Source organism: Pontibacillus yanchengensis (genome assembly GCF_009856295.1).
GTDB classification, from domain to species: Bacteria; Bacillota; Bacilli; order Bacillales; family BH030062; genus Pontibacillus; species Pontibacillus yanchengensis_A.
In genome coordinates this window covers 346,028-576,713 of sequence record NZ_WMEU01000001.1, presented here as the reverse complement: position 1 = coordinate 576,713, position 230,686 = coordinate 346,028, and the positions used below count along the sequence as shown (strand labels likewise).

Sequence of the window (230,686 nt, the reverse complement as noted above, 5' to 3'; positions counted from 1 at the left end):
AAGTAGCCAAAAGAGCTGGTGCAGATTATATATATTCTCACACAACGAACAAGGGGCTAGGTGCCTCTGTTCGAGAGGGCCTTAATCAGTCTTATAAACTTGGAGCTGACATCGCTGTGATGATAGATGCAGATAATGAGTATCCAGCATGGGAGATACCGGAGTTAATTCAGCCCATACTAGAAGGCTCATTTGATTATGTAATGGGCTCAAGATTCTTAGGAACTATTGATGGGATGCGAATTCATCGTCGTCTAGGTAATTATTGCTTCACATTTCTTCAATCCATTCTTCTAAGAAAATGGATTTTTGATGGACAGTCTGGTATGAGAGCATTCTCTAGCCAAGCAATAGAACATGCTGAAATAATCCATGATTATAATTACGCCCAAGTATTAACGTTAAACTTGGTTCGGAAAGGTTTCAGAGTTAAGGAAATTCCAATTACCTATCAAGTACGCTCTAAAGGTCAATCGTTTATAAAGTTTCGCGCTTACTTGACCTCTGTTTTACCAGCTATTGTAAAGGAAGTGTCACGCCGACACAAAAAAGTCGAAATTAATCTCAAACCCATGAAGGATAGGAGTACTGCTGGTAAAAAAGCTAATTGAGCCCTTTTTTATATTGACTTTGATATTGAGAATCTTTATCATTTAATTGACGGGAGTTGCTATACATGAGAAAACTAAATGGTTTACTTGTAATAATCTTATTTCTAACAATATCTATGCCATCAAATGTATCTGCGTACTCTTATGGTGATCCCAGTAAAGAGAAGATTGCAGAAGTACATGAAAATATGATGACAAAGTTAAATCAATCTCCTCCAAACTTTAATGAAGCTGAGGCCCTTTTTAATACTATAAAGGAAGAAGTTAGCATGCACATGGGGGAAGATGTATCCCAAGTTATTCTTAATTCGCTTGAAGAAGAGGATAAAGAGGCTACGATTAAAAACATGCAGAAACTTCTAGCATTAAATATTTCTAGACGTTTAGAAGCAGTTGAAAAGAATTTCGATGAGTACGACACAAGTAAGAAGCTCTTAGCAAAAGGGTTTGATACATATGAGGCTCTTTCTCCAGTAATTGCTGCCAAAAATGCAGAACTGGACACGAATCTAAAAGCTGAGTTCGACAAAGCACTAGAAGCACTCGGAAATCCTGGGCTATTTGGTGTAGGAGAAAAAGAATCTGATAAAGAACAATTTATAGAAAGCAAATCCTTTATATTAGACAAATTAAAAGAACCTCTAAATATTGAAGAATATAGTGCTGGGCATTTCACAGAGAGTGCAACAGCAGGAGAAAGTGAAAATCAATCTGATAAAGATCAATACACTGATTTTTCAGAGTTGAAAAATTGGTTACCTATAGTGATATTAGCTGTCATTATTATCGCAGTGTTCCTATATGTTCGAAAAAGAAGAACATAATTTTACGTGTAGAAGAGGTGTGTAGGTATGGAAGTTCAAGCACTCTTAATAACCTTTCGTGAAGTATTAGAAGCTCTCTTAATTATTGGTATTATCACCACATATTTAAAAAGAACAGAGAACCCTCAATATACTAAATATATTTGGTTAGGTGCCGGTCTAGCTGTAGTTGCCAGTATCGGTGTCGCCATGTTATTTCAGGTCGTCTTTACAAGTTTTGCTGCGATGGGAAGCGAAATGTACTTAAAGATTGGTATTATGCTCGTTTCGTCCTTCTTATTAACGCAAATGGTATTTTGGATGGCAAAACACAGTAAAAACTTAAAAGGGCAAATGGAAGGTAAGATGGGCCAATTAGTTACGGCAGGAAACGTAGTAGGAATGGTCATACACTCCTTTTTAGTTGTCTTACGTGAAGGAGTAGAAACAGTTTTCTTCTTTGCAGCCATCACAGGTGGAGATATAGAGCAAGGCCTTCAAGGCTGGGGAGCTATTACCGGGGTTGTCATTGCTGCAACGGTAAGTTATTTCTTCTTTAAAGGTACGATGCGTGTTCCACTTAAGAGTTTCTTTAAAGTATCAGGAGCATTCATCGTAATGATAGCTGCTGGTTTGCTTGTTCAAGGCATATCCATGATGCAAGACTTGGAAATCATCGGAAGCGTTATGCCTCATGTTTATGACTTAACATGGCTTCTACCAGAACATCCAATTGATTACGCACACTTCTTACGTGATACAGGTCAAGCACCAATCTTGTCGGGGGATATTGGAATCTTCTTCAAAGCATTATTTGGATACTCTTCTATGCCATCCATTGAAGAAGTTATAGCCTATATTGGTTACTTTGTTGCAATCTACCTTCTTGTTCAGGCAAAGAACGATGAACCTGAGAATCAAAAGGTAACAAAAGTACAAACTGCACAAACAAGCACTACTTATAACAACCAAACAGCAGGAGAAAATGTTAAATAATGACTATATGACAAGGCGTAATACTAATTACGCCTTTATTTTTGTCTAGGAAATTATAAAAATGTTGGCTTGTGCATAACTAAGTAAGTTTTAGAGGCCACGTCCAGCACCAGCGCCCAGCGACTAGCAAACTTCCTGCTTCTCCTTGCGATAAGTCAACATCGAACGCTTGCTCTTTTGTTCTTGTTTGCAGTTTTTAGAAGAGTTATTTCTTTTTTAGAAAAAGTATCACAAGTGACATTGCCTTTGCTAAAGCCTTGGGCATCGACATGTAATATCTAGCTCTAAAGTATACCTTTCATAATTTAAAGGAAATTCTCTCTTGGGGAAAATTAGATAAGAGCACGCTTCCTTAAGCCTTTGGGGTTAGGTGATAAGAGGGACGACCTTTTGAACTTTTCTTACGATAAAAAAGGGGTATTCATAATGCAATTAGTCCGAAATAAGAACAAACAACGCCACATGCTGTTTGCTTGGGGGTTTTTTTTAGCAATCATTAGTTATACATATCTTTTTCGCATATTCTATATTAGCCCTTACGCTAGATCTTGGGATCAGGTGGATTTTGCATTAGGAGTCACGGCTTTTGATTTGTACTCCATGCAACCCCATTTTCCTGGATATCCATATTTTATTTTAGGTGGTATGCTTACTCACAATGTTGTAGAAAACCCAGTTTATGCCCTTTCTATATTTAATATAGTTTTAACGTATACGTCTATAATTCCAATGTACTTTTTATTTAAACGCAAGCATTCTACTGTAATGACACTTTTATTTGTGGCATTGGTTCATTCCATGAGCTATATGTGGGTTATGAGCACTGAACCAATGAGTGAAGCTGCAGCTGTAGCGATTCTATGGTGGTATGTATGGAGTTTATATAAAGCTAGTGAAAATCCGAAGTCTAATTGGATCATACTACCGTTAATTTTGTTCAGTCTACTCATGGGGGTACGGTTATCTTATTTACCATTTGGTATTGGCATAGTGCTTCTCTGGGGAGGTCAGAGGAAGCATTTTCAAACAAAAACAACCTATTTGATGTTTATTTGCAGCCAAGGTTTATTTGCTATAGCATTTCAACTTATCTGGATTATTGGTCTAATCCTTTCGACAGGCAGTATAAGCACTTTTGTAGAGCTTGCTTTTGGATTTGTTGCAGGTCATTTTACAGAATGGGGAGGGGCAGTAACCGCAGATACGATGCCTCTTTGGGTAAGGATGTATAATCTTCTTTTCCATAACTTATTATGGTCAGCATTATTTACTAAATCCTGGATAATTGCCATGTTATATGTTGTGTTATTTTTTAACCTAATCTTATATCATATAAGAAATTATAAGAAAATAGACAAACAAAATAGCTGGGTTTTTCTTTTAAGTGTTATGTATTTTATTTGGGTCCTTTTTGCGCAAAATATTGATAAACCAAGACATGTCCTACCATTGTTAAGTTTGGGAGTTTATCTTTCAACAGGATATATGAAAGGAAAGGGTACGTTCATTACAGTCATCATCTCCATTTTCCTCATTTTTTCTCAAACATGGAGAGGTCATATATTAGTTACCGAAAAAACAGAGAATCCTCCAGCTGTATATCAACTCACTAGTTATTTATCTCAGGTAGACAAACCGTTCACTGTTTATACATGGGAAGAGTCAAGAGTGATGGAATATCTAGATGTAGATTATTCACATAAAAAAATATTCACTTATGAATACTTTCAAACGGACTTATCTTATAAAGAGAATAAGCGGATTCTTTTAACTGACCAAGTTGTAGATGGATTTGAAATGCAAGGATATGAAATACAAGACAATATAAAAAAAGTAGCCGAATTCCACTCAAATGAACTATTTGATCCAGTTTATGGTGACATTTATCTTTATGAGTGGAATAGCAACTGAGAAGTGTTTACTAAATTCACAGATATCCATAGTAGAACAAGTCATAATGGGTATGATACGAAGTACATACTAATGAAGTTAAAGGTGGATTAGCGAGTGAATGTCAGAATTGAATTAACTTACAAAACTCCAAAAGGGACAGAAGCCACTTTTCGTTCAGATGAGATGTATGTTGGAGAAGCCATTCTAATAGCAGAAGATTTAGAAAAAACTGGACGCAAAAAGGACATATCTTTCATAGATAATTATGATGCATCGTTAACATTAAAAGAAATGAAACAATTCATGAAGGGAATTCAAACAGAGCCTCATAAGATCACTGTCTATTTTGATGGTGGATTTAATGTAGAAACCTATCAGTCAGGCTTAGGATGTGCTATTTATTATCATCAAAATAGAAAGTCTTACCGGTTACGAAAAAATGCCTTAATTGATGAATTGGACTCAAATAACGAAGCAGAATATGCTGCTTTGCATTTAGCAATACAGGAACTAGGGTTGTTGAATGTAGCAAATATACCAATCACATTTGTTGGCGATTCTCAAGTGGTCCTCAATCAGTTAAATGGAGAATGGCCTTGTATGGAGGAAGAATTAACAAAATGGGCTGATCGTGTAGAACATGATCTTGAAAATTTAGGTATAACCCCTAGCTATAAACTGGTTTCTCGAAAAGGGAACAAGGAAGCAGATCAATTGGCTTCACAAGCGTTAAAGGGAATTGAAATTAGCAGTACAAAGGAGACTTAATTCATATTGTTACTAATGAACTGTTTTGTACAGTTCATTTTTTATGCTGGAAAAGAAAGGATTACAGATGAAGTTTGTAATTTATTCAACTAACAAGGCATAATCTTGAAGACGAAGTCGAGATAATTTGGGGGGAGAGGGATGTTTCCGTTGTGTTAAGTGGGAGAAAAGATGGGCCGTGAAATAGTTCGCTTTCTTGTGGCCCTTCGTCTCCCTGGGCAAAAACCGGGCTGCCCGGCTGGGTCTCGACACATCCGTTTGCATCCATAATGCAGCACAGGGGCTTGTCATGTGGCCGCGATGAAAACATCGACTCTGGACCGACTTTCCCTGCTTTCGGAGCGAGAATCGTAAACAGGAGCTACTTTTGAAATATAGGAGCGACCGCCCAAATTTCCTAGATCAGCGGCAGGACGAGAGTTGTTCCCAGACCACCTTTATTCCATATTAAGTTATCGGACACATCCCGCTTAATAAAGGTATTTATCTCGAATTCAAGTTTTCAAGATAAGACCAGCTATTATGGAATAAACACTAAAAAAATCATACAATGTTAATTCCCTTTGACAGAATTAAGTCGGATACTTTACACTAAATATGAATACATGCACATATATTGCAAATGTTGAATAAATACATTTAAGGGAAACGTAATACACACATAGACATTGGAGGACGTTACTCTATGAGCCACCACCATGATCATACAACTGGAAATATTAAAACGGCATTCTTTTTGAATTTAATCTTTACATTAATCGAAATTGTCGGAGGTATTTTAACGAATAGTATGGCGATTATCTCTGATGCACTTCATGACTTGGGAGACTCATTATCCTTGGGCTTATCTTGGTTTCTTCAAAAATACTCAAAGAAGGGACATAATAATGCCTTCACGTTTGGTTATAAACGCTTTTCATTACTAGCCGCTCTTATCAACAGTGTCGTCTTAATCGTAGGCTCCATATTTATCTTTACTGAGGCTATCCCACGATTATTTAATCCAGTAAGTCCTAATGCTGGTGGTATGATTATGCTAGCTATTTTAGGAGTTCTTGTAAATGGAGCCGCTGTTTTCAAACTTCGTGGTGGGGAATCGATGAACGCTAAGGTAATGACATGGCACTTACTTGAGGATGTATTAGGTTGGGTTGCTGTTCTAATTGTGAGTATTATCTTGTTATTTAAAGAAATTCCTATTTTAGATCCTCTTTTATCCATTGGTATTACCTTGTATATTCTATATAATGTGGTTATTAATTTTAAGAAAACGATGTCCTTATTTTTAGAGGCAGTACCTGAAGGCATTGATTTTGCATCATTAAAGAAAAAAATTGAACAGATTCAGTTAGTACACTCCATTCACCATACACACCTTTGGTCACTAGACGGGGAACACCACGCCTTTTCAACCCATGTTGTGGTGCCAAAGAATACTACTAGAGATGAAGTGTGTACAATTAAAGAACAGATAAAAGGAATCCTCGGTGACATTCACCTTGACCATGTCACGATAGAAGTTGAATATGAAGATGAGGAATGTTCTGTTTTAGAATTAACACATCATTAAAAGGAGGGATGAGATGTTAGGTCCATTATTTTATTCCATGGTGGCTATGGCAATTCTTATCTTTGCTTTATTTGTAGCGTTCATGTACTTTGCTATTAAAAAAGGAAAGAAAAATCAAGAGCATGAGGACAAATAAAAGAAAGGTGGATAGTGAATGGACGAATTACCCAAATTGGAAGAATTAGATGAAGAGACGCTGTTTATCATTTCTCAAACGTTTAAAGCTCTCTCCGATCCCACGAGAATAAGAATTTTACATTTGCTATTTCAAGAAGAGCTATCTGTAAATAATATATCTGAGGCTTTACATCTGCGTCAGTCAACAGTATCTCACCAGTTGAGGTTTTTAAAAAATTTACGCTTGGTCAAATATCGTAGAGAAGGAACATCTATCTACTATTCCATTGATGATGAACACGTGATGGACGTCCTAAAACAGACTATTGATCATGCCCAGCATCACTGAATACTACTACTATTCTATTTTCCATGTTACAGTGAAGTTATAGTGTTAAGAGATATTTAACCAGTAGAGAGGGAAGTACATGTCAAAAGAGATAGTGAATGTAATGGAAGAATTAGCTTCTAGTATTGTCACCGTTATGCTTATGAGCCCAGATTATCAAACATTTTGTAAATGTGAAAAATGTAGAAGGGATATTCTTGCCCTGAGCTTAAACACATTACCTACTCACTATGTCACTACTGAAGGTGGTCGACAGCAGGCATACGAACAACTGAATACAAATGACAATCGGAAGTGGATTAATAAACGAATTATTAGTGCCATCCATGTGGTTGGTCGCTATCCGAAACACAATGAATAAAACTCAAGCTAATGCTTGAGTTTTATTTCCCATAAAAGGATTTATAGAAGTCCTGAGTGATGGAGATTCAATTAAAACTGCTGCATTACTCAGCTCATCGAACTGACCTACATCCTGTAGGCCCGCGTCACGAAGCAACATTGAATAACCAACGACCTGTGGGCAACAATTGGCATTAAGGCTTTTTTTATATATGAGATGGTGCTTCTATAGTTTGGGATGGTTTATTATGGTGTTCCATTGACTCATCATACTGCTTGCTAAGCTTTGGTAGGATAAGCATGTAACCTATTCCTACAAGCGCTAATATTTCCCCGCAAACATAGAACAAACTAGTGATAGAGAAGAAAGTAGGAAATCCTACCGAAATAACTCCTAACGTAGCGGTGTGTGAAATCATCATAACAGGTGTAATCCAACTTTCTACTCGCCCCATCATCTTCTTGTCTACGATAGCAGGTAACCAACCACCAATTGCGATATTAGCTAAAGGAATGGTTAATGCTACAACTGCTGTTATTATAAGAAAAATGGTAGGGGTAGGGGCAATGCCACTCACTAATAAAAAGAATCCAGAAACCATAAGACCAACAGATAAACATGTATATAATTTTAGTTTTTTCGCTATCATGGCTGACAAAATACTGCCTGTAATCATAAAGACTCCAAATAAATGCCTACAATAACTGACCAAGTTTCATACGTTTCAGGAGCTAATTTATACTTTAATATATAAATTGGCATAACGGAAAAACTTAGTCCATCTTTAAAGTCAGCAAATATAAATGTATAATTCAAATCTTTAAACGTGTGAGGCCCATTTGGCAAACGTGCATCTTCTTCAATCACACATGTGCGTATTAACCAAGCGGATACAAAAAAAGTAATTGCATCTCCTACAATTGCTCCTTGTACACCGAATAACCAATATGCCCCCAATCCAAGTCCTGTAGCAAACAAATTAAAAAAACCTGCTACCATTTGGTTAAGCCCTGCTGCAGTGGAATAATCTTCTTCCGTTAAAATACCTTGAATCAAACTTATCTCAGCTGGAGCGAAAAATTTTGCAACAGCACTTCTTAAGAAGAGTGCTAAGAAAACAAGTGGTATCCAATCAAACAATATGGCCGCAATGAGACCAAACGATAGAATTCCGCAAATAAAATCACTGTAGTAAGCTACTTTCTGCCGATCCATCCTATCAACAACTACACCAGTCAAAAAGAAAACAAGCAACGTTGGTGCAGAGTACATCATTTCTGTTACGGTCGCATATACTGGCTGACTAGAAAAGCGGTCCAAGTCTTGACGTGATGGCAGCTAAAAAAACCTTTGTAAACGTACGATTATTAAAAACACCAAATGTTTGGCTCATAGTATCCAATCCTCTCTTTTGGCTATCTTATTGTAAGTGTACATAAATTTCCATTCGGTACAAACCAGCCTTAGGTGGAAGCTGTCTCCGTCTTGAGACTTATTAAAAAAGAGGATTACCATGTATTAAGTTTTACACAAGCCAACATTTTTATAGTTCGCTTGACAACAAAAAAACAGCTAGGAAATCTAGCTGTTTTATTCCTTTTCAGGATCATGGGTTTCTTCTTTTTGTGCATCTTTACGTTGGGCTTCATATGGAAATAGCTCTTCCGAGGATTCTACTCGGAGCTTTTTGGGTACTAGTAATTGTCTACGCCTTTCATATACCTTTGGTCCTAATTCTAGTACTCGGTCTTCCATGTATATGTGAAAAAATGTTTCGAAAGCTACAATAAAACTTGATGCTGCAATTGCAGGGAGCACCGTTTGTGTTGGAATGCCATTTATCATTTGTCCGAACAAATATAAAATACCAAAGGGGATTACAAAATCGACAATGGATGTAACAATAAGACCGTATCGGCGCAAAATAAATAAATCACCAACGACATACGTAATTCCAAGTAGTACAATACTAATTAAAAAGATATTTCCAAGTGATGCGTTTGTGATGGCCCCATATATCGGATAAAGAGCAGTAATGAGAATCACCCATTTTAATCCTAACGCCTTTAAATGTTTCAGCTTCAACACCTCCAATATTATTTTCTGCATGGTTAGATCTTTTATGCACAAAAGTAAAGAGAGTGAAGCAATACAATTTCACTAAATATACAAGGAGGATGAGTATGCAATCTTACTTAAATGAACAAGTTACAATTTTTCAATCATCCCTTTATCAAACCACATCGACTGTTATTGAAACTCAAACGGCAGTGTTTGTGATAGACCCAAATTGGTTGCCAATTGAAGTAGAGAAGATACAAACTTTTGTAGAAAACTGTAGACAAGGAAAAAAGCTATTTCTCATTTTTACTCATTCTGATTTTGATCACATTCTTGGCGCTAATGCATTTGAAGGAGCTATCGTTATTTCAACTCAAGAACTAAAAGACCATCCAAAAAAACAAAATATTCTACAAGAAATTAAAGATTTTGATAGTAGTTACTACTTAGAACGACCTTACTCTGTTTCTTTTCCTGAGGTGGATATTGTAGTCCAAGAAGATGGAGAGACATTGGAAGAAGATGAGGTTACCTTGAGTTTCTTCAAAGCACCAGGCCATACACATGATGGACTTATTACGGTTATAGAACCTCTTGGGGTATTGGTTGCTGGGGACTATTTGTCAGATGTAGAATTTCCGTTCATTTTTGACAGTGTATCTTCATACATAAAAACACTTCATACATTCGAATACATAATAAATCAGTATGAAATAAAGGTGTTAGTACCTGGTCATGGAAACCCAACTAATGATTTGGATTCTATTCAGTATCGTATAGATACGTCAAAGAAATATGTACAAGGTCTGCTCAATAATGAACCTCTAGTTGAATGGTTGAAACAAGAATACCCATTCTATGAAGGTATGAAAGAGGAACATGAACAAAATATCAAAAAAGTTAAAGAAGAGAACTACTGCTAGTGTTTAGGAACAATCCTAAACATATTGAATACTAACCCATCAAGACGCTTGGACTTTAAATCCAAACGTCTTTTCTTTTATATAATCGGACGAAAGCTATCTTTAGCTTTAAGCTCTTTATTATCATTTAAATATTGTAAGCGCTCCTCCAAATATTAAAGGAATAAAACTAATGCTGGAATTGAGAATGTAAATTTCTTCAATGACACTTATGAATGATAGGTAATCCAAACATAATAGTAATTGATGCAAATTTAGTATAACGAATCGCTTGAGTAGAAATTTTAGGACCTCCTCCATACATCCATTCACTTCCAAATGATATAATTTCTTCAGGATAGTAATATGTCCAAATTAATAAACCATATAGCGGAATCATAAAAACAATTGATATAAATCATTCAGTCATAAAGCCTCCCAAAAAATTCAGAAAATTTAGTGAGAAGTAAGTATTTTATTGTATAACGCTTCAGATCTCTAGATTAATTTAAATCTTCATTATTTGTGATAATGAAATCCAAGCCTCTCATATAAATACTTAGCTGGGTTGTTATGATAAACGTTCAAACGTACTTCATGAGCCTTCTGTTGTTTGAAGGATAAAATCGCGGATTTCATCAAATTAATACCGAGGCCTCGCCTTTGGTATGATGGAAGCACTAACAAATCATAGATAAAGCCATGTTCATGTTCCTCAAATGAATCATAGTTCATTCCTATAAAAACATAACCAAAAATTTTTTCTTTTTTTTCGTCACAAAGTAAAAGTCACTTAAGGATAGTATGTCATCATTGATAAGTTTAATTGATTCCAACGTGTTCACGTTCGCATTTTGTGGAAGAGATAAATGTAAATTGTTTCTTATAAATGATTGATCTTCTGAGGTTACTTTCTTTATAATAAAATCCATTTTTATCAACTCCTATTCCATTAATAGTTTATTTGATGTAAAATTATTAGAAGATTCAATCGATTTTATGGAAGGTTTTCCTGTGAAAATAGTGACATAAAAAGAGGGAGGTGAATATTATGGCGATAAAACAATTAGAAACAATTCGTATCCCTGCAAAAAATCTGGAAGAGACGAAGGCTTGGTACGAGGCGAACTTTCAATTTGAAGCAATTTCTGAGGCTGTAAATGAAGTAGTGTTCACATTTACAGAAGGTGCTAATTTAATTTTCTACAAAAGTGAAACGAATTATGTGTATCCATTTAGTCCGTTAAATATCAATGTATTTGACCCCCAAACCTTACATAGAGACTTATTCTTAAAAGGATGTAAGTTAACAGATATAGAGGATTTTTATGATATGGTCTCCTATGAGGTAACAGACCCTAATGAGCTACAGATTGGAATTGTAGGATGGGGGGGTCACTCTAATGATCAAATGACGTTTCACATTGGTGGTTATTTTCTTCCGGTTGAACAACTAGAACGCTCCTCAAAATGGTATTCACAAAATCTTGGAGTACAAGAATTATATCAATTTTCGTTTCACACCCCGATGTATGGTGAATTACGAGCAGTTACGTTAGAACATATTGGTATTACATTAGTTGAAGTTCCAAAGGATTTATTTATCAGATTAGATCATCCGTTTACACTTGGGTCTAATGATATTAAAGCAGATTATGACACATTACATTCAAGAGGCTTACCCGTAACAGTTTATAAAAATAGGGAAGCTTTCTCATTCCAGGATGGGGAAGGGCATACGATACATGTAACGCAACTAAAATAAGTGTATACTCCTTATTGTGTAGAGCATAATGAATTAGGGTAAAACTGAAAAGAAACCTGACAATTAGGAGGAACTTATGAGCATAAAAGCGTTTGTGTTTGATGCATACGGTACATTATTTGATGTACATTCTGTGCAAGAACGATTAGAAAAGATTTTTCCGAATAAAAGTGAGTCGATTAGTCAGGAATGGAGGAGTCGACAGGTTCATTACTTTTTCATTCGTCAGTTAATTGATGGCTATAAACCATTTGATCAAATTACAGAGTGGGCTTTGAAAGATGCACTTTCAGTAAACCAGGTGGAGTATTGCGAAGAGGATATACAAGAGATGGTTGAAGTATATAAGCAGCTTAAACCTTTCCCTGAAGTGAAACGGGTATTAGAAAAATTGAAAGATAGGCAGTTGGTTATTTTTTCAAATGGAACAATGGAAATGTTAGAGCCACTACTGATCCATAATGAGTTAGATCAATTATTAGGTCTGTTAAGTGCTGATCAGATCCATATTTATAAACCAAGTCCACATGCATATCAATTTGCACTAGACCAGCTAGGATTACAAAAGGATGAAGTATTATTTATGTCTAGTAACCCATGGGACATAACAGGTGCAAGTAGTTTCGGTCTTCATACAGCTTGGATACGTAGAGGTCAAGCTAAGTGGCCAACCATAGATGAAGAACCTGACCAAATTTATAGTGACCTGGAAGGTATTTTAGACTGGAAGTAAATCATAGCTCCTTCAATAAGCCTGATGTTTTTTGAATATCAAGCTTATTGTAAGGGGTGTTTTTGATTGACTGGGCATTGAAACCACTAATGACACTCTTTCGTAATATAGAGTCATAAGGAGGAGTAATTGTGTTTGATTTCTGGCCTGCTATTATTGTAATTGGAGCATGGGCATATATTTTTATAATGAAATATCTCCATAAGAAAAAAATTAAGAATCGAATAGAATATCGAAAAAAACATGAAATGTCTCCAGAAGAAATTCAAAAAGGTGGTCTTAGACACCCAGGTGGTGGTGGAGGTTAAAGTATACGTAATTTAGGTGAAAGAGTATATTTTAAAATGCATCCCCCTTTTTGGAAACTTGAAAATTAGATAACCTACTATCTGACTACAAGAGGTGGGTTCCACTGGGAAGGGGAAAGCTCACCAACCATGAACTCAAGAGAAGAGATTACTGGATTAATGTTCGAGTTCTGTAATAACGAAAAAAAACTCTTTTTAGCTACCTATTCTTGATGTAATATTAAATGACTATCCTACAAATCTCTGACCTTTTTCGTGTTTACGAGGAATTGGATGCGGTAGTATTTTTACATAACACTATGTGAGGTGCTATGATAAGATGAGGAAAAGGCAGGTGAGGGATATGATTTGGATTCGCAATGGGGAACGAAAAGATTTGCCTGCCATTCATCTTATAGAAAATGAAGCAATTATGAATGGTAATGCGACCTTTGATTTACTTGAAAAATCGATGGATGAGAAACAAGAATGGTTTACGAAGTTTGAGGGAATGTACCCTATTCTGGTGGCTGAATGGGAAGGAGAAGTGGCAGGTTATGCTTACTTAAGTCCCTTTGAGGAAAAGTTAGCTTATCAATCTACAGTTGAACTTTCCGTCTATGTTTATCCACAGTTTCACGGATTAGGTATCGGCCATGCTCTTATGACAGCTATCTTAGATAAAGGGAAAGAGTGCGGTTTTCACACCGTTATTTCAAAAATCACAGATGGAAATGAACGTAGTGTCCAGTTACATAATCGATACGGTTTTACGTATGTCGGTACTTTAAAAGAAGTAGGATATAAATTCGATCGATGGCATGATGTTTTATTATATCAATGGTTTCCACAAGAACATTGAATCGTTAGCGAGGGTTCTTATGATTCGAACGATGGCTATGACAAAAGAACAAACTTTACACATAGATCTACCTATCGAGAAGTTGCATAATGACAAAATTGAATGGTATTGGGTGGATTTTTTTGAGCCAACACCATCTGAGACACAGAAGCTCGAGTCTGAATTCAATTTTCATCCATTAGCAATAGAGGATTGTATCCATACCTTGCAACGTCCTAAACTAGATTATTTTGACGATCATACTTTTTATGTCATTCATGCTCTAAATGCTAAGTCACTTGATAAAGAGGAAATTGATATCTTCCATGGTTATGGTTATATAGTAACGTATCATAAGGCTACCTCTCCTGAGTTAGAACAAGTGTGGAATCGAATTCAACGCGATAAATCTCCACATAATTGGGAAGAAGACCATGTGCTACACCAATTATTGGACAAAGTTGTAGATAATTATTTTCCAATAGTGTATGCGATTGAAGACCATATTAACGATATCGAGGATAATACGAAGCAACTTTCCATGGAACGCTTGCTAGAACAATTATTTGATACAAGAGCAGATCTATTGACGTTACGACAAACGGTTCATCCTATGCGTGATTTACTCTATAGAATGCTTAGCTCTCAGCATTTAGATAGTATTAAGGAACGTAAAGAATACTTCTCCGATATCCATGATCATTTATTAAAAGTATCTGAACTTATTGAATCAAACCGAGAAATGACTACGGATATCAGGGATAGTTACATGTCGCTTAATTCTCATGAAACAAATCGGACGATGCAAATCCTAACAGTTATTTCAACGATATTTATGCCACTTACATTTATTGTTGGTGTATATGGTATGAATTTTACGTATATGCCAGAGTTAGACGAAAGGTATGCTTATTTTGTGGTCCTAGCCATAATGGGTATTATTGCGGTCCTCATGTTTCTATGGTTCAAAGGAAAAGGTTGGTTTGATTAAGAAGTTGCTGAGGAATCAGCAGCTTCTTTTTTACGAAAAAAATACTTTTTTCTATTCGGGTAGTGCTTTCCAATAATATATTTTTGGTAGACGCAAATAGAGCCAATGTTCATTTACTAACGTAACGAATGTGAAGCTTATTACTCCTAAATTGATGTTTTCTAATTCCATTGCTCCTATCACCTCCTGCTTGTGTATAATATCATATGAGAAGAGGTGATTGTCTTATGTGATTCTCTTTTTTATTCTTATTATTAAGGTGTATGAAAAAAAGTAGATATGGTAATGTCACCTTTCCATAAATTACAAATATTGATATAGTAATAGCTAATCAACATGGTGGGGGTGGGAGATTTGTGAGAAAAGCTTCAGTGGGGATGAAGAAGCTTTTTTATTGGAATGTACTAACCATATTATTTATTTTATTTTGGATGCCTGCTTCTAATGTAGCTGCAGCAACCGAGCCTTCAGAAGTTGAGAGAATAAAAGAAGAAGCAACGTTACATGTGATAGGGAGGGTCACAACTCATCAACTTGTAGAGGATAGGAGTGAAAAGGGTGAACCTAAACAAAAAAGAAGGTTTACATTGTCGATTACTCAAATGATAAAAAGCCCTTCTGATTTAAAAGATTCGGACAGTATAGAAGTATTTTATACCTATATTCCAAATTGGTCCACTAATCAATACAATGGTTCGGATTTTTTAGACATTGAAACAGGGGACGTTATTGAGATTTGGTTAAATAAGACATCAGAAGGGTGGGAGTCTGCACTAGGGGCGGCTACGTATGAACATAAAACCTATGTAAATAACCGGACTGAGCTTATTCCTGAACCTTTTGCTAATCGGTTCAACCGCATTATTGAAGAAAGAATAATAGATGGGCCATTTCTTCCCATTATTGTTTTAATGCTTTTAGTAGCCAGCTTGTTCATTATCGGATTATTGTCCATTAAACAGAAAAAGACGCCTTACTAACAAAGGAGGAGGTTTCCTAATTCCTTTGTTAGATAGACGATGTTAGGATGTATGTTCTTTAGTAGATGTCTGTCTGTCCGAATATGCAGGGGGGCACGACTTTGTTTGTTTTTTCTTTCTAAAAAAATTGAAGGAAATATACGCAATCAATAAGACACCTAAACCTATATAAATGTATTGTTGTGTACTTGAGAGGAGACTTTTCATTGATTCAAGGTTACCTATATTTCCTAACATTAGCATGAGGTATATCCACGGAAAAATTCCAATGAATGTAATTACCGCAAAGCGATAAGGGCGTACTTTACTAAGTCCAGAAAAATAAGAAATGTAGTTTCCTAGTCCTAATGGTCTCGATAAGGCAATAGTCCATTCCCCACATCGAGTAAACCAACGTTCCACTTTTTCAATTTTATTTTCATTAAACCATTGCTTTACTTTGTGATCTATTTTGTACCCAATGTAATAAGGTATAAAGCTAAATGCTGTATAAACAGCCCCAGCTAACAAAGCTATCCCAAAGCTTGCGAGAGCCGACGACTTTAATATATATCCGTAGGTCAACACGACAACCGCTCCTGGAAATGGCAATGAAGAAGCTTCTATGGCGAGACTGAGAAGTAAACCAAATATACCTATATCTTTAATGAAAGAAATAATAAAATCAAGCATAGGGGCTCCTTTCCATTACTATTAATCATCTAACTACCCTATACCCTTCATTGATGATGAATAAAAGACAATTTTAATGGGAATTTGTACCTTATTTAAGGGATATTGAATACAATTTAAAACCCCCAACACCTTTAACAGGTAAATGGGGGCATAAGATGAATTTGATTATTAACTTATCATTCTAATTAAAACGTTTGATTTATCCTTGTAGCATAGGGAAAACGTATTGTATTAAGAACCAGAGAATTCCAAAGAAGATAATCAAATATGTTACATATTTGATTGCTGCTACGCCTACTTTACTAGAGTCTTGTTTTTTCTCTTTATGTTCTATTTCGACATCTCGATCTTCATAAGCCATTTGTCATTCTCCTTTCAAATGATAATGTTAGACTTGAATTGCTACATGTGCAGGAGCTTCGTGATTAGAACGAAGCTCACATCTTTCTAATGGTTTCTCACATACTTTCATTATCTTCTCATATGCGTATTCCACATTTTCTCCATCAATAATCATTAATATTGGTGATTTTTTTTGATAGTAAAGAAAGAAACTTAATAATTTTGGTAAATTGCTAACATCAGCTATTAGATCTTCTTGATATAAATACACATCATATGTTCCGTTAGAGACAAAACGGTATATGTTCATAACTTCTTCCATAGAAATACGTTGATTAAAATACACTTGATACGAGGATATTTGATCCAAGGTAGTCACCTCTTATTTTACTTTAATAGAAACTTTAATAAGCATGAAATGTTATACGTTTTTATGTTAATTATAATCATGTTTGTTAGTTATCTCGTACCCTTTTATTTTATTTTAAAAACAAAGTTATCGAAATAAATCTACATTCCACTGTGAAAGGTTTTTTCTTAACATAAATATACAAGTAGTATATGAATTAATGCTCATACATCATTTTTTTTGTCATGCCACCGTCAACGACAATATTCTCTCCGGTCACGAATGCATTCTCCTTATCACTAAGATAAAAACAAGCTCTAGCCACATCTAATGGATGTCCTACCCTTTTTGAAGGATGTTGGGTATGATCAATATCTCTTAAGTATTCATAATGCTCAGTTTGAATCCAACCAGGACTTACGGAGTTGACTCTAATTTGGTATTCACTTAAGGAGATAGCCATCGAATGAGTGAGTGCTATCATTCCACCCTTCGATGCTGCGTATGACTCAGAATCCTGCTCAGACATAAATGCTCTAGTAGATGCCATGTTAATAATTCGTCCGTGTATCCCATTATTCCGCCATCTTTTTGCTAATTCTTGTGAACATAGAAAAGCACTTCTAAGATTTGACTGTATCACGTTATCCCAGTCTTCTACAGTTAATTCAAAAAAGTCTTTAAAATAACTAATTCCAGCATTATTAATAAGTATAGTTGGTTCAAGATTTGCTTGATCGATTAATAAAAATGTATGGTGGATCGATTCTGGTTTGCGAAGATCACAATAGAAAAACGCTCCACGTTCTTCATATTCATTTAAATCTTGAATAATCTTTTCTCCATTCCCTTGATCATTATCAATAATAATCACATATGCTCCCTTATTTGCATACTCTTGTACAAGAGTTTTTCCGATTCCATTACTTCCACCTGTTATAACAACTATATCTTTAGTGAAGTTCATTCTATTCACTCCTAAATCTTACTTAACGATAATCCTTTATAGTCATACCTTTTTCAATGAATAAATAAACAAGAAATTAGTTAGATTGATAATGATGGCAGTAGGGAAACAAGAAAAAAAGCATATTGTATGCGGTAAGTCCTTATGATATATTATTTTGAAAAACAACGGAGGGATTATAGATGAGAGACGTTACACTAGTTGATATATTTAAGCACCATATTACAAGGAAATACCTTCGTCGTTCAGGAGTACATCATGCGGTAACTGCTGCTTTCTATGCCTTTGAGTTAGCTGTTGAACGAGGCGTTCAAGTGGATTATGCAGCTAAGGCTGCCCTATTACATGATATAGGTCACTATGAATGGTATAACAATGAAGGAGAATGGGACTACGACGATTATAGACAAAATGATATTCATGCAATTAAAGGTGCAGAACGAGCGCACAAACTTCTGATAAGGCTTGGAGAAAATCGAGTTGCGGCAAAGCAAATTTCGGTTTCCATTCTGTTGCATACAGATTCTTATTTACCTTTCTCATTAGAGGGAAAGCAAACAGCTTTACAGGAGGTCGTTACGTTGGCAGACAATAAAGATGAACAACCAAAAGGGCTCCATCATTATAAACAAATGGAAATTAGTGAAGCAATTCGTCAACTTCATCAATTAGATCAAAAAATAGATGCGTATTTATTCGATCATAATACGGAGGGTGAATTGTCTAGCTAAAAAATATTAAGGAATTTAAGAAATGTGTTTACATTTTCCAATTCGCTGCATATAATTTCCATGTACCAAAAATGAGAGAGTGAGGTCAATTCCATGATGTATATTAAAACTAATTCAACCTATCAACTGAATATTAAATCCTATTTGACCTTACGTGGATTTCGTTAATTACGATTATAATCCTTCCAAGTGACATCGAACTGTCAGGTCAAATGGTCTGCGGTGCCAATGTCTATATATTTGCTTTCTAGTTAACCGCGTGTTAAGCCTGCGGTTTTATTTGTTAGAGATAACATCAGAGTGGAGTATAATGCTCTGAGGTAAAACAACTTCTAACTTTAAGCTAGGAAGAGTAAAGAGCCGTAGATAAATCTATGGCTTTTTTTTATGGTAAATAACGGAAGGTTAAGGAGGTAGTAGCATGACCATTCAATTTTTTGTGTTTAGTGTTTCAATTAAGAAAACACCACGACAAAAGCAAGGGATATTAACACAATCATCTTTTCATGAACCAACAGTACAAGAAAAAGTAACAGACCGAAAAGCAGTGTACGGATCACAACTATAAAAAGAAAAGGAGCGATAACAATGTGCAGACACACAATTTTTATGGAATGGTTAAATGAGGAGAAAGATAGCGCGTAGCCTCTCAAAATAGTAGATAAGGAGGAATATAGAATGCAAGATCAACTATTTATCTTTTCGATTGTTATTAAACGAAGGTCTCACAAAGAGCGTATGCAATCCATAATACGTACAGAATGTATTACAAAACAAATACAATCCCAACGAGATCGAAACTTATTCATTAAGTAAGAAAAGGAATTGTAAAGGGGGCTTGAATTGGCCCCTTTTCTAATCTTATATGTAGAGATAAGCCTTTTTCTTTGGTAGTGTAAACTTAATAGAATTTATTTTAGAAAGGAGAAGTAATAGCATGATTGAGAAACGAACACCTATTAAGGTAACAGAAGCGGTGAATCGGGTGATGGCTTATGCAAGAGAACATACATATGAAATCGTCTCTATTGAAGAAAGTGATGGTCGTGTTCTAGCCGAAGATATATTTGCAAATCAACCAATCCCTCCTTTTGATAAATCTCCCTATGATGGATTTGCCTTTAAAGCTGCTGATACCAATCAGGCAAGTCAGGATTATGCAGTTTCCTTTGAAGTAGTAGAACATATTCCAGCAGGTACAATGAGTAGTAGGACTTTGCAACATGGAGAGGCTGCCCGGATTATGACAGGAGCTCCTTTGCCAAGAGGAGCTGATTGTGTAGCTATGTTTGAAGTTTGCCAATCCTACGAAGATAATGAGAAAGAGTTGATGAGTATAAAACGGACGATTCAAGCTGGGGATAATGTGAACCATAAGGGATCTGAAACCCTTGAAGGTACTCATTTAATAGAAAAAGGAACCTATATTCATCCAGGGGTCAAAGCTGTTTTAGCCACATTTGGGTATGCGACTGTTCATGTATCAAAGAAGCCTGTGATCGGTTTATTTACAACTGGTACAGAACTGTTGGATGTTAAAGATGATCTAGTTCCAGGCAAGATTCGCAACTCAAACGGTCATATGATTGCATCTCAAATTAAACGAGCTGGTGGAGAAGTTAAGATGCTAGGGACCTTGGCGGATGATTTTGAGACGAGTTATAACGCCATACAAGAAACCCTTCATGAAGTAGATATGGTTATTACAACAGGAGGCGTTTCTGTAGGTGATTATGATTTAATGCCAGATATCTATGATAAGTTAGAGGCAGAACAATTGTTTAACAAAGTAGCAATGAGACCAGGTAGTGTTACTACAGTTGCCGTTAAGGGTGATCAATTATTATTTGGTTTATCAGGAAATCCATCAGCCTGTTATGTAGGGTTTGAGTTGTTTGTGCGACCTGTTATCCAGAAGGCAATGTTCTCCAAACAACCATACCCACCTAAAAGTAAAGCTTACCTCACAACAGATTTTCCAAAGCCCAATCCATTCACACGTTTCGTAAGAAGTAGGGTGTTCTTTAAGGATGGACAACTATGGATTGAACCTGCTGGACCGGATAAATCTGCTGTAGTCACATCACTTATAGAAACAAACGCATTCATGATGCTACCTGGAGGTACGAGAGGCTTTAAAAAAGGTGATAGGGTAGAGGTGATTTTCCTAGAGACAGTTTATGGCCAGAAAGAGCCGTGGACAACTTAGAATGGGCCTTGTACAATAGAAAAAATATACATTTTAACAGGACTAGGGGAGGGATATCGTGACAGAACAGTCACAAGCCATAAAAGATCAATTCGGAAGACCTCTGAAAGATCTTCGAATCTCCGTCATTGATCAGTGTAATTTTCGTTGTACGTATTGTATGCCAGCTGAGGTTTTTGGGGCAGATTACCCCTTTTTGGATAAAGAAGAGATGTTAACATTTGATGAAATAATCCGTACAGCTGAAATATTTGCTTCATTAGGAGTAGAGAAAATCAGACTAACAGGCGGTGAACCTCTATTACGAAAAAACTTGCATCTACTAATTGAGAGACTCTACTCAATCAAAGGAATTGAAGATATCGCTTTAACATCGAATGGTGTATTCCTGCCTAAATATGCCAAGCTTTTAAAAGAAGCAGGTCTTAACAGAGTTAATTTAAGTTTGGATGCCATAGACGATGATGTGTTTCAATCAATAAATAGTCGAGGTGTTAAAACCTCTCCTGTAATTAAGGGGATTGAAGCGGCAACTAATGTAGGCTTGCAAATTAAGGTCAATATGGTGGTGAAGAGAGGTATGAACGAATCGCAAATTTTACCAATGGCCCGGTTTTTTAAAGGAAAAGGACATATACTACGTTTCATCGAATTTATGGATGTAGGCAATGTAAATGGATGGCATAATAGTGAAGTTGTTTCGAAGCAAGAAATTATTAATACGATTACAGAGGAACTTCCGCTTGAACAAGCTTCTCCTAATTATTATGGGGAAGTAGCATCACGATATAGGTATAAAGATGGCAATGGTGAAATAGGGGTTATCTCTTCTGTTACAGATCATTTTTGTGACACATGTACGCGAGCAAGATTATCAGCAGATGGAACGTTATACCATTGTTTGTTCGCTTCTCAAGGATACGATATCCGGAAACTCCTAAGAAAAGGAATTACTGATAATATGTTGAAACTAGAAATAATGAAGCGTTGGAGTATTAGAGGGGACCGGTATTCAGCAAATCGCGCAGAGGGAAAGTTCCCATCAAAGGAAAAGATTGAAATGTCTTATATAGGTGGTTAATGATAGTAATCATGAAAGAGAGTTAACCATAAGCAGATAATTTGGAAAGGGAGAATGTAGACCGTGAAAACATTTAAATTGATTAAATTAAATGTATTAGAAGGAGAAAATAAAGATATCCAAAAAACGACAATCCCACTTATCGATGGATTAATTATTAACAGGGAGGATGAAGCTAATACATGGCTCATCGAAGCTTATATAGAAGAACAATATAAAGAGTACTTCGAAACCATTATGGACAAAGAAGAGGAAATTGTCCTTCAAGCAAAAATAACCAAATCAACAAACCAACCAGCTATGTTTTTAGTTAAAGTTATAGATAGTAATGACATTGGTGATAATAGTAATATATTATTCTTAGGTAAAATTCTTGATCATAAAAAAGATCAAGTGGAAAATACTCTAAAAGAACTGATTGAAAAAGGTTATCATGGAGAAGAGCTACTCCAAGCTTTCAAAAATCAAGTAGAAGAGGCTGAATCTACCACTTAAGGAACTCATCCGCATAGTAGGAATAGTTAAATCAGACATTAGTATAAAAAACTTAAGTATATAGCAATAAAATCAGACAATAACTGCCGAAGTCCAATCAAGACAGGGTCCTTAGTGAAAGAACGGTTTTAATTTAATAGAAACTCCTCTAAGTCACCACTGTTAGACAGTTTGTACGTTACTAAACGGGCGTTTGCAGTTTTCTTGTATGTACGAAACTTCAGAGATGTTCTAGAAATATATCTATTTAACATAAAGCCTCACTTATTGACTTGTTCTTAGTTCAAAAGTGAGGATTTTATATGAGAATTTCGGTGTGAAAAGATTTTATAATTAATACTTATAAAACTTGATTTACAGAAAGGAACGCCCTCCTTTATAATACTTCAGGTATAGAAATGAACAATAATGTAGATAAACACTTTTGAAAGTATAGAGATTGGTGCATATTCTCTAATAATTCTTTAAAGAAAACTTGCGATTGACAAGCCCCTTGACGCAACAGAGTCCTGGTTGTGATTATTCTTTCATCCTAATAAAGATTTAAACTTTCTGTAAGTGCAAAAAAACTCTTCATAATTCTCCATTTTTTCCGATAATAAGAAATAAAACTCCTTATTTCGATGCTATACTATTGGAAGGTGCTACTATGAAGAAAGAAATATAGCAGAAGAAGGAGAAGAAATATGTGGATCAGACACCGAAGTTTCAGATGGCTCAATGACTTATCCCCAGTTCAAATAATAGTTATGTTCTACGCCTCTGCTGTATTACTAGCATGTATTTTATTAGGGCTACCTGTATCCCACCAAGATGGAGTGGAAGTTTCCCTAGTTGATTTAATTTTTACATCTGTTAGTGCTGTCAGTGTAACAGGATTAACCGTTCTTCCTACAAGTGAAACTTTTAGCGTGACAGGTGTGTTTTTGCTTGCTTTGGTTTTACAATTTGGCGGTATAGGAATTATGGCTATTGGAACATTTATTTGGATTATTCTTGGTAAAAAAATTGGCTTACGTGAACGACGTTTAATTATGACCGATCAAAATCAAACAACCTTCCAAGGAATGGTTCGTTTAATGAAGCAAATTCTATTTATGATTTTTTCAATAGAATTAATTGGCTTTCTGATATTAGGTACTTATTTTATGCAATTTTTTGATACATGGCAAGAAGCATATTACCAAGGTTTTTTTGCTTCAATAAGTGCCACCACAAATGCTGGCTTTGATATTACCGGACAATCATTAATCCCGTTTCGACACGATTATTTTGTCCAATTCATTCATATGGTTTTGATTATATTAGGAGCAATTGGATTTCCAGTCCTAATTGAAGTGCGTGAATATCTATTTTCAACCAGTGAACAGAGGAAATTCATGCGTTTTTCTATGTTTACTAAATTAACAACAAGCACATATTTAATATTACTGATTATTGGGTCCGTTTTTATTGCACTCTTAGAGTTCAATCATTTCTTTGAAGATAAATCATGGCATGAAATCTTGTTTTATTCATTATTTCAGTCTGTAACTACAAGAAGTGCAGGCTTATCAACGATGGACGTGAGTCAATTTACGGAACAAACCCAGTTACTTATGTCGGCACTAATGTTTATTGGAGCCTCTCCGAGTAGTGTTGGAGGAGGAATACGGACAACTTCTTTTGCGTTGGTCGTAATCTTCTTATTGACATATGCACGTGGTCAGCAACGTATTCGCATCTTTAGAAGAGAAGTACATGAAGGTGATTTAATTAAAGCTGTAGTGGTATCCATTATGGCCGTTATTACTTTCTTTACAGCAGTCGTTATACTGTCGATTACTGAGCCATTTGGTTTGAATGAAATAATATTTGAAGTGGCTTCAGCCTTCGGTACAACTGGTCTATCTCTAGGTATAACACCAGAGTTATCATTAATAGGTAAATTCCTTTTAATGGCACTTATGTTTATCGGTAGAATTGGGATTCTTTCATTCTTATTTACATTTAAAAAAGATAAGAAAAGTGGAAATTATCATTATCCAACAGAGCGTATCATTATTGGATAAGTTGAAAGCAGGAATTGCTTTAGGGGGAATACACAATGCTCAACCCATCAGGTTATCTATCTCCTTCGTTGCAGAAGTGGGTGCTCGAACACATACAAGAAGCGATTCTATTTGTGAACGAAGAGGGAGAGATTATCGAGCAAAATACTTCAGCATGTAAATTGTTAGAGGTAGCAGAGCACGAACTTACTTCTATTGACCAATTATTTGATTTTGATACCTTGCGAAACAATCTTGAAAAACAATTATTGTTAGAGGTTAAAGATGGTTCTAAACGGTATTTTCAGGTTAAATGTTTGAAGTTTAAAGAACCAGGATTTGAAGTGTATTGCCTTATTTTTTATCGAATATCGCTTCATGAAAAGGTGAAGGAAACGAAAAGGCGCTTGTATGAATCGATTCAAGCTGGTCAAGAAGGAATGGTTTTACACGATCAAGGTATAATTATTGATTGTGATGAGAGCTTTGCAAATATGTTTGGATATACATATAAAGAGATGCTGCAAAAGTCTGTTTACGAGCTTGTAACAAAAGATGATCAATATACATTACGACAGCGTTTTGTGGATTATCCTGAAATTCCATATGAGATGCAAGGTATTCGTAAAGATGGATCATCTATTTATGTAGAGATAATGGCACACCCTCACACTTACGATAACAAAACGGTACGTGGAGCTATGATCCGTGATATTACCGTACGAATGGAACAAAGGCAACAAATTGAATTTATGGCTTACTATGATGACTTAACAGACTTGCCAAATCGCTTTTATTTTTTAAAAACAATTAATGAAGCCATTTATTCAGCTCACAAAAATGGAGGGAAATTTGCCGTTCATTTTATGGATATTGATTACTTTAAACAAATTAATGACACTATGGGGTACGTTTTTGGGGATCAATTATTATCCATTTGTGCTGAACGTTTGAAAAAACTTCTAGATGAAAATGTGTTTATTGCCCGTATGGGCGGAGACGAATTTTTAATCCTACAACGTGGTGTCCAAACTAATGTAGATGCAGAAACGTTTGCTACTAAAATTATCAATATCTTTGAGGAGCCAATCATTATTGATGATTTTGAATTGTACACATCCGTAAGTATTGGAATTAGTCATTATCCTGAAGATGGCATAGATGAAAATGAACTAATTAAACATGCGGATGCAGCAATGAATGTTATTAAACAGAATAACCGCAATAATTATAAGGTGTTCGAATCATCTATCTCCAAAGATTTTAAGAGCATGTTAAGGATGGAGACAGAGTTAAGGAAGGCAATGAAAGAACAACAATTTGAGCTACATTATCAACCCCAAAAGGATATTGGAAGTGAAAGAGTTGTCGGTTTAGAGGCATTATTACGATGGAATCACCCTGAGAAGGGATATATTTCTCCAGCAACGTTTATACCTATTGCAGAAAAAACGAGCCTCATATTGCAAATTGGAAATTGGGTTTTACATGAAGCATGCAAACAAAATAAACTCTGGCAAGATCAAGGGTATAGCCCGGTAGTTGTAGGGGTGAATCTATCTGCAAAGCAATTCCACCAAGCAGACCTAGTTGAACAAGTTTCGTCAGTTTTACAACAGACTGGCTTACATGCTTGTTACTTAGAACTTGAGATCACTGAGAGTATGGCTATGTCTAATGAGGAAGATATTATACATACACTAAAGGGGTTGCGAGAATTAGGTGTTCATGTTTCAATTGATGATTTTGGAACTGGTTATTCCTCTTTAAAATATTTAAGCAGATTCCCTGTGAATAAACTTAAAATTGATAAAGCCTTTATTCATGAAAATAGAAGACAGAATAAAGCAATTATTAAATCGATTATTCACATGTCTCATTCTTTAAACATGAAGGTAATTGCTGAGGGGGTAGAAACAGAGGAACAACTACACTTCTTGCAAGAAGAGGAATGTGATGAAATGCAAGGTTTTTATTATAGTAAACCTCTACCACCAACTCATGTTACACCAATCTTTCAATTTGTTAAGTGTTAGTTAAAGAACAAAGGTGAAAGCGCCCGTTTAGCGACGTACAAACTGCTGCTCACAGGAAGTGGGTTGGTTCGATGTTGCTACACGATGCAGCGGTCTTAATCGAACCTCCATCATCCCAGAACTTCTTTCCATATGATATAAAGGAAACACGGAGAGCGGTAGCGATTCGATGTTGACTTATTGTAAGGGAAGAGCAGGAAGTTTGTTAGTCGCTGGTCGAGGCCTATAACTTATTAAGTTATATATAAGCTAACACTTTTTATGATTTCCTTGTACACAATGAAAAAGCCCTCTTTGTAAACCAAAGAGGGCTTTTTAGTGCTTGCCTTTTTCTTTCATTTTTGATTAGCAATAAAAAGCTGCACCTACTATGATAAGCAGAATGAATAGTACAACGATTAAAGCAAATCCACCACCATAGCCAGCGCCACCATAGCTGCCACCATAGCAACAACCATAGCCACCGCCATAGCCACCAAATCCATAGCCCATTCATATCACCTCCTGATGACTTTACACTTATACTATATGGTGAAAAGACCATGTTTGTATGGACTATAGCCTACCTAGAGTAAATTCCTAATTAGCTGTGTAGGTATAGAGCTGTTATTAAAACAAATTTAGTTTAGAACAATGAAAGATAGTAAGGAAGGATAAATACATATACTTCCTACAAAACGAGCCACTTAAGGAAGCATTCCTTCTAGTCGAGTTTTGAATCAAAAACCCCCTAACACCATCCATTTTATTAAAGAAGGTTGATGATGGGGGTGTGTAATGGTTATGAGGAGATTGGATAGTTACCTTTCTTAAACTCTACTTCTCGGCCTTCTGGTGAATAAATGGCAATTAGAAGTGATGGTATTTCTTGTATTGATCCGTTTTGTAAGTATTGATCCATGTCAAAGGATATTAGGTCAATCATGGTGTGTTTGTGTAAATCCTTTTTTGTGTATCCTTGTTCGGAAAAATTGTAATGTTTCCATACGTATTCGTAAATTTTTTGTTTCTCTTGATGTTCTATGCCTCTTGGTTTCCAACTCTTTCTCGGCTTTTGGCGGAAGTTCATATAATAGTCCATATTCATTAACCCTTCGACTATATCAACTTGACTAGGAGCATGTACTTGAATGAATTCGTGCAACCTGTTAAACAAATCAGTCAGTTGATGACCAATTTTATTCCATTTTTGATGGTGCCAATACTCACCAAATAGTTGAAAGAAATCAAAAGGAGTTTCAAAAATATGCTCTACGATATAGTTTACAGTGTTATCCATGAAGTGTTTATTCCAAAATTTCTCTAAGATATCTTCGACTCTTTTTATTTTAATAACTTTTGAAAAAGAAAGTGCATGATTGGAAAGCATTTCATAAGGGGCATGCTCCATATATCGATAACCCCATTGATGAGCATTTTCACGAAGTCCAGTGCCTCTGAGCATTTTCAGAAAACCTAGTTGTAATTCCTCAGGTCTCATAGCAAAAACATCATTGAAGGTTTGGCGAAATGATTGATAGTCTTCTTCTGGTAAACCTGCGATAAGATCTAGGTGTTGAACAACCTTCCCGCCATTTTTAACCATCGTAATGGTACGAGTTAGTTTGTTAAAGTTTTGTTTTCTCTTAATAAGCTCGTTGGTATGATCATTTGTGGATTGTACACCAATCTCGAAGCGAAACAATCCTTCAGGTGCGTTTTCGTTTATAAAATCTAACACTTCTGGTCGCATGATGTCCGCGGTAATTTCAAATTGAAATACCACACCCGCACGGTGGTGTTTAATGAGAAAGTCAAACATTTCAAATGCATATTTCCGGTTGATATTAAAGGTACGGTCGAGAAATTTAATCGTCTTAGCCCCATGGTCCATTAAGTAGGAGAGCTCGTCCTTCATTCGGTCAATGTCAAAGTAGCGTACTCCGAATTCAATTGAACTTAAGCAAAACTGGCAAGTGAAAGGGCATCCCCGACTTGTTTCTACATATGTAACGCGTTTAGATAACTCAGGTACGTCTTCCTTGAATCGGAAAGGGGAAGGAATCTCGTTCAGTGGAAATTTAGGTGCGTTAGGGTTCGATTGTATAACACCTTGTTTATCTCTATATGTAATTCCATTTAACGAAGCCAGAGATTGCTTATTTTGTATAGCACTTAAGAGCTTATTAAACGTTTGTTCTCCTTCACCCCTGACGATGATATCCACTTCAGGAATTCGGTCTAACCAATATTCACTATCATAGGTTACTTCTGGTCCTCCTAGGATTATCCTTACTTCTGGGTGGATCTTTTTTAAAATCGAAATAACAGGAATGGTTTCTTCAATGTTCCAAATATAACAACTAAACCCAATAACATCTGGATGTAGATCGTATAGAGTGCCAGCTATTTCTAAGGAAGGATCATTTATAGTGAACTCTTGTATATTTACTTCAAAATCGGAAGAAGCAGCCTTTAGATACCGTAAAGCCAGTGAGGTATGAATGTACTTTGCATTTAACGTAGATACTACCGTTCTCATGTTGACACTCCAATACTTATCGTAAGTTTATTTAACATTTTACCATAATGAAGAAAGGAAATCCTGTTTTTCAACAGATTAAAGATAATAAATTGGGGGTTTTTACCAATTAAGACTATATTCCTTCACTATCCATAGTTATGCCATTTCATGTTCCTATGTACAAGATGTATAACCATTTAATCAAATTAAGATCACCTTTCTTATAGGTTAGTAGAATGAAAAAAATGTTTTCGTTGCAGTTCAATATCATTCTGTGTATAATGAATGTACAACAAATGTACAATTAGGTGGTGAGGGATATTAGAAAAATAATTATCATTGGTGCTGGACCAGGCGGGCTTGCAACAGCCATGTTACTTTCTGCAAAAGGGTTTGATGTTCATGTATATGAAAAGCAACCCCAGGTAGGCGGTCGCAATGCAGCATTAACAATAGGAGAGTACAGGTTTGATGTCGGTCCAACATTCTTTAGTATGCCTCACATTCTGGAAGAACTGTTTCAAGCAGCCGATCGAAAGCTCGATGACTACATGGATTTGCAAGAATTAGACCCTATGTATGATTTATTTTTTTCAGATAAACAGCTAACGATGTATCGAAATCCAGAGAAAATGATCCAACAAATTTATAATCATTTCCCCGGTGACGAGCATGGGTACACAAGATTTATGAATGATACTCGCAAACGCATGAATGCGTTAATGCCAGTGCTACAAAATCGTCATCATCGTCTTATTGATTATATACACCCTAGAACGCTAAAAGCTTTACCATATCTAGCATTAGGGAAGTCATTATATGGCGTTTTATCAGACTATTTTACATCTGAACAGTTAAAACTCGCATTCACGTTTCAAGCTAAGTATTTAGGTATGTCTCCTTGGGAATGTCCTGGAGCTTTTTCCATCCTTTCATTTATGGAACATGAGTATGGTGTCTTTCATCCAATAGGTGGAGTGAATCAGATTTCTGAAACGATGGCAAAGGTAGTAAAAGAACATGGAGGGCGTATCCATTTGGAAAGTGGAGTCAAAAAACTTTTACTATCTGGAAAAGAGGTTAAAGGTATTCAACTTGAGGATGGTTCCTCTATTAAAGCTGATGAGGTAGTAATTAATGCAGACTTTGCTCATGCGATGGAACATTTAGTTGAAGAACCTGTACTAAAAAAATATTCATCTGAAAACTTAGGAAAAAAGAAGTATTCTTGCTCAACATTCATGATGTATTTGGGAGTTAATGAAAAAGTGAACCTTCCACATCATTCGATTATTTTTTCAGAGGACTATAAAGAAAATGTTGAGGAAATCACACAATCTATGAAACTTTCTGCAGATCCTTCTATTTATGTACACAACGCATCTGTTACAGACCCATGTTTGGCTCCTGAAGGAAAATCAGCATTGTATGTGTTAGCACCTGTCCCAAATAATTTCTCAGAAATAGAGTGGGAAACAATGAAATATCAATTTAGAAGTTTAATTTTACAACAAATTCACAAGAAAACAGGCATCAATCTTACAGAGGATATAATTGAAGAAGAAAAGATTCTAACACCAAGGGGATGGGAAGAAGAGTACTCGGTCTATAAAGGTGCAACCTTTAATCTAGGACACCAGTTATCACAAATGATGTATTTCCGTCCTCATAATCGATTTAATGAATTAAAAAATTGCTGGATTGTTGGTGGCGGTACACACCCTGGAAGCGGTTTGCCAACCATATTAGAATCTGCACGAATCACAGCAAATTGGCTAGCTGAAGGGGAAGAGGTGAAAAACGCATGACGAGAGACATATCTATCGTAGGTGGTGGCATAGGTGGTTTAGTTACTGCACTATTGCTATCACAAAACTCAGAAAACCGTATTACCATATATGATAAACAACAAAAAATGGGAGGGCGTCTTAGTTTTATTTATGAAGGTGAAGATCGAATTGATCAAGGCCCTACTATAATCCTTCTTCCTGACATGCTTTTATCTATTCTAGAAGAAGGTGGAATATCTAGAGAAAGGCTACCTATCGTACCGTGTGATCCTTTATATTCAATAGAGCATGAGAATGGTAAGAGAATGTTTAAATATCGAGATATACAAAAACAAAGAGAAGAAATTGAACGATTGTTTCCAGGTGAAGGAGAAGGTTTTGATCGATTTATTAGGGATATGAAATGGCGCTATGCATTAGGGGAAAAACAGTTTTTAAAACAGCAATTTATTAATAAAAAAGACTTTTTCTCCCGAAAAAACCTACAGTCCCTAGTGAAAATGAAAGCTTATATTCATGTGAAGCGTCTTTTGAAACAATATTTTAAGAGTGAAGAGTTACAGAATATCTATGCTTTGCAGACCCTATATATTGGAGGAAACCCTGGAGAATCACCAGCCCTTTATTCGCTTGTATCCTATAGTGAACATGAACATGGGATTTGGTATTTAAAAGGTGGATACGCTAGTTTGGTAGATATTATCGTGAAGCAATTAGAGAAAAGAGGAGTGAAATTAGTAACTGGTGCTGAAGTTGAGGAGATTGTGGTTCAACAAAAGCATTGTAAGGGATTACAAGTAAATGATGATTTTGTTGCTTACGATGATATCATAATGAATGGCGATTTCCCTATTATGGATCACTTAATGCCTGTTGAAAATAAACTGAATCGAAGTTATACCCCATCTTCTGGATGTTTTCTATTGTACATGGGATTAGACAAAAATTATGATCAACCATCTATTCATAGATTTTTCATGGGAGAAGACTTTGAATCTCATATGAGGGATGTATTTCAACATAAACGCTTGCCAGAAGACCCTTCTATTTATACTTTTCATCCTTCACTAATCGATAATTCCTTGGCAAAGGATAGTGAAGGCATTTTATACACATTGGTTCCTGTACCATCTGGGGACCAAATAGACTGGTCCCGGAAAGAGGAATATGCTAATTATATTATGGAATTACTGGAAGAAAGAGGGTATCCAGATTTAAGAAGACATCTTAATTGGTTGAAAATTAAAACCCCTCATGAAGCAATGCAAGAAGGACTATATTCTGGTGGAAGTTTTGGAATAGCCCCGACTTTATTTCAATCTGGAGCATTTCGACCTCAGTTAAAACCATATGATGTGAACAATATTTATGCCGTAGGTGCCTCTATTCATCCAGGAGGTGGCGTGCCTATTGTGATGCAAGGTGCTAAGTTGCTTGCAGATTATCTTATGGAGAAAAATTCTTCTATACTACAACATAAGTGAGGTGCATTGTTTTGAATACAACCCAGTCTGCTTATGAATATTGCAAGGCTATTATTGACAAACATTCTAAAACATTTTCTAAAGCATTTGCTCTACTGCCAAAAAAACAAAAACAAGCAGTCTGGGCGATTTATGCTTTTTGTCGCCAGGTAGATGATATAGTCGATGAAGGTGAAAATCCTTCAAAGGACTTAGAAGAATTTGAACGAGATTTTCATTATTTTTTGGCCGGTCATTTACCTAGCAATGAGCCAATGTGGGTTGCATTACAAGATGTTTTCCAAAGATTCAATATGGATACGGTCCCATTCCAAGAAATGATTGATGGTCAACGGTTAGATATTGATTCACATATTGTTCAGACAAAAGATGAATTAATGAGTTATTGCTATCTTGTAGCAAGTACGGTTGGCTTAATGCTTTTACCTGTTATTGCACCTGGGAAGGAAGAAAAACTTCGTGAAGGTGCTATTCATTTAGGAAAAGGGATGCAGTTGACTAATATTTTGAGAGATATTGGTGAGGATATGGAACGGAAACGGGTTTATATACCAGAGGAACTAATGTCAACGTATAACTATAGCTATGAAGATTTATACAATCAAACAATTAATTCATCTTTTATTCAATTATGGGAAGACTTAGCCCATAAAGCGGAAGAACATTATGAACGTGCTCTAGAGACGATAGATGAATACCCATTATATTCCCGAACTCCGGTGAAAGGGGCCTCCTATCTTTATAGAGCTATTTTACCTGCTATCCGAGAAAATCATTATCAAGTATTTAATGAACGCAACTATGTAAGCGATCAGCAAAAGAAAGTTATATTAGCGAATATGAATATGATAAAAGCGTAAATCTCCTTGGAGGTTTACGCTTTTTTTGAAGGACTATGTTCAGGATAAGAGACATATTCTGGAAGACTTGAAGTTGAGATGAATTTGGTGATCGCACAGAAAGAGCGATGTTTCCGTAGATTTAGTTAGAATAAAGGTGGTCGTGGAACAACTCGCGTCCTGCCAGCGAGCTGGCGAGCTACCTTCGGGGAAAACACCCTCAGGGGGATCTTGCCTTCCTCTTTCTCCGACGGGAGTCTCCTTGTTCCACGGCCACCTTTGCTAGTATTGGGAGCAACGGAAACATTGCGAAGTTAGAGAGGTTGAGGTATTTGAATATCATCTGACGGTCTACACCCTAGTAAGTTCCACAATTGGTTCAAAACAAAAAATTCTGTGGCAAGAAAAATAATGAACATTTAGTTCGCTGTTTGTAAAAAATAAAGTTTTATTTGTCCGTAAGATCTAACCAAAGAGGGTTTTCACTAAAAATAAGGGCTTATATGTCCTTTCGGGAGACATACAACATTTGGCCGCGTGTACGATAACCATTACCCGGCTGAGGGTGAAGGGGAACTACGAGACTCCCGCGGGAGAAAGAGGTTGGTGAGACGCCGGAGGGAGCAAAGCGACTGAGAAGGCTCACCAGCTCGCCCGCAGGAAAGCGAGTTGGTGAGCCGTAACCCCCTTCCACGTTTCAAGTATCGGACCCATCACCTTTTGAATATATCTCGAATCCAAGTCTTCAAGATAATGGGGCTAAAATGGAATATCAACCTCAGCATATAACAAATAGCTAAGTACCTACTAACTCAAGATCTTTCTGTACAGAAAAGAAATAAATTATCTTCAAAAGCTTTTCATTTTATGTCGTTTCTCTATCCTTTTTTACCAAAGACCTTGCGACATTTTTACCACTTAAAACAACCATTGGCGACCCTCCACCAGGATGAGTGCTGCCACCAGCAAAGTATAGGTTCGAGATATCTTGTGATTTGTTATATGGTCTTCTGAATGCATCTATTTTCCTGTTAGAAGCTGGCCCATAAATGGATCCACGAAAGGTTCCAAACTGCTTTCGTATATCTTTAGGGGTCCATACTTGTTCTTCTTTTACGTAAGGTTGAATGTCATACCCAAATGCTTTTAACCGATCATAAATTTTCTGTTTGTATTCTTCTATATCAATACCCATATCACCATCTTTTGGAATAGCTGGAGCATTCACTAGAATAAAGCAATTATCTCCCTCAGGTGAAACAGTAGGATCTGATTTAGATGAAGTGCTGATGTAAATCGTTGGAGATTCGGGATAAACTCCTTCTTGAAGCTGTATGAATTCTTTTTGATAGTTTTTCGTAAAGAAAAGGTGATGATGGTGAAGGTTTTCCATGCGCTTATTTAGCCCTGCAAGTATAACAAACGCCGAAATAGATGGTTCAAAATCTCGCACTTTTTGATTGGAAAAATGGGGGCGATGTTCTTCGTTTACTAACTCTGGATAGGCTTTTAATACATCACCATTCATAATGACTTCATCTGTTTTAAAAGATTGACCATCTGACAATATTACATCTGAGACAGATGAGTCTTGTATATTCAACTGACTCACGTGATGATTTGCGTATAGTTCAACACCTAACTCTCTCGCTGCTCTTTCAAATCCCTCTGCAATTTTCGTGTTACCTCCTTCTACATAATAAACACCATCAATCAATTCCAAATATGCGATCATGGAGAAGGTTGCTGGGGCTATGTATGGATTGGATCCAATATAGGTAGCATAACGGTCAAGTGATTGTATGATTTTTGGATTATCAAAATAAAGGCTCATAAACTCATGCATACTCTGGTTAGGTTTAACGTTCAACATGGCTTTTAAGAGGGAAGGGGATAGGTAATCGCGCCATGTTTCAAATGTACGATGAAGAAAGTGTTTTTCAGAAAGGGAGTATAGCTTAGTAATTTGATTCAAGAAGGCTTGGTATTTGGAACCACCTTTAGGATCAAGCTTCTTTAATTGATCGAGCATATACGTTTTAGAAGAGGATAGGTCAAATGTGAATCCATCTCCAAAACTATTGCGCGTATGTGTTTCAATTTGCTTAAATGTGAAGTAGTCTTCTGGATTTAATCCAGCATCACTCAATATATTCTTAAATACATGAGGCATAGTTATGGTGTTTGGACCAAAATCAAAATGATAGCTACCCAGGTTCACTGCCATCATTTTACCTCCAAAGTGCTCATTCTTTTCAAATACCTTAACATGATATCCTTCTGAGGCTAAGTATATTGCCGATGATAGACCAGCTAAACCGCCTCCGATAATTGATATTTGCTTCATTGATAGGATCTTCCTTTCCAAACGTAAGCTTTGCCAGTTATGGCTTTGTACATTGACGTCCATAGCACTCCAATTAACATAGCTGCAGATAAGGGCATGCCTAAAGAGTAAAATGGACTTGTTCTAGTTCTTATATCCACGATTCCTTTTTGTAAAACAGTCAGTACTAGAGGAAGAAGGAACATCCATTGTAGGTTGAAGACTGCATATACAGCTAATAACAATGGTGAAATGTAGAAGAGAGCATAGAAGATAGATAATCCTATCGCACCGATTTTTGATCGACCGATGCCAATGAAAATATTTTTTGTGAATCCTTCCCATGCTTCTTGAATGGTACCGTACATAAAACAGCTAACAAGCTTTGTTATATTCGCTAGTATCACTCTGTCTCCGTGTTTTTTCACTAATCTACCTAACTCTACATCCTCCACTAAAGAGTTGTAAATTGCTTCGTGACCACCAATTTTATTATATGTAGTTCGATTGATTGCAATAAATTGGCCACAAGCAGCGGTTGTGGCTTGGCGTTTTGTATAATTTGCAAAAAATAAAGGAAGGTGAAGATGGATGACAAAGTGCTGCATGGTTACAAGGAACTGCACAAGTTTATTATCCAGATACGTAGGAAAGCCACTAACCATACTTGCATATTGGTTTTCCATAAGCGCTAAAGTATGGTGAATCGTATTTGGTTCGATACGAACATCTGCATCTATAAAAAACATCACTTCATTATTTGAGTATTTGCTTAAATGATGACATGCATGTACTTTTCCATTCCATCCTTCAGGAAGGTGTTTCCCTTCTATGATTGTAAAGCGTGAATCCCTACATGTATGTTCCATCAATAATGATTTTGTATCATCTGAAGATTGATCATCAAGAAGTATAAACTCAAGTTCATCATACTTGACGTTCCTTAAGGTAGCTATAAGTCCTGGAACATTTTTAGATTCATTGCGAAGTGGGACTAGTACAGAAACGGTTTTCTTTTTATATGAGCGGTTTGTATAACGGTGAAGAGATGGTAACCATAATGGGTTAATGGCAACCCACAAGAAGAGAAACGCTTCTATACTGCTGAGTACAATGAATAAAATAACCATGTTACACAACTCCTTAGTAAAATCGGCGAAAAGAATCCGTTTTATTGAGAATAATGCGTTGCTTTAGTTGATCGAGTAGTGTAGTACAGTGCTCCTCAAAAAATTGAGTTCTAGCCTCTTTCTTTAAATGATTATAGTGGCTTGGAAAGATGCTTTCGCCAATGGATATATATACATACGCTTTGCGAGTTGATTGAAATGTATAATATATAGCAATGGGAATAACTTGCACCTCTTTGGTTTTTTCAGTTATATAAGCTGCTCCATTGCTAAATTCAAGTGGACGTTTCTCGAGATGTTGCTCATCTCCTTGTGGAAAGATCCAAACATTATGGCCATGGTTCAATTGTTCACTTGCATATTTCAATGAGTTTAATATGTCTTTTGGGTTATTTCGATTAATGGAGAAAGCTCCTAGACGTCTGAAAATGGGTACCTTTTTAATACCCTCTTCATGCATCATCGCATATGATTCACCATGGAATATATGTTGATTTAATAAGAAAATAATGATGGGGTCCCACCAAGCGCTATGATTGACTAGGAATAATGTTCTTTTGGATGACGAAGGGGGAGCCCCGTTGATATATACATTCTGAAAATGAAATCTGGCTAAGCGTTTGACAAAGAAATCAAATCCTTTTTCCCAGAACCTACTTTTATTAGCGGGTATCATGAATCATGCCTCATTTTTATATAAACTAGTCCCCATAGTAGCATTAAACTTGTTACGAGGAGAGCGGCACCATATAAGCCTCCTAAAAAAGCAAGCCAAATAAATAGTATCTGGGTGCTACTATATACGACAATAACTCTTGTTCGCCATATCATGTCTTTAGGGGGATCCTTGTAGAACCAAATATGCGCCAATAGTTGGAAAAAAGCAGCTAATATAAACCAGCCACTAAAGTTAGTAAAAGGAATATCGTAATAAAAACTTCCTTTTGTCCATACCCAATAATTCTTAACATGAAATGCGACAGGATCTAAAATCAAATCAATACTTACAGCCAATAGACCACCAACAATAATAAATAGTAATAGATATACTAGATTGGAAAGCCGGTGAAGTAGCGTCCTAGATATCTCATGAGCACCTGCCATGACCATTAGCCAGGCAAAACCAATTGCAAAAGGGACCCCTCCAATCATTGGACCGAAATCTTGTGTGTAATGATAGTGGCCAAACCACCATTGATATTGGACGCCTATATGTTCGATAGAAATCGACATAATAATAACAAATAAACTATAGGTAATGCCTTTTTTTGGACCATACTGCTTTAAGAAATATATACCACCAAGTAAACCTGCAAGTGTTAAAAATACTGCATTTGCCCATTGTAGTGCAGGTGGGAGAATATCAAAACTTAATAATACAAATCCGCACCCAAACCAAATAAGATAAAATCGGAATAGCCAAACGGACACATAATCACCCTCTACTTGTAGATATATGAATATTGTAATATAAAAAATAACACTTCTTATAATAGTAATGTGTTATGAAAAAATAGGGTAGAAAATAGAAAGGAATGACAATGTGAAATCTACCAAACTTCTAGACGAAATTCATGTTAAAGATCAGGATAGAATGATTGTAGTAAACTTATGTAGTTACCATTCTATTCATGTTAATGAAAATCTTCTTTCATATTGTGCATGGAAAGAAATAATAGAAGAGGAATGCACATTTATGATTAATGGTAATCCATCATATGTAAAGTACAGAAGAAATCAACTAATGATCATTTATCCAGAAAGGAATGATGTTCGGTTTGCTTTTATGCCTATCCCTGAACGACCTCCTGAAAATGAGGCTCTGTTTCAAATAGCCCATTACCATCATTCTTGGTCGCCTGTTAGTGTGAAGCCCAGATATGGTGATCCATTAACTGGTTTTTTACCATACCAATCCACCATCCCACCTTTATTGGTATTTGCTCCAATGGATATCCCGATAGACATCGAAAAATTAAATAATACTCATACAATAAGTCTAGAAGAATATTGTACAAAAGAAAATACATGGACTTTGTTATGCCTTATTGATGGGAAAACAACCCCTCTACACTTGGTGGAATATGTATTTAAGTAAACCAGAGACGGACACTCATGAATAGAACAGCAACAACCATAACAATGCGTACAAATCCTTCTCCTTTCTTAACTGCAGATTTACTTCCAATTATTGCACCTATGCTATTTCCAAGTGCAAGTACTAAGCCGTATCCCCAGTGAATCTGATCGTTAATAAGGAATACAATAATAGAAGAAAAGGTATAAATAGCAACAATAAAAACCTTTAAACTATTAATATGTACTAAATTCATTCCAGTTGTTAACGTAAGCATCATCACGATGACAAGTCCAACGCCTGCTTGGATAAATCCACCGTAAAATCCTACGAGTAGAAATACAATAAAAAGTAATACTCTTTTTTTTGTTGTCATGTTTGAGGTAACTTGTGTAAACCAACGTTGTGGTTGAACTATAATAGTAATTAAGACAAAAACCATAACAATGGATAAGATTCGATTGAATAAATCATCTGATAGTTCAATCGCCATCTTAGAACCGGCAATGGACCCTAGAACAGCAGGGAATGAAAGGAACACTGCAAGTTTCCAATGAAAAATACCGCTATTACGGAAGGATGCAATAGCTGTGATATTTTGTGCTAAAATGGCAATTCGGTTTGTACCATTTGCCATAGCAGAAGGTAAGTTTAAAAAGATCAGCATTGGTAGTGTGAGGAGGGAGCCTCCACCTGCAAGAACATTAATAAAACCTGCACAAATACCAACTAGTAATACAATAAACATCATCGTTAACGTCATATTCTTCAATCCCTTTTAAATAGGTGTATGTATCATTCTACTATATCAAAAGAGAGGTGAGAGAGGGAAATGAAGAATCTTTTAATCTTTTCATATCTTGAGAAAATTGGATAGTAAAGACAATTTTATGTAGCATACAACATTGATTACGAGTGAAAGCCCGCACCTAGAAATTCCCAGGTACGGGCTGAAGATGAAGTTATTTACTTATATTCTAATTCAAGTTTTTTGTTATCTATTTCCTTTTTATGATTCATTTGTTTTCTGATGAATGGGATAACCCAACGATCTAAGCCATATTTACCAGCATTGAAACCAGCTACTAGTATGAAAATTGCGATTAATACCATCTGCGGATTGGTGCTGGTTGTTCCACTGAATAAGAAAGCAAAATTCATTGTAATACCCATTAGAGTTGCAATAGTTGTGAATAGACCAAGAATAAGTGCAATACCTACTAAAAGTTCCCCCCATGCAACTAGGAAGCTAAACAATTCACCATTTGGTACGGCAACATTTTTTAAAAAGCTCGCCCACCAACCTTGAACGGCTGGATGATCACCAGTTGCTTTTCCAATAGCACCTTGCATAAATCCAGTTGCATCAAATCCACCTGTAACTTTACCCCAACCTGCTGTAATCCATTGATAACCTAAGTACACTCTTAAGAAGGTTAATACAGCTGCAGCCAACTTGTTTTCTCTCAACATTTTAGTAAACATAACTCACCACTCCTTATAAATGGTTTAAATTTGATAATGCTTGGTAATCACTAAAGCCAGCTTTTAAAGTGAATCTTTTCTTTACATCTATAGTGTAGCATGGCTAATGGAAAAAAAAATAAATTTGTGAATAATTTCACAATTTCTTCAATAAGAGATGTCGATATTGTGACCAAACTATAAAATTGGTTCCAATATCGAGGTAGAGTTGAATGTAGTTGGGTGTAATAATAATAAATAATTGATAAAAACCCTAATTCATTTGAAAGAACTAGGGTTTTCACTTTAATTAAGGTTGTTTTGGTTTAATGAAAGGGAAGGCAGTGATGAAACTTTCTAAGATTCATTTTGACTATCCTCTAAATGGGTTGTGGTGGACACTAATTCTCGTTTACTATTTAATAACTTTAATTGATCATTTTCATAACCTATTGTATAGGTTGAATTATATCGTTCTGTTACTTTCTGTTGGTCTTCTTTACGAATAACATGGTCGCTAGTTAATGTTAGTTTGACCTGATTATGTTCATTGATGTTTACTTGGACGTTTGAAATTGTAATATCTGTTGTATGTACATACATGTCTCGAAATTGTGTATAGGATTGTTTTGCTTGCCATTCACTTCCCAACATACCATATGCAGATATATAATCTCTCATCAATAAACTTTCATTGAAATAACTGTATAAGTAACGAGCGTCTTCTTTCAGTTTCTTAGTATCAATTGTTGTAGAGCTAAGACTACCTTTATACACTAAATCTTTTGAATCCGCTTGTTCTGACCAACTTGTAACTTGATCCATCACATCTGAAAGAGGAATACTAAATCCAATTCCTCCTTGATTGGTGCCTGCTGAGTTAATTGCTATAATCTTTCCAGTTTGGCGGTGAATTAAAGGACCTCCACTATTTCCGTGTGTAATGGGAGCGGAAATTTGAAAAGCATTCACATATTTAAATTCATCAATCTCGAAATCGCGGCCCTTCCCGGAAACTATGCCCGTGGTAACAGTGTTTTGTAACCCTAAAGGACTTCCGACTGCAATAATCTCATCGCCAATCTCTACATCTGTATTTGTTCCAATAGTCATAGGGGTGCGATTCGCTAAAGAGGGGACTCTGATTACAGCAATATCTGTTTCTTTTCCTATACCAACAACAGCAGCAATAAACGTCTGAGCATTTGCAGTTGTAACTTGTACCGTTTCTGCATCTTTTACAACATGGGCATTGGTGATAATATCTCCTTTATCATTAAAGAGAAACCCAGATCCTATATTTTCTCCCCATTCAGCTTTTGCTTCAATTTGTACGACGTTTTTTTCAGCTTCATGAATAATCGTCTTCATATCTATACTTGTGGATGTGTTTTCCTTATTCACTTCTTGAGCGAGGGTACTTGTTGCTGTAATGGATTGTTTATAAACTGTATTATTTAGCCAATACACACCAAATGCAGTAAAAACCACAACAAGTATAGTAAGCAGGATAGGGAAGGTCAGGTGTTTATTGTTCATAAACTCACTCCGAACGTTGCTATTCTAAAAACCATTTTACTTTATCTACTTTTACATTGAAGGAATTCTGTACATCGTAATGGGTGAATTCTACATTGCCAGTTTCGCCTGGATAAAGTGTGTCTGGATAAGAGTACACTTCATTGGAGAGTACTTTCTCACCGGAACCATTCACTAGAATATAAGATAAAGATACAGAGTTAATTGGTACCGTAGCCACACTTTTAATTTTTCCTTTGATAACGAGATCTCCAAATTCATTTATTGTAGCTTCAAGAGATGTAACTTTTACAGCGTCCGTTTGATTCTTTTCACGCTCTTTTTCTGCAGCATTGATTGCTTGTTCAATGCGATTTTGTTGGGCTGTTTCGAATGCTGTTTTTCCTTTTTCTATCGTTGTTTTTAAACTTTGAAGCTTATTACTATTAGGTGCATATCTTAATCCTTCTTCAACAAAGCTTCTTGCTTTTGAAAATTGCTTTTGTTTTAATCTCTCATTCGCATTTGAAAAAGAATGAGCGACAATCTGCTCGCGAATTTGTTTCGTTATTTTTTTAGCAGCATCTGTCGGGATCGAGTCTGCTTGCCATAGTAAACTTTTTAATTCCTCAATAGAAGGCTTATCTTCCATGGTTTGTTGAAGCTGATCTACTTTGGTATTGTTTCGTAACAACACAATATCTTCTATTAAATTTCGAACCACTTCACCATTGTAATTGGTAAGAAGCTCCTCAGCTGCTGTTAACGTTTCAAGAGAGGATTGATATTGATGGTTGTAGGTTTGATTTCTGGCTTCATCTATATAGGATTGTACTTGCAAAGCGATTTTCATAAATTGTTTATTTTGTGATGCTGCTGGGAATTGATGGGTAAGCATCTCAGCTGCTTTGAAATAATCTTTTGCTTTGCTGTAGTTTCCTTCCAAAGCAATTTGTTCTCCTGTGTGAAATTTTGCTTGAGCTGTTACTGTCTTTTGCTCCATAATAAAATATGTAGATCCTAATGAAATGATAGATAATAAAAGAACAACCATTGGCAATAACCACCAGCGATTAAAGCCATTAAAATAGTCAGGGTGTACTCTTTCACTTAGGTCAGCAGGTAATTTTTCTCCACAATAAACGCAGTATGATTCATTATCATAAATAGGAGTCCCGCAATACGGACAATGTGCCATGTTTTCACCTACTTTCAGTGAACAATTGATGCTATTAGTTTATCACATGAGACCTTTGTCTGTACCCATTAATTGCTAATAAATACTTGATTTATGTGCTAAAATAAGAGAGGAGATGAGATCTATATTTTATCTGTTTTTTTGATAAAATACATATGATAAGACTAATTAGGAGGTGGCCCCAAAATGTATGAAGCGGTATTTGGAACAGTTTCATTAATTATACTTATTGTTAATATTGGATATTGCATGTTTGACCATAGTTAATATCGAATGTAGATGAATCGTTAATCGATTCATCTTTTTTTATTGTCTAGGATACTATAAAATTGTTGGCTTGTGTATAACTTAATATGTATTGGGGCCACGTCCAGCCCCAGCGCATATGTTACTCCCATTGAACCACAAGATTCTTTATTATCGAAGTAGACACCTTCATTCAAAAGGCAGACGATTATTACTATGAAGGGAGGTTTTGTGGGGGGAATAAACAATCGTTTCTTCTCACCTCCAACTAGTGTTTAGAGGGGGGATTAGTGTGGATGAAAATTAAATATTAACCGCTACAACAAATAATCTTATGTAGTTGCCTCTGGTTAGCAAAAAGTTAAAAACATACATTAAAATGAATTAAGTAAAAATTTTTGACTATACAACCTTCTTTCAAAGAAAAAAACGAATTGTGTGGAAGATATGGAATAAGTAGAGAAATTCATATAGTTCCAAAAGGAGCATTCTTTTAAGGAAGAAATAGAAAAGGAGGTATTAGTATGGATCAATGGATGACCTGGATCCCCGAAATTGGTTTTCCTGTAGTGCTTTCCTTTTACTTGTTGCATCGCATGGAAGGAAAACTGGATATGCTTATTTCAAGCATCCATTCCTTAGCTGGAAATATTAAAGGGTAATTTTTTAAAAAAGGGATAAAGAGTAAGTTTCTTTATCCTTTTTTAAAAGGAAAGAAAGGAATATCGATAAGATAGACATTTTTAAAAAATCGTGATACATTCATTGTTGCATATTTAGGAAAATTAGCATAGCTCTAACCTCATAAACTCGGTGGAGGATGTGTCCATTGAAAGCAGTGAAGTGGAAAGTGATACATACAATTTAGGATACTTCTAGTTTTTTGAACTATCGTTTCTAAAAAACCCCTGCACTTTAGTAGTACAGGGGTCTTTTACAGTTATCTGGTCATATCCAATTCATCAAATGGATATATTACTAGCTCCGAGCGACCAATGACTTCATCACGTTTAATAAAGCCTAATCCATTTCGGCTATCTTTAGAAATATCACGATTATCTCCCATAACGAAGTAGTGGTCTTTTGGTACAGAACGTGGACCAAAATCACCTGTTTGTCGAATAGCTTGTTCATTGAGGTACTCTTGTTCAGATTTTTTTCCATTCACGTATAATTCATGGCCTTTCACCTGTATTTCATCCCCAGGTAACCCAATGACACGTTTTACATAATTTTTTGTAGGACGTTGAATGATAACAATGTCTCCACGCTCAGGATTATCCATTATGTACACTATTTTATTGTACATGACACGTTCGCCATCTTTAAGAGTAGGGTCCATACTGGTTCCTTCCACAATAGATGTAGCAAAGATATAGTTCCGAATTACAAAAGCTAGAACAAAAGCAATTATAATAGCCTTCGTCCAGTCCCATATCTCTTTTTTAACAGTTTGGCTCATGGAGAATCTTCCTTTCACATTAGCTATATCACCTTATCATCTTTCACTCACTATTATCGTACCATACTTGAAAAGGGGATAAGGTACTTAATTGTAAGCAAAAAAATGTACATCATCTCCATAATGATAAAGCTATTAGAACAAGCTAAAGATTGTCTTTAGCTAATTGTTTGAGATTGTTTATTAATGATTTTCTCCATTCTTCACTTGTTTCCAAATCAAGGCCGTAAAGGTGTGTAGAACCTAATTGTTTGTGCCATTTCACGATTCCGTTAGCAACAAATTCTTCTTCTAATATAGAAAATCGAATGAGAATTGGTGTACCGTTATCCCACTTTTCATCTTGTGCGACTTCAATTTTAGCTCCATGCTGACTTAGGTCAAGAATCTTTGCCTCATATGTTTGGGTTTCTTCTTCCAGTTCAGCTTTTTGAATCGTACCTACTGTAGGTGTACCAAATGTGTACCGAAAAGGTTCATTTCGTTTATAATACATACTGCTTTCCTCCATGTGGTTATGATTAAGAAAGAAACGAAGAGAACAACTGATCACTTTATGGGGAAGACTTTATTAAAAATTTTTAGAGTGAATTTATTGTACCTATACTGAATATTCGCATTTCAAGATTAGATTGTAAATACTTCAGTATATTTAATAGGTGAGTTGATGTGCGATATTGGTTTGAATTTAAACTTTTCAAGGATAAAGTTAGTTCTCTAACCCTTATTTAATAGTTAGATTTATACAAATAACCAGGAAGTTTTTTGTCGAATAAAAGATATAAAAGCAACCGCTTGCACATGCATTCTTGCTATTATTGTAACGTTTTGTCTTATTTTGCGATTTCCTTTACATGGTAGATTTGGTTTGACATAATGAATAGCGATTCACTGCAGATATTACTTATGGAAAGGGATTGTTTCATCATGATAGGGTTCTCATATTCATGCGATATAAATGATGAGTTACAAGTCCAAATACAAGAAAAAAGACAAAAAATGATACATTCAGCAAAAGAACATGGACTACAAAGTGACCAAACTATTAATATAAGTCAGGAATTAGATATATTAATTAACAAATTTCTACATCTTCGATCCGTTAGAGATACGGAAGGCATTCCAATGGTAGAAGGAACGTTAAAGTAACAAGAAACTACGTATCTGTTCTTCCTATTGGTAAGAGATCATTCAAGAAAGTAACTACAAATTCATAATGGTCTATGATAGAATGTTACATATATATCCAACAAGTGCTGAGAGGAGGCCCTGCTGTGGCAAAATGCATAACAACAACTCAGCAACTAACTGAGCGTATTGAATTATTGCGTAATCGTATGATAAAAGTCGCTACAGTTAAAGGGTTTACCAGTGACGAATCATTAGCAATAAGTCAGGAATTAGATTATTTACTAAATATGTATGAATTAAAGAAGCAAGATCGCTCTAAAAGTACAACAATATAATGAGTTAAAAATGGGGTGAAAAAAGTAAGCAGGTAAACTGCTTACTTTTTTTAGGCTTAATAATGGTATCCGGACGTTAAACACGAGCAATTATTACACTGGAAATCATGCTTTTGGTTTATCAATAGGTTTATTTTCATTCTCATATTCGTTGGTTAACTCTTCTAAGCTTTTAACTTTACCATGAGGGCTTTGTTTTTCTTTTCTCTGTCTTAAGGAACGTTCTTTCCTGCTTTTTTGTACACTCATGAAAATCACCTCATGTGTAGTATGTGAAAAGTCGATTTAAAATATGAACATTTTCTATAGATATACCTTTTTATACAAGTTTATTTTCCTTCAAATAATTCTCTAGTCGATCCATTCCTAACTTGAGTGTATTTATATCATATGCATATGATATGCGCATATATCCTTGTCCATATTCAGAAAATGCGTCCCCAGGAACAATGGCAAGCCCAGCTTTTTCAACTAGATTAATTCCTATTTCAAATGAACTCATACCTCCAGTCGGAAACTTAGGGAACAAGTAGAATGCACCACCTGGCTTGTTCATTTCTATACCCATTTTCTTAAGTCGATCATACACATAGTCTAGGCGTTTTTTATATTCTTTTCTCATAAGCTCTGTATCACTTTTACCGTTGGTCAATGCTTCCAGTGCTGCATGCTGACTTATAGATGAAGGGCAAGACACATTATACTGATGTACTTTTAACATGTGCTTCGAGAGCCACTCTGGTGCTAAGGCATATCCAATTCTCCATCCAGTCATAGAATGAGATTTTGAAACACCATTTATTACAATTGTTTGATTCCGTACTTCGTCAAATGATGCAATAGATGTGTGTGTTTCTTCATACGTAAGTTGACTATATATTTCATCAGACAATAAGAAAATATCATAGTCCTTTAGAAATTTTGACAACTCTCTAACTTCAGAACTAGACATTGTAGCACCAGTAGGGTTAGATGGATAAGGTAATACAATGCATTTTGTATTTTCTGTTATATGTTCTTGTAACAGTTCCACATTCCATTTGAAATTGGAGGCTGTTGTATCAACGTGGACTGGAGTAGCTCCAGCAAGTTTTATTAATGGTTCATAACCAGGGTAAACAGGAGCAGGTAATAAGACTTCATCTCCTGGTGTTAGTATGGTTCTAAAGGTGATATCAATAGCCTGTGAAGCACCAACAGAAACAATTATTTCCGAATTTGGATCATAGTCCAAATTATATTCGTCCTTAACAAATGATGAAATAGCATTTCGAAGTGGCAGCATACCTGCATTGTGTGTATACGTTGTATGGTTGTGATCAATAGCATACTTGCCTGCTTCTTTTATGTGTGTAGGTGTAGGAAAATCAGGTTGTCCAATTGTTAAAGAAACAATATCTTTTTTTTCAGACACCATATTAAAAAACTTTCGAATACCCGATATTTCAATCCCTTGTAATCGGGGGTTAAGTAAATGTTCCATAAAAACCTCCAAATTTAACAAAATGTTTAAAAAATTTTCACATTCCCTTTGCAAACGATTTGCTATAATGAAATCGGAATTCCGAAGAAGGGAGAATCCATTATATGAGACCTAAAGTTCGTTCATTTGAAGAGTTAGTAAACGCAAATAAACAAGCAATACAAAATGACAAACAGGCAATGACAAATGTTGAGAAGAAAGTCGATCAACGACATGTAAGTTCGTATGAAAATCATAAGTCCCAATACGTAAATTGATGATATCATAATAGGGAAGTACAGCGATAGAAAGCTGTACTTCTTTTTAATGTTTTGAGAAATTTTCTAATCAGGAGATCCTATCCCTTGAATTAGTCTATACGTTAACTGCATTTTCTAAAAGGGCGAGATCACAAAATCAAATTCATATAGCTATCCCTTAGGGTTCAATGATAATTATTGTTATACTAAAGAATACAGAACAATACAGAGGAGGGATCATATGGATAAAACAGGGTTGATTCTAGAAGGTGGCGGTATGAGAGGTGCATATACAGCTGGTGTTTTAGATTACTTAATGGATGCTGATCTCCACTTTCCATACGTAGTAGGAGCATCTGCAGGTGCATGTAATGGAAGCTCTTATGTAGCGAAACAAAAAGGAAGGAACTATAAAGTAATTGTTGGATATGGCAATCATCCAGAATACATATCGTATCGAAATATTTTTCGTAAAAAAGGTTTATTTGGAATGGATTTTATATTTGATACGCTGCCTAATCAGCTTGTTCCTTTCGATTATGATCGTTTCTTTTCAAGTGTAAACGCTGGTCAAACATTTGTTATTGGTACAACAGATATTCAAACAGGAGAACCTGTGTACTTTGATTCATTCAATGATGGTGCCAGCTTACTAAAGTTAATTCGTGCCTCAAGTTCTCTCCCATTAATTGCGCCGATGATTGAGTATAATAATCGTCAACTTATGGACGGAGGCATTGCGGACCCGGTTCCGATTCAACCTTCTATTGATGCAGGGAATAAAAAACATGTCATTATCCTAACAAGAAACGAAGGTTATAAGAAGCAAAAAATGAAATTCTCTTGGTTATTTAATAAAAAATATAAAGACTATCCTATGTTAACAAAAGCCCTTTTAGAAAGACATGAAAAATACAATCGAAGCACAGAAGCAATTGAACAAATGGAGCGAGAAGGGAAAGCATACATAATAAGACCAAAACACCAACTTGAAGTAAGTCGAATTGAGCGAAATCAAAATAAACTCCATTCATTGTATGAACAAGGTTATAACGAAGCACATGAGCATATTGATGACTTAAAGGCATTTCTACACGGAACAGCTCAATTGGCCTAAATATGTAATGCAAACCACTATAGAGAGGACGAATGCCATATGGTATTCGTTTTTTATGGTATAAAGTGAACAGAAATTAATCGATCGTTATCTCACGCACTTTACCCCGAAAAAAGTCTTAAGCGAAAACCCTCTCTTTGGTAAAAGGATATAATCACATAAGTGAAGTATCATGGTCGCAATTCAAAAGGATGTTGGAATACAAAGCGAATTGGTATGGAAAACAAGTCGTGACCGTAGCGAGGAATTTTCCTTCAAGTCAGCTTTGTTCAACTTGTGGTCATAAACACAAAGACGTTAAAAATCTTGCTTTGCGCGAGTGGGGGTGTTCAAATCACAACAAAACCTTGCAAATTTTAAGCAACGGGAAGGTTTAAAGTGGATAAACAATCAACAAAAAACAATACAATTCTTTTTCAACTTAAACTTTCTGAATAATCTTTTCGTCCTCCGTCCACAATGGAAGTAAAAAGGATTGAGAAGGAGAGATGAAGGTGCGGAATAGTTTAGAGTTTCTCTTATCTGATGGACATGATTGGGTGGTAAACAAGTCACACTTAACTGCGCTTGGTATTACAGACACTCATCTTCATTTTGTTTTTGCATTTATGATTGTTCTATTACTGTATGTCTTAATAAAACCCATAATTTATTGGGTAATCCTGTTGAGATGGGATCGATTTGCAAGTTACCTTGTTTCAGGTATTATGACATTGTGCATCGTACAGTGGCTTGAATTATACCAAGGGATAAGAAAAATAGGAGAAATGGAATTTAAAGATATTGCCTCAAGTGCATTAGCTTTAATCCTATTTGGTAGTGGATTAGCTCTCACACATATTGGTGAACGTTTACTGAAAACATGGAGGCAATCAAAAAGTCAAAAACCTAAAAGCGTTTAGATAGATTGTATAATCTGACTGGAATAATAAGCTACTCTTATAATATAATTTTGAGGGTAGCTTATTTGTTTGATTAAAAGGAGAAAAGAATTTGTGTTTAAATGATATTGATGTAAGGTAAAGGAATAGGTGAAACCTTTATATATGTAATTACGTATATAGAGGGAAAGGAGGTTTTAGAGTGTTACATGCTGCATCTTTTTTCGGATTTGCTAGTGCTGTAGTTGGAATTATAATCTTTTTTAGTGTTTTAATTTTCTTACTAAACATTATCACAAGCATTTGGGCGTACCGTGATTCTCAGCGTAAAGGAAAGAGTAAAGAATACGCTTTAGTGGTTCTTATTGGAACCTTATTTTTCCCAATTATAGGCTTAATTATCTATTTTATTATACGTAATGATTAAAAATCGATAGGCGAGCCTATCGATTTTCTTTAAGCTTAAACAGAAACCAGACGTAAATTATAAGTCAAAACCATATTGTCCAACAAAATTTAGTTTAAAATTCCTATACAAATATCTATAATAGAGATAGATATTGATTAGTTATGGGGAAGGTTGGGTTATTTATGAAAGAGAAGGATAATGGTATTTTGCTAGAAAGTGGTACAAATGAACTAGAGGTAGTGGAGTTTGGAATCGGTCAAAACAAATTTGGTATCAATGTAATTAAGGTTAAAGAAATATTAAATCCGGTTCCTGTTACACAAATACCACATTCTCATCGATCTGTTCAAGGTATTATTGAGATTAGAGGAGAGGTTGTTCCTGTTATTGATGTAGGTCACGCACTAGGGTTTCCTCCATCAGAGCATCCAGAACAAGATAAATTTATTTTATCTGAGTTTAATCAAACCAAGATTGTTTTTCATGTACATACAGTAACACAGATTCATCGTATATCCTGGGGGAATATTGAAAAGCCTGATCAAATGTATCAAGGGTTAGAGACTCAAATTACAGGTGTAGTAAAAATGGCTCAAGATATGCTTCTACTATTAGATTTTGAAAAAATAGTAGCAGATATTAGCCCTGATTCTAGTATTAATAAAAGTCAAATAAAGACGCTTGGAGAGCGTCAACGTTCAGAAAAGCGGATTTTAATTGCAGAAGATTCAGCACTACTGAGAAGTATGCTTGAAGAAACGTTACATGAAGCGGGTTATAACAACCTTTTTCTTTATGAAGATGGAAAAGGAGCAATGGACTATTTAGATTCACTTATTGAAGAAGAATCTAATATTGAAGATCATCTTCAACTGGTGCTAACAGATATAGAAATGCCACAGATGGATGGTCATCATTTAACAAAGCGCATAAAAGATGACCCTCGACTAACGAAATTACCAGTTATTATTTTCTCTTCCCTAATTACCGATGATTTGCGACACAAGGGAGAAATGGTTGGGGCAGATTCACAAGTTTCAAAACCAGAGATTGTCGAGTTAGTCCAAACAATTGACAGGCTCGTATTGTAACTAAAGTAGTAGGTTATAAAGTATAAATACTAAAAAAATATTCAAGAAGAACATTAAATCTCAGGGAGATTTAATGTTCTTCTTTATTGCTGATAAATAATAAAACTAATCAATAAAATACAAATATCTTACCAAGAAAGGACATAAATTATTCCAGAAAAGCCCCATTATCTTGAAGACTTGGATTCGAGATATATTCAAAAGGTGATGGGTCCGATACTTGAAACGTGGAAGGGGTTACGGCTCACCAACTCGCTTTCCTGCAGGCAAGCTGGTGAGCCTTCTCAGTCGCTTTGCTCCCTCCGGCGTCTCACCAACCTCTTTCTCCCGCGGGAGTCTCGTAGTTCCCCTTCACCCTCAGCCGGGTAATGGTTATCGTACACGCGGCCAAATGTTGTATGTCTCCCGAAAGGACATATAAGCCCTTATTTTTAGTGAAAACCCTCTTTGGTTAGATCTTACGGACAAATAAAACTTTATTTTTTACAAACAGCGAACTAAATGTTCATTATTTTTCTTGCCACAGAATTTTTTGTTTTGAACCAATTGTGGAACTTACTAGGGTGTAGACCGTCAGATGATATTCAAATACCTCAACTTCTCTAACTTCGCAATGTTTCCGTTGCTCCCAATACTAGCAAAGGTGGCCGTGGAACAAGGAGACTCCCGTCGGAGAAAGAGGAAGGCAAGATCCCCCTGAGGGTGTTTTCCCCGAAGGTAGCTCGCCAGCTCGCTGGCAGGACGCGAGTTGTTCCACGACCACCTTTATTCTAACTAAATCTACGGAAACATCGCTCTTTCTGTGCGATCACCAAATTTATCTCAACTTCAAGTCTTCAAAGTATGCCTCGTTTGTGGAACAACTAAAGATTTTAAATTATAAACTTAACTGCTTTTTTTGTGAAAAACATAAAAAGTAGTCCAATCTAGGAGTACAATTGATTTTGAGTACTCAAAAACTGAACTACTTATCGGTTGTTCTAGTAAGTAACTTTTTTATGAAGTTCTTCATACCATTTGGTGATTTCTGTATTTAATGTTTCTGGGTTTTCCGAAAAGGGGGCGAATTCATTTACTATCTCTTTTTCTTTGTCAGAAAGCCGTGAATACTTATCTTTCATTTCCTCAGACCACTTCATAAATTGGAATAACTCGTACATAAAATCTTTCATTACTAATCCCTCCTTATGGCTTACATTACCATCCCATAAGAAAAGAAAAACATCTGGATGGGCTAAGTGTTGTTTCGTCTTCTGGATTTAGAATTACTTTTATTCCATGAAGTGAATTGACCCCAAGGTGAAAATGGTGAAGTTTGGTGGTAAGCTTTTGGGCCATATTTTGCAGTCTTGACCGTATCTCTTCTTGCTGGTTCTTCCCAATCTAAAAAAGTGTATAGAATTCGTTTAGCTTTTGATAATGATAGAGAAGGACGTGGATTACGATAAGATTGATCTACATTACCTAAATGCTTCACTGTTTGAAAGTCTTCTTTTTTGGGAGGGATGTGAAAATAATAATCGGCTATTTGCACAAGTAGTGTTGAATGTTGATGGCTGTATTTCGGGTGGTCAGAGAAGTGGAGGCCTACTTTTTTAGCTAATTTTTGATCCAAAAGTTGTTGAATCGCCTTTTTTTTAAGTGTATATAGCTGCCTTGGCTCTGGTGCTGTTTTAGCGTGTCGATTTACCACAAAAATAGCCTGAGCTATTGTTTCAATCGAAGCATGTGATTCACTTTTTCTCAAATCTTTTCCTCCTAACACACACATTTATAACTATCGTACAAAAACTATCCTAAAAAATCAAATTGAGAGCGTCTTCGTTAGCACGAAGAAAACTCTCAAGTTCGTAAGTGATTGCTGTTGATGTATGAGTTACTTTATATAATTTTTAAGTTCCTTAACTAACTTATCGACATTTTCGAACTGCGTACCGTCAATTTTTTTAATTGCATTGCCGTTTGGTGACACTATGTAAAAACTAGAAGAATGTAAGAAGTTGTAGTCAACTTCCCCTTCAGCTGGGTCTTTACGAGGAATTTTGTCAACTAGTGCTTTGAAAGAGTTAATAGAAAACTCCTTGATTCGATCAGGTGAATATCCTGTAAGAGCATCCCAGTTATTCAGTTCACCACCATGAGATTGAATATATTCTGAGAGAACATCAGGTGTATCGTGATTTGGGTCAATTGTAAAAGAAACAAACCGAACTTTATCTTGTAAACCAGCTTTTTTTATCTCTTCTTGTACACGTGCTAAATTTGCTGTCATGGGTGGACATGCCGACGTACAATTCGTGAAAATAAAATCAGCTACCCAAAATGTACCTTCAAGATCTTCTTTAGATACAGATTCTCCGTCCTGGTTCTTAAACTCAAAATCCTTTACCTCATATGAGAAATCACCTTGATAGCTTTTTGAGCAAGCGCTTAATACCAAAAATGTAAGTAACAATCCAATCATTATAGGTTTATTTCTATTCATATATACTCCTCCATCATCCGCTTTCCAAACATGACCGTATTGTATCATGGAATATTCATAAAAAGCTATGAACAAAAAGTGAAAACAATAGCGCTACGTTTTATTTGAAAAGGGATCATGGAGGTCATACATATCTTTCCTTAGGGAAACTGGCTAATTAGAAATGCCTATTGTTACTCTCCATCAAATTCCTGGCCGTATTCTGATGTATAGGTATTAAAGTTAGGTGAATCTAATCGGTAAGGAACTCCGTATGGCCCTGGACCGTATGGACCATATCCACCTCCATAAGGCGGGTAGCAAGGATAGCCATAACAAGGATACGGATAGGGGCGGAATCCACCAAAGAAAAATGGACTTACAGCTAAACCAGCTAGACCTCCTGCTACAAATGGTAGGAAGAAGGGGCCGATAAAACGTTCATCATTTCTGTAATTTTCATCCATATATGGCTGAATTTGATTAATATCAGTTCTGGGATAATAAACCACTGGGTAATGTGTGTACATAACCATCTCTCCTTTTCATTGGGCTTTCATAACATCTTATGAAGGATTAAGGGAGATGAGTATGTCCACTAAAAAACAGATTGATAGATGCATCAATTATTGGTCGTACTTTGTAAAGTGTGTATTGTATATTCTGGTTTACACATGAATCGGTAAGGCAGCCTTGTCGTTCCTATGCCACGACTAACGTATAGCCGAATGGGGTGAGTCCCAATACTGTACCACCCTTCTACATATTGTTTAGCTAGTGGAGGTGTGACTAGGTACCCAAAGAATGGTATCTGAACTTGACCACCATGACTATGTCCGGAAAGTTGTATATCGACTGGTGCATTATTTACTTGATGTATATAGTCTGGTTCGTGACACATTAGAAGAGTGAATAAATCTGGATTTGCACCTTGTAATGCTTTGTTGACATTTGGTTTACCGAGCATGGCGTCATCTAAACCTGCTAACGTTATGGTGGACTGCTCCTTCTTCAATGTCACGTGTTCATTTTTCAATAATTGAAATCCGCCTTTTTGCATATAAGTAGCAATAATTTCTGTTCCGTAACCTCCATGATCATGATTTCCATAAATCCAATACTTACCAAGTGGTGCATCTAGTCTGGATAAAACTGCGGCAGCTTGCTCAAGTATTTCGAATGGAACTTGATTTGGTGCATCAAATAAATCTCCTGTAAATAAAATTAGGTCAGGTTGCTTGGAGTTCAATTCATTTATTAATGCATCGAATTGAGGAATATCATAATGAAAACCAATGTGCGTATCACTAAACTGTAGAATTTTCACTTGATCAAATGCATCTGGGATATTACTTAATTCAATGGTCTCTTCTTTCATTGTTAATAGGGAGGGTTCTATATGTTTAGCGTAATAATACGTACCCCCACTTAACCCAATTAAGCCTAACACACTTCCGAATAAGCGTTTAATAAATGTACGGCGGGTCATTTTTTTAGACATAAACGTCACGCCTTTTGTTGGTATTTACTCGTTCTGTAAAAGAGTTCGAGATTCATAGATGAATTATAGCATGAATTCGCTTTTTTTCTGTTCGGTATTTCAATGAAAATCTGAATAAATTTTTTATGTTGAAAGGTATTTCGTGTTTATTAAAAGAAATGATTATATAGTAAAGGAGTGAGGATTCATGCAAAATGAGGTTGCCATCATAACAGGTGGCTCAAATGGAATGGGAAAATTTATGGCCAAGAAGTTTGTAGAAGAAGGTGCAAAAGTTGTTATAACTGGGCGAAATGAAGAACGATTGGAAGCTGCAAAAAATGAGATTGCAGGTGGAAGTGTAGACCGAGTTTATACTATTGTAATGGATGTACGGGAGCCTGAGGATGTTGCTCGAATGGTCGAAGAGACCATCAATCACTTTGGGTCTATCCACCATTTAGTAAATAATGCAGCAGGGAATTTTGTTAGCCCTGCAGAAAAACTATCAGTAAATGGCTGGGATTCAGTTATTGATATTGTATTAAATGGTACATTCTATTGCAGTCGAGAAGTGGGACAGTATTGGATTGAAAACAAGATTCAAGGTAATATTCTTAATATTGTTGCTACTTATGCTTGGAACGCAGGTGCTGGAGTGATTCACTCTGCAAGTGCTAAATCCGGTGTTTTAACCATGACTCGCACATTGGCAGTAGAATGGGGGCATAAGTACAAAATTAGGACAAATGCGATTGCTCCTGGCCCAATCGAACGAACTGGAGGAGCTGAAAAATTGTTTGAATCAGAACAAGCTGCAAAACGAACATTAGATTCAGTTCCACTTGGAAGGTTAGGAAAACCAGAAGAGATAGCAGATTTGGCGCACTTTATTTTATCTGAAAAAGCCTCTTATATGAATGGTGAGGTTGTTACCTTAGATGGTGGACAATGGTTAAATTCATTTCCTTTTTAAAAAAAGATGAAGAACTCAAAATGAATGAATAGTCATTCAAGATGAGCGAATAAAAGAACTCCTAACATAGTGATTTCGTTAGGAGTTCTCTTATTAAACAATAAGTTGTGGATTGTGAATGTTTAATTTCAGTATATACCCTATGCCTGATAAAGGCATCTTTATCATTTCTTTTAAAGATGTTGCTTTATGGGATTAATCAAAGAAGCCTCTCTGCTCATGTTATTAATGTCCATCTTATTTCAAAAGGAAGCATTACAGTATATAGAAGAAAATCGCAAAAAAGTGTACGATGGTTCCTGCCATAACAAAGATATGCCATACTGCATGGTGAAATGTAAAACTTCGCCATACATAAAAGATGGTTCCTAGAGAATACAGAATGCCTCCAATTATGAGGAGTACTAGACCGCCAAAAGCGAACTTAGCAACTAGTGGGTTCCAAGCAAAAACAATGATCCATCCCATTAATAAGTAAAAGACAGTTGATAATACGACGAAACGTTTTACAAAGAACATTTTGAAGAATACACCACCGATTGCAATTCCCCATACTACACCAAATAGCGTCCACCCTAGATTGCCACCTAACAAGAGTAACAATATTGGAGTGTAAGTTCCTGCAATAAATAAATAGATGGCAGCATGATCAAAAACTTCGAAGCGGTCCTTCCATTTTCCAGGTGGCATTGCGTGAACAAGTGTTGAGGATAAATACAAGAAAATCATTGAAGCTCCGTAAATGGACACAGATATGATATCCCATGGTCCACCATTCATACTAGCATTCACAACAAGTATAACTAAGGCGGCAATACTTAATAATACGCCAATCCCATGTGTTATGGCATTAGCGACTTCTTCTTTTTTAGTGAATGTATGTGTTTCCACTAGACAAAACCTCTTCTCATTAAACTTCTGTTTCTATTATATCTTTTTTGGTCACTTTACCCAAATCATATTATTGTGTCTTAACAAAATCTATAGATTTTTTTGAGATATTGTAGATAAATACTGGTTAAGCTATAGAATGACTCAACAAGAAAGGAGGTATACATCATGAAGCTTAAGCTATGGGTTGGAACATTAATAGCTATGTTTGCTTTGAATCTGATTAATGTAAATGCTTTCGCAGAAGAAGACTATAGCCCAGTCAATAACAATGGGGAGTGCGAACATCATAGAGGTCATCACAAATGGATGTTGAATGATTTGTCTAAGATTATCAACACATCAAAAGATGATTTGCGTTCTTATCAAGAAAAAGGGTTAACATTACGCCAAGTAATCGAAAAAGCAGGACAAAGACCAGAAGAAGTGAAAAAGCAACTTTTGAAGGAAGCAAAAGTGAAATTAGATCAAAATGTTGAAGAGGGCTGGATGACAGAAAAGAAACGTGATTGGATTCTAGAGAAAATGAGTGAAGAATTTGAGAATCAACTAGATCAACCGATTGAGAAAAATGATCAACATAAGCAAAAAGATCAGTAAACATTCCATATACACTAGCCCAAGTTTCTTGCTTGGGCTTTTCGATTTTAGATTTTCCATACTACCGAACTTTAAGGTAATGTTTTAAAATATATATAACATAAAAAAGGGGGCTACCTTTGTTACTAAAAATTATTTTCGTAGATGATAATCAAGATATACGAGAATGTGTGGCCAATTATCAATTATCTATCTAATGAATAATTTGACTTGTTAGAAGCAGCAGATGGAGATGAAGCATTGGTACTCCTGAAAGTTGGCAAGATTGAATTTGTGCTTTTGGATATGATGATGCCTTGAATGGATCGACTTACCTGTTTACGAGAAATTCGTTCGCTATTACCTTCGCTTCCAGACATCATTTAACTACAAGAACAGATGAATTGATACTATATATAGCGTTGGAAATGGGCGCGGATGATTAAATGAAAACTTAAATGTTATGATTCCTAGAAGATAAACAACTGTATATTCACAAAAACTTAGGTGAAGAGGATCAGGTTACTTTTGTAGACAAGGTTCGAATTCGCCAGATTGTTGTGAATGTTATGGGAAATACAATACACCAAAGACTCGATGGAATTAGTATAACCGTTCAATTAGACTCGAGGGACGAAGTTATTATGTTATTCATGATGAGGGAGAAGGGATTGCCCCAGAAAAGAACTACCTTATGTATTTGATTGATTTTATAGAAAAGATAAACCTAGAATCAGAACAGGAGCGGGTAGTGGAGGACTTAGCCATTTTTGCAAAGGGTTTTACTGAGGATACTCACGGTAGTTTAACTATTACATCAGAATTGGGGGGAAGGGAGTTGCTTGACTCTTCCAAACATGAGAAAAACAGAGTATGTGTAGTACAGGAGGGAATTACATATGGATCCATTAGACATAATCGCCCAGATTGAGAAGACAAAACCAGCCTATCAACCTATTTTTTCAGCAATTAAGCACGACATAATAGGTTATGAAGTACTTGGAAGAATTAAGGTAGGTGAAGAGTGGGAGAGCTTAGGAACTTTTTTTCAAGATCCTCAAGTACCCGATGATTTCAAACTAGAACTGGACGAGCATTTATTGAAATTAGCTTTACAAGAGGTTGTAGATAACGAGGACAAGACTAGCTGTTTGTTCATTAATCGGAATGCAAGACAATTAATGTTGAATGGTGAAAAATTAATTGAAACACTTACATCTTTCGTAGAACAAGGTTTTTCCTATAATCGAATTGTACTGGAAATAACAGAACATGATTTCGAAGAGGATTTTGAAAGTTTAAGCCATCTATTGTTGTATTACAAAACCTATGGTATTCAAATTGCGATTGATCAAGTCGGAGCTAAAAGTTCAAATCTGGATTACATTAGACAACTAGAACCGCATATCCTAAAAATTGATTCAAAGATTTTAAGAGATATGAATTCTAGTGGTTTCCAGGACATCTTATATTCATTATCTATGTTAGCACGCAGGATTGGTGCCGCTATGCTATTTGAAAATGTGGAAGACTCTTTCCAACTATATTACGCATGGAAGCATGGTGGTAGATTTTATCAGGGCTATTATTTAGAACATCCTTCATTTTCGTTTTTAAATCCTTTTGCAAAAGAGGGGTTATTAAAAGATCAGGTCAATGCTTTTATTCGAAGAGAGAAAGGATTAATTGAAGACCGATTAGCATTTGTCTTGAAATGGGACCAACGAACAAGAGGTTTATTGGATCATTGGGATGGGCCAAAGAAGGTAGATAGTTTTATTGAAAAAGTCTGTCGTTATTTTGATGAAGAGAGCTTCCGAATTTATGTATGTGATAGTAATGGTCAACAAATCTCATCAAACTATCGCAAGTATCATGAAGATTGGATAAAGGAGTCGGAGATTTTAGGTACAAACTGGGCGTTCCGTCCTTATTTTCTTGAGAACATGGTACAAATGAGAATGTGGAATAAAGGACGGTTGTCAGATCTTTATTCTGATATTGATACAAGAGAAATGGTTCGAACCTTTAGTTTTCCATTATCTGCCCATCACTATATCTTTATTGACATTCAGTATTCTTACATTTATGAACATGAATGCTTGCTTATTTAACCAGCAGATTCCTATATGGATTTGCTGGTTTTTTTTGTCGAAGAATCAATCCTTAAATGCGAAAAGCGATTATATTCGTCAATACCTCCTACATCTATGTTGATTTCATCGAAGCTTCTCTCGATACTTGTCTAGTCATGCAGGGAATTTGCGAACGAATAGTTCTCCACTGCATATCATATATTGCTAGAATAAGTATCAACAACCAGAAAGAGGGATGTATGATGCAATACCGATGTACACGATGTTGTGTCTTATTTTCAAAAAAACAACTTGCCTGTTCCCTTTGCGGACACAAAGAATTAATACCTATTAAAATCGAAGTTCAGCACAATCAAAAAGAATCATAACGCACAAATGGGGTTGATCTACCTATGCGAGCGATCATCCCCCCTACATTTTAACGAAAGGAATGTTTTATGAAGCGGATACCAATCGTACTTGTAATAGGGTTATTATGCTTGTTTAGTACGAATGTACAAGCAAATATAGAAGATGATATTGAGGATTTAACTGAGGGGGGATGGGAGGAAATTCTTTTGAAAGCACATGATATACAATCGCTTCATGCTGAAAAGTCATCCCAGTATCACTATATTAGAGAAGACTTTTTGAGTGTTTTTACAAAAGACTTAATGATGGAGATGTTTAAGGAACACTTATTTATCTCTGGAGAAGGATATCAATTCGCTTCAACAGATTTTTCTCCCTATATGATACATAGCTTGCAATCCAAGCGGTTTGATGTGAAATCAGTATCGAATGATGAGTTACTAATTGAAGAATCTAGACAAGATTCTTCGGAATTAATGGGAACTCAAATTCCTCAACAACGTATAACCATAGTGAATAAGGAAAATGGATTGAAAATCTCTAGTTTAAAGTGGGTTTATCCAAATCAATAAGTTCGGTAAATGGATATCGTATTCTCTAACCATTTATGGTATAATGTTTTTTGGGATACAAAGGAATTGAGAATTTCATGATTGCTTGGCTCCTCCATGTGCTGAACTAGAAGGAGTGTAACAATTGATTAGTGTACAAAGAAAAGAATTGGAAACGTACTCAGTTGGAGACTTGATGATTCCATCAGAAAAAGTTGCCCACGTACAAGGTGGTAATCCGATGGAACACGCTTTACTAGTACTAGTGAAATCTGGTTATTCAGCAGTGCCAGTCTTGGATCCTCAATATAAACTAAAAGGGATCATAAGCAAAACTAATATAATAAACAACATGCTAGGAAAAGAACAGTTTGAATTAGATCGACTTTCCACGATAACAGTTGAAGAAGTTATGAATAAGAACGTCCCTTATATAAGCCCTGACGATAACTTCTCAAAAGGACTGCAATCCGTTATTGATCATCCATTCGTTTGTGTAGTAGATGTCGATGGATTCTTCGACGGAATCTTAACCAGACGCGCTATATTAAAACTCCTACACCAAAATATTAATGAATAGTAAATCGACATTGTTGACTCATTTTATGGGTCAACAATTTTTCTTTTTGTTGGTATTCAGGAGGAGTATGGTTCCAAGGAGAGTAAATGTGTATGTCTTACTCATAAGGTGTTTTTTCCATTAGAGATCAACTTATGTTTAATACTAGCAGGGAAACTAATTTTCTTGTCACTACACAATGTGTTTGATAAAGTAAAACAATAAAGGAACATACATAATATGAAGGAGGAACTACACATGGAACAAATGGATGCAAATGAGATTATTTCTTTTATATCAAACAGCAAAAAATCAACTCCTGTGAAAGTATATATTAAAGGGGAGAACCTAAAGACACTTGATTTCGGTGAGAATGTAAAGACATTCGTTGATAACGAAACAGGTGTCCTATTCGGTGAATGGAAAGAGGTTGAGCCTCTTTTGAAAGAACATGAGGATGCAATTGCTGACTACGTAGTTGAAAATGATCGTCGTAACTCAGCAATTCCAACGCTAGATTTGAAAAAAGTTAATGCTCGTATTGAGCCGGGTGCTATTATCCGTGATCAGGTAGAAATTGGTGATGGTGCCGTTATTATGCTAGGTGCTGCCATTAACATTGGCTCTGTAGTGGGTGAAGGCACGATGATTGATATGAACGTTGTGCTTGGTGGACGTGCTACAGTAGGAAAGAATTGCCACATTGGTGCTGGTGCTGTTTTAGCAGGTGTTATTGAGCCTCCTTCCGCAAAACCAGTTGTAGTAGAAGATGAAGTTGTTGTAGGGGCGAATGCAGTTATTCTTGAAGGAGTTACAGTAGGAAAAGGATCTGTTGTAGCAGCAGGCTCCATCGTAACCCAAGACGTTCCTCCAAATTCAGTTGTAGCTGGTACACCAGCCAAGGTCATTAAAGAAATTGATGATCAAACTAAAGGAAAAACAGAAATTAAACAAGAACTTCGTAAACTAGACGATTAATAATCATGAAGCAGGAGAATTCCTCCTGCTTCTTTTCTATATGATGTGATATTAAATAAATGAGGTGATTGAATGAAGGCAGAAGAGTTAATAGGAATTAGAAGAGAATTGCATAAAATTCCTGAACTTGGATTTAAGGAAACCAAGACTCAGCAATATATATTAGACTATATTCAGCAGTTACCACAAGATCATTTACAAATCAAAACATGGGAAACGGGTGTTCTTATAAAAGTGCTTGGCACTGATGCAACGAAGACAATTGCATATCGTGCCGATATTGATGGCCTACCCATCCAAGAGGACACAGGTTATGCGTTTCAATCAACACATGAAGGGAATATGCATGCGTGTGGGCATGACATGCATATGACGATTGCATTAGGAGCATTAACGCGTTTGGCAAGAGAACCAGCAGAACAAAATGCCCTGTTTTTATTCCAACCTGCTGAGGAATGGCCAGGAGGCGCTTTGCCTATGATAGAAAGTGAACAACTCAAGGAATGGTGGCCGGATACGGTTTTTGCATTACATATAGCACCAGAGCTCCCAGTTGGGACTATTTCTTCTCGTAAAGGGCTATTATTTGCTAACACAAGTGAATTATTTATTGATTTTAAGGGTAAAGGTGGACATGCTGCATACCCTCATTTTACAAGAGATATGGTGTTAGCTGCTAGTCAATTTACAGTGCAAGCGCAACAAATCGTAGCTAGAAATGTTGATCCACTCGATTCTGCGGTTGTAACAATCGGTAAAATCGAGGGAGGATTCGTGCAAAATGTAATTGCAGAAAACGCTCGCTTAGAGGGAACGATGAGATCATTTCATGCTGAAACAATGGACTTATTAAAAGAAAAAATCGAGGCGTTAGCAAAAGGAACTGAAATTAGCCAAGAGTGTTCTATTAAAATCGACTATGGTTCAAATTATTATCAGGTACGTAATTCTGAAAAGTTTATAGAGCCTTTTCAAAAAATAGTTGAAGATAATGGGTATCATTATCGAGATTCCAAACCAGCTATGACGGGTGAAGACTTTGGTTATATGCTCCGTGATATCTCTGGATTTATGTTTTGGCTTGGTGTCGATTCTCCTTATGGCTTACACCATAGCAAACTTCAACCGAATGAAGAAGCTCTTGAGGTAGGCGTGAATGTAGTAGAGGCTTCGTTGCGGCGATTATAGAGCTATTTGTGCATACCTTCTTTTGTTCAGGATAAACTACAAGCTGAACGATCTCGTTCTATATTCAAAGGAGGGATGTACAATGTCTAAAGTTGGAGTGGAAGGAACTCTTTCAGACGTTCGTGAAGCATTACAAGCCAAAGGGCATGAAATTGTTGACCTGCGAAGTGAAGATGATGCAAATGGCTGTGATTGCTGTGTAATTTCTGGTCAAGATAAAAATGTTATGGGAATGGCAACAGCTTCAACCCAAGGGTCTGTTATTAATGCTGATGGCTTAACAGCTGATGAAGTATGTCAGGCAGTAGATTCTAAAGGTATAAAAGCATAAACAACAGGGCTGGCTAAAATACAAAAATGTCAGCCCTTTAAAGAATTATTTTGGATTGGAAGTCTGTGGAATAAATAGCATTCCAAACCATTTTTAGTGAATAGGGAGAGGTCTTAATGATTGCTTTAAAACTTTCGATTGTAGCATTATTAATTATATTAACTGCTTTTTTTGTAGCAAGTGAATTTGCTATCGTAAAGATTAGAAAATCTCGTTTAGAATCAATGGCTCAAAACGGCAATAAAAAAGCAGAATTAGGTCTAAAGCTCGTAAAAAATTTAGATGACTATTTGTCTGCTTGTCAGTTAGGAATCACCATTACTTCTTTAGGATTAGGTTGGCTAGGAGAACCAACTATGGAGCAGTTGCTTCATCCTTTATTTGAGGCTTTAGCAATGCCGGAACCATTAACCCATACCATCTCTTTTGCATTTGGATTCTTTATTATTACATTCTTACACGTGGTATTAGGGGAATTAGCACCAAAGACCTTTGCTATACAAAAAGCAGAAACTATTGCTTTACTTGTTGCGCGTCCTTTAATTTGGTTTCATATTATTATGTATCCATTAATTTGGCTATTAAATGGATCGGCCAATGTACTTGTGCGTATGTTTGGGTTGCAGACTGCAAAAGAACAAGAAGAAGTGCATTCAGAGGAAGAATTACGACATATACTAACCCAAAGTTATCATCAAGGGGAAATAACTCAAGCGGAGTATAAATATGTTGATCGTATATTTGAATTTGACAATCGCTCAGCAAAAGAAATTATGATTCCAAGAACAGAAATGGTTGTCATTGATTTAAATGATTCCATCATGGATATTATTGAGATGATGAAGCAAGAAAGATACACACGCTATCCAGTAATTAACGAGGATAAGGATGATATTGTAGGTATTATTCATATGAAAGAACTATTTTATGATGAGTGCGATGAAACAAGTCAAGTTCGGGATTATATAAGACCTGTAAGAAAGATATTCGAAAATGCTCCTCTACGTGATTTATTAGTAACAATGCAAAAAGAGCACACTCATATGACTGTCTTGGTAGATGAATATGGTGGCACATCTGGTATTGTCACTGTAGAAGATATACTTGAAGAAATTGTCGGAGAAATAAGAGATGAATTTGATCATCAGGAAGAACTACCTTTGGAGTCATTAGATAACGGTCATAAACTGCTTGATGGAAAAATGTCTATTCAAGATGTAAATGATTATTTCGATTTAGAGCTAGACCACGATGAAGTCGATACTATTTCCGGTTGGATTATGATGCAAAATATGGAAGCTGATATTGGCACGGAGATTGATGTAGGAGATTATCGCTTCAAAGTGAAAGATTTAGAGGATTCGCATATTAAAAAAGTGGAAGTATGGAAGAGAGAAGAAGAACAAGCCTAAACAATGAGTTTAGGCCTGTTTTCATGAGATCCATTTTCTTTTAATGGCATAAAAAATCTCGCCATGGTAAATACAAAGTCGGTGGCGGAGATCGCATATTCAATATACCTCGTCAAATTGGCTAATCTTCAATACATGAAGTACGCATCCCACCGAGCAAACCTAGCCATGTTTCCGTTCATCTCAACAAAAGTAAAGGTGTGCCAGGGAACGAGGTGACTCCCACCGGAGAAAGAGGTAGGCAAGCCCGCTTTTGGGCTCGAGGAGGCTTGCCAGCTCCCCATCAGGACGCGAGTTGTTCCCAGGCCACCTTTATTCCATATTAAGGTATTGGAAACATCCCGCTAAATAAGTGTTTATCTCAAACTCAGCTTTAATGGAATAATCTTCTATTAAAAAGAGCTTGGAAATAATCCAAGCTCTTTTTGGTGATGTATTGTGTTTTAATGATAAATACTTAGAAAGTGTACTATGATTGTTCTTCTTGTTTTGTAATATAAACTTGGTGTGGGAATGGAATTTCAATTCCTTCTGCATCAAGTGCTTCTTTCATCCGTTTGCGTAAATCACGTTCTACAGCCCATTGTTGCATGTTATCTGTGTGACCAAGTATTCTCAAGACAACATCAGAGGAACCTAAACCTTGTACACCTAGTACATTTGGTCCGTCTTTAATGCGTTCATCATTTTCAGCGAAATCATCGCAAACTTTTTGGAGAACTTTTACAGCGTCATCGATATTCTCCCCATAAGCAATTCCGATATCTACTAATGCACGCATATTTCCACGAGAATGATTGCTAATTGTGCTGATATGACGATTGGGAATGAAGTTTAATGTCCCATCAAAGCTACGAACTTTTGTAGTGCGTAGGCCAACTTCTTCCACAACACCATTCATCCCACCAGCTGTTACATATTCATCTACCTCAACTTGTTTTTCAAGCAGGATGAAGAAACCAGTAACTACATCGCTAACAAGGCCTTGTGCGCCAAAACCAATGGCTAGTCCAATAATACCTGCTCCGGCAATTAGAGGTGCAAGATCAATACCAAATAACCCAAACAATGTAGCAATTAAGATAAAGCCTAATGCATAGGAATAAACATTTAAAATAAGCTTTTCTAGTGTCTTGGAGCGACCTTCAGATAATTTTTGTTTCTTTCCAGCCCCATTAATTAAACTTGAAATAATTCGCTTCCCAATTGGGGAAACTATTAGAAATACGATAATGACTAATCCCACTTTTAATCCTGCTGATAGAACAGGATCTAAAAAGGCTGTCCAACTAAATTCTCCACCTTTAAAGAAATTCATATAATCCCCTTTCCAACATTAAGTATGAAGTCAAATATGTAAGCATTATGTAATTTACTATACATTACATAAAAGAACCATTTCAAATGGTAATGCTCGACACATATCAAACTTTGACATACTTTGTCATTTCACTGAAGAATGTACCATAAAACATCCAATAAAGCATATTACTTCTCATTCATCCGTTTTTATTGTTTAATGAGAAATGTAATAGGGAACAATGATAAAGGTTTGATGGAATTCAAGGAGATAGCACATCACAGATTAAATTAATTATTATTTAACATTGACTAAAAATTGAGGCTTCGTTATAATATGATACGTGGTTGAAAGATAAACCTGAATAACCATCAATGATTGTAGAAACTGATGTAAATACTTACTAATTAATGGAGGGATTATCATGGCAGAACGCATGGTAGCAAAACAAGCTCCACGCTTTGAAATGGAAGCTGTTATGCCTAACAAAGAATTTCAAAAAGTAAGCCTTGAAGAAAATATGAAAAACGACAAGTGGACGGTTCTTTTCTTCTATCCAATGGACTTCACTTTCGTTTGCCCTACAGAAATCACAGCAATTTCTGATCGTTACGACGAATTCGAAGATCTTGATGCAGTAGTTGTTGGTGCATCTACAGATACAGTACACACTCACCTTGCATGGATTAATACAAGTCGTGATGATAATGGTCTTGGCGATGTTTCCTATCCATTAGCAGCAGATACAAACCATCAAGTATCAAAAGACTATGGTGTTCTAATTGAAGAAGAAGGTATTGCTCTTCGTGGGCTTTTCATTATCAGTCCTGAAGGTGAACTTAAACACGCTACAGTTAACCCTGATGAAGTAGGACGTGACGTAGATGAAACACTACGTGTACTTCAAGCACTTCAAACTGGTGGACTTTGCCCAGCAAACTGGAAGCCAGGTCAGGATACTCTATAATAGTAGAGGGTACACTAAGGTCTAACTGTTTTAGTTAGACCTTTTTCCTATCCTAAATTTGATTGTTAATTAAAAGGAGGACTACCTATGAAACTTAGAGCTCCAATGCCAGAACTTAAAGGCGCTACAGAATGGATTAATGGTGAGGTTACGAAAGATGAACTTCTAGGAGACAAGCCAACACTTATTCATTTCTGGTCTGTAAGTTGTGGCCTTTGCAAAGAAGCAATGCCAAACGTTAATGAATTTCGTGATCGTTTTCAAGATGATCTTAACGTTGTAGCTGTTCATATGCCTCGTTCTGAAAAAGATTTGGATTTAGACCAAATTAAGCAAGTAGCTGAAGAACATGGTATTACGCAGCCAATTTTTGTTGATAATAAACATGAACTAACAGATGCTTTCGAAAATCAGTATGTTCCAGCATATTACGTATTTGATGAAGAAGGTAATCTTCGTCACTTCCAAGCCGGTGGTGGCGGAATGAAAATGCTAGAAAAGCGTGTGAATCGTGTTCTAGGAAATAACGAGAAGTAATAGTATATTATTAACCCGGTTCTTTTTTGAACCGGGTTATTTTTTTCTAAATGGATTTCCGAAACAAATAAAGCTGCCCTCAGTCAAAAGTTGTAGTAAAATCCAAAACTATGGAAGGAATCTTTTAAAATTTTTAAAAAATTAAGGCAAATGGGTGGAAATTTATTTCGATACTCGATATATTTATAATTACGTTAGAAACTTGGAGCAGAAAAAGGAGGGGCACTTTTGGAGACATTAGAAAAGTTAAAAGAATATTATATGCCATTTAAGAAGTACTTTTTTATATCTTTATTATTCTTGATTTTAGTTACTGGTATAACGGTTGTGTACCCAATTGTTTTGCAAAAGACAATTGATGATGTTGTAGGACCTGAAAGATATGAACTGATTCCATATATAGCAGCAGTATTCATTGGCTTAATGATTATCAAAGGAATAGCAACATATTTACAGCAGTACTTAGGCGATTTATTTGGTATTAAATCGGTTTATACACTAAGAGATGGATTATATAAAAAGCTTCAACGCTTACCATTTCGCTATTATGATAATGCGAGAACTGGAGATTTGATGTCTCGTTTGACAGCAGATGTGGAAGCGTTTCGCTTCTTCCTCTCATTTGGTTTTGCAGAATTGATACGTATTACTTTATTGATTGTGATTAGTTTAGGCGTCATGTTTTATTATTCTGGGCAGCTAGCACTTGTCACAATGGCTGCAATGCCGTTTCTCGGTGTAGTAGTATATAAGTTTGACAAACGTGTGCATCCTGCATTTAGAGGGATTCGTAAAGCGTTTGGAAGAATGAATACTAGAGTGCAGGAGAACATAAGCGGCATGAATACAGTAAAGTCCTTATCAAGGGAGGACTTTGAAATTGGTCGATTTGTTGATCGAAATGATGATTATCGATCAAATTACTTAGAAACTTCTAACATTTGGGCGAAGTATTTTCCGCTTATGGAGTTTATTGGAAATATATGTGTTGTTGCATTGTTAGCTTTCGGTGCTTATCTGGTTATCAATGGACCATTGCAGATAGGGGAATTAACTGCATTCTTTAGTTTAGTATGGTATATTTTGGGACCATTAATGAATCTCGGATTTGTGATTAACCTCTTCTCACAATCAAAAGCTTCAGGTGAACGGTTACTGGAAATTTTAGAGGCAGATGAGGATATTCAAGAAATGGATGCTCCTATTCGAAAAGCGAGATTAGATGGCCATGTCACGTTTAATAATGTCACCCTTTCCTATGAGGAAGATGATGATTCTGCCCTTAAAGACATTAGCTTTGACGCACCAACTGGAAAAACGATTGGATTAATTGGTGCCACAGGATCTGGTAAAACAAGTATTACTCAATTAATTACTCGTTTTTATGAACCAGAACAAGGTGAAGTGCTAATAGATGGAAAGCCAGTACATGAATATGGTTTAAAAGAGTTACGAAGCAATATAGGTTTTGTGTTACAAGAATCATTTTTATTCTCCACTACTATAAAAGAAAACATTGCTTATGGTAATCCTCAGGCCAGCATCGATGATATTGTTGATGCAGCTAAGCGAGCACAAGCTCATGACTTTATTATGGAAATGCCTAATGGATATGACACGTTACTTGGAGAAAGAGGTATGGGACTATCGGGTGGACAGAAGCAAAGGGTAGCTATTGCAAGAGCAATTCTCATAGATCCTAGTGTGTTAGTGCTTGATGATGCAACCTCTGCTGTGGATATGGAAACAGAGCTACAGATACAAAGAGCGTTAAAAGAAGTAATGAAAGGAAGAACTACATTCATAATAGCTCATCGTATATCTTCATTAAAACATGCAGATGAAATCATTGTTCTTGAAGATGGAAAAGTAGTAGAACGAGGTATTCACGATGATCTTCTTAGTAACGGAGGTCCTTATCAACGCATTTACGATATTCAGTATCAAGATAAAGAAGCCATCATGGAAGCAACCAAAAGTTCATAAGGAGGTGGAAAAGTATGGCAAGAAAGAAAAAAGACCAAAAACCAGTTAGTCCACATTTAAAGCGATTCAAGTACACCCAAGATCAAGCTATTGATAAACCATTTAACTGGCAACAAATGAGAAGACTATTGCAATATGTAAAGCCGTATTCTAGGACTTTGCTTCCATTAGCTATCATTGCCATGCTCGTTTCAACAATTGTTCGATTAGTCGTTCCAATTCTTATTGGTAAAGTGGTAATCGATATCGTGATTGAAGATAAAGATATGAATCTGCTTATCCAACTTGTAGTTGGAATTGCTATTCTCTATTTACTGAGCTATGTAGGAAATGCCTTACGAATAAGGTGGGTAAATATTCTAGGTCAGAATGTTATATATGACTTACGTAAACATCTATTTTCACACGTTCAACGTTTGTCGCATCGTTTCTTTGATTCAAAGTCAGCTGGATCCATTCTTGTGCGAATAATGAACGATATCAATTCATTGCAAGAGCTATTTACCAATGGAATCATTAATTTACTAATGGATATTGTAACGCTAGTTGGGATTGTCTGTATCTTACTATTCTTAAGCCCTAAACTAGCGCTTGCAATCATGGTAATACTACCAATCATGTTCTTTATTTCTACGAAACTTCGAAAACGCATTCGACGTTCATGGCAGCAGGTTCGTATTCAACAATCTCGCTTGAATTCTCACTTAAACGAGAGCATTCAAGGAATTCGGATTACCCAATCATTTTCTCAAGAAAGAGAAAATACCGAGTACTTCGATGGCGTTAACACAGATAATTTTGAGAGTTGGCGCAATGCTACGAAAAAAAGTGCCATGTTTAGACCCTTTGTTGAGATGAGTAATGCAATCGGGACGGTTATCTTAATTTCATACGGGGCATATTTAATTATTCAAACACCCGCAAATGGGGGGATCGAAGTAGGTACATTTGTAACATTTGCATTTTTCCTTGGAATGTTCTGGGAACCTATCTCACGTCTTGGTCAGATGTATAATCAGCTTTTAATGGCAATGGCAGCTTCTGAGAGAATCTTTGAATTTCTAGATGAACAACCTAATGTTGAAGAGAAAAGTGATGCAGTTGTCTTAGAGGACATTAAAGGTCACATTGAATTTGATCATGTTCAATTTGCTTATGATGAAGATCGCATTGCTCTGCATGATATTAATCTAGAGATGAAACAGGGGCAGACGGTTGCATTAGTCGGTCATACTGGCAGTGGTAAGTCGACTATAGCTAACTTGATTAGTCGTTTTTATGACCCGACAAAAGGTGCTGTTAAAATTGATGGGCATAACCTTCAAGATGTAACGTTAAATAGTGTCCGTCAGCAAATCAGTGTGGTACTGCAAGATACCTTCATCTTCTCAGGTACCATTATTGAGAATATACGTTTCGGTCGTCCAGATGCTACTGATGAAGAAGTAATGGAGGCGGCCAAAGTAGTTGGTGCCGATGACTTTATTCAGCGACTTGCAAACGGATATGAAACGGAAGTAGAAGAACGAGGTAATATTCTTTCCGCGGGTGAGCGTCAATTGTTATCCTTTGCAAGAGCACTTCTTGCGGACCCTAAGATTATTATCTTAGATGAGGCAACATCTAGTATTGATACAGAAACAGAAATGAAAATTCAAGAAGCGTTACGTAAACTACTTAATGGTCGCACAGCAATCATTATTGCTCATAGACTTTCCACAATACGTGAGGCAGACAATATTTTTGTTCTTGAACATGGTAAGATATTAGAACAAGGCAATCACGAAGAATTAATGCAATTACGTGGTGAGTATTTTGATTTAGTAAAGACACAATTTCAAATGTTAGATGCAATGTAAGTGTAAAAAACGTACGAATCAACGGGAAACCCATATTTTTATAGTTTACTATATTGTAAAGCCCTTCTCTAATTTTGGAGAAGGGCTTTTTTTCATATCTATTAAGGATCAAATCAGAGAATTGGTTTTCTTTTCTAATTTGGTGACGATTATATGACACATTTACTTGAAATCGGTTTCTGAGTAAAACATTTTGTTAACATATCAAATGCGCTCTTTATTACATGCTAACTGCTTTGTGATTGAGTGAACAATATAATTAGTGATTCATACTTAAAAATTATACAAGGTAGGTGACCTCATATATGAAAAGAGTAAAGCATCTATTTTTATTTAGTTCTTTACTTATCTTCTTAAGTGGTTGTAGTGCACTTCCAGTCTTAGACCCTAAAGGGCCTGTAGCAGAGGCACAGAAAGATCTTATTGTATGGTCTATATCTTTAATGTTAATTGTTGTGGCCGTGGTTTTTGGTCTATTTGCATTTATTATCACTAGATATAGAGAACGTCCTGGCCATGATTCTCATGAACCAGATGAGATGGAAGGGAATAAGTGGCTAGAGATTATCTGGACGGTAATTCCAATAATAATTGTTATTCTGTTAGCCGTACCTACAGTAAAGACTATATACGAATTGGAAGAGGCACCCAAGAGCTCAAAAGACAAAGAACCACTCGTTATACATGCTACCTCAGCAAATTGGAAATGGTTCTTTAGTTATCCTGAACAAGAAATTGAAACGGTTAACTATCTTCATATCCCTGAAGACCGGCCAATATTATTCAAGTTGTCATCTGCAGATTCCATGGCAGCACTTTGGATTCCACGATTAGGCGGTCAAGAATATAATATGGCAGGCATGCTTACTGAAATTTACCTTCAAGCTGATGAACCAGGCGTTTATCAAGGTCGAAATGCAAACTTCACTGGTAAAGGTTTCACAAAACAACAATTTAAAGTGTATGCGGAAACGCCAGAGAAGTTTCAAAATTGGGTGAACAAAACACAAGATGAGGCACCAGCATTAACACAGGTCAAGTACGATGAGCTTCTTCTACCTGGTCATGTTCCTCGTCAAACATATTCTTCAACTCATTTACAATGGGTAAATCATGCAAAGAACGCAGAATACGCGATTAAAGCAAGGGAGAGACAAGGATACGATTCGGAAGAGGCTGAATCTCACTAGGTTAGGAGGCGACTGAAATGCAGTTAGATGAATTTTTCGTCACTGGTGACCCTTTGATTTATGGAGCTGATGTTTCCATTATCCTTAGTATGATTGGGATTATCTTTGTGTTAACAAAGTATAAAAAATGGAAATGGCTTTGGAATGAATGGCTCACGACTGTTGATCATAAAAAATTAGGTGTCATGTACATTATTTCCGCAGTGTTAATGCTATTCCGTGGTGGAGTAGATGCACTGCTTATGCGAGCTCAACTCACGATACCGAACAATAGTTTTCTAGACTCATCACACTATAATGAAATATTTACCACACATGGGACAATCATGATTATCTTTATGGCAATGCCATTTTTGATTGGACTGATGAACGTAGTCGTTCCATTACAAATAGGTGCAAGAGATGTTGCATATCCATTTTTAAATGCCGTTAGTTTTTGGACATTCTTTATGGGTGCCATGCTGTTCAATATATCTTTTATTATTGGAGGTTCTCCTTCTGCTGGGTGGACATCTTACGTTCCTATGGCAGGAAACGAGTTGAGTCCTGGCCCAGGTCAGAATTATTATTTACTTGGATTGCAGGTAGCGGGTATAGGTACACTGCTTACAGGTATTAACTTTTTAGTTACAATTCTTAAAATGCGTGCGCCTGGCATGACGTTAATGCGTATGCCAATGTTTACATGGTCTAGCGCTATTACATGTATTCTGATTATCTTCGCATTTCCAGTATTAACAGTAGCTCTAGCATTAATGACGCTAGATCGTATTTTTGGAGCACACTTTTTCACATTGATGGATGGTGGCATGCCAATGCTTTGGGCAAACCTATTCTGGATTTGGGGACACCCTGAAGTTTATATTGTAATACTACCTGCTTTTGGCATATTCTCTGAAGTAATAAGTACATTCTCACGAAAGAATTTATTTGGTTACAAAGCGATGGTTTATTCTATGGTAGTAATTGCCTTACTAAGCTTTATAGTTTGGGTACACCACTTCTTTACAATGGGAGCAGATGCATCTGTAAACTCTTTCTTCTCTCTAACAACAATGGCCATTGCAATTCCAACTGGTGTGAAAATCTTTAACTGGTTACTCACGCTTTATAAAGGTCGAATAAAAATCAATACAGCGATGTTATGGTCACTCGCCTTTATTCCGAACTTTGTCATCGGCGGGGTAACGGGAGTTATGCTTGCGATGGCGGCGGCAGACTATCAATATCACAATACGTACTTCTTGGTTGCCCACTTCCACTATGTATTAATATCGGGTACAGTATATGCTTGTTTCGCAGGATTATATTATTGGTATCCAAAGGTATTTGGTCATAAATTAAACGAAACATTAGGAAAGATTAGTTTTTGGATATTCGTAGTTGGCTTTAATGTGTGCTTTTTCCCAATGTACTTCTTAGGATTCGCTGGTATGCCTAGACGTGTTCATACCTATGCAGAAGAAACTGGTTGGTTTGAATTAAATGCTGTTGCATCAGTTGGTGGTGTTTTAATGGCAATTGGGTTCGTCATTATTGTCTATAACATCTATTATAGCATCCGCTATGCAGAACGTGTAAAAACAGGAGACCCTTGGGATGGCCGTACTCTAGAATGGTCTACACCAGCTCCAGTTCCTTATTATAACTTTGCAAAGATTCCTGATGTACATGGATTAGATCCGTACTGGGAAATGAAAAAAGAAGGAAAGCATGAGTTAGATATTGACGAAGAAGACCTAGAACCAATTCACATGCCTGATAATTCTGGAGTTCCAGTTATAATGTCAGTACTTTTATTTATTGCTGGATTCGGTCTTGTTTTTGAATGGATGTGGATGGGCATCATTGCAACCATTGGTGTAATAATCACAATGATTGTACGTTCTTTTGATCCAGATGAAGGGCATCATGTAGAGGTAGAGGAAATTAAAGAAATTGAACGAAATGTACGTAGGAAGGAGGAGTAACCAAATGAGTCACAATGAAGTGGTAGATTCGACTCAACCATTGGAATTTCAAACTGAAAAAAGTCGATTAAATATTCTTGGCTTTTGGATTTTCTTAGGTGCTGAGATAGCCCTATTTGGAACATTGTTTGCTACGTATTTTGTGCTTACAGGTCGACTTGCAGATGGACCTGGACCTGCTGAATTATTTGAACTTAAGGGAGTACTCATTGAAACGTTCCTCCTTCTTACGAGCAGCTTTACTTGTGGAATTGCCATTCACGAAATGCGAAGGGGAAGCCGAAAAGGGTTAATGACTTGGTTTATCCTAACCATGTTATTAGGGTTAGGCTTTCTATACTTTGAAGTGGAAGAGTTTATCCATTATGTGCATGAAGGAGCCTCCCTACAAACAAGCGCATTCTGGTCAGGGTTCTTCACTTTACTTGGTACACACGGTGCCCACGTAAGTTTAGGTATTGGCTGGATGAGTATGATATTAATACAACTTGCTCGTCATGGATTAAATTCAACAACAGCTAGAAAAGCCTTTATTATCTCGTTATATTGGCACTTTTTAGACGTTGTTTGGATATTTATCTTTACAGGTGTTTATCTATTAGGGATGGTGATGTAATATGTCAAATAATTCTCATAGCCATTTCCCATGGAATCATGTAATTGGCTTTGCATTATCTGTAGCATTAACGTTACTTGCGGTGTGGGTAGCCCTATACACAAGTCTATCCATTACTGCTATTGTATGGATTATTGTTTTTTTGGCCGTTCTCCAAGCAGGCATACAATTGTTCATGTTTATGCATATTAGAGAGGGAGAAGGTGGTACCCAAGTGTTCACGATGGTTTACAGTGCCATTATTGGTGTGATTATTGTCGGTGGAACTATTTGGGTAATCAACGCAATGATGCATAGTATGAGTATGTAAAAATAACGGCATGCGCTCAGGTATTCACCTGTAGAACGCATGCCTTTTTATATTGGTTAATATTAAATGTTTAGATTACATCTTTTCTTCTAGCTATATGAGGGAACTTCTCAAATATATGCTCTCTTGTATTTTTATGTTCAAAAAATACAAGATAAAAAGCGAAATGAGCAAAGATTAAATTAAGTATGAATACGGCTAGAAGGGTGCTATACATCATAGTATTAATTTGTAAGGAAGCGAATTCAATGAAAAAGAATCCCCACATACCTAAGATAAAAGGAAGTTGCACCATTGCAGTTATACGGTATTCTATCCATAAAAATAAAGGTGTAATACTTGCAAATAAGGCATAAACCATTAATACATCCATGTCATTCACTCCTGTCAAGCTAATTTCGTTCATAATTACGTTTTATATGTGTCAAATTTGTGAACATTTCTTAATTAAACTATAGCAACTTTCTGACTATTTGAAAACCCTTACATTGTATTTTAGACACAAAATTTTCACATTTATACAAACTCGAAATGCTTGTATCCTGTACATTTATTTTATATACTTGCAATACATTAAGATTGTGAAATGTGTCACAAAATGTTCATTTCCCATAACACACTTACGGGTTTCTATGTTGTATACTGAAGGTATTATTGTTTTTAGGACATTCAATCTAGTATTCTTGCAAATATCGGAGTAATGTTCTTAATTTATGTAAAGGGGGCAGCGTAAAATGATGGAGTTTGATAGTGTTACTATGAGTCGTATGTTAACGTCCTTGACGTTGGCCTTTCATATTATATTTGCAACAATTGGTGTTGGAGTACCATTAATGATATCTATTGCTGAATTTATTGGTATTAAGAAGAAAGATGCCAACTATACCCTTCTCGCTAGACGATGGACAAGAGGTTTTGTTATTACAGTTGCAGTAGGGGTAGTAACTGGTACTGCTATTGGTCTACAGTTATCCTTGTTATGGCCAAGCTTTATGCAAGTAGCAGGAAATGTTATTAGTCTTCCATTGTTTCTTGAAACATTTGCATTCTTTTTCGAGGCTATATTCTTAGGGGCTTATCTGTACACATGGGATCGATTTAATAACCCAATCTATCACTGGTTATTTTCTATTCCGGTTGTGATTGGTGCAGGTATGTCAGCATTCTTTATTACGACTGTGAATTCGTTTATGAATACACCACAAGGTTTCGAATTAGAAGGGAGAACGATTACAGATATTGATCCTTTAGAAGCAATGTTTAATCCGGCAACACCTACAAAAGTATTCCATGTGTTGTCATCCAGTTATTTAACGTCTGCTGCTATTTTAGCGGCTATCACAGCGTTTATTATTCTAAAGAAAAAATCAACAGATTATCATAAGAAAGCTTTAAAGCTAACGATGATAGCTACTTTCTTTTTCGCGATTTTAACAGCAATTGCTGGAGACCTATCAGCTAAATTTCTGGCTGATGAACAACCAGAGAAACTAGCAGCAGGTGAATGGCACTTTGAAACAGAAGAAGGTGCTGACCTTATTTTATTTGGTACATTGAATGAGGATAATGAAGTGGAAAATGCACTTCGATTGCCAAATGCTTTAAGTTTCTTATCACATGGTGATTTTAATAGTGAAGTGGTTGGCTTGGATCAATTTCCAGAAGAGGAAACTCCACCTCTTTGGATTCATTATATGTTTGACTTAATGGTTATGCTTGGTATGTACGCACTAGGGGTATCTTTCCTATATATCGTTCTATCCAAACTAAAACGTTGGAATGAGCACAATAAATGGCTACTGTGGCTCATTGTATTGAATGGACCATTTGCTATGCTAGCTATTGAGTTTGGATGGATCTTTGCAGAAGTAGGACGTCAACCTTGGATATTAAGAGGGTACATGAAAGTGTCAGAAGGCGCAACGACCTCACCACACGTTGAGTGGATGTTGCTACTGTTCCTTGGTCTATATATTCTTCTTGGGGTAATCTCAGTAAGAGTATTACGTAAATTGTTCTCCGATAACCCAGCCGAGGTTGAGCTTGAGCATAGATATCCAGAAGTCGATCAAAGAGGTGTTGATGTATGAGTTACGAATTAGTAGGTATTACTGTATTATGGATCTTTTTATACGGCTATTTGATCGTAGCTTCTATTGATTTTGGGGCAGGTTTCTTTGCTTACTATGCGAAACAAACTAAGCAAGATCATATTATTAATAAAATTATTTCTAGATATCTATCTCCTGTATGGGAAGTAACCAATGTATTTTTTGTTTTCTTTTTCGTGGGATTAATAGGGTTCTTTCCAGATACTGCGTATTATTTTGGACAGACTCTACTTATACCTGGAAGTATCGCAATTGTCCTCCTCGCAATACGAGGGTCATTCTATGCGTTTGAGAACTATGGATCAAAACAAAGCTCTGTCTATATGTTTCTATATGGTGCGACGGGATTATTCATTCCAGCTGCGCTAGCTACAGCTCTTACGATTTCTGAGGGAGGATTCATAGAGGAAACATCTAATGGGGTTCGTCTACTGACCGGTGAACTTCTAACAAGTCCATACTCTTGGAGTGTAGTTTTCTTAGCTATTGTTTCGGTGTTGTTTATTAGCTCTGCATTTTTAACATTTTATGCCAATCGTGCTAATGACAAGCCAGCGATGGAGCTAGTTCGAAAATATATGATCTTTTGGAGTTCACCGACCATTATAGCAAGTCTCACCACCTTTATCGCCATGAGTCAGCATAACCATCGTCACTTTGAGAAAATGTTGGATCTCTGGTGGATGTTTGGGTTATCTGTTGCTTTCTTCTTAGGGGCTGTCTTCTTGGTATATCAGAAAAAACGTTTTGGACTTGCATTTATTTTCGTTATGTTCCAATTCTTCTTCGCATTCTTTGGATATGGTGCAGGTCATTTACCGTACCTATTAGAACCATATATTACGCTACAAAGTAGTGTAACCAATGATGCAATGGGCTTGGCGTTAGTTATTGCCTTTATTGCAGGGCTTTGCTTGTTAATACCTTCGTTGATTCTGTTAATGCGTATGTTTTTATTTGATGCAGATTATGTTAAAGGTAATAAATAAGAATTTACTGTCCTTTCTTAGTAAAAAGAAAGGACAGTTTTTTTATAGTCTAGTCTAAAATGTTTGATGTGTATAACTTAATAGTCATAGAGGCCGCGTCCAGCTCCAGCAACTAGTTTAATCTACTCGTTCTGTATGATAAGTCAACATCGGATCGATTGTGTTTTCATGTTTCATTTATCTTCTAAAGGAGGTTCGATTAAGAACTCTGCGTCACGCAGCAATATCGAGCCACCCTACCTTGCGTAGCCGCTAGTATATAAGTTGCTACCAGGCCGCTTGCGCTTTTGGTGTCTAGCTTTTATGCTTAATACACTATGTCTGGAAAGAATCTTTCCTTGTTTATTTCTTTTGTGGTAGACTGGTATCGTTAGAACATATTATGTGTAAAATTGCTATTGAAAGTGTTTGCTAACCTAAATTGTTAGTACATAGATGGGGGCAAGAGCTATGAAGAAAGAATATGCTGTAATCGGATTAGGTCGTTTCGGAGGAAGTATATGTAAGGAATTAAGCCGTGAAGGTATGGAAGTTTTAGCAATTGACGTTGATGAAGATAAAGTGAATGAATATAAGGATATTGCATCACATGCGGTTATTGCAGATTCAACGGATGAAAATGTATTAAAAGAGTTAGGCATTCGAAATATTGACCATGTAATCGTTGCGATTGGTGATAATATTCAGGCCAGTATCTTAAGTACATTAATGTTAAAAGAGTTAGGTATTAAGAAAATAACAGTGAAAGCCCAAAATGACTATCATGAGAAAGTGCTAAATAAAATCGGCGCCGATCAAGTTGTCCATCCTGAGCGTGACATGGGCAAACGAATTGCTCACAATATCATTTCTAATAATGTGCTGGACTATCTAGAACTATCAGATGATCACTCTGTGGTAGAGGTTAAAGCAGGAGAAAAAATGATTGGCAAAACATTAGTGGATTTGGATATACGTGCACGTTACGGCTGTAACGTAGTGGGTATTAAGCGAGATCGTGAAATTAACGTATCTCCAATGGCTACAGAAACAATTCTTGAAAATGATGTACTAATCATCATTGGTGAGGATAAAGATATATCAAGGTTTGAAAAGAATCTTGTTGTTGAAGACGATGACTAATGTGTGAGTAAAAGTCTCTTCTTTAAAAGCAGACTCTAATTAACAAGCTAAAGCGCCTGAGAATTCATAATTGATTCTCAGGCGCTTTTTTTATAAACTACGTTCATTGAGTTGTTCACAGGCCACGAAAGTAACGGAAACTTTTCTCTTACCAATATTATCTCGAACTCAAGTCTTCAAGATAATGGGGGCAATAATGGTATAAGCATAAAATTTAAACTTGATTTTATCTAGATGAGAAGACCAAATGGGATATTGGTAGTTAAAGAGCAAATACAGAAGAGATGAACAAAAGCTCCTTCTGTAACCCAAAAATAATGGGTGAATTAAAAAGCTTAAGGAGAAGGGTGTCATTGTATCCTGTGATCTTACGTAGATTGTTTCATTCATTATACTCAAAAATACCCCCAATCCAGTTATGCAGGATTGGGGGTAAAAACGTTTTTAAAGGGGTCTATGATTTATCTTAAGAGGTTAATCAGCATTACTTTTCTGGAATTAAACCTCCATTATGATCGGTAAAATCATTGGTTTACGCTTCGTTTTGTCATAAAGGAACGGTGCAATTGTATCTGTGATCTCATTTTTAATCTCAGACCACTGGGTTGTACGGCGTTCCATGACTTTGTCTAGATGTTTTGCAACGATTTTTTGCGCTTCATTAATGAGGTCCTCTGATTCACGCATGTAAACGAAACCACGGGAAATGATATCTGGTCCTGAAGAAATTTTAAATTCTTTCATGTTGATGCTAACAACTACGATAACAAGTCCTTCCTCTGAAAGGATCCGACGATCTCGAAGTACAATGTTTCCGATGTCTCCGATACCGTTTCCGTCTACATAAATAGAACCAGATGGGATTTTTCCAGCTATCATCGCATTTTCCTTACCAAGGGCAAGCACATCACCATTTTCCATAATAAAGCAATTGCTAGGATCCATTTCGATGTCCTGTGCTAATTTCGTATGCATTTTTAACATACGGTATTCACCGTGAATAGGCATGAAGAATTTCGGCTGCATTAAACGTAACATCAGCTTCTGTTCTTGCTGTCCCCCATGCCCTGACGTATGAATATCATTTAGAGAACCGTGAATAACTTCAGCTCCGGCACGATATAGCATATTAATGACACGACTGACACTTACCGTATTCCCTGGGATAGGAGATGAAGAAAATACAACAGTATCTCCAGGGATTATTTGGATTTGTCTGTGAGTACCATTTGCAATTCGAGAAAGAGCTGCCATTGGTTCACCCTGAGAGCCCGTACATAAAATGGTTACTTCATGACTTGGCAATCGATTGATCTGTGCATGATCAATAAACGTGTCTTTTGGTGCTCTGATATACCCTAATTCAATTCCAATATTAATGGAAGCTTCCATACTTCTACCAAATACAGCTATTTTACGGTTGTGTTGAACAGATGCTTCGACCACTTGTTGCAGTCTGTGTATATTCGAAGCAAAGGTTGCAAATATTAATCGTCCTTTTATTTTACTAAAGATATTGTCAATACTTTCGCCTACAACTCTTTCAGACATAGTGAAATCTGGAATTTCACTATTCGTACTGTCAGAAAGAAGGCAAAGAACACCTTCTTTACCAATCTCAGCCATTTTTTGTAGGTTAGCTGGTTCGCCAACTGGTGTGAAGTCGAACTTAAAGTCTCCAGTGTGTACTACATTTCCTGGAGGGGTTTTTACTACGATACCAAAGGAGTCAGGAATACTGTGTGTTGTACGGAAGAAAGTCACTGATGTCTTACGGAATTTAACAACTTCATCTTCTTGAATGGTATGAAGCTTAGTATTCCGTAAAAGTCCGTGTTCTTCTAATTTGTTTTTAATAAGTCCGATCGCCAATTTACCACCATAAACAGGGACATTTAACTCTCTTAACAAGTATGGGATCCCGCCGATATGATCCTCATGTCCGTGTGTGATAAATAAACCTTTTATTTTGTCTTGGTTTTGTACCAAATAAGTGTAATCTGGAATTACGTAGTCAATACCAAGAAGTTCGTCCTCGGGGAATTTGATCCCTGCATCAATTAGAATGATTTCATCCTGGAATTGAACTCCATACGTATTTTTTCCGATTTCTCCGAGACCACCAAGGGCAAAAACCGCAGTTTGGTCATTTTTTACAAATTTCATTGATTATATATTCTCCACTTTGAAATCTTCAGATTTTTTCTCATATTCAAGGTGGTCCTCGTTTAAGGCTTGAACATATTCAATGTTTAGGTTGCGATCGGCTAATTTGGTTCGAACTTGTCTTTCTGTTTCGGCTTCTACATAAGTGCTTGTCGTACGTTCACGAACAGGTACTTCCTTTGACTCCTCCTGATAGAGTACTTTAAATATCATAATTCAATCTCTCCTAACATCCTGGTTATTTCCGTATTCTTGTCCTATGTCCAATAATAGCATGTTTTGGTTTTGTATGGTAATGATACAATGCTCTTTTCAAGAGAAGGGTATATAAAGCGAGTTATTCATCAATCAAAATGTTAAGCTAGCGATTTTTTACTCATTATATCTTTCAAACGCTTCTTAAGCTTTTCCTTCAAACGTTTTAACATTATATCATACAACCCCTTTCTTTATACGAAGAAAAGCTGTATAAAAAAACGTTCTGCCGATCAAATTCCCTCTTACCTCTAGTATAGTATCTTTTTAGGAAGAATTGAATAGTTAGCAAGAAGAGAATTTGAAAATCTTTCTCATTTCGTTTTTAAAAGCTAATCTATACTAAAAAAAGAGAAGAGTATTGTCCGGAGCTAATATCTTATTAAGTAGTATGTACACATACTATGAAATCTTTACATAGTTCTCTTAAATTAAGTAGATTAGATGTTGGGACATTTCCTTGTGACAAGCTGGTATTTAACTGGAACCATGATACAATAGGTTGGGATACGGCATTAGAGCTAGAATTGATCAATACATAACGAAAGTAGGGAGTTTTATTATGACAAAACCAATTGTATTTTTAGATATAGATGGCACAATACTAGATTACGACAAAAATATTCCAAATACATCGAAGAAATCCATCCAGCAATTAAAGGACAAGGGCATTCATGTAGCTATTGCTACTGGTAGAGCACCATTTATGTTTGAGCATATACGGAAAGAATTAGATATACATTCCTTTGTTAGTTTTAATGGACAATATGTAGTATTCGAAGATGAGGTAGTGTATCAAAATCCTCTCCCTAAAGCTAAAATTGAGCAATTGTACACTCAAGCTCTTCAATCTGGTCATCCAATGGTTTTTCTTAATGACATGGGCATGAGAGCCAGTGAAGCGAACCATTCACATATTAGTGAGAGCCTAGGAAGCTTAAAGTTTGAGTACCCTGAAATCGATCCCGAATTTTATAAGAACCAAAACATCCACCAAGCCTTATTATTTTGTACCACCCACGAAGAGCCCCAATATTTAGGTGGGCATGATCAACTTGATTTTATTAGATGGCATCAATATTCAATGGATGTCTTACCTCTTGGCGGATCAAAAGCGATTGGAATAGAGAAATTCATTGAGCGTACAGGACTGAAAAAAGAAGACACATACGCTTTTGGCGATGGGCTTAATGATAAAGAAATGATTCAATTTGCAAATACAGGTGTTGCAATGGGGAATGCGCAACCGGAAGTAAAGGAATTGGCTGATGTAGTTACTAAGAATGTAGAAGAAGATGGATTAACTCACGGTTTTAGAATGGTGGGTTTATTAGAATAATCCTTCTCTAATTAAAAAATCCTAACGCGGAAGATTCCGTGCTAGGATTTTTTTGGTTTGAAGTCTTGGGATATAGGGTTTTAACTAAAAAATTTTTATTCATCTGCAGGAGTTGCGTTTTCAGGTTCCTTAAATGGGTTATCTTTATTAATGTGGTCGTAAAACATTATCCCATTTAAATGATCGATTTCATGCTGAAAAACAATAGCTGCAAAACCACGTAGACGTAATTTAACTTCATTACCGTCTAAATCAGTCCCTTTTACAGTGATACGAGCGTAACGTGGCACATATCCAGGTACATCTCGATCAACAGATAAGCATCCTTCTCCAGATGTTAAATATGTTTTTTCTACAGAATGGCTGACTATTTTAGGGTTGATTAGTCCATAACTATATTGCTTATCTTCAAAATCAACAAAATGAACGGCCAACATACGTTTTGAAACATTTATTTGTGGAGCTGCTAAACCGACACCTGGACGTAGGTTGTATTCTTCTGCAATTTGTTCATCTTGACTATTTTTAATAAATTGTAGCATGTTTTCAAGTGTTGCAAGATCTTTTTCAGAAGGTGGCAAAGGTACTTCATTTGCTACCTCACGTAAAACGGGGTGTCCTTCTCGAACGATAGCATCCATTGTAAGCATAAGGTTACACATCCTTTTCTAGCAAAGTTCATAATCTTTAGTTTACCACAAATAGTATGAGCAAGGGAATCTTTCATAAGCGGAACAAATAAACCTGAGCTATAAATCTAAAAAAATGATTAAGCAGTTATTATATAGATGGTATAATGTACTTTATAATATAAATTTTTACAATATTAAAAGTGAATAACAAGCAAGCTTTTAACGTGCATTGTGGTATGTGGCTTGCTATTTTGCAAGTTTTCTTTACAATATATGATATTATGGACAAGTTTTGATCATTTTTTCATATACTAATGCAAAACAATACTTTTTATTTTGTGAAGAAATTGGCGTAAGGAGGAGACGAATTTGCGTTTAGGGAAAATAATGCTAGTGCTTATCTCAGTGGTTTTTATATTATCAGCTTGTAATAATGGACCTTCTACTGCTGAGAAAATTTATAATCATTTAGAAGAAGCGGTTACATTAGAAGATGCATTCAAGGAGCAACAAGATCCATTGGTGAAATTAGAGCAAAAGGAGAAAAAACTTTACGATCAAATTATTGATTTAGGCATGAAAGACTTTGACAAAATCAAGAATTTATCAAACGAAGCTTTAGATTTAATAGAACAACGTAAGAATAAGTTAAGCGTTGAAAAAGAGAGCATTGAAGCGGCAAAGAAAGAGTTTGAAAAAGTTAAGCCTTTGATTGAGGAATTAGAGAATGAAAGCGCAAAAGAAAAAGCCAATGAAATGGTCGTTGTGTTTAATAAACGCTATGATGCCTATCAACAATTGTATAAATCTTATGAAGAAGCGATTAAATTAGATGAGGAATTATATAAGATGCTCCAAGATGAGGAATTGAAAAAGGAAAAATTAGATTCTCAAATTGAAAAAATAAATAAGAAGTACGAGGATGTAATGAAAGCAAATTCTACATTCAATAAATACACAAAAAAGTATAATGAACTAAAAAAAGAATTTTATGAAGCTGCTGAGTTAGAAGTTCAATATGAAAAAGAAAGTAATTCTGAAAATGAAAAAGGCTCCTCAGAAAAAGACTCTTCTGACAAACAGGAAGACACTAATGAGGAACAAACAAATAATGAAGAATAAACTGTCCTATAGGGCAGTTTATTTTTCATTGTCAAGAACGAGGGTTTTTGTATAACTTAGATTAAATCAGCTCCAACTTATCCGCGCTTTAGGTCTACGAATTCACCAGAAACAATAAACCACCCACATGCATGTAGGTTCTTTACTCCAAAATCAATTGTTATTTTCTTTATTAGTTGGATAACAGTGAGGTGAAAACAATCAAAACATTTGCAGTTTAAACAAATATATGGTGTTATTGTTACAGGTTCAAAAAAACACTAATACAGTTTTGTGACACGCTAAAGTCCCAAAACGTTGCTCATTTGTCTTTGTGAACTTTGATAAGTGAACACAAAGTGTTTGACGAGTCACAGAGGAATAAGCTAAACTACTAATTGGTTAAAAGTTGTACCATTTTATTTTGCCAGTTTTATGAAACAGATACTTAACAAATGGGTAATGTAGTGATTATCATTCCTTTTATAAGGGTAAACACAATATGAGCAAATTCGGTACACATTTTTTTAGCTTTTTGGAAATGCTAATAAAAGTTAGTTTAAAAATTTAGGATGGTAGAAAGGAAGAGGTGAAGAACTTGAAACGCACTATTGAACAAGTTGAAAATCAGTTTGAAACGTTTCAAATCTTAAACGAAGACGGCGAAATCGTTAATGAAGATGCTATGCCTGATCTTTCTGATGAAGATTTACAAGAATTAATGCGCCGCATGGTTTATACTCGTATCCTTGATCAGCGTTCTATTGCGCTGAATCGTCAAGGACGTTTAGGCTTCTACGCTCCAACTGCAGGGCAAGAAGCATCTCAATTAGGAAGCCATTTTGCTATGGAGAAGGAAGATTTCTTACTTCCGGCATATCGTGATGTTCCACAGCTTATTTTTCACGGACTTCCATTATATCAAGCATTCTTATTCTCCCGTGGTCACTTCCATGGTAACCAAATGCCTGAAGTGAATGCTGTAAGTCCACAAATTATTATTGGTGCGCAATACACCCAAGCTGCTGGTGTAGCACTTGGTATGAAAAAGCGCGGTAAGAAAAACGTAGCCGTAACATACACAGGTGAAGGTGGTGCATCTCAAGGTGATTTCTACGAAGGAATCAACTTTGCTGGTGCATATCAAGCTCCAGCTATTTTCTTTGTACAGAACAACCGTTATGCAATCTCTGTTCCAGCAGAAAAGCAAACAGCTGCACAAACAAACGCTCAAAAAGCAGTAGCTGCTGGTATTGAAGGTGTACAAGTAGACGGAATGGATGTACTAGCTGTTTATAAAGCGACACTAGATGCTCGTGAGCGCGCTGTGAATGGGGAAGGTCCTTCACTAATAGAAACACTTACGTACCGTTATGGTCCACATACAATGGCTGGTGACGATCCAACTCGTTATCGTAATGAAGAAGAAGAAAACGAATGGGAAAAGAAAGACCCCCTAACTCGTTTTCGTAAGTATCTTGAAAGCAAAGACTTATGGTCTGAAGAAAAAGAAAATGAAATTATTGAAAATGCAAAAGAGGAAATCAAAGCTGCAATTAAGAAAGCAGACGAACAGCCAAAACAAAAGGTTACTGACCTTATTTCCATTATGCATGAGGAACTTCCTGCTAACTTGAAAGAACAAAAGGAAGAATACGAAGAAAAGGAGTCGAAGTAGATCATGGCACAAATGACAATGATTCAAGCCATTACTAATGCGATGCATACCGAACTTAAAAACGATGAAAATGTTTTAATTTTCGGTGAAGACGTAGGGCAAAATGGTGGCGTATTCCGTGCTACAGAAGGCCTGCAAGCTGAATATGGTGAAGATCGTGTATTCGATACTCCACTAGCTGAGTCCGGTATCATCGGGATGTCTGTAGGTCTAGCCCTACAGGATTTCCGCCCAGTACCTGAAATTCAATTCATTGGTTTCATCTATGAAGCAATGGATGCGATTAACGGTCAAATGGCGCGTTATCGTTATCGTTCTGGCGACACATATAACATGCCAGTTACAATCCGTGCTCCATTTGGTGGTGGTGTTCATACTCCTGAACTTCATGCTGACTCTTTAGAAGGTTTATTAACTCAACAGCCAGGAATCAGAGTAGTAGTCCCTTCAACTCCATATGATGCAAAAGGTCTGCTTCTTTCTTCAATTCGTAATAATGATCCTGTATTCTTCTTAGAGCATATGAAGCTTTACCGTTCTTTCCGTGGTGAAGTACCAGAAGAAGATTATACAGTTGAATTAGATAAAGCAGATGTTAAACGTGAAGGTAAAGATGTAACACTAATCGGATATGGTGCAATGGTTCATCAGGCACTTAAAGCTGCTGACCAACTAGCTGAAGATGGAATTGAAGCCGAAGTAATTGACCTACGTACAATTAGCCCGATTGATTATGATACAATCATTGAATCTGTTAAAAAGACAAATCGTGTTGTTATGATTCAAGAAGCTCAAAAACAAGGTGGCGTTGCCGCTGCAGTGACATCTGAAATTCAAGAACGTGCTATTTTACATCTTGAAGCTCCTATTCTGCGTGTTACTGCACCTGACACTGTTTATCCATTCTCTCAAGCTGAAGAAGTTTGGTTGCCAAATCATAACAGTATCATTGAAAAAGTTAATAAAGTAATGAACTTTTAATCCAACCAACGATAGGAGGTAATCAAAGTGGCTTATGAATTCAAGCTACCGGATATCGGTGAAGGTATCCATGAAGGTGAGATTGCTAAATGGTTCGTCAAGGATGGCGACGAAGTTAAAGAAGATGACGTCCTTTGTGAAGTTCAGAACGATAAAGCAGTAGTTGAAATTCCTTCCCCAGTTGAAGGAACTGTTAAACAGGTTCATGTAGGTGAAGGTGAAGTTACCACTGTAGGTACTGTCATCATTACCTTTGATGCACCTGGTTATGAAGATAATACTAGCGAAAGTTCTGATGATTCTTCCAAGGAAGAAGAGAAGGAAGAGAAGAAAGAGAAGGATGAAAAACAAGAGCAAGCTAAAACTGAAAGTTCAGACCAATCTGCTTCTGAAGAAGAGGAAGACGAATCTGGCGAGCGTGTAATTGCAATGCCTTCAGTTCGTAAGTTTGCACGTGAAAAAGACGTAAACATTAATAAAGTATCCGGCTCTGGTAAGAATGGACGCGTTCTTAAAGAAGACGTAGAAGCTTACATCAACGGTGATCAGAAGTCTGAAACTACTCAAACAGAGGCAGAAGAGACTACTGATCAAGGTACAACACAAGAAGCACAGCAGCAAGAAGCACCACAAGGTCAATATCCTGAAACTCGTGAGAAAATGAACGGTATGCGTAAGGCGATTGCTAAAGCAATGTCCAACTCTAAACAAACAGCTCCACACGTAACATTAATGGATGAAGTTGACGTTACTGAGCTTGTTGCTCATCGTAAGAAATTCAAGCAGGTAGCTGCTGATCAAGATATTAAATTAACGTATCTTCCATATGTAGTTCGTGCACTTGTATCTACATTGAAGAAGTACCCAACATTAAACGCGTCTCTTGATGATGAAGCTCAAGAAATCGTTTATAAGCATTATTACAATATTGGTATTGCTGCGGATACAGACAAAGGTCTTGTAGTACCGGTAGTTAAAGATGCGGATCGTAAATCCATTTTCGGCATTTCCTCAGAAATCAATGAATTGGCAGGAAAAGCTCGTGATGGTAAACTAACATCTGAGGAGATGAAAGGCGCTTCTTGTACTATCACAAACATCGGTTCAGCTGGTGGACAATGGTTCACTCCTGTAATCAACCATCCTGAAGTAGCTATACTAGGAATTGGTCGTATTGCGGAAAAACCTGTTGTTAAAGATGGAGAAGTAGTCGTAGCTCCGGTTCTTGCTTTATCACTAAGCTTTGACCATCGTCTAATTGACGGTGCTACAGCACAGAATGCAATGAACCAAATCAAACGTTTACTGAACGATCCACAATTAATTATGATGGAGGCGTAATCGTATGGTAGTAGGAGATTTTCCAATTGAATTAGACACTCTTGTAGTTGGTGCGGGACCTGGCGGCTATGTAGCTGCTATCCGTGCTGCCCAAGAAGGTCAAAAAGTAGCAATTGCAGACAAAGGTAGTCTTGGTGGTGTATGCTTAAACGTTGGGTGTATCCCTTCAAAAGCATTAATCCAAGCTGGTCACCGCTATGAGCATGCTCATGGTGCAGATGAAATGGGAATTAAATCTGAGAATGTTACAGTTGATTTCTCTAAGGTGCAAGAATGGAAAGGCAAAGTTGTTGACAAGCTTACAGGTGGTGTAGAAGGTCTACTTAAAGGTAATAAAGTAGATATTGTCAAGGGTGAAGTGTACTTCGTTGACAAAAACACCGTACGTATTATGGATGAGAAGAACTCTCAAACTTACACGTTTAATAACTGTATTATCGCAACAGGTTCTCGTCCAATTGAGCTACCTAACTTCAAGTATTCCGATCGTGTAATCAGTTCTACTGGAGCATTGGCATTAGATGAAATTCCTGAGAAAATGGTAGTAATTGGTGGAGGCTACATTGGTACTGAGCTAGGTACTGCCTATGCGAACTTTGGTACAGAAGTTACAATTCTAGAAGGCCAAGAAGATATTCTACTTGGTTTCGAAAAACAAATGCGTCAGCTTGTTAAGAAGAAACTTAAGAAGAAGAATGTTAATGTTGTGACAAATGCAATGGCTCAAGGTGTAGAAGAAGGTGAAAATGGGGCTACTGTAACGTATGAAGCAAAAGGTGAAACACACACTGTTGATGCAGATTACGTACTTGTAACAGTAGGACGTAAACCTAACACTGACGAACTTGGTCTAGAACAGGTAGGCATTGATTTAGACGATAAAGGTCTAATTAAGATTGACAAACAGTGCCGCTCAAACATTGACAATATCTATGCTATTGGAGATATTGTAACTGGACCACCACTTGCTCATAAAGCTTCTTATGAAGGTAAGATAGCTGCGGAAGCAATTAGTGGACATGCTTCTGAAATTGATTATCATGGTATTCCTGCTGTAGTATTCTCTGAGCCTGAATTAGCAAGTGTAGGCTATACAGAAGCTGAAGCGAAAGAAGCTGGTTATGATGTTAATGCAGCTAAATTTCCATTTGCAGCAAACGGTCGTGCGCTTTCACTTAATGAAAACGATGGCTTCTTGAAGCTTGTTACTCGCAAAGAGGACGGTCTAATTATTGGTGGTCAAATTGCCGGTGCAAATGCTAGTGATATGATCGCCGAAGTTGGCTTGGCTATTGAATCAGGTATGACTGCAGAGGACTTAGCTCTTACAATCCATGCTCACCCATCATTAGGTGAGATTACGATGGAAGCAGCTGAAGTTGCATTAGGTAAACCAATACACTCTATGTAAAGAATAAAAATCCCTCCCATCCTATAGGATGGGAGGGATTTTTTTAGGGGTAAATGAACATCTATTTGAGCTTTTCATTGCTCCTTCTTCATTAAGTAAAAGTTACTCATAAGTTATGGTATCCTGTAACAGAGTGAATATGTCATTTTTCCTTTTTTGTCCAGACATAGTAGCCAATGTTTGTCCATTTTTTTCGATTACCAAAGCAGGATAATGTTTTATGGAAGGGTGGTTTGTTTCGGTACTGAAAATTGAACTCTTACTTAAGGAAAGATTTCCAAGTTTCTCAGGGTTGGATAATCTCAATTTTAATAGTGCATCTATATAATTTTCTTCTAATTCAAGCTTCGATTGTTCTGAATAAAAGAAAACTTTATAATCATCTGGAGTCATTTGATAAACATTTAAAGTAGAAGCTTCTTTGGGTGAACAGGATCCAGTAATTAGTACAAATATAAATACTACTGGAAGCCATCCTTTTAGCATGTGTGCTTCACCTACCTACTTATTGTTGTTTGTCTCATTGTATCAAACATAAACGGAAAAATTAGGCTTGTTATACAAATGTTATAAAATTGAAAAATACTTGTTGTCTTATCATCATATACTGAATTAGAGCATGTCCTTACAATGAAGGTAGGGGAGAGGCGTATGAAGTATGTGTTGTTATATAATATACTCATTATAAGTTGGAGTCTTTATTTACTTGTTATTCACATTTCAAATAAAGATCATTGGTCTTTTCAAGGAATTTTAGTTATCTTATGGATTGTATTAATGATTCCATATCTAAAGCGTCTTAGTTTTAGTAAACGATCGATTTTTTTGCATAGTGTTATTTGTTTTGGTGTAGTTTCAGGAGGGCATGTTCTTTTTTCATGGATTATTAGTTAGGTAAATAAAGTACAAAAAAGCTCATACCCTGATAAAAGGAATGAGCTTTTTTGGTGCTTTTATAAAATGCGTTAGTCTATTCTGCTTCTTTTTTTGGTTTGCGCTTTTGTCTTGTTAATGGATAGCGTCTGGCTTCCTCTTGAAAGGCTTTAAGAAGGGAGAACACCATCATAATCATAATAATCGTAAATGGAAATGCTGCAATAATTGCGGCTGTCTGCAATGCTTGTAAACCACCTTGCCATAAAAGTATGGCAGCAGCTGAAGACTGAACCAATCCCCAGATGAATTTCACTTGATTTGAAGGGTTTAAGTCTCCATTCGTTGTTTGCATTCCAAGGACAAAGGTTGCTGAGTCAGCAGATGTAATAAAGAAAGTAGTGATTAAAAGAATGGCTATAATCGACATAATACTACCTAAAGGTACTTGGTCTAACACGCTGAATAGGGCTACTTCTGCGCCTTGGTCAGAAATCAACTGTTGTAGGTTTGCATCTGAGAAGTACTCTTGATGCATGCCTGTACCACCAAATACGGAGAACCATAATGCACCAAAGATTGTTGGTACTAATAGTACTCCAAGAATAAACTCACGTACTGTACGACCTTTAGATACACGTGCAATAAATGTACCTACGAATGGTGCCCATGCAATCCACCAAGCCCAATAGAAAATCGTCCAGTCTTGAGTCCAAGAGCTTTGCTCAAATGGACTTAGCTTGAAACTCATAGAAGGTAAGTTTTGCAAGTAACCACCAAATGTTGTGGTAAAAAGATCCATAATGAAATTTGTAGGTCCGGCGAATAAAAGGAAGACCATTAATCCTATTGCAAGCACTATATTTGTATTACTTAAGTACTTAATACCTTTATTTAATCCTGTTTGTGCTGAAACCATATAAAGGACAGTAACAATTAATATAATGGAAATTTGCAGTGTGAATGTATCTTCGAGTCCATCAATCATGAACGATACTCCACCAGATATTTGCTTTGCTCCAAACCCTAGAGATGTAGCGACACCAAAGATAGTAGCAAATACTGCAATAAAGTCAACAAATGTTCCTAATGGACCGCTAGTCCGCTTTTCACCTAGAAGAGGAGTTAATATGGAACTAATCAAACCGGGAGCTTGTTTCCTAAATTGAAAATATGCTAAAGCTAAGGCGATAACTGCATAAATCCCCCATGGGTGGAGTCCCCAATGGAAGAAGCTATATTGTAACGCTTCTTTAGCAGCAGCTGTTGTACCAGCTTCTGCATTTGGAGGGTTATGAAAATGGGAGATTGGTTCGGCTGCTCCCCAGAAAATTAGACCGATCCCCATTCCAGCGCTGAAAAGCATAGCAAACCAAGTTATATAAGGGTATTCTGGCTCATCTGTGTCTTTACCTAATTTTATATTTCCATATTTGGAAAAGATTAAGAATAAGGCAAATAGTAAAAAGCCAGTGGCTGATAGTAAATAAAACCATCCAAATTTTTCAACTAAAAATCCCTGAATTCTACTTGTCACAGCATTTAAATTGTATTGGGGTAAGGTGTCTTCTGGTATGACACCCCAAGCAATAAATAGGATAGCTACGGCAAGAGAAATGAAAAATACTTTAGTTACGTTTTTCATTAAAAAATTCATTCCTTTCCGTTTACGTTCATTGTTTACGATTACTTAACCACTTTGTCTATTATACGTAAACGTATTATCAAACTCAAGATGGGATTTGAATGAGCTGATAGCGGTCTTTTGAAACATCTTGAAGTTCTTCTAATACATCATGAAGACACAAAATTTCATAAATGATTATCGTTTGTGGCGGGAAATGGTGACGGTATTTCGTTGGGTGTTCAATATGTTCTTCCTTCCAGTGCCAAAACTCTTGATCTAATTGCTCAATTTGATGGAAGTGTTCGTCAGTCATTTCATGATTTGGTGTTCTTAATATTTCCGCCATAGAAGAAATGATACTATTTATTAATTTTTTCTCTTCCTTTGTAAATGCATTTTCTTTTAGTTGAACGTATTGCAGGTTCCCTAAGTGATAAGCAATTTGTTGAAGCATATTTAGCTTCTTTTGTGCATATTGGAATGCTTTCATTTCCTTAGTAGAATGGCGATGGTATTTCCATTCCTCACGTTGAAATTGAGAAAGCTGATATGTCTTTTCTAATTGAAAAGTTAATTGACGATATGCACGTTGCATTTGCCTAGCGTGTTCACCACTTTGATTCATGCACCTTGGCAAAGATCCTTCTAAAATATCAGCAGCTTCTTCAAATAAAGTTTTTATGTTTTGATAAATCATTTTTGAATAATCAGGCGGAAGTAAAAAGAAGTTTACTAGGGAAGATACAATGATACCTACCGATGTTGTTCCCAGTCGCATGAAAAAAGAAACAATATAATGTGAATTAAAATCTGGAATCATTGCTATGGCCGTTAGGGTAGCAACTAAAATACCATCATCAAGTTTTAATTTATGACATACCGCAATAGTTAACATAGCTGCTAACGCGTAAGTTAACGCATTTTGCCCAAGTAATCCATAAAATGAGACTGCTAGTAATGCACCTATTGCAGAAGCGGGAAATCGAACCATTGCTTTTTTTATGGAGTCCGCTGCTGTATTCTCAATAGTCACGATTGCAGTAATTACAGCAAACATTACAGGCAATTCAAATAAAAGACATATAAATGCTGTAAGAAAAACAGATACGCCTGTTTTTAATGTTCGCCCTCCAAATAAATTTAATTTCTTTAAAGCGTTAATAATAATCCTCACCTTTTTTAGTTTGTCCATTCTATTGTAATATAGATTAGGTCAAAATAACTCATTATTCATTTTAATAAATAAAATTAGTAAAAAACAATAGGAGTAAGAGTTGGAATTTATTATAATGGAAATGTACACCAATATGGAAAGTATAGGGGGAGTCAGGTAATGAGAAAGACAATCAGCCTCTTGATACTTATCTTTGTTTTAACCGCCTGTGGTCAAAATCAAACAACAAGTGGTAATACAAATGAGAATCAGGACGGAAATACGACACCAGAAGATACACAAAACGCTAGTTCGTCATCTTCAGATCAGCAAACAGACGAATCGGTGGACAATAAAGGTCAGAACAAAGAATCTTCTTCCAAAGAGGAAGTTAATGAGGAAGAAAACAATAATGTTTTAGAAGATAAGGAAAACAATGTAAAAGGAGAGGAAGTAAGTAACGAACCAGTTGAACCTAAATATGAAATTACAGAGAGCTGGGACATTAAACCAATAGGGGATGCGGAAAAGAAGGTTGTTTTACTTACGATTGACGACGCGCCAGATAAACATGCACTCGATATGGCTAAAACGTTAAAAGGACTTGATGCACCAGCAATCTTTTTTGTGAACGGACATTTTATAGATACGGAAGAAGAAAAGGAAACACTTAAGAAAATACATGAGATGGGCTTTGTTATCGGGAACCATACGATGGATCATAAGAATCTAAGAAATCTAACGAAGGAAGAGCAACAAGAACAGATTGTTCCTTTAAGCGATAGGATTGAAGAAGTAATTGGAGAAAGACCAGTATTCTTCAGAGCCCCTCATGGCGCTAATACAGATTACTCAACTCAAACTTCTCTAGAAGAAAATATGTTAGTAATGAACTGGACTTATGGTTACGACTGGAATCAAGAATACATGTCAGAAGAGGCTATTGCTGACATTATGGTTAACACAAACCTGTTGCATAGTGGTGCTAACTTACTGATGCATGATCGTGAATGGACGGCAAAAGCGTTAGACGATATAGTTAAACGACTAAGAGAAAAAGGGTATAGCTTTGTGCGCCCAGAAGAGATAAAAACACCTTAATATAATTTGAAAAACCTGGGACTCTGAGTGGAGTTCCAGGTTTTTATATAAGTAATGTATCTTCTCTATAGACTATCTGTTATCTACGTTTATAAAAATACATCTTTCGGCCGTTAAATAATATTAGTTCTCCTTCGACTTGATGAGCAATAAATTTTGCAAATTCAACAGCTTTATTTTTATCTCCTTGTGTACATCCATTAAGTAATGTTATTTGTATGACATAATTATTATTTTCTCCATTAGATAAAATAGTTTGTACACCCATTAAAATGTAGCTATATTTTTCATTAGTACCGCGTAATAATAGAAAAGAAGCGTTTTCAATTTGGGCTTCTTCAACTTTATAAGGGAAGGAGGAAGAGTTGTAATCCCATCCCAGTTGAGCTCCAGTTTTTTTGGCTACACTTTGATACTTCTCTACTATTTCTGCTAGGTCCTTTAAGGTAATGGTTTGATGTTTACTTTGTTCAACCAAGTTTATATAAGCACTTTCAGCCATCATCCAATCCCCCTTCCACAACTTGTACTAGTATTCTATGAAAGGTGTACATGAAACATGTAATATAAGACAAATTGATCTGAAAAGAAAACATGAAAAAATAATGTGACATACTAAAAAGAGGGTTGAAATTATTAGTATGTCACATTATACTAGGAGTATAGCTTTTGAAAGCGTTTTATAAATAACAAAAAGGGAGTTGAGTTATCAATGGGTACAATCGTATGTCAGGAGTGTCAGGGAATTATTGATCACTTTGAAGATGAAAAAGTATCAACTCTTTACGGTAAATGTCCAACGTGTAATGACGAAGAAATAGAATAGATGTAAAGATGCTAAACAAATAGAAAAGCCTGCCACTCCATACATATAGAGTGACAGGCTTTTCTTTTGTTAGTATATTGTAAGGATGATATTCCATTATAGCCCCATTATGTTGAAGACTTGGATTCGAGATATATTCAAGAGGTGATGGGTACGATACTTGAAAAGTGGAAGGGGGGTTACGGTGAAACAACTCGCTTTCCTGCGGGCGAGCTGGTGAGCCTTCACAGTCGCTTTGCTCCCTTCGGGGGCTCAACAACCTCTTTCTCCCGCGGGAGTCTCGTAGTTCCCATTCACCCCCAGCAGGGTAATGGCTATCGGACCCGCGGCCAAATGTTGTATGTCTGCCGATAGGACATATAAGCTCTTATTTTTAGTGAAAACCCTCTTTGGGTAGAACTTGTGGACAAATAAAACTTTATTTTTTACAAACAGCGAACTAAGTGTCCATTGGCTTTCTTGCCAAAGAATTTTTTGTTATGAACCAATTGTTATACTAGAACTTACTAGGGTGTAAACCAACCGTCAGAAGATATTCAAATACCTCAACGTCTCTAACTTCGCAATGTATCCGTTGCTCCCAATACTAGCAAAGGTGGCCGTATAACAAGGAGAGTCCCGCCGGAGAAAGAGCTAGGCAAGACCCCACAGAGCCCCGATTTTTGGGCTCGAGGAGGCCTGCCAGCTCGCCGGCAGGACGCGAGTTGTTCCACGGCCACCTTTATTCTAACTAAATCTACGGAAACATCCCTCTTTCGGGATTACCAAATTTATCTCAACTTCAAGTCTTCAAAATTATGCCTCTATAATTGAATAATTAATATCCATATCTTTGGAATGATCAAATACTAATTAAAATTCAATTCATTTAAATATATTACTGAAATGCGCGACGTTCTTTAATTACTTGTATAAGCTTTAGTGTTTCATCTTCGGGTCCTTGTACAGGTAATCCAGCATCCAAATTTTCATGAATGTAGTATATATTATCCTTTGTAATTATTTCACCTGGTAAAAAGATTGGAATCCCAGGAGGGTAGACCATTACGAATTCTGCAGATATTCTGCCCGCAGCTTCAATAAGTGGTATTGTTTCTGTATCAGCATAAAACGCATCTCTTGGGGAGAGGGCTAGTAATGGTATATCAGGCACTTTTACGGGTATAGGTGTATTTGTCTGGTTCTTTGTTTGGAAGTTATCAGAAAGCCTACGAAGTGCATCAATAAGGATTTGTGTCTCCACCTCTGAGTCGCCTGGTGTAATGATGCATAGAATATTATACAAGTCAGAGAGTTCCACTTCGATATTGTAGTGTTCCCGTAACCATACTTCTACATCGTAGCCTGTTATGCCCAATTGGTTTACCGAAATAATTAGTTTAGTAGGATCGTAGTCAAAAGTTGCTTTACTCCCTATGATTTCCCCTCCCACACAGAACAGGGAAGGAATTTCATTAATGGCTCTTCTGGTATGTTCTGCAAGCCGTATTGTTTGTTCCATTAATGCTGTCCCTTTAGTAGCCAAGTGTTTCCTGGCTGCATCAAGTGAAGCTAGTAGAATATAGGAGGTCGATGTTGTTGTTAACATCGATAACACAGATTGTACTCTCTCGTGAGAAACCAAACCTTGTTTGATGTTTAATACAGAGCTTTGTGTCAAAGACCCACCTAATTTATGAACACTAGTAGCGGCCATATCTGCTCCTGCTTGCATCGCTGAAAGTGGGAGACTGTCATGAAAGTGAATATGAACTCCATGTGCTTCATCTACAAGTACAGGAACATCATACTCATGAGCGATTGTAACGATTTTTTGCAAATCAGCAGCAATACCAAAATAGGTAGGATTAATTACAAATACCCCTTTAGCATCAGGATGAACTGCTAATGCTTTTTCTACAGCTTCAGGAGTTATGCCGTGAGAAATTCCTAGTTGTTCGTCTAATTCAGGGTGAATGAAAATGGGGGTCGCCCCAGAAAAAATAATAGCGGAAGTCACAGATTTATGAACGTTTCTCGGTACGATAAGTTTATCTCCTGGCTTACATACAGACATAATCATGGTCATGATGGCTCCGCTAGTACCTTGAACGGAGAAGAATGTATAATCTGCCCCAAAAGCCTCCGCAGCTAACTGTTGGGCTTCTTTAATCATTCCGTGAGGGTGATGAAGATCATCTAAAGGGCTAATATTGATTAAGTCTATGGCTAGTGCATGTTCACCAATAAAGTCTCGAAATGCCTCATCCATGCCAACACCTTTTTTATGACCAGGTATATGGAATTGGATTGGATTGCGTTTTGCATGTTCTACAAGCCCAGTAAATAACGGGGTATGTTGTTGTGACAATGACAACACCTCTTATGTATTAGAATGAACGTTTATATTTAGAAACGTATATTGTTAATTAAGGATAAGGAGTGAAAAATGGGTTTCCCTATATTGCTTTTTGCTTAAAAACAAATTATAGCAAAAAGCAGGGAAGATGACTAGCTACTATATTGTGGAAGTGTTTTCTGTTACGATACTAGTAATATAGTGGATTATTTTACAAAGGGAGGAAGGAAATTTGGAGTATAAAACGAGGGTTACTGAGTTGTTGGGAATCACATATCCAATTATCCAGGGTGGATTGGCTTATTTAGCTTATGCTGATTTAGCTGCTTCTGTATCAAATGCTGGTGGTCTAGGGCAAATAACAGCGATGAGTTTACAAGATCCTGAAGCTTTGAGAGCAGAAATACATAAAGTTCAGCAAAAAACTAGCGAACCCTTTGGTGTGAATTTTGCCATTGGCCAACATGGGAGACCTTTTGCTGATATGGTCCAGGTTGCTATAGATGAAAAAGTGCCAGTTATCTCCGTTACAGGTGGAAACCCAAAGCCAGTATTGGATATGGTGAAAAATTCCCCAATAAAAAAGCTAGTTCTTGTAGCCGCTAAACGGCAGGCTGTGAAGGCTGAAGAGTTAGGTGCAGATGCTGTTATGGTTGTCGGTCATGAAGGTGGTGGGCATTTAGGAAGAAGTGATATTGGGACTTTTGTGCTTACTCCTCAAGTGGTAGACAGTATCCAAATACCTGCAATAGCCTCAGGTGGCGTCGGAGATGGAAGAGGATTCATGGCTGCACTTGCTTTAGGGGCAGAAGGTGTTGAGATGGGAACTCGTTTTATTGCTACGAAAGAGTGTATTCATGCACATGCGTCCTATAAGCAGGACCTTATTGAGGGGGATGAGACCTCAACTGTCATTATAAAACGATCTTTAGGAACGCCAGCTCGAGCGTTAAAAAATAATTGGACCGAAGAAATTTTGAAACTGGAACAGGACGAGCCAGGGTTTGAAGTGTTAAAATCATTTATTAGTGGGGAAGCCAACCAACGTTATATCTACGAAGGTGATAATCAAAAAGGTTTTGGTTGGGCTGGTCAAATCACGGGAAGAATTGATGATATCCCTTCTGTTAAGGAATTAATGAATCGAATGATAAAAGAAGCGGATTGTATTCGCGAAACATGGTCGTAATGAAAGGAGTAAGAGGTATGAGTGAAGAGAATGCATACAATTATCCGTTAGATACAGAGCATTGGAGTACAGACGAGATCATTGATGTTGTTAATTTTTATAAGCTTGTTGAACAAGCCTATGAGAAAGGTGTTAAACAATATGATTTAATGCAGGCTTATACAAAATTCAAGCAAGTTGTCCCTTCAAAAAGTGAAGAGAAGAAACTTGGCTCACAGTTCGAAAAAGAATCAGGTTATTCCTTATATCAAATAGTGAAAGAAGCTCGAAATACTGATTCAAATGAGGTAATAAAAGTTTAATGATAAGAAAAAAATGCGCCTATTAAAAGGCGCATTTTTTATGAGGTTATCTATTATTTACTATTTACCGTTTTTTACTTTATCTGCTTTCTCACGTTCGTTTTTATTAAGAATCTTTTTACGTAAACGAACGTTTTGAGGGGTGACTTCGCAAAACTCATCATCATCTAGATATTGAAGTGCTTCTTCTAGAGTTAATTTACGAGTACTTTTAATGGAATTGGTTGTGTCCTTATTGGCAGAACGAACGTTTGTTAAGTGTTTTTCTTTCGTGATATTTACTGTTAAGTCATTATCACGGTTGTGTTCACCAACAATCATACCAGCATAAACTTCTGTAGTTGGTTCTACGAAAATAGTGCCTCGGTCTTCAAGTTGCATGATGCCATATGTGGTAGCTTTACCATTCTCAAGAGCAACAAGAACACCTTGACGACGTCCGCCAACAGTACCACCTAGTAGAGGTTCATAACCACTAAATGTGTGGTTGATAATTCCGTAACCGCGTGTTTGGGACATGAATTCAGTAGAATAACCAATCAAACCACGAGAAGGTACTTTGAATTCGATACGTACTTGTCCGTTTCCTTGGTTAATCATATCAAGCATTTCACCTTTACGATAGCCTAATGATTCCATGACAGTTCCAGTGTAATCTTCTGGAACGTCTACTTGTACATGCTCCATCGGCTCATGTTTTACTCCATCAATTTCTTTAATGATAACCTGTGGCTTAGAAAGCTGTAGTTCATAACCTTCACGGCGCATGTTTTCAATAAGGATGGAAAGGTGAAGTTCACCACGTCCGCTTACAACCCATTTATCAGGTGATTCTGTTTCTTCTACACGTAAGCTTACGTCTGTCTCTAATTGCGTACGAAGACGTTCTTCAATCTTACGTGCTGTAATGAATTCACCCTCTTTACCTGCAAATGGGCTGTTGTTTGTTAGGAACGTCATTTGTAGGGTAGGTTCATCAATTCGAGGAATCTCAAGAGCTTCTTGATTATTCACATCTGCAACTGTTTCACCTACGTTAATACCTTCAATACCTGAAATGGCTACGATATCTCCAGCTTTTGCTTCTTCAATTTCAATTCGTTTAAGTCCGATAAAACCAAATAATTTAGTAATACGGAAGTTTTGAACCGATCCATCTTTCTTCATAAGAGCAACTTGTTGGCCGACTTTCATACCACCTCGGAAAACACGTCCAACACCGATACGGCCTAGGAATTCGTTGTAATCTAATAACGTAATTTGGAATTGTAATGGGTCTTCCGTGTTATCAACTGGAGCTGGGATGGAATCAAGGATTGTGTTGAAAATTGGATCCATTGTTTCATTTTGCTCATCAGCTTCATAGCCTGAAGTTCCTTGTAATGCGGAAGCATAAACAACAGGGAATTCTAACTGGTCTTCGTCAGCACCTAGTTCAATAAATAAATCTAATACTTCATCGACCACTTCTTCAGGGCGGGCATTTGGGCGATCGATTTTATTTAAACAAACAACAGGAGTTAGTTTCTGTTCTAGTGCTTTTTTCAACACGAAACGCGTTTGAGGCATACAGCCTTCATATGCGTCTACTACTAACATAACGCCATCAACCATTTTCAAAATACGTTCAACTTCACCGCCGAAGTCCGCGTGACCAGGTGTATCTAAGATGTTCACTCGGGTATCGTTGTAATTGATTGCTGTATTTTTAGCTAAAATGGTAATACCACGTTCTTTTTCTAAGTCGTTGGAATCCATTGCGCGATCATCTACGTTTTCATTGTCACGGAATGTTCCAGAGTGGCGTAGCATCTGGTCGACTAAAGTTGTTTTCCCGTGGTCAACGTGCGCGATAATTGCAATGTTTCGTAGATCTTGTCTTACGTTCATTTGATATACTCTCCTCTATCAATTCAAATGGCGTTCTCGTTGAACTTAAATATTATAACATACATCATACCTCTAGTACGTTGTTTGCCTATTTAACCCTAACAAATTTACAAAACTTTAATCAAACATCGATTTTATAAATTAGTTAATTATCTGGTTTACTCAATTTCTTTTGTTAGACGATACAAGTATTCCAGCTTATGAAATATCTCTTCACATTTTTCAATAAACGCATCGTGATCTTGAAGAACCACATCGTGACGATCAATGTGAACTCCGCATAACAATTCTGCTTTTTTGACGTTTTGTAAACGATCTACAAGTCCTTCGAATTCTTCATCTGACAGATCCTTGTTAGGAATAGCTTCAGGTTTAGTATGGTCTTTGGACCAAACATAATCAGCTGGAATATAATCACGAACTTGTTTAAGATTTTGTTTAAGCACTTTAGCAAAATCTTGTTTTATCGGACTTTCATAGATAACTGCAAACCAGATAAATACATGACTTTCCCATAAGCCTATCTGAAAATGTGGTAATTTCTTATAGCCTTTTTTACTATTGGCTAAAGCAGCCCATGTATCATTTGGAGGGTTCGTTGTTCTACGAGCGTGCTTGGCCACATGTACAAACATTTCATCACCAGTAATAGATGTAAGGTATGGAGCTAATTCTTGAGCAGCAAATTCTAGTTTTGGTGATACATTCGACTTTAGGGCTTCCATTCGTTCCTCGAGTCCTGAAATGGTAAACACATCAAAATCCTTTTGAGTAAAGCCAGGGAAATGATTCATTATCAAAACTCCTTTCTGTGATCAGTACGAAAATAATTACAGGTTATCGTTATATTTTGACGTACGTTTTTTTATTGTTTTGGGTAGCTATCAAATTTTAACACATTTCTAGGAGAATACCCAATTTTCATGGATAGGTTTGAATATAGAGGGATTTGGATAAATAAAAGTAATAAAACATTTGTCAGGTTATTTGCTTCTAACATATATTACTACAAAGCTCTAAAAGGGAGTGACAAAATGAAGCGTGTCATGGATGCATTAAATGAAAGAAAGGTAATGGAGCGCATGCCAGTCCTGAAGATGGAAATTGATTATGAACTAATGAATCTACATGAGGCGATGGAACAAGATGATCAAGAAAAAATGAACATAACGAAAGATAAATTAGAAGCACTACGTTTAGAATGGATTACATTACAACAATAAGTGTCCAAGAACGAGCAATCATGCTCGTTCTTTTCTATGTTTAATATACTTTCATATGCGAAACCTATAAGTAGGTCGAAGTGAACTTAATTCTAATGTCTGATACACTTACACTATTGTATTTAATATGGAAAAGTTTACTTAATAAGAGTTCTATAGAAGTTAAGATGGTTTCATCAGATATGTCTTTTTCTAAAGAACAAAACGTTAATCTTGAATAAAAGGAGCACTATTGTATGAATGATCAGGAAAAGCAGCAAATATACCAACAAGCTAAAAGCTGGGTACTTGAAGCGGGGGAACGTATCCGAGCTAAGATGGACAAACCGATTGTAATTGAAACGAAATCGAGTCCTAATGACCTGGTTACAGAATTAGATCAAGAGACAGAGCGATTTTTTATTGAGCGAGTACGGGACCAATATCCTGATCATCAAGTATTAGGAGAAGAAGGTTTTGGAGATGATATTGATCATGTTCAAGGGACTGTATGGATTGTAGATCCTATAGATGGAACGATGAATTTTGTTCACCAGAAGCAACATTTTGCTATTTCAGTAGGTATCTATCAGGATGGGGTTGGAGAAATTGGTCTGATTTATGATGTGATGAAAGACTGTCTATATCATGCTAAGCGCGGGGAGGGTGCTTATAAAAACGATTCAAAGCTACCTTTGTTACCTGAAGACAGAAAGTTAGAACAATCAATTATTGGATTAAATCATTTCTGGTCCATCGATAATAAGCTAGTTCATAAAGAAGGATTGCAATCATTAATAAGAAAAGCAAGAGGGACGAGATCCTATGGTTCTGCAGCATTAGAGTTCGCTTTTGTTGCAGAAGGGATTGTAGATGCTTATGTCACGATGCAACTTTCTCCTTGGGATATAGCTGCAGGCGTAATTTTGGTTCAAGAGGTAGGAGGTATAACAACTCAAGCAGACGGAGAACCTATTACACTTCTTGATAAAAACTCAATCATTACCTGTAATTCAGCCATACATCAAGAAATTATTGATGAACATATTGAGTTGAAATCGTAAAGAATAGTTCAAACGAACCTGTAAATAGAAATAGCACACATGGCGCTAACCCGATTTGCGCTACTGTTGCAGCAGCCTTCATCAAATTCCTTCTTAGCAAATAGAGGAGACATTAACGAAACCCATGATTGCTTTCTATCATGGGTTTTAAAGAGTCATTTTGCTTTTTGTGGTAGAGTTTCATAGGTCAGTTTAATGTAACGTGAAAGGCGTTTACATCTATTGAAGCTTCCATAACCTATGATTGTTGTGAAAGTCTTTGTTTTCGCTTAATGGTAAAACCATATCCCATTACACTAAAACCAAGTAATAGAAAAAATATAGACCCTATTACAGAACGATAACCAATTGCTACTCCTACGAGCATAAAACAAAAAACGGCTAAAAGGGCTAATAGTAGGAATGGTACGTTAATTTTTTTCATATGTATCTCACCTCGTCTAAGATGTTTTGCATTTAAGTTTACAGTATTTTATTGGATTTGAAAAATGTCACTAATATAAGGGTAGCAGGAAGAAGAGAGATTTAGTATCATTAAAAAGAGATTTGATGTTGGAGAATTAGGAGGAACACCAATGAATCAAACAGAGGATATGATTCAAGTACCGAATGATTTATCATTTTTTGCGAAACTATTATTTAATGGACTAGGTGATGAATTAAATTTAAATAATGATAGTGAAGTGGCTATAGCAATCAGAGGGGTTATATTTCTCTATCTGATTATACTGTTTTTATCTATTCTTACCTATAAGTTAGGCTTTGCTAAGCAGCTACCTATACTAAAATCTGCTATAGTTTATGTAGTTCTTGCCGTAGGCTGCATGATACTTACATTCTTTGGTTTATCTTTACCAATTGCAGAAGGATTACTTATTTCATCTGTCGTATTAGGTATATATAGGTTTCGGTTACATCGGGAGCGTAAAGATCGCCCACAAAGTGAATAGGGGGTATGTGGATGCATTCCATGCAAGATATGGTTTATAATTGGCTATCAATTCAGACGGTTGCAAGTAAAAGGCCTGAAGATAAAGCGGCCCAAGAGACTAGGGATTTCTTTGAGGAAATGCTTGAAGAAAAGTATCAGATTAACGAAATGCAAGTGTCAAAGAAAGAAGAAATGTATCTTGTTCATTGCCAGACTATAACTGGAGCTAGAGAGTTTCGTTTCCCAATAGAATTAATTGATTGCATGAATGACACTATCCAAGAAGAACCTCATAAATTTCCAAACTATGAATAAAGGGAGACTCATTTTAAAGAGTCTCCCTTTTTATAAAATCAATAGCATTTTTGTATCAAATATTAAGATAGATGCTGTTCTTTTACAGGTTCACGATACAATTTGAAATTACCTGTAGATTTCCGAGCATTCGTCTTTTCTTCAATTCGATCATGGCAAGTTGAGCACATAAAGGTATGAATTCGTCTGTTTCTCATTCGTTTCGCTTGCAAGCAATTGCTATCGATTTTTTCGACAGAATCGCACAAAACACATTTTACTCGCATATTTCTCACCTCAATTTGTACCTTTGCCTATATATTGTAACATGTTTATGGACTGCCTTCGAATGTTTCTTTCACTACATCCATAAGTTAAGTGTAGAATGATTTCTTAGTAACAAGACAGATAGTCCATGTATAATCGATTTGATTTTTCTATTTTTAGGAGGGAGAAAGATGGCTAATCAAGTTGAGAAAAAGTTAAATGAAGTACAATATCAAACACTCCAGAGTGAACGCTACGTGCTCTTATCTACCATCGACTATGAAACAGCTACCCCTATGGTTAATGCAATTAGTTGGGTGTACGCTCCATCAGCATTTTGCATACGTTTTGCAATTGATAATCGGTCTAAAATCGTAGAAAACATAAGAAACCATCCCTATATTGTTATAACCCTAATTACTGATGACTCTACCTATGCGATAAAAGGAAAAGCTGTTATTGAAAAGGATAACATAGAAGGTGTTCCTTTAAAGCTTGCTATGATTGAACTGACAATAGAAGAAGTAAGAGATGTAATGTTTTATGGAGCAAAGATTGCAAATGCACCTGAATACGAAAAAACATATGATAATAGAGCTGCGGCCAAACTTGATAACCAAGTGATGAATGCTCTGAAAATTTAAGGTAAACTAGTTGTTTAGAATCGACCCTTTGTGGGAAAAGGATTACAAGTACAAACAAAGGGAGATGAAAATATGAAGAAACGTTTTATTTATTCTACTATTGGGGCAGTAAGTGCTGGAGCGGCAGCATTATTACTTAAAGATGAACAACGAAGAGAAAAAGTGAAACAAAAAGCTAAATCATTAACTGAATCAGTACAAGGATCATTAAAGAATGAACATAACAATGATTTACCAGTAGAAAAAGCAGGGGTACCTGAGTTTGACTCTATTGAAAACACAAAAATGGTCGATGAGGGATCTCAATTCGGGGTTCAATACTACAACGAAGTAAAAGATGATGAAGACCCAGAAGAAATTCAACGTAAACAAAATGCCTAAATCCTAATAAGGATTTAGGCATTTTGTTTATAGTAGTAAAGCAAGTCTATGATAAGCCTCTTGGTTGTATGGTTTTAGCGATTACAAACTAGAGCAAAGTGTTTACCTTTTTTTACCGACTTTTATAAAGTTTTTAGTTAATGTTAAGAGTTTGTAAAAGCAAGATAAGCTTATTCCTACAAGGTTCAATTTGTGATGAAAAGAACTAAACTACATACATATCAACTGATCCATATCTTGTAAAGGGGGTTATATTACCCGTTTTGGTAGACTAATCATTTATAATGATTGGATTGTTCATCTTCAATGTTATCAAGCTCTTGCTTCTGTTTTTTTGGAATAGTTTTTTTGTTCTGGTCAGGCTCTGATAGCTTTTGTTCAGGAACAGGAACTTCAGGCATATATCGACCTACAATTGCAGCTAGTTCATCTGTAATTCCTTGAACAGTCTGTCCTTCACGTACTTTACGTGCCATTTGTTTGATACGTTCATATCCATCAGCATCAGCTATAACAACAGCATTTTTACCATAAGGATCTTTTTTCATTGCTTCGGCTACTGAATATTTTATAGAACCTACACGCGAGCGATCTAAGTCTTTATCAACATCAATCGCTACAACTACATAAGGACCAGCTACTAATGATGTAGCATTGTTAACATCAGGCACTTCATTTGCGACCTTCGCTAAGTGATTAGCTTGCTCTCGATTATTTAGTTTTTGTTTTGGTACCGGATCGGAATCTTGGACCTCAACAATCGGCGATTCACTTTTTTGTTTGGGAAGGCTTTCTTCTTCTTGATTTTGACATGCAACTAGACCTAATAAAACAAATAGAGTTATGAGAAATCGCATCATATTTTCCTCCTTTATTTGTTCATATATTTTGAAGTTCGTCTAACTTTATACATTCTTGCATATAGTTTTATCAGGAAGCCTTGCCAAACTATGTAGACAAATTCTCAGGAGGCGGCTGAATGGACAAAATTTATGTCATAGATACAAATGTTCTGTTGCAAGATCCCAATTCCATTTATTCTTTCGAAAAACATGAAATCGTTATTCCAGCAGTGGTACTGGAAGAAGTGGATTCAAAAAAGCGAAACATGGATGAAATCGGCCGAAATGCTCGTGAAGTTTCAAGAATTATGGATAAACTTAGAGTTCAAGGGAAGCTTCACGATGGAGTGAAGTTAATCAGTGGAGGTACACTTAGGGTAGAACTCAATCACAAGTCTTTTTCCAAGCTTGAGGATGCTTTTGTAGAACGGACAAATGATAATCGGATATTAGCCGTGGCGCTGAATTTGCATTTAGAAGAAAAAGAAAAGGGTTCTGAGAAAGAAGTCACACTTGTTTCAAAAGATATGTTAATGCGGATTAAAGCCGATTCGATTGGATTAATTGCAGAGGATTTTCTTAGTGAGCGTGCAGTGAATGAAGACGCCATTTACAATGGTTTTAAAGAGCTTTATGTAAGTGAAGATGAAATTAACTTGTTCTTTCAAACAGGAGAGTTGGATTTGCAACAACAAGTTGCAGAAGCACTACATCCAAATGAGTTCATCATCCTTAAAAATAGGACAAATCCTTCACATTCTGCAATTGGCATGGTTCGTAATCAGGAAGGGTTGTTGCAAAAATGTCGCTTTCAAAACGAGCAAGCCTGGGGTATCCGTCCTAGAAACGCTCAACAAGTTATGGCATTAGAATTACTATTACGGAGAGATATACCGCTTGTAACGATTGCAGGTAAAGCAGGTACCGGAAAAACGTTACTAGCTTTAGCGGCAGGCTTGATGCAAATTGAAGATTTTGGGTTTTACAAAAAATTATTAGTTGCTCGTCCAGTGGTTCCTATGGGCAAAGATATAGGATATCTGCCAGGGGAGAAAGAAGAAAAGTTACGCCCTTGGATGCAACCCATTTATGACAATCTTGAGTATTTATTTGATGTAAAGAAACCAGGTGAATTAGATGAAATTCTTTCTGGTATAGGTTCCATACAAGTGGAAGCTCTTACATACATTAGGGGCAGAAGCATACCAGAACAGTTAATACTAATTGATGAAGCTCAAAATTTAACCAAGCACGAAGTGAAAACAATTCTGACTAGGATCGGAGAAGGTAGTAAGATTGTCCTTCTAGGGGACCCTCATCAAATCGATCATCCGTATTTGGATGAATACAATAACGGTCTCATTCATGTAGTGGAAAAGTTTAAAGATCAGAAATTAAGTGGTCATGTAAAACTTGTGAAAGGAGAGCGATCTCCTTTAGCACAACTTGCAGCGGATTTCTTGTAATGTATTGATTGTTTGGAATGGAGGGGTGTGTTTCTCCTACCGATACTAAAAATAAAAAAAACGCAAGGATGGTTCAATTTTGAACTCCCTTGCGTTTTTTTATATATTTCATTATCCAAATTAAGAAGCATAATCTTGAAACTTGAAATCGGGATAAATTTGGTAATCCCGAAAGAGGGATGTTTCCGTAGATTTAGGCCGTGGGTCCGATAGCTATTACCCGTCTGGGGGGGTGAAGGGGAACTACGAGACTCCCGAGGTTGGGTGAGACCCCGGAGGGAGCAAAGCGACTGAGAAGGCTCACCAGCTCGCCTGCAGGAAAGCGAGTTGCTTCACCGTAACCCCCTTCCACTTTTCAAGTATCGGACCCATCACCTTTTGAATATATCTTGAATCCAATTCTTCAAGGTAATGGGGCGATTATAGAATAACAAAAAAGAGCTTGGACGATTCCAAGCTCTTTTATCAATTATGAAGGTATTTTACACAAATCAATAATCAAATATGTTTACTCTACGACTACTTTCTGTATCCCTTTAAGAGGAGTCTGCTTGTTTGACCCATCCATATAGTATAAATGAACAGGGCCTTGTTCTTGAATGGGTTTGCCGTCTTGGGCAAACAATAATAGTGATTGTTTTAGATCATGTACACTAATCTGAACTGGACCATCTATCGTTTCCAATGTAACAATACTTGCGTTATCCTTTAATTGAGCGTGTTCCAAAAAGTGGTGGATAGGCATTACATATGTTCCTTCAAGTATTTTCTTTTTATCAAATGTGGAAATACTTTTATTAACTGGGGGATCTAATTTTTGTTGATAAATTTCTCTATCCCAGATTTGTGCGGCTTTTCGAAGATCATCTTCTTCATTGTCTTTTAGAGTTTCAGTAGATGTGAACGCTTCCGAAAAATCGATTTTTCGATCATCAAAAATCCAAACGGTGGGGTCTAGCGTAATTGTATAATGAACATTTCCAGTTATTTGAATAACCAATAATATGGCACCCTTCCTATGTAAAAGATTCTTTTCCTAGTATATCGAATATTTTCCACTCATGCATTAAAGGAGGCATAATCTTGCGAAAAAAAGTGAACCAACATCAACTAGAGGGATGGATTAACCATGTTCATTCATTTACTCATTTAGGTAAAGTACCAGATTATATTCCAGCATTAGCGAAACAAAACCCTGAGAATATTGCGATTAGCATTGTTCATCTGAATGGTGAATGTATAAAGGCGGGAAATCTTGAACATACGTTTACCTTACAAAGTATTTCAAAGGTTATATCACTAGCATTGGCATTGATGGATCAAGGAGAAGATTACGTATTTTCAAAAGTAGGAATGGAGCCAACAGGTGATCCGTTTCATTCTATAGCAAAATTAGAAACATCCAATCCTTCAAAACCATTAAATCCCATGATAAATGCAGGAGCCTTAGCTGTTACCGATATGATAGAAGGATCGTCGCCCGATCAAAAAGTTGGACGTTTGCTAGCCTTCGTACATGAATTATCAGGTGACAATACAATAACGTATAATGAAGAAGTCGCTTCATCGGAATTTGAAACAGCTTATTTAAATCGGTCTTTAAGTTTCTTTATGAAGCAAACAGGTGTTGTAGAAGGCAGTGTAGAAGAACTTCTGGATACTTATACGAAACAATGTGCAATTGGGGTTAACATTCAGCAATTGGCTCGAATAGGAGCTGTGTTTGCCAATGAAGGAATGGACTTAGATACGGGTAGACAAATTATACCTCAACACTATGCTCGGATTTGCAAGACATTCATGGTTACGTGTGGAATGTATGATGCATCAGGATCATTTGCTATACGCGTTGGAATTCCTGCGAAAAGTGGAGTTTCTGGGGCAATAATGGGGGCACATAAAGATTTAGGTGGGATTGCTGTATTTGGACCAGCTCTTGACGAAAAAGGGAATAGCGTAGTAGGTATGCATCTATTAGAAATGTTAGCGAATCGAGAAGACCTATTTATTTTCTAAATGATCTCTTTTCCATTCAGGAAACAGTTTTATATAAGTCTCTAAGATGTGCAAAAAGCATATCTTTGCTTGCATTTTTCTTTGTGAGACGCTAATATAAATACAAGAAAGTCTGTTTTAATCGGAGGGGATTAACGTGTCATCTGAAGTAGCGGTTGATCATCGCCAACAAGCATATGCCCTTCTTAAGGCCGATGCTGAAAAAATTGCAAGACTCATTAGAGTTCAGATGGATAATCTAACCATGCCGCAATGCCCTCTATATGAAGAGGTTCTCGATACACAAATGTTCGGTTTATCTCGAGAAATAGATTTTGCGGTTCGTTTAAATTTAATTAACGAAGAAGACGGCAAAAAACTTCTCGAGAATTTAGAGCAAGAAATGAATGCTTTACACGAAGCTTCACAAAATTCGTGATTTTCAAACTCAAATTACACCACGTGGTGATAATTTGAGTTTTTTTGCTTTATGAAGACTCACTTTCAAAATCAGGAAAAGAGACAAACACAAGGGAATAGACTCAATAACATTGTTTTCTAACTAAAAGTGACGATGTACTGACTTAATTGGAATTTACTTTTCGAACGGTTATATATAAAAAGTAAAATATTTTTGAAAAAAAAGCAGGAGAATGCTTCTTTCATCTAGTAAAAATTAATACAGTAGAAAAACGCTTGTGAAAAGTGTCGATAAGTGTTCCACATACAGCAGAGAAAATACATAAATAAGAGTATCACCACTACCGATATTCTTACATAAGGATGGACGTTATGAAAAAAATATTTAAAAATTTTGATTTCACATTAATATTTGCCCCATTAGTACTCACTGCTTTTGGTGTAATTATGATCTATAGTGCTTCGATGGTTTATGGGGTTGTGAAGTTTGATGTTCCAAGCACATATTACTTAACAAAGCAAATTCAGTGGGTTGTTTTAGGATTAATAGCATTTGTTATCACCATGTTTTTTCCTTATCAAAAGTATCAAAAGTTGATGCCGTTAATTATTTTTTTTGTATTATCAACCCTAGTCTTAGTGTTAATTGTGGGAAGTAACAAGGGGAATGCAAATTCATGGTTTGATTTTGGGCCAGTTAGTTTCCAACCTGCTGAAGCAGCAAAGATTGGGTTAATCATGTACTTAGCTTCTGTTTTATCCAAGAAGCAAGCTTATATTCAGGATTTTACAAAAGCCGTTTTGCCACCTATTGCTTTGACAATTGCAATATTAGCGCTTATTGGTATCCAACCAGATATAGGTACAGCGGCAATTATCTTTTTAATGGCATGTGCTGTAATTATTAGTTCTGGTATTCGTTTTCGTCATATTTTTCTGTTAGGCATTACAGGAGCGATTTGTATTATTTTAGCACTTCCAAAAATGACTTCAGATGAACGAATAGCGAGGTTCACTGGTGCCTATCAGCCTTTCCAACTTCCAGAATCAGATGGTTATCATCTAATTCAATCCTACATAGCTATTGGTACTGGCGGATTAACGGGTGAGGGCTTAGGACAAAGTGTGCAGAAATTAGGATATCTATTAGAGCCACACACTGATTTTATTATGGCCGTTGTTGCTGAGGAGCTTGGTGTACTAGGAGTGCTAATTACTCTTGGACTTATGGCATTAATAGTATTGCGTGGACTATATGTAGCACGAAAATGTAAAGATGGTTTCGGTAGTTTATTAGCTATTGGGATCTCTTCCATGATAGGAATCCAAGCGTTTATTAATTTAGGAGCAATTAGTGGGATTTTACCAATCACAGGTGTTCCATTGCCATTTGTAAGTTATGGAGGGTCCTCATTAATTGTTCTATTAGCTTCGATGGGAATTTTGAATAACGTTGCAAAACAGGCAAAGCTTCAGGAAGATTATACATTTACGAAGCAAGCCGTTGATGAAGATATGGAAAATCGAAAGACAACGACAAATAGTGCAACACAACCTAAAGGAGGACAACCATGGGTGAATACCAAAAGATCAATAAGGTCTTAGTAGCAAATCGTGGTGAAATTGCAATCCGTGTATTTCGAGCATGTACAGAGTTGAACATTCGAACTGTTGCTATTTATTCAAAAGAGGATAGTGGTTCCTACCATCGTTACAAAGCAGATGAAGCATATTTAATTGGTGAAGGAAAGAAGCCTATTGATGCTTACCTTGATATTGAAGGAATTATTGAAACCGCTAAAAGTGTCGGCGTTGATGCGATACATCCAGGATATGGTTTTTTATCAGAAAATATTCATTTTGCGAAGCGTTGTGAAGATGAAGGCATTACGTTTATCGGTCCGACAAGTACCCATTTACATATGTTTGGCGATAAAGTAAAAGCAAGATATCAAGCTATAGAAGCTGATATACCTGTTATTCCTGGTACTGATGGACCTGTTTCGGGATTAGAAGAAGTACGAGAGTTTGGGCAAAAACATGGCTTTCCTATCATTATTAAGGCCTCACTTGGTGGTGGAGGCCGTGGGATGAGAATCGTTCGAAGTGAGGATACACTAAGTGATTCTTATGATCGAGCTAAATCCGAGGCAAAAGCAGCATTTGGTAGCGATGAAGTTTATGTAGAAAAACTTGTAGAAAATCCAAAACACATAGAAGTTCAAATTTTGGGAGATGTAGATGGGAATATCGTACATCTTTATGAACGTGATTGTTCCGTTCAGCGACGCCACCAAAAAGTTGTAGAGGTTGCACCAAGTGTATCTCTACCAAATGGGTTAAGAGAGAAGATTTGTGATTCAGCCGTACAACTTATGAAGAATGTTCAGTATATAAATGCGGGTACAGTGGAATTTCTCGTCTCAGGTGATGAATTCTTCTTTATTGAGGTGAATCCTCGTGTTCAGGTTGAACATACCATAACCGAATTAATTACAGGTATTGATATTGTTCAAACTCAAATCATGATTGCAGAAGGATATAACTTATTTGAACAACCGATAGGTATTCCAGTACAAACTGATATAAAAACACATGGTTATGCTATCCAATCTCGTGTAACGACAGAGGATCCTTTGAATAATTTCATGCCCGATACAGGTAAAATTATGGCATATCGTACTGGTGGCGGATTTGGAGTACGATTAGACGCTGGAAATGGGTTTCAAGGGGCTGTTATTTCTCCACACTATGATTCATTATTAGTTAAAGTTTCAACATGGGCACTTAGTTTTGAACAGGCAGCTAATAAGATGGTACGAAACTTAAAGGAATTTCGAATTCGTGGTATTAAAACCAACATACCTTTTCTTGAAAACGTTATCTTGCATTCGAAATTTTTAAATGGTGAATATGACACTACTTTTATTGATCAATCACCTGAACTATTTGTATTTCCTAAGCGTAAAGATCGTGGTACGAAAATGCTCTCTTATATTGCTTCTACTACGGTAAATGGCTTCCAAGGGACTGAAAAAAAGAAAAAGCCTGCACTGCATAAACCAAGGATGCCTGATGTGAAACCTTATACAGAAATTCCAAGAGGAACAAAACAAATGCTAGATGAGCAAGGACCAGAAGCTGTAGCGAATTGGTTGAAAGCACAAGACCGTGTACTCTATACAGACACCACATTTCGTGATGCCCACCAGTCGTTGCTCGCTACACGCATTCGCTCTAAAGATTTAGAACATATTGCTGAGCCAACTGCAAAGCTTCTTCCTGAACTTTTTTCAGTTGAAATGTGGGGAGGCGCTACATTTGATGTTTCCTATCGTTTCTTAAAAGAAGATCCATGGCAGCGTTTAATTCATATGAGAGACAAAATGCCAAATGTTTTATTCCAAATGCTCTTACGGGCTAGTAACGCGGTAGGATATAAAAACTATCCAGACAACCTTATTCGTGAATTTGTTGAAAAGAGTAGTCAAGCAGGAATAGACGTTTTCCGCATCTTTGATAGTTTAAATTGGGTAAAGGGTATGACCTTAGCTATCGAAGCTGTTCGAAACAACGATAAGATTGCAGAAGCATCTATGTGTTACACAGGAGATATTCTAGACCCTTCCAAAACAAAGTACGATTTGAATTACTATGTGAACTTGGCAAAAGAACTTGAAAATGCAGGATCACATATATTAGGCATTAAAGATATGGCAGGATTGCTTAAACCTGAAGCTGCCTATCAATTAATATCATCCCTAAAAGAATCGGTGGATATTCCAATTCATCTTCATACACACGATACAAGCGGAAACGGAATATTCACATATGCAAGGGCCATAGAAGCGGGTGTAGATGCAGTAGATGTGGCAGCTAGTTCAATGGCTGGTTTAACGTCACAACCTAGCGCTACAAGCCTTTATCATGCACTTGAAGGCAACAAACGACAACCGAATATTAATGTTAATGCATATGAGGATTTAGGGTTATATTGGCATGATATTCGAAAGTATTACCAGGATTTCGAAAGTGGAATGATGGCACCGAATTCAGAGGTGTATGATCACGAAATGCCCGGAGGTCAATATAGTAACTTGCAACAACAGGCTAAAGCTGTTGGTTTGGAAGAGAGATGGGATGAAGTCAAAAAAATGTATCGACGTGTCAATGATATGTTTGGAGACCTCGTTAAAGTTACTCCTTCTTCAAAAGTTGTTGGAGATATGGCCTTATTTATGGTTCAGAATAACTTAAATGAAGATGACATTTATGAGCAAGGAGAATCTATTGACTTTCCTGATTCGGTTATCGAATTTTTTGAAGGGTACCTTGGACAACCATATCAAGGGTTTCCCCAAGAATTACAACGCATCATACTTAAAGGGAGAAATCCCATTACTAGACGCCCGGGAGAGCTTCTTGACCCTGTGGATTTCAAAGATTTAAAAGAAACTTTGTTTCATAAGCTAGACAGACAAATCACTAGTTTTGACATGATTACTTACGCTCTCTATCCAAAAGTATTTATGGATTATCATCAATTCTATGAGCAGTATGGTGATATGTCAGTACTTGATACTTTAACGTTCTTTTATGGAATGCGCTTAGGTGAGGAAATTGATATCGAAATTGAACAAGGTAAAACTTTAATAGTAAAACTAGTATCCATTGGTGAACCTCAGGCAGATGGCACTCGTGTTGTATATTTCGAATTAAATGGTCAACCTAGAGAGATTGTTGTAAAAGATGATAGTATTAAATCTGCAGTGGAGGAAAGACCAAAAGCGGATAAAGATAATGATAAGCACATTGGTGCAACGATGCCTGGGACAGTGATAAAGGTAATCGCTGAGAAAGGAGAAAAAGTAAATAAAGGTGATCACATCATGATTACGGAAGCTATGAAGATGGAAACCACTGTACAAGCGCCATTTGAGGGTAAAATAAAAGATATTTACGTGAATAATGGAGGAGCTATACATGTAGGTGACTTATTAGTTGAATTTGAGTGATGTATGAGGTGCAGTAAAATATACTGCACCTTTTATATTATTCAGGAAATGGTGAAATTTTGGGTTTGTATGTAGATATAATCAATTGCTCTAGACTGGAATAATTGAAGATCCTAAATATAAGCTAACTAAGGGTTAGCATCGCAAGAAGTTATTCTCTAAAAATAAGAACAATCGTTTCTTTATGCATTGTTTAACTATAATAGACAATTATAAAAGGGAGTTGGATACAAAATGGCAAGAATATATCCATACTTGTTTTGTAACGATGCTATAGAACAAGGACCTTTTTATGAGAAAGCGTTAGGTGGGTTGATTATAGATTTAAGAACTTTTGAAGAAGCTCCTCAAGTAAGTGAGGAAATTAAAGAACGTATCATGCATTGGTATTAATAGCAGGGATAGTTATTTCTTTATGGCAGATGATGTAAAAGTGGGGAAGCACAAGCTCGAACTAATGTAGCTAACACTAGAGTTTAAAAGTGAAACTGATGCTAGAAAAGCTTTTGAAGGATTATCGCAAGGGGCAATGTATTAATGCCTTCGATAAGATGTTTTGGGGTGCTATGTTTGTATGAGTCGAAGACCCTTACGGTGTACGATTGCAAATAGCTACGGAACATGAATAATATAAAAACCGTACAGGTCTAAATAAGACCTGTACGGTTTTTTGTAGCTAGTAGAACCTATAATTAAGAAACATATTCTGTGTGATGGTTTTTAGCATCTTTTTTATACCTGGAACTTCGAGATGAAAGAAGAATAAAGTAACTGAGTATTCCAAAGAAACACGCTACGATTAGAGCATGTAATAAAGCAATCATTAAATTGAGTTTGGTTACAATGATCATTGCCCCTAAGAAAACTTGAAATAGAATCAAAGCTAGCGCAACAATCCATCCACTCCGCATGACTTTACTTGTTTTATACTCCTTCATCACCTTCCTGAATAGAATGATTACCCAGACAACTAGAATTCCTGCAGCCAAACGGTGCCCCATTTGAATCCACTGATGAAGGTTAAAGTTCGCTAATCCAAGTGGTGTTGAATTGTTACAAAAAGGCCAGCTACCACACACTAAACTAGCATTAATATGACGAACAAGAGCGCCAGTGTAGGTGATGGCTAAAGTATATATAGCCATAGCATACATCTGTTTACGCATTCCTATTGCAATGTATAATGATTTCGCATCGAATTTTCTATCGATTTCGAAAATAATGAGAGTAAGCAAAAGAATGGCAGCAAAAGAAATCAATGAAATTCCAAAGTGCATCGCTAATACGAAATCAGATTGTCCCCATTTTACAGCTGCAGCACCTATTAGTCCTTGTAATACTAAGAAGAAAGTGGACAAGAAAGCTAATAATTTGGTTTCTCTAATATGTCCAAATTTTCTCCATGATAAGATCGAAAGTAATAGAACTAAAAATCCTACTCCTCCAGAAACTAATCTATGACTTAACTCAATAATTAATTCAAAAGTTATTTCAGAAGGTATAAGTTGTCCATGACATAATGGCCAGCTATCGCCACATCCCATTCCTGACTCTGTCTTCGTAACTAAGGCTCCACCAATAAGGACGAAGAGCATACCAAGTGTTGATAACACAGCTAGTGTTTTTATTAATTTAAGCATGTATCCACCTCACTACTTTCACTGTGGAACTAAATTCTATAGTAATACATATAAGAGTTAACTTCCAAGCATGTTGGATTATCTTTCACTAATTCGACACAAAAAATATCCTACCATGATTTCACGCAATTTTCACTATTAAAATGAAAAAGTACTTGCAATGTATATGTTTGTTTGCTAGAAATAAATAGGGGATTCGCACTTTGTCAAAATGCATTCCTTATACATCATCTTACATTGTATGTGAAACAATGTATATATTAGCGATTTTCCTCCGATGATAGTATGGGACTTGTAGCAACTTTTAAACAGGCTAAAAAATATCATTTATTTATGAGACTCTTCTTAATTTAGGAAAAAGTATCGGATAAAATAGATAGAAATAAAATTCCATGATACAATGTATTAGACTCAAAATCGTACTTACTTCACTTAAATGTTCATAAAGATGTCACAAATAAACCCTCCTTATTCGAAATAATTTTGAGGTATAATGATAGAACGAAGAAATTGCAACGTGAGGGATCGCTGAAGGAGGAGAGTTGAGAGAAATGAACAATCCAAGAACAATGCAATCAACTGCTCAAGTATTAAAGACTTCAACGGATGAAGCCTCAGCTTCAACGTTAGGGGCTGATATATTATCCTTGATAAAAATAGGAATTATTAATTCTAACCTAATGACAACATTTGCAGGCTTTTGGCTTGCACTGTATTTTACAGGGGCATCATTTTTTGATCATTGGCATGTTTTCCTATTGACGATGCTAGGAACCGCTTTCATCATTGCAGGTGGATGTATCATAAATAACTACTATGACCGTGATATTGACAAAATTATGTCACGTACCCAAAGTCGACCAACAGTAACGGGTACCATTACACTTAAGAATATCTTAATTATGGGGATAGGGGTTACCTTATTAGGTTTATCTCTGCTATCATTTACAACTTGGACAGCTGCCTTATTAGCAGCGTTTGGTTGGTTTACGTATGTTGTACTCTATACGATGTGGTCAAAACGTAAATACACTCTAAATACAGTAGTAGGTAGTTTTTCAGGCGCGGTACCACCACTCATTGGTTGGGCAGCTCTTGATCCAGGATTACATCCTGTAGCGTGGGGGTTATTCCTCATTATGTTCATATGGCAGACTCCACATTTTCTTGCCCTAGCCATGAAAAAGTGTGAAGAGTATAAAAAAGCAGGTATCCCAATGTTACCTGTCGTACATGGTTTCTCTATTACAAAAAGACAAATTGTTTTATATGTAGCATGTCTTCTTCCGCTACCATTTTACCTTCATTCTTTAGGCACTGTATTTCTCTTATTAGCTACCATACTAACAGTAGGTTGGCTTGCAATAGGGATTGCTGGTTTCTTTATGAAAGACGATATGAAATGGGCAACATGGATGTTTGTTTATTCTTTAAATTATTTAACCATACTGTTTATAGCAATGGTTATCGCAACATTACCATTTTCGTATTAATATAATCAGGAAAACTATTTCATGTTTTCCTGATTATTATAATAATAAAGTAAGAATTACAAAGAGAAAGAGAGGTATCATTTAATGAAAGGATGGATGGGAAAGTCACGCATTCTGCTTTTATTTAGCTCATTAATGCTTTTCCTTGCAGGTTGCGGTGATCCACAACTTTCGGCCCTACAACCTAAAGGTGAAGGCGCTGATGTTATCTATGATTTAATGATGTTAAGCGTTATCATCATGGTCTTTGTAGGGGTAGTTGTAATGGCGATTTACTTTTTTGTATTGATTCGTTTTCGCCAGAAAAAGGACCACGAAGATTATATTCCTAAACAAGTAGAGGGGAATAAATTCTTAGAGTTATTATGGACTGTTGTTCCAATTATTTTGCTTGTGGTATTAGCAGTTCCAACTGTACAGAAAACATTTATGCTTGCAGACACAACACCTGCAGAGGATAAGAAGGAAGATGCAATTACGATTGAAGTTACTGGTAAGCAATATTGGTGGCATTATAATTATAAAGGTCAAGAGGTTCAAACAAGCCAAGACCTATATATCCCAACAGGGGAACGCGTATACTTAAAATTAACAGCTGGTGACGTAATCCACTCATTTTGGGTACCTTCTGTATCCGGGAAGATGGACACAAATCCAGGTAAAAACGAAAATGAAATGTTCCTTCATGCTTATGAAGAAGGCGTTTATTATGGTAAATGTGCTGAGTTCTGTGGACCTTCACACTCACTAATGGACTTTAAAGTAATTGCCGTGAGTCCAGAGGAATTCGATCAATGGGCAGAGGACATGAAAAACGTAAATACTGATGCAACACCTGAGTCTCAATCAGCTCAAGAAGGTAAAGAGTTGTTTAAGAATAAAAACTGTATTGCTTGCCATGCTATTGGTTCATCCCCAGCGGCAGTTGGACCCAACTTAACCGCATTTGGAGATAGAGTTCAAATAGCCGGTATTTTAGATAATAATAAGGAAAATCTAATTCAATGGTTACAGCATCCTGAGGAAGTTAAACCAGGTAACAAAATGACTGGTAAATACGGAAATACAGAAGCTGAAGTACCATTAACAGATGATGAAGCAAGTAAGATTGCAGATTACTTATTACAATTAAAGCCTTCAGAAATTACACCTGAAGATGCTCAGTAAGATTAATAGAGAGAAAAGGGAGGTCGTAGCGTGAGTACAGCGTATGCACAAAAGAACGGCTTCTTCGCTGGCTTATGGGATTATCTTACCACTGTTGACCACAAGAAAATCGCAATTCTTTACTTGATTGCAGGTGGTTTCTTCTTCCTAGTTGGCGGAATAGAAGCAATGCTTATTCGTATTCAGCTTATACAACCGGATAATGAGTTTGTATCAGCTGGATTGTACAACCAATTGTTGACTATGCATGGTACAACAATGATTTTCTTAGCAGCTATGCCATTAATTTTTACATTAATGAATATAGCTGTACCTTTACAAATTGGTGCTCGTGACGTAGCATTTCCATTTCTAAATTCCCTAGGATTTTGGTTATTCTTCTTTGGAGGAGTGCTACTGAACTGTTCATGGTTTATGGGAGGAGCTCCTGATGCCGGTTGGACAGCTTATGCACCTTTATCAACCACATCGCCAGGACATGGTGTTGATTTCTATGTTATGGGACTACAGATATCTGGTGCAGGTACGTTAATTGGGGGTATTAACTTCTTGGTAACAATCATAAACATGCGTGCCCCTGGTATGACATACATGAGAATGCCATTATTCACTTGGTCTTCTCTAGTAACAAGTGTACTTATATTATTTGCGTTTCCAGCATTAACAGTAGGACTATTCCTAATGATGTTTGACCGTTTATTTGGAGCAAATTTCTTTGATCCATCAATGGGCGGTAACCACGTTATCTGGGAGCACCTTTTCTGGATATTTGGTCACCCAGAAGTTTATATACTAGTCCTACCACTTTTCGGTTTGTTTAGTGATATTATTTCAACATTCTCTAAGAAACGATTATTCGGTTACTCCGCGATGGTTTTTGCGACAGTACTTATTGGTTTCTTAGGTTTCATGGTTTGGGCACACCACATGTTTACAACAGGTTTAGGCCCAGTTGCTAACTCCATATTTGCAATTGCTACGATGGCTATTGCTGTACCAACAGGTATTAAAATCTTCAACTGGCTATTTACAATGTGGGGCGGAAGTATTCGTATGACAGTTCCGATGCTTTGGACTGTTGCTTTTATACCTTCCTTTACCCTTGGTGGATTTGGTGGCGTCATGCTTGCTGCCGCCGCTGCAGATTATCAATATCATGATACGTATTTCGTTGTAGCTCACTTCCACTACGTAATTGTTGGTGGTGTTGTATTTGGTCTATTTGCTGGACTTACGTACTGGTGGCCTAAGATGTTTGGAACCATGCTAAATGAGAAAATGGGTAAATTAGCTTTTTGGCCATTCTTCGTTGGCTTCCACTTAACATTCTTTATACAGCACTTCCTAGGATTAATGGGAATGCCACGCCGTTATTGGAAGTTCCAACCTGATCAAGGGTTAGAGATTGGTAACCTTGTCAGTACATTAGGTGCGTTCCTGATGGCTATTGGTACAATTATCTTCCTAATAAACGTTGTCATGACTACCATGAAAGGTGAAAAAGTTAGTGGTGACCCATGGGATGCTCGTACGCTTGAATGGTCTATTCCTTCACCACCACCGTTCTATAACTTTACACAAACACCCCTTGTTCGTGGATTAGACGCATTATGGGTAGAAAAAAGACATGGAAATGGAAAAATGACTCCTGCAGAACCACTTGGGGATATTCACATGCCAAATAATTCATTTATTCCATTTATGATGTCATTAGGATTATTTATTGCCGGATTCGGATTCATTTACCAAGTAGATGATTCTAGCTTTTTAATCTTGGCTATTGCAGGAATGGCAATTACATTGCTTTCTATGTTTGTCCGTTCTGTAAAAGATGACCTTGGTTATCATATTCATAAAGAAGATTTAGAAAAGGGGGCTGGTTCTGAATGAGCGCAGAAGAGTTAAAGCAGCTGAAACCAGGACAGAGTCCACATGAACCTGAAAAAGCTACCCTTGAAGGAAAAAATAAGTTTTTGGGTTTTTGGTTTTTCCTTGGTGGAGAGACAGTTTTATTTGCAAGTCTATTTGGAACTTACTTAGCACTAAAAGATTCCAATTTAGATGGAAAGCCAGCTGAAGAATTATTTGGTTTAGAGCTAGTGTTTATTATGACAATGATTTTGTTAACCAGTTCTTTAACAAGTGTGTATGCAATCTACCATATGAAGAATTTAGATTTTCAAAAGATGCAGTTGTGGATGGGGATTACCGTTCTACTAGGGCTCTCCTTCCTTGGATTAGAGATATTTGAATTCTATGAGTACGTCCACCACGATGGGCATACATTTACTTCCTCTGCGTTTGGATCAGCTTTCTATACGTTAGTTGGGTTTCATGGTGCACACGTTGCATTTGGCTTGCTTTGGATTGTAACATTAATTATTCGTAATGCTAGACGTGGCTTAAATCTTTACAACGCTCCTAAGTACTATGTAGCATCTTTATACTGGCACTTTATCGACGTTGTTTGGGTATTCATTTTCACGGTTGTTTACCTAATGGGAAAGGTGGGGTAAAAAATGGCAAGAGACACCAATTCCACTTCAACTGAATTTTATCGAAAAAAGAATAAAGAAGAAATGAAGTATCAGCTCATCACTTTTGCAGCGATGATCATATTTACGCTGGTTTCCTTCGGGTTAGTAATTGGAGAGTATCATCCAATGTTTACGATACCTGTCATTATTCTTCTTGCATGTGTGCAAGTAGGATTTCAGCTTTATTACTTTATGCACATGAATCATAAAGGCCATGCATTACCTGCATTATTTCTGTATTCAGGTGTATTCGTTGCAATTCTAACCATTCTAGCTATGGTAACCATTGTATGGTGGTGATGGTTAAGGTCGGAGATTTGTTCTCCGACCTTTTCTTTATGTTCTTATCTATTTTATATCATATTACAATGCACTTGATTTCCATCTATTAGAGAAGTGATTCTTTAGTTAGGTGTACACAATATTGTCAAAGTTTTAGGGATTTCTCTTCTATTTGATGGTATGTATAGTCCAATGAAATAGGTTATAATGGGAGATAGGCTGTACTATTTAACAACATGTTGGAGTGAGATAAATGTGGTTAGAATTACAAATATTTGGGTTTCGTGCACTATGGAGCCCGTATTATTTTGTTTTTATATGCATATTGGCAGGCTTATATTATTTGTTAACAGGGCCATGGAGAAAGAAGTTTGGCGAGGTGGAACGACCTAGTTCCTGGCAACAGGTTATGTTTTACACTGGGTTAGTTCTTTTGTATATTATAAAAGGCTCTCCTGTAGATTTGTTAGGACACATTATGTTTACAGCGCATATGACCCAAATGGCCCTATATTATCTAGTATTCCCGATATTTATTGTACAAGGTATCCCAAAATGGATGTGGAGAAAACTATTCGTAACACCAATCTTAGCACCTGTATTACGTATCCTTACCAAACCACTGGTTGCATTATTGTTGTTTAATGGTTTGTTTTCTCTTTATCACATTCCAGAAGTATTTGATTTTGCGAAGACTAATGTAATTGCTCATCCCATCATTACGACAGTAATACTTATCACTGCTTTCTGTGTTTGGTGGCCGGTATTCACCCCTCTTGAAGAGATGGATACACTTTCACCTTTATTAAAATTAGGTTATATCTTTGCCAATGGAGTTTTAATCACTCCTGCTTGTGGTTTAATAATCTTTGCAGGTGAACCACTTTATAGCACTTATAGTGACCCAGCAGCTTGGAGTAGTGCGCTGAGTTTATGTGTGCCTGGTGGAGTATTGAGCAGTTTATCTTTAGGTGGACCTCAGATTTTCTCACCTATACCAGTACTTCAAGATCAACAACTTGGTGGAGTAATCATGAAAATTACTCAAGAGATTGTCTATGGTATTTTCATAGCCATTATCTTCTTCTCTTGGTTTAACAGAGAATCTTCATCAATTGATCCCATTCCTAGTGAGTCATCATAACCATTCTAGAAAACAAGCGCCTGATGTAACATTCTTGCATTAGGTGCTAACCTATGTAGAAAAATGTCGTTACTTTTTACTTAAAATATATATTGCTCATAAGATTACTATGTATAGAATGAAAATGGGGGAGAGAAATGCCTTTATTACCAACACTAAGTACAGGGTTTATTGTATTGAGTGCACTCTTAATAGCTATTGGCTGGGTTCTCATCGCAAGACAGAAAGCTGTTGCGCATAAAAAAATCATGGTTGCAGCTGCAATTAGTGCGCTATTATTTTTCATTATTTATGTATCTCGTACCATCTTTGTAGGAAATACTAGCTTTGGAGGACCAGAAGACTTAAAAATCTACTATACTGCTTTTCTAATATTTCATATTATACTAGCTACCGTAGGGGCAGTGTTTGGGCTTGTCACGTTAACTCTAGCGTTCAAACGGAATATTGCAAAACATAGAAAAATAGGTCCAATAACTAGTATTATTTGGTTCTTTACTGCTATAACCGGTGTCATGGTGTATTTATTGTTATACATTATTTATGATGGTGGAGAAACAACCAGTATGATCAAGGCTATTTTAGGATTTTAAGCATCTGCAAGAAGCAGATGCTTTCTTTACGTTTTTTATACATTTCATTTTTAATAAGGAAGAAATTCTAGATTCAGCGACTAGGTGGTTAGTGTACAAATCCATTTTTAAAGTTTTAAACACCGTTGACAAAAAACGATGTTTTTTTACAAGGGAGTTATTAAAAGGTTTATCTTCGAGTAAGAAAAGGAACTATTACAAAGAATGAAGTAAGAAGATAGTTTTTGATAAAATAAGTACATATACCTACGAAAGGTGGTAACGAGAAATGGATGTAGAAAACCAACGTCTTATTATATCGCCCATAACAATTGAACAAGCTCAAAAACTAATGATTGATACGGAAAGCTACCCACAGTGGTTAGGTACTCCATATGATGCCTTATGGCCAGGTAATGCGTTGAAGGCTTTACTACCTATTTATATAGAAGCGTTAGAGCAGGATTCTAGTTACTTCGGCTATGGGCCATGGATTATATTAGATAAGCATAAGCAGATTGTAATTGGTGATATTGGCTTTAAAGGACACCCAGTTAATGGGGAAGTTGAAATAGGTTATTACGTATCGAAGATTCATCGAAATCAAGGTTATGCAAAAGAAGCAGTAGAATCAATGCTTGGTTGGGCTTTTCGACAAGATGGGATAACTACTGTAACAGCCTCTTGTGAAGCAAATAATGTACCTTCATGCAAAGTACTTACGGCTAATGGATTTGCTGAGAAAGGTGAAGAAGATGGGTTAATATGGTTTAAAGCTAGGAAGGAGCGATATTATGGTAAGAATCGAGCAATGTGATGAACACTTTTATTTTGAAGATGCTTTACAACTTGGTTCTTATGCATTCCAGTCACCCTTAACACAAGAGAGACGAGAGACTAAAAGGAAAAGATTATCGAAAGAATGGGTTTACGGGTCCTTCGAAAAGGATCAGTTAGTATCAAAGCTGCATCTCATTCCTCTCCAAATGTATATTAAGAATAAACGGTTTGATTTTGGTGGTATCGCAAGTATTGCTACATGGCCAGAATTCAGGAGAAGAGGTCATGTGAAAAGATTGATGTCACATAGTCTTGAAGTTATGAAGAATAAAGGAATGGCTGTCTCTATGTTACACCCTTTCTCCATTTCTTTTTATAGACGTTTTGGTTGGGAGCTAACACAGGAAATGAGAAAGGTAAGTATATCGATAACTGATATCCCTGAATTTGTAGCAACAAAGGGATACACAATGCGTACCACATATCAAGAACATAAAGAAGAGTTACATATCCTTTATGAGCAAGTAGCTACCCAATACGGACTATTAATGAAACGAGACAACTTTTGGTGGGAAAACAGGGTAATAACTGAAGGAACTACAATTGCACTTTCACTTAATGAAGATGGGATACCTGATGGATATGCCCTTACAAAGTTAGAGAACAATATATTGCATGTAGAAGAAATGATTTATTCTACATATAATGCCTGGTCTAATCTTTTAAACTGGATTAAAAACCATGACTCAATGGTCGACAACATAAATATGGTTCTACTTCCTGATGATCCAATGCTGTTTTATTTAGCTAATCCTAGAGTAAAAGAAACAAGACATGCCTATTTTATGAGTAGGATTGTAGTTCTTGAATCATTCTTAGAAGGATACCCTTTTGCGAAAAACAAAATATCCTGTGTATTGCATTTACATGTGGAAGATGAAATGGCTCCTTGGAATAACGGAAATTGGACGCTTACAGTTTCTAATGGAGTAGGTAGTGTACAAAACGGTCATATAGGTCAAGCAGATGTTTTAATTAATGGTCCTATTCAATCGTTTACTTCACTACTGTTGAACAGTCAATCGATCCATCACCTACAAATGTTTAAAGCTCTTGAAATAAAAGGAGAACCCCAGAAGGTTTCCTCATTACTTACTGATGTTCAACCAGCTTTCCTCGACTTTTTTTAACAGAAAATAAATCTACGGATACATCGCTCTTTCTGTGCGATCGTCAAATTTATCTCAACTTCAAGCCTTCCAGATTATGCCTCTTAAATGGAGTAACTTTTTATTCCAAACGACCAGACCAGATAAATATATCCAATTAAAAAAAGGTGCTATCCTCTACAAATATGAGGATAGCACCTTTTTGGTAAATACGCTATACTTGTTAAATCTTTAAGTTTAATTTAATAATTCCAGCTTCTTTAGCAGAGTTAAAGGCAATGACAATTAGTGGTCCAATGAAGAATCCTAATATACCAAATAGTTTTAATCCAATATACATAGCGATTAAGGTAGCTAGAGGAGAAAGGCCTATATGTCTCCCCATTACTTTTGGTTCTACCGTCCTTCTAATGGCTAATAGTACCACGGCCAAGATAGCTAACTGTGTACCCATATAGAAATCGCCAATTAAGAACATATATACAGCCCAAGGACCTAAAATGGCAATGGAACCAATGATTGGAACAAAATCAACCATCCAAATAATGAGTGACATGATAATGGCGACATTTGGAGAAATAATCAATAATCCTATCAAAGTAACCACAAAGATGACAATACTTACAAGGAATTGAGCCTTTAAGAATCCAAATACGACATAAGATAACCGAGAGTTCATGAAGCGTACTTTCTCTGCTGTTTTAGTCGTCATGTGATCGTATGCCTTTGATTTCAATCTAGGCATCTCTAACATGAATAGAAAAAGCGCAATTAAGTAAACAAGAAAACTAACTAAATAATTTGGGATGCTCGAGATGAATCCAGCAATATCCATTATGTTACTTTTTTGGCTTAAAGATTGCTTGAATTGGGCGAAATTTGTTTGAATACTTGTTTCAATTTCCTTGACTACTTGAGGTGGGAACTGTTCTTTAAATCGACTTGTATCTTTCTCCCACTCACTGAAGAAAGTTTCAATTTGTGACACATACATTGGTGCATTATCAACAAAGCTCGCAATTTGGGTAACGGCTCTTGTTACAAGAAATGTCCCAGCAATTGAAAGTAGGATCAAAAAAGAGATATACACGATTATTACAGATAACTTTCTTTGAATTCGAAATTTATATTGTAATAAGCGGACAGCTGGGTTAAGAAATAGTGCCGTTATAAAGGCAATAATAAGGGGTAAGGATACAGGTAAAATAAAATACGCTGCTATAATAAACAGAATAGTAACTAGTATTAAAATCCATTGTCTTTTATTAAGATATCGAAACAATTTAGATCAAAAAGCTCCTTTCCAACAACTCTCTATTTCAAAATATAGCATGAAGTAAGCACTTTGAACAGATAAAACACTTAATTCATACACATGTATAACATTTTCTATACATACTTATGTGGAGAGGAGGGGGTTGTCTATGTGGGAAGACTTTAAGTCATTTTTAATTAAAGAAAATACATTTGATTTAGCTATTGCAGTTATAATAGGTGGTGCTTTTAGTAAGATTGTAGAATCTTTAGTTAGTGATCTCGTTATGCCAGTAGCTGGGTTCGTGATGGGAGGCGTAAACCTACAATTTCTAAGTTTTTCATTTAAAGACGTAACCATTCACTATGGTGCTTTTCTTCAGGCATTCGTGGATTTTTTTATCATCACATTCGCCATTTTTATGTTTTTGAAAATTATTTTTCGTATGAGAGGAAAATCTAAAAAAGTTAAGTTTAAAGAAGAAACGACTGATAAGATTCTCGGAGATATTCGGGAACTTTTAAGAGAACAACATCATAAAGAAGCCGTTCCTATTGATAAAGAGTCAAATAACCGAAGTAATCCCTTGATACATCTTCATTCCAAGAAATTAAAATAAGAAGCGACTGTATCCTTAAAGGGTATACAGTCGCTTCGATTACGTTACTCGTTCGAATTGGAAGACTCTTTCTCATACGTTTCTAGGGACTTAATCTTCGATATTAATGCTTCATCATTATTTTCCTTTGCCCATTCCATAAGCTCTCCAAGAACGGCTTGAGGAGGTCTGCCACCATTAAATTCATCAATGAGACCTTTAACACGTTCTAATAGTTTATTGGCGCGCTCTACAACGCTAGGGGGAAATTCTTCACCATCTCCATATTCAACTCCATGCGGATAATAATGTAAACCAATAAGAGGAGTCATTAATGTTATGACCGCATCCCCTTTATCAACATCCCCTTCAAGTGCATGTCCTTGTGCTCTAATATAATACGTTTGCCCCTTCGTCGCAGTCTCGAGTTTATAATCATATGTAACTCGCTCATAATCCCATTGACCGGCACGGACGAATCCAGCTTTGTCCATTAGGTGGTCTAATTTTTTAAGATCAAGTGTTGCACCTGCTAAACCTACTCCATCAATTTTCATTTTTTTCCACCTCACAAAAATTCTATAACTAGGTAAAAACGTAATCTAAATCCATCATATTAAAAGTTGACTCAAGTTGCAATTGTTTGCCATATAAATCGTAAAAACTAAAGAAAAAAAGCAATTTTTTCTGAGAATCGGACACACTAAACACGTAATGGGGTAGTTACAGTGTTCTTCATTGTCTGTTCCATTTTATAAAATACTATGGAGGCGATTGTAATGAAAGCTATTCAAGACATCATGACAAAAGATGTAGCGTGTTGTACATCGGATGATAACTTATTTGAAGCTGCAACTATGATGAAACAACGAAATGTAGGCTCTGTACCGGTCTGTGATAATGATAAAAATCTTCTAGGTATGGTTACCGACCGAGACCTTGTTATTCGTGGGTATGCTCAGAAGAAATCAGGTTCTTCTACAATTCAAGAAGTTATGAGTGATAAACTTACGACTTGTACACCTGAAACTTCTATTGAAGAAGCAAGTAAGATTATGTCCGAAAAACAAATTCGTCGCTTACCAGTAGTAGAGAATGGGAAGCTAGTTGGTATCGTTTCCCTAGGTGACTTATCTTTAGAAAAATATTCAAATGAAGCAGCTGGGCATGCACTAGAAGAAATATCAGAACGACCAGAAGTTCATTAATGAAGATAAATATCACCATTATACCCTGCCTCGATAAGAAGCAGGGTGTTTTTTATTATTACAGTGATCAGTAATAAGATAGAACAATACATATTTGCTAGTTTGTCCTATTATAATAGATATAACAGTAAGACAAAGGAGATAGGATATGAAACGATTAAATATACTTTTTCTAATGATAATTGCCATAATAGCGTTGTATCCTTTTGTCAAACAAGAGGACAAGGTTATGAATGATCCTCCACCGATTAAAGAAATACCAGGTTCAAAAACATCAACACAAGAATTTGAAAATATTGATTCTTCTTCAACCAATGAAAACAATTCATTAGGTAAAGGAGCATTTTTCAATTATATGGGTATGTCCGAAAAGGAAGTTGTTAATCAGATGGGGGAACCAGTTAGAAGAGATGTAACCCCTTATGGATACACTTGGTGGATATATAAACAAGAGAATCAGTACATTCAAATTGGAGTGGAAGAAGGAGAAGTTGTGACTGTTTATGGAGTTGGTCCTGATCTATCTATACACCCATACTCTATAGGTCAAAATTTTGAAGATATAGCATTACAGTTGGATTTAAAGCAAGAAGTGCAAGTTTCTTATGAGGAGGGGGCTTATGAATTTAACTTGTCAAATGATGATCTAGAAAAGCGACCTTTAGTAGAAATTAATGAAGGGCAGTATATGCAATTATATTTTGATCAATTTAAGCAAGAGTTATCCTCTGTGAGGCTTTTATCCTCAGAAGTGTTGCTAGAACATCGACCTTATGAAGTATATTACAGAGGAGAACTTCCGGATAAACCTCTTATATTGGAACAAGACTGGGCGACAATTGAAGAAGGGATGGAAAAACAAATTTTTGATATTACTAATATGATTCGAGAACGGTTCTCTCAAAAACAGGTGAAATGGGATGAAAAGGTGTCTTCAGTAGCATATGGACATAGTAAAGACATGGCTATTCATAATTATTTCTCCCATATTTCCCCAAAAGGAGAAAGTCTTAAAGAAAGGTTACAAGCAAAGGAAGTACGGTATTTTTCAGCAGGTGAAAATATTGCTGCTCAATATCCAGATGCACCTTCTGTAGTTGAGGGGTGGTTAAACAGCAAAGGTCACAGGGAGGCGCTCTTAAGTGACGTGTACACTCATTTAGGTGTAGGAGTTTATCGCTATTATTACACTCAAAACTTCCTAGAAAAAGCGTTGTAGTTCTCGTCTTTTTTGCACGTCAACTAGGTTAATGTCATATATGTATTGTATGACATGTGTGTAAAAAAGAGGTGAGTACCTATGAGCTCAAAAGAATTAGATCCATCTGTACAACAATTTAAAGAATTTGTGACGAAGTACCCCAAGCTAATGGAAACGGTCAAAAAGAATGGTGAATCTTGGCAGCCATATTATGAAAAATGGGTATTGCTTGGTGAAGAGGATGAGTATTGGAAAAATTTTGAGGGTGATGAGAATACGTCCTATACGAAGAAAAAAGCAAAAGATGCTACTCATAACGATCAATCTGATGAGAAAAAGGAAGAAGCGTCTGAAGAAGACAAAAGTCAGTTGATGGGCCAATTAATGGGAATGATCGAAAACGTTGATTTAAACAAAGTGCAAGGTCATATTACGCAATTAAATGGTGCAATTCAAAATATTCAAACGTTAGTGTCACAATTCCAGGATATGAAAAAAACAACACCCAATCAATCAAGCTCGACTTCAAATCGTCGTTCCCCTTTTCAATTCGGACGTGACTAAGGAGAGGGTATCATGCAACCAGGCGTATATCAGTATCTAGAAAGTCGTGAAGACTTACGCAAATTTATGAGGATGAATCCGAAATGGTATCGAAGAGTAACAAGAGACCCAAGCGTTTTAAGCCAAATGGAACAAGAGTCCAAGTATTACTTTGGGAAAACAACAACACAGCGAATAGAGCGTTTTAATAATCAGCTACAAATGGTGCAAATGCTCATGCAAATGGCGCAAGCTATGAAAGATTAAATTCAATATTTCGCTTCTTGAATAAATTTTGATATGATAGAAGTGGAGGTGGATAGTATGATAGCCACTAGTGAATCTGTAGAAATTTTAGAACAAAGTGAACAATTGGGGCAACTGATATTGCAATCTGAAGTATATGAGCAATATTTACAGGCCAAGAAGGACCTTGAACAAAATAAAGAAGCACAACGCCTTATAAAAGCTTTTCAGGATAGCAAAGATCAATATGAGGATGTTCAACGTTTTGGTCGGTATCATCCTGACTATAATCAAATCATGAAGGCAGTCCGTGAGAAAAAGCGGGATATGGACATGAATGATATTGTTGCTGCATATAAGGTGGCTGAACGTGAACTTCAGAAACTTTTAGATGAAGTTAGTCAAATTGTCGCTGAAAGCGTAAGTCCACAAATAAAAGTCCCTAAAGATGGTTTAGTGTTTAAGGAAACAAGTCATGGGGATGGCTGTGGTAGTGGCGGAGGATGCGGTTGTTCTTAGGTTAACGTTGAAACCTAATACAATCATCACATATATTTCCGCAGCAGAACATTTTTTGTTGAGGGACTAAAAACCTTACACGATACACATAAAATGCCTCACTTTCTCGAACATGATACATGGAGAGGGTGAGGCGTTTTGCTTTCATTGCTTTTGCAGCAGCTTCCTTCAAAACCTCTTCTATATCGCTACGTTTTATAGCTTGTGACTCGCCTTTAATATAAATAAAAGGAATACCAGTTACCTGCTTATAATAACAATTAGCGATTTTTGGATGTTCTGACATATAACAAATAAATGTATCCCATGCTTGCTCTAATTCAGTCACGATATTACCTTCCTTTCTAGTATGTAAAGAAAATATAACTTCTGGAGCTTACATGTCTAGCTCCAGCGCCCAGCGACTAGTATGCTTCCCTCACCTCTGGTCGATAAGTCAACATCGAATCGTTTTGCTCTTCGTGTTTCCTTTATCTTACTGCGGAATCAGGTGAAGTTCGATTAAAATCGCTCCATCACGTAGCAACATCAACCACCCCACTTCGAGTGGACCGCAACATATACGTCGCTAAACGGGCGCTTGCGCTTTCTTCAGGCATTTCCTTTATTGATGGAAATAGAAAAGTTTGCTAAACTTATCAAAAAGACGAAACGAAAGAGGATATCATATGTTTACGAATAGACAAGGTTTAATCATCTGGTTTCAACATATGAAGCATGTAAGACATATTAAACGATATGGTCATCTCGTTTATGTTTCAAAAAAGTTGAAGTATGCCATGATATATGTGAATCAAGATGAATTAGAAGATACAATGAATAAATTATCCCGTTTAAATTATATTTCCAAAGTAGAACCCTCCTATAAACCCTTTATAAAAACGGAATACGAAAATTCAAAGCCGGATAAGGCTAAAGAATACGATTATAAATATGGAAGTTTATAATTAAGATAAATATTACTGTTAGTATTTATATTTTCTGCATTCGCATGTGAAATCACATGCGAATATTTATTGTATAGCGAAATTATAAAAGTGTTGCCTTGCACATAACTAAAAGTTATAGAGTTCACGTCTAGATTAAGTGCCGAGCAAACCACCTCTAATTCCCTGTTACAGTTTGTACGTCGCTAAATGGGCGCCCCTGAGCTTTTGTTCTACACTCTTTTCCTGCCTGCTTCATAGCTTTTATATTACGATTGTTGAATGTATTCACTGTAGTTTATAGACTAATTAAAAAGGGAAGTTCGACTAATGCTTCTACGTTATGTGGCATGTTGAACTTCCCTTCTTGATTACCTATGTTCATTATTTCATTGGTGGAATATAGTTGTTCATTCTTAAGATGCCAGTCAAGTGTTGGTAATATATGTCAGTTTCGCCAAAGTAGTTGCTTGGACGTACTGTTAGTTCAATCACTTCTTTATCTAACTCTTCGGCTAACTGTTTGATCAAGTCATAACGCTTATTTGGTTTTTTATGTGGATAGGGGATCCCTTCCCGACAAATATATATAGGTTGGAATTCACCTGGTTGTGTTGGTTCCATCACGATGGCAACGGACGAACGTTTTTCTTCTCCAATTATAGTATGAAACGCAAATATGTGCTTCACTCGATGTGACATGGTTTCTCCAAGTGTTCGTAATTCGTATATATCTGAATAACCGTGTCCTAGCTCTATAAAACGTTGGATCAATTTTTTTCACCTCTACTGCATATTCTTTACGTTACTGTAGCATGAAGGAGGAAGATTGTGAATGGTTTATCCTTGATTGAAGATAAAATTAACCCTAATAAATACTCAATAGATTTGATAGAATGAAAGAAGTTGAGGTGGGAAAGAGAGGGGTGAAAATGATTCGTAGATTATTTCTTTGGGCTACTCCCATGTTGTTGCTCGTAATATTTCTTTTAACTTATCAATGGAGTATGTTTCAGTATGGGGACGCTGCTGGTTCAAGTCAAACTCACCCTTACCCTAGAACAAATATTGATATAACCCATTCTCAGGGTAAATTACATATTTCACAAACCATTGAACAATTAAACAAACAAACCTATCAACTTCAATTTCCAAGTCAAGCTATGGATGTTTCGTGTCAATACAATGAAGATGAAACGTGTTTGATAGAGAAACGGGATGGGAGTAAATGGGTTACAGTTCAAAAAGATGAACCTCTTCAGTTCGAATATAACCTAACTATGAAAAAAGATGCCATCGTGTTGAGTGATTGGTTTATTAAGCTATCGGAAGAAAACTCAGTTCTACCATATGATATAAATGTGAACTTTACTGAAAAGCAAAACGCTTCTGTTCAATGGTCGGCTCCAGCTAATTTAGAGGCTGATATAAAAAAAGAGTATATCCGTTTTTTTCAGTGGAAAAAACACAAAGCAACAAGCTTCCCTCTAATGCATTTTAAACCTACAGAATACACGCAGGTCATTTCAGGTGATTTGTACATCATAACAAAAGGGAATTTCAATCTTTCCGTTGAAGCGATAGATAGAGAATGGAAGGATTCGATGTTTACGGGTCCATATGTGCTTGTTTTGAATCAATCATTAGAGGAACAAATAGGAAATGATTATATGATTCAACCTAATGCTAAGTTGTCTGCTATTGAAGCGGGGTGGATAAAAAGTTACCTAACGACTCACTATACGATACCTGAAGAGCAAACGTGGCTTATAGATGTCGTTGGACAAGTTGTTGAACCTCAAGAAAGTGCTTCAGAAAAAGTGAAGAATATAGCAAATGAAATAACATCTTTGCTATCTCCCGAACAAATAAATGTGTTCAAGAAGGATATATTCTCTTCCAAAGTCGACTCGAATGTACTAGCTTTATCATTGAATCAGGCTTTACAGAAAGCGTATGGTCATCCAACGCCTTATTTTGAAGAAATTAAACAAAATGATAATGAAACAACACCTCTGTATTTTGTGGATACAAGCTCCCTTTATAATAATGAAAAGCAACTAGATGTTGAGTGGAATCCTATTATTTTGAATAATGAAAGGTATTTTCCTTTAGCAGGAATTACTCAACAATTCAATATGGAACTTGTTGCACTTCCATCGGAATCTTTGTATATAATTCGTAAAGGTGGAGAGTCTTGGCGTCTCTATCTTAATAAGAAAACGTTTGTTTATAATGAAGAAAATTTTGGAGTTGCATCAGAAGTGCTTACAAAAATTAAAGGGGAAGTCTTTATTCAAGAAAAATTCATAGAGGATGTATGGGAGATTTCAGTTGATGAAGGAAGCGGTACTATAAATTTACAAAAGTAAATCTATAAGTTAAATGTTTTGGTGAATATAAAACAAAAAAGCCTGCAGATTTTTAAAAATCTGCAGGCACCTTTTTTGAATTGATTCACATCAAAACAAAAAGGCAAAGGGAGAGGAGAAACCGGAGGAAGAACTTATGGGGAACGTAAGTCTTCTCCGTCTTCAAAGTAACCAGTGGAATACTGGTCACTCGATAGTATTATGTACTTACCTTGATACAGATATACATGAAATGGACAATCTTTTGGAAAAATACAAAACACATAACATTCAAATTAAAAAGGAATTATTCATGCTACAATTTGAATATAAAAGACCATTATGGTGTGGGTTGTTTGGCAAAATGATTTTCGTATCCAATTTTTTGTGGTAGGATTATGACGAAATATGGATAAGGAGGAGGGAAAGCTGTATGAGAATAATTTCGGGTACATATAAAGGGAGAAGTTTACGACCTGTTCCACATAAATCAACACGACCTACGACAGATAAAGTTAAAGAAGCTCTATTTCACATGATAGGGCCTTATTTCCAAGGCGGAATAGGTTTGGATTTATTTGCAGGTAGCGGAGGTCTTGGCATTGAAGGTTTGAGTCGTGGTATGGAGCGTATGATTTTTGTAGATAAACATCCGAAAGCGATTTCAACTATATATGAAAATATAAAATCTCTAGATGCAGAAAATAAAGTAGAGATTTATCGAAATGATGCATTTCGTGCATTGAAGGCCGCTAGTAAAAGAGGCCTCCAATTTGATTATATTTTTTTAGACCCACCTTATGACAAGGTATCATTTGAAGATTTATTTGAAGCTATTCACGGGTATAATCTTTTAAACGAGAATGGTTTGATGATTTGTGAACATTCAGCCGATCAATCACTTCCTGAGAAAATAGGTGAGTTTTCACAAATTAGAACAGAAACATATTCAAGTATTATTACGATTAGTCTTTACCAATACTAACGAGTAGATGTATTACTTGTTGGTTGAGGTAGTACTTAAAGAAAGGAGCCAGTTTCATGTCCACATTAGCAATATGTCCTGGAAGCTTTGACCCTGTAACATATGGTCATTTAGATATTATTGAGAGAGGTGCTAAAGTATTTGATCATGTCATTGTAGCTGTATTTAATAATCGTTCGAAAGATCCATTATTTAGTGTTGCAGAAAGAATGTCTCTTCTTGAGGAAGTTACTAAAGAAATGGACAATGTGACGATTGATTCAAGTAGTGGATTATTGATGGATTATGCAGCAGAAAAAGGTGCAAATGTTATCGTAAGAGGTTTACGTGCGGTCAGTGATTTTGAATATGAGATGCAAATCACTTCGATGAATAGAAAGTTAAATGAGGATATTGAAACTTTTTTTGTAATGACAAATAATCAATATTCATTCTTAAGTTCTAGTATTGTAAAGGAAGTTTCCAAATACGAAGGCGCTGTTACAGACTTGGTCCCACAAGTTGTGGAAGAAGCACTGAAAACAAAATATACACAACAAGCCCGATGATCTATTGATCAAACGGGCTTGTTTTCATCAGAATTCTTCTAAATAGAATGAGAACTCCTAATCCTAAGGATAAAAATGTAATGAGTGGTCCGTAATGTGTTAACCATAAGAAACAATCATACCAAAATGAAGGTGTATCTTTTGGTAAGAATACAGGTGCCTCATGATGTTCAAATGCTTGTCGGTCTACATAAAGAGGTTTGAAGAGTAAGAAGGCTAAGATTGCAGCGAACACTCCATGTAATAGTCTTGCAAAAAAATAGGGCGCAAAACGGATATCGGTTTCGGATAAAATGCTAGCCACTTGGGCTTGTACAGAAAAGCCATTAAAAGCAAGGATAAAACTGACGCAGATCACTTGCTGAAGTAATGTGGTACGTTCTGCTTGAGAAGTTAACTGTGATCCTAAAGTAATTTCAAATAAACCAGAGATGAACGGGATAGATAATTCACTTGGAAAGCTTAACATATTAAAAAATATACTGAGAAAGCTGGCTAAAATTGGTGTGATGCCTACTAGAAATAATAGCTTGTTAAATACAGAAAAGATGATAATAAATCCACCTATCATTAAAAGAGTTTGAATCGAGGTAAGAACTGCGTCTCCAAATAATTTACCAAAAGGTCGCCCATCGTTAATTCTCGTTTCGTGTAACGATTGAAGCGCTCGTCTGATTGAAAAAGTTGGGCGATATCGTTCCAATGTTTCTGTCGCACTCTTCCCATAAAAACGCATACAAATACCTACTAGTGCATTACCTACGTAATGACTAACAGCTAGAAGTACACCTAATGTTGGGTTATGAAAGAAGCCAACAGAGATAGCGCCAAATATAAATAACGGATTTGAAGCATTCGTAAAGGATACAAGCCGTTCTGCTTCAATTTGAGAGAGCTGTCTTTCTTGTCTTAATCGTGCAGTCAGTTTTGCGCCTGAAGGGTAACCGCTTGCCATTCCCATAGCCCAGACAAAACTACCGACTCCAGGTACTTTGAATATGGGGCGCATAATAGGCTCACATAGCAAACCAATAAATCTAACAACTCCAAATCCAATTAATAATTCAGCAGTTATAAAAAAAGGAAGTAAAGAAGGGAATACGATTTCCCACCACATGTTTAAACCCCTTATGGATGCCTCGAATGATTGATCAGGATAGCGAATCAAAGCAGAGGCTATGAAAAGTGCCATACAAGCAAGTACGATTGATTTAATTTGTGATTTCATGATACAGCCTCCTAGACATATCAGCGCAGTCATGAGCCTGTACTTCTAATTATGTACATAGTAGAATGTTCATAAAAACGTTCAAAAGTACAAGCGTTTCTCTATCACTATACGCTCATGAGAAATGGATTTATGCCATAAAATGATAAAAGAATTACTTGAAGGGGGAAGCGTAGGTGGTAAAGCCAACAATTGGTTTAGCATTAGGTTCCGGTGGGGCAAGAGGCTTTGCTCATTTAGGTGTTTTAAAAGCGCTAAAAAAGGCAAACATCCCAATAGATGTAGTAGCTGGTAGCAGTATGGGAGCTTTGGTTGGGTCACTTTATTGCGCAGGGCAAGACCTGACACACATGCATAAGTTAGCAAGTACGTTCAAACGTAAATATTACTTAGACTTTACTGTTCCAAAAATGGGGTTTATTCAAGGCAACAGAATTAAAGAGTATATTCGCATATTTACGTATCGAAAAAATATAGAAGATTTGTCAACTCCTTTGTCGATTATAGCTACAGATTTATACACGGGAGAGAAAGTTGTGTTTACAAAAGGAAATGTAGCAGACGCTGTGAGAGCAAGCATTTCTATTCCGGGCATATTTGTCCCTGAAAAAATTGGAGATAGATTATTTATTGATGGAGGGGTTGTTGATCGGGTGCCTGTTTCGGTAGTAAAACAAATGGGTGCAGATATCGTAATTGGGGTAGATTGTGCACATTTTAAAGCGCAGAATGAAGTATCTTCCATTTATGATGTGATTATTCAAAGTATTGACATTATGCAAGATGAATTTATTAGGCAGATTAAACTCGATGCAGATATTATGTTACGTCCAAATGTTGCACAATTTAGTTCAAGAGCTTTTACAGATACAGAGGAAATTATTAAACAAGGTGAATTAGAAGCAGAAGGTCATATAGACGACATTTTACAATGCATACACAATTGGAAGGAGCCCAAGGATGAATCAGAATAAACGATATATATTTTTCGGGGCTATAGTTGCAGTGCTCGTCTTTTTCTTATCTTTCTATAGATTACCCTATTACATTTATCAACCAGGATCTGCTGATGATTTAAATCCGGTTGTTCAAGTAGAGAATGGATTTAACTCTGCAGGTGAGATGCACTTAGTAACTGTGAGGGGGGGGCAAGCTACCATATTACAGTATGGAATGGCAAAGCTTCGACCGTATTATGAAATTTATGAAAAAGAAGAAATTATCCCTGAAGGTGTAAGCCAAAACGAATACAGACATGCTCAGCTGCAAATGATGGAATCATCGCAGGAAGCGGCTACTGTAGTTGCCTATGAAGCGGCTGATAAAAAGATGGACATTGAATATAAAGGAGTGTATGTCATGCACGTCATGGCAGACGTTCCAGCAAAAGACGTTCTGAAGGTAGGAGATCGGATCATTAAAGTAGATGATAAAGATATCCAAAAATCAGAGGATTTATTGGAATATGTTAAGAAAAAGGAGTTAGGTGATGAAATCAAAATCACTTTTGAACGAAATGATGAAACCATAACAGAGACTGTAGAAATGGTGAAACATCCTGAAGAAGATCGTGCTATTATTGGTATTACTCTAGTCACAGATCGGGATGTTGTGGTTGAGCCACCTGTGAAATTTAAGAGTGGAGAAATTGGTGGGCCAAGTGCTGGTCTAATGTTTTCGTTAGAAATATATGATCAATTAACAGAACGGGACATTACAAAAGGGTATCAACTCGCTGGAACAGGTGAGATGTCTTATGAAGGAGAGGTAGGAAGAATTGGTGGCATCGATAAAAAGGTTGTTGCTGCTGATAAAGAGGGTGTAGATGTTTTCTTTGCTCCAAATGAAGAGGGAGCTGAAGGATCAAACTACAAGATAGCCAAACAGACTGCTGAAGACATTGGTACAGATATGAAAATTGTACCTGTTGATACATTTGAAGATGCATTGAATTATTTGGAAAAATTAGAGGCAAAATAACAAAAGCGGAAGCGCAGGAGAGCGCTTCCGCTTTTGTTCATTCATTATAGTTTTGCTTTCAAGCAGTTACATCAAAGATATAATAATCAGAAGTGTACATGACTGTTTTTACAACTGTTTTGCTTTGATCCTTCGTAAATATCAGGTTGTTTCCTAACTTTTTTTCAAATGTCCAGCCTTTATCCCCCATATACCGTTTCACTTCGTTATAGGGCTGTTTTTCTTTGGGGTTGTTTGAAGCGATGTACCGGTTTTGTTTCTGATCTATAGGTACGTATAAATCTTCCCCAATTTGAAGCTGGACGATCCCCTTTAAAATAGGAATTGGATTACCTTCCTGAAATAACGTATCAGAAAACTTAAATGCAACAGCTCCAATGACAATCAAAAAACTTAGTAAAGGGACTAAGAACCATCGGAGTATCTTTTTCAACCTATGTCTCCCCCTATTTCGAAAATACTACTGTCACTTAGTAGACGATCTCAGTTTAACTAAAGTTTCAATTTTTCTAGCTCAACCCTCATCCTTACATTTATCGAATGGATTCATATACATTCCCCCTTAAGAAGGCATGCAATTCTTTATTATAGGTCTAGATGATAAGGTAATATAGGTGGCTTGAATTCTCGATTGCGAAAATTCCTTTTAAGATTAGGGTGTAATACAGAATAATAGCTATCTATTGACTTTTCTTCAATATCTAAATAAATATGATTCCCTCTTTGGGGTTGGTTAATAAGAGGTACGTCTATTTTGGATTTAATATGATGTAAATAGCTTTTTCCTGTCTCGGTCATCCCTAATATTCTAACATATGGTGGTTGATTTATTTTAGTGATATTTTCAACTTCTTGCTTTTTTGTGTTCGTTAGTAAATGGCTGATCATTCGCTGTAAGCGGGTCCATGTGTAACGCTTAGATTTCAGTAATTTCATCCATTCTTCAAATGTTGTAGCTGAATTTATTGTTTTTTTAATACGATACTCTAATCCCTCTTCTACACCGTGTATAGCTTTCAGGTCTTCAAACGACATAGTGTTTATTTTATATTGGATGAATGGGAAATAGAGTTCCCATTCATGCCAAGTGCCCGTTAGATCATGATATCGTTGTAGGATTTCAATGGATTCTGGCGGTAATGATTTTCTGGATTCTTCAGACAAGCCATTATGCTGAAGGATTGACTTACGTATGCTTGTTGCACTTGCGATTTTATGATTTATGGTTTCATCATGATACCCGCTTTGTTTTCGCTGAACGGTTAGTGGGAGAATATTTAATTTATGATCTAGAATGGTTTTGACATAGCTGAATCCTAATATATTATTAGGTTGAGACAAGTCAATAGCGCCAGTAGTTAGCCCAATATGTTCATAGGCTTTTCGACTAGCTTGTGGAAAAGCATTCCCTTCTTGTAAGTATTCTTTTAAAATGTGATTGTACTGCTCTGTTTGAGTAGAGAGTGTTTCATAGGCTTGTAAAAATGGCTTTATATCTCCTATTTCACTTCCGAAGCAAATCGAATCTATATTCATGGCATCTAAGGTAAGTACTGCACCTTTAGCAAATAAGTCACTATTCTCTACTGCATATACGTAGGGTAATTCAATAACTAGGTCCACACCTGCTCTTAGTGCAATTTCAGCACGGTGCCACTTATCGATTATGGCCGGCTCACCACGTTGTAAAAAGTCACCGCTCATAACAGCTATCATGCAATCGGCTTCTGAAGCCAGTCTTGCTTGTTCTAGATGATAGAGGTGGCCATAATGGAAAGGGTTATATTCAACAATCAGCCCACTTGCTTTCATATATAATCTCCTTTATAATTACTAATTCATTGATTACTAGTGTAGGTTTATCCTTACTACAACTTAGTTATACTGATGATTAGTACATGTTTATATAAAACATATCGAGAACAAGTAGGAAAATCAACTAGTGCAAAAGTATTTTTACAGATGAACTTGAAATTGTTCATCTGTATGTGGCATGTTTTTATATAAAGTACACTACTATTGCAAAGAGCAAAGATAAAAGACTGTAAAGAAAAAATGTTGACAAATTGTTATTTTCCTTTTAAAATAACTTTTGTTGCCTTGAGGTGATTAAATGAAATTTCCTTTACAAAAATTGAATGCTGCTACAGATGCAGAGCCCCTTCAATTTGAAAATGATGTTGATATTTCAGAGCTTGAGCAAATGAACAACGATATTCGTTCCATCCCACCTGTTCATGTAAAAGGAAGTGCAGTAACACGTGGTGAAGAGATTACATTTACCTTCACGGTTGCTGGATCGATGACATTACCATGTGCACGTACGTTAACAGATGTGGATTACCCATTTTCCTTTGAAGTAAGCGAAGTCTTTTCTCTTTCTCGTTATCATCAAGAAGGTGAAGAGGAGATCCATGAAATTGATGGAGAAATCCTTGACTTAACGCCATATATAAAGGAAAATGTAATATTGGAAGTTCCTTTGCAAGTATTTGCTGATGAAAAGGTGTTAGATAACGCACCTGAAGAAGGACAGGGCTGGCAACTGGTTACGGAGCAAAAGCAGGAAGAGAAAGTTGATCCGCGCCTTGCAAAGCTTCAGAACTTATTAAACGAAGAGAATGAGTAAGAGATCCATCACATAGAATCTGGATCGTGCAAGAAGGAGGTGTAAGACATGGCAGTACCAAAAAGAAGAACGTCTAAAAAGGTGAAAAACCAACGTCGTACTCACAAGAAACTACACTTACCAGGCATGGTAGAGTGCCAAAACTGCGGTGAATACACTAAGCCACACCATGTTTGCAAATCTTGTGGACAGTACAATGGTAAACAAGTGGTTGAACAATAAACCGTTTTTTAAAAAAACGCCCTAACATTTGTTAAGGGGCGTTTTTTTATGATTAAGGAAATTATAAAATCGTTGTCTTGTTCAGAACTTAATAAGTCACTATAAGGGCTAAAGGAAACCGTTTTAGAAACTTTTACATAATTATTCCCCTTTCACTTTATAAGTCATTCAATCTCCAACTAAACCTTTTCACGCATAGAGGAAGTAGAAGAAAGGTTTTCCATGATATAATAGAAATAACTTGTAGAATTGGAAAGGGGAAAAGTCATGTACAATACGATTCGTTTTGATATACATGAGGCAGGCTATGCTCAAATGACGCTATCAAGACCTGATCAGCGCAATGCAGTTTCATTAGAAATGGTAGAAGAATTGAAAGACGCTCTTGAACGAGCGAAGGAAGCAGATATTAAGTGCCTGGTTGTAACCGGAGAAGGTTCAGATGCATTCTGTTCAGGAGGAGATCTTTATGATTTTCACGCAGACTTAACATCTGAGGATGTATTTAGTACGCTCTATAAAATGAAAGAGTTCCTTTATGATTTAGCACGATTTCCGTTACCTACGTTAGCGATACTAAATGGTCATGCCTTAGGTGGAGGATGTGAACTAGCAACAGCATGTGATTTTCGTTACGGACCGGAGTGGGCGTCCTATGGTTTTATTCAAGGCCGACTAGGTATTATCCCTGGTTGGGGTGGGGGAGCTTTATTGTACAAAAGGTTACCATCATTAGTTGCTTATCGCATGCTAGTGGAGTCAAAGCCATTTTCAGCTGCCCAGTGCCTAGAAATGGGCTGGCTTCAGGATATTTATGACCAGTCTTTCATTAAAGAAGAAATGGAGCGCATCCTGCAACCGTTTCTATCTAAATCTACAGATCAGATCAAGGAATTCAAGCAACAATATATACGTTATGAATTCCCTATCTCTCTTTCTGTAGAAATGGATGAAGAAGTAAGACGTTGTTCAACACTATGGGGAAATGATCAGCATAAAAAAGCTGTAAATTCCTTTTTAACAGAAAAAAACAAGTGATCTAGTCTATCGCTCCTATTATACGCATACATTCATATTAAATGTGATAGGAGGGATAGAATGAATGCCACGAGGCAAGATGCTTGGACTCAAGATGAAGATGTTTTACTAGCTGAAACGGTTCTTCGCTATATAAGAGTGGGTGGAACTCAATTAGAGGCTTTTGAGGAAGTTGCTAAACGTTTGTCGAGAACATCAGCGGCATGTGGGTTTCGTTGGAATGCAACAGTACGAAAGCAGTATCAAAAAGGAATACAACTAGCAAAAGAAGAACGTAAGAAATCTGGCAAGGGTCAAATAGAAAAGGTAATATCTCAACCTTCAAACCAAAATAGGGAAGAGGATCAATTTTCTATAGATGATGCGATTTCATTTTTGGAAAACATGAAACAAACCTACACCATTAATCCCGCTAAAACACAAGAAGAGAAAATGGAAGAATTAACAAAAGAGAATGAAGCATTAAAGGAACAGATGAAACGTTATCGACAGGCTTGGGAAGAAATTGGTAATGTGTGGAAATGGGTTTATACAAACCAACAAAAAGGCTGATCCCCCAAGGTTCAGCCTTTTTGTTGTGTTATTTTTTTTGCATTTTATACATTTTTAGAACTTGATGCTTCATTTTCTTGTTCTTTTACGCCTTCAGGTGTCCAAATTAACGGATTTTCACCTAAGTCTCGTTCCATATTATATTTAGCTTTTTGGAAGCCCATTTTCTCCCAAAAACCATGGGAGTTGATTCGTGGATTGGTTTTAATTGGTAGATTATAACTTTTAGCAAAGTCTACGAGCATTTTCCCAAAACCTTTATCTCGATAGTCAGGTAGGACTTCGAGCTTCCAGAGTTCTAAGTATTCTTGAGGTGGATCGAAGTATTGATCGTATTTCGATTCCACTTTGTAGAGGCTCATTCTAGCTACTAAAGCGTTTCCAAAATAAATCCCCAAAAAAGGTGAAACGCTATCATTTTCAATAATATTACTTTGTAGGTCTTCAAGCATAGATAGTTCCTGATTACCATAATTCTTAAATTGTTTAAATTCTTCTAACGTTTTAAAATTGATGACTAATCTTTCAACCTTCATAGGCTCCATCATCATAACAAAATCCCCCTTAGCCTATACTCTTACTATAGTCATTATAATATAAAAATTTTCTGAATGAAATAAATAGTGTGTGAATTGTTACTATGCATATTTAAAAATAGTTAGTTAAAAACACTGTATTTCCTTTAATGTAAAAAGGGAAAAGCATTTTATGTGCTGTAAATCCATTTGATTAATGTAATGAAGGCACTATAATAAAAATTTTTGCTAAAATAGTCTGAAAGCAGGATTTTTTGTATAAAGGGTGAAATAAGTGAAGATAGGAATAATTGGCGGCGGTGCTATTGGTCTTTTTTTTAGTTTTGAATTAACTAAGATGGGGCATGAAGTAACGCTTCATGTGAGGCGTGCAGAGCAAATGATGAAATTGGATGAAGAAGGGTTGTTTGTGAAAGGTGGGAAAGAACCCATTTTTTTGCGTACAAGGCTTATAACGGAATTAGAACTTCCTGATGTTTTGATCATTTGTACAAAACAACATGGGGTTGAAGAAATCATTGCTCATATAAAAAATTTACCTCAAAAAACCACAGTTATGTTTGTTCAAAACGGGATGGGGCATGTGAATTGGTTTGAACATCTAAATATGCCTGTCGTTGCAGGTGTAGTCGAGTATGGAGTTCTAAAACACTCAGATACCTGTTTTGAATTAACGGGTGAGGGTACAGTTCGATTTGCACCGGTTACTGCCTCCAAAGCGAACCTAATAGAAATCATAAAAGAGATTAATCATAAAGAGTCATTTAGAGTGGAGTTAGAGGAGAACTGGTACAGGATGTTAGCTGGAAAGCTTATCATTAATTCTGCTATTAACCCAGTAACAGCATTGTTTAACGTTCGAAATGGGGAAATAGTACATAATGAATACCTACTAAGTATTTCCCGATCTCTTTGTTTAGAAGCTTGTGAAGTTCTTGAACTACCTTTTCAAGCTATGTGGGAGCAAGTACAAAGCATTGCTATGAAAACGAGTAACAACATTTCATCAATGGCTAAAGACATTCAATTGAAACGTACTACGGAAATTGAGGCTATATCAGGATATGTACTTCAAAAAGCAACGCATCCAGTGCCTTACACAAATTTTATATATTATTGTATATTAGCGAAAGAAAAAGAAATAGAAAGGAGAAATGAACGATGACGCAAGTGGTTGCATATATTTTAGCTGCTATCATTACGTTACCAATCCCAATGACCTTTGTTATCTATTTTTTCGCTAGAAAGATTTTAAAAAATAAAAAGCGATCTTTGCATGTAACAGTAAATATTATGACCTTTTTTTATATCCTTGCAGTGAATGCGACCATCTTTGTCATTTTTGAACAGTCCTGGTTTTCGTACATCTTTATTCTGCTTATTGTATTATTGAGCATGTTTGTCGTCTTACAATGGAAGTATAAAGAGGAGGTGGTTTTCAAAAGTGCTTGGAAAGGTTTTTGGAGGTTTAGTTTTTTATTGTTTAGTTTTGCTTATATTGGGTTGACGATATACGGATTAACCGATCGTCTCCTATCTTTGTAAGTCTTTATGGATGAAATCCTGAGAGCTTTTCGATACAATACGTAGATGGATACATAGACAGATTATTTAGTATAAAGGAGAAGGTCATCCATGTGGATCCAACCTATAAATGTAACATCATCTAATACACTCATGACAAACTATCGTAATCAATCCTTGGAGGCTTTAAGGAATTTTCACTATAATCCATTTCGGCAAGATGAATATACTAAGCGCTTTGAGGAACTAAATCAACGTGAATTTCAAAGAGAGGAATTGTCTACCCATCTGCATCAGATAAATAAGGAATGGGGAGCATCAAACCAGACGCTCCAAAATATAGAGCGTTTAAAGGACAGTAATAGCGTCGTTGTCGTAGGAGGTCAACAAGCTGGCTTGCTTACAGGTCCTCTTTATACAATTCACAAAATAGTGTCCATTATCGTAATGGCTAGGGACCAAGAAGAATCTCTTGGTGTACCGGTAATCCCATTGTTTTGGATCGCTGGAGAAGATCATGATTATGATGAAATCAATCATATTTATATGCCTTATTCACCAAGAATGAAGAAGTTCCGCATTCTACAAAAACAACTGAACAAAAGTTCCATATCAGATATGGAAATGGATCAGCAAGCTATTCAGACGTGGCTTGATCGATTGTTCAGTCAATTGGGTGAATCTAGTTACACGAATGATTTGTATGCTATGCTTAATCAAAAATTGGAATCTTCCGAGACATTTATAGATTTCTTTGCGCAAATTATCTTTGCTTTATTCGATCAAGAAGGACTTGTGTTATTAGATTCCCACCACCCTTCCTTACGCCGTTTAGAATCTAACTATTTTAAGCAAATGATTCGGCAGCAACCAGCAATTAGTGAAGGAGTAACACAAGCTCTTCACTACACAGCACAGCAAGGCTATGCTGTTAATTTGGATGCAGATATACAAGATGGTCATTTGTTTTATACCTACAATCAAAATCGAGTATTACTTGTACGTGGAGAAGATGGTACGTGGGAAGGCAAGCAAGGGGAATGTAGGTTAACAACAGACGAATTAATGGAAGTGGCTGATCATTATCCTGAAAAGTTAAGTAATAATGTGGTGACCCGGCCCATTATGCAAGATTTAGTCCTACCTACATTAGCATTTATTGGTGGACCCGGAGAAATTGGTTATTGGTCAACTTTGAAGCCTGCCTTTGAAGCATTGGATATTCAAATGCCACCTGTAGTACCTAGACTCTCACTATCTCTATTAGATCGTACCAGTGAGAAATGGTTAAGTCGTCATTTAATTGATGTCTCTTCCGCAATTAATAACGGTGTTTCAGAAGAAAAAAATCAATGGATTTCCATGCAAAGTTATCCTCCTATTGAACAATTGTCAGATGAAGTGAAGCGTGCGATAGAACGTGCTCATCGACCTCTTAAGGAAAAAGCTCATGAAATTCGAGATGATCTTGGACAGGTTGCAGAGAAGAACTTATTCTACTTGTTTAGAGATGTTGAATTTTTGCAAGAACGAATGGAACATGCCTTAGAAGAAAAGCATGCTCGCGAATTGCAAGTATTTGATGAAATTGATTTAACATTACACCCTGAAGGTGGTCTGCAAGAACGAATATGGAATATACTTCCTTGGGTGAATCAATATGGACCTGAGTTACCACGTCGACTAACAGAATTATCTTATGATTTTCAGCAACCTCATCATGTTATTTATTTATAAAAGGGTAGTATAACTACACATGAAAGAATATTTGATGGATAAACAAAAGCGCTGGAACACTACTCGCTATTGGGCAGGAGTGACTTACGAGCAAGTCAAAGATATAGGCTTAAAATTTAAGCATTAAGGAAGGGGAGAGAGTCCCCAAATGCTATGATTATTCACTTTTTAATTGTTCAGTGGGCACTGCTGACACTATCGAGCATAAAAAGTTCCAAATTGAATACCATCAATACCAAATAACACTGTTTTGGCCCCACTTTGTACCATAGGAGAAAAGTGAAGCCGAATACAATCGATCCTCCCACATCCCGCCACTATATGTTCAAATATAGGGTTTTGGGAAGGGGAGTTTTACCCTCATGCACTCCATAATCAATCCAATGAGAAAAAAATCTTTAGATCCTGCCTAATAAGGCAGGATTTTTTTTGTAGTGGAAGAATATTAAAGTTTAGGTGGTGGAAAGTGGAGGAATGTGGTACCCTAGAGTCAGAAAGTGGGGATGGTCTATATGTTCATGGGGGAGTACCAACATAATATAGACACGAAGGGCCGCATCATTGTTCCGGCTAAATTTCGAGAAGGGCTCGGTGAGACGTTTGTTATCACTCGGGGCTTGGATCGTTGTTTATTTGCGTACCCACTATCTGAATGGAAGTTGCTCGAAGAGAAGTTGAAGAAGCTCCCCTTAACAAAGAAGGATGCCCGAGCCTTCACGCGATTCTTTTTCTCTGGAGCAGTTGAATGTGAAGTTGATAAACAGGGGAGAATTAATCTTCCAGCACCACTAAGAACTTACGCAGAATTAGATAAAGAATGTGTGGTCATCGGTGTTTCAAATCGAGTAGAATTCTGGGCTAAAGGCCATTGGGATACATACTTCGAGGAGTCCGAGGGTTCATTTGCCGAGATCGCCGAGAATATGATGGATTTTGATATTTAACCATTTAATAATCAATATAACTATAAGACATTGAATTCGCTCTAATGATTACAATACAAGAAACGAACGAATACTATGTACAAGACATCGAAGAATGATTCAAGTAAAGGGTGAAAACATTGTTTGAACACAAGACAGTACTAAAAGATGAAACCGTCACTCAACTAGATATAGATCCGAAAGGTGTTTATGTTGACTGTACTTTAGGTGGCGGTGGTCATTCAGAGGAAATAGCCAAGCATTTGACAGAAGGCGGACGATTAATTGCTTTTGATCAAGATCGTGTAGCACTGAACCATGCAAAAGAAAGGCTTCAAGCATATGAAGATCGGATTACGTTTGTTCATGCAAATTTTCGTGATCTTGCTACAGAACTAAGTCAATTAGGTTTTGATAAAATTGATGGGATAGTATTCGACCTAGGTGTTTCCTCTCCACAACTAGATGAAGATGAAAGAGGCTTTAGTTATCATCAAGATGCACGACTTGATATGAGAATGGATAGAGAGCAAACGTTGAGTGCATATAAGGTAGTAAATGAGTGGGATTTTAATGATCTTGTTCGTATTTTCTTTAAGTATGGAGAAGAGAAATTCTCTAAACAAATAGCTAGAGCAATAGAGAAACAAAGGGAAATAGCTCCTATCGAAACAACCTCACAATTAGTCGATATATTAAAAGATGCGATTCCAGCCCCTGCTAGAAGAAAGGGTGGACATCCTGCTAAACGTATTTTTCAAGCAATTCGAATTGCTGTAAATGATGAACTGGGTGCATTTGAGGATGCCCTCCATCAGGCAGCCCAAGTTATCTCCATGAATGGACGTATTGCTGTGATTACATTCCATTCGCTTGAAGACCGTATTTGTAAACAAGCTTTCAAAAAGTGGAGTAGTAACCCACCGATTCCAAAAGAAATACCTGTTATACCAGAAGAACAGAAACCTCCATTTGAATTAGTGAACCGAAAACCCATTGTTCCAAGTGAGGATGAACTTGAACAAAATCGTAGAGCACGTTCTGCGAAACTAAGGGTAGTAGAAAAAATTCGTCCTTGGAAAGAAACATTTCGAGATGATGAAAGGTGGAAAAAGAGATGAGTTCAAATGCGAGAAAGTTACATGTCGAACAACCTGAACGGAACACTCAAAAACAAACACAAGAACAAGTGAAGGTCCATGTACATAGAAAGAGATGGGTCTCCACAGGGGAAAAATTCTTATATTCACTTGTTAGTGCAGCTGCACTTGCCGCTAGTGTTTTTGTTGTATCGCACGCTTCTACAACAGACCAACTGAATAGAGATCTTCAACAGCTTGAAAATAAAATTGATAAACAACAGGTTGAGAACGAAAACCTAAAGTACGAAATTAAAGAGCTAAGTAATCCGGAACGTATTTTAGAGATTGCCAAACAAAATGGTTTGAAAGTGCGTCAATCTAAAGTGAAGCAAGCAAATACCGTGAATGGTAACTAGTACAAGGAGCATAAACGTATGAAGAAGAATCGTACGACGCATAGAATGGCAAAATTGTTTATGATGATATTTACAATCTTGTTTGTCGTTCTTTTTGGCCGATTTTTCTATATTCAAGCGACAGGTGAAATTGAAGGTGTTAACTTAGAAAAATGGGCTGAAAAGAAACGGACGAGCTCTTATACAATTGATGCAGATCGAGGAAAAATTGTTGATCGAAATGGAATGACGCTAGCATACGATCGTCCAACGTATAGCATCTATGCCATTGTTGATCAATCTTACTCAAAGGATTCTGAAGAACCTTTACATGTGGAAGATGCTGCGAATACAGCAGAAAAGTTAGCTCCGGTACTAGATATGCAAAAGCAAGAAATCATAAGTCAGATTAAGAATGGGAAGAGTAAAGACCGCTTTCAAGTTGAGTTTGGAGCAAAAGGGCGCTATCTTTCTCAAGACAAAAAAGAAAAAATTAAAAAGATGGACTTGCCAGGAATTCAATTCACTGAACAAGCTAAGCGCTATTACCCAAACGGAACCTTTGCTTCACATGTATTAGGTTTTGCTCAAAATAAGGAGAACTCTGAAACAATCGAAGGGATAATGGGTATTGAAAAGCAAATGGAAAACCAGCTGCAAGAAGAAGACGGTGGTATTTCTTATCAACGTGATAAATACAATATGAAGCTCTTAAACCCTGAAGAAGTTATAAAAAAACCTCAGGATGGTGCTACGGTTAAATTAACACTCGATCAAAAGATTCAAACGTTTCTAGAAGATGCCATGAATCAAGTTGATGAAAACTATTCCCCATCTCAAATGATGGCAGTTGTGATGGATCCGAAAACAGGTGAAGTGTTAGCACTAAGTAACCGACCTAGTTTTAATCCAAACAGTCGGAAAGGGATCGATAATTGGTATAACGACGTTATTGCCTATCCGTATGAGCCAGGCTCAACAATGAAGATTTTCACATTAGCTGCTGCGATGGATGCAGGAGTATATGATGGAGATGAAGTCTATCAATCTGGTTCCTATCAAGTGGATGATAAAAACCGAGCCATCTATGACCACAATCGGGATGGTTGGGGACCCATCACATATGATGAAGGAATACAACGTTCTTCTAATGTCGCAGCAGCTAAGCTTCTGTGGGAGAAACTCGGACCTGAAAGGTTTGCAGAATACTACAAGGATTTTGGCCTTACTGAAAAGACAGGCATAGATTTGCCAGGTGAAGAATCTGGGCGACTCCTTTACAATTACCCTATTGAAAAAATCACTACTGCTTTCGGTCAAGGATCAACGGTAACACCTATACAACAAATGATGGCTGCCACCTCTATCGCAAATGAAGGAAAGATGATGAAGCCTTACGTGATATCAGAAGTAACCGATCCTTCTTCTGGTAAGGTTCTGCAAAAAACAGAGCCTGAGATGAAAGGGGAACCTATTGATGCTGCTACAGCAAAATCAGTTAGGGGATTATTAGGAGAAGTGGTTACCGGGGAGCATGGAACTGGTAAAGCCTATCAATTAAATGGGTATTCTGTAGCTGGGAAGACAGGTACAGCACAAATTCCGGATGCTGATTCTGGTGGCTACATGATAGGTAGAGAAAACTATATCTTTTCATTTCTAGGCATGGCTCCGAAAGAAGACCCGGAATTGATGATGTATGTCAGTGTGAAACAACCGAATTTAGAACCGTCTGAATTAGGTACAGATCCAGTCTCTGATATTTTTAATACAGTAATGGAAAATAGTTTGCGTTATTTAAACATTCAGCCTGATAAAAACCAAGATACTACAAACGTAGAAGCAAATAAACTAAAAGATTATGTTGAAAAGTCTGCCTCAAAAGCGGCTTCTGAATTAAAAGAGCAAGGTGCTCACCCTATCGTTCTCGGAAATGGCGACAAGGTGCAAAAGATGCTGCCTAAGTCTGACTCAAGCATCTTAAAGAATGAAAGAGTATTCTTATTAACAAATGGTACCGTTGAAATGCCTGATATGACAGGGTGGTCGATGAGAGATGCATTAAAATTAGGGTCTATTCTGGAACTTAAAATGGAAAACATCGGTAATGGATACGTTTATAAACAGAGTGTTCAAGAAGGTTCCTCTATTAGTAAAGGTAGCTACCTTGTTGTGGAACTTAAACCACCAAACCAGGATAGCTCAGAGGCTGATTCGTCTGAAAATCAAAACGAGCGATCTATGCAACAATCAAACTCGGACTCAAGAGAAGAGGAGCAATAAAGAGACAGTGTTCTAATCATTTCTAACGTTACATAAAATGGATACAAGCATAGCATGGACAAAAAGGAGATGTACCATGAAACGAGTATCCAATGTTACGTTACGAAAACGATTGGTCACTGTTTTTCTTTTGGCCATTGTTGTTTTTGCTGTGATTGATATCCGATTAGGATATGTACAGTTTATTATTGGTGATCAATTAATGGAGAAGGCTAAAAATTCTTGGAGTCGTGATATTCCCTTTGAACCCGAAAGAGGAGATATTTTGGATCGCAATGGAGTTGTACTAGCTGAGAATGTTTCTGCTCCAACAGTAATGGTTGTACCACGTCAAATAAGCAATCCAGAAGAAACAGCCCAAAAGTTATCTGAAGTGCTAGATATGGATTATGAAAAAGCATTGAACCATGTCACAAAACAAATTTCAATTGAACGTATTCATCCTGAGGGCAGAAAGATAACGGAAGAAGTTGCAGATGAAGTACGTCAGTTAAATCTTGAAGGCGTTTATATAGCAGAGGACTCTAAACGTCACTATCCTAAAGGGGAATACTTATCACATGTTTTAGGCTTCAGTGGAATTGATAACCAAGGATTAATGGGACTTGAGTTATACTATGATGAGCAATTAAGCGGAGAAAAGGGTCACTTATCGTTTTTTTCTGATGCAAAAGGACGTCGCATGCCAAAAATTGCCGATGTTTACGAATCACCTGAAGATGGGTACAATCTAAAGTTGACAATTGATGATCGAGTTCAAACGATCATAGAGCGAGAATTGGATAACGCTGAAGCAAAATATAATCCAGATGGCGCAGTTGCAATTGCATTAGATCCTGATAGTGGCGAAATCTTAGCCATGTCTAGTCGACCAAGCTTTGATCCAGAGAACTATCAAAATGTGAAACAAGAAGTTTATAATCGGAACTTACCTGTATGGAGTACATATGAGCCAGGATCTACATTTAAAATAATTACCCTGGCTAGTGCTCTAGAAGAAGGTTTAGTAGATCTAGAGGATGACCATTTTCATGATAGTGGAGCTATTAAAGTAGATGGAGCCACGCTTCACTGTTGGAAACGTGGTGGACATGGAAGTCAATCCTATTTAGAAGTTGTTCAAAACTCCTGTAACCCTGGTTTCGTTACGTTAGGTGAGAAATTAGGCAAAGAAAAATTGTTTTCATATATAAAGGATTTTGGATTTGGCAAAAAAACTGGCATTGACCTTCAAGGAGAAGGAACGGGGATTCTCTTCAAAGAGAATCGTGTTGGTCCGGTTGAACTGGCAACAACGGCTTTTGGTCAAGGGGTATCTGTAACGCCTATTCAGCAAGTTGCGGCTGTCGCAGCAGCTGTTAATGGAGGGAAACTTTATCAACCATATATCGCGAAGGAATGGGTCAATCCAGCAACTGGTGACATTGTAGAGCAATCAGAACCTACTTTGAAGAAACAAGTCATTTCTGAAGAAACCAGTGCAGAGATACGTGAAGCTCTTGAAAGTGTTGTTGCTCAAGGAACAGGGCGTGGAGCTTATGTTGAAGGGTATCGTGTTGGAGGTAAGACAGGAACTGCTCAAAAAGTAGGGGAAGATGGTAGATATATGAGCAATAACCACATTGTATCATTCATTGGTTTTGCTCCAGCTAATGACCCTGAAATTGTTGTTTATTTAGCCATTGATAACCCTAAAAATACAGTTCAATTCGGCGGAGTGGTTGCAGCGCCGATTGTTGGTAATATCATGGAGGATAGCCTGCGTGCGGTAGGTGTAGAAAAGCAAAAAGATGGAATAGAAAAAGAAGTACAATGGCCAGACCAACCGCTAGTGGAGGTTCCGGATTTAATTGGTTTAGAAAAGAAGGAATTGACCCAATATATGGTGAATCTATCCATTGAGACAAGTGGAACAGGTAACTATATTGTAGACCAAGCACCAGAAGCTGGTGTGAAAGTGGAGCAAGGAGCTAAGGTTAGGTTATTTTTAACGGAGGAAGAACCTAAAGAAGAAACAAAAAAATCCCATTCTCATTAAAGCAATAATCGCAGATTTGCTTTGTCTTTGCTATAATTATAGCGGCACATATACCAAAAGTAAGGAGTCGTCACAATGAAGCTAACAAACTTAATCAAGACTCTTCGTGTTTATCAAACAACGAAATCAATTGAACATATAGATGTGACAGGCTTAGAAATGGATTCACGTGCTGTCCAATCTGGAAATGTATTCATTTGTATTAATGGATACACAGTGGATGGTCATGATTTTGCTAAACAAGCTGAAGAAAAAGGGGCTAATGCCATTGTGGCAGAACGCCCTCTTCCTGTTTCTATACCTGTAATCATCGTAAATGATAGTCAGCGTGCTATGTCTAAGTTGGCTAATTATTATTACAATCACCCAACCCAACAATTTCGCTTAATAGGGGTTACAGGGACAAATGGAAAGACAACAATTTCTTATTTAATAGAATCCATTTTTCAAACAAGTCAACAACAAACTGGCTTAGTTGGAACGATTCAAATGAAAATCGGAGAAGAGGAATATGAGGTGAAAAACACTACACCTGATGCGTTGTTTTTACAAAAAAATTTCGCTAAAATGGTTGATCAAAAAGTGGACACAGCTGTTATGGAAGTCTCTTCTCATGCACTGGATCTTGGACGGGTTCATGGCTGTGATTTTGATGTAGCTGTGTTTACAAATCTCTCACAAGATCACTTAGATTTTCATAAGGATATGGATGACTACTTACGAGCTAAATCACTTTTATTCTCTCAATTGGGCAATGCTTATGAATCTAATCCTAAATATGCGGTCCTAAATCAAGATGACCCTCATTATGCTTCTTTAATGAAGAGTACTGCACAAGAAGTTATTACATATGGAATTGATAGTGAGGCAGATATCACTGCTAAGCAATTACATTTATCAGCACAAGGAACAGAGTTCATTTTAAAAACACCAGACGATGAAATAGAAATGAAGAGCTCATTGATAGGGCGATTTAGCGTTTATAACATGCTTGCTGCAGCAAGTGCGGCTTGGGTTTCTGGTGTTTCCTTGCAAACGATAAAACAAGCTTTTGAAAATACAAAAGGAGTAAGTGGTCGTTTTGAGCCTGTCTTGAGTGGTCAAGACTTCGGTGTAATAGTCGATTATGCTCATACACCTGATTCTTTGGAGAATGTACTTCAAACTGTCAAGAGCTTTGCATCAAGACGCATTTTCGTTGTTGTAGGGTGCGGTGGAGATCGAGATAAGAAGAAAAGACCTTTAATGGCTCAAGTTGCTGTGAAATATGCTGATCAGGCTATTTTCACATCTGATAACCCTAGAAGTGAGGACCCTGCAAGTATTATCGCAGATATGGAAACCGGAGTAGAAACGGGCTCTTATGTCGTTATAAAGGATCGAAAAGAAGCGATTCAACGTGCTATAGAGCAGGCACAAACGTCTGATGTTGTGGTGATAGCAGGAAAAGGGCATGAGACGTATCAAGAAGTAAATGGTCATACGATTCATTTCGATGATCGTGAAGTAGCGAGAGAAAGTATATTGGGACACAACCAATAAAAGGAGATCATATCTATGAAGTTTACTACAAAATGGATGACAGATTACTTCGCAGATTACAGAGGAGTAGCTAATACAGAGATTCCAATCCATCATATCTATACAGATACAAGGGAAAAAACAGATAGAGGTTTATTTGTACCGTTAGAGGGAGAAACATTTGACGGACATTCTTTTTTAAAGTCTGCGATTAATAATGGTGCCGTGGCAGCATTCTGGAATAAAGAAAAACCAATTCCAGAGTTTGTTCCCACTGAATTCCCACTTTTTTTAGTGGATGATACCCTAATTGCCCTGCAACAATTAGCACACACGTATAGAACGGAAATCAATCCTAAGGTTATTGGTGTTACTGGCTCAAATGGTAAGACTACAACAAAAGATTTTATTGCCTCAGTACTATCCCAAAACTATAATACTCATAAAACAAATGGGAATTTCAATAATCATATTGGATTGCCATTAACTATTTTATCCATGGAACAGGGAACTGAAGTACTCGTCTTGGAAATGGGTATGAATCACTTTGGTGAAATAGAGCGTCTTTCCTTCATTTCTGAGCCAGATTTTGCAGTAATTACAAACATCGGTGAATCGCATATTGAGAACTTAGGTTCGAGGGAAGGCATTGCTCAAGCAAAAACCGAAATTCTAGCTGGTCTAAAATCAAATGGTAAAGTACTCATAGATGGTGATGAACCCTTATTAGCACCTCTTCATACAAGAGAAGGCGTTCTTTCATGTGGCTTTGATGAAAAAAATAAATATGTACTTTCTGATTGTGAAATGGATGATGCAGGTACTCGTTTTACCATAAATGAAGAGGCAGATTATTCTATTCAAGTTCCAGGTAAGCACAATGTAAAAAATGCCAGCTTTGCTATTATTATTGGAGAATTATTAAATATGAAGCAAGAACTCATTCAAGAGGGTCTATCTGCCATAGAACTTACTGGAATGAGGCTAGAACGAGTTTTAGGGAAAAAAGGAGCAACTATCTTAAATGATGCTTATAACGCTTCGCCTACATCTATGAAGGCTTCGATTGATGTTGTGAAAGAATTACCGAATTTTTCTAGAAAGATTTTAGTTTTAGGCGATATATTTGAATTAGGAGCACTTAGTGAAATGTTGCATCGTTCCATAGCTGACGCGATTTCTGAGCCAATTGATATGGTGATAGCTATTGGAGAAGAAGCACCTTTTATCGTAGAGGAAATGAAGAAAAAAGAGTTGCCAATTGAAACACATTCTTTTCAAACAAAGGAAGAAGCAGTTGAAATTTTACAGTCCACTTTAAGTGACGAAACGGTAATCTTACTTAAAGCATCTAGATTGATGGCTTTTGAATCATTACTTGAACATCTATCAGATAAAGAATAACCATTGCGGACGGTTGAAAGCTATTAAAGGAGGAAGACAATGAACACAACAGTTTTATTAATCACCATGGCAATCGCATTTTTAATTACCGTCCTCATCTCACCAATTTTCATCCCATTTTTAAGAAGATTAAAATTTGGTCAATCGATTCGAGATGAAGGTCCGAAGTCACATATGAAGAAACAAGGTACACCCACAATGGGTGGTATGATGATATTAGTATCTGTCAGTATTACAACACTGATTATGACTTCTAAATTCAATCCTAATCCTATGAGTGTAGAAGTATTCCTATTATTATTTGTTATGATTGGGTACGGTTTATTAGGTTTCTTGGATGACTTTATAAAAATAGCGATGAAACGAAATCTTGGCTTAACATCCAAACAAAAAATGATTGGCCAAATTATCATTGCAGCAGTATTTTATTTTATTATTAATCGTAATGGTTTTCCTACTTATATAGAGATTCCATTAGTAAATCAACAGCTTCAATTAGGTTGGGGTTATGCTCTTCTAATTTTAGTTATGCTTGTAGGATCTTCTAATGCGGTGAACTTAACAGATGGACTTGATGGTCTCTTAGCCGGAACAGCAGCGATAGCATTTGGAGCATTTGGTATTCTTGCTTGGCACGGTCAACCTCAATTTGAAATAGGTGTGTTTTCTTTAGCAATTGTTGGTGCCTTATTAGGTTTCTTAGTATTTAACGCTCACCCTGCTAAAGTATTCATGGGTGATACAGGTTCATTAGCTCTTGGTGGTGCAATCGCAGCGATAGCAATTTTAACTAAACTGGAAATTATACTTGTTATTATTGGCGGTGTATTTGTTCTTGAGACGCTTTCTGTTATTATTCAGGTTATTGCATATAAAACTACAGGAAAACGAGTGTTTAAAATGTCTCCACTCCATCACCATTATGAATTGATGGGTTGGTCTGAGTGGCGAGTGGTTACTACATTTTGGTTAGTAGCATTCCTCTTTGCTGGCCTGGGTATTTTCATAGAGGTGTGGATTAGTTGAGACAATTGATAGATTTTCCGTATAAACATGTCCTAGTTTTGGGTTTGGCGAAATCTGGGGAAGCAGCTGCAAAGCTTTTGCATCACAGTGGCGTTCAAGTTCGTGTTAATGATCAAAAGCCTTATGAGGAAAACCCGCAAGCTAGAACACTAGGGGATTTAGGGATTGACGTTATTACTGGGAGTCATCCAATGTCTGTTTTAGATGGTATAGATTATGTGGTCAAAAACCCAGGGATACCGTATACAAATCCCATTGTCGATGAAGCAATGAGAAGAGAGTTACCTGTTGTTACCGAGGTGGAGCTAGCCTATAGGCTGAATGGTGACAATATGATTGGAATAACAGGTTCCAACGGTAAAACTACTACAACAACACTTGTGTACGAGATGCTAAAAGCCAATGATAAGGGGACAAAACTGGCAGGAAACATTGGTGAAGTAGCTTGTGAAGTTGCTCAAACCACTTCAGAAAAAGAAACAATGGTAGTAGAACTCTCCTCATTCCAATTAATAGGAACGGAAACATTTAAGCCACATATTGCAGTCTTTCTGAACTTATATGAAGCTCATTTGGATTATCATAAAACAATGGAGCATTATGCCTGGTCTAAATCCCAGCTATTTGCGCATCAACAAGCAAATGATTTCTTGGTCTACAATGCAGACCAAGAAATCGTACGAGAGCTTGTAGCTTCTGCAAATAGTCAAAGGGTTCCTTTCTCTTTAGAAAATAAACAACCATTAGGTATATGGTGTGATGAAGAATTTCTTTATTATCAAGATGAGTGTGTAATAGCTCTTAAAGATATTATGCTTGCTGGCAAACATAATTTAGAAAATATAATGGCTGCAGTTGGGGCTGCTAAATTAAGTGGTGTGACAAATAAAGGTATACAACAAGTGTTGAGAACCTTCTCTGGTGTAGAGCATCGTATGCAATTTGTCAAAGAGGTTCAAGGTAGAAATTTTTATAATGATTCAAAAGCAACCAATATGCTAGCTACTAAAAATGCACTCGAAGCATTTGAACAACCGACAATATTGTTAGCAGGTGGACTAGACAGAGGGAATGCTTTAGATGATTTAGGACCTTATCTGAAAAATGTGAAGGCAATGATACTATTTGGTGAAACTGCACCAAAATTTAAACAGTTAGCAATAGAAAATGGAATAGAGACATATGATGTGGTCGATAATGTTAAACAAGCGGCCGAAAAAGCCTATCGTATCTCTGAAGCAGGAGATGTCATACTTCTTTCACCAGCATGTGCAAGTTGGGATCAATATCGCACATTTGAAGAGAGAGGGGACATGTTTATGGATGCGGTGCATACATTAAAGTAGGGGGCTTGTTTACATTCACATCATTCTTGAGCCCCCTGATCTAATGTTTGGATCAAGGGGGTTCTTTATGTTTCGTAATCGATCAAATTATCAGGCAAAAGATGCACCGGATTTATTGTTAATGGTCATTATTTTTTCTCTTCTTCTAGTAGGAGTAGTGATGGTCTATAGTGCTTCAGCAATATGGGCGGATTATAAATTTGATGATTCATTCTTCTTTGCAAAGCGTCAGTTATTGTTTGCAACGGTTGGGATTGTAGCAATGTTCGGCATTATGAACATTCCTTATTTAACTTGGAGAAATATATCACAGGGAATGCTCTTGGTTTGCTTCGTCCTTTTAATTGCTGTACTTATTCCAGGTGTAGGGATGGTAAGGGGGGGAGCGCAAAGTTGGATTGGTGTTGGTGCTTTTAGCATTCAACCCTCTGAATTTATGAAACTTGGACTAATCATTTTTTTAGCTAAGTATTTAGCAGAGAACCAAAAGAAAATCACATCCTTTAGTAAAGGGTTTATTCCATCTTTATCCCTTGTGTTTTTAGCTTTTGGTATTATTATGTTACAACCAGATTTAGGCACAGGAGTAGTGCTTGTTGGTACTTGTATGTTAATGATCTTCGTTTCTGGAGCTAGAATTGCTCATTTTGCAGGACTAGCTTTACTTGGGGTTGTTGGTTTTGTGGCTTTAATAGCCTCTGCACCTTATCGAATAGCCCGTATTACAGCTTTTTTAAATCCCTGGGAAGACCCCTTAGGGGCAGGCTTTCAAATCATTCAATCCCTATATGCAATAGGACCAGGTGGACTAATGGGACTTGGGCTAGGACAAAGCCTTCAAAAATTCTTTTATCTACCTGAGCCACAAACGGATTTTATCTTTGCAATATTAGCTGAAGAGCTTGGCTTTATTGGGGGCACCTTTGTTATTTTATTATTTTTCCTATTATTGTGGCGGGGAGTGCGAGTTGCGCTTGGAGCTCCAGATATGTTTGGGAGCTTATTGGCTTTAGGTATCGTCGGGATGATTTCGATACAAGTCATGATCAATATTAGTGTTGTGACTGGGCTTATGCCTGTTACAGGTATCACCTTACCATTCTTGAGCTATGGGGGGTCATCTTTAACACTTACTCTATGCTCGGTTGGTATATTATTAAATATAAGTAAATATGCTAGGTTATAATGATAATCCCCTCTGTTCCCGGATAGAGGGGGTTTTTGTTAGTATCCTAACCTAAAATGCATGGAAGAATCGAAGCATTATAGAAATAAGTACACTCCTTTTTTTACCTTTGATAACATTATTGTACAATATAACCTATATTTTCATGGGTATAAAAGAGAGTGATTTAAATATCGTAATCACAGAAAAATATAGTTAATGATAAAATTGTATTAGGTTTTTGGTTTGGTTAGTGTTATCTTAATAAAGCAAAAAGGTTTTTGTTAATATGTGTTTTAATCAAAACGGGATAGGGTAATGGTTTTAAGCCTGTTATTGAAATGCTCGTAGATATTAGAAGTGTACTTACATATGTAGAAGTAGGTTCTATATAGCCTTATATATTGAGGTACCCTAAATGATTAAGGCTTAGGTTGGTTCAACTCTAAATGGTATATATGTGTGCGATATTAAAACAAATATCTTTCATTTAATCATCATTATGGAAAAGTGTTGAAAGTACTGTGACCTAGTTCAGGTGCTATTGCTTGCAACTATCGTATGAAAAGCCGAAATTGTGGCGAATTAGTATGGAAAGATAACGAATTTTCCAAACATATATGATATAATTCAGTTATGCATTAGAACGGCATCTAGTATGCCGTTTCCTTATGTAAAAATTGAATGGGTAGGGGAACATTCCATGGCAGAAAAGAAAATTGTTTCGATTGAAGATCGAATACCCAAGCTAAAAGAGGCTCGTAAGAAGAAAGCCAATCGTCGCTTGATATTGTATTTGTCTTTATTCTTTTTGCTAATCGCCGTGATTCTTTACCTGCAATCCTCTTTAAGCCATGTCCAAACAATTGAAGTTATTGGAAATGAGCATGTCGATAAACAAGATATTCTAACAATAAGCGGCATAACGACAGAGGATAATTTCTGGAAAGTAAATGGAGAGACTATAGCAAAGAAACTAGAGCAGCATGAAGAAATTCAATCCGCTAAAATAGACAAGCAATTTCCCACGACAGTTTCCATTAATATTAACGAAGTGGAGCGAGTAGGCTATGTTCAGAACGACGGAAGCTATTATCCTATCTTGGCTACCGGTAATAGGTTAACCTCATATAAATTGAAATCACCTACTGGAGATGCTCCGATTTTGGTCGGGTGGGATGGTCAAAAATACTTAGAAGAAATGACCCAAGAGCTTAAGCAACTTCCAGAGAGCATCACACAATTAATTTCTGAAATTCATTGGTCACCTACTGATCAAAACCCATATAAAATTTATTTGTATATGAATGATGGCTATGAAGTTGATGCGTCTATTCGGAATTTCTCTCAGAAGATGCGCACATATCCATCGATTGTATCGCAGCTTGATCCATCTCAAAAAGGGATTATTCACATTGATGTTGGAGCTTATTTTGAAGCTTATTCTACTGAAGAAGAAAAAGGAGAGAACGAAAATGAAAGCGACGGGTAAACAGGTCATTTTCTCCTTTGTTCTCTTATTATCTGGTTTTTTAGTAGCTTTTAGTTATCAGCAAACCAAAAAAGATCCACAAGTAGTTCAATTAAGCGATCAACAATTAGAAAAAGACTACTATTATAGGCAGCAGCTAATTAATATTGAAAAGCAAAATAAAGATCTGCGAAATGAAGTAGAAGATAAAAAGGACAAAATTCAGTCGTTAGAAGATAATTTAGCTACACAGGAACAAAAAGTAGGAAATTTCGTTGAGGACAAAAAACAGCTTCAAAAATTAACAGGTGAAATACCAGTTCAGGGACAAGGAGTAAAAGTTACCTTAAAAGATTCAGATTACATTCCTTCTGAAGAAAATGTTAATCAATATATTGTTCACGAAAGTCACATTCACAAGGTAATTAACGAATTACTATCATCAGGGGCTAATGCTATAGCGATAAATGGTCAACGTTTATATCGTAATAGTTATATTGCATGTACCGGACCTGTTGTTACAGTAGATGGTGTACAACATCCAGCACCTTTTGTGATTACGGCCATAGGTGATCAAGATGTGATGATGCCTAGTTTGGAATTGAAACATGGTGTTGTAGATCAGCTTGTGAATGACAACATTGAAGTATTGCTTGAAAAACAAGCCAATATCTCAATGGGCGCAAAGGTTACAGGGGAAAGGTGAAGTACATGAAGCTACGTAGTAAAATCATTTTTTCCTTCATATTTGCCTTAGTAGGTTTTATGATCGCTATCCAATTTCAAAGTAACCAAAAACCTGAGGAACGTGACACCAGAGACCTTTGGGAGATTCGTACCGAGTTACAAGAACAACAAAAAATACAGCAACAATTATACAGCCGTATTACCGAGTTAGATGAAATGATTCAACAGTATGAAGGTCAATCCCAATCAGAAAAGGTAGCTACCTTAAAGCAATCTATCGTTGAATTAAGGAAAAAGGCAGGATTGACTGAAGTGGAAGGTAATGGCATAAACATTAAAGTCAAACCAATCTTTCAGGATCTAGATTCATCACAAAGCTATCCTACGATTTCACCTGCTTTACTACAAAGGCTAATTAATGAACTGAATACATACGGAGCTACAGATATAGCGATTGGAAACGAGAGAATTACGAACATTTCACCAATTCGAGATGTGAATGGATATACGTATATAAACAATCACCCAATCCCTCCGTTACCAGTTGACATTAAAGTTTTAACCCAAAGTCCTAAACGTTTACTTGATTATATGCAAGTAAGTCAGTCTAAGGATGAGTTTGCCATAGAAAATCTGGAACTATCTATTACGGTGGAGGAGAACATGACTCTACCTAAATATGAACAAATGCCACGACTTAATCATTTGAAGGTAGATGAGAATACAGAAACAGGTGAATCATAATGTGGTTACCGGTACTCTTTTTAATAGTTGGTGTATTGCTAGGATTGTTAACAGATATTCGAGTGCCAGAAGAATATGCGAATTACTTATCTATTGCGGTGTTAGCAGCTTTTGATACACTTTTAGGTGGTTTAAGAGCTCATTTAGAAGAAAAGTTTGATCAAAAAGTTTTTGTAACAGGCTTTTTCTTTAACGTAACATTAGCTGCGTTTCTTGCTTTCTTAGGTGTGCAACTTGGAATCGACCTATATTTAGCTGCTGTATTTGCTTTTGGAGTGAGATTGTTTCAAAATATAGCACTTATACGCAGGTATCTAATTGACCGGGGTAGAATAAAGAAGAATAAAGAAAAAAATCAAAGAAAATAAAAGGGAATCATAATAATTTTGTTGAATAACAAAATGAACAGACAGAAACAAATATGATTTCTGAGGCAAAAGTCTCTATTTTCACAAAATGTACAATTTAAAAATTAAATTATATGAATGAAAGACTCATTATGAAAATACTAGTCGAAAACTAAAAAGTAACATGGTATAGTATCGGTATCATGTGAACTTTTAGTGGTCTTAGTTTAGGAGGTGCCTTGGATTGAACAACAATGATATATTGGTAAGCCTAGATATAGGTACATCAAAAATAAAAGTAATTATTGGAGAGGTCATGAACGACTCTTTAAATATAATTGGGGTTGGTACAGCTGCCTCTAATGGGATGAAAAAGGGTGCAATTGTAGATATTGACCAAACGGTAAACTCTATCCGTAACGCAGTAGAACAAGCAGAGCGTATGGTAGGTATGCAAATTAATAAAGTTGTCGTTGGAGTCAATGGAAACCATGTACAACTACAGCCATGTCACGGAGTTGTTGCCGTACAAAGCGAAAATCGTGAGATAGGTGAAGAGGATATAAATAGAGTAATCGATGCTGCTCAAGTTATGTCGATTCCTCCTGAAAGAGAAATTATTGATGTAATCCCTTCTCAGTTCATAGTGGATGGACTAGATGAAATTAATGATCCACGCGGCATGATAGGAGTTCGCTTGGAGATGGAAGGGACCATTATTACATGTTCAAAAACCGTTTTACATAATGCATTAAAGTGTGTAGAACGAGCGAATTTAGAGGTTCTAGATGTTTGCTTACAGCCTTTAGCCTCAGGTTCTGTGGCTTTATCAAAGGATGAAAGAAATCTAGGTGTCGCCCTCATTGATATCGGGGGAGGATGTACAACTGTCTCGGTTTTTGAACAAGGGTATCTTCAGGGGACAAGTGTAGTGCCACTAGGTGGAGATAATCTTACTAAGGACCTATCTATTGGTTTGAGAACTTCTACTGAAGAGGCAGAAGAGATTAAGAAAAATTATGGGCATGCTTTCTTTGATGATGCTCAAGAAGAGGAAACTTTTGAAGTCTCGATTATTGGTAGCGATAGGAAACAATCATTTAATCAACTTCAAATTTCTGATATGATTGAAGCAAGATTAGAGGAAATATACGCTTATGTAGAACAGGAAATCCGTAGAATGGGATATAAAGGATTGCCTGGAGGATACGTACTTACTGGTGGTGTGATGAGCATGCCGGGGTGTCTTGACTTAGCTCAAGATGTCTATCAGGCAAATGTTAGAATCGCAATTCCAGATTATATAGGTGTTCGAGAACCTCAATATACAGCAGGGGTAGGTATCTTGCAGTTTTCATATCACAATGCAAAGATACAAGGTAAAGAATTATTCCCTTCAGTTACAATACAAGAACAAGAACCGAAGCAAAAGAAACAAAGGAAGCAATCAAATCAATCAACCCAATCAAATCAAGAGGAAAAACCTAAGAAAGAGAAAGAATCAGGATTGGCTAATTTAATCAAGTATTTCTTTGATTAAAATCTAGCGCTCCTATGTTCGAATATAAAACTAGACAAAGAAACTTGGAATCTTGCAAAGTGGGAGGAACGGAAAATGTTAGAGTTTGATACAAATATGGATCAATTAGCAACCATAAAGGTCATCGGATGTGGTGGCGGTGGAAGTAACGCTGTTAACCGCATGATAGAGCACGGTGTACAAGGTGTAGAATTTATCGCAGTTAACACGGATGCTCAAGCCTTAAATCTATCAAAAGCAGAAGTGAAAATGCAGATAGGTGCGAAGCTAACAAGAGGATTAGGTGCTGGAGCTAACCCAGAGGTTGGACGTAAAGCAGCAGAAGAAAGTAAAGAGCAACTAGAGGAAGCATTACAAGGTGCAGATATGGTCTTCGTCACAGCTGGAATGGGTGGAGGTACTGGTACTGGTGCAGCCCCAGTTATTGCACAAGTAGCGAAAGAAGTTGGTGCCTTAACCGTTGGTGTTGTAACCCGTCCGTTTACCTTTGAAGGTCGTAAGCGCTCTTCACAAGCAGGTGGCGGTATTGACGCTTTAAAAAGTAATGTCGATACGTTAATTGTAATACCTAACGATCGCCTTCTTGAAATTGTTGATAAAAACACACCAATGCTTGAAGCATTCCGTGAAGCTGATAATGTACTTCGTCAAGGTGTACAAGGTATCTCAGATTTAATTGCAGTACCTGGACTAATCAACGTGGACTTTGCTGACGTGAAAACAATCATGGCAGATAAAGGGTCTGCATTAATGGGTATTGGTATTGCTACTGGGGAAAGTCGAGCAGGAGAAGCTGCTAAAAAGGCTATATCGTCTCCATTACTCGAAACATCTATAGATGGGGCTCATGGTGTTCTAATGAACATCACAGGCGGATCTAACTTAAGTTTATATGAAGTACAAGAAGCTGCTGATATTGTTACCTCAGCTGCCGATCAAGAAGTTAACGTAATCTTTGGTTCCGTAATTAATGAGAACTTAAAAGATGAAATTGTTGTAACAGTAATTGCAACAGGTTTTGATGAGTCTCAGCTTCAAGGCGATAAGTCTCAAGGTAGACCTACTGTGAATACACAACAAGCACAAGAAAAGAAGCGTCCTGAGCCTCAACATCAACAGCAACATCAGCAACAACAACAACAGCCAAGAAGAGAGATGCCTTCTTCTAAGCCGTCTCAACAAGAAGAGGAAACACTGGATATACCAACATTCCTTCGTAACAGAAATCGTAGAAGATAAGATAAAGAAAGAGTCTCTGATAATTAATCAGAGACTCTTTTTTTGTACTTTCAAAAAAGTATAAGCGCAACTAGGCCTCTGTTTGTGCAAAGGTTGACCACTCGGTATGTTGGTTAGGAAGTTATAATATTGTTTGGGTTCAACTTTATACATTACATACGACACATCCAGCACCTAGCAAATTTTCTCCTCCTTACGATAAGGCAACATCAGATTGATATAGCTCTCCATCTTTTAGTCTCCAAAAAAAACCCTCCGACAAAACCTGCCTTTATCTATAAAAATAAGTTCGTTCCACTAAACATAATATGACAGACTTCTTTTTCTATCTCCGTTATACTAACTTTCAACAGAGGAAGTTTTCAGGATAGAAGGGAATGAAAATGTGACCATTTATCTGGATGCTGTTTGGTTGTTGAACTTTTTTCTAGACTGGATGATTTTAATGTTAACTCATAGTTTTGCCAAAGCATCAAATCATCGAGCTCGATTGATTTTAGGAGCAATAGTAGCCTCCCTATTAGTTCCGTTAAACCTTTTCTATCCTACATCTTTGTGGACTACACCTATTGGAAAAGGAATCTTCTCCCTTATTATCGTCTTTACTGCCTTTGGGTTTAAAAATATTCGATTATACACAAGGCAATTATTGTTATTTTACTTTACTTCATTTGCGATGGGAGGAGGGTTATTTGGTATCTATTATTTGTTACAAGAACAGATTCATGTATCAAACGGTATGGTGGTAACCTATCAATCAGGTTTTGGTGATAGCATAAGTTGGTTGTTTGTAGTGATAGGCTTTCCTCTAATTTGGTGGTTTACGAAACAGAGATTGGACAACCTTGTAATACAGCAAATGAAGTACGATGAGATGGTCCACATTACTATATGTATGCAAAATCAAATTAATAACTCAAGTGCTCTTATTGATAGTGGTAACCAACTCGTAGATCCCGTAACAAAACAACCAGTAGTTATATGTGATGAAATATTTATGAAAAAATGGTTTAGTGAAGAAGAATGGGTGATTCTTCAAGATGTACAAGAGAATATGAGTCTAGAACGTTTGCCGGATAAATGGTTGGATAAGTTCAGAATTGTTCCTTATCAGGGTGTAGGCGGAGCGGGGAATTTTCTTTTAGTACTGAAACCAGATTGGATTCAAGTAACTGTTCAAGAGCAGCAATTAACGATTACTAGAGCTTTAGTAGGTTTACAATTTGGTGAGTTGTCCCCTGATGGAAGTTATCACTGTTTAATGCATCCCCATCTACTTAAATCCCTTGCAGTTCATTCTGCATAGCACTACATATTATTCAGGAGGAGGAATTGTATGAGAAAATGGCGACTAAAATTTCAATTGTGGTGGTATAAGCTTTTAATTAAATTAGGTTGGAAAACAGATGAAATTTACTATATAGGTGGAAATGAGGCACTTCCTCCTCCCTTATCTAAAGAAGAAGAACAAGAACTATTAATACGACTTCCAAAAGGTGATAAAGCAGCCAGAGCCATGCTAATAGAGCGCAACCTTCGTCTTGTAGTCTATATTGCTAGAAAGTTTGAAAATACGGGGATCAACATAGAGGACCTCATCAGTATAGGTACCATTGGATTAATTAAAGCTGTAAACACGTTTAATCCTGAGAAAAAAATAAAACTAGCCACCTATGCATCTCGCTGTATTGAAAATGAAATTTTAATGTATTTAAGAAGAAATAATAAAATTCGAAGTGAAGTATCCTTCGATGAGCCATTAAATATTGATTGGGATGGAAACGAATTATTGCTGTCTGATGTCTTAGGTACAGATGAAGATATTATCACAAGGGATTTAGAATCAACAGTCGATAAGAAGTTATTAAAAAAAGCGTTGGAGCAATTAAATGCTAGAGAAAAACAAATCATGGAGTTACGTTTTGGGTTAATAGGGGAAGAAGAAAGAACACAAAAAGATGTCGCAGATATGCTAGGCATATCCCAATCCTACATCTCCCGACTAGAGAAAAAGATTATCCGCAGATTAAAGAAAGAATTTAATAAAATGGTATAGCTAGTAAAGGCAGAGGCTTCTGAAAATTGTCTCTGTCTTCTTTATTTGAAAAACTGGGCAAGTAGGTTATCCAACAAACGAGGCATAATATTGAAGACTTGAAATCGAGATAATCTAGTTGAGAGGAATGTTTCCGTTGTTTGAATCAGAGAAAAGATGGCCTGAAAATAGCCCCCTTTCCTGTGGCCCTACCGATGTGACAATCTTAGTCGAACTTCCCATGAAACCATTCGTCTCCTTGGGCAAAAATCATGCCCTGCTGGGTCTCGACACCTCCGTTTTTCCATGGAATCTCGCCATTTCCCGGCCCGTCTTTGCGTTCGTTTGGTTTAACGGAAACATCGTCAGTTGTTGTGGGTGAACCCAAATCATCTTTTGATTAATGTAAAACGAGAATACATCGACCTAATATATCAGTGATCTAACAGTTTATAGAAGTAAACCCAAAGCACGAACGTGTATTTCCTCGTCAAATTGTCTATTATTCAATACATGTAATATACATCCCGTCTCGCTAACCTGATCATGTTCCGTTCATCTTAACAAAAGCAAAGGTGGCTTGGGCCCAAGGAGACTCACACCGGAGAAAGAGGTAGGCAAGTTTCCCCTGAGGGCGTTTTTCCATAAGAGAAGGTAGCTTGCCAGCTCGCCGGTAGGACGCGAGTTGTTCGCATGCCATCTTTATTCTATCGAAAGCAACGGAAACATTTCTCTTACCCATATTATCTCGAACTTAAGTCTTCAAAATAACAGGGATTTATTGGAATAAATTAGCGTATTCTGCATTCAGAAAAGATTCATATATTCTTATTTATCAAAAATGATTAATAGCGTGTATTCCATAAATTTTTTCTTTTAATAATCCTATAAATATGCGGTTTTTGCTAATTTAGCGAGAATCGTGTTTTTTTATGTCTGCATAAATTTCCCTTCTGCGGAGATACTGAACGTTGACAGCAGCTCCAGTAAGGAGGGGTAAAAAGTGACACGACATAAAGTTGAGATTTGTGGGGTAGATACCTCAAAACTTCCAGTATTGAAAAATGATGAAATGCGAAAGCTATTCAAACAAATGCAAAGTGGAGATATAGAGGCTAGGGAAGTTTTAGTGAATGGTAATTTACGCCTTGTGTTAAGTGTAATCCAACGTTTTAACAATCGTGGAGAGTATGTTGATGACCTTTTTCAAGTTGGGTGCATTGGTTTAATGAAATCAATCGATAACTTTGATTTAAGTCAGAATGTGAAATTTTCAACCTATGCAGTACCAATGATTATTGGGGAAATTAGAAGATACCTTAGAGATAATAACCCCATTCGTGTTTCTCGATCACTACGAGATATTGCTTATAAGGCCTTACAAGTTCGTGAAAAGTTAATGAGTAAAACATCCAAGGAACCAACACCAGTGGAGATTGCTGAAGAAATGGGTGTACCACATTCTGATGTAGTATTTGCGTTAGATGCAATACAGGACCCTGTTTCATTATTTGAACCAATTTATAATGACGGTGGAGATCCCATTTTCGTTATGGATCAACTAAGTGATGAGAAAAATAAAGACTCCATATGGATAGATGAAATTGCCTTACAAGAAGGTATGAGAAGATTGAATGAACGTGAAAAGATGATACTCAACAAACGTTTTTTTCAAGGAAAAACACAAATGGAAGTTGCTGAAGAGATTGGTATATCGCAAGCTCAGGTTTCGCGATTAGAAAAAGCCGCAATTAAAGAAATGAATAAACAAATGTATGATTGACTAAGGTAATTCAGAAGGTTAATATTCAGCTATCACATGTAACATTTAAATTCGAAACTAAAATACAAATTCAGTTAAAGCCTAGCACATTTATAGTGCTAGGCTTATGTTTTATACGCTTAGAATTTCAGAAAACCGTTATAATATGAAAAATCATCTTCTCAGGTGCATATAGTGTTAAAAAGGACGGTGTTTTCTTATGGTAACCATATCAGAATTGCAAGTAAAAGAAATTATCTCCGTAGAAAACGGGCAAAAGCTAGGGCACCTGATTGACCTAGAGATTGATGTGGATCGAGGAAGAATTACAGCGATTGTATTAGGGAATAAGGGGAAAATGATGGGGCTGTTTGGTAAAGAAGAGGAAGTGGTCATTCCTTGGGAATCCATTCTAACAATTGGGGATGATGTTATCTTAGTTAAACATGGTCAAAAACCGCAATTATATCCCCCGAAAAAGGAAGAATAAGTGAGCATCCCGAGAATTTTGTCGGAAAGTATGATAAAATAGTGAAAACTTATATTTTGGAGGAAAAAGATGTCTGAGAGCTTTCATCACACACATCCTTCATATTTGGAAATTAGTAAATGGACGTATTCTAATCCAAATCTGGTTGCTGGAATGACAACTAGAATAGGAGGAGAAGGGATCGCACCATTTGATTCTTTTAACTTAGGCTGGCATGTGCCAGATGTGAAGGAAACGATAAGAAAAAATCGGGAAACACTAGCTAATTTATTACAATTCCCACTAGAACATTGGATTGGTGGGGAGCAGGTTCATGATACAGAAGTTTATACAGTAAAGAAAAAGGATATTGGCAAAGGGGCGCTTTCCCAAGATAATGCTCTACCTAATTGTGATGGTTTGATTACAAACTTGCCAAATGTTCTTCTAACAGCCTTTTATGCGGATTGTGTACCTTTATTTTTTTATGATCCTGTAGAAGAATGGGTTGGAATTGCTCATGCTGGCTGGAAGGGAACAGTTGCAGGTATGGGGCCTGAAATGATCCGCGCCCTAGAGGACAAGGGAGTGGATGCTAACCATATTAAAGTTGCTATTGGTCCCTCAATAAGTGGTGATGTGTACGAAGTAGATGAAAATGTCCTTCAGCATATACCATCTGAACTTAGGGTAGAACCTACTGTATTAGATAAGGGAAATGGTAAGTACTTATTATCTCTACAAAACATGCACAAACATTTGCTTCTTGAGTCCGGTGTGAAAGAGAAAAATATAGAAGTGTCTGAGTATTGTACATATCAAAATGATCACCTATTCTTTTCACATCGTAGAGATCAAGGGAAGACAGGAAGAATGCTTGGGTTTATTGGTTTAAAGCGACTTAGTGACTAAGTTGGAAAGGAGTTTCGTTTGGTGAACGTAGAAGACAATTTCAAAGCTATACAACATAAAATACAAGAAGCATGTCAACGGGTGAACCGTATTCAAGATGAAGTAACTATTATTGCTGTAACCAAATACGTCTCAATAGAACGGGCTCAGCAGGCGATAGCAGCCGGCGTTCACAATCTTGGTGAAAATCGCCTTGAAGGGTTTTTAACAAAATTTGAGTCAATTGCAAATCAAGCAAATTGGCATTTCATTGGAACCCTTCAATCCCGTAAAGTAAAGGACTTAATCGACAATGTTTCGTATATACACTCACTTGATCGAAAGTCTTTAGCCAAGGAGATAAACAAGCGAGCAAATCGTAAGGTACCATGTTTTGTACAAGTGAATGTAAGTGGAGAAGATTCTAAGCATGGTTTGCCTCCTGAGGAAGTTGTATCGTTTGTTGAAAATCTTTCATCTTATGCCAATATTGAAGTTGTCGGATTAATGACGATGGCACCTCACTCAGAGGATCAATCATATGTACGAGCTATTTTTTCTGAATTGCGAAACGTAAAAGAAGAAATTGAAGCAAAAAAATGGGGACATGCTCCTTGTCATTATCTTTCTATGGGAATGAGTAATGATTTTGAGATTGCTATTGAAGAGGGTGCTACACATATCCGGATTGGCTCTAAATTAGTTGGCCATGAATATGATTAAAGAGGTGAAACAATGGGATTTAAAAACAAATTGAAAAATTTCTTTGTTTTAGATGATGATGAATATGAATATGTAGAATCTGATTCAGAAGAGGAAGATTATGAACAGCCCAACCAATATGCATCCAAAGAGGATAAGAAGCAAAATGTGGTTAGCTTAAAGAGCATGCAACCTTCTTCCAAGGTGGTGCTATGTGAACCCCGGACGTATAATGAGGCTCAAGAGATTGCAGACAATTTAGTAAATCGAAAAGCAATAGTAATAAACCTTCAGCGTGTAAATCATCAACAGGCAAAAAGAATAGTAGATTTTTTAAGTGGAACGGTTTATGCTATTGGTGGGGACATTCAAAAGTTAGGCTCTCAAACGTTCTTATGTACGCCTGATAATGTGGATGTTTCAGGTACAATATCAGAAGTAATGAATGAACATGAAGAAGAAGATGAATACCAACAAAGGTGGTAAATAACGTTGATGTTAATCGACTCGATTTTTGACTTTTTACGATTTTTATTTCAGGCATATTTCTTTGCACTAATTGGTTATATTTTAATGTCATGGTTCCCTGGTGCGCGTGACTCTTCGATAGGAAGATTCTTATCAACGATATGCGAGCCATATTTAGAACCATTTCGTAAAATCATTCCTCCCTTAGGTATGATTGATATATCGCCAATTGTTGCAATCTTTGCATTAGAGTTTGCTTCTAGCGCTGGTTTATTTGCGTTACAGAAGCTAATATATAGTTTATTTTAACTAGGTGATCATGAGATACATGATCTCCTTTTTATTTTCATCTATAGCAAAAATGGTTCTGTTTATGGAGGGAGATCATTGGAGATTTATCAACACTTTCGAAAAGAAGAGCAGCCTTTCATTGATCAGGTTATTAATTGGAAAGAAGATGTAGAGCGCATGTATCAACGTAAATTATCTGACTTTCTTGATCCAAGAGAACGATTTATTTTTCAATCGATTATTGGTCATGATGAGGAACTTTCGTGGGAAACGTTCGGTGGTTATACAGGTGCAGAAAGACAACGAGTAGTGTTAGCCCCTTTCTATGAAACGATAAAACAAGAAGATTTCAATGTTACACTTCTTGAAGCAACGTACCCTAGTAAATTTGTAACGTTAGAGCATCGTGATGTGCTAGGTGCTTTTATGTCGCTAGGCATTAGAAGAGAAAAGGTCGGAGATTTGATTGTTACAGATAACCGAATACAGATCATTGTTGCTACAGAAATTGCCTCCTATGTTATGATGAATTTAACTGGTATCAAAAAAGCAGGAGTTGAATTTGAGGAAAAAGATATTTCCAATCTTCTACCCAAAAAAGAGGAGTGGATGGAGCAAAGTGGAACCGTTTCCTCGCTTCGTTTAGATACTATCTTAAAAGAAATTTATAATGTATCTCGTCAAAAAGCAGCTTTACATATTCAAAAAGGTCATGTGAAAGTAAACTTTCGTACAGTAGAAGACTCTTCTTTTTTGCTTGAAGCAAGTGATATGATTTCGTTCAGAGGTAAGGGGAGAAGTCAATTGCTGGAAGTTGAAGGAAGAACGAAAAAAGATAAATGGAGAATTACTACCGCAGTTTTAAAATAATTCTTTCATTTAAGAAGGAATTTGTGTAAGATTGTCGAAAAAAGAATAGTACCAAAGAGCGGTTGCTTACTGTATGGACTGGTTCATAATACATTACTTCAGAGGAGGTGGCCATATGGCATTAACACCATTGGACATTCATAATAAGGAATTTACTAGAGGTTTTCGAGGGTATGATGAAGATGAAGTAAATGAATTTTTAGATCAAGTAATCAAAGATTATGAAATGGTAATTAGAGATAAAAAAAATCTTGAAGAAAAAGTTACACAATTAGAAGAGAAGTTAGGTCATTTCAGTAACATAGAGGAGACGCTTAATAAATCCATTCTTGTTGCTCAAGAAACAGCTGAAGATGTTAAAGGAAGCGCAAATAAAGAAGCTAAATTAATTGTCAAAGAAGCTGAAAAGAACGCAGATCGTATCATTAACGAAGCGTTATCTAAATCACGTCGAATATCACTTGAAGTAGAAGAGCTGAAAAAACAGGCGAAAGTGTTCCGTACTCGATTAAAGATGATGGTAGAAGCACAGCTCGATATGATTGAAAATGATGACTGGGATGAGTTATTTAATCAAGAACTAGATGAAGAAACAGAGTATGAATCAGAATATGAAAAGGAACTCGCTGAAAATAAATCTTGACGCTGTAGCTATTTTTACATATAATTCATTAACAGACCGAGTTCTATAGAATAAAGAAATGATTCATCCTCATAAGGATGGATTCCTATTGATATACTTATACGATGACAGGGCTTATTCATAAGACCGCTCTTCATTAGCGAATCAGGGATGGTGGAAGCCTGAAAGAAGATGTGTTGTGAAAGATCACCCTAGAGTACTTTTGTCGAACGGATTAGTAGGCAAAAGCGCATCATTCACGTTACGAATGCTTGAGTGGATTTATAAGGCATCACAGCCTTCTAAATCTATAAGGGTGGTACCGCGAGACCTTCTCGTCCCTTTTTGGGGATGAGAAGGTCTTTTTCTATGGATCGGGTGTATCACTTTTGCAAAATATGACCAAGATGAGGTTGAAAAGGAGGAACGGTTCTAATGAACTATAAAGAAACCTTATTAATGCCAAAGACTGAGTTTCCAATGAGAGGAAATCTCCCAAATCGAGAACCTAAAATGCAAGAAGATTGGGAGAACATGGATATTTATAAACAAGTACAAGAACGTACAAAAGGACGCCCTCTATACGTTCTCCACGATGGCCCTCCGTATGCAAATGGGGATTTACACATGGGTCACGCTTTAAACAAAATTTTAAAAGACTTTATTGTTCGATATAAATCGATGGCAGGCTTCCATGCTCCTTATGTACCAGGGTGGGATACGCATGGTCTGCCAATTGAACAGACATTAACGAAAAAGAAGAAAGTTAACCGCAAGAAAATGACTGTTGCTGAATTTCGTCAACGATGTGCAGATTACGCATTACAACAAGTTGATAATCAACGTACACAATTCAAGCAGCTAGGCGTTCGTGGTGACTGGGAGAATCCATATATCACGCTTGATAAAGATTACGAAGCTGCTCAAATTGAAGTGTTTGGAGAAATGGCGAATAAAGGGTATATCTATAAAGGGAAAAAGCCAGTTTATTGGTCACCATCTTCTGAATCTGCTCTTGCTGAAGCGGAGATCGAATACCACGATAAACGTTCTCCATCCATATATGTTGGTTTCGATATCAAAGACAGTAAAGGTGTAGTAGAAGGTGATGAGAAGTTCATTATCTGGACGACTACTCCTTGGACGATTCCTGCTAATATGGCGATTGCAGTTCATCCAGAACTAAGCTATGTAACTGTTGAAGCTAATGGTGGGAAGTATATCATCGCTGAGAAGCTCATTGATGAAGTAGCAGAAGCATTAAGTTGGGAAAAACCACAAATCGTTAAAACATACAAAGGTTCAGAACTTGAGTACGTTGTAGCACAGCACCCAATGTATGACCGTGATTCTATAGTAACGTTAGGCGAACACGTTACAACCGAAGCTGGTACAGGTTGTGTTCATACAGCCCCAGGACATGGGGAAGATGACTTTGTACTTGGTCAGCGCTATGGTTTAGAGGTTTTATGTCCAGTTGATGAAAAAGGGTACTTCACAGATGAAGCACCAGGATATGAAGGGCTATTTTACGATGCCGCAAATAAGGATATTACTGAAAAGCTAGAGGAAGTTGGAGCGTTGTTAAATCTAACATTCATGACACACTCCTATCCTCATGACTGGCGCACGAAGAAGCCGACGATTTTCCGAGCTACATCCCAATGGTTTGCATCCATTAAAGATTTCCGTGAACAGCTACTCAATGAAATTCAAGACGTAACTTGGACGCCGAAATGGGGCGAAACACGTCTTTATAATATGGTTCGTGATCGCCAAGATTGGTGTATTTCTCGTCAACGTGCATGGGGTGTACCGATTCCTGTAGTATATGGAGAAGATGGTACGCCAATTATCACAGAAGAAACAATCAACCATATTTCTGGATTGATTCGTGAGCATGGCTCTAATGTTTGGTTTGAGCGTGAAGCGAAAGATCTTTTACCTGAAGGTTTTACTTCTGAACATAGCCCGAATGGTACTTTCACTAAAGAAGAAGACATCATGGATGTTTGGTTTGATAGCGGTTCTTCCCACCAATCTGTGTTAAAAGAGCGTGATGATTTACAGCGCCCTGCAGATATGTATCTAGAAGGTTCTGACCAGTACCGTGGTTGGTTTAACTCCTCTCTTTCTACATCTGTTGCAATTACTGGGAAAGCACCATTTAAATCGATCTTAAGTCACGGGTTCACGCTTGATGGCGAAGGCCGCAAAATGAGTAAATCACAAGGAAATGTAATTGTCCCAGATAAGATTATGAAACAATATGGTGCAGATATTTTACGCCTATGGGTTTCAAGTGTAGACTATCAATCTGACGTAAGAATCTCAGATAATATCCTTAAACAAGTTTCCGAAGTCTATCGTAAAATTCGTAATACGTTCCGTTTCTTATTAGGGAATTTACATGACTTTGATCCAAGTAAGCATACAGTAAGTGAAGAGAATCTACAGGAAGTAGATCGCTATATGCTCCTTCGTCTACAAGAATTAACAAGTAAAGTACGTAGTGCCTATGATGAATATGAATTTGCAACTATTTATCATGCTGTTCATAACTTCTGTACTATTGACTTAAGTGCATTCTACTTGGACTTCGCTAAGGATATTCTATATATTGAAGCAAAAGATAATCCACGACGCCGTAGCATTCAAACAGTTTATTATGAGATGCTAACGTCATTGACACAATTACTTGCGCCAATTTTAGCTCATACAACAGATGAGGTATGGGAGCATATCCCGGGCGTTGAAACAAATAGTGTTCAGTTAACGGATTTACCAGAAGCGAAAGAAGTGAAGAATCACCAGGAGCTTAAAGCGAAATGGGATCACTTTATGGATGTTCGAGATGACGTGTTAAAAGCATTAGAGGATGCTCGAAATGAAAAAGTAATTGGTAAATCACTAGAGGCCCATGTAACAATTGTGCCAAAAGATGATCAAACCAAGGAACTATTAGAAAACGTGTCTCATCTAGAACAATTGTTGATTGTATCTGGAGCAGAAGTAGCTATGGAAGAACCTCAAGCAAAAGAATATGATCATGTAGATGTATATGTGAAAGCTCACCCTGGTGAGAAGTGTCAGCGGTGCTGGGTTGTAACAGAAGAGCTTGACTCTAGCAATGAACACCCAGAACTTTGCCCACGCTGTGCATCAATCGTTGAAGAACATTACGAAGCATAAATACAGAGAAATATCTTTCTAGCAAAAGGTCTATTACAAATTTTTCGTAATAGACCTTTTTGCGTATTGTCATTGTTTACCTCTACATAAGTTATTCCATAAAAGCCCCATTACCTTGAGTACTTGGATTCGAGATATATTCAAAAGGTGATGGGTCCGATACTTGAAACGTGGAAGGGGGTTACGGTGAAGCAACTCGCTTTCCTGCGGGCGAGCTGGTGTGCCTTCTCAGTCGCTTTGCTCCCTCCGGGGTCTCACCAACCTCTTTCTCCCTCGCGGGAGTCTCGTAGTTCCCCATGTTGTATGTCTCCCAAAAGGACATATAAGCCCTTATTTTTAGTGAAAACCCTCTTTGGGTAGATCTTACGGACAAATAAAATGTCTATACTTATCCTGCACCATGGACTACATAATTGTTCATTAGTCAGTTTTCCGCTGAATTGTTTAGCAAAGTGAGGCACAGAGGAGGAATATGTGGTAAAATGCATAAGGAGCATTATTGAAGAACGGAGGAAAAAGCCTTGTGGTATTATTTGATTGCGATTGGAATCATTGCGCTTGACCAGCTTACTAAATGGATAATTGTCAGGAGCATGGCAATAGGGGAGCAATTCCCTGTTATAGAGCCTTTTTTATACATAACCTCTCATCGTAATACAGGTGCAGCCTGGGGAATCTTACAAGGCCAGATGTGGTTTTTCTACATTATCACGGTTATCGTGATTGGAGCGGTTATATATTATATTCAGCAATATGCCAAAACAAATGTACTAATAGGAGTCTCTCTCGGATTTATACTAGGAGGAGCAATAGGGAATTTTATTGATCGTATCTTTCGAAAAGAAGTAGTCGACTTTGTTGATACATATATTGGAAGTTATGATTTTCCAATATTCAATGTCGCTGATTCTGCGTTGGTTGTAGGTGTTGGTTTGGTATTTATTGCAACGATTCTTGATGAACGGAAGAAAGGAAGCAAGCAAACATGAGTGTAAATCAACATATAGTAGTAGAGGAAGAACAAGGAGTACGCCTTGATAAATTATTAGTCGTTTTAACTGAAGAAGCATCACGCTCACAAATTCAAACATGGATCCAAGAAGATATGGTAACAGTAAATGGTTCTTCACAGAAAAGTAACTATAAGTGTCAAGAAGGCGATCATTTGGAATGGGAAATTCCAGAACCAGAGGCTTTAGAAATAGAACCAGAAAATATTCCTCTTGATATTGTATATGAAGATGAGGATGTTGTTGTTGTGAATAAGCCTCGGGGAATGGTGGTTCACCCTTCTGCAGGTCACGAGCACGGAACGCTTGTACACGCTTTGTTGTATCACTGCACTGATTTATCAGGTATTAATGGTATCATGCGTCCTGGTATAGTGCATCGCATTGATAAAGATACAAGTGGTTTATTAATGGTTGCGAAAAATGACAAAGCCCATTCCTCTCTGGCTGAACAATTGTATAATAAAACAGCAGAACGAAAATATGTCGCCATTGTACATGGAGAAATTAACCATGAATACGGAACCATCGAAGCCCCAATTGCTCGAGATCCAAAAGATCGTCAAAAGATGGGGGTTGTTGAAGGTGGAAAAGATGCTATCACCCATTTTAAAGTATTATCTCTTTATCCAGATTACTCTTATATTGAGTGTGAACTTGAAACGGGTAGAACGCACCAAATTCGTGTTCATATGAAGTATATTAATCATCCATTAGCTGGAGATCCTAAGTATGGACCTAGAAGAACTTTACCGATTGATGGACAAGCTTTACATGCAAGGCATTTATCATTTACACATCCAACAACTGGGGAAAGGCTTTCATTTGATCAAGAGCCACCTAAGGCATTTCAAGATATACTTGATGAAATACAGAAGAGAACTTGACGTATAAGTCTAAGTCTGTAATAATATTTAATTAGAACATAACAAAGACCTTTAAATTAGTCCCGTGAGACTGAGAAGGATTTCGGTTAAAAAGCACTATACGTGTATGGTTAATACCGAGCACCTAAGTGTTTTTCCTCCTCTCTTGTCTCAGCGGCAAGAGGGGATTTTTTTTGGTCTGATAACTAGGAGGTGCCCTTTTTGGAACAAAAAGCAATCGTACTAGATGATGCAGCTATACGAAGAGCGTTAACGCGTATTGCACATGAAATACTAGAGAAGAACAAAGGAGTGGAAGGGCTAACTCTTGTAGGAATTAAAACAAGAGGAGTACCACTTGCCAAACGATTAGCTGAAAAAATTGCACAAATTGAGGGTGTTACGCTTTCGGTTGGCGAGGTAGATATTACCTTATATCGAGATGACTTAACAAAAAATAATGAAAATGAAGAACCAGAGCTTAAAGGTACAAATCTCGAAGGAAAGCTAGATAATAAGAAAGTCATTCTCGTAGATGATGTGCTTTATACAGGGAGAACTGTTCGGGCAGCTATGGATGCTATGATGGACCATGGCAGACCTTCGCAAATCCAATTAGCTGTGTTAGTTGATAGAGGACATCGGGAGCTACCGATTCGAGCTGATTATGTTGGGAAAAATGTTCCCACCTCACAGGATGAAGTTATCGGTGTGAAGCTCCAAGAATCAGATAAACAAGACGAAGTAAGTATATATACGAAAGAATAAGTTGACCTTTAACTTTAGTCCAGAGAGACTTAGAAGGTTGCAAAAGCTAGGATGCGTACATCTAAGGGTGACGTTTACCTCTTTGCGAGCTTCTCGCAAAGAGGTTTTTTTATGCAAAAAAAGGAGGAGTCAATATGAGTGAACAAGAGACAGTTTTGGATGTCCGAGACAAACCATCCTTAAGTAAATGGATTACCTTAAGCTTACAACATTTATTTGCTATGTTTGGGGCTACGATTTTAGTACCATTTCTAACAGGTCTTTCACCGGCAGTAGCGTTGGTGTCAAGCGGACTTGGAACGCTTGCCTATATTATAATTACCAAAGGGAGAATTCCAGCTTATTTAGGATCAAGCTTTGCGTTTATCGCACCAGTAGGAGCTGCGATGAGTGCTAGTGGAGTACCAGGTGCTATGGTAGGAAGTTTTTTTGCAGGTCTTGTGTACGGTGGAGTTGCTTTACTCATCAGGGCACTTGGACTTAAATGGATTATGAAAGTGCTACCTCCTGTAGTCGTAGGCCCAGTCATTATGGTCATTGGTTTAGGGTTAGCATCAACAGCAATTGATATGGCCACAACGGATCCAGATGGCAATTATTCATTAACTTATTTACTTGTGGCTTTAGTTACACTAGGATTAACCATTATTGCAACGGTTTTCTTTAGAGGTTTTATGAGTATTGTACCAATCCTTTTTGGGATTACATGCGGATACATCTTTGCGTGGACACAAGGAATTGTTGATACGAGTAACATTGCAGCAGAATGGAATAATATCACTTCCGCTAATGGCATCGGTGAGTTTTTCGGTGCATTTTTTCAAATGCCCCAATTCGTAATACCATTTGTTGATTATGGGCCTCTATCCGTATTAAGTGGTGAAATTCTATTTATACTTGTACCGGTTGCTTTTGTAACCATAGCTGAACACATCGGTGATCAAATGGTTCTTTCTAAAGTCGTTGGGAATAACTTTTTACAAAAGCCCGGTCTTCATCGCTCTATTGCAGGTGACGGTATTGCAACCATCATTGCATCGATGCTAGGTGGACCACCAAATACGACTTACGGAGAAAACATTGGTGTTCTTGCTATAACAAGAGTATTCAGCGTCTTTGTCGTAGGGGGAGCAGCAGTTTTTGCCATTCTATTTGGTTTTATTGGAATCATTACAGACTTAATCGGAGCAATCCCATCTGCAGTAATGGGAGGGGTATCCATCCTTCTCTTTGGTATCATTGCTTCTAGCGGCTTGCGTATGATGATTGACAACAACATTGATTTAGGTGAAAAACGAAACCTGATCATATCCTCCGTCATCTTAGTCATTGGAATTGGCGGAGCAAGTATTAAAGTCTATGACGATTTAGAAATCGCAGGGGTATCGCTTGCTGCACTTATCGGTGTAATCCTCAACCTTGCTCTCCCTGGTAAAGAAAAAGGCCAAGGCAATGGTAAGATGTTTCAAGTAGAAGAAGATTCAAATTCAGATAACTCAGCAGCATGAAATCGAGAGAACACGTTTTAATAAAGTCCCGAGAGGCTTTAAAGGGTGTTAGGTCGATCGACTAGGCGTGGTGTAATGTAGCTACGTGTGCCGATTAACCAGCATTCCTTTAAGGGATGCTGGTTTTTTTGCTTAATGTAAACAGTAGAAATGACAAAATACAATTAAGAAAAGGTGAAAACATGCATTTATTAAAAATGAGTGACTTGAACCAATCTGATATTGAAAGAATTATTCAAACAGCAGAACGTTTTAAATCAAATTCTGATTGCGAAAAACATCAAGGATTTATAGCAAATTTGTTTTTTGAACCAAGTACCCGCACGAAGTTGAGTTTTGAAATGGCAGAGAAACGGTCAGGCTATCAAACGATTGACTTCTTAACAGAGTCTTCTAGTGTCCAAAAGGGAGAATCCTTATATGACACAGTCAAAACGGTTGAATCTTTGGGGGTGTCAGCCATCGTCATTCGCCATCCCAAAGACCGTTACTATAAAGAGCTAGAAGAATCTGTTCAAGTTCCAATTATTAATGCAGGAGATGGTAAAGGAGAGCACCCAAGTCAATGTTTGCTAGATTTATATACTATTTATGAGGAATTTGGAAGATTTAATGGGCTTAACATACTCATAAGTGGAGACATACTCCATAGCAGAGTGGCAAGGTCTAATGCATTAACCTTACAACGTTTAGGGGCAAACATTACGGTGTCAGGACCGTCTTTTTGGCAGGATGCTGAGTTAGGTATCCCTTATGCACCTATTGATGAAGTCATTCATAAATGCGATGTTCTCATACTTCTTAGGATTCAAGAGGAGCGACATGATCTTAAGGAAGAGCAACGGGATTATCTTACTAGCTATGGATTAACTCCGGAAAGAGAACAACAAATGAAAACAGAGAGTATTATCATGCACCCAGCACCGGTCAATAGGGGAGTCGAAATTGCATCTGAGTTAGTAGAGTGTCAACGTTCACGTATTTTTACACAAATGAACAATGGTGTATATATTCGAATGGCTATCATACATGAATTATTACAAGGAGGAGTTACCAATGAGTCTATTACTAAAAAATGTTCAATTATTTGAAAAGGAAGAACTCGTCACTAGACATATATACATAGATCAAGGAGTCATTCAACAAATCACCACAGAGGAAAAAGAAGCCGAAGAAGAAGTGGACTGTAGCGGTTTGGTAGTGTCTCCTGGGTTTGTAGATATACATGTGCATTTGCGTGAACCTGGTGCCACGGATAAAGAAACCATTGCAACGGGATCAGAAGCAGCTGCAAAGGGTGGATTTACAACCATTTGTGCGATGCCGAATACTCGTCCAGTACCGGACAACGCAGAAAACTTACAGTATGTACAAAAATTAATTCAAGAACATTCAGTTGTGAATGTCTTACCATACGCATCGATTACGGAACGTCAAGTTGGACAGCAACTAACTCCTATGAACCAGCTAAAAGAGATGGGGGCTGTTTCATTCACGGATGACGGGGTTGGCGTTCAATCTGCGGATCAAATGTTAAAAGCAATGGAGAGAGCGAATGCCATAAACGCTTCAATAGTTGCCCACTGTGAAGATAATTCACTTATCCATGGAGGAGTAATTCACGAAGGGCATACTAGCAAGGAGTTAGGAATACCTGGGATCCCCTCGGTATGTGAATCTGTTCAAATTGCAAGGGATGTATTGTTAGCTGAAGCAACAGGATGTCATTATCACGTATGTCATGTCAGTACGAAAGAATCAGTACGAGTGATTAGAGATGCAAAGCGAGCAGGTATTCCTGTTACAGCAGAAGTAACCCCACATCATTTACTTCTTACAGAAAACGATATTACAGAAAACAATGGCATGTTTAAAATGAACCCTCCCCTTCGCTCAGTAGAAGATCGCAAGGCTTTACGTGAAGGATTGTTGGATGGAACTATAGACTGCATTGCAACAGATCATGCTCCTCATACAGAAGATGAAAAACAACAAGGATTAGTGAAATCCCCATTTGGTATTGTTGGTCATGAAACAGCATTCTCCTTGCTCTATACCAATCTGGTTTTAGAGGGAGTATGTTCCTTGAAACAATTGCTAGATTGGCTAACCATTACACCAGCTAACGTATTTGGGTTGACGGCAGGTGAACTAAAAGAAGAGCAGGCTGCAAGTTTGGTGTTATTGGACTTAAATCATACGTATCAGATCAACCGTCATGAATTTGTATCAAAAGGGAAAAACACCCCATTCCATGGTTGGACAGTTACAGGCGCACCAAAAATGACATTGCTAAACGGTAAGATAGTTTGGAAGGAGGAATTTAGTTATGGTAAAGCGTAAATTAGTGCTAGAAGATGGAACAACATTCATCGGAAACGCGATAGGAAGCGAAAGAGACACATTTGGTGAGGTCGTTTTTAACACAGGAATGACCGGCTATCAAGAAATTTTATCTGACCCTTCTTATTGCGATCAAATTGTTACCTTCACTTATCCGTTAGTCGGTAATTACGGTATTAATCGCGAAGATTTTGAAACAATCAACCCTTCTGTAAATGGATTGATTGTGAAAGAAGCATGTGAATATCCTAGTAATTTTAGAGCTGAAGAATCATTAGATACCTTTTTAAAGGCGAAAGATATTCCAGGTATTAGTGGTATTGATACACGAAAATTAACGAAAAGAATCAGGGAATACGGCACGATGAAAGGAAAGTTTACATCTGTAGAGGCTTCACAAGAGGAAAGTGTTGAAGAACTTCAAGCTACTTCTCTACCTACGAATCAAGTAGAGCGTGTTTCAACAATTAAACCATACGTCGTACCTGGTAGAGGGGAGCGTATTGTGCTAGTTGATTTCGGCATGAAGCACGGCATCCTAAGGGAATTCACTAGTCGCAACTGTCATGTAACGGTGGTTCCATACCATGCAACAGCAGAAGAAATTTTGCAATTAAAGCCAGATGGTATCATGCTTTCGAATGGTCCTGGGGATCCAAAGGATGTGCCAGAAGCAATTGAAATGATTCAAGGTGTGTTAGGGAAGATACCGTTCTTTGGAATCTGTTTAGGACATCAATTGTTTGCCTTAGCTTGCGGTGCAAATACAATAAAAATGAAATTTGGGCATAGAGGATCAAACCATCCTGTTAAAGATAAAGCTTCTGGACAAGTATATATGACCTCCCAAAACCATGGGTACGCTGTTGAGGAATGGAGTATAGATGATTCACTTCTTTCTATTACTCAATATGCGTTGAATGATAATAGTATCGAAGGATTAAGCCATAAACAAGTACCAGCTTTTACCGTGCAGTATCACCCTGAAAGTGCACCAGGACCTCAGGATTCAAACGTATTATTTGATGAATTCTTAGAGATGATTAAGCAACACAGTAGAAGGGAGAGAGGAACATGCCTAAACGTACAGATGTAAGCAAAATATTAGTAATAGGATCAGGACCTATTGTCATTGGTCAAGCTGCAGAGTTTGATTATTCTGGTACTCAAGCTTGTCAGGCATTAAAAGAAGAAGGATATGAAGTCATACTAGCCAATTCTAATCCAGCAACCATAATGACAGACGAAACGATAGCAGATGAGGTTTATATGGAGCCCTTAACGGTTGATTTCCTAGCTAAAATCATTCGAAAGGAAAAACCAGACGCGATATTACCGACTTTAGGTGGTCAAACTGGACTTAATATGGCTGTACAGTTAGAAGAACAAGGAATCCTAAACGAATTTAACGTTGAATTGTTAGGAAGTTCTTTAAATGCTATTCAAAATGCAGAAGACCGTGAGAAATTTCGTTCCTTAATGGGAGAATTACAAGAACCTGTTCCTGAAAGTACTATCATTAGTACAGTGGATGAAGCTCAAACCTTTGCGGAACGAATCGGTTACCCTGTTATCGTGCGGCCTGCTTATACAATGGGCGGTGCTGGTGGAGGCATGTGCTACAGTGAGGAAGAGCTGTTGGAAACAGCCAAAAGTGGTCTTCACCTTTCTCCTGTTCATCAGTGTTTAATAGAAAAGAATATAAAAGGATTTAAAGAGATTGAATACGAAGTGATTCGAGATAAACAAGACCATGCTATCGTAGTGTGTAATATGGAAAATGTGGACCCAGTTGGGATTCATACCGGAGACTCTATTGTGGTAGCTCCTTCACAAACGCTAAGTGACAGAGAATATCAATTGCTTCGTGATGCTTCACTGAAAATCATTAGATCACTCGGAATCGAGGGTGGCTGTAATGTACAGCTTGCAATAGATCCTAATAGCTTTCAATACTATATTATTGAGGTTAATCCGAGAGTCAGTCGATCTTCAGCATTAGCTTCTAAGGCAACAGGATATCCGATTGCAAAAATTGCAGCCAAAATTGCTGTAGGGTTAACGCTCGATGAAATGAAAAACCCTGTAACAGGATCTACTTATGCATGTTATGAACCTGCATTAGATTATGTTGTAACAAAAATACCTCGCTGGCCTTTTGACAAATTTATAAAAGGAAACCGTGTACTAGGAACACAAATGAAGGCAACAGGGGAAGTGATGGCGATTGGCCGAAATTTCGAAGAGTCGCTAATGAAAGCAATACGTTCCTTAGAAATAGGTACGGAAGAATTCTTCTTGGAGGACGCTCAATATTTAAATGGAGAAACATTAGATTACCGTCTAGAAAAAGCGGATGATGAACGAATATTCCTCTTGGCTGAGGCTTTTAGAAGAGGGTATTCCTTAGAAAAAGTAAAAGAACTAACAGAAATTGACTATTTCTTTTTAACAAAACTTTATCATTTGATTCTTCTAGAGCAACGCCTACAACAAAGACCTTTTAATAAAGCATTAACGTTCGAAGCAAAGCAAAAGGGATTATCTGACACTGCGTTGGCACGCCTTTGGAACACAACAATTGATGAAGTTTATACATTTAGAACAGAAGAGAATCTTATACCAGTCTACAAAATGGTTGATACATGTGCTGCTGAGTTTGAATCCACCACACCTTATTTCTATAGCACCTATGAAGAAGAAAATGAATCTATTCGCTCAAATAGAGAGAAGGTATTAGTTCTTGGCTCAGGTCCAATCCGTATTGGCCAAGGAGTCGAGTTTGATTATGCGACTGTTCATTCCGTACTTGCTTTAAAAGAGGCAGGATATGAAGCGATTATTATGAATAACAATCCTGAAACAGTTTCCACGGATTTTAGCATATCCGATAAATTATACTTTGAGCCACTTACGCTAGAAGATGTGATGCATGTAATTGATTTAGAACAACCAACTGGAGTTATTGTTCAATTTGGCGGACAAACAGCAATCAACTTAGCTGATGGATTAGAACGTAGAGGTGTTTCCATATTAGGAACATCACTCGAAGCCATTGATCGATCTGAGGACCGAGACAAATTTGAGCACACGCTAACGAAGTTAAACATTCCGCAGCCACAAGGGGTATGCGCTACAACTACAGAAGAAGCCTTACAAACCTCTGAATCTTTAGGGTTTCCAGTCGTTGTACGTCCATCTTATGTACTAGGTGGAAGAGCAATGGAAATAGTTTATGACCGTAAGGATTTAAAACGATACATTGAAGAAGCGGTTCAAATTCACCAAGATCATCCTGTCTTAATCGATCGATATATGACAGGTATAGAAATAGAAGTGGATGCCATTTCTGATGGGGAAACTGTTATCGTTCCAGGGGTTATGGAACATATTGAACGAGCTGGTGTTCACTCTGGTGATTCCATTGCAGTATATCCAACGCAACGGATTACGGACCAACAAAAACAACGTTGTGTCGAAAACACAGTTAAAATTGCTAAAGAGTTAGGGATTAAAGGGTTAATTAATATCCAGTTTGTTCTTCATGAAGATGAAATTTTCGTTCTAGAAGTAAATCCTCGAGCAAGTCGTACAGTTCCATTCTTAAGTAAAATAACGGGCGTTACGATGGCAAATGTTGCAACAAAAGTAATCTTAGGAACGAAACTAACAGAGCTAGGGTTTTCAGACGGTGTGTTACCAGATCCTGAAGATGTATATGTAAAGGTTCCTGTATTCTCTTTTGAAAAGTTACGTAGTGTTGATACCTTCCTAGGACCTGAAATGAAATCAACAGGGGAAGTCATTGGGCGTGACAAGACCTTGGAAAAAGCTCTTTATAAAGGACTTACTGCCTCAGGAATTCATATACCAACTGCAGGATCTGTCCTGATTACAGTGGCAGATAAAGATAAGGAAGAAATGATTGAGATTGCTCATCGTTTCCATCAGCTTGGCTTTGAATTGTATGCAACGGAAGGCACAGGGTCTGTGTTAGAGGAGACTGGACTACCAATAGAAACGGTTGGGAAGATTGGTTCCAATCAACAAACAGTCCTGGATGTAGTGGAAAATGAACAAGCTCATTTTGTCATCAATACACTAACAGGCGGGAAACAATCAAGGTCAGACGGATTTAGAATTAGACGGGAAGCGGTTGAACATGGTGTTCCATGTCTAACATCTCTTGATACGGCAAAGGCAATTCTTCGGGTTATTGAATCCATGACTTTTACAGCAAAACCAATGCCGAAACAAAAGGCGGAGAGTCTATGCTAACGAAAGAAGATTTAATCATCGTAGAAAATAAACAAATAGCCAAAGATACGTATGAAATGAAGTTAACTGGTGAAGTTGTGCAGTTTATGACAGAGCCAGGACAGTTTTTACATGTGCAAGTTGGAGATGGCTGGGAGCATGCATTACGCCGGCCTCTCTCCATTGCAAATGTAGAAAGAGATAACGTATCTGTTGTATATAAAGTAATCGGATTTGGAACGGAATGGTTAGCAAAACAACCAGAAGGACAAAAGATAAATGTGTTAGCTCCTTTAGGGAATGGATTTCCATATAAAGATGTTAAAAATCAACATGTTCTCTTAATAGGAGGTGGAGTTGGTGTTCCGCCGCTCTATTATTTAGCTAGAAAATTAAAAGATCAGGGTAATACGATAACAACGGTACTCGGGTTTCAATCAAAGGACGCAATATTTTATGAAGAGAAGTTTCAGGAACTTGGACACTGCCATATAGCTACAGATGATGGAAGCTATGGAACCAAAGGGTTTGTCACAGATGTAGTAAAACAGAATGCTTTTTCAGTCGAAAAGTATTTCTCTTGTGGCCCTACGCCTATGCTTAAAGCAGTTATTCAATCCATGAGCATTCCTGGGTATATCTCTTTAGAGGAGCGAATGGGTTGTGGTGTAGGAGCATGCTTTGCGTGTGTTTGTGAAGCTAACAACGACATTGATGTGAAAGGCTACCGGAAAATCTGTCAGGATGGACCTGTCTTTTCAGCAAAAGAGGTGGTGTTATCATGAATTTATCTGTCCACTTACCTGGCTTATCTCTACAAAACCCTATTCTACCAGCGTCAGGGTGTTTTGGTTTTGGGAGAGAATATAGTCAATTTTACGATCTAAATAAACTAGGTGCGATTACCATCAAAGCAGCAACAGGGGAAACGAGATTTGGGAATACGACACCGAGAGTTGCTGAAACATCATCTGGTATGCTCAATGCAATCGGATTACAAAACCCGGGAGTAGAAAAGATAATATCAGACGAAATTCCATTTTTAGAGCAATACAGTACTCCAATCCTTGCGAACGTAGCTGGGAGTACAGAAGAAGAATATGAATATGTAGCCAAAACACTGTCTGATTCAGGAAAAGTATCTGCGTTAGAACTAAATATTTCATGTCCAAATGTGAAGGAGGGGGGCATTCAGTTTGGAACAGATCCAACACTTGCAGCTTCCTTAACGAAAAAAGTGAAAGATATTAGTGACGTCCCTGTTTACGTCAAATTGTCTCCTAATACATCAGATATAAAAGAGATGGCCATTGCTGTTGAAGCGGCTGGTGCTGATGGGTTGTCTATGATCAATACGCTAGTTGGTATGAAGATCGACATAGGAACAGGAGAGCCAATCCTTTCAAATCATACAGGCGGTCTATCAGGTCCTGCAATTAAACCAATTGCTATTCGAATGATCTACGAAGTGAGCCAAGTAGTGAACATACCGATTATTGGCATGGGTGGTGTGACATGTAAGGAGGATGTCTTGGAATTCTTATTAGCCGGAGCGAGTGCTGTAGCTGTTGGAACGGCAAATTTCCGTAACCCTCTCATATGTCCTGAACTTATTGATGCATTACCAGAGTTGCTTGATCAATATGCCTATTCATCTATTGAAGAATGTATAGGAAGGAGTTGGAAGAATGCTAGAGAGTCAGCCCCTTTTTCTCGCTCTTGATTTCCAGTCAGCTGAAGAAGCATTAACCTTTTTAGATACCAATCACTTTTATGAAATACCTGTTAAGGTAGGAATGGAACTCTTTTACCGGGAAGGTCCAACCATCATTGAAGCACTTAATGAACGAGGGCATCCTATTTTTCTAGATTTAAAGCTCCATGATATTCCGCATACCGTGAAACAGGCGATGAAAAGTCTTGCTTCACTTAATATTGATGTAATCAATGTTCATGCTTCGGGTGGAAAGAACATGATGAGAGCTGCTCAAGAAGGTTTGCAAGAAGGCACTAGAGATGGTCAACAAAAACCACTCCTATTAGCAGTGACACAATTAACATCCTCTAGTGATGAAATGCTCCACCATGAATTGCTCATACCCCATCACATGGAAAAAGTAGTCACCCATTATGCACAGATGGCTAAAGAAGCGAGTGTTGATGGGGTGGTTTGTTCTGTAGCTGAGGCTAGAGTGATTGCTGACGTATGTGGGGAATCATTTTACCGCCTTACACCTGGTATTCGACTAGGTACTCAGGAACAACAGGATCAGGTACGCATTGCAACACCTCAAAAAGCTAAGGTGTCAGGTGCTTCTGCCATAGTGGTAGGACGGGGAGTCACAACAGCTGACTCACCGCAAGAAACATATCAACAATTTGAGAAGGAGTGGAATAATGGATACAAAACTACACTTAGCTAAGGAATTGTACGAATTAGGTTCACTGCAAGTAAGTTACGATCAACCTTTTACATGGACTTCAGGAATCTTATCTCCTGTATATTGTGATAATCGACTTACCATGAGCGATGTACACGTTCGCGAATATATTGCCGAACAATTTGTCACTCATATCAAAACGCATTGTCCAGATGTTGATGTGATTGCAGGTTGTGCAACCGCCGGAATCCCTCATGCTGCATGGGTTGCCGCTCGTTTAGAATTACCAATGGTTTATGTGAGAGATAAGCCAAAAGGACATGGTAAAGAAAATCAAATAGAAGGACGAGTCCTAGAAGGTCAAAAGGCTATTGTTATTGAGGATTTAATTTCAACAGGCAAGAGCTCTTTAAATAGTGTCAGAGCATTGAAACAAATTGGTGTAGAAGTTGAGAGTGTCATTGCGATTTTCTCTTATGGATTAGCTACAAGTAAACAGGCTTTTCAAGAGGAAAACATCCCTTATGATACCTTAACAAACTTTGACGTGCTACTTGATTATATGATGCAAGCAAATAAGATTACAGAACAACAACACACCCATCTTCTGACTTTTAAAGAAAATCCGGCTCAATTTTCCTTAACCTACCAGCAATAACCCCTCTTGTAATAGACGTGGCACCGTTGTACAATCATGTCAAGACACGTACGATGTTAAAAGGTAGTGATGACATGTCGTTTAAAAAGCAAGCACTTATTATGACGGGGAATGCTGTATTGGGTCTTATATCGTGTTATTTATATTTATATTTTTGGGTGGCTTTCTCATTTGGAGCTTCCATTATTACTATAGAGGCTGCGCTCAGTATGATCATTCCATTAACTCTGTTTGGTGTATTCAACGCATTTGTACTATCAAAAGAAGAACGAACGGGATGGATATATGCTGTTTCAACGTATCTTGGTACAATCCTTCTGTTTGTCATTATTTTTTCATTAACCTAAGAGAAGCCGACTTAATTATAGTCGGCTTTTCGTATTGTATAGGGATACGCATCAGAAAAGGGTTGGATATGGCTGAAAATAATTATTTCTCTCATAATTCACTTACGTATGGCTCACTGTTTGAAATAATGAAGGAATTCGGTTTTACTTCTCAAACAGCAGGTGAAAATGTTGCAGCAGGTCAACTAGATCCTGAAGCGGTGGTAACGAATTGGATGAATAGTGAGGATCACCGTGCCAACATATTAAACGAGAACTTTACGGAACTTGGTGTGGGATATGTCCAACAAGATGGTCGTTATGCCAGCTATTGGGTGCAACTATTTATGAAACCAAGGTCAAATAAAAATGAAACAAACAGCCGACTGATATCAGTCGGCTGTTTGTTTGTTTTGACGTAAGGAACGAACCATGCCTTCATCAGGCGTCACAAATAATGTTTTTTGATTATCATATGTTACAAAGCCAGGTTTCGCTCCATTAGGCTTTTTTACATGACGGATTAACGTATAATCGACAGGTACAGAAGAGGAGGATCTTGATTTACTAAAGTAAGCGGCTAATTGAGCGGCTTCTAATAATGTTTCCTCACCTGGGTCTGAGTCTCGGATGACGACATGAGAACCAGGGATGTCCTTGGTATGCAACCATATGTCATCACGGTTCGCCATACGAGTTGTTACATATTCGTTTTGTTTGTTGTTTTTTCCTACCAGAATGGTTGTGCCATCGCTTGAAATAAATTGATCTGGTTGTGGCTTTTGAGGCTTCTTTTTCTTTTTTTGCTGCGGTCGTGCTTTCACATAACCTTCTTCACGTAGTTCCTCACGAATTTCTTCAATATCTTCTTCACGCGCAGAATCTATTTGCTGGATGAGCTGTTCTAAATAAGTGATTTCTTGTCTAGCTTTGGTTATTTCGTGTTGTACAACTTCTTTAGATTTTTTCATTTTACCGTACGTTTGAAAATAGCTTTGGGCATTTTCACTAGGTGTTCTGTTTGGATTCAGTTCAATGGTTACCTCTGATTGTTCTGGATCATAGTAATCAACAACGGTAACAGCTTTATCTCCTTGCTTTACAAGATGCATATGAGCTGTAAGCAATTCACCATATTTTTGATATTCAAAAGCATTTTCAGCTTTCTCTAACGTTTCATAATGCTTTTTGATTTTCCGCTCGTTCTTATCCCTTTCATTTTTTAAGAAGCGGGCTAGGTCACCTGCTTGTTGTTTGACGCGGTCTCGCTCTGCTTTTCCTGAATAATAAGCGTCTAGCATCTCGCTAACAGAACTATAATGTTCAGTTTCTTCTTGTTTTGAATACAGAGGTAGAACATAAAACTGTTCTTTCTGACCTCTGAATATTTGTGGAGCATAGTCATGGTTTCGTAATGTAGTTTGGATTTCCTCGAAGGTTTGTCTGTACCTCTCAGAAGATCCTAGACCAGCACGATAGACAAGTTCTTTGGCAATCATTGGTGAAAAGCCCATGCATACATTCATAACCTGCTTGTCTAATTTTCCTGCATTAAAATCAAGCTTTCTTATAAATGTATCACTATCAAGGTTAACAGGGTTGTGTTTACCTTGATCTGGTGGAAGCTTGTATGAATGACCTGGTAGTAAAGTCCGGTAGCTATTTTGAGCAGGAGATACATGCTTAATGCAATCTAAAATCATTTCCCGCTCTTCTTCAACAAGAATTAAATTACTATGCTTCCCCATGATTTCCACGATGAATGTCTTCGTTTTTTCATCACCAATCTCGTCTTTACTTCGTACAGAAATACGAATAATACGCTCCATGTCTACTTGTTCGATGGACTCAATAAATCCACCGACTAAATGCTTACGTAGAAGCATACAAAACATAGGGGGTTCTTTTGGATTTTGATACTTTTCTTGTGTCAAATGCATCCGTGCATAGGAAGGGTGAGCCGATAGCAATAGGCTATGGTTCTTTCCTTGACTACGGATGGTGAATATTAATTCGGTTTGCGTTGGTTGATAAATTTTCATAATTCGGCCGGGTGTAATGGTTTCTTGTAGTTCATGACTAATCGCCCGGGTGACAACGCCATCAAATGACATAGGAAATCACCTCACAATATACCGATTATAGCATGTTTTGGGACGAGTCTGAATAGATATAGTAAAGACATCTCACTTGGAGGAATGTGGCGTGAAATGGTATAAATACAATTCGGAACATGTAGCTAGAAAACTCGCTGTGGACATCCGAGAAGGTCTAACGGAAAAGCAAGCAGGTGAGCGATTAAAAAAATTCGGTCCAAATGTGTTAGAAGAGGGAAAAGGTGTAAGTTGGTTGATGTTGTTCTTTAAGCAATTCCAAGATTTCATGGTATTAGTGTTGTTAGCAGCTACGTTAATATCTGGATTGTTAGGGGAATATGTTGATGCAATTGCCATTATGGCAATTGTTCTGATGAACGGAGTTCTTGGGTATTTCCAAGAGCGCAAAGCAGAAAAATCACTAGCGAAACTGAAGGAACTCTCTGCCCCTCAAGCCCATGTTTTAAGGGACGGACAATGGAAGAAGATTCCTTCAGCTGATGTAGTAGTTGGGGATGTCATCAAAATGACTAGTGGAGATCGTATTAGTGCAGACGTTCGTCTTATTCAGGTTAAAGGGCTTGAAGTGGAAGAGTCGGCTTTGACCGGCGAATCTCTACCTGTTACGAAGAATGTCCATGAAATAGGTCGGGAAGATGTTGAAGTAGGGGATCAGCATAATATGGCTTTTACAGGAACATTAGTGACACGGGGCAGTGGCACGGGTGTTGTTGTGGGGGTGGGCATGGATACAGCAATGGGTCAGATTGCAACCTTGCTTGTAAATACTGAGAGAGTACAAACTCCGTTAGAACGTAAACTTGCAGAACTAGGAAAAATATTAATTATTACAGCGTTAGTTCTTACTGCACTTGTTGTTATGTTAGGTGTATATCAAGGCCATCCCCTATATAACATGTTCTTAGCAGGTGTATCCCTTGCAGTTGCGGCGATCCCTGAAGGATTACCTGCCATTGTAACGGTTGCTTTATCATTAGGTGTCCAAAGAATGATTAAACGTAAAGCAATTGTTCGTAAATTGTCAGCTGTGGAGACGCTTGGCTGTGCTTCAGTCATATGTTCTGATAAAACAGGTACAATGACGGAAAATCAAATGACCGTTAAGCAACTGTTTACAATCGAAGATTCTCTAACTGTTTCTGGAGAGGGTTATGATATAAGTGGTGGATTTTACGAAGGGGATCACAAAGTAGATACACAAGATTCACCTGTTGTGCAACAAATGCTATTGTATGGTGCCTTATGTAACAATGCATCCATCACGTATAAAAATGAACGCTATGTATTAGATGGAGATCCTACAGAAGGAGCGCTCCTTGTAGCGGCAAGGAAGGCATCCATCACACTAGAAACGCTCGCTTCTTATAAGATAGTCCATGAAATACCTTTTGATTCAGATCGTAAGCGTATGAGTGTAGTCATTGAGGATGAACAAAATAGGCGTTTCGTTATTACAAAAGGGGCTCCCGATGTTTTGCTGCCCCGTATTCAGTATGTACGAACAGAATCTGGGCATGTACCGTTGAAAGCTAGAGATGAAGAGAACATTAATCGGAAGGTACATACCATGGCGGATCATGCGCTAAGGACGATAGCTATTTGTTGTAAGCCGCTAAAACAAGGGGTTCATTATTCAGACGTCGATTTAGAAAAAGACTTAGTTTTTATAGGATTGGCAGGTATAATAGATCCACCTAGAAAAGAAGTGAAACAGGCTATTTTAGAATGTAAACAAGCGGGTATTAAAACCGTTATGATTACAGGTGATCATGCTAAAACAGCCCGTGCGATTGCGTTAGATTTGGATTTGATGCCTGAAAATGGTCGAGTTGTTGAAGGGTCAGAGATAAGTAGAATGAGTGAACAGCAATTGGCATCGATAATAGATGATGTATACGTGTTTGCTAGAGTAACTCCAGAACACAAATTGAAAATTGTTAAAGCGTTTCAACGTCAAGGGCATGTCGTTGCTATGACTGGAGATGGAGTCAATGATGCCCCTGCTATTAAAGCAAGTGATATAGGTGTTTCTATGGGACGTTCTGGCACGGATGTCGCCAAAGAAGCTTCCTCTCTTATTTTGCTAGATGATAACTTTGCAACGATTAAGTCAGCCATTCATGAAGGAAGAAACATCTATGAGAATATTCGTAAATTCATACGATATTTGCTCGCTTCTAATGTAGGAGAAATATTAGTGATGTTGTTTGCGATGTTACTAGCGTTGCCATTACCACTCGTTCCTGTACAGATTCTATGGGTGAACCTAGTTACAGATGGATTACCTGCAATGGCCCTAGGATTAGATAAATCAGAAGGAAACGTCATGAAACAACCACCTAGAAGTGCTAAAGAAGGAGTTTTCGCAAGAGGTCTTGGCTTCAAAATAGTTTCCCGGGGTATCATGATTGGACTAGTTACACTGATTGCGTTTATCCTAGCTTATCAAGGTCAGGAAGAAAGACTACTATACGCTCAAACAATCGCGTTTAGTACATTAGTTATGGCTCAGTTGATTCATGTTTTCGACTGCCGAAGTGAACGTTCTGTATTTGCAAGAAATCCATTTGGTAACTTATATTTACTTGGTGCAGTAATTTCCTCTTTATTACTATTACTCGTAGTCATTTATTACGAACCATTACAAGGGCCTTTCCACACAACAGACTTAGCACTAAGAGATTGGATTGGCATCATCGGTTTAAGCGCCATCCCAACCCTATTATGGGGATATTCAAAAAAATAGACTCATGGAAAACCAGGCTAAACATTAGCTTGGTTTTTCATGCAAAGTAGTATATTACCCTTTTTTCATTAAGGATAAGGTAAATCTTATTCACTTGGATTCGAGATAAATTTGGTGATCGCACAGAAAGAGCGATGTACCCGTAGAATTAGTTAGAATAAAGGTGGCCGTGGAACAACTCGCGTCCTGCCGGCGAGCTGGCAGGCCTCCTTGAGCCCAAAAATCGGGGCTCTGTGGGGTCTTGCCTAGCTCTTTCTCCGGCGGGAGTCTCCTTGTTCCACGGCCACCTTTGCTAGTATTGGGAGCAACGGAAATATTGCGAAGTTAGAGAGGTTGAGGTATTTGAATATCTTCTGACGGTCTACACCCTAGTAAGTTCTAGTATCACAATTGGTTCATAACAAAAAATTCTGTGGCAAGAAAGCTAATGGACATTTAGGTCGCTGTTTGTAAAAAATAAAGTTTTATTTGTCCACAAGATCTACCCAAAGAGGGTTTTCACTAAAAATAAGAGCTTATATGTCCTTTCGGCAGACATACAACATTTGGCCGTGGGTCCGATAGCCATTACCCGGCTGGGGGTGAAGGGGAACTACGAGACTCCCGCGGGAGAAAGAGGTTGGTAAGAGCCCGTATGGAGCAAAGCGACTGAGAAGGCTCCCCAGCTCGCCCGCAGGAAAGCGAGTTGTTTCACCGTAACCCCCCCCTTCCACTTTTCAAGTATCGGACCCATCACCTTTTGAATATATCTCGAATCCAAGTCTTCAAGATAATGGGGTTTTCTTGGAGTAATTAGGAGTTAAGATATCTAATCTGTTTTACATAATGCAACTGCTCATTTTCATCATAGCCTCTTTTCGATGATTATTATTAATAAATTTGATTAAAACCATTGAAAATATAGTGAAAAACGAATATTATGTACAATGGTTGAATAATTATTCGTGAAAAAGTGGTGTTTTAGATGGAACAATTAATGAAACGATTTAACTTAGTAGGAAATAATACAACGGTTCGAACAGAAGTGATAGCAGGATTCACTACATTTTTGTCTATGGTCTATATCGTATTTGTGAATCCAACGATTCTACAAAGCGCGGGAATTCCTTTCGACCAAGTATTCATGGCTACTATTATAGCAGCGGTAGTGGGAACGTTTATTATGGCATTTGCAGCGAATTATCCTATTGCTATTGCACCTGGTATGGGCTTAAACGCTTATTTTGCATCTGTAGTAGGTAGTCAAGGGTTATCCTATCAAATAGTATTAGGTACTGTTTTTATAGCAGGTCTGTTATTTATGTTGTTAAGCTTAACAAATTTCCGTGAGAAGCTGATTGAAGCAATTCCAAATTCATTAAAGTATGGTATTACATCTGGAATAGGGTTGTTCATAGCATTTATTGGTCTTGAAATGGCAGGGATATTAGACAAAACAGCAGAGGAAGGTTTGATTGGAGATTTATCATCACCAACAGCGTTGTTATCCCTATCTGGCCTTACCATCACTTTGATTTTATTGGCTCGAAATGTTAAAGGTGCCTTGTTTATTGGTATGATTATAACGGCATTTATTGCATATTTTACAGGGCAAATGCCATTTGAAGGTGGTATACCAGTAGGATTACCTCCTGCACCAGTATTTATGGATATGAATATCTTCGGTGTGTTTTCCAACAGTCTGTATATCGTTATATTCGCATTCTTACTTGTTACAATCTTTGATACTACAGGGACACTTGTTGGTGTTGCGGAACAAGGTGGCTTTATGAAAAATGGGTCGCTTCCAAACGCAAAATCCGCACTAATGGCAGATGCGGTGGCCACTACAACTGGTTCATTATTCGGTACGAGTCCTTCTACAGCTTATATTGAGTCCACAACAGGTGTTGCAGCAGGGGGAAGAACAGGACTTACATCGGTTGTAGTAGGGATGTTATTTATTGTATCTATGTTCTTTTCACCAATTGTAAAAGCAATTGCTACAACACCTGCTATTACTGCACCAGTGCTAATTATTGTAGGTTGTTTCATGATTGAAGGTTTATCCCGTGTAGATTGGAAGACATTTGATGAATCTTTTCCTGCCTATGCTACTCTATTAGCCATGCCATTAACTTCAAGTATAGCTACAGGGATTGCTGTTGGGTTTATATCTTACCCTTTAATGAAGCTTGTAAGTGGTAAAGGGAAGCAGGTTCATTGGTTGTTATACATCTTTGCGGTTATTTTTGTTATCTATTTATTGTTTACACCAATGGCTTAATCAATAGAGATATGATTCTTAATTAGAGCTTGGCCTAGCCAAGCTCTTTTTAAAGGAAAGAAAGTATAATTTGTCACTTATATGTCTAGTTCCAGCACCGAGCAAGACGTTATATGCTGCGTTAAATACAACATTTTGGTAAAAATAATGGTATGATTACTCTAGGAGAATGAATGTTTATTAGTAATTGTGGAAAAACAGATAAAGAATAATGAATGGGTGTGATATTCGTGGTAAGGAGTATGACAGGCTACGGGCGTAGTGTTAAATTGGCGAAGGAGCAGGAAACGGAGATTACTGTCGAAATTCGTACGGTAAATCACCGCTTTCTTGATTTTTCCACTAAGATGCCTCGATCACTCATGTATCTAGAGGATAAAATGAAGAAGGAAATTCAACAATTATTTCGTCGCGGAAGAGTAGATGTTTATGTTACGATTGAAGGCAATGGTTTCACCAAACGTGAATTACAAACGGATTATGAACTAATGGACCAATTCATTCATGAAATGAAGCTTGCTAAATCCCGCTATCAATTAGGTGGAGACGTTGATGTAAATACGTTAACAACCTTTCAAGAATTATTCTCTGTACAGGAGAAAGAAGAAGGTTATGATCAAGTAGAAGGTGAAATCATGTCAGCACTACAAGAAGCAGCAACAAAGGTATCAGATATGCGCGCTCAGGAAGGCGTGGCTTTACATGATGATATCAATAGTAGGTTGAAGCAGATACGATTAATTCTCTCCGAATTGGAAGATCGAAGGCATGTTGTAGTTGATTCCATGCGAGACAGAATAAAACAGCGAATGTCAGAGTATATCAACGAGGAGCTAAAAGAAGATGGGTCTCGTATTCTTCAAGAAGTTGCTTTGTTAGCAGAAAAAGGGGATATTACTGAAGAGGTTACACGTTTAGGTAGCCATCTAGATCAATTTTTTGATAAGCTAACAAGTAATGAATCAATTGGAAGACAATTAGATTTCATTGTTCAAGAAATGCATCGTGAAGTGAATACAATTGGGTCTAAATCAAATGATACACAAATTAGTGAATGGGTTGTACAATTAAAAAGTGAAATAGAAAAAATTAAAGAACAAGTGCAAAATGTTGAATAAGCATTGAGTTTTGCTTATAGTTTTTCATATAATTATAGTATTGAATGTATAAACATGTTTGTTTGCAATGACGAAGGAGGAGCCACAGTGAGCTTACGACTAATCAACATTGGATTTGGAAATGTTGTATCCGCAAACCGAATTATTTCTATTGTTTCACCTGAATCAGCACCAGTGAAGAGAATTATCACAGTTGCAAGAGACAATAATAAATTAGTAGATGCTACATACGGCCGCCGTACAAGAGCGGTCATTATTACAGATAGTGATCATGTCGTTTTATCAGCTGTTCAACCGGAAACCGTTGGTGGCCGTGTAATCAGTAACGATGACATGTCAGACGAAGGGTAGGAGCTTGAACGTGATTGAAGAAAAAGGTATTTTATTTATTCTATCCGGCCCCTCGGGTGTTGGAAAAGGTACAGTGAGAAAGTCTCTTTTTGATAAAGATACTGACTTGAAGTATTCCATTTCTATGACCACACGCCCACCGCGTGAAGGAGAGGTTGATGGAGTGGATTATTTCTTCAAAACAAAAGAAGAATTTGAAGATATGATCGAAAACAATAAGATGATTGAATATGCTCATTATGTGGGAAATTATTATGGAACCCCTAAAGATTATGTCCAAAAACAGTTGGATAATGGGAATGATGTCTTTTTAGAAATAGAAGTTCAAGGGGCATTACAAGTAAAAGAGAATTTTCCAGAAGGTGTATTTGTTTTCCTGATTCCACCAAGTTTAGAAGAATTAAAGGATCGTATTATTAGTCGTGGTACTGAAACGGAAGAAAAAGTAAGGAATCGTTTAGCTGCAGCTAAAGAAGAAATTGAAATGATGGACTATTATGATTATGTCGTAGTTAATGATCAAATTGATACAGCAGTCCAAACGGTACAATCAATCGTTCGCAGTGAGCACTGCAAACGAGAGCGTGTAGCAATACAATACAAAAAAGCACTGGAGCGTGATGAATCATGATGTTAGAGCCGTCCATTGATAAATTATTAAAAAATATTAACTCTAAGTACACACTTGTTACTCTTTCAGCGCGTCGTGCGCGTCAAATGCAAGATACTCAGAAGTACTTGATTGAAGATTACGAGTCAGAAAAATATGTAGGAATTGCTTTAGAGGAAATTAATGAAGGGAAGCTTTATTACTCTAATGACGATTACTAAGAGAAGAAATAACAACCTTAATTAGGTTGTTATTTTTATTTCTTAAATACCTATGTTTTTCTTGTAAGCAATAAGAATGAACACTCATTCCATTAATAGTAAAATACGGATACATAAAGATTTGGAGGGAAGAGCTGTGGTTTTAAAGGATAAAAAGGTTGTATTAGGTGTATCTGGAGGTATTGCTGCCTACAAAGCATGTGCTTTAACGAGTAAGTTAGTTCAAGCTGGTGCAAATGTAACAGTTATCATGACAGAAAGTGCCCAACAATTTGTAACCCCTCTTACTTTTCAGGCCCTATCAAGAAATCCAGTCTACACAGATACATTTGATGAAAAGGTTCCTGAACAAATTGCTCATATAGATGTAGCGGATTGGGCGGATTTAATTGTTCTAGCACCTGCAACGGCTAATTTACTTGGTAAAATTGCAAACGGTATCGCAGATGACATGCTCACCACTACCCTTTTAGCTAGTGAAGCACCTGTTTACGTTGCACCAGCTATGAACGTACATATGTATGCACATCCTGCTGTTCAAGAGAACCTTAAACAATTAGAGCAATATGGATACCGCTTCATTGAACCAGGAGAAGGATATCTTGCATGTGGGTATGTTGGCAAGGGACGTTTGGAAGAGCCAGAGACAATAGTGCGCGTACTTGAAGAACAAGAAAGCATAGAACAGTCCTTGGTTGGAAAGCGAGTTCTTATTACAGCAGGACCTACGAAGGAAAAAGTCGATCCTGTACGTTTCTTTACCAATCATTCTACTGGAAAAATGGGGTATGCTTTCGCTAAACAGGCTGCTTCACTTGGAGCGGAAGTAACGCTCATATCGGGCCCTGTTAGCTTAGATACACCAAGAGGGGTTTACCGAATTGATGTAGAATCAGCACAAGAAATGTATGAGAAAGTGTTGGAACATTATGAGAATCAAGATATTGTCATAAAGACTGCTGCTGTAGCTGATTATCGACCGAAAAAGAGCTATAGTACCAAAATAAAAAAGCAATCAGGGGAACTTGAGGTAAAAATGGAGCGAACCAATGATATTTTGAAAGCCCTTGGGCAGCATAAGACATCACAATTTTTAGTTGGTTTTGCTGCAGAAACAACTAACCCATTGGAGTTTGCTAAGCAAAAGCTTGAAAAAAAGAACCTCGATGCCATTGTGGTGAATAATATCTCACAAGAAGGGGCTGGATTTGGGGGAGATACAAACATTGTTACATATATTAATGGAAAAGGTGAACAAATTAATTATCCACTCCAGTCTAAGGAAGAGCTAGCAAAGAACATCTTACAGCATGTAGTTAATGAGTTGAAGGATGAGTAAATGTGAAAATTGCCCGCATAATTGTAGATGTACCATCAAGTCAAACCAATCGTCTTTTTGATTATAAAGTTCCTGAACGCTTAGAAGATGTCGTGCAAATCGGGATGAGGGTTATAATACCATTTGGTCCACGTAAAATTATGGGTTTTGTTTTGGAGCTTACGTCTGACTCGAACGTAGATAAGCTTAAGAACATTCAGGATGTGATGGACCTTACACCTGTTTTAACACCTGAGCTAGTAGAGGTTGGTAAGTGGATAGCTGAGACTACTTTGTGCTTTTATGTGTCTGCTTTTCAAGCCATGCTGCCTCAAGTGTTAAAAGCAAAATATGAGAAGGAATTATGGCTTCTAGCAGAACCAGAGGAACTCACTCCGTCTTTAGAACAATTGTTTGGTGGCCGAGGTGTTATTCCTTATGAAGAACTGAAGGAACATAACCTGTCTTATTCAGCTATCCAAAAAGGGATTCAAGAAGGGTTAATGGAAGTACACTATAATGTAAATAGTAAAGAAACAAAGAAAAAAGAAACATATATAACTCCTGGTGTTCCAATTGAACAACTGGAAGAGATGTATGTAGATATCCCAAGTCAAGCTAAGAAACAAAAACAAATCATTTCTTATTTTTTAGAGAAAGAACGAGAAGAAGTAAGGCAGAAAGATTTATTAGGCACACTTGCTACTACCAGAGCCTCATTAAAACCACTTCTCGATAAGGGATTGCTTAAAGAAGTTCATAAGGAAGTGTATCGTGACCCCTACCAAAACCGAGAATATGAGCCAACGACACCTTTTGCCTTAACAGATGAACAATCTGCTGCAATCAGTCCCATTCATAAGTCTATCTCCACTAAACAGCATGAGCCGTTTTTATTACATGGCGTGACAGGGAGTGGTAAGACGGAAATTTACCTCCAATCCATTCAGCATGTATTAAATAATGGGCGAGAAGCGATTGTGCTTGTTCCTGAGATTGCATTGACACCTCAAATGGTTGAGCGATTTAAAGGACGTTTTGGATCGAGAGTAGCTGTTTTGCATAGTGCCTTATCGGCGGGGGAGAAATATGATGAATGGCGAAAAGTACAACGAAAAGAAGTGCAAGTGGTTGTAGGAGCTAGATCAGCGATTTTTGCTCCATTTGAAAATATAGGCATTATTATCATTGATGAGGAACACGAATCAAGTTATAAACAGGAAGATTATCCTCGTTATCATGCGAGAGATGTTGCGATTAGAAGAGGCGAATATCATCAGTGCCCTATCGTGCTCGGAAGCGCTACCCCTACGCTTGAATCTTTTGCTAGAGCTAAAAAGGGCGTTTATACGTTATTGTCGCTTCACAAACGAATGAATGAAGCATCTATGCCTGAGGTGGAACGAGTTGACATGAGAGAAGAACTACATGCAGGAAACCGTTCCATGTTCTCGCGTAGTTTATATGACAAAATGCAAGAAAGGTTGCAAAAGGGGGAACAAACCGTTTTGTTTTTGAATAGACGCGGTTATTCTACCTTTGTAATGTGTCGAGACTGTGGTCATGTTATGGAATGTCCTCACTGTGATATAGCACTCACTTATCATAGAAGAAATGAGCGCTTAAAGTGTCACTATTGTTCTTATGAAGAAGGCATGCCAGATAAATGCCCTTCCTGTGAGAGTGACTCCATACGGTTCTTTGGGACAGGAACTCAGAAAGTAGAAGAGTCCCTCCAGCACATGCTGCCAGAGGCTAGGATTATTCGAATGGATGTTGATACGACCCGACGAAAAGGGGCTCATGAAAGGTTATTAACAAAGTTTGGAAATCAAGAGGCTGATATTCTTTTGGGGACACAGATGATTGCGAAAGGGCTCGACTTCCCTAACGTTACGCTTGTTGGTGTATTAGCAGCTGATTCTTTGCTGCATTTACCTGATTTTCGGTCGTCAGAGAAAACTTTTCAACTGTTAACGCAAGTAAGTGGTCGTGCTGGACGCCACAAGCTCCCAGGGGAAGTTGTTGTTCAAAGCTACACCCCTGAACATTATAGTATTGATTTAGCAAGTCAATATGATTATGAATCTTTTTTTCAGAAAGAAATGAATATGAGGAAGATGTTCCAGTATCCACCTTACTATTTTTTAACTCTCCTTACTGTATCTCATCCGAATCATTTGTACACAATGGATGTAACACAAAAGATGTCGCAGTTCTTACGTGAGCAGTTATCCGAACGGTCTGTTATTCTTGGACCGACCCCTTCTCCTTTAACTAGGATAAAAGATAGATATCGCTATCAAGTCATGATAAAATACAGAAATGAACCAATGCTTATTAAAGTCATGAACCGACTTTTTCAATTATATGAAGATGATGTCCAAAATAAAGACTTACAAGTAACAATCGATTTTCAACCGTACCAAATGATGTGAAGAGGTGTTTTTTATATGGAACGTATCGTATTTATGGGTACTCCAGATTTTGCAGTACCCGTTTTACAACAATTATTATCGAATCAATATAACGTAGTTGCAGTGGTTACACAGCCTGATCGACCAAAAGGACGTAAACGAACGTTTACACCACCCCCTGTGAAAGTAGAAGCTGAAAAGCATAATATACCAGTTCTACAACCGGAGAAAATTCGAAAAGAATATCAAGATGTGCTGGCCTATGAACCTGACTTAATCGTTACAGCTGCATTCGGACAAATACTACCAAAAGAACTATTAGATGGACCTCAGTACGGTTGTATTAATGTACACGCTTCTCTCCTTCCAGAATTACGAGGCGGAGCCCCAATTCATTACGCTATCTTGGAAGGTAAGAAAGAAACAGGTATTTCTATTATGTATATGGTAGAAGCCTTAGATGCGGGAGATGTATTATCGCAGAGTCGTGTCGAAATCGAAGAAACAGATCATGTAGGTACACTTCACGATAAACTTGCTGAATCTGGGTCCAAACTTTTGAGTGAAACACTACCAAGATTACTCAATAATGAATTAGCAGCGACGAAGCAAGATGAAAGCCAAGTAACCTTTGCAGCAAATATTAAGCGTGAACAAGAACGCATTGACTGGAACCAAGATGCTGAGACGATTTATAATCACATTAGAGGGATGCATCCATGGCCTGTTGCATTTACAACGTACCAGAATAAGCCCATGAAAATATGGTGGGGAGAAAAAGTAAATGAAACATTGTCAGGGAAACCAGGAGAAATCATTCGACTAGAAGATGATGGCTTTGTTGTAGTCAGTGGAGATTACAGAGGAATTAAATTAACAGATATACAACCTTCAGGAAAAAAACGTATGGCAGCTGGTGACTTTCTACGTGGTGCTGGTCAATCTCTACAAGTTGGCGAGATGGTAGGGGAAGCCGATGAGTAATATAAATGTACGAGAAGCTGCACTGGATATAGTTACGAGAGTTGGCCAACAGGGCGGTTATAGCAACCTGTTAATCAACCAGACAATTCATCAAAAGGGATTAAGCCAGCGAGATACATCGTTATTAACGGAAATTGTTTATGGTACAATACAACGTAGAGATACACTAGATTATTATATAAGCCCGTACCTTCGCAATCAAAAAAAGCTAAAGCCTTGGGTGCTTTGGCTTCTTTATATGTCTTGTTACCAACTGTTGTATTTGGAACGGGTTCCCGATCATGCTGTCCTTAATGAAGCAGTAGAAATTGCCAAGAAAAGAGGTCATAAAGGGATCGTATCCATGGTAAATGGAGTGTTACGTAACTTACAACGAAATGGCCCAGCTTCACTAGATAGTATCGAAGATCCCATCAAACGTCTTGTAATTGAAACTAGTCATCCTGAGTGGTTGGTTCAGAGATGGGTAGATATGTATGGATTAGAGGTAACGACAAATATGTGTCAAAGAAACTTGGAGCGTTCTACGATGACAGTTCGTGTCAATACGACGAGATATTCAAGAAACGAAATCATGACCCAACTAGAAAAGGACGATTTTGAAGTGAGACCAACTACATTATCACCTCAAGGGATTGAAATAGTGTCAGGAAACATCATCCAACACCCATTGTTTCGTGAGGGTGGCTTGACGATTCAGGATGAAAGTTCCATGCTAGTTGGAGAAATGATAGATGTAGAAAAAGGAATGAAGGTCTTAGATGCATGTAGTGCGCCTGGAGGCAAGGCGACCCATATAGCTGAGAAAATGGACAATACTGGTAGCGTATATGCGTATGATTTGCACCGTAAAAAGGTTCAACTCGTTGATCAAAAAGCCGAACAATTAGGACTCACCTGTATTCATACAGGCCAATCCGATGGAAGGAATTTATCTGATATCCATGAGGAGGGAACGTTCGATCGAATACTACTAGATGCTCCATGTTCAGGTCTTGGCGTTGTAAGAGGAAAGCCTGATATTAAGTATGCAAAAACAGAAGATGATATCGATACCCTTTCCAAAATACAACGAGAATTGTTAGAATCGGTTAGTCGTTTGTTAAACATACATGGTAAGCTAGTATACAGCACATGTACGGTGGATCGTAAGGAAAATGAAGAAGTGATCGAGTCATTTTTAGCAGATCATCCTGATTTTGAAGTCGATCCAGCTTTTTTTGACGAGTTACCTTATGAAACAAAACAATTGGTAGGACGGACAAAATGGGGGCTACAATTATTCCCTCATGATTTTGATACAGATGGATTTTTTCTAACAAGACTACAAAAGAGGAGTGACTAACATGGCTGAAGTAATGAAGAAAAAACGTAACAAAGACACTAGGCCAAATTTAGGAAACTCGATTTATTCTCTAACCCACGAAGAATTACAAACATGGTTAGAGAATCATGGTGAGCCAAAATTTCGAGCAACGCAAATATTTGAATGGTTATATCAAAAACGAGTTGAATATTTTGAAGAAATGACAAACCTTTCCAAAGGTTTACGTGACAAGTTAAATGAATCATTTACAATCACAACACTAGAAACGGTTGTACAACAAAAATCTCAAGATGGACGTACCATGAAGTTTCTATTTGAAATGAATGATGGGTACACGATAGAAACAGTTTTAATGAAACATGATTATGGCTATTCTGTATGTGTAACCAGCCAGGTCGGATGTCGTATTGGTTGTACTTTCTGTGCCTCATCGATTGGCGGTCTAAAACGCCAACTAGAATCTGGTGAAATCGTAAGTCAGGTAATAAAAGTTCAAAAAGCATTAGATGAGCAAGGAGAACGAGTTTCCTCCATTGTGTTAATGGGGATTGGTGAGCCATTTGATAACTATGAGGAAATCATTGCTTTCCTTAGAACCATCAACCATAATAAAGGAATCAACATTGGTGCACGTCATATCACGCTTTCAACTAGTGGAATTGTACCTCGTATATATGACTTCGCGGATGAAAAAACACAAGTGAATTTTGCAGTTTCCCTTCATGCTGTTACGAATGAGCGTCGTTCCAAGCTTATGCCAATTAACAAGGCTTATCCATTGGAAAAACTTCTGCCTTCCGTAAAATATTATAACGAAACGACAGGGAGACGTGTTACGTTTGAATATGGATTGCTAGGTGGTGAGAACGATTCTCCTGATGAAGCAAGAGCGCTTGCGAAGGTGATTCGTGATTACAATCTAAATATTCATGTTAATCTGATCCCAGTAAACTTTGTTCCAGAACGAGATTACGTGAGAACGCCAAGAAGTCAGATTTTTGAGTTTGAACGTACGTTAAAAGAAGAGGGAATTAACGTTACCATTCGTCGTGAACAAGGGCATGATATTGATGCAGCTTGTGGTCAATTACGTGCGAAGGAGCGTAAAAAAGAGACGAGGTGAAACCCATGAATGGTTATTTTTTAACAGATAAAGGCCAAGTCAGGAGTCATAATGAGGATGCTGGTGGACTTTATTTCAACAAAAATCATCAGATATTGGCCGTAGTAGCAGATGGTATGGGTGGTCATCGAGCAGGAGATGTAGCAAGCAATATTGCTACATCCTCTTTACATAATAAATGGTTAGATACCGAGAAGATCACTAGTCCGGATGTAGCAGAGCAATGGTTAGATACACAGATAAGGTCCATTAACGAAGAAATTTATCAGCATGCTATTAATAATGAAGAGTGTCATGGTATGGGCACGACTGTTGTAGCGGTCATTTGTACGGAGGAATTTGCTACAGTAGCTCATATCGGAGATAGTCGTTGTTATTTGGCAAATGAGTTTGGTTTTAAGCAAGTAACAGAAGATCATTCTCTAGTAAATGAACTGGTACGAACTGGGCAAATCACCCCTCAAGATGCTGAGCATCATCCAAGAAAAAACGTTCTATTAAAAGCGCTTGGCACAGAGCCTAATACAGGAATGGACATTCATACGATTACATGGGATAAAGACGACAAATTACTACTTTGTTCCGATGGATTATCGAATAAAATGCCAGATGAGGAATTGTACGAGTTTGTGAAAGAACCTATGCCATTAGAAGTAGCAGCAGAACGTCTAGTTGAAATTGCCAATGAGAGAGGCGGAGAAGATAACATCTCCTTGGTGATTGTCCATCATGATGAATCTATGGAAGAGGGTGTATCCTAATGCTTAAGGGGCACCTTCTTAATGAACGCTATGAAATTCAAGATATGATTGGTGGCGGGGGGATGGCGAATGTCTATCTAGGCAAAGATACTATCCTTAATCGCAATGTTGCCATAAAAGTTTTACGTTTAGAGTATGCAAACGATGATGAATTTATAGCTAGGTTTCGTAGAGAAGCCCATTCTGCAACAAGTCTATCCCATCCTAATATCGTAAATATTTACGACGTGGGGGAAGAAGAGCATATCTACTATATGGTCATGGAATATGTAGATGGAATGACTCTCAAGCAGTACATTCAAACATATGGACCAGCTGAGGTGGAAGAGGCAATTGAAATTACCAAGCAAATTACAGCAGCTATGTCTCATGCCCATGAAAATGATATTGTTCATAGAGATATTAAACCTCAAAATATTCTAATTGATGAACACAAACATGTAAAAGTAACTGACTTTGGAATTGCAATAGCCTTAAGTGCTACTTCCCTGACCCAGACGAATTCGGTTCTAGGTTCTGTCCACTATCTATCACCTGAACAAGCCCGTGGAGGGATGGCTACTAAGAAGTCAGATATATACTCCATAGGGATTGTTTTATTTGAGTTACTCACAGGGAGGTTGCCATTTTCAGGACAATCAGCAGTTTCTATTGCGCTTAAGCACTTGCAGAGTGAAACTCCATCTTTAATGAGATGGAATCCAGCAATCCCACAGAGTGTGGAGAACATTGTTTTAAAAGCTACAGCTAAAGACCCTTTCCATCGTTATGATGATATATACTACATGGTAGATGATTTGGAAACAGCCCTTCACCCCGATCGCCAGAACGAAGATAAATTTGAAACGCCAATCGAAGATGATGAAGAAGTAACCAAAGCAATTCCTATTATCACAAAGGACATGTATAAGAATGATGAACCTGTAGAAGATACCATCGTGCATGATACCGATCATACTTCAACTATAAAGTCCCCCCATAAGAAAAAAGGACGCTGGAAGGGGTGGGTTTTTGGCTTGTTAATATTGATTATTAGTCTTGGAAGCTTAGCCGTTTTCTTGCTACCAAAACTTCTTATCCCAAATGATGTTGAAGTTGTCGATGTAAAAGGTATGAAATATGAAGAAGCTTACAGTACTCTACGCGAGCTTAATTTAGATGTTTCTCAAGAAACGATGTATTCAGAAAAAGTACCAGAAGGCAATGTCGTTCGCTCTGAACCAAGCGCAGGTAGTACCATAAAAGAAGGCTCACAAGTGAAAATTTATACTAGCTTAGGAAAAGAACGAGTAGTTTTTGAAGACTATCTTGGTCAAAACTTTGCTCAAGTGGAAAAAATGCTTAAAGAAAAAGGTTATAAAATTATAGAATATAGGGACTACTCTGAGAAATCTGAAGGCGAAATTATCGGTCAAGTTCAGCCGAATCCAGGTGATAAGGTGATTCCAGAAGAAACGAGTGTCATTTTTGCAGTGAGTGATGGACCTGAACAAGTACAAGTAAGCAAACTTGTAGGTGACTACCTTCAAGAAGTGCACGATTATATTGATCAGGATAAGAGAATATCTCTAAATGAACCCAAGTATGAATACTCTGATTCTGTTCCAGAAGGTGTTGTAATTCGACAAGAGCCCGAGGCTTATGCGAGAGTCACACCTGGTACTGAAGTGACAGTATGGGTTTCAATGGGTAAAAAAGAACAAGCACCTGTTAATAAACCTGTCTCGTTTACTGTTGAGCTTAAAGAGGAACAAACAGGACAGGACCATAATGTGAAAATTTACGTAGATGATGTTAATCGAAATGATACAGAGATTCATGAAGAAGAAACCATACAACAAACCAAACAGTTTAATTTAACACTGACTATTGCAGAAGGACAAGAAGCAACGTACCGAGTCATGCTAGATGACGAGGTTTATTTGGAAGAATCTGTACCATATGAAGAGGGTGAAGGTGAATAAATGCCGACAGGTAAAATTATTAAATCATTGAGTGGGTTTTATTATGTTCAATCTGAAGGCAATGTCTTTCCTTGTAAAGGACGCGGGAACTTTCGAAAAAAGAAAATAACGCCTTTAGTTGGAGATAACGTCGAATTTGACATAGATGAAAATGAAGAAGGATACATTCTAGAAATTCATAAGCGTAAAAATGAATTTGTTCGCCCTCCGATTGCGAATATCGACCAAGCAATTATTGTCGCTTCGGTCGTAGAGCCTGACTTTAAGCCTTTATTATTGGATCGATTCCTCGTATTAATCGAATCAAAGTCACTACAACCTGTTATTGTGTTTACGAAAACAGATTTATTAGATGATGAAATAAAGCAAGAAATTGAGCAGTACAAAAAGGATTATGAAGCACTGGGATATCAAGTAGTAATGGGTTCTTCTAAAATTGAACATAGTTTGGAAGAGGTTTCCACCTTTCTAGAAGATAAAACCTCTGTGATTGCAGGTCAGTCAGGCGTTGGAAAATCTTCTATGTTAAATGCATTAGAACCTAATTTACACCTAGAAACCAATCAAATTTCCAAGAGTCTCGGGAGAGGAAAACATACAACTCGTCACGTCGAGTTAATTGAAATGTACGGTGGCTTAGTTGCTGATACACCAGGGTTTAGTGCATTAGAATTCCAAGATCTAGAACTTGACGAACTACCTGATTGCTTCCCTGAATTACGAGAATTTGGTGAAGAATGTAAGTTTAGAGGGTGCTTGCACAATAAAGAACCGAAGTGTGCAGTTAAGCAAGCTGTAGAAGATGGCGATATACCGCGTTTTCGATACGAAGATTATTTGCATTTTTTACATGAAATACAGAATAGAAAGCCGAGGTATTAGGTTATGACTAAAATTTCTCCATCCATATTATCTGCTGATTTTTCTAATTTAGGACAAGAGATTGAAGATGTCGAACAAGGTGGTGCTGATTATATCCATGTTGATGTCATGGACGGACATTTCGTTCCAAACATTACAATTGGTCCTTTAATTGTTGAGGCTATTCGACCAAAAACGCAGCTGCCATTAGATGTTCATTTAATGATTGAGAACCCTGACCAGTATATTTCTCAATTTGCTAGCGCAGGAGCGGATATTATTACTGTACATCAAGAGGCATGTACTCATCTTCATCGTACTCTCCAACTTATTAAGAGCGAAGGATGTAAGGCTGGTGTCGTTATCAATCCAGCTACACCTGCAGAAATGATAAAACCTGTACTTAATGAAGTTGATTTAGTATTGTTGATGACTGTTAATCCTGGATTTGGTGGGCAATCCTTTATTGAAGAGGTTGTACCTAAAATTGAGCAAATCGCGAACTGGCGAAACGAGCTAGGACTTTCATTCGAAATTGAAATTGATGGTGGCGTCAAACAAGGTACAGCAAAAACATGTGTTCAAGCCGGTGCTGATGTATTAGTCGCTGGAAGTGCTGTATTTAAAAAAGACGATCGCGCAAAAGCCATTGAAGAGATACGTCAGGATGCCTAAACATCAATCGTGAATTTGAACTGCCTTTGTGAAGGCAGTTTTTTTCTATATTGCTAGAGTCATAATAAGAAAGCTGGTGAAGAGGATGAGGAAAGTCGCTATTGTCGGAGGAGGACCTGAGGAGCATATTCCTGTTTTAGATGAATATAATGATGAAGAAGTGATTTGGATAGGTGCTGACCATGGGGCTATATCGCTCATACGTCAAGGTATTCGTCCAACCTATGCACTTGGTGATTTTGATTCAATCACAGATGATGAAATGGATCAAGTTGTTAATCAATCTGAAAAAATGGAAGAGCATCCAGTGGAAAAAGACGAAACAGATTTAGAAATTGCACTGAAGAAAGCCCTTGAATATGAGCCACACGAGCTATATTTATTCGGAGTAACAGGGGGCCGCTTAGATCATGAACTAAGTAATCTTCAGCTACTTTACCCTCTAGATGAACAAAATATACGGGGAATCATCATTGATAAGAGTAACTGGGTTGAACTTAAGAGACCAGGAACCTATGAGGTGTTGCACAATGAAAAATATCCGTATCTTTCATTTATACCATTTACTCCTGTCATCTATGGACTAACTTTATCATCTTTTTACTATCCATTAGAGGATGCGACTGTCAAGTGGGGATCGACCTTATGCATATCGAATAAGCTTATTTCAGAAAAAGGTACTTTTTCATTTCATAAGGGCATATTATTACTTGTAAAGAGCCGAGATGTAAAAGGAGAATAAATCCTGGCTTTCCAAAGCCGATTATGGATCTATGTTAGAGGAGGGGGAACATATGAAGTTTTATACCATTAAACTCCCACGATTTATTGGTGGTTTTGTTCGTGTCATTATTGGAACGTTTAAAAAAGATTCCTAGTAAAAGAACTCTGTGCTCTTTAAAACAAATAAGGTTGCTGTCCTCTTCGTATTTATTTACTTCTACTTATACAAAAAAAGCACCCTAAATGGGTGCTTTTTTTGTCCTTAACAAAGTAGTATTATTAAGGAGATTGATCAGAGAAAAGATAACCATACTCATCCTAAAAGAGGAAAAGTGGATTTTCTACTATTCAATCGTATGCGCTACACGCGTTTAAGTTTGCCTGACTTAAGTTCACGAGCAGATACGTTTACTTTTTGAGGTTTTCCATCAATCATAACGCGAACTTTTTGTACGTTAGATTTGAATTGACGCTTTGTAGCGTTCATTGCGTGTGAACGATTGTTACCAGTTCTAGTTCTACGGCCTGATACGGCACATTTACGGCTCATTATTTTCCCTCCTACTTGCAATAAAGCTTTAAAAAGCTTTATGTATATGTTCAAATACTTATATAATTTATCATACGCAGAATTGTTTTTCAACAGATACTCATAAATATATCAAGAAAACTAACTTGACAGATAATCAGATTTCGTCCATTGTAATAAGGGGATTTTGCACCATTTCCCATGTCCTGTTAATGCATAACTTTTAAATTTAATCAGGTTATAGTAAAATGACCTTAAGTTTAAGAGTAACGAAGGAGGATATATAATATGTCCATCGATTTAAATACAAATTACGGTCATGTAACGATTACCAATGATGTGATAGCAACGGTTGCAGGAGGAGCTGCAGTTGAATGCTATGGAATTGTAGGTATGGCGTCAAAGAATCAACTAAAAGACGGTATTGCAGAAATACTACGCAAGGAAAACTTCTCACGAGGTGTCATAGTTCGCCAAGAGGAAGATCAAGTGCATATTGATATGTACATCATTGTAAGTTATGGAACAAAAATTTCTGAGGTTGCTCACAACGTCCAATCTCAAGTGAAATATACACTAAACAAGACGGTTGGATTATCAGTAGACTCTGTGAATATTTACATTCAGGGTGTGCGAGTAGCAAACGAATAAGTAGACGATTTATTGGAGACGAAGGAGGAAGTTGGAGTGACGACACGAACGTTAGATGGAGCAACTTTCGCAAAAATGGTACTCTCAGGAGCTCACCATTTAACGAATAATGCAAAAATGATCGACGCTCTTAATGTATTCCCAGTACCAGATGGAGACACGGGAACAAACATGAATTTATCTATGACATCAGGTGCAGATGAAGTACGAAATGTACAAGATGACCATGCAGGTGTTGTAGCGAAAAGCCTTGCTAAAGGATTATTGATGGGAGCGAGAGGGAATTCAGGAGTGATTCTCTCTCAGCTTTTTAGAGGATTTTCAAAAGCAATTGAGGACAAATCAACCATTACCACACAAGATTTTGCAGAGGCTATGAATTCAGGCGTTAAGACAGCCTATAAAGCCGTAATGAAGCCAGTTGAAGGAACAATCCTAACAGTAGCTAAAGATTCAGCAGAAGCTGCTCAGAAGGCTGCAGAACAACATGAAGATATGATTGATTTCATGGAAGAGGTTATAACGGAGGCGAAAGCATCTTTAAAGCGAACTCCTGAATTACTTCCAGTGCTTAAGGAAGTTGGAGTAGTGGATAGTGGTGGACAAGGTTTAGTAACAATTTATGAAGGTTTTTTAGCTAATTTAAAGGGTGAAAAATTACCTGAATTAGGCGAATCTGCTTCTCGCATGGAAGAGATGGTAAATGCAGAACATCATAAATTGGCACAGGATTTCATGAATACAGAAGATATTGAATTTGGTTATTGTACAGAGTTCATGGTTCGATTTGAGGACGATAAACTTAAAGATAACCCATTTGATGAAGATGCCTTTCGTAATGAATTAGGTGAAATGGGTGATTCGTTACTTGTTGTGTCTGATGAGGATCTTGTAAAGGTGCACGTACACGTAGAGCATCCAGGGGAAGCGCTTACTCTTGGTCAACGCTTCGGTACCCTGATTAATATGAAGATAGAAAATATGCGTGAACAACACACCTCTATTGTAGGTGATAAACAACAGGCAAAAGAAACGAGTCAAGAGAAAGCTGAATTCGGTATCGTAACTGTTGCCATGGGCTCTGGAATTAAAGAGATGTTTGAAAGTCTTGGTGCAACTGTTGTAATCGAAGGTGGACAAACCATGAATCCTAGTACACAGGATATTACAGAAGCCATCAAAGCTGCTCATGCAAAGAAAGTAATTATCTTACCAAATAATAAAAATATATTAATGGCAGCAGATCAAGCAGCAGACTTAGCAGACGATGAAGTAGTAGTAGTTCCAACGAAGACAGTACCACAAGGAATGAGTGCTCTGTTAGCATTTAATCCTGAGGCAGAAATTAGTCAAAATCAGTCCAGTATGAAAGATGCGGCAAAAGCTGTTAAAACAGGTCAACTTACCTATGCTGTTCGAGACACACAAATTGATGGCATGACAATTGAGGAAGGGAACTTCATGGGGATACTTGAAGGAAAAATCTCTTCAACACATGCGGATAAATTAGAATGTGCTCAGCAACTTTTAAAGGATATGATTGATGAAGAAGAAGATGAAATACTAACGATTCTTCAAGGAGAAGATGCGACTCAACAAGAAGTAGAAGCATTGGAAACTTTCTTAGAAGAAACGTTTGAAGATTTAGAGATAGAGATTCACAATGGCAATCAGCCTATCTATTCATTCATCTTTTCAGTTGAATAACAGCACATCTAACAGACTTTCTTTTTGATAGGAGGTCTGTTTTTATTTGTCTTGTTATTCAGTATAAGAGACATAATCTTGAAGACTTGAATGCGAGATGATTTTGGTGAGTGGTGTGTTTCCGTCGTGTGAATAAGATAAGATGGGCCGGGAAATAGCTCGCTTTCCTAGGACCCTACACGACCTATGTTCGTTCGACGTTGTCACACGATGTGACGATCTTAGAAACAAACCATTCGTCTCCTCGGGCCAAAAAAGGGGACTACGAGGTCTAGACACATCCGTTTTTCCACGGGCCAATCCATAATGCAGCACAGGGACTTGTCATGTCACTGCGATAAAAACATGGGCTCTGGAGCGACTTTCCCTACTTTCGGAGCGAGAATCAAAAAACAGGAGCTATTTTTGATATATAGGGGCGAGATTTCAGATATAGGAGCTACTTTTGAAAAATAGGAGCGACCGTCCCAATTTCCCGGCCCATGTTTCCGTTTATCTCAACAAAAGCATAGGTGGCCTGGGAACAAGGAAACTCCCAACTGAGAATGAGGGAGGCAAGATCCCCTGAGGGCGATTTTCCCCGAAGGTAACTTGCCAGCTCGCCGGCAGGACGTTGTTCCCTGGCCTCCTTTAGTCTAACTAAGGCAGCGGAAATATTCCTCTTATAACCAATAAAAGCCCCATTATCTCGAATACAAGTCTTCAAGGTAATGGGGCTTTACTGGAATAATCACAAAAAAAGCTTGGATTATCTCCAAGCTTTTTTCATTTATTTAGATTTTTAATTAGAGTGTTACTACCAATCTGTTTTGCACCCTTACTAGGATGTTAGAAAGTTAACATGTTAATGTCCAATTGCTTTAAACACGAACTCGGCTAAAAATAGGCAAGCTATGATTACAATAGGAACTGAAATTTCTTTACGTTTACCAATGGCGAATTTGACGATTGGGTATGCGATGAAGCCAAATGCCATACCATCAGCAATACTATACGTGAAAGGGATCATTGCCATGATAAAAAATGCAGGGATAGCTTCTGATATGTCCTCTAATGAAATGTGGCGTATATTTTGGACCATAAGAGCACCAACAATAATCAAAATTGGACTAACAGCCACTGAGGGTATCCATGTAATAAGCGGGATAAACCCAATCGTTAATAGAAATAACAAGCCGGTTGTAATCGATGCTTTTCCAGTCTTCCCATCTGAAGCAATAACTGCAGCACTTTCGGCTGAAGAGACAGTAGGCGATGTGCCAAAGAAAGCACATGTTAATGCTGAGAATGAGGTCGTCTGGAATGAGCGCTTGAATTTTTCGGGTTGTTTTAACATGGCAAGCTGTCCGTTTAATAACCCCATATTTTCAAACACAAGAACGATTGTAAGCGGGAAAACACTCATCCAAAAAGCTATCTCATCAATAGCAGATAAGGAAGGCGTGAACACCCACTGAATATCAGAAGTTATTAGACCAGTCGAATTTCCTTCTAAAATTCCAAAGAAATAAGCGAGTGCTGTTCCGCTGATCATTGTGATAAGAAAATGTCCAGGGATATTCTTAACGAATAGAAATACTCCAATAGCAAGAGTCAATAGGCTTACAATAACAGTGGGAGACGTGAAGCTGCCAAGCTCAACTAAAGCATGTTCACCTCGTACAACGATTCCACCTTTTTCAAGCCCAATCAAGGTTAAGAAAAATCCTAAACCCACTGTGATGGCGTGTTTCAGTGCATCAGGTATCGCAGATTGTAGCCAAGAAGCCATTCTAGTATTCGCTACAACAATGAAAAGCAGTGAAGAGACCAATACTACGCCCAGCCCTTCTTGAAAAGATAAGCCTGACCCCTGCACAATAGAATAAGCAAATAGTGCATTAACACCCATACCAGGAATTAAAATCATCGGTGCATTTGCCCATAATCCTAGAAGTAAACATCCAATAACACTTGCAAGGATAGTGGCTATCATTCCATTTTGAACTGATATTCCAGCATCACTAAGAATGGAACTATTAACTGCAACAATATACACTGTTGTTAAATACCCTACAATACCAGCTGTAATATCTTTACGTACTGGAGAAACAGTTTTTTTGTTATGCTGTTGTGACATGTTTATTCCTCAAAAAGTATAGCCCTCTCCCACCCGATTATGTCGTTCATAATCCACAAATTCTAATTATAGACATTTTAAACTTATTTGGCAATAAGAATAAGGATACTATACTAGTTTGATTTTTGTTATAATAAGTAAGCTAGATTTAATATCTTTTGAATGCGTTTTCAATAATAAAAGTAAACTATATTAAACAAGTAATCTGCTACAAAAATAGGTGAACGATACAACTTAACTCTATTATAGATAAAATATCAGGGTAGGATAGGATGGTGGGAGAATGAAATATAAATCCGTTTTCGATATTATTGGACCAATTATGATAGGTCCATCGAGTTCTCATACGGCTGGAGCAGCTAGAATTGGTCGTGTAGCTAGGGATTTGTTTGGCCGTGAACCGAAGTGGGCCAAAATCCATTTGTATGGATCATTTGCTAAAACCTATAAAGGGCATGGAACGGATGTGGCCATTGTTGGAGGTTTATTGGATTTCGAGACTTATGATCAACGAATTAGTAAATCATTAGATATCGCTAAGGAAAAAGGAATAAAGGTTCAATTCTATGAAGAAGATGCTCATACTGATCACCCTAATACAGCTCGTATTCTTATAGGTGATGACGATGGGGATCTTGAACTAGTTGGTATATCCATTGGGGGTGGAAAAGCTGAAGTTATTGAAATGAATGGGTTTGAGCTTCGTCTTTCTGGAAAAAACCCTGCAATATTAGTTATGCATAATGACCGATTTGGTGCTATTGCATCTGTCACTCAATTACTTGCAAAGCATGAAATTAACATAGGGCATATGGAAGTCTCCCGTAAAGAGGTCGGTAAAGAGGCGTTAATGGTCATTGAAGTAGACCAGACAATTTCAGAAGAACAATTAAAAGAATTAGAGCAATTTGAACATATTCTTCAAGTAGCTAGAGTTGTTGAATAAGATGTATGAACATAAAAAGGTATATTTTTTAAGGGGGAGAAAGTATGAAGATATTATTTAGAAACGTAGCCGAGTTAGTCGAGTTGTGTGAAAGCGAAAACATATCCATCTCAGAAGTTATGATTCGACAAGAAATGCAAGTAAGAGAAAAGTCTAGGGAAGATGTGTATGGTCAAATGGAAGCTAATTTAGATGTTATGGAAAAAGCTGTTGAGGATGGATTGAAAGGGGTTAAATCTGTTTCAGGACTAACTGGTGGAGATGCTGTGCTTATACAAGAATATATGAAAAATCATACGCCTTTATCAGGAAATATTGTCATGGATGCAGTGAGTAAAGCTGTTGCCACAAATGAGGTAAATGCAGCGATGGGGACCATATGTGCTACACCTACAGCAGGTAGTGCAGGATGTGTGCCCGGTACACTTTTTTCTGTTAAGAATCAATTGAACCCTTCTAGAGAGCAAATGGTACGATACTTATTTACATCAGGGGCATTTGGTTTTGTTGTTGCGAATAATGCCTCCATTTCTGGAGCAGCAGGAGGATGTCAAGCAGAAGTTGGTTCTGCCGCAGGAATGGCAGCGGCTGCAATAGTTGAAATGGCAGGGGGTACACCAGCGCAATCAGCCGAAGCAATGGCAATTACATTGAAAAACATGTTAGGGTTAGTATGTGACCCTGTTGCAGGACTGGTAGAAGTTCCTTGTGTAAAACGAAACGCAATGGGTGCATCCAATGCTGTTGTAGCAGCGGACATGGCTTTAGCGGGAGTAACCAGTCGGATTCCTTGTGATGAAGTCATTGATGCGATGTTTAGAATCGGACAAACAATGCCTGTTGCGCTGAAAGAAACAGCGCAAGGAGGTTTAGCTGCCACGCCAACAGGTCGTGAGCTAGAAGCCAAAGTGTATGGAATAAACTTAAAGAAAGAGTGAGAAACGTGCTAGATCAATCGGTTTTACAGTTATCCGGTGTTGGTGAAAGAATGAGAGAAACGCTGGAAGAGATGGGGATTTATACAATTGAAGACTTCTTATTCTATTTCCCATTTCGATATGATTTTCATGAGGTGAAACCGTTAACAGAGCTTGTTCATAATGAGAAAGCAACGATTGAAGGGGAGGTTATTGGGGAACCTTCCTTAACTTTTTATGGTAAGAAAAAATCTCGCTTAATGCTGAACCTACAAGTTGAACATTTTGCTGTAAAAGCTGTCATGTTTAATCGAGCTTTTGCCAAAAAACAATTACAGGCTGGTGATACAGTAACGGTTACGGGAAAATGGGATCAGCATCGACTACAGATTACAGTAAGTCAATTTAAAAAAGGTAAAGCAAAAACTCAAGCTCCCATACAGCCAGTCTATTCTTTAAAAGGGAACCTAAAACTTCCTACACTTCGAAAATGGATGGAACGGGCTATAGATGAATATGGGTCTTACTTACCGGAAATTTTACCTCCTTCTTATTTAAATACATATAAGCTACCACAACGTGATGAAGCTCTTTATGCAATGCATTTTCCAGAGAGCAGAACGCGTTTGAAGCATGCGAAAAGACGTTTTGTGTACGAAGAATTTTTATTGTTTCAATTAAAGATGCAATTTCTGCGTAAAATGAAGCGAGAAGCCACGACTGGAAATAGTCAAAAGTATGAAGAAAAAGCTGTGAAACAATTCACGGAACAACTCCCTTTCGAATTAACTGATGCACAGTCTAAGACATTACAGGAAATCTTGAAGGACATGAGATCACATTATCGTATGAATCGATTGTTACAGGGAGATGTAGGTTCTGGCAAGACAGCTGTTGCAGCTATCGCATTATACGCTACGATTACGTCAGGTAAACAAGGCTCTCTGATGGTACCGACTGAGATCTTGGCTGAGCAGCACCATCAATCACTTACAGAATTATTTGCTGGAAAAGCTAATGTAGTGCTGTTAACAGGTTCGGTTAAAGGAAAAAAACGAAGAGAAATTTTAGCTCAGATTGAGCAAAATGAAGTCGATATTATTGTCGGAACGCATGCCTTGATCCAAGATGAAGTGAAGTTCAATGATTTAGCTCTTTCTATTATCGATGAGCAACACCGTTTTGGGGTGAATCAACGGAGAGCTTTGAGGGATAAAGGCTTAAATCCAGATGTCTTATTCATGACAGCCACACCTATACCTAGAACGTTAGCAATTACAGCCTTTGGAGACATGGATGTTTCTGTGATTGATGAAATGCCTGCTGGTCGTAAAGAAGTGGAAACCTATTGGGTCAAAGAACAAATGCTCGACAGAGTCCTTTCTTTCATCCAGAAAGAAGTGGAGAATGGCCACCAAGCATATGTCATTAGTCCATTAATAGAAGAGTCAGACACATTGGACATACAAAATGCTGTGGATATTTATCATCAACTCACTCAATACTATGGGGGGGATTTGAAGATAGGGTTAATGCACGGAAGATTATCTGCTGAAGAAAAGGAAGAGGTAATGAAACAATTCGCTGATAATGTAGTGCAAGTACTTGTCTCTACCACTGTAGTGGAAGTAGGGGTGAACGTTCCGAATGCAACAGTTATGTTAATCTACGATGCAGAACGTTTTGGACTGTCCCAATTGCACCAGCTTAGAGGTCGAGTAGGAAGAGGGTCAGAACAAAGCTACTGTATTTTATTAGCAGAACCCAAAGGAGATGTAGGGAAAGAAAGAATGCGGATCATGTCAGAAACCTCTAATGGGTTTGAGTTGTCAGAACAAGATTTACAATTGAGGGGACCGGGTGACTTTTTTGGTCGCAAACAAAGTGGTGTACCTGAATTTAAAGTTGCTGATATGGTTCGTGATTATCGTGCACTTGAAACAGCTAGACAGGATGCCCAAGAGATTATTGAACAAAATTTGTTATCAACAAATGAGGAGTACCATGAGCTTCTAAAACACTTAGAAAAAGACCCGATCCTACAGGGCCAAATCCTTGATTAGTCAAGAATCCTTCCTTGCATAACAGGTCCAGGTATTATATATTACTATTAGTACCTAGTCATAAATGGACGGTGTAGATAGATGAAGCGAAATAAAAAAGAGCGTCAAGAGCGCTTGCGAGAAACAATAGAACAAACGCCATTTATCACCGACGAAGAATTAGCTAAAACCTTTGGCGTTAGTATTCAGACAATTCGGCTAGATCGTATGGAACTTTCTATACCTGAGTTACGAGAACGAATTAAATCCGTGGCTACACACCAATGGAATGAAACCGTAAGAGCGTTACCTATAGAAGAGGTGATTGGTGAAGTAGTAGATTTAGAGTTAGATACTAAAGCCATTTCCATCTTAGATATAAAAGAAGAGCACGTTTTTTCGAGAACACGCATAGCAAGAGGTCATCATCTTTTTGCACAAGCTAATTCGTTAGCTGTGGCAGTAATCAATGATGAATTAGCCTTGACTGCCAAATCTGAAATACGCTTTAAGCGTCAAGTAAGAGAAAGAGAACGAGTTGTTGCTAAGGCAAGTGTGAATGGAAATGACGATAAAGGAAGAACCATTGTAGAAGTGGAAAGTTCAGTTGAAAACGAACCAGTTTTTTCCGGGATCTTTGTCATGTTCCGTTCAAATGATGATAAAGGAGAGGCATAAACGTGAGAATAGCAATCGATGCCATGGGGGGCGACCATTCTCCTAATGAAGTTGTCCTTGGTGCTGTAGAAGCGGTAAAGCAAATCTCCAATTTAGAAATTACGTTAATTGGGGATCAAGAACAAATGACGCCTCTACTTCATGAGGATGAAAATAACATCGAAATAATACATACAACTGAAGTAATCTCGAGTGAGGATGAACCAGTAAGAGCTGTTAGGCGTAAGAAAAATGCTTCCATGGTTTTAATGGCTCAGGAAGTAAAAGATGGTCGGGCAGATGCCTGTATTTCAGCGGGAAATACAGGTGCGTTAATGAGTGCTGGCCTATTTATTGTTGGTCGTATTGAGGGCATTGAACGCCCGGCATTAAGTCCTACTCTTCCTACAGTAGATGGTCAAGGCTTTTTGCTTTTAGATGTTGGTGCAAATGTGGATGCAAAGCCACACCATTTAGCACAATATGCACTAATGGGATCCATTTATACAGAGCACGTTAGAGGGATTGAAAAACCTCGTGTAGGTTTACTGAATGTAGGGACTGAGGAAGGAAAAGGTAATGAGCTAACAAAAAAAGCTTATACAGAATTGCAAGAGTTGCCAATTCACTTTGTTGGAAATGTAGAATCTCGTGACTTACTTAATGGAGTAGCCGATGTAGTTGTGGCTGATGGTTTCACCGGTAATATTGCATTAAAGACCATTGAAGGTACTGCAATGTCTATGTTCTCTATGATGAAAAAGACTTTATCATCTAACTGGAAAAGTAAATTGGCAGCAGGTATGGTCAAAAATGAATTAAGAGGGTTGAAAGACCAACTTGATTACTCCGAATATGGAGGCGCAGCTTTATTTGGTTTAGCTTCTCCTGTGATAAAAGCTCATGGTTCATCGAATCGACGTGCAATCTATAATGCTATTAATCAGACTTGTTACATGATTAATCATAATGTGAATTTTACAATTGAGGAAACCATTCAAGGTATGAAACATAGTCAGGAGGGTGAAGAATGAAAAAAGTAGCTTTTATTTTTCCTGGGCAAGGCTCACAGGAAGTTGGGATGGGGGAAGCTTTTTTTGAACAATCAAAAGACGTTCAATCTCAATTTCTAAAGGCAGATGAGTTACTAGGTGTTCCGCTAACCGAATACATGTTTGAAGGACCAGTCGAAACGTTAACCAAGACAGAAAATGCTCAACCAGCATTGCTTTTAACAAGTGCATCGATTGCTGGAATTCTAAAAGAAAACGGTATTCAACCAAATATGGTCGCAGGTCATAGCTTAGGAGAGTATAGTGCTCTTGTAGCTGCCAATGCTATTTCCATGGAGGAAGCACTTCAGCTTGTCCAAACTCGGGGACGTTTAATGGAAGAGGCTGTACCAACTGGTCAAGGTTCAATGGCAGCTGTATTAGGCTTAGAAGCTGAAACAATTGAGGGAGTGACTTCAGAAATTCGGGACCAAGGAGAGATAGTGGAAGTTGCTAACTATAACTGCCCTGGTCAAATTGTGATCTCTGGTACCAAAGCTGGTGTAGACAAAGCTTGTGAACAGCTTAAGGAAAGAGGAGCTAAACGAGCTTTACCATTGAACGTAAGTGGCCCATTCCACTCACGTTTAATGAAACCAGCAAGCGAAAAGTTTCAACAAACATTGGGGCAAGCTGCTATTCATGATGCAGATGTGCCGGTGTATGCAAATGTAACTGCGCAGCCAATTAAAGAAGAAAACAAGATTTATGAATTACTGATTCAACAATTATATTCTCCAGTCCGTTTTGAGGAAACATTGCGAAATATGATGGAAGAAGATCTTGATGCCATTGTTGAAGTTGGAAATGGTAAAGTACTTAGTGGCCTTGTCCGTAAAGTGAATCGCCGCATGAAAACATTTGCAATTCAAGATCCAGAGAGCTTACAATCATTTATCGAATGGTATAAGGAGGACTAAACAATGTTAGATGGAAAAGTAGCACTTGTAACTGGAGCATCACGTGGAATTGGTCGTGCTATTGCATTAGAACTGGCCAGGCAAGGAGCTAAGGTTGCAGTTAATTATGCAGGAAGTGAACAAAAGGCACAAGACGTTGTTGATGAGATTCAACAAGTAGGTTCTGAAGCCATTAAAATCCAAGCTAACGTATCTTCTGAGGAAGAAGTAAAGTCAATGATCAAGCAGGTAGTAGAGCAGTTTGGCAGTATTGACATTCTTGTGAATAATGCTGGTATTACAAGAGACAATCTACTGATGCGCATGAAAGAAGAAGAGTTCGATCAAGTAATTGATACTAATCTTAAAGGCGTATTCCTTACTACCAAAGCAGCAGCTCGTCCTATGATGAAACAAAAGGGCGGTAAGATTATAAATATTGCATCTGTAGTAGGGGTTAGTGGTAATGCAGGTCAAGCGAACTATGTTGCAGCAAAATCGGGAGTCATTGGGTTGACGAAAACATCAGCGAAAGAATTTGCATCAAGGAACATTATCGTAAACGCTGTAGCACCAGGATTTATTGAAACTGATATGACAGATGAATTATCGGATGATCAGCGTGAATCCATGCAAAATATGATTCCACTTGCTCGTCTAGGTAATGGAGAAGACATTGCTAAAGTCGTTCGTTTTTTAGCGTCAGATGATGCGAATTACATTACAGGACAAACCATCCACGTAGATGGTGGCATGGTTATGTAAAAAAGGGATTTTTCAAAGGAAAAATCAAATCACCATCTAGTTTTTTTACCCTGAATCTTCTATAATTACTGAAGGGAGGTGAACAAGTATGGCAGACGTATTAGAACGTGTAAAAGGTATTGTTAAAGAACGCCTAGACGTTGACGAATCTAAGATTACCATGGAAGCTTCCTTTAAGGATGATCTAGAGGCTGATTCTCTAGATGTTGTTGAGCTTGTTATGGAACTTGAAGATGAGTTCGACATGGAAATCTCTGATGAAGATGCTGAAAAAATTGAGACAGTAGGAGATGCTGTTAACTACATAAACAGCAATCAATAACTATAGAGTTTGAAAGTCTCGCCCTTTTGCGAGGCTTTCTCTGTATTCTATCGTTTTTCCATGAAATATAGAGAATAGGTGGCATGAAAACAGTGGATTTTCAAAACTTTCAAAATAATATAGGGATTACATTTCATAATCGATCTTTATTAGAACAAGCTTTCACCCATTCATCTTATGTGAATGAGCATCGCACCAAAGAATATGATGATAACGAGAGATTAGAATTTTTAGGTGACGCTGTTTTAGAATTGGCTATTTCTCAATATCTATTTCGTAAATATCCAGAAATGGCAGAAGGAGAATTAACGAAGTTCCGCGCTTCCATCGTTTGTGAAGCCTCGCTTGTTCGTTTCGCAAATGATCTTCATTTCAGTGAGTTAATTTTCTTAGGTAAAGGAGAAGAAATGACAGGTGGCAGAGCACGTCCAGCATTATTAGCTGATGTGTTTGAAGCTTTCATTGGAGCTCTTTATCTCGACCAGGATTTCAACACAGTCATTTCATTTCTAGAACAATTCGTTTATCCAAAAATTAAAAAAGGTGCTTTTTCGCATGCGATGGATTACAAAAGTCAATTACAAGAAGTTGTCCAACGAGAACGTAATGGTAATATTGAGTATGAAATTGTAGAAGAAAAAGGTCCAGCTCATAACCGTGAATTTGTTGCACATGTGTTCATACAAGGTGATCGTACAGGGATAGGGCTAGGACGCACGAAGAAAGAAGCAGAACAGAATGCAGCCAAAGAAGCATTGCAAGCATTTGATGTAGAGGTTTAAGAAAACCGTTATCAGCCTAAATAGGTTGATAACGGTTTTTTAGTATAGGGCTTTGTTAAAACATTGCTATTAATATTCCATTACCGCCCCATCTTGAAGACTTGAGTTCGAGATGATTTGGGTAAGAGAAATGTTTCCGTTGTGTGAAGTGGAGAAAAGATGGGCCTGGAAATCACTCGCTTTCCTGCGGCCCTACATGATGTAGGGTTGTTCGACGTTGTTACACATTGTGATGGTTTTAGTCGAACTTCCTCTGAATCCATTCGTCTCCTCGGGAAAAAACCGCCCTGTGGGGTCCGTTTCGCGGCAATATCGCAATATCCAGGCCCATATTTGCGTTTGTTTGGTTTAAGTGAAACATCGCCATTTATAATAGGTGGGACCAAATAGCCATACGTTCATCATTAGGCATAGTAATACTTAAGTAAAAATTATTTAGAAGAATACATGAATCTGTTCCAATAGTGCTCTAAGAGTATAAAGAAGCGTGCTAGCTAGTGTCATAACTATGTAACCCCAGGGTCGTTAATCATCAGTGATAGGGGGGCAAGCAATACTAGCGAGTAGCATAGAGTATTTCCTTGTCTTATCTTCATATCGAATTATTTATGACAACATACGCTTTATTAGGCGTTATTTTGGCTACTTAATAAAACATGGTATATGTATTTCCATCCCACTCTAACTTCGCAATGTTTCCGTTTCCCCCAATCATTGTAAAGGTGGCCGGGGAAAGATAAGACTCCCGCGGGAGAAAGAGATAGGCGAGATTCCCTGAGGGCGTTTTTTCCCGAAGGTAGCTTGCCAGATTGCCCGCAGGAAGTGTGTTGTTTCACGGCCACCTTTATACAATTCAAAGCAAAGGAAACATCTCTTTTTTTGCTAGTTGGTTGTGCGGCTATCAAATATTTCACGAATACAAGTCTTCAAGATTATGCCTTGTTTGTTGAATAGATTTCTACCTATTTTTCTGTGGAAAAATATCAATAACTTTGCAATCTAACAAAGCCTAGTATAAAAAAGAGATACCTTAGTTAAAGGTATCTCTTTTATGATATTGATATACATTTGTATATTAATCAACTGATTTACGGAATTTACCAAGTTCACTTACAACAGCTTGTATTTCAGAAACACTCAACTGACCTTTCATTTGTACCATATCATACATCTCTTTAATTTGTTCATAGTATTGAAGATCATAATCTTCAGGTGCCATTAAACCTCTATTTACTACTTGCAGGTTATCGGCTAAATAGTTAATCATGTATTCAAGATTTTCTCGATTTGG

General features: G+C 37.2%; 233 protein-coding genes, 2 pseudogenes and 1 other annotated feature (2 of these 236 cut by a window edge). Of the genes and pseudogenes, 177 read left to right on the top strand and 58 right to left on the bottom strand.

The genetic code is table 11. The annotated features are described in order from the left end of the window. The 9 genes from GLW08_RS02815 to GLW08_RS02780 all read left to right on the top strand — a co-directional run. Positions 1–611 carry the 3' portion of a glycosyltransferase family 2 protein gene (locus GLW08_RS02815; RefSeq protein ID WP_202406354.1) on the top strand. It extends 148 nt beyond the left edge of the window, so only the last 611 of its 759 coding nucleotides appear in the window; the start codon falls outside the window, past its left edge; the stop codon is at positions 609–611. A gap of 65 nt (positions 612–676) precedes the next feature. Beyond that, on the top strand, positions 677–1,435 hold the full coding sequence (locus GLW08_RS02810) for a hypothetical protein (protein ID WP_160847057.1): 759 nt from the start codon (positions 677–679) through the stop codon (positions 1,433–1,435). A 27-nt stretch (positions 1,436–1,462) separates the two neighbouring features. After that, the gene (locus GLW08_RS02805) at positions 1,463–2,410 is read left to right on the top strand and encodes an FTR1 family iron permease (RefSeq protein WP_160847056.1); all 948 of its coding nucleotides are present in this window, start codon (positions 1,463–1,465) and stop codon (positions 2,408–2,410) included. Between the two features lie 426 nt (positions 2,411–2,836). Then, positions 2,837–4,321, top strand: a complete 1,485-nt coding sequence (locus GLW08_RS02800; protein WP_160847055.1) for a glycosyltransferase family 39 protein — start codon at positions 2,837–2,839, stop codon at positions 4,319–4,321. Between the two features lie 96 nt (positions 4,322–4,417). Beyond that, a complete protein-coding gene (locus GLW08_RS02795; protein WP_160847054.1) occupies positions 4,418–5,071 on the top strand; it encodes a reverse transcriptase-like protein in 654 nt (217 codons plus the stop codon). A 685-nt stretch (positions 5,072–5,756) separates the two neighbouring features. Further along, positions 5,757–6,641: a cation diffusion facilitator family transporter gene (locus GLW08_RS02790; protein WP_160847053.1), complete on the top strand. Its 885-nt coding sequence runs from the start codon at positions 5,757–5,759 to the stop codon at positions 6,639–6,641. Positions 6,642–6,654: 13 nt separating this feature from the next. After that, complete coding sequence (locus tag GLW08_RS22055; protein ID WP_272917047.1) at positions 6,655–6,777, top strand: hypothetical protein; 123 nt, start codon at positions 6,655–6,657, stop codon at positions 6,775–6,777. Between the two features lie 18 nt (positions 6,778–6,795). After that, positions 6,796–7,107, top strand: a complete 312-nt coding sequence (locus tag GLW08_RS02785) for an ArsR/SmtB family transcription factor (protein WP_160847052.1) — start codon at positions 6,796–6,798, stop codon at positions 7,105–7,107. A 79-nt stretch (positions 7,108–7,186) separates the two neighbouring features. Further along, entirely contained in the window at positions 7,187–7,468 is a 282-nt protein-coding gene (locus GLW08_RS02780; protein ID WP_237458265.1) for a late competence development ComFB family protein, read from the top strand. Positions 7,469–7,655: 187 nt separating this feature from the next. Here the strand turns inward: GLW08_RS02780 and GLW08_RS21780 are convergent, their stop codons facing one another. The 3 genes from GLW08_RS21780 to GLW08_RS02770 all read right to left on the bottom strand — a co-directional run bounded on the left by GLW08_RS21780 (position 7,656) and on the right by GLW08_RS02770 (position 9,535). Next, complete coding sequence (locus tag GLW08_RS21780; RefSeq protein WP_237458264.1) at positions 7,656–8,126, bottom strand: hypothetical protein; 471 nt, start codon at positions 8,124–8,126, stop codon at positions 7,656–7,658. Further along, positions 8,123–8,770 carry an MFS transporter gene (locus GLW08_RS21775; protein WP_237458261.1) on the bottom strand — a complete coding sequence of 216 codons (648 nt, stop codon included), beginning with the start codon at positions 8,768–8,770 and terminating at the stop codon, positions 8,123–8,125. Before GLW08_RS21775 ends, GLW08_RS21780 begins: the two co-directional genes overlap by 4 nt. A 270-nt stretch (positions 8,771–9,040) precedes the next feature. Beyond that, a complete protein-coding gene (locus tag GLW08_RS02770) occupies positions 9,041–9,535 on the bottom strand; it encodes a DUF2512 family protein (protein WP_160847051.1) in 495 nt (164 codons plus the stop codon). A 98-nt stretch (positions 9,536–9,633) separates the two neighbouring features. Here GLW08_RS02770 and GLW08_RS02765 point away from each other — a divergent pair, with 98 nt between their 5' ends. Then, a complete protein-coding gene (locus GLW08_RS02765; RefSeq protein ID WP_160847050.1) occupies positions 9,634–10,434 on the top strand; it encodes an MBL fold metallo-hydrolase in 801 nt (266 codons plus the stop codon). A gap of 498 nt (positions 10,435–10,932) precedes the next feature. Here the strand turns inward: GLW08_RS02765 and GLW08_RS22335 are convergent, their stop codons facing one another. Together GLW08_RS22335 and GLW08_RS02755 are read right to left on the bottom strand one after the other, a co-directional pair. After that, positions 10,933–11,148: a GNAT family N-acetyltransferase gene (locus tag GLW08_RS22335; RefSeq protein ID WP_160847049.1), complete on the bottom strand. Its 216-nt coding sequence runs from the start codon at positions 11,146–11,148 to the stop codon at positions 10,933–10,935. 2 nt (positions 11,149–11,150) lie between these two features. Further along, positions 11,151–11,345, bottom strand: a complete 195-nt coding sequence (locus tag GLW08_RS02755; RefSeq protein WP_160847048.1) for a hypothetical protein — start codon at positions 11,343–11,345, stop codon at positions 11,151–11,153. 119 nt (positions 11,346–11,464) lie between these two features. On the opposite strand from GLW08_RS02755, the gene GLW08_RS02750 reads away from it, so the two are divergent. From GLW08_RS02750 to GLW08_RS02725, 6 genes are all read left to right on the top strand, one after another. Continuing rightward, positions 11,465–12,178, top strand: a complete 714-nt coding sequence (locus GLW08_RS02750) for a VOC family protein (protein WP_160847047.1) — start codon at positions 11,465–11,467, stop codon at positions 12,176–12,178. A 76-nt stretch (positions 12,179–12,254) separates the two neighbouring features. Further along, positions 12,255–12,911, top strand: coding sequence for a haloacid dehalogenase type II (locus tag GLW08_RS02745; RefSeq protein ID WP_160847046.1), 657 nt, complete (start codon positions 12,255–12,257; stop codon positions 12,909–12,911). Positions 12,912–13,042: 131 nt separating this feature from the next. Continuing rightward, complete coding sequence (locus GLW08_RS02740) at positions 13,043–13,219, top strand: hypothetical protein (protein WP_160847045.1); 177 nt, start codon at positions 13,043–13,045, stop codon at positions 13,217–13,219. 343 nt (positions 13,220–13,562) lie between these two features. Next, positions 13,563–14,060, top strand: coding sequence for a GNAT family N-acetyltransferase (locus GLW08_RS02735; RefSeq protein ID WP_160847044.1), 498 nt, complete (start codon positions 13,563–13,565; stop codon positions 14,058–14,060). A gap of 19 nt (positions 14,061–14,079) precedes the next feature. Beyond that, the gene (gene corA, locus GLW08_RS02730) at positions 14,080–15,030 is read left to right on the top strand and encodes a magnesium/cobalt transporter CorA (RefSeq protein ID WP_160847043.1); all 951 of its coding nucleotides are present in this window, start codon (positions 14,080–14,082) and stop codon (positions 15,028–15,030) included. Positions 15,031–15,386: 356 nt separating this feature from the next. Then, positions 15,387–16,010 carry a hypothetical protein gene (locus GLW08_RS02725; protein WP_160847042.1) on the top strand — a complete coding sequence of 208 codons (624 nt, stop codon included), beginning with the start codon at positions 15,387–15,389 and terminating at the stop codon, positions 16,008–16,010. Positions 16,011–16,052: 42 nt separating this feature from the next. Here GLW08_RS02725 and GLW08_RS02720 read toward each other — a convergent pair whose 3' ends face one another. From GLW08_RS02720 to GLW08_RS02710, 4 genes are all read right to left on the bottom strand, one after another. Then, positions 16,053–16,682: a DedA family protein gene (locus GLW08_RS02720; RefSeq protein ID WP_160847041.1), complete on the bottom strand. Its 630-nt coding sequence runs from the start codon at positions 16,680–16,682 to the stop codon at positions 16,053–16,055. 202 nt (positions 16,683–16,884) lie between these two features. Continuing rightward, positions 16,885–17,046, bottom strand: a complete 162-nt coding sequence (locus GLW08_RS21550) for a hypothetical protein (protein WP_202406355.1) — start codon at positions 17,044–17,046, stop codon at positions 16,885–16,887. A 27-nt stretch (positions 17,047–17,073) separates the two neighbouring features. Continuing rightward, positions 17,074–17,397, bottom strand: a complete 324-nt coding sequence (locus GLW08_RS02715) for a hypothetical protein (protein ID WP_160847040.1) — start codon at positions 17,395–17,397, stop codon at positions 17,074–17,076. A gap of 196 nt (positions 17,398–17,593) precedes the next feature. Next, positions 17,594–18,343: an SDR family NAD(P)-dependent oxidoreductase gene (locus GLW08_RS02710; protein ID WP_160847039.1), complete on the bottom strand. Its 750-nt coding sequence runs from the start codon at positions 18,341–18,343 to the stop codon at positions 17,594–17,596. Between the two features lie 182 nt (positions 18,344–18,525). Here GLW08_RS02710 and GLW08_RS02705 point away from each other — a divergent pair, with 182 nt between their 5' ends. The 8 genes from GLW08_RS02705 (at position 18,526) to GLW08_RS02670 (ending at position 26,925) form a co-directional block, all read left to right on the top strand. Next, positions 18,526–19,074: an HD domain-containing protein gene (locus tag GLW08_RS02705; protein WP_160847038.1), complete on the top strand. Its 549-nt coding sequence runs from the start codon at positions 18,526–18,528 to the stop codon at positions 19,072–19,074. 421 nt (positions 19,075–19,495) lie between these two features. Beyond that, a complete protein-coding gene (locus GLW08_RS02700; RefSeq protein WP_160847037.1) occupies positions 19,496–19,642 on the top strand; it encodes a hypothetical protein in 147 nt (48 codons plus the stop codon). Between the two features lie 110 nt (positions 19,643–19,752). Then, positions 19,753–19,890, top strand: a complete 138-nt coding sequence (locus GLW08_RS02695) for a hypothetical protein (RefSeq protein WP_160847036.1) — start codon at positions 19,753–19,755, stop codon at positions 19,888–19,890. Positions 19,891–20,011: 121 nt separating this feature from the next. Further along, complete coding sequence (glp, locus tag GLW08_RS02690; protein WP_160847035.1) at positions 20,012–21,283, top strand: gephyrin-like molybdotransferase Glp; 1,272 nt, start codon at positions 20,012–20,014, stop codon at positions 21,281–21,283. 58 nt (positions 21,284–21,341) lie between these two features. Next, on the top strand, positions 21,342–22,364 hold the full coding sequence (gene moaA, locus GLW08_RS02685) for a GTP 3',8-cyclase MoaA (protein WP_160847034.1): 1,023 nt from the start codon (positions 21,342–21,344) through the stop codon (positions 22,362–22,364). 63 nt (positions 22,365–22,427) lie between these two features. Then, entirely contained in the window at positions 22,428–22,859 is a 432-nt protein-coding gene (locus GLW08_RS02680; RefSeq protein WP_160847033.1) for a YwpF family protein, read from the top strand. Between the two features lie 686 nt (positions 22,860–23,545). Further along, positions 23,546–24,910 carry a TrkH family potassium uptake protein gene (locus GLW08_RS02675; protein ID WP_160847032.1) on the top strand — a complete coding sequence of 455 codons (1,365 nt, stop codon included), beginning with the start codon at positions 23,546–23,548 and terminating at the stop codon, positions 24,908–24,910. A gap of 35 nt (positions 24,911–24,945) precedes the next feature. Then, a complete protein-coding gene (locus GLW08_RS02670; RefSeq protein WP_160847031.1) occupies positions 24,946–26,925 on the top strand; it encodes an EAL domain-containing protein in 1,980 nt (659 codons plus the stop codon). A gap of 345 nt (positions 26,926–27,270) precedes the next feature. On the opposite strand, the pseudogene GLW08_RS21770 reads toward GLW08_RS02670, so the two are convergent. Beyond that, positions 27,271–27,348, bottom strand: a pseudogene (locus GLW08_RS21770) (YjcZ family sporulation protein); the annotation flags it as partial. 358 nt (positions 27,349–27,706) lie between these two features. Beyond that, complete coding sequence (locus GLW08_RS02660; RefSeq protein WP_160847029.1) at positions 27,707–29,446, bottom strand: B12-binding domain-containing radical SAM protein; 1,740 nt, start codon at positions 29,444–29,446, stop codon at positions 27,707–27,709. Between the two features lie 293 nt (positions 29,447–29,739). Here GLW08_RS02660 and GLW08_RS02655 point away from each other — a divergent pair, with 293 nt between their 5' ends. Genes GLW08_RS02655 through GLW08_RS02645 form a run of 3 tightly spaced genes read left to right on the top strand, consistent with a single transcriptional unit; the run spans position 29,740 to position 33,562 of the window. Further along, positions 29,740–31,236: a phytoene desaturase family protein gene (locus GLW08_RS02655; RefSeq protein ID WP_337193908.1), complete on the top strand. Its 1,497-nt coding sequence runs from the start codon at positions 29,740–29,742 to the stop codon at positions 31,234–31,236. Continuing rightward, on the top strand, positions 31,233–32,702 hold the full coding sequence (locus tag GLW08_RS02650) for a phytoene desaturase family protein (RefSeq protein ID WP_160847028.1): 1,470 nt from the start codon (positions 31,233–31,235) through the stop codon (positions 32,700–32,702). Before GLW08_RS02655 ends, GLW08_RS02650 begins: the two co-directional genes overlap by 4 nt. 11 nt (positions 32,703–32,713) lie before the next feature. Next, positions 32,714–33,562, top strand: a complete 849-nt coding sequence (locus tag GLW08_RS02645; protein WP_160847027.1) for a phytoene/squalene synthase family protein — start codon at positions 32,714–32,716, stop codon at positions 33,560–33,562. Positions 33,563–34,406: 844 nt separating this feature from the next. Here GLW08_RS02645 and GLW08_RS02640 read toward each other — a convergent pair. Genes GLW08_RS02640 through GLW08_RS02625 form a run of 4 tightly spaced genes read right to left on the bottom strand, consistent with a single transcriptional unit; the run spans position 34,407 to position 38,428 of the window. Then, positions 34,407–35,888 carry a phytoene desaturase family protein gene (locus GLW08_RS02640; RefSeq protein WP_160847026.1) on the bottom strand — a complete coding sequence of 494 codons (1,482 nt, stop codon included), beginning with the start codon at positions 35,886–35,888 and terminating at the stop codon, positions 34,407–34,409. Then, on the bottom strand, positions 35,885–36,997 hold the full coding sequence (locus tag GLW08_RS02635; protein ID WP_160847025.1) for a glycosyltransferase: 1,113 nt from the start codon (positions 36,995–36,997) through the stop codon (positions 35,885–35,887). The genes GLW08_RS02640 and GLW08_RS02635 overlap by 4 nt, the downstream gene beginning before the upstream one ends. Before the next feature lie 13 nt (positions 36,998–37,010). Beyond that, entirely contained in the window at positions 37,011–37,673 is a 663-nt protein-coding gene (locus GLW08_RS02630; protein ID WP_160847024.1) for a lysophospholipid acyltransferase family protein, read from the bottom strand. Then, on the bottom strand, positions 37,670–38,428 hold the full coding sequence (locus GLW08_RS02625; RefSeq protein ID WP_160847023.1) for a carotenoid biosynthesis protein: 759 nt from the start codon (positions 38,426–38,428) through the stop codon (positions 37,670–37,672). The genes GLW08_RS02630 and GLW08_RS02625 overlap by 4 nt, the downstream gene beginning before the upstream one ends. A gap of 112 nt (positions 38,429–38,540) precedes the next feature. Here GLW08_RS02625 and GLW08_RS02620 point away from each other — a divergent pair, with 112 nt between their 5' ends. Then, positions 38,541–39,095, top strand: a complete 555-nt coding sequence (locus GLW08_RS02620) for a hypothetical protein (protein WP_160847022.1) — start codon at positions 38,541–38,543, stop codon at positions 39,093–39,095. Here GLW08_RS02620 and GLW08_RS02615 read toward each other — a convergent pair. The 4 genes from GLW08_RS02615 to GLW08_RS02600 form a co-directional block, all read right to left on the bottom strand. Continuing rightward, on the bottom strand, positions 39,088–39,837 hold the full coding sequence (locus tag GLW08_RS02615) for a sulfite exporter TauE/SafE family protein (RefSeq protein ID WP_160847021.1): 750 nt from the start codon (positions 39,835–39,837) through the stop codon (positions 39,088–39,090). The two genes, GLW08_RS02620 and GLW08_RS02615, sit on opposite strands and share 8 nt — an antisense overlap. A gap of 203 nt (positions 39,838–40,040) precedes the next feature. Then, complete coding sequence (locus GLW08_RS02610) at positions 40,041–40,559, bottom strand: DoxX family protein (protein WP_160847020.1); 519 nt, start codon at positions 40,557–40,559, stop codon at positions 40,041–40,043. 336 nt (positions 40,560–40,895) lie between these two features. Next, complete coding sequence (locus tag GLW08_RS02605; protein WP_160847019.1) at positions 40,896–42,077, bottom strand: S1C family serine protease; 1,182 nt, start codon at positions 42,075–42,077, stop codon at positions 40,896–40,898. A gap of 19 nt (positions 42,078–42,096) precedes the next feature. Beyond that, entirely contained in the window at positions 42,097–43,254 is a 1,158-nt protein-coding gene (locus GLW08_RS02600; protein ID WP_160847018.1) for a zinc ribbon domain-containing protein, read from the bottom strand. 770 nt (positions 43,255–44,024) lie between these two features. Between GLW08_RS02600 and GLW08_RS02595 the strand changes: the two genes are divergently transcribed. Beyond that, entirely contained in the window at positions 44,025–44,162 is a 138-nt protein-coding gene (locus GLW08_RS02595) for a YvrJ family protein (protein ID WP_160847017.1), read from the top strand. 278 nt (positions 44,163–44,440) lie between these two features. Here GLW08_RS02595 and lepB read toward each other — a convergent pair whose 3' ends face one another. Together lepB and GLW08_RS02585 are read right to left on the bottom strand one after the other, a co-directional pair. Then, positions 44,441–44,962 (bottom strand): signal peptidase I, encoded by a 522-nt coding sequence (gene lepB / locus GLW08_RS02590; protein ID WP_160847016.1) that lies wholly within the window; start codon positions 44,960–44,962, stop codon positions 44,441–44,443. A gap of 145 nt (positions 44,963–45,107) precedes the next feature. Next, the gene (locus GLW08_RS02585; protein ID WP_160847015.1) at positions 45,108–45,458 is read right to left on the bottom strand and encodes a PilZ domain-containing protein; all 351 of its coding nucleotides are present in this window, start codon (positions 45,456–45,458) and stop codon (positions 45,108–45,110) included. A gap of 431 nt (positions 45,459–45,889) precedes the next feature. Between GLW08_RS02585 and GLW08_RS02580 the strand changes: the two genes are divergently transcribed. Then, the gene (locus tag GLW08_RS02580) at positions 45,890–46,111 is read left to right on the top strand and encodes an aspartyl-phosphate phosphatase Spo0E family protein (RefSeq protein ID WP_160847014.1); all 222 of its coding nucleotides are present in this window, start codon (positions 45,890–45,892) and stop codon (positions 46,109–46,111) included. A gap of 125 nt (positions 46,112–46,236) precedes the next feature. Beyond that, entirely contained in the window at positions 46,237–46,428 is a 192-nt protein-coding gene (locus tag GLW08_RS21765) for an aspartyl-phosphate phosphatase Spo0E family protein (RefSeq protein ID WP_337193883.1), read from the top strand. Positions 46,429–46,533: 105 nt separating this feature from the next. Here GLW08_RS21765 and GLW08_RS21545 read toward each other — a convergent pair whose 3' ends face one another. Together GLW08_RS21545 and GLW08_RS02570 are read right to left on the bottom strand one after the other, a co-directional pair. Next, the gene (locus GLW08_RS21545; RefSeq protein ID WP_202406356.1) at positions 46,534–46,677 is read right to left on the bottom strand and encodes a DUF6254 family protein; all 144 of its coding nucleotides are present in this window, start codon (positions 46,675–46,677) and stop codon (positions 46,534–46,536) included. A gap of 70 nt (positions 46,678–46,747) precedes the next feature. Then, positions 46,748–47,911 (bottom strand): aminotransferase A, encoded by a 1,164-nt coding sequence (locus tag GLW08_RS02570; RefSeq protein ID WP_160847012.1) that lies wholly within the window; start codon positions 47,909–47,911, stop codon positions 46,748–46,750. Positions 47,912–48,015: 104 nt separating this feature from the next. Between GLW08_RS02570 and GLW08_RS02565 the strand changes: the two genes are divergently transcribed. The 6 genes and pseudogenes from GLW08_RS02565 to GLW08_RS02540 all read left to right on the top strand — a co-directional run bounded on the left by GLW08_RS02565 (position 48,016) and on the right by GLW08_RS02540 (position 51,648). Further along, positions 48,016–48,168, top strand: a complete 153-nt coding sequence (locus GLW08_RS02565) for an FbpB family small basic protein (protein ID WP_160847011.1) — start codon at positions 48,016–48,018, stop codon at positions 48,166–48,168. Between the two features lie 223 nt (positions 48,169–48,391). Further along, on the top strand, positions 48,392–49,267 hold the full coding sequence (locus GLW08_RS02560; RefSeq protein ID WP_160847010.1) for a patatin-like phospholipase family protein: 876 nt from the start codon (positions 48,392–48,394) through the stop codon (positions 49,265–49,267). Between the two features lie 158 nt (positions 49,268–49,425). Continuing rightward, positions 49,426–49,644: pseudogene (locus GLW08_RS02555) on the top strand (zinc ribbon domain-containing protein); the annotation flags it as partial. Positions 49,645–49,761: 117 nt separating this feature from the next. Then, positions 49,762–50,169: a hypothetical protein gene (locus GLW08_RS02550; protein WP_160847009.1), complete on the top strand. Its 408-nt coding sequence runs from the start codon at positions 49,762–49,764 to the stop codon at positions 50,167–50,169. A gap of 181 nt (positions 50,170–50,350) precedes the next feature. Next, entirely contained in the window at positions 50,351–50,575 is a 225-nt protein-coding gene (locus GLW08_RS02545) for a PLDc N-terminal domain-containing protein (RefSeq protein WP_160847008.1), read from the top strand. Positions 50,576–50,739: 164 nt separating this feature from the next. Beyond that, complete coding sequence (locus GLW08_RS02540) at positions 50,740–51,648, top strand: chemotaxis protein (RefSeq protein WP_160847007.1); 909 nt, start codon at positions 50,740–50,742, stop codon at positions 51,646–51,648. 980 nt (positions 51,649–52,628) lie between these two features. On the opposite strand, the gene GLW08_RS02535 is transcribed toward GLW08_RS02540, so the two are convergent. The 5 genes from GLW08_RS02535 to GLW08_RS02515 all read right to left on the bottom strand — a co-directional run bounded on the left by GLW08_RS02535 (position 52,629) and on the right by GLW08_RS02515 (position 55,613). After that, entirely contained in the window at positions 52,629–52,820 is a 192-nt protein-coding gene (locus tag GLW08_RS02535; protein WP_160847006.1) for a hypothetical protein, read from the bottom strand. Between the two features lie 62 nt (positions 52,821–52,882). Continuing rightward, positions 52,883–53,395: a YkyB family protein gene (locus GLW08_RS02530; RefSeq protein ID WP_237458260.1), complete on the bottom strand. Its 513-nt coding sequence runs from the start codon at positions 53,393–53,395 to the stop codon at positions 52,883–52,885. Positions 53,396–53,524: 129 nt separating this feature from the next. Then, the gene (locus GLW08_RS02525; protein ID WP_160847004.1) at positions 53,525–54,133 is read right to left on the bottom strand and encodes an SCO family protein; all 609 of its coding nucleotides are present in this window, start codon (positions 54,131–54,133) and stop codon (positions 53,525–53,527) included. A gap of 173 nt (positions 54,134–54,306) precedes the next feature. After that, positions 54,307–54,642, bottom strand: a complete 336-nt coding sequence (locus GLW08_RS02520) for a hypothetical protein (protein WP_202406357.1) — start codon at positions 54,640–54,642, stop codon at positions 54,307–54,309. A 92-nt stretch (positions 54,643–54,734) separates the two neighbouring features. Beyond that, the gene (locus GLW08_RS02515) at positions 54,735–55,613 is read right to left on the bottom strand and encodes a metallophosphoesterase (protein ID WP_237458259.1); all 879 of its coding nucleotides are present in this window, start codon (positions 55,611–55,613) and stop codon (positions 54,735–54,737) included. Between the two features lie 187 nt (positions 55,614–55,800). On the opposite strand from GLW08_RS02515, the gene fadH reads away from it, so the two are divergent. Further along, positions 55,801–56,568, top strand: coding sequence for a 2,4-dienoyl-CoA reductase (fadH, locus tag GLW08_RS02510; protein WP_160847003.1), 768 nt, complete (start codon positions 55,801–55,803; stop codon positions 56,566–56,568). A 255-nt stretch (positions 56,569–56,823) separates the two neighbouring features. On the opposite strand, the gene trhA is transcribed toward fadH, so the two are convergent. Then, positions 56,824–57,459: a PAQR family membrane homeostasis protein TrhA gene (gene trhA / locus GLW08_RS02505; protein WP_160847002.1), complete on the bottom strand. Its 636-nt coding sequence runs from the start codon at positions 57,457–57,459 to the stop codon at positions 56,824–56,826. Between the two features lie 168 nt (positions 57,460–57,627). On the opposite strand from trhA, the gene GLW08_RS02500 reads away from it, so the two are divergent. The 8 genes from GLW08_RS02500 (at position 57,628) to GLW08_RS02465 (ending at position 65,504) form a co-directional block, all read left to right on the top strand. Next, the gene (locus GLW08_RS02500) at positions 57,628–58,059 is read left to right on the top strand and encodes a hypothetical protein (protein ID WP_160847001.1); all 432 of its coding nucleotides are present in this window, start codon (positions 57,628–57,630) and stop codon (positions 58,057–58,059) included. Positions 58,060–58,937: 878 nt separating this feature from the next. Further along, the gene (locus GLW08_RS02495) at positions 58,938–60,152 is read left to right on the top strand and encodes an EAL domain-containing protein (protein ID WP_160847000.1); all 1,215 of its coding nucleotides are present in this window, start codon (positions 58,938–58,940) and stop codon (positions 60,150–60,152) included. Between the two features lie 419 nt (positions 60,153–60,571). Continuing rightward, positions 60,572–61,057 carry a hypothetical protein gene (locus GLW08_RS02490; protein WP_160846999.1) on the top strand — a complete coding sequence of 162 codons (486 nt, stop codon included), beginning with the start codon at positions 60,572–60,574 and terminating at the stop codon, positions 61,055–61,057. Positions 61,058–61,181: 124 nt separating this feature from the next. Then, positions 61,182–61,616, top strand: a complete 435-nt coding sequence (cbpB, locus tag GLW08_RS02485) for a cyclic-di-AMP-binding protein CbpB (protein WP_160846998.1) — start codon at positions 61,182–61,184, stop codon at positions 61,614–61,616. A 237-nt stretch (positions 61,617–61,853) separates the two neighbouring features. Then, positions 61,854–62,573, top strand: coding sequence for a 2,3,4,5-tetrahydropyridine-2,6-dicarboxylate N-acetyltransferase (gene dapD / locus GLW08_RS02480; protein ID WP_160846997.1), 720 nt, complete (start codon positions 61,854–61,856; stop codon positions 62,571–62,573). Positions 62,574–62,645: 72 nt separating this feature from the next. After that, positions 62,646–63,761 carry an N-acetyldiaminopimelate deacetylase gene (locus GLW08_RS02475; RefSeq protein WP_160846996.1) on the top strand — a complete coding sequence of 372 codons (1,116 nt, stop codon included), beginning with the start codon at positions 62,646–62,648 and terminating at the stop codon, positions 63,759–63,761. Between the two features lie 82 nt (positions 63,762–63,843). Then, on the top strand, positions 63,844–64,092 hold the full coding sequence (locus GLW08_RS02470; RefSeq protein ID WP_160846995.1) for a YkuS family protein: 249 nt from the start codon (positions 63,844–63,846) through the stop codon (positions 64,090–64,092). A 116-nt stretch (positions 64,093–64,208) separates the two neighbouring features. Next, a complete protein-coding gene (locus tag GLW08_RS02465) occupies positions 64,209–65,504 on the top strand; it encodes a hemolysin family protein (protein ID WP_160846994.1) in 1,296 nt (431 codons plus the stop codon). Between the two features lie 469 nt (positions 65,505–65,973). Here the strand turns inward: GLW08_RS02465 and GLW08_RS02460 are convergent, their stop codons facing one another. Next, positions 65,974–66,822: a mechanosensitive ion channel family protein gene (locus GLW08_RS02460; RefSeq protein WP_160846993.1), complete on the bottom strand. Its 849-nt coding sequence runs from the start codon at positions 66,820–66,822 to the stop codon at positions 65,974–65,976. Positions 66,823–67,228: 406 nt separating this feature from the next. Between GLW08_RS02460 and GLW08_RS02455 the strand changes: the two genes are divergently transcribed. The 8 genes from GLW08_RS02455 to qoxD all read left to right on the top strand — a co-directional run bounded on the left by GLW08_RS02455 (position 67,229) and on the right by qoxD (position 76,239). Then, positions 67,229–67,771, top strand: coding sequence for a peroxiredoxin (locus GLW08_RS02455; protein ID WP_160846992.1), 543 nt, complete (start codon positions 67,229–67,231; stop codon positions 67,769–67,771). A gap of 87 nt (positions 67,772–67,858) precedes the next feature. Next, on the top strand, positions 67,859–68,308 hold the full coding sequence (locus GLW08_RS02450) for a TlpA family protein disulfide reductase (protein ID WP_160846991.1): 450 nt from the start codon (positions 67,859–67,861) through the stop codon (positions 68,306–68,308). A gap of 228 nt (positions 68,309–68,536) precedes the next feature. Next, on the top strand, positions 68,537–70,294 hold the full coding sequence (locus tag GLW08_RS02445; protein ID WP_160846990.1) for an ABC transporter ATP-binding protein: 1,758 nt from the start codon (positions 68,537–68,539) through the stop codon (positions 70,292–70,294). A gap of 14 nt (positions 70,295–70,308) precedes the next feature. Further along, a complete protein-coding gene (locus GLW08_RS02440; RefSeq protein ID WP_160846989.1) occupies positions 70,309–72,153 on the top strand; it encodes an ABC transporter ATP-binding protein in 1,845 nt (614 codons plus the stop codon). Positions 72,154–72,458: 305 nt separating this feature from the next. Continuing rightward, entirely contained in the window at positions 72,459–73,343 is an 885-nt protein-coding gene (gene qoxA, locus GLW08_RS02435) for a cytochrome aa3 quinol oxidase subunit II (RefSeq protein WP_160846988.1), read from the top strand. A gap of 17 nt (positions 73,344–73,360) precedes the next feature. Continuing rightward, the gene (gene qoxB / locus GLW08_RS02430) at positions 73,361–75,313 is read left to right on the top strand and encodes a cytochrome aa3 quinol oxidase subunit I (RefSeq protein ID WP_160846987.1); all 1,953 of its coding nucleotides are present in this window, start codon (positions 73,361–73,363) and stop codon (positions 75,311–75,313) included. A gap of 4 nt (positions 75,314–75,317) precedes the next feature. Further along, entirely contained in the window at positions 75,318–75,929 is a 612-nt protein-coding gene (gene qoxC / locus GLW08_RS02425; RefSeq protein WP_160846986.1) for a cytochrome aa3 quinol oxidase subunit III, read from the top strand. 1 nt (position 75,930) lies between these two features. Further along, positions 75,931–76,239, top strand: coding sequence for a cytochrome aa3 quinol oxidase subunit IV (gene qoxD / locus GLW08_RS02420; RefSeq protein WP_160846985.1), 309 nt, complete (start codon positions 75,931–75,933; stop codon positions 76,237–76,239). 70 nt (positions 76,240–76,309) lie between these two features. Here qoxD and GLW08_RS02415 read toward each other — a convergent pair whose 3' ends face one another. After that, complete coding sequence (locus tag GLW08_RS02415) at positions 76,310–76,612, bottom strand: spore morphogenesis/germination protein YwcE (RefSeq protein ID WP_160846984.1); 303 nt, start codon at positions 76,610–76,612, stop codon at positions 76,310–76,312. Positions 76,613–76,973: 361 nt separating this feature from the next. Here GLW08_RS02415 and GLW08_RS02410 point away from each other — a divergent pair, with 361 nt between their 5' ends. From GLW08_RS02410 to GLW08_RS02400, 3 genes are all read left to right on the top strand, one after another. Continuing rightward, positions 76,974–78,329: a cytochrome ubiquinol oxidase subunit I gene (locus GLW08_RS02410; RefSeq protein WP_160846983.1), complete on the top strand. Its 1,356-nt coding sequence runs from the start codon at positions 76,974–76,976 to the stop codon at positions 78,327–78,329. Continuing rightward, positions 78,326–79,339: a cytochrome d ubiquinol oxidase subunit II gene (locus GLW08_RS02405; protein ID WP_160846982.1), complete on the top strand. Its 1,014-nt coding sequence runs from the start codon at positions 78,326–78,328 to the stop codon at positions 79,337–79,339. The genes GLW08_RS02410 and GLW08_RS02405 overlap by 4 nt, the downstream gene beginning before the upstream one ends. A 450-nt stretch (positions 79,340–79,789) precedes the next feature. Continuing rightward, positions 79,790–80,461, top strand: coding sequence for a potassium channel family protein (locus GLW08_RS02400; protein WP_036820387.1), 672 nt, complete (start codon positions 79,790–79,792; stop codon positions 80,459–80,461). A gap of 498 nt (positions 80,462–80,959) precedes the next feature. On the opposite strand, the gene rnjA is transcribed toward GLW08_RS02400, so the two are convergent. Further along, complete coding sequence (rnjA, locus tag GLW08_RS02395) at positions 80,960–82,627, bottom strand: ribonuclease J1 (RefSeq protein WP_160846981.1); 1,668 nt, start codon at positions 82,625–82,627, stop codon at positions 80,960–80,962. 3 nt (positions 82,628–82,630) lie between these two features. Beyond that, on the bottom strand, positions 82,631–82,840 hold the full coding sequence (locus GLW08_RS02390) for a DNA-dependent RNA polymerase subunit epsilon (RefSeq protein ID WP_160846980.1): 210 nt from the start codon (positions 82,838–82,840) through the stop codon (positions 82,631–82,633). A gap of 604 nt (positions 82,841–83,444) precedes the next feature. On the opposite strand from GLW08_RS02390, the gene GLW08_RS02385 reads away from it, so the two are divergent. Then, positions 83,445–84,221, top strand: a complete 777-nt coding sequence (locus tag GLW08_RS02385) for a Cof-type HAD-IIB family hydrolase (protein ID WP_160846979.1) — start codon at positions 83,445–83,447, stop codon at positions 84,219–84,221. A 95-nt stretch (positions 84,222–84,316) separates the two neighbouring features. On the opposite strand, the gene def is transcribed toward GLW08_RS02385, so the two are convergent. Then, positions 84,317–84,871, bottom strand: a complete 555-nt coding sequence (def, locus tag GLW08_RS02380; RefSeq protein ID WP_160846978.1) for a peptide deformylase — start codon at positions 84,869–84,871, stop codon at positions 84,317–84,319. Between the two features lie 351 nt (positions 84,872–85,222). On the opposite strand from def, the gene GLW08_RS02375 reads away from it, so the two are divergent. From GLW08_RS02375 to lpdA, 5 genes are all read left to right on the top strand, one after another. Then, a complete protein-coding gene (locus GLW08_RS02375) occupies positions 85,223–85,975 on the top strand; it encodes a YkyA family protein (protein ID WP_237458258.1) in 753 nt (250 codons plus the stop codon). A 577-nt stretch (positions 85,976–86,552) separates the two neighbouring features. After that, positions 86,553–87,632, top strand: coding sequence for a pyruvate dehydrogenase (acetyl-transferring) E1 component subunit alpha (gene pdhA, locus GLW08_RS02370; protein WP_160846977.1), 1,080 nt, complete (start codon positions 86,553–86,555; stop codon positions 87,630–87,632). A 3-nt stretch (positions 87,633–87,635) separates the two neighbouring features. Beyond that, entirely contained in the window at positions 87,636–88,613 is a 978-nt protein-coding gene (locus GLW08_RS02365; protein WP_160846976.1) for an alpha-ketoacid dehydrogenase subunit beta, read from the top strand. Positions 88,614–88,640: 27 nt separating this feature from the next. Beyond that, complete coding sequence (locus GLW08_RS02360) at positions 88,641–89,954, top strand: 2-oxo acid dehydrogenase subunit E2 (RefSeq protein WP_160846975.1); 1,314 nt, start codon at positions 88,641–88,643, stop codon at positions 89,952–89,954. 4 nt (positions 89,955–89,958) lie between these two features. Next, a complete protein-coding gene (gene lpdA, locus GLW08_RS02355; protein WP_160846974.1) occupies positions 89,959–91,365 on the top strand; it encodes a dihydrolipoyl dehydrogenase in 1,407 nt (468 codons plus the stop codon). A gap of 102 nt (positions 91,366–91,467) precedes the next feature. Here the strand turns inward: lpdA and GLW08_RS02350 are convergent, their stop codons facing one another. The 3 genes from GLW08_RS02350 to GLW08_RS02340 all read right to left on the bottom strand — a co-directional run bounded on the left by GLW08_RS02350 (position 91,468) and on the right by GLW08_RS02340 (position 95,039). Next, positions 91,468–91,851, bottom strand: coding sequence for a hypothetical protein (locus GLW08_RS02350; RefSeq protein ID WP_160846973.1), 384 nt, complete (start codon positions 91,849–91,851; stop codon positions 91,468–91,470). Positions 91,852–92,335: 484 nt separating this feature from the next. Beyond that, the gene (locus GLW08_RS02345; RefSeq protein ID WP_160846972.1) at positions 92,336–93,883 is read right to left on the bottom strand and encodes a glycine betaine uptake BCCT transporter; all 1,548 of its coding nucleotides are present in this window, start codon (positions 93,881–93,883) and stop codon (positions 92,336–92,338) included. Positions 93,884–93,968: 85 nt separating this feature from the next. Beyond that, complete coding sequence (locus GLW08_RS02340) at positions 93,969–95,039, bottom strand: FUSC family protein (protein ID WP_337193881.1); 1,071 nt, start codon at positions 95,037–95,039, stop codon at positions 93,969–93,971. 159 nt (positions 95,040–95,198) lie between these two features. On the opposite strand from GLW08_RS02340, the gene GLW08_RS02335 reads away from it, so the two are divergent. Beyond that, positions 95,199–96,119 carry a polysaccharide deacetylase family protein gene (locus GLW08_RS02335; RefSeq protein WP_160846971.1) on the top strand — a complete coding sequence of 307 codons (921 nt, stop codon included), beginning with the start codon at positions 95,199–95,201 and terminating at the stop codon, positions 96,117–96,119. A gap of 79 nt (positions 96,120–96,198) precedes the next feature. Here GLW08_RS02335 and GLW08_RS02330 read toward each other — a convergent pair whose 3' ends face one another. Beyond that, positions 96,199–96,624: a DUF1885 family protein gene (locus GLW08_RS02330; protein ID WP_160846970.1), complete on the bottom strand. Its 426-nt coding sequence runs from the start codon at positions 96,622–96,624 to the stop codon at positions 96,199–96,201. 207 nt (positions 96,625–96,831) lie between these two features. On the opposite strand from GLW08_RS02330, the gene GLW08_RS02325 reads away from it, so the two are divergent. Continuing rightward, positions 96,832–96,945, top strand: a complete 114-nt coding sequence (locus GLW08_RS02325; RefSeq protein ID WP_160846969.1) for a GapA-binding peptide SR1P — start codon at positions 96,832–96,834, stop codon at positions 96,943–96,945. A gap of 877 nt (positions 96,946–97,822) precedes the next feature. Here the strand turns inward: GLW08_RS02325 and GLW08_RS02320 are convergent. Continuing rightward, the gene (locus GLW08_RS02320; RefSeq protein ID WP_160846968.1) at positions 97,823–99,295 is read right to left on the bottom strand and encodes an aminotransferase class I/II-fold pyridoxal phosphate-dependent enzyme; all 1,473 of its coding nucleotides are present in this window, start codon (positions 99,293–99,295) and stop codon (positions 97,823–97,825) included. Positions 99,296–99,515: 220 nt separating this feature from the next. Here GLW08_RS02320 and GLW08_RS02315 point away from each other — a divergent pair, with 220 nt between their 5' ends. After that, positions 99,516–100,472: an NAD(P)H-dependent flavin oxidoreductase gene (locus GLW08_RS02315; protein ID WP_160846967.1), complete on the top strand. Its 957-nt coding sequence runs from the start codon at positions 99,516–99,518 to the stop codon at positions 100,470–100,472. A 17-nt stretch (positions 100,473–100,489) separates the two neighbouring features. After that, positions 100,490–100,774, top strand: a complete 285-nt coding sequence (locus tag GLW08_RS02310) for a UPF0223 family protein (RefSeq protein ID WP_160846966.1) — start codon at positions 100,490–100,492, stop codon at positions 100,772–100,774. A gap of 60 nt (positions 100,775–100,834) precedes the next feature. On the opposite strand, the gene typA is transcribed toward GLW08_RS02310, so the two are convergent. Beyond that, complete coding sequence (gene typA / locus GLW08_RS02305; protein ID WP_160846965.1) at positions 100,835–102,664, bottom strand: translational GTPase TypA; 1,830 nt, start codon at positions 102,662–102,664, stop codon at positions 100,835–100,837. Between the two features lie 158 nt (positions 102,665–102,822). Further along, positions 102,823–103,458, bottom strand: a complete 636-nt coding sequence (locus GLW08_RS02300; RefSeq protein WP_160846964.1) for a YktB family protein — start codon at positions 103,456–103,458, stop codon at positions 102,823–102,825. Positions 103,459–103,698: 240 nt separating this feature from the next. On the opposite strand from GLW08_RS02300, the gene GLW08_RS02295 reads away from it, so the two are divergent. Beyond that, the gene (locus GLW08_RS02295; protein ID WP_160846963.1) at positions 103,699–103,887 is read left to right on the top strand and encodes a hypothetical protein; all 189 of its coding nucleotides are present in this window, start codon (positions 103,699–103,701) and stop codon (positions 103,885–103,887) included. A 236-nt stretch (positions 103,888–104,123) separates the two neighbouring features. Next, entirely contained in the window at positions 104,124–104,930 is an 807-nt protein-coding gene (locus tag GLW08_RS02290; protein WP_160846962.1) for an inositol monophosphatase family protein, read from the top strand. Between the two features lie 238 nt (positions 104,931–105,168). On the opposite strand, the gene GLW08_RS02285 is transcribed toward GLW08_RS02290, so the two are convergent. Continuing rightward, positions 105,169–105,354, bottom strand: coding sequence for a DUF5325 family protein (locus GLW08_RS02285; RefSeq protein ID WP_160846961.1), 186 nt, complete (start codon positions 105,352–105,354; stop codon positions 105,169–105,171). Between the two features lie 151 nt (positions 105,355–105,505). Here GLW08_RS02285 and GLW08_RS02280 point away from each other — a divergent pair, with 151 nt between their 5' ends. Then, on the top strand, positions 105,506–105,880 hold the full coding sequence (locus GLW08_RS02280) for a YlaH-like family protein (protein ID WP_237458257.1): 375 nt from the start codon (positions 105,506–105,508) through the stop codon (positions 105,878–105,880). Positions 105,881–105,891: 11 nt separating this feature from the next. Continuing rightward, positions 105,892–106,176 carry a hypothetical protein gene (locus GLW08_RS02275; protein WP_160846960.1) on the top strand — a complete coding sequence of 95 codons (285 nt, stop codon included), beginning with the start codon at positions 105,892–105,894 and terminating at the stop codon, positions 106,174–106,176. Positions 106,177–106,238: 62 nt separating this feature from the next. Here the strand turns inward: GLW08_RS02275 and GLW08_RS02270 are convergent, their stop codons facing one another. Further along, positions 106,239–106,442 (bottom strand): YlaI family protein, encoded by a 204-nt coding sequence (locus GLW08_RS02270; RefSeq protein ID WP_160846959.1) that lies wholly within the window; start codon positions 106,440–106,442, stop codon positions 106,239–106,241. Positions 106,443–106,613: 171 nt separating this feature from the next. Here GLW08_RS02270 and GLW08_RS02265 point away from each other — a divergent pair, with 171 nt between their 5' ends. Continuing rightward, complete coding sequence (locus GLW08_RS02265) at positions 106,614–107,066, top strand: pyridoxamine 5'-phosphate oxidase family protein (RefSeq protein WP_160846958.1); 453 nt, start codon at positions 106,614–106,616, stop codon at positions 107,064–107,066. Positions 107,067–107,138: 72 nt separating this feature from the next. Continuing rightward, positions 107,139–107,447: a hypothetical protein gene (locus tag GLW08_RS02260; RefSeq protein ID WP_160846957.1), complete on the top strand. Its 309-nt coding sequence runs from the start codon at positions 107,139–107,141 to the stop codon at positions 107,445–107,447. 275 nt (positions 107,448–107,722) lie between these two features. On the opposite strand, the gene GLW08_RS02255 is transcribed toward GLW08_RS02260, so the two are convergent. Further along, on the bottom strand, positions 107,723–108,307 hold the full coding sequence (locus GLW08_RS02255; RefSeq protein ID WP_237458256.1) for a YhcN/YlaJ family sporulation lipoprotein: 585 nt from the start codon (positions 108,305–108,307) through the stop codon (positions 107,723–107,725). Positions 108,308–108,426: 119 nt separating this feature from the next. Here GLW08_RS02255 and GLW08_RS02250 point away from each other — a divergent pair, with 119 nt between their 5' ends. Beyond that, positions 108,427–109,755 (top strand): PhoH family protein, encoded by a 1,329-nt coding sequence (locus tag GLW08_RS02250; protein WP_160846956.1) that lies wholly within the window; start codon positions 108,427–108,429, stop codon positions 109,753–109,755. Between the two features lie 508 nt (positions 109,756–110,263). Here GLW08_RS02250 and GLW08_RS02245 read toward each other — a convergent pair. Beyond that, positions 110,264–110,755 carry a hypothetical protein gene (locus GLW08_RS02245; protein WP_160846955.1) on the bottom strand — a complete coding sequence of 164 codons (492 nt, stop codon included), beginning with the start codon at positions 110,753–110,755 and terminating at the stop codon, positions 110,264–110,266. 83 nt (positions 110,756–110,838) lie between these two features. Between GLW08_RS02245 and glsA the strand changes: the two genes are divergently transcribed. The 5 genes from glsA to GLW08_RS02220 all read left to right on the top strand — a co-directional run bounded on the left by glsA (position 110,839) and on the right by GLW08_RS02220 (position 117,578). Next, on the top strand, positions 110,839–111,771 hold the full coding sequence (glsA, locus tag GLW08_RS02240) for a glutaminase A (protein WP_160846954.1): 933 nt from the start codon (positions 110,839–110,841) through the stop codon (positions 111,769–111,771). Between the two features lie 136 nt (positions 111,772–111,907). Beyond that, positions 111,908–112,189 carry a DUF1507 family protein gene (locus tag GLW08_RS02235; protein ID WP_160846953.1) on the top strand — a complete coding sequence of 94 codons (282 nt, stop codon included), beginning with the start codon at positions 111,908–111,910 and terminating at the stop codon, positions 112,187–112,189. A gap of 353 nt (positions 112,190–112,542) precedes the next feature. Beyond that, positions 112,543–113,775 (top strand): FtsW/RodA/SpoVE family cell cycle protein, encoded by a 1,233-nt coding sequence (locus tag GLW08_RS02230; protein ID WP_160846952.1) that lies wholly within the window; start codon positions 112,543–112,545, stop codon positions 113,773–113,775. After that, the gene (pyc, locus tag GLW08_RS02225; protein ID WP_160846951.1) at positions 113,742–117,185 is read left to right on the top strand and encodes a pyruvate carboxylase; all 3,444 of its coding nucleotides are present in this window, start codon (positions 113,742–113,744) and stop codon (positions 117,183–117,185) included. The genes GLW08_RS02230 and pyc overlap by 34 nt, the downstream gene beginning before the upstream one ends. A 234-nt stretch (positions 117,186–117,419) precedes the next feature. Further along, positions 117,420–117,578 carry a hypothetical protein gene (locus GLW08_RS02220; RefSeq protein WP_160846950.1) on the top strand — a complete coding sequence of 53 codons (159 nt, stop codon included), beginning with the start codon at positions 117,420–117,422 and terminating at the stop codon, positions 117,576–117,578. A 299-nt stretch (positions 117,579–117,877) separates the two neighbouring features. On the opposite strand, the gene GLW08_RS02215 is transcribed toward GLW08_RS02220, so the two are convergent. Beyond that, entirely contained in the window at positions 117,878–118,825 is a 948-nt protein-coding gene (locus GLW08_RS02215; protein WP_160846949.1) for a COX15/CtaA family protein, read from the bottom strand. Between the two features lie 551 nt (positions 118,826–119,376). Here GLW08_RS02215 and cyoE point away from each other — a divergent pair. The 9 genes from cyoE (at position 119,377) to GLW08_RS02170 (ending at position 127,990) form a co-directional block, all read left to right on the top strand. After that, a complete protein-coding gene (gene cyoE, locus GLW08_RS02210; protein WP_160846948.1) occupies positions 119,377–120,318 on the top strand; it encodes a heme o synthase in 942 nt (313 codons plus the stop codon). Between the two features lie 84 nt (positions 120,319–120,402). Continuing rightward, positions 120,403–121,485, top strand: coding sequence for a cytochrome c oxidase subunit II (coxB, locus tag GLW08_RS02205; protein WP_160846947.1), 1,083 nt, complete (start codon positions 120,403–120,405; stop codon positions 121,483–121,485). 30 nt (positions 121,486–121,515) lie between these two features. Continuing rightward, entirely contained in the window at positions 121,516–123,375 is a 1,860-nt protein-coding gene (ctaD, locus tag GLW08_RS02200) for a cytochrome c oxidase subunit I (protein ID WP_160846946.1), read from the top strand. Then, positions 123,372–124,001: a cytochrome (ubi)quinol oxidase subunit III gene (locus GLW08_RS02195; RefSeq protein WP_160846945.1), complete on the top strand. Its 630-nt coding sequence runs from the start codon at positions 123,372–123,374 to the stop codon at positions 123,999–124,001. The genes ctaD and GLW08_RS02195 overlap by 4 nt, the downstream gene beginning before the upstream one ends. A 3-nt stretch (positions 124,002–124,004) precedes the next feature. Continuing rightward, positions 124,005–124,322, top strand: a complete 318-nt coding sequence (gene ctaF / locus GLW08_RS02190) for a cytochrome c oxidase subunit IVB (protein WP_160846944.1) — start codon at positions 124,005–124,007, stop codon at positions 124,320–124,322. Positions 124,323–124,557: 235 nt separating this feature from the next. Further along, the gene (gene ctaG / locus GLW08_RS02185; RefSeq protein WP_160846943.1) at positions 124,558–125,448 is read left to right on the top strand and encodes a cytochrome c oxidase assembly factor CtaG; all 891 of its coding nucleotides are present in this window, start codon (positions 124,558–124,560) and stop codon (positions 125,446–125,448) included. Between the two features lie 137 nt (positions 125,449–125,585). Beyond that, positions 125,586–126,041 (top strand): DUF420 domain-containing protein, encoded by a 456-nt coding sequence (locus GLW08_RS02180; protein ID WP_160846942.1) that lies wholly within the window; start codon positions 125,586–125,588, stop codon positions 126,039–126,041. A 268-nt stretch (positions 126,042–126,309) separates the two neighbouring features. Further along, positions 126,310–126,837: a GNAT family N-acetyltransferase gene (locus GLW08_RS02175; RefSeq protein WP_160846941.1), complete on the top strand. Its 528-nt coding sequence runs from the start codon at positions 126,310–126,312 to the stop codon at positions 126,835–126,837. After that, a complete protein-coding gene (locus GLW08_RS02170) occupies positions 126,815–127,990 on the top strand; it encodes a GNAT family N-acetyltransferase (RefSeq protein WP_160846940.1) in 1,176 nt (391 codons plus the stop codon). The genes GLW08_RS02175 and GLW08_RS02170 overlap by 23 nt, the downstream gene beginning before the upstream one ends. A gap of 202 nt (positions 127,991–128,192) precedes the next feature. Here the strand turns inward: GLW08_RS02170 and ytvI are convergent, their stop codons facing one another. Next, a complete protein-coding gene (ytvI, locus tag GLW08_RS02165) occupies positions 128,193–129,251 on the bottom strand; it encodes a sporulation integral membrane protein YtvI (RefSeq protein WP_160846939.1) in 1,059 nt (352 codons plus the stop codon). Between the two features lie 142 nt (positions 129,252–129,393). Between ytvI and mscL the strand changes: the two genes are divergently transcribed. After that, on the top strand, positions 129,394–129,843 hold the full coding sequence (gene mscL, locus GLW08_RS02160) for a large conductance mechanosensitive channel protein MscL (protein WP_160846938.1): 450 nt from the start codon (positions 129,394–129,396) through the stop codon (positions 129,841–129,843). A gap of 44 nt (positions 129,844–129,887) precedes the next feature. Here the strand turns inward: mscL and GLW08_RS02155 are convergent, their stop codons facing one another. Then, positions 129,888–130,379, bottom strand: a complete 492-nt coding sequence (locus tag GLW08_RS02155) for a YugN family protein (protein WP_160846937.1) — start codon at positions 130,377–130,379, stop codon at positions 129,888–129,890. A gap of 222 nt (positions 130,380–130,601) precedes the next feature. Here GLW08_RS02155 and GLW08_RS02150 point away from each other — a divergent pair, with 222 nt between their 5' ends. From GLW08_RS02150 to GLW08_RS02130, 5 genes are all read left to right on the top strand, one after another. Continuing rightward, positions 130,602–131,030, top strand: coding sequence for a CBS domain-containing protein (locus GLW08_RS02150; protein ID WP_160846936.1), 429 nt, complete (start codon positions 130,602–130,604; stop codon positions 131,028–131,030). Positions 131,031–131,178: 148 nt separating this feature from the next. Beyond that, positions 131,179–132,249 (top strand): CAP domain-containing protein, encoded by a 1,071-nt coding sequence (locus GLW08_RS02145; RefSeq protein WP_160846935.1) that lies wholly within the window; start codon positions 131,179–131,181, stop codon positions 132,247–132,249. 81 nt (positions 132,250–132,330) lie between these two features. Then, positions 132,331–132,795: a spore coat protein YlbD gene (gene ylbD, locus GLW08_RS02140; protein ID WP_160846934.1), complete on the top strand. Its 465-nt coding sequence runs from the start codon at positions 132,331–132,333 to the stop codon at positions 132,793–132,795. Between the two features lie 12 nt (positions 132,796–132,807). Next, positions 132,808–133,041 carry a YlbE-like family protein gene (locus GLW08_RS02135; protein WP_160846933.1) on the top strand — a complete coding sequence of 78 codons (234 nt, stop codon included), beginning with the start codon at positions 132,808–132,810 and terminating at the stop codon, positions 133,039–133,041. Between the two features lie 57 nt (positions 133,042–133,098). Further along, positions 133,099–133,539 (top strand): YlbF family regulator, encoded by a 441-nt coding sequence (locus GLW08_RS02130; protein WP_160846932.1) that lies wholly within the window; start codon positions 133,099–133,101, stop codon positions 133,537–133,539. Position 133,540: 1 nt separating this feature from the next. Here the strand turns inward: GLW08_RS02130 and GLW08_RS02125 are convergent, their stop codons facing one another. Continuing rightward, positions 133,541–133,867 carry a hypothetical protein gene (locus tag GLW08_RS02125; RefSeq protein WP_337193880.1) on the bottom strand — a complete coding sequence of 109 codons (327 nt, stop codon included), beginning with the start codon at positions 133,865–133,867 and terminating at the stop codon, positions 133,541–133,543. A 340-nt stretch (positions 133,868–134,207) separates the two neighbouring features. Here GLW08_RS02125 and GLW08_RS02120 point away from each other — a divergent pair, with 340 nt between their 5' ends. Beyond that, the gene (locus GLW08_RS02120) at positions 134,208–134,486 is read left to right on the top strand and encodes a YlbG family protein (protein WP_160846931.1); all 279 of its coding nucleotides are present in this window, start codon (positions 134,208–134,210) and stop codon (positions 134,484–134,486) included. Positions 134,487–134,849: 363 nt separating this feature from the next. On the opposite strand, the gene GLW08_RS02115 is transcribed toward GLW08_RS02120, so the two are convergent. Next, positions 134,850–135,239, bottom strand: coding sequence for a DUF7147 family protein (locus tag GLW08_RS02115; protein ID WP_160846930.1), 390 nt, complete (start codon positions 135,237–135,239; stop codon positions 134,850–134,852). 158 nt (positions 135,240–135,397) lie between these two features. Between GLW08_RS02115 and GLW08_RS02110 the strand changes: the two genes are divergently transcribed. From GLW08_RS02110 to coaD, 4 genes are all read left to right on the top strand, one after another. Beyond that, on the top strand, positions 135,398–136,837 hold the full coding sequence (locus GLW08_RS02110; protein ID WP_160846929.1) for a hypothetical protein: 1,440 nt from the start codon (positions 135,398–135,400) through the stop codon (positions 136,835–136,837). Positions 136,838–136,973: 136 nt separating this feature from the next. Next, positions 136,974–137,210 carry a hypothetical protein gene (locus GLW08_RS02105; RefSeq protein WP_160846928.1) on the top strand — a complete coding sequence of 79 codons (237 nt, stop codon included), beginning with the start codon at positions 136,974–136,976 and terminating at the stop codon, positions 137,208–137,210. 39 nt (positions 137,211–137,249) lie between these two features. Beyond that, positions 137,250–137,801, top strand: coding sequence for a 16S rRNA (guanine(966)-N(2))-methyltransferase RsmD (gene rsmD / locus GLW08_RS02100; RefSeq protein ID WP_160846927.1), 552 nt, complete (start codon positions 137,250–137,252; stop codon positions 137,799–137,801). 56 nt (positions 137,802–137,857) lie between these two features. Then, positions 137,858–138,349 carry a pantetheine-phosphate adenylyltransferase gene (coaD, locus tag GLW08_RS02095; RefSeq protein ID WP_160846926.1) on the top strand — a complete coding sequence of 164 codons (492 nt, stop codon included), beginning with the start codon at positions 137,858–137,860 and terminating at the stop codon, positions 138,347–138,349. A 1-nt stretch (position 138,350) separates the two neighbouring features. Here the strand turns inward: coaD and ylbJ are convergent, their stop codons facing one another. Next, the gene (gene ylbJ / locus GLW08_RS02090) at positions 138,351–139,577 is read right to left on the bottom strand and encodes a sporulation integral membrane protein YlbJ (protein ID WP_202406240.1); all 1,227 of its coding nucleotides are present in this window, start codon (positions 139,575–139,577) and stop codon (positions 138,351–138,353) included. A 176-nt stretch (positions 139,578–139,753) separates the two neighbouring features. Here ylbJ and GLW08_RS02085 point away from each other — a divergent pair, with 176 nt between their 5' ends. Both GLW08_RS02085 and GLW08_RS02080 read left to right on the top strand, forming a co-directional pair. Further along, positions 139,754–140,551, top strand: coding sequence for a patatin-like phospholipase family protein (locus tag GLW08_RS02085; protein ID WP_160846925.1), 798 nt, complete (start codon positions 139,754–139,756; stop codon positions 140,549–140,551). Further along, positions 140,538–141,557 (top strand): SepM family pheromone-processing serine protease, encoded by a 1,020-nt coding sequence (locus tag GLW08_RS02080; RefSeq protein ID WP_160846924.1) that lies wholly within the window; start codon positions 140,538–140,540, stop codon positions 141,555–141,557. The genes GLW08_RS02085 and GLW08_RS02080 overlap by 14 nt, the downstream gene beginning before the upstream one ends. 58 nt (positions 141,558–141,615) lie before the next feature. Here GLW08_RS02080 and GLW08_RS02075 read toward each other — a convergent pair whose 3' ends face one another. Next, on the bottom strand, positions 141,616–141,990 hold the full coding sequence (locus tag GLW08_RS02075; protein ID WP_160846923.1) for a hypothetical protein: 375 nt from the start codon (positions 141,988–141,990) through the stop codon (positions 141,616–141,618). 152 nt (positions 141,991–142,142) lie between these two features. Then, positions 142,143–143,369: a nucleotidyltransferase gene (locus tag GLW08_RS02070; RefSeq protein ID WP_160846922.1), complete on the bottom strand. Its 1,227-nt coding sequence runs from the start codon at positions 143,367–143,369 to the stop codon at positions 142,143–142,145. A gap of 301 nt (positions 143,370–143,670) precedes the next feature. On the opposite strand from GLW08_RS02070, the gene GLW08_RS02065 reads away from it, so the two are divergent. The 4 genes from GLW08_RS02065 (at position 143,671) to GLW08_RS02050 (ending at position 145,998) form a co-directional block, all read left to right on the top strand. After that, on the top strand, positions 143,671–144,186 hold the full coding sequence (locus GLW08_RS02065; RefSeq protein WP_160846921.1) for a YceD family protein: 516 nt from the start codon (positions 143,671–143,673) through the stop codon (positions 144,184–144,186). 48 nt (positions 144,187–144,234) lie between these two features. Then, positions 144,235–144,408: a 50S ribosomal protein L32 gene (rpmF, locus tag GLW08_RS02060; RefSeq protein ID WP_160846920.1), complete on the top strand. Its 174-nt coding sequence runs from the start codon at positions 144,235–144,237 to the stop codon at positions 144,406–144,408. 267 nt (positions 144,409–144,675) lie between these two features. Continuing rightward, the gene (locus GLW08_RS02055; protein ID WP_160846919.1) at positions 144,676–145,446 is read left to right on the top strand and encodes an enoyl-CoA hydratase/isomerase family protein; all 771 of its coding nucleotides are present in this window, start codon (positions 144,676–144,678) and stop codon (positions 145,444–145,446) included. Positions 145,447–145,506: 60 nt separating this feature from the next. After that, complete coding sequence (locus GLW08_RS02050; protein WP_160846918.1) at positions 145,507–145,998, top strand: RsfA family transcriptional regulator; 492 nt, start codon at positions 145,507–145,509, stop codon at positions 145,996–145,998. A gap of 44 nt (positions 145,999–146,042) precedes the next feature. On the opposite strand, the gene GLW08_RS02045 is transcribed toward GLW08_RS02050, so the two are convergent. Then, positions 146,043–146,543: an N-acetyltransferase gene (locus tag GLW08_RS02045; protein ID WP_160847857.1), complete on the bottom strand. Its 501-nt coding sequence runs from the start codon at positions 146,541–146,543 to the stop codon at positions 146,043–146,045. Between the two features lie 265 nt (positions 146,544–146,808). Between GLW08_RS02045 and GLW08_RS02040 the strand changes: the two genes are divergently transcribed. The 44 genes from GLW08_RS02040 (at position 146,809) to GLW08_RS21760 (ending at position 194,847) form a co-directional block, all read left to right on the top strand. Further along, complete coding sequence (locus GLW08_RS02040) at positions 146,809–147,699, top strand: 2-dehydropantoate 2-reductase (RefSeq protein ID WP_160846917.1); 891 nt, start codon at positions 146,809–146,811, stop codon at positions 147,697–147,699. Then, entirely contained in the window at positions 147,696–148,079 is a 384-nt protein-coding gene (locus GLW08_RS02035) for a DUF3397 domain-containing protein (RefSeq protein WP_160846916.1), read from the top strand. The genes GLW08_RS02040 and GLW08_RS02035 overlap by 4 nt, the downstream gene beginning before the upstream one ends. A 90-nt stretch (positions 148,080–148,169) precedes the next feature. After that, positions 148,170–149,795 (top strand): bacillithiol biosynthesis cysteine-adding enzyme BshC, encoded by a 1,626-nt coding sequence (bshC, locus tag GLW08_RS02030; protein WP_160846915.1) that lies wholly within the window; start codon positions 148,170–148,172, stop codon positions 149,793–149,795. 512 nt (positions 149,796–150,307) lie between these two features. Further along, positions 150,308–150,739, top strand: coding sequence for a division/cell wall cluster transcriptional repressor MraZ (gene mraZ, locus GLW08_RS02025; RefSeq protein WP_160846914.1), 432 nt, complete (start codon positions 150,308–150,310; stop codon positions 150,737–150,739). Positions 150,740–150,858: 119 nt separating this feature from the next. Beyond that, positions 150,859–151,839, top strand: a complete 981-nt coding sequence (rsmH, locus tag GLW08_RS02020) for a 16S rRNA (cytosine(1402)-N(4))-methyltransferase RsmH (RefSeq protein ID WP_160846913.1) — start codon at positions 150,859–150,861, stop codon at positions 151,837–151,839. Beyond that, positions 151,836–152,216 (top strand): cell division protein FtsL, encoded by a 381-nt coding sequence (ftsL, locus tag GLW08_RS02015; protein WP_160846912.1) that lies wholly within the window; start codon positions 151,836–151,838, stop codon positions 152,214–152,216. Before rsmH ends, ftsL begins: the two co-directional genes overlap by 4 nt. Positions 152,217–152,234: 18 nt before the next feature. Beyond that, positions 152,235–154,478, top strand: coding sequence for a penicillin-binding protein (locus tag GLW08_RS02010; protein ID WP_160846911.1), 2,244 nt, complete (start codon positions 152,235–152,237; stop codon positions 154,476–154,478). Positions 154,479–154,554: 76 nt separating this feature from the next. After that, the gene (locus tag GLW08_RS02005) at positions 154,555–156,516 is read left to right on the top strand and encodes a stage V sporulation protein D (RefSeq protein WP_160846910.1); all 1,962 of its coding nucleotides are present in this window, start codon (positions 154,555–154,557) and stop codon (positions 156,514–156,516) included. A 75-nt stretch (positions 156,517–156,591) separates the two neighbouring features. Beyond that, the gene (locus tag GLW08_RS02000) at positions 156,592–158,058 is read left to right on the top strand and encodes a UDP-N-acetylmuramoyl-L-alanyl-D-glutamate--2,6-diaminopimelate ligase (protein WP_160846909.1); all 1,467 of its coding nucleotides are present in this window, start codon (positions 156,592–156,594) and stop codon (positions 158,056–158,058) included. A 15-nt stretch (positions 158,059–158,073) separates the two neighbouring features. Further along, positions 158,074–159,441 carry a UDP-N-acetylmuramoyl-tripeptide--D-alanyl-D-alanine ligase gene (locus tag GLW08_RS01995; RefSeq protein ID WP_160846908.1) on the top strand — a complete coding sequence of 456 codons (1,368 nt, stop codon included), beginning with the start codon at positions 158,074–158,076 and terminating at the stop codon, positions 159,439–159,441. Positions 159,442–159,480: 39 nt separating this feature from the next. Further along, complete coding sequence (gene mraY, locus GLW08_RS01990; RefSeq protein WP_160846907.1) at positions 159,481–160,467, top strand: phospho-N-acetylmuramoyl-pentapeptide-transferase; 987 nt, start codon at positions 159,481–159,483, stop codon at positions 160,465–160,467. Further along, entirely contained in the window at positions 160,464–161,813 is a 1,350-nt protein-coding gene (gene murD / locus GLW08_RS01985) for a UDP-N-acetylmuramoyl-L-alanine--D-glutamate ligase (RefSeq protein WP_160846906.1), read from the top strand. The genes mraY and murD overlap by 4 nt, the downstream gene beginning before the upstream one ends. Before the next feature lie 67 nt (positions 161,814–161,880). Then, on the top strand, positions 161,881–162,999 hold the full coding sequence (gene spoVE / locus GLW08_RS01980; protein ID WP_160846905.1) for a stage V sporulation protein E: 1,119 nt from the start codon (positions 161,881–161,883) through the stop codon (positions 162,997–162,999). A gap of 682 nt (positions 163,000–163,681) precedes the next feature. Next, a complete protein-coding gene (locus GLW08_RS01975) occupies positions 163,682–164,470 on the top strand; it encodes a cell division protein FtsQ/DivIB (RefSeq protein ID WP_160846904.1) in 789 nt (262 codons plus the stop codon). Next, positions 164,454–165,155 (top strand): DUF881 domain-containing protein, encoded by a 702-nt coding sequence (locus GLW08_RS01970; RefSeq protein ID WP_160846903.1) that lies wholly within the window; start codon positions 164,454–164,456, stop codon positions 165,153–165,155. The genes GLW08_RS01975 and GLW08_RS01970 overlap by 17 nt, the downstream gene beginning before the upstream one ends. 5 nt (positions 165,156–165,160) lie before the next feature. Then, entirely contained in the window at positions 165,161–165,880 is a 720-nt protein-coding gene (locus tag GLW08_RS01965; protein WP_160846902.1) for a DUF881 domain-containing protein, read from the top strand. Next, complete coding sequence (locus tag GLW08_RS01960) at positions 165,880–166,248, top strand: small basic family protein (protein WP_160846901.1); 369 nt, start codon at positions 165,880–165,882, stop codon at positions 166,246–166,248. The genes GLW08_RS01965 and GLW08_RS01960 overlap by 1 nt, the downstream gene beginning before the upstream one ends. Positions 166,249–166,471: 223 nt before the next feature. After that, complete coding sequence (ftsA, locus tag GLW08_RS01955; protein WP_160846900.1) at positions 166,472–167,767, top strand: cell division protein FtsA; 1,296 nt, start codon at positions 166,472–166,474, stop codon at positions 167,765–167,767. Positions 167,768–167,842: 75 nt separating this feature from the next. Continuing rightward, the gene (gene ftsZ, locus GLW08_RS01950) at positions 167,843–169,006 is read left to right on the top strand and encodes a cell division protein FtsZ (RefSeq protein ID WP_160846899.1); all 1,164 of its coding nucleotides are present in this window, start codon (positions 167,843–167,845) and stop codon (positions 169,004–169,006) included. A 385-nt stretch (positions 169,007–169,391) separates the two neighbouring features. After that, a complete protein-coding gene (gene spoIIGA, locus GLW08_RS01945) occupies positions 169,392–170,312 on the top strand; it encodes a sigma-E processing peptidase SpoIIGA (protein ID WP_160846898.1) in 921 nt (306 codons plus the stop codon). A gap of 30 nt (positions 170,313–170,342) precedes the next feature. After that, a complete protein-coding gene (gene sigE / locus GLW08_RS01940; RefSeq protein ID WP_160846897.1) occupies positions 170,343–171,062 on the top strand; it encodes an RNA polymerase sporulation sigma factor SigE in 720 nt (239 codons plus the stop codon). A 982-nt stretch (positions 171,063–172,044) separates the two neighbouring features. Further along, complete coding sequence (sigG, locus tag GLW08_RS01935) at positions 172,045–172,824, top strand: RNA polymerase sporulation sigma factor SigG (protein ID WP_160846896.1); 780 nt, start codon at positions 172,045–172,047, stop codon at positions 172,822–172,824. A 199-nt stretch (positions 172,825–173,023) separates the two neighbouring features. Next, a complete protein-coding gene (locus GLW08_RS01930) occupies positions 173,024–173,293 on the top strand; it encodes a YlmC/YmxH family sporulation protein (protein ID WP_160846895.1) in 270 nt (89 codons plus the stop codon). Positions 173,294–173,362: 69 nt separating this feature from the next. Next, on the top strand, positions 173,363–174,184 hold the full coding sequence (pgeF, locus tag GLW08_RS01925; protein WP_160846894.1) for a peptidoglycan editing factor PgeF: 822 nt from the start codon (positions 173,363–173,365) through the stop codon (positions 174,182–174,184). Positions 174,185–174,205: 21 nt separating this feature from the next. Continuing rightward, on the top strand, positions 174,206–174,886 hold the full coding sequence (locus tag GLW08_RS01920) for a YggS family pyridoxal phosphate-dependent enzyme (RefSeq protein WP_337193879.1): 681 nt from the start codon (positions 174,206–174,208) through the stop codon (positions 174,884–174,886). 12 nt (positions 174,887–174,898) lie between these two features. Next, entirely contained in the window at positions 174,899–175,351 is a 453-nt protein-coding gene (locus GLW08_RS01915) for a cell division protein SepF (protein ID WP_160846892.1), read from the top strand. Between the two features lie 9 nt (positions 175,352–175,360). Then, complete coding sequence (locus GLW08_RS01910) at positions 175,361–175,642, top strand: YggT family protein (protein ID WP_160847856.1); 282 nt, start codon at positions 175,361–175,363, stop codon at positions 175,640–175,642. A 78-nt stretch (positions 175,643–175,720) separates the two neighbouring features. After that, positions 175,721–176,494, top strand: a complete 774-nt coding sequence (locus tag GLW08_RS01905) for an RNA-binding protein (RefSeq protein WP_160846891.1) — start codon at positions 175,721–175,723, stop codon at positions 176,492–176,494. Positions 176,495–176,609: 115 nt separating this feature from the next. Beyond that, positions 176,610–177,137 (top strand): DivIVA domain-containing protein, encoded by a 528-nt coding sequence (locus GLW08_RS01900; RefSeq protein WP_160846890.1) that lies wholly within the window; start codon positions 176,610–176,612, stop codon positions 177,135–177,137. A gap of 95 nt (positions 177,138–177,232) precedes the next feature. Continuing rightward, positions 177,233–177,462 (top strand) — a binding site (T-box leader). 89 nt (positions 177,463–177,551) lie between these two features. Further along, entirely contained in the window at positions 177,552–180,308 is a 2,757-nt protein-coding gene (gene ileS, locus GLW08_RS01895; protein WP_160846889.1) for an isoleucine--tRNA ligase, read from the top strand. A 521-nt stretch (positions 180,309–180,829) separates the two neighbouring features. After that, positions 180,830–181,297 carry a signal peptidase II gene (lspA, locus tag GLW08_RS01890; protein WP_160846888.1) on the top strand — a complete coding sequence of 156 codons (468 nt, stop codon included), beginning with the start codon at positions 180,830–180,832 and terminating at the stop codon, positions 181,295–181,297. After that, complete coding sequence (locus tag GLW08_RS01885; protein WP_160846887.1) at positions 181,294–182,205, top strand: RluA family pseudouridine synthase; 912 nt, start codon at positions 181,294–181,296, stop codon at positions 182,203–182,205. Before lspA ends, GLW08_RS01885 begins: the two co-directional genes overlap by 4 nt. A gap of 201 nt (positions 182,206–182,406) precedes the next feature. Further along, on the top strand, positions 182,407–182,952 hold the full coding sequence (gene pyrR / locus GLW08_RS01880) for a bifunctional pyr operon transcriptional regulator/uracil phosphoribosyltransferase PyrR (protein ID WP_160846886.1): 546 nt from the start codon (positions 182,407–182,409) through the stop codon (positions 182,950–182,952). Between the two features lie 134 nt (positions 182,953–183,086). Continuing rightward, positions 183,087–184,460 carry a solute carrier family 23 protein gene (locus GLW08_RS01875; protein ID WP_160846885.1) on the top strand — a complete coding sequence of 458 codons (1,374 nt, stop codon included), beginning with the start codon at positions 183,087–183,089 and terminating at the stop codon, positions 184,458–184,460. A gap of 182 nt (positions 184,461–184,642) precedes the next feature. Then, on the top strand, positions 184,643–185,551 hold the full coding sequence (locus tag GLW08_RS01870; protein WP_160847855.1) for an aspartate carbamoyltransferase catalytic subunit: 909 nt from the start codon (positions 184,643–184,645) through the stop codon (positions 185,549–185,551). After that, positions 185,517–186,803, top strand: coding sequence for a dihydroorotase (locus GLW08_RS01865; protein WP_160846884.1), 1,287 nt, complete (start codon positions 185,517–185,519; stop codon positions 186,801–186,803). The genes GLW08_RS01870 and GLW08_RS01865 overlap by 35 nt, the downstream gene beginning before the upstream one ends. Further along, the gene (locus GLW08_RS01860; protein ID WP_160846883.1) at positions 186,790–187,899 is read left to right on the top strand and encodes a carbamoyl phosphate synthase small subunit; all 1,110 of its coding nucleotides are present in this window, start codon (positions 186,790–186,792) and stop codon (positions 187,897–187,899) included. Before GLW08_RS01865 ends, GLW08_RS01860 begins: the two co-directional genes overlap by 14 nt. Next, positions 187,878–191,081: a carbamoyl-phosphate synthase large subunit gene (gene carB / locus GLW08_RS01855; RefSeq protein WP_160846882.1), complete on the top strand. Its 3,204-nt coding sequence runs from the start codon at positions 187,878–187,880 to the stop codon at positions 191,079–191,081. Before GLW08_RS01860 ends, carB begins: the two co-directional genes overlap by 22 nt. Further along, on the top strand, positions 191,075–191,845 hold the full coding sequence (locus GLW08_RS01850; protein ID WP_160846881.1) for a dihydroorotate dehydrogenase electron transfer subunit: 771 nt from the start codon (positions 191,075–191,077) through the stop codon (positions 191,843–191,845). The genes carB and GLW08_RS01850 overlap by 7 nt, the downstream gene beginning before the upstream one ends. Further along, positions 191,842–192,783 (top strand): dihydroorotate dehydrogenase, encoded by a 942-nt coding sequence (locus GLW08_RS01845; RefSeq protein ID WP_160846880.1) that lies wholly within the window; start codon positions 191,842–191,844, stop codon positions 192,781–192,783. The genes GLW08_RS01850 and GLW08_RS01845 overlap by 4 nt, the downstream gene beginning before the upstream one ends. Beyond that, positions 192,749–193,483 carry an orotidine-5'-phosphate decarboxylase gene (pyrF, locus tag GLW08_RS01840; RefSeq protein WP_160846879.1) on the top strand — a complete coding sequence of 245 codons (735 nt, stop codon included), beginning with the start codon at positions 192,749–192,751 and terminating at the stop codon, positions 193,481–193,483. The genes GLW08_RS01845 and pyrF overlap by 35 nt, the downstream gene beginning before the upstream one ends. After that, positions 193,458–194,099 carry an orotate phosphoribosyltransferase gene (gene pyrE, locus GLW08_RS01835; RefSeq protein WP_160846878.1) on the top strand — a complete coding sequence of 214 codons (642 nt, stop codon included), beginning with the start codon at positions 193,458–193,460 and terminating at the stop codon, positions 194,097–194,099. The genes pyrF and pyrE overlap by 26 nt, the downstream gene beginning before the upstream one ends. A 74-nt stretch (positions 194,100–194,173) precedes the next feature. Beyond that, positions 194,174–194,446 carry a hypothetical protein gene (locus GLW08_RS01830; protein WP_160846877.1) on the top strand — a complete coding sequence of 91 codons (273 nt, stop codon included), beginning with the start codon at positions 194,174–194,176 and terminating at the stop codon, positions 194,444–194,446. Positions 194,447–194,514: 68 nt separating this feature from the next. Next, on the top strand, positions 194,515–194,847 hold the full coding sequence (locus GLW08_RS21760; protein ID WP_423808685.1) for a CAP domain-containing protein: 333 nt from the start codon (positions 194,515–194,517) through the stop codon (positions 194,845–194,847). Here GLW08_RS21760 and GLW08_RS01820 read toward each other — a convergent pair. Beyond that, on the bottom strand, positions 194,818–196,539 hold the full coding sequence (locus GLW08_RS01820) for an Rqc2 family fibronectin-binding protein (RefSeq protein ID WP_160846875.1): 1,722 nt from the start codon (positions 196,537–196,539) through the stop codon (positions 194,818–194,820). The two genes, GLW08_RS21760 and GLW08_RS01820, sit on opposite strands and share 30 nt — an antisense overlap. A 91-nt stretch (positions 196,540–196,630) precedes the next feature. On the opposite strand from GLW08_RS01820, the gene GLW08_RS01815 reads away from it, so the two are divergent. The 17 genes from GLW08_RS01815 to spoVM all read left to right on the top strand — a co-directional run bounded on the left by GLW08_RS01815 (position 196,631) and on the right by spoVM (position 216,162). Beyond that, complete coding sequence (locus tag GLW08_RS01815) at positions 196,631–199,288, top strand: calcium-translocating P-type ATPase, SERCA-type (protein ID WP_160846874.1); 2,658 nt, start codon at positions 196,631–196,633, stop codon at positions 199,286–199,288. A 964-nt stretch (positions 199,289–200,252) separates the two neighbouring features. Continuing rightward, positions 200,253–201,554: an NCS2 family permease gene (locus GLW08_RS01810; RefSeq protein WP_237458255.1), complete on the top strand. Its 1,302-nt coding sequence runs from the start codon at positions 200,253–200,255 to the stop codon at positions 201,552–201,554. 230 nt (positions 201,555–201,784) lie between these two features. Beyond that, positions 201,785–202,672 carry a YicC/YloC family endoribonuclease gene (locus GLW08_RS01805; RefSeq protein ID WP_160846873.1) on the top strand — a complete coding sequence of 296 codons (888 nt, stop codon included), beginning with the start codon at positions 201,785–201,787 and terminating at the stop codon, positions 202,670–202,672. 87 nt (positions 202,673–202,759) lie between these two features. Continuing rightward, positions 202,760–203,023, top strand: coding sequence for an extracellular matrix/biofilm regulator RemA (remA, locus tag GLW08_RS01800; RefSeq protein WP_036832099.1), 264 nt, complete (start codon positions 202,760–202,762; stop codon positions 203,021–203,023). Between the two features lie 10 nt (positions 203,024–203,033). Beyond that, on the top strand, positions 203,034–203,654 hold the full coding sequence (gene gmk, locus GLW08_RS01795; protein ID WP_036816224.1) for a guanylate kinase: 621 nt from the start codon (positions 203,034–203,036) through the stop codon (positions 203,652–203,654). Then, a complete protein-coding gene (gene rpoZ, locus GLW08_RS01790) occupies positions 203,651–203,854 on the top strand; it encodes a DNA-directed RNA polymerase subunit omega (RefSeq protein ID WP_160846872.1) in 204 nt (67 codons plus the stop codon). The genes gmk and rpoZ overlap by 4 nt, the downstream gene beginning before the upstream one ends. 136 nt (positions 203,855–203,990) lie before the next feature. After that, entirely contained in the window at positions 203,991–205,193 is a 1,203-nt protein-coding gene (coaBC, locus tag GLW08_RS01785; protein WP_337193878.1) for a bifunctional phosphopantothenoylcysteine decarboxylase/phosphopantothenate--cysteine ligase CoaBC, read from the top strand. Positions 205,194–205,195: 2 nt separating this feature from the next. Then, a complete protein-coding gene (priA, locus tag GLW08_RS01780; protein ID WP_160846870.1) occupies positions 205,196–207,610 on the top strand; it encodes a primosomal protein N' in 2,415 nt (804 codons plus the stop codon). A gap of 15 nt (positions 207,611–207,625) precedes the next feature. Then, entirely contained in the window at positions 207,626–208,573 is a 948-nt protein-coding gene (gene fmt, locus GLW08_RS01775) for a methionyl-tRNA formyltransferase (RefSeq protein WP_160846869.1), read from the top strand. Continuing rightward, on the top strand, positions 208,566–209,918 hold the full coding sequence (rsmB, locus tag GLW08_RS01770) for a 16S rRNA (cytosine(967)-C(5))-methyltransferase RsmB (RefSeq protein ID WP_160846868.1): 1,353 nt from the start codon (positions 208,566–208,568) through the stop codon (positions 209,916–209,918). Before fmt ends, rsmB begins: the two co-directional genes overlap by 8 nt. 13 nt (positions 209,919–209,931) lie before the next feature. Next, complete coding sequence (gene rlmN, locus GLW08_RS01765) at positions 209,932–211,023, top strand: 23S rRNA (adenine(2503)-C(2))-methyltransferase RlmN (RefSeq protein WP_237458332.1); 1,092 nt, start codon at positions 209,932–209,934, stop codon at positions 211,021–211,023. A 5-nt stretch (positions 211,024–211,028) separates the two neighbouring features. Continuing rightward, complete coding sequence (locus GLW08_RS01760) at positions 211,029–211,784, top strand: Stp1/IreP family PP2C-type Ser/Thr phosphatase (RefSeq protein ID WP_160846866.1); 756 nt, start codon at positions 211,029–211,031, stop codon at positions 211,782–211,784. Continuing rightward, a complete protein-coding gene (pknB, locus tag GLW08_RS01755; RefSeq protein ID WP_160846865.1) occupies positions 211,784–213,748 on the top strand; it encodes a Stk1 family PASTA domain-containing Ser/Thr kinase in 1,965 nt (654 codons plus the stop codon). The genes GLW08_RS01760 and pknB overlap by 1 nt, the downstream gene beginning before the upstream one ends. Then, the gene (rsgA, locus tag GLW08_RS01750; protein WP_160846864.1) at positions 213,749–214,630 is read left to right on the top strand and encodes a ribosome small subunit-dependent GTPase A; all 882 of its coding nucleotides are present in this window, start codon (positions 213,749–213,751) and stop codon (positions 214,628–214,630) included. It begins immediately after the preceding gene. Positions 214,631–214,633: 3 nt separating this feature from the next. Then, positions 214,634–215,284 (top strand): ribulose-phosphate 3-epimerase, encoded by a 651-nt coding sequence (gene rpe / locus GLW08_RS01745; RefSeq protein WP_160846863.1) that lies wholly within the window; start codon positions 214,634–214,636, stop codon positions 215,282–215,284. 85 nt (positions 215,285–215,369) lie between these two features. Next, on the top strand, positions 215,370–216,026 hold the full coding sequence (locus GLW08_RS01740; RefSeq protein WP_160846862.1) for a thiamine diphosphokinase: 657 nt from the start codon (positions 215,370–215,372) through the stop codon (positions 216,024–216,026). A gap of 52 nt (positions 216,027–216,078) precedes the next feature. Beyond that, positions 216,079–216,162, top strand: a complete 84-nt coding sequence (gene spoVM, locus GLW08_RS01735; protein ID WP_036816250.1) for a stage V sporulation protein SpoVM — start codon at positions 216,079–216,081, stop codon at positions 216,160–216,162. 206 nt (positions 216,163–216,368) lie between these two features. On the opposite strand, the gene rpmB is transcribed toward spoVM, so the two are convergent. Next, positions 216,369–216,557: a 50S ribosomal protein L28 gene (rpmB, locus tag GLW08_RS01730; protein ID WP_036816254.1), complete on the bottom strand. Its 189-nt coding sequence runs from the start codon at positions 216,555–216,557 to the stop codon at positions 216,369–216,371. 267 nt (positions 216,558–216,824) lie between these two features. Between rpmB and GLW08_RS01725 the strand changes: the two genes are divergently transcribed. Both GLW08_RS01725 and GLW08_RS01720 read left to right on the top strand, forming a co-directional pair. Next, complete coding sequence (locus tag GLW08_RS01725) at positions 216,825–217,187, top strand: Asp23/Gls24 family envelope stress response protein (RefSeq protein ID WP_160846861.1); 363 nt, start codon at positions 216,825–216,827, stop codon at positions 217,185–217,187. A 36-nt stretch (positions 217,188–217,223) separates the two neighbouring features. Further along, positions 217,224–218,894 (top strand): DAK2 domain-containing protein, encoded by a 1,671-nt coding sequence (locus GLW08_RS01720; RefSeq protein ID WP_337193877.1) that lies wholly within the window; start codon positions 217,224–217,226, stop codon positions 218,892–218,894. An 844-nt stretch (positions 218,895–219,738) separates the two neighbouring features. Here the strand turns inward: GLW08_RS01720 and GLW08_RS01715 are convergent. Continuing rightward, entirely contained in the window at positions 219,739–221,013 is a 1,275-nt protein-coding gene (locus GLW08_RS01715; protein WP_160846860.1) for an NCS2 family permease, read from the bottom strand. Between the two features lie 283 nt (positions 221,014–221,296). On the opposite strand from GLW08_RS01715, the gene sdaAB reads away from it, so the two are divergent. The 9 genes from sdaAB (at position 221,297) to rnc (ending at position 229,395) form a co-directional block, all read left to right on the top strand. Beyond that, entirely contained in the window at positions 221,297–221,959 is a 663-nt protein-coding gene (gene sdaAB / locus GLW08_RS01710) for an L-serine ammonia-lyase, iron-sulfur-dependent subunit beta (RefSeq protein ID WP_160846859.1), read from the top strand. A 44-nt stretch (positions 221,960–222,003) separates the two neighbouring features. Then, on the top strand, positions 222,004–222,897 hold the full coding sequence (sdaAA, locus tag GLW08_RS01705) for an L-serine ammonia-lyase, iron-sulfur-dependent, subunit alpha (protein WP_160846858.1): 894 nt from the start codon (positions 222,004–222,006) through the stop codon (positions 222,895–222,897). Positions 222,898–222,902: 5 nt separating this feature from the next. Then, entirely contained in the window at positions 222,903–224,939 is a 2,037-nt protein-coding gene (recG, locus tag GLW08_RS01700) for an ATP-dependent DNA helicase RecG (RefSeq protein ID WP_160846857.1), read from the top strand. Positions 224,940–225,020: 81 nt separating this feature from the next. Next, entirely contained in the window at positions 225,021–225,596 is a 576-nt protein-coding gene (fapR, locus tag GLW08_RS01695) for a transcription factor FapR (protein WP_160846856.1), read from the top strand. 2 nt (positions 225,597–225,598) lie between these two features. Then, positions 225,599–226,609, top strand: coding sequence for a phosphate acyltransferase PlsX (gene plsX / locus GLW08_RS01690; protein WP_160846855.1), 1,011 nt, complete (start codon positions 225,599–225,601; stop codon positions 226,607–226,609). Further along, a complete protein-coding gene (gene fabD / locus GLW08_RS01685) occupies positions 226,606–227,547 on the top strand; it encodes an ACP S-malonyltransferase (RefSeq protein ID WP_160846854.1) in 942 nt (313 codons plus the stop codon). The genes plsX and fabD overlap by 4 nt, the downstream gene beginning before the upstream one ends. Positions 227,548–227,550: 3 nt before the next feature. After that, positions 227,551–228,291, top strand: coding sequence for a 3-oxoacyl-[acyl-carrier-protein] reductase (gene fabG / locus GLW08_RS01680; RefSeq protein WP_160846853.1), 741 nt, complete (start codon positions 227,551–227,553; stop codon positions 228,289–228,291). 88 nt (positions 228,292–228,379) lie between these two features. Further along, positions 228,380–228,613, top strand: coding sequence for an acyl carrier protein (gene acpP / locus GLW08_RS01675; protein WP_036816276.1), 234 nt, complete (start codon positions 228,380–228,382; stop codon positions 228,611–228,613). 92 nt (positions 228,614–228,705) lie between these two features. Beyond that, positions 228,706–229,395 carry a ribonuclease III gene (gene rnc / locus GLW08_RS01670; RefSeq protein WP_337193875.1) on the top strand — a complete coding sequence of 230 codons (690 nt, stop codon included), beginning with the start codon at positions 228,706–228,708 and terminating at the stop codon, positions 229,393–229,395. 1,075 nt (positions 229,396–230,470) lie between these two features. Here rnc and GLW08_RS01665 read toward each other — a convergent pair. Beyond that, positions 230,471–230,686, bottom strand: partial view of a DUF1128 domain-containing protein gene (locus tag GLW08_RS01665; RefSeq protein WP_160846851.1) — the 3' portion only. 15 nt of this gene lie beyond the right edge of the window; the window shows 216 of its 231 coding nt (coding positions 16–231); its start codon lies beyond the right edge, outside the window — the gene reads right to left on this strand; the stop codon is at positions 230,471–230,473.

Excerpts from the sequence above, each read along its gene's own strand:
- rsgA (WP_160846864.1), top strand. The coding sequence starts at position 213,749 with ATGCCGACAGGTAAAATTATTAAATCATTGAGTGGGTTTTATTATGTT.
- GLW08_RS02745 (WP_160847046.1), top strand. The coding sequence starts at position 12,255 with ATGAGCATAAAAGCGTTTGTGTTTGATGCATACGGTACATTATTTGAT.
- GLW08_RS02065 (WP_160846921.1), top strand. The coding sequence starts at position 143,671 with ATGAAATTTCCTTTACAAAAATTGAATGCTGCTACAGATGCAGAGCCC.
- mraZ (WP_160846914.1), top strand. The coding sequence starts at position 150,308 with ATGTTCATGGGGGAGTACCAACATAATATAGACACGAAGGGCCGCATC.
- GLW08_RS02475 (WP_160846996.1), top strand. The coding sequence starts at position 62,646 with ATGAAGGCAGAAGAGTTAATAGGAATTAGAAGAGAATTGCATAAAATT.
- GLW08_RS02700 (WP_160847037.1), top strand. The coding sequence starts at position 19,496 with ATGACCATTCAATTTTTTGTGTTTAGTGTTTCAATTAAGAAAACACCA.
- GLW08_RS02365 (WP_160846976.1), top strand. The coding sequence starts at position 87,636 with ATGGCACAAATGACAATGATTCAAGCCATTACTAATGCGATGCATACC.
- rsmB (WP_160846868.1), top strand. The coding sequence starts at position 208,566 with ATGAGTAATATAAATGTACGAGAAGCTGCACTGGATATAGTTACGAGA.
- GLW08_RS01965 (WP_160846902.1), top strand. The coding sequence starts at position 165,161 with ATGAAGCTACGTAGTAAAATCATTTTTTCCTTCATATTTGCCTTAGTA.
- GLW08_RS02150 (WP_160846936.1), top strand. The coding sequence starts at position 130,602 with ATGAAAGCTATTCAAGACATCATGACAAAAGATGTAGCGTGTTGTACA.
- GLW08_RS02005 (WP_160846910.1), top strand. The coding sequence starts at position 154,555 with ATGAAACGAGTATCCAATGTTACGTTACGAAAACGATTGGTCACTGTT.
- mraY (WP_160846907.1), top strand. The coding sequence starts at position 159,481 with ATGAACACAACAGTTTTATTAATCACCATGGCAATCGCATTTTTAATT.
- qoxD (WP_160846985.1), top strand. The coding sequence starts at position 75,931 with ATGTCAAATAATTCTCATAGCCATTTCCCATGGAATCATGTAATTGGC.
- GLW08_RS02705 (WP_160847038.1), top strand. The coding sequence starts at position 18,526 with ATGAGAGACGTTACACTAGTTGATATATTTAAGCACCATATTACAAGG.
- rpe (WP_160846863.1), top strand. The coding sequence starts at position 214,634 with ATGACTAAAATTTCTCCATCCATATTATCTGCTGATTTTTCTAATTTA.
- fabD (WP_160846854.1), top strand. The coding sequence starts at position 226,606 with ATGAAAAAAGTAGCTTTTATTTTTCCTGGGCAAGGCTCACAGGAAGTT.
- GLW08_RS02000 (WP_160846909.1), top strand. The coding sequence starts at position 156,592 with ATGAAGCTAACAAACTTAATCAAGACTCTTCGTGTTTATCAAACAACG.
- coxB (WP_160846947.1), top strand. The coding sequence starts at position 120,403 with ATGAAAGGATGGATGGGAAAGTCACGCATTCTGCTTTTATTTAGCTCA.
- glp (WP_160847035.1), top strand. The coding sequence starts at position 20,012 with ATGATTGAGAAACGAACACCTATTAAGGTAACAGAAGCGGTGAATCGG.
- GLW08_RS02280 (WP_237458257.1), top strand. The coding sequence starts at position 105,506 with ATGAATCAAACAGAGGATATGATTCAAGTACCGAATGATTTATCATTT.
- GLW08_RS01870 (WP_160847855.1), top strand. The coding sequence starts at position 184,643 with ATGCATTTATTAAAAATGAGTGACTTGAACCAATCTGATATTGAAAGA.
- GLW08_RS02470 (WP_160846995.1), top strand. The coding sequence starts at position 63,844 with ATGTCTAAAGTTGGAGTGGAAGGAACTCTTTCAGACGTTCGTGAAGCA.
- GLW08_RS02390 (WP_160846980.1), bottom strand. The coding sequence starts at position 82,840 with ATGATATTTAAAGTACTCTATCAGGAGGAGTCAAAGGAAGTACCTGTT.
- GLW08_RS01970 (WP_160846903.1), top strand. The coding sequence starts at position 164,454 with ATGAAAGCGACGGGTAAACAGGTCATTTTCTCCTTTGTTCTCTTATTA.
- GLW08_RS01760 (WP_160846866.1), top strand. The coding sequence starts at position 211,029 with ATGAATGGTTATTTTTTAACAGATAAAGGCCAAGTCAGGAGTCATAAT.
- GLW08_RS02525 (WP_160847004.1), bottom strand. The coding sequence starts at position 54,133 with ATGAATAGAAATAAACCTATAATGATTGGATTGTTACTTACATTTTTG.
- GLW08_RS02605 (WP_160847019.1), bottom strand. The coding sequence starts at position 42,077 with ATGAACAATAAACACCTGACCTTCCCTATCCTGCTTACTATACTTGTT.
- GLW08_RS02145 (WP_160846935.1), top strand. The coding sequence starts at position 131,179 with ATGAAACGATTAAATATACTTTTTCTAATGATAATTGCCATAATAGCG.
- ileS (WP_160846889.1), top strand. The coding sequence starts at position 177,552 with ATGAACTATAAAGAAACCTTATTAATGCCAAAGACTGAGTTTCCAATG.
- GLW08_RS02175 (WP_160846941.1), top strand. The coding sequence starts at position 126,310 with ATGGATGTAGAAAACCAACGTCTTATTATATCGCCCATAACAATTGAA.
- GLW08_RS21545 (WP_202406356.1), bottom strand. The coding sequence starts at position 46,677 with ATGAGTGTACAAAAAAGCAGGAAAGAACGTTCCTTAAGACAGAGAAAA.
- ylbD (WP_160846934.1), top strand. The coding sequence starts at position 132,331 with ATGAGCTCAAAAGAATTAGATCCATCTGTACAACAATTTAAAGAATTT.
- spoVM (WP_036816250.1), top strand. The coding sequence starts at position 216,079 with ATGAAGTTTTATACCATTAAACTCCCACGATTTATTGGTGGTTTTGTT.
- GLW08_RS02570 (WP_160847012.1), bottom strand. The coding sequence starts at position 47,911 with ATGGAACATTTACTTAACCCCCGATTACAAGGGATTGAAATATCGGGT.
- sdaAB (WP_160846859.1), top strand. The coding sequence starts at position 221,297 with ATGAAATATAAATCCGTTTTCGATATTATTGGACCAATTATGATAGGT.
- GLW08_RS02260 (WP_160846957.1), top strand. The coding sequence starts at position 107,139 with ATGAAGAAACGTTTTATTTATTCTACTATTGGGGCAGTAAGTGCTGGA.
- GLW08_RS01915 (WP_160846892.1), top strand. The coding sequence starts at position 174,899 with ATGGGATTTAAAAACAAATTGAAAAATTTCTTTGTTTTAGATGATGAT.
- GLW08_RS02385 (WP_160846979.1), top strand. The coding sequence starts at position 83,445 with ATGACAAAACCAATTGTATTTTTAGATATAGATGGCACAATACTAGAT.
- GLW08_RS02325 (WP_160846969.1), top strand. The coding sequence starts at position 96,832 with ATGGGTACAATCGTATGTCAGGAGTGTCAGGGAATTATTGATCACTTT.
- GLW08_RS02155 (WP_160846937.1), bottom strand. The coding sequence starts at position 130,379 with ATGAAAATTGATGGAGTAGGTTTAGCAGGTGCAACACTTGATCTTAAA.
- rsmD (WP_160846927.1), top strand. The coding sequence starts at position 137,250 with ATGAGAATAATTTCGGGTACATATAAAGGGAGAAGTTTACGACCTGTT.
- GLW08_RS02520 (WP_202406357.1), bottom strand. The coding sequence starts at position 54,642 with ATGTACACACATTACCCAGTGGTTTATTATCCCAGAACTGATATTAAT.
- fadH (WP_160847003.1), top strand. The coding sequence starts at position 55,801 with ATGCAAAATGAGGTTGCCATCATAACAGGTGGCTCAAATGGAATGGGA.
- GLW08_RS02670 (WP_160847031.1), top strand. The coding sequence starts at position 24,946 with ATGCTCAACCCATCAGGTTATCTATCTCCTTCGTTGCAGAAGTGGGTG.
- GLW08_RS02500 (WP_160847001.1), top strand. The coding sequence starts at position 57,628 with ATGAAGCTTAAGCTATGGGTTGGAACATTAATAGCTATGTTTGCTTTG.
- carB (WP_160846882.1), top strand. The coding sequence starts at position 187,878 with ATGCCTAAACGTACAGATGTAAGCAAAATATTAGTAATAGGATCAGGA.
- pyc (WP_160846951.1), top strand. The coding sequence starts at position 113,742 with ATGGGTGAATACCAAAAGATCAATAAGGTCTTAGTAGCAAATCGTGGT.
- GLW08_RS22055 (WP_272917047.1), top strand. The coding sequence starts at position 6,655 with ATGTTAGGTCCATTATTTTATTCCATGGTGGCTATGGCAATTCTTATC.
- GLW08_RS02080 (WP_160846924.1), top strand. The coding sequence starts at position 140,538 with ATGAATCAGAATAAACGATATATATTTTTCGGGGCTATAGTTGCAGTG.
- GLW08_RS02215 (WP_160846949.1), bottom strand. The coding sequence starts at position 118,825 with ATGCTTAAATTAATAAAAACACTAGCTGTGTTATCAACACTTGGTATG.
- corA (WP_160847043.1), top strand. The coding sequence starts at position 14,080 with ATGATTCGAACGATGGCTATGACAAAAGAACAAACTTTACACATAGAT.
- GLW08_RS02710 (WP_160847039.1), bottom strand. The coding sequence starts at position 18,343 with ATGAACTTCACTAAAGATATAGTTGTTATAACAGGTGGAAGTAATGGA.
- ftsZ (WP_160846899.1), top strand. The coding sequence starts at position 167,843 with ATGTTAGAGTTTGATACAAATATGGATCAATTAGCAACCATAAAGGTC.
- GLW08_RS01810 (WP_237458255.1), top strand. The coding sequence starts at position 200,253 with ATGGAACAATTAATGAAACGATTTAACTTAGTAGGAAATAATACAACG.
- ftsL (WP_160846912.1), top strand. The coding sequence starts at position 151,836 with ATGAGTTCAAATGCGAGAAAGTTACATGTCGAACAACCTGAACGGAAC.
- GLW08_RS02195 (WP_160846945.1), top strand. The coding sequence starts at position 123,372 with ATGAGCGCAGAAGAGTTAAAGCAGCTGAAACCAGGACAGAGTCCACAT.
- qoxA (WP_160846988.1), top strand. The coding sequence starts at position 72,459 with ATGAAAAGAGTAAAGCATCTATTTTTATTTAGTTCTTTACTTATCTTC.
- GLW08_RS21780 (WP_237458264.1), bottom strand. The coding sequence starts at position 8,126 with ATGATTACAGGCAGTATTTTGTCAGCCATGATAGCGAAAAAACTAAAA.
- GLW08_RS02695 (WP_160847036.1), top strand. The coding sequence starts at position 19,753 with ATGCAAGATCAACTATTTATCTTTTCGATTGTTATTAAACGAAGGTCT.
- GLW08_RS02650 (WP_160847028.1), top strand. The coding sequence starts at position 31,233 with ATGACGAGAGACATATCTATCGTAGGTGGTGGCATAGGTGGTTTAGTT.
- GLW08_RS02630 (WP_160847024.1), bottom strand. The coding sequence starts at position 37,673 with ATGATACCCGCTAATAAAAGTAGGTTCTGGGAAAAAGGATTTGATTTC.
- GLW08_RS02330 (WP_160846970.1), bottom strand. The coding sequence starts at position 96,624 with ATGATGGCTGAAAGTGCTTATATAAACTTGGTTGAACAAAGTAAACAT.
- pyrE (WP_160846878.1), top strand. The coding sequence starts at position 193,458 with ATGGATACAAAACTACACTTAGCTAAGGAATTGTACGAATTAGGTTCA.
- GLW08_RS01900 (WP_160846890.1), top strand. The coding sequence starts at position 176,610 with ATGGCATTAACACCATTGGACATTCATAATAAGGAATTTACTAGAGGT.
- GLW08_RS02785 (WP_160847052.1), top strand. The coding sequence starts at position 6,796 with ATGGACGAATTACCCAAATTGGAAGAATTAGATGAAGAGACGCTGTTT.
- GLW08_RS02270 (WP_160846959.1), bottom strand. The coding sequence starts at position 106,442 with ATGCGAGTAAAATGTGTTTTGTGCGATTCTGTCGAAAAAATCGATAGC.
- GLW08_RS02810 (WP_160847057.1), top strand. The coding sequence starts at position 677 with ATGAGAAAACTAAATGGTTTACTTGTAATAATCTTATTTCTAACAATA.
- GLW08_RS02170 (WP_160846940.1), top strand. The coding sequence starts at position 126,815 with ATGGTAAGAATCGAGCAATGTGATGAACACTTTTATTTTGAAGATGCT.
- GLW08_RS02410 (WP_160846983.1), top strand. The coding sequence starts at position 76,974 with ATGATGGAGTTTGATAGTGTTACTATGAGTCGTATGTTAACGTCCTTG.
- qoxB (WP_160846987.1), top strand. The coding sequence starts at position 73,361 with ATGCAGTTAGATGAATTTTTCGTCACTGGTGACCCTTTGATTTATGGA.
- dapD (WP_160846997.1), top strand. The coding sequence starts at position 61,854 with ATGGAACAAATGGATGCAAATGAGATTATTTCTTTTATATCAAACAGC.
- ctaG (WP_160846943.1), top strand. The coding sequence starts at position 124,558 with ATGTGGTTAGAATTACAAATATTTGGGTTTCGTGCACTATGGAGCCCG.
- GLW08_RS02720 (WP_160847041.1), bottom strand. The coding sequence starts at position 16,682 with ATGCTTGATTTTATTATTTCTTTCATTAAAGATATAGGTATATTTGGT.
- GLW08_RS02490 (WP_160846999.1), top strand. The coding sequence starts at position 60,572 with ATGAAGCGGATACCAATCGTACTTGTAATAGGGTTATTATGCTTGTTT.
- pknB (WP_160846865.1), top strand. The coding sequence starts at position 211,784 with ATGCTTAAGGGGCACCTTCTTAATGAACGCTATGAAATTCAAGATATG.
- fapR (WP_160846856.1), top strand. The coding sequence starts at position 225,021 with ATGAAGCGAAATAAAAAAGAGCGTCAAGAGCGCTTGCGAGAAACAATA.
- GLW08_RS01930 (WP_160846895.1), top strand. The coding sequence starts at position 173,024 with ATGGTAACCATATCAGAATTGCAAGTAAAAGAAATTATCTCCGTAGAA.
- mscL (WP_160846938.1), top strand. The coding sequence starts at position 129,394 with ATGTGGGAAGACTTTAAGTCATTTTTAATTAAAGAAAATACATTTGAT.
- GLW08_RS01865 (WP_160846884.1), top strand. The coding sequence starts at position 185,517 with ATGAGTCTATTACTAAAAAATGTTCAATTATTTGAAAAGGAAGAACTC.
- GLW08_RS02805 (WP_160847056.1), top strand. The coding sequence starts at position 1,463 with ATGGAAGTTCAAGCACTCTTAATAACCTTTCGTGAAGTATTAGAAGCT.
- GLW08_RS01995 (WP_160846908.1), top strand. The coding sequence starts at position 158,074 with ATGAAGTTTACTACAAAATGGATGACAGATTACTTCGCAGATTACAGA.
- GLW08_RS02735 (WP_160847044.1), top strand. The coding sequence starts at position 13,563 with ATGATTTGGATTCGCAATGGGGAACGAAAAGATTTGCCTGCCATTCAT.
- GLW08_RS02310 (WP_160846966.1), top strand. The coding sequence starts at position 100,490 with ATGAGTGAAGAGAATGCATACAATTATCCGTTAGATACAGAGCATTGG.
- GLW08_RS01960 (WP_160846901.1), top strand. The coding sequence starts at position 165,880 with ATGTGGTTACCGGTACTCTTTTTAATAGTTGGTGTATTGCTAGGATTG.
- ctaF (WP_160846944.1), top strand. The coding sequence starts at position 124,005 with ATGGCAAGAGACACCAATTCCACTTCAACTGAATTTTATCGAAAAAAG.
- rpmB (WP_036816254.1), bottom strand. The coding sequence starts at position 216,557 with ATGAGCCGTAAATGTGCCGTATCAGGCCGTAGAACTAGAACTGGTAAC.
- def (WP_160846978.1), bottom strand. The coding sequence starts at position 84,871 with ATGCTTACAATGGATGCTATCGTTCGAGAAGGACACCCCGTTTTACGT.
- GLW08_RS02515 (WP_237458259.1), bottom strand. The coding sequence starts at position 55,613 with ATGTCTAAAAAAATGACCCGCCGTACATTTATTAAACGCTTATTCGGA.
- GLW08_RS01975 (WP_160846904.1), top strand. The coding sequence starts at position 163,682 with ATGGCAGAAAAGAAAATTGTTTCGATTGAAGATCGAATACCCAAGCTA.
- GLW08_RS02290 (WP_160846962.1), top strand. The coding sequence starts at position 104,124 with ATGAATGATCAGGAAAAGCAGCAAATATACCAACAAGCTAAAAGCTGG.
- GLW08_RS02220 (WP_160846950.1), top strand. The coding sequence starts at position 117,420 with ATGGCAAGAATATATCCATACTTGTTTTGTAACGATGCTATAGAACAA.
- GLW08_RS02535 (WP_160847006.1), bottom strand. The coding sequence starts at position 52,820 with ATGAAAGATTTTATGTACGAGTTATTCCAATTTATGAAGTGGTCTGAG.
- GLW08_RS02405 (WP_160846982.1), top strand. The coding sequence starts at position 78,326 with ATGAGTTACGAATTAGTAGGTATTACTGTATTATGGATCTTTTTATAC.
- GLW08_RS01740 (WP_160846862.1), top strand. The coding sequence starts at position 215,370 with ATGAGGAAAGTCGCTATTGTCGGAGGAGGACCTGAGGAGCATATTCCT.
- GLW08_RS02055 (WP_160846919.1), top strand. The coding sequence starts at position 144,676 with ATGTACAATACGATTCGTTTTGATATACATGAGGCAGGCTATGCTCAA.
- GLW08_RS02110 (WP_160846929.1), top strand. The coding sequence starts at position 135,398 with ATGATTCGTAGATTATTTCTTTGGGCTACTCCCATGTTGTTGCTCGTA.
- pyrF (WP_160846879.1), top strand. The coding sequence starts at position 192,749 with ATGCTAGAGAGTCAGCCCCTTTTTCTCGCTCTTGATTTCCAGTCAGCT.
- rlmN (WP_237458332.1), top strand. The coding sequence starts at position 209,932 with ATGAAGAAAAAACGTAACAAAGACACTAGGCCAAATTTAGGAAACTCG.
- GLW08_RS02180 (WP_160846942.1), top strand. The coding sequence starts at position 125,586 with ATGCCTTTATTACCAACACTAAGTACAGGGTTTATTGTATTGAGTGCA.
- GLW08_RS02780 (WP_237458265.1), top strand. The coding sequence starts at position 7,187 with ATGTCAAAAGAGATAGTGAATGTAATGGAAGAATTAGCTTCTAGTATT.
- pgeF (WP_160846894.1), top strand. The coding sequence starts at position 173,363 with ATGTCTGAGAGCTTTCATCACACACATCCTTCATATTTGGAAATTAGT.
- sigE (WP_160846897.1), top strand. The coding sequence starts at position 170,343 with ATGAGAAAATGGCGACTAAAATTTCAATTGTGGTGGTATAAGCTTTTA.
- GLW08_RS02285 (WP_160846961.1), bottom strand. The coding sequence starts at position 105,354 with ATGAAAAAAATTAACGTACCATTCCTACTATTAGCCCTTTTAGCCGTT.
- GLW08_RS02615 (WP_160847021.1), bottom strand. The coding sequence starts at position 39,837 with ATGACGTTAACGATGATGTTTATTGTATTACTAGTTGGTATTTGTGCA.
- GLW08_RS02135 (WP_160846933.1), top strand. The coding sequence starts at position 132,808 with ATGCAACCAGGCGTATATCAGTATCTAGAAAGTCGTGAAGACTTACGC.
- GLW08_RS02400 (WP_036820387.1), top strand. The coding sequence starts at position 79,790 with ATGAAGAAAGAATATGCTGTAATCGGATTAGGTCGTTTCGGAGGAAGT.
- GLW08_RS02045 (WP_160847857.1), bottom strand. The coding sequence starts at position 146,543 with ATGGAGCCTATGAAGGTTGAAAGATTAGTCATCAATTTTAAAACGTTA.
- typA (WP_160846965.1), bottom strand. The coding sequence starts at position 102,664 with ATGAACGTAAGACAAGATCTACGAAACATTGCAATTATCGCGCACGTT.
- cyoE (WP_160846948.1), top strand. The coding sequence starts at position 119,377 with ATGAACAATCCAAGAACAATGCAATCAACTGCTCAAGTATTAAAGACT.
- rnjA (WP_160846981.1), bottom strand. The coding sequence starts at position 82,627 with ATGAAATTTGTAAAAAATGACCAAACTGCGGTTTTTGCCCTTGGTGGT.
- GLW08_RS01715 (WP_160846860.1), bottom strand. The coding sequence starts at position 221,013 with ATGTCACAACAGCATAACAAAAAAACTGTTTCTCCAGTACGTAAAGAT.
- rpmF (WP_160846920.1), top strand. The coding sequence starts at position 144,235 with ATGGCAGTACCAAAAAGAAGAACGTCTAAAAAGGTGAAAAACCAACGT.
- GLW08_RS02750 (WP_160847047.1), top strand. The coding sequence starts at position 11,465 with ATGGCGATAAAACAATTAGAAACAATTCGTATCCCTGCAAAAAATCTG.
- GLW08_RS02120 (WP_160846931.1), top strand. The coding sequence starts at position 134,208 with ATGTTTACGAATAGACAAGGTTTAATCATCTGGTTTCAACATATGAAG.
- GLW08_RS22335 (WP_160847049.1), bottom strand. The coding sequence starts at position 11,148 with ATGAACTATGATTCATTTGAGGAACATGAACATGGCTTTATCTATGAT.
- GLW08_RS02675 (WP_160847032.1), top strand. The coding sequence starts at position 23,546 with ATGTGGATCAGACACCGAAGTTTCAGATGGCTCAATGACTTATCCCCA.
- rpoZ (WP_160846872.1), top strand. The coding sequence starts at position 203,651 with ATGATGTTAGAGCCGTCCATTGATAAATTATTAAAAAATATTAACTCT.
- GLW08_RS01850 (WP_160846881.1), top strand. The coding sequence starts at position 191,075 with ATGCTAACGAAAGAAGATTTAATCATCGTAGAAAATAAACAAATAGCC.
- bshC (WP_160846915.1), top strand. The coding sequence starts at position 148,170 with ATGTGGATCCAACCTATAAATGTAACATCATCTAATACACTCATGACA.
- coaD (WP_160846926.1), top strand. The coding sequence starts at position 137,858 with ATGTCCACATTAGCAATATGTCCTGGAAGCTTTGACCCTGTAACATAT.
- GLW08_RS02130 (WP_160846932.1), top strand. The coding sequence starts at position 133,099 with ATGATAGCCACTAGTGAATCTGTAGAAATTTTAGAACAAAGTGAACAA.
- GLW08_RS02255 (WP_237458256.1), bottom strand. The coding sequence starts at position 108,307 with ATGATGCGATTTCTCATAACTCTATTTGTTTTATTAGGTCTAGTTGCA.
- lepB (WP_160847016.1), bottom strand. The coding sequence starts at position 44,962 with ATGAGCCAAACTGTTAAAAAAGAGATATGGGACTGGACGAAGGCTATT.
- GLW08_RS02035 (WP_160846916.1), top strand. The coding sequence starts at position 147,696 with ATGACGCAAGTGGTTGCATATATTTTAGCTGCTATCATTACGTTACCA.
- GLW08_RS02800 (WP_160847055.1), top strand. The coding sequence starts at position 2,837 with ATGCAATTAGTCCGAAATAAGAACAAACAACGCCACATGCTGTTTGCT.
- qoxC (WP_160846986.1), top strand. The coding sequence starts at position 75,318 with ATGAGTCACAATGAAGTGGTAGATTCGACTCAACCATTGGAATTTCAA.
- GLW08_RS02765 (WP_160847050.1), top strand. The coding sequence starts at position 9,634 with ATGCAATCTTACTTAAATGAACAAGTTACAATTTTTCAATCATCCCTT.
- GLW08_RS02230 (WP_160846952.1), top strand. The coding sequence starts at position 112,543 with ATGAAAAAAATATTTAAAAATTTTGATTTCACATTAATATTTGCCCCA.
- GLW08_RS01860 (WP_160846883.1), top strand. The coding sequence starts at position 186,790 with ATGGTAAAGCGTAAATTAGTGCTAGAAGATGGAACAACATTCATCGGA.
- ylbJ (WP_202406240.1), bottom strand. The coding sequence starts at position 139,577 with ATGAAATCACAAATTAAATCAATCGTACTTGCTTGTATGGCACTTTTC.
- GLW08_RS02440 (WP_160846989.1), top strand. The coding sequence starts at position 70,309 with ATGGCAAGAAAGAAAAAAGACCAAAAACCAGTTAGTCCACATTTAAAG.
- GLW08_RS02465 (WP_160846994.1), top strand. The coding sequence starts at position 64,209 with ATGATTGCTTTAAAACTTTCGATTGTAGCATTATTAATTATATTAACT.
- GLW08_RS01910 (WP_160847856.1), top strand. The coding sequence starts at position 175,361 with ATGTTAATCGACTCGATTTTTGACTTTTTACGATTTTTATTTCAGGCA.
- GLW08_RS02560 (WP_160847010.1), top strand. The coding sequence starts at position 48,392 with ATGGATAAAACAGGGTTGATTCTAGAAGGTGGCGGTATGAGAGGTGCA.
- GLW08_RS02300 (WP_160846964.1), bottom strand. The coding sequence starts at position 103,458 with ATGAATCATTTCCCTGGCTTTACTCAAAAGGATTTTGATGTGTTTACC.
- GLW08_RS02600 (WP_160847018.1), bottom strand. The coding sequence starts at position 43,254 with ATGGCACATTGTCCGTATTGCGGGACTCCTATTTATGATAATGAATCA.
- GLW08_RS02070 (WP_160846922.1), bottom strand. The coding sequence starts at position 143,369 with ATGAAAGCAAGTGGGCTGATTGTTGAATATAACCCTTTCCATTATGGC.
- GLW08_RS21760 (WP_423808685.1), top strand. The coding sequence starts at position 194,515 with ATGGCTGAAAATAATTATTTCTCTCATAATTCACTTACGTATGGCTCA.
- fmt (WP_160846869.1), top strand. The coding sequence starts at position 207,626 with ATGGAACGTATCGTATTTATGGGTACTCCAGATTTTGCAGTACCCGTT.
- GLW08_RS02635 (WP_160847025.1), bottom strand. The coding sequence starts at position 36,997 with ATGGTTATTTTATTCATTGTACTCAGCAGTATAGAAGCGTTTCTCTTC.
- GLW08_RS02565 (WP_160847011.1), top strand. The coding sequence starts at position 48,016 with ATGAGACCTAAAGTTCGTTCATTTGAAGAGTTAGTAAACGCAAATAAA.
- GLW08_RS01820 (WP_160846875.1), bottom strand. The coding sequence starts at position 196,539 with ATGTCATTTGATGGCGTTGTCACCCGGGCGATTAGTCATGAACTACAA.
- GLW08_RS02335 (WP_160846971.1), top strand. The coding sequence starts at position 95,199 with ATGAGAAAGACAATCAGCCTCTTGATACTTATCTTTGTTTTAACCGCC.
- GLW08_RS02050 (WP_160846918.1), top strand. The coding sequence starts at position 145,507 with ATGAATGCCACGAGGCAAGATGCTTGGACTCAAGATGAAGATGTTTTA.
- GLW08_RS02580 (WP_160847014.1), top strand. The coding sequence starts at position 45,890 with ATGATAGGGTTCTCATATTCATGCGATATAAATGATGAGTTACAAGTC.
- GLW08_RS02415 (WP_160846984.1), bottom strand. The coding sequence starts at position 76,612 with ATGGATGTATTAATGGTTTATGCCTTATTTGCAAGTATTACACCTTTA.
- GLW08_RS02275 (WP_160846960.1), top strand. The coding sequence starts at position 105,892 with ATGCATTCCATGCAAGATATGGTTTATAATTGGCTATCAATTCAGACG.
- GLW08_RS02250 (WP_160846956.1), top strand. The coding sequence starts at position 108,427 with ATGGACAAAATTTATGTCATAGATACAAATGTTCTGTTGCAAGATCCC.
- GLW08_RS02495 (WP_160847000.1), top strand. The coding sequence starts at position 58,938 with ATGGATCCATTAGACATAATCGCCCAGATTGAGAAGACAAAACCAGCC.
- GLW08_RS02595 (WP_160847017.1), top strand. The coding sequence starts at position 44,025 with ATGGATCAATGGATGACCTGGATCCCCGAAATTGGTTTTCCTGTAGTG.
- GLW08_RS01725 (WP_160846861.1), top strand. The coding sequence starts at position 216,825 with ATGTCCATCGATTTAAATACAAATTACGGTCATGTAACGATTACCAAT.
- GLW08_RS02755 (WP_160847048.1), bottom strand. The coding sequence starts at position 11,345 with ATGGATTTTATTATAAAGAAAGTAACCTCAGAAGATCAATCATTTATA.
- acpP (WP_036816276.1), top strand. The coding sequence starts at position 228,380 with ATGGCAGACGTATTAGAACGTGTAAAAGGTATTGTTAAAGAACGCCTA.
- GLW08_RS02640 (WP_160847026.1), bottom strand. The coding sequence starts at position 35,888 with ATGAAGCAAATATCAATTATCGGAGGCGGTTTAGCTGGTCTATCATCG.
- spoVE (WP_160846905.1), top strand. The coding sequence starts at position 161,881 with ATGTTTCGTAATCGATCAAATTATCAGGCAAAAGATGCACCGGATTTA.
- sdaAA (WP_160846858.1), top strand. The coding sequence starts at position 222,004 with ATGAAGATATTATTTAGAAACGTAGCCGAGTTAGTCGAGTTGTGTGAA.
- GLW08_RS02450 (WP_160846991.1), top strand. The coding sequence starts at position 67,859 with ATGAAACTTAGAGCTCCAATGCCAGAACTTAAAGGCGCTACAGAATGG.
- GLW08_RS02610 (WP_160847020.1), bottom strand. The coding sequence starts at position 40,559 with ATGTTTACTAAAATGTTGAGAGAAAACAAGTTGGCTGCAGCTGTATTA.
- GLW08_RS21550 (WP_202406355.1), bottom strand. The coding sequence starts at position 17,046 with ATGGCTTATGAAGATCGAGATGTCGAAATAGAACATAAAGAGAAAAAA.
- GLW08_RS01845 (WP_160846880.1), top strand. The coding sequence starts at position 191,842 with ATGAATTTATCTGTCCACTTACCTGGCTTATCTCTACAAAACCCTATT.
- lpdA (WP_160846974.1), top strand. The coding sequence starts at position 89,959 with ATGGTAGTAGGAGATTTTCCAATTGAATTAGACACTCTTGTAGTTGGT.
- GLW08_RS02010 (WP_160846911.1), top strand. The coding sequence starts at position 152,235 with ATGAAGAAGAATCGTACGACGCATAGAATGGCAAAATTGTTTATGATG.
- GLW08_RS02660 (WP_160847029.1), bottom strand. The coding sequence starts at position 29,446 with ATGAGAACGGTAGTATCTACGTTAAATGCAAAGTACATTCATACCTCA.
- GLW08_RS02460 (WP_160846993.1), bottom strand. The coding sequence starts at position 66,822 with ATGAATTTCTTTAAAGGTGGAGAATTTAGTTGGACAGCCTTTTTAGAT.
- GLW08_RS02295 (WP_160846963.1), top strand. The coding sequence starts at position 103,699 with ATGAAGCGTGTCATGGATGCATTAAATGAAAGAAAGGTAATGGAGCGC.
- GLW08_RS02265 (WP_160846958.1), top strand. The coding sequence starts at position 106,614 with ATGGCTAATCAAGTTGAGAAAAAGTTAAATGAAGTACAATATCAAACA.
- GLW08_RS01875 (WP_160846885.1), top strand. The coding sequence starts at position 183,087 with ATGAGTGAACAAGAGACAGTTTTGGATGTCCGAGACAAACCATCCTTA.
- fabG (WP_160846853.1), top strand. The coding sequence starts at position 227,551 with ATGTTAGATGGAAAAGTAGCACTTGTAACTGGAGCATCACGTGGAATT.
- GLW08_RS02455 (WP_160846992.1), top strand. The coding sequence starts at position 67,229 with ATGGCAGAACGCATGGTAGCAAAACAAGCTCCACGCTTTGAAATGGAA.
- GLW08_RS01830 (WP_160846877.1), top strand. The coding sequence starts at position 194,174 with ATGTCGTTTAAAAAGCAAGCACTTATTATGACGGGGAATGCTGTATTG.
- GLW08_RS02105 (WP_160846928.1), top strand. The coding sequence starts at position 136,974 with ATGGGGAACGTAAGTCTTCTCCGTCTTCAAAGTAACCAGTGGAATACT.
- GLW08_RS01885 (WP_160846887.1), top strand. The coding sequence starts at position 181,294 with ATGAGTGTAAATCAACATATAGTAGTAGAGGAAGAACAAGGAGTACGC.
- GLW08_RS02350 (WP_160846973.1), bottom strand. The coding sequence starts at position 91,851 with ATGCTAAAAGGATGGCTTCCAGTAGTATTTATATTTGTACTAATTACT.
- GLW08_RS02345 (WP_160846972.1), bottom strand. The coding sequence starts at position 93,883 with ATGAAAAACGTAACTAAAGTATTTTTCATTTCTCTTGCCGTAGCTATC.
- GLW08_RS02540 (WP_160847007.1), top strand. The coding sequence starts at position 50,740 with ATGAAAGAGAAGGATAATGGTATTTTGCTAGAAAGTGGTACAAATGAA.
- GLW08_RS02790 (WP_160847053.1), top strand. The coding sequence starts at position 5,757 with ATGAGCCACCACCATGATCATACAACTGGAAATATTAAAACGGCATTC.
- GLW08_RS02585 (WP_160847015.1), bottom strand. The coding sequence starts at position 45,458 with ATGTATTATAAACGAAATGAACCTTTTCGGTACACATTTGGTACACCT.